Raw genomic sequence first — 168084 nt, 5'->3', positions numbered from 1 at the left:
AACTTTTCCGCTCACCGACGACGAGCCGCGACTTGTCGCCGAAGTCTCGGGAGGAAGCAAAAAGCTTCTGAACACGTGAATAGGTGTCAGATGCCATAATTTCGTCGGTAATCGCTTGGGATTTTAAGAAATTAATTAGCGTATTCAGCGTGTTATGAATTCCGAATTTTGAAATTTCATTATTCAGGGGCTTAATTTCAAAATTACCCCTGTTTTCAATAAAATATAGAAAAACCCCGCAGCTGCAACAGCTACGGGGCATTTCGATTTCGGAGTATTGGTGGAGGCGCTCGTCCTTGTAAAGAATACCTGTAGTGATCCGATATGGGTTCTCAAAAATGAAGACATTTGCCGCATCCGACACACCCGTCCACCGTTGAAAGACCTTAGCGAAGTCAGTAACGAGAAGCGCCTTCCGATCCTGATGGTCTACGCAAACATTTGCCAGCGACTGAATGATCAGCTCGATTAATCTCCCCCACCGCCGAGCCGACGCATGGATCAACCGATTGTGAATCTCTGAATTGCGGACTTCGGTTGGATCCACCCCGACAACCTGGGAAAACGTCACTAGGATGGTGTCGACCTCTTTCAAGCTGATCGCATCATAGGCAATGTCGTGGTACGTGACAGGTTCGAGCAGACTGGTCAGTTGCTCATTGGCATTTGCATAGTTGAGGAGTTCAGGCACACCAGAGTAAATCGGAAGGATCGGCCAGCCTGGCCGCTTCATTACATCCTTGAGGCCGTTCAGGATTCCCTCGATCTCTGCAGGTCTCTTGTCAGAAAACAGGTGCTGTGCCTCGTCATTATTCACGATCAGATATTTTTCCCGCATCAGCTGGGACTCAGCACGTGACCAGATCGTAGCCGTGCTGCGGTGATCCAGCTTGAACGGGTAGTTAACCGCCTCCAGAATTGCCACTCCCAGACCTTTCCAGTTCACTGTAGAACGAAGCGAGACGCGCAGGTAGTTGCGTTGGAAGCCTCCCGGCAATGGCTCATCTGAGGCGGCAAAACTGCGAAGAAGGTCCTTAATGTCGTGGCTTTTTCCAGTACGCGTTCCTCCTGTGACGATGAGGCCCCGGCCCTCAATATGCTGACCTGCAAGATAGGCTGAGAGAAACTGATCAAGGGCACGGTCGAAGGCCTTGCCGAGTTTCTCACGACGGGGAAACTCATAGTACCGAGACTTGAGCTTTGCCAAAACCTCGACCGAAGGTGTCAGATTGCTTGTGGTGTCATCAATCTCGCTCATTTAAGTGATCCTTTGCCTTCCGGGGCACCGGTGAATTTCTGGATCCCTGTTGCAGGTGACTTGCCACTGTCGCCAATTTCGACCGTCGGCCCGTCGGCATCATCGTTCGCTTCAACCGGATCAACAGAAACTTCCCCACCAGGAGTATAGACACCCTCTCCATTACCGACGGGTTCAGCGAGGGCCGACAGCGAAGCTGAGGGGCTGGAATCCTCACCGTAAAGGATTGCCATGTCAGAGCCGGCAAGCGTATCTGCGAGGGCCTGAGCTTCATCACGCTTAATGACTTTATGCTCTTTGCCGTAGAACGCCAGCAGCCCATCCATTTCCGCACTGATACGATTGTAGAACCGATACAATGCTTCCACTGCGATCTCTTGGGTCAGCGGATCAGATGCACGCCATTCCTCAAGAAAATGCCGCCATTCGCGCAAACTGAAATGCTTAAACTGCGAGAGGCAGGCCTTGAGATAGAAGCTCTGACTATCCTTTGTAATGGCAGTTACTTCTTCCATGCGATTGGGATCGACACAGATTGTCACCGAAGCGCCAATGTTGCGCAGCGCCCACTGACGAAACTCTTCGTTGCCCTGGTAAGGCATCCGAAAGGCTTCGATCCCCATCTTGGTAACTTTACGCGTAACGCGGAGGCCCACCGCACGGCGCACCTCGCGATTAGAGAGGGCAGGCAACATGCCGTACATGCGTTTCACTTTGTCGAAGAGAACATGCCGAATACCGCCCCAGCCTCCCTTACGCTGGGTTGTCTTGAAAGGAAGACAATCGGTGAAATACCACCAAAGGTATTTCTCGAGCTGCGCCATCGTCATGACAGTCATATCCTGACCATCATATTCGGTCTGTTTCCCAGGTCCCTGCCCGTTATAGCCATGAAGCGCTTTCATGATGTCGGAACTAAGCGTCGCAAAGAAGCGTTCGATGAAGGCCTTATCGGAGGGTGACTTTGTCCGACCGAACCGGAACATTGCGCCCAGTGACAGAATTGCGTGTGGAACGATATTATTCCAAAGTCCTGAGCCTGTATCCATCATGATCATGAATGGGCGCACGGCAGGCGGGGGAGCGTTCTCACACCCGGCCTCACGGGCAAGTTGCGTCTTGTCTGAAACAAGACGACGCAACAGCTCAAGGGTATCATCTGAGTTTGGGTTCTTGGCCAGATGAAAAGCAAGGGGAGCGCCGGTGGCGACATCAACGGCAACGAGAATCCAAATTTTACCTACATCGCTTTGCTTTGCTTCGCTTTTCAGCTGACGCATAGTCTTCTCGCCGACCACCTTATCGAGACCCGTCATGTTGAGAAATGTCCACAACGGCATCTCACACTCGTCAATTTCGATAGCTTCAGCGATCATACGGGCTTTCAATTCACCAAAGCCAGAACGCATTGCCCGCTTCATTTCATTCCAGCCTTGCGGCCGATTTTTACCGCCGTGGGATCCATACTCTTTGCAAATGCACGAAACTTTCGCTCGGAGACCTTGATATCTTCATGCCCTGGTACAGAAACGGATCTTTCTCGATTGGCTTCCTGAACCTTGCCTTTCAGCATCTCGTAACAGCGGATCAACTTCGGCTCTCGTTCATCAAGATACGGTTTCACAGCTTCTTGCATAAGATCGAGAATCCATTGCGGGAACTCTTTCAGAGGGCGGCCGGCATTGCTGTGTTTCGTATGCAGATCTACTGGATCAAAGCTATCCGCCAAGTAATTTCTGTACTGCTTCAACAAGGTTTCCCCAACAGGAACCACGTAGCCGTTTCGCTTTGCGTTCCCCCGCCTTGGAGTACCCGAAGCAATTCGATAGAGCTTCTCAATACGCCTTCCCCAACATGATGGTTTGCGTCGATCCACAACTCAGTGATTTTGAACTTTCCCTCGCGCTCCAATTCTTCCAGCGCAATACAAGAACAAAGACAGAACAAGATTTTCTGTTTTGCCTCATCATCAAGGTCAACGTACTGATCCGCCCCCGTCCCCAAAGCAGTGGCCCCCTTCATAAAGGCCGCCGTCGGGAACTTGATCTCGAAGTCAACGCGCTTCATGTTTTCGCGGATCTGCTCGACAGTCATCGTGAAGTCTTGGTTGTCGTTCGCATCAGACCCTGTCGGGCGAAGGACCGCGAGGCCGTCAACCATAGCGACAAGGCGGGATGTCTTCGTATCTTGAACGAAAAGACAGCCGATTGGGAATTCAGGTGGGGTAATCTTGCTCATAGCTTTGTGCTCCAAATTTGAGATGGGTAATCGATGACAGCATCGCGCTCGGCGCCGATACGACCGGCGCCAATCATCCGCATGATGGCGTGGTAGGCGACGGATTCCGGAAGACCAGAATCCGCAACGATGTCTTCAAGGCGGCTGCCAACGCTGGCATGGTCGATTAAGTCGACAACCCCTTCGTCAGCTTCCGCATTCGGCATCATCAGACACATCAAAATGCGGCGATTGTTGTCACGGTAGACACGCGAAAACGAGGCATCCGAAATCACGACAATCTCGTCAGCTGCATTCTCCGGCGTATGACGCACGATGTTTGCAATGCGGCTCTTGCTGGTACTGCTGTCGAGACTGATCTGCCCCCGGACGTAGATGAGCTTTGTGCGGCCACAGTCATACTGGATGCCCACATCAAAGGTATGGCTTTTCGGCTCCCCCTTGCCACCCAGCAACTTGATCTTCACAGGCTGGCATTGAACGTCGTAAACATTTGGCTGCAAGATCGCTTCGATCTTGACCGCTTCTTCAGCGTCGGAATCGTTGAGGGCGACGACAGGTTCGTAATCATTGGCTTTTGTCCGCATCAGGAAGCCAGACTTGTACGACGTGTCACTGCGAGACAGCGGATTATGGAGCCCTTCATAGGGACGGACCCCATCAATTGGACCGATCTTGAGTTGCGCCCGACGTTTGCGCTTTTCTTTCGCGGCTTTTTCCTTTTTGACAGATTTCGTGGCGATGGCGCTCAACTCTTTCAGCGTGTCCGACATTTCGACCCCTCGCGCTGCAAGAGATCATTGGTCAGAGCGGTGAAAAAACGCTCGATGAAAGCGCGGTCTTGCGAAGGCTTACCTTTATTTGCTTGAAGGCACTGATCCAAGCTGAGGCTGGCCCGTTCCATGCAAGTAGAATGAAAAGACCGTCGCGTTTCGGAATTCTTCTTTGTAGTTTTGGACATAGCTTCTCCATTCGCATTCAAATCGAATGCGTTTCTTTCGAGGATTAGCGGCGTGTGAGGCCTAGATTATGGGGATGTTTGCTCGCATATCGCACCTGGCACCGGCGGCCGCTTTTCAGCGTGTCGTGTCGGTGAGACTGCGTCGCGCTCAATATCAAAATTGAGTTGAACCCATTGTGACGAAGACGGGTATGCACTATGATCCAAGGTACCAACCGCTGGATTTCCAGTAACCAAAGGGCTCAGCTGTACCACCAGCTGGGCTCTTTTCTTTACCCTGACGTCTTTTTCAGTTGAGCATTGCGCTTCCTTTCCCATGTCAGTTCCCCTTGCCAAAAGCGGCAAAGATAAATCGTTTACACAATCTCTGATTCGAGTCAAATCGCTGTTCTTAAACATTTTTTTGATAGTCTCGTTTTTCGCAAGTCGACTTCGAGCTGACCGGTCTTGGATCGTTTTCATGACTTTTCCCATTCTTTTTCGAGCACCTGCGCTTCTCCATCAGACGTAGAAGGCTTGCTTCGTTCAGGAAAGGCCTCCATCTCACTATTTTATCTACTTAACTCAGGTAATCGCATATATTTGTATGGTTGGTTCAGGTAAAACTTAAAAACGGACCTATTCATCAAAAAACGCGTATCGATCGAATAATTCCTGAAGTCGGTCTTCATCGTAATGGCTCTCGTCCATTTCATTCACACATACCAATTCTCCCCAAAATCCCCCGCGGACAGTTTTGAGTTCATTGAACATTGAAATTCTAAGATTTCTCGCAGCTTGATAGGAGCATCCCACTATCCCTCTGAAATTTTCAATTGTTTGTCGTGAACGGGGATGTTTCAGGGCGCACGATAAGATAAGTTTTTCTGCCGCCCAGAGTGAGGTATGCAATGGTACTCTTGACCGTCGCAGACCCGAAACGGATTTTAACGAAAACTGCCAGCTACAGTCGGTACATTCGAAGACGTTCCGATCTTCAATATACCACGACTTTAGCGAGGCGCATTTTGGGCAGTATCGTCCTTCTGGCCAAACAAATATGCTTAAGCGATCTTCAGCATCTTGTTTTGTGGGAAAGGCATTCATAGCCCCCGCTTCAGGCAAGCCAGAAGCCAACATCTGCCAATGCAGAACATCGAAGTCCCGTTCCGATCCCTTTATCAACGTTCAACCGATCTATTTTCTTGACTTCAAGCTTTTACCGAGAGCCGAGCACTGTGAACAAGCACGTTTTTTCCGCTTTATGTCTAGCGATTGCTTCGTTCCAAAGTAGAAAAATGACGGCGGTGGAATAGCGCAGTTCAGGCAGTCTCAACCATAGGTTGTTCGTAGTGACCCTTTTTGCAAAGGGAGCCTTAGGCTCAGGACCCAAAAGCTGGTTGAAGTCGCTATGCCTGCGTGATTCACCCCCCCCCCAAACTAGTGGGGAAAAATATGAGCAATCTTTATTGGCTGACTGAGGTGCAGATGGCGCGGCTTCGACCGTATTTCCCAAAGAGCCGAGGTCTGCCACGCGTAGATGATAGACGCATTCTGAGTGGCATAATATTCATCAACCGCAACGTCTTACGCTGGTGTGATGCGCCCGCTGCCTACGGTCCACCTAAGACATTATACAACCGCTGGAAGCGTTGGAGTGATATGGGTGTGTTTGCCCGGATCATGACGGGGTTGGCGGCAGAAGCCCCCGACAACAAGACAATCTCTATCGATGCCACCTATCTCAAAGCTCACCGCACCGCATCAAGCTTGGGGCTAAAAAGGGGGCGTGGACGTCTGATTGGGCCGACCAAGGGCGGCATGAACACAAAGCTGCATGCCGTTACGGACACCAGCGGCCGTCCGATACGCTTATTCATCACCGCTGGCCAGGTTAGCGACTACACCGGTGCCATGGCTTTGCTGAGCAGTTTTCCAAATGCAGAATGGTTGCTCGCGGATCGTGGTTATGATGCCGATTGGTTCCGCGAAGCTTTGTCGGAAAGGGGCACAAGGCCCTGCATCCCTGGTCGCGCGTCGCGCAAGAAGGTCGTTAGATGCGACAAGCGTCGTTACAAACGCCGCAACCGCATTGAGAGAATGTTTGGCAGGCTCAAAGACTGGCGACGCGTCGCAACCCGCTATGACAGATGTCCAAGAGTATTCCTGTCGGCAATCGCCCTCGCTGCAACCGTCATATTTTGGTTATGAGTCCTGAACCTAATCCAACATAATATTCCATCTTCTGTCTCCCTTGTTCACAGCTATGCTGTGATCCTATCGGGAGCTCGACCAAAGTGCAGGGTCAGCCCAATTACGCATGCTTTCCGCCCTTTCATGTCGATCGACACGAGCGGCCCAAAGCTGACTCTGGCCCAGCCTGCAGCGAACGTCAGTTCTCAGTCTTCTTAAACGTTGCTGCAAGCAGTTAGAATAGTCGCTCCGTAGACAACAATATTTTGAGAACTCTGCAATTTCGCCTTTGCCAAAGGCTTTCCGAACCGATAGCAACGCAGGGAACGCCGCAAACTGTAACAGCCGATGGTAGCACTGCACTAAATCCACCCTCTAACCGGGCCTGTCCCAGTCCTTTCCGGCTCTGGCTTAAAGGGTCTCAGACAACCTCAAACAACCCTGCAGCGCCCATTCCCCCGCCGACACACATGGTGACGACGACATATTTCGCACCGCGTCTTTTGCCTTCGATCAGCGCATGGCCGGCCGTGCGGGCCCCTGTCATCCCGTAGGGATGGCCAATTGAAATCGCGCCGCCGTTCACGTTAAAGATTTCCGGATCAATGCCCAGATGGTCGCGGCAATAGATCGCCTGGCAGGCGAAAGCTTCGTTCAGTTCCCACAAGCCGATATCCGAGACTTTCAACCCGTGCTGCTTCAGCAGTTTGGGCACCGCGTAGACCGGGCCGATCCCCATCTCCTCTGGCGCACAGCCGGCGACCATCATGCCGCGATAAATGCCAAGAGGGGTCACCTTTCGCTGCGCTGCTTCGGCACCCTCCATTAATACCAACGCACTTGCGCCATCCGACAGTTGGCTGGCATTCCCGGCTGTGACGGACCCGCCTTCAATCACCGGGTTGAGTGACTGGAGCGATTCCAAAGTGGTCGAGGGACGGTTGCCTTCGTCTTGGGTCAGCGTCACCTCCTGCATCGAGATCTCGCCGCTGGCCTTGTCCTTGACCGCCATTTGCACGGTAATCGGCACGATCTCATCATTGAACCTCCCCGCCTCCTGTGCGGCGGCGGTGCGTTGTTCAGAGCCTAGCGCGTATTCATCCTGTGCCTCGCGGCTGATACCGTACTTATCTGCAACGAATTCCGCTGTTTTCAGCATCGGCATATAGGCGTTTTTGACCTGCGCAGTAACATTCGGATCGGTTGCGGCCATGACCGCGTCGAAATACGGCCCTTGGACAGCAGAAATATTGTCCTGCCCCCCCGCAATAGTAATCTTCATCCCGTCGACCATGATCTGCTTGGCCGCTGTGGCTACGGCCATCAGTCCTGAGGAGCATTGCCGGTCGATGGTTTGGGCCGAGACAGAGGTCGGCAGTCCTGCGGCAAAGACCGCGTTTCGGCCAAGGTTCAGGCCCGCCGTTCCTGCGGCCAGCACCGTGCCGATGACGGCGTCGTCGATCTCGGCTCCGTCGACCCCGGCGCGCTCGACCGCGTGTTTGATCGCGTGGCCCATCAAGGTTGGGGATTTGGTGTTGTTGAACGCTCCTTTGAACGCGCGGCCAATGCCAGTGCGAGCGGTAGAGACGATGACAGCTTCTTTCATGGAACTACTCCTAATCGACGGGTGGACCGTCAGAACATGTTTGGGATGAAGGTGATGATGCCGGGGAACCAGATCAGCAGGCCCAGAAGAATGATGTCGGCGACAAAGAACCACAGCACACCGCGGAACACGATGGCGGCAGGCGCGGCTTTGCCCACCGTGGAACTGAGCACAAAGACGTTCATGCCAATCGGGGGTGTAATCATTCCGACTTCGAGCAATTTGGCGACGAAAACCCCAAACCAGATGGCGTCGATGCCCGCCGTGCCGACCAGCGGCAGAAAGATCGGCAAGGTAATCAGCATCGCACCGATGGGTTCAAGAAACATGCCGAGGATCATGTAGATGACGGCGATGCCGATCAGCAGGAACACCGGGCTGGCCCCCAAAAGCGCCACCGCGTCCGAGATCATATAACCGACGCCCGACAATGTCAGGAACCGGGTCAACATGCTGGCCCCGATGGTCACGATGAACAAGCTGCCGCAGGTGACCAGTGTCTCGATCACCGAGGTCTTCAGCGCCTTGAACGTCAGCGTGCGTTGCGTGGCCGCCACGACCATCGACATCAAAGCCCCAACTGCCCCTGCCTGAGTAGCGGTAAAGAGCCCGCCAAAAAGCCCGCCCAGCACTGCGACCACCAGCAAGATGACCGGCAGCGCGCCTTTCAACGCGGAGAACTTTTCGGTCCATGTGACCTCTTCCGTCACCCGCGGCGCAAGGGAGGGGTTCAACGTGACCCGAAGCAGAATGACCGCGATATATGACAGCGCCGTGGCAATGCCCGCGCCAATGCCGCCAAGAAACAGATCGGTGATTGAGACCTGCGCAATCACGCCAAAGACGATGAGCAAAATGCTCGGCGGGATAAGCGCCCCAACAGTGCCAGCCGCCGCCACGGTGCCACAGGCAAGGCTAGCGTCATATTTGTTACGCAGCATCTCTGGGACAGCAACTTTACCCATGGCAGCCGCGCAGGCCACACTGGAGCCGGTGACCGCGGCAAAGCCCGAGCAGCCAAAGACGGAGGCGATGGCCAGACCGCCCGGAAGACGCGCGAGCCAAAGGCGCGCGGCATCAAAAAGCCCCCGCGTCAGGTCCGCGTTAAAGCAGATGTATCCCATAAAAACGAACATTGGCACGGAAGACAGCGTCCAATTCGAGATGAAGGTATAGGGAACAACTTCAAGCATCCCCCAAGCCGCATCGCTGCCCACGATGGCGATCAAGCCAAGGTAGGAAACCAAGATCAACGCGATCCCGATATGCATATTCGCAGCGATCAGAACCAGCAGACCGATTATTCCCAGCGATCCGATCAATGCGTCAGACATGGTCTGTCTCCAGTTCTGCGGTGTCCGTCGCATGAATGTCGTTCTGCCCAGTAAGGCGCAGCACGACCCGAGCGATTAGCAAAAGCGCCATGGTGCCAAAGGCCAATGGCAAGAAGAAGAACGAAGGCCAGACCGGTATCTTGCCAACTTGTTCGACCACGGCGGCATTGATCGACAGCTTGTGCAGCGCCTGTTGCCAAGACTGTGCTGTCAGCAGCAGATAGACGCCTGCGGTGATCGCGATGACCAGTGTTTCCAGTTTAAGCCGGACCCCCTCGGGCAACAGGACAGTTAAAAGGTTCACGCTGATATGGTTGCCGCGATATTCCGCCGCGAGGATCGGCAGGAAGGCCACTGCGATCATATAGTAATTGGTGACGATCGCGGACGTCACAGAGATCGGCGCGTTGAAGATCAGGCTCGAGAGAATATCGAGGCTGATGTGGACCATCATTGCCACCAACCCAATGGCGGCAATGCTGATCAAGGCCCGGTCCACGGTTCGGACGACACTGGTGATCCAGCTTCGGGTCATGGACACGGGCCTCCTCCTCACAATCCGTAGGTTGCCGGGTCAAGCTTCGAGAAGATCTCGGCCCGGTACACTTCGGCGATTTCCTCAGGCGTCCATTCCCGATCAAGCGGCAGTAGACCCTCCCATTTGGTCACCAACTCGCGAAAGCGCGCGACCTTGGCCTCAGCGTCCTTCAACCCATGGGTTTCTGTTGCGATTTTGACCACTTCCTTAAGGTCCGCCTCAATAGCGGCTTCTGATATCGCCACCATATCTGCAGAAGCCTCGTGGACATTAATGCCCTTTTCCTTTGCCAGCGCGAGGTTTGTCGCAACATCGTCGGCAAATTTCCACGTGGTTGCAGCATTGCCCAGAGCAGCGGCATCCATATAGGCCCGACGCTCTTCGTCTGTCAGCGACTTCCAAAAATTGCGGTTCACGCTCATCACATCTAATCCGTGAACGGTTCCGCCGGGCATGTTGGTGGTGACGTCCGTTGCCACGTCAATCAAACGGATCGAGGTCAATTCCGACGGTGCGTTGAAAGCCCCATCAATGGTCCCTTGCGACACGGCCTCGAAAATCTCATTGCCTGGCAAACTGACGCCGACGGCGCCCATGGCCCCGGCCCAGCGAACCCAGGACCCGCCCGCGGCGCGGATCTTCTTACCTTTCAGCTCTTCAGCGTTAGTGATCGGCGTCGTGCTGATGATCGCGTAGGCGCCAGTCGAGGCATTGCCCAGCGGCACCTGATTATTGGCCAGCCGTTCCGCAATGCAGGGCTCGCAGGTGAGGATATATTCGCTCATCGCGCCCGACATCGCGTAAGGGTTCTTGCCCAGCATCGCCAAGTCGATGGGCAGCATTGCTTCGGGCAGCTCAGACGGGAAGTAGTTCAACACCAGATATCCGCCATCGACGACCCCATCTTTGATACCGCCAAAAGTTTGCACGAGATCAAGAAGCGAGGGTGGGAACACCCGGACCTTCAACTCGTCATTGGTGCGGGCCGCCAGATCAGCAGCAAAAGCGTCGACGCCATAGTGAGCGCCTGAACCGGGCGGTACCCCGACCACGATTTTGACGTCGCGCGCCTGTGCGCTGGCGGCAGTAAGGGCGATGGCAAATGCAGCGCAGGTGCCCCTCAGAAGTGTGGTGAGTTTCATTTTCAATTCCTCCCTAGGTGCGTACCGAAATGGCACGCAAAGTTGTTGTGACTCGATCGAGCCGCGGTTACTGGCCCCTCCAGACCGGTTTCCGCTTCTCTGCAAAGGCGGTGGCGCCTTCGCGGGCATCTGTTGAAGTGATAATCCTCTCCAGAATTTCGTTCTGCCGCTCCCAGAGCTGATCTTGTGACCAGCGGGCAGCATCGGTGATGATTTCTTTCGTCGCAGCCAATGACAGCGGTGCGTTTTCCGCGATCTGACCTGCCAGCGTGCGGGCGGTTTCAAGCGTTGCACCGGGCGCACAAAGGCGGTTGACCAGCCCCCAGCGTTCGGCCTCTGCCGCGTCGATCATCCGCCCTGTCAGCGCGCATTCCATCGCGATCTGGCGTGGCATCCGTTCGGGCAGGCGCACCAAGCCGCCAGAGCCGGCAATCAAGCCACGTTTGGCCTCAGGAAGTCCGAAAACCGCGGTTTCGGACGCCACAATCATGTCACAGGCGAGCGCGATCTCAAAACCGCCTGCCAGCGCATAGCCTTCGACAGCGGCGATCAACGGCTTGGAAGGCGGCGTTTGCGTTAGGCCGGCAAGGCCACGGCCCTCAAGTTCGACACGCTCACCAGCAATGAAGGCCTTAAGGTCCATCCCGGCGCAGAAATGGTCGCCCGCGCCGGTAAGGACGCCGATGGAAAGCGCCGGATCGTCGTCCAGCAGGTCCATTGCCTCGGCAATCGCGCAGGATGTTTCGTGGTCAATCGCGTTGCGCCGGTCGGGTCGGTTCACCGTCACGATCAGCAAAGCGCCCTCGCGGGTTACGATCACCTTTTCTGCCCGTGCGTCGGTCATACCGCGTTCCTCATTCTCGCCCAAAGGCCCATACGGTCCCGGATCACGCGCCCTTCGACAACGCGGCCATTCTCGACCCGCACGATGCCATTGACGTCCAGCGTTTCCGCAACAGGGCCAGAGGCAGGTGCGGGCAACCCGCCCAGATAGCGGCCGGTCTGGCGGACGTTGAAAGCCACGTGATCGCCCGCTGACAGCAGTTCGCCCACTTGCGTTTCCGCCACCTCGAAGGCCAGCGCGGTGCCGGTCAGGTGGTCGTCGTCACATCGCACCGCATCAGGAGAACGCGGCCAATCGCCCTGCAACCACTGCAAGACAGCAGCTTCGGCCTCCGGGTTGCGGGGTTGTGGTACTGTGTCCCACGGAGCCACGGCAGGCGGATCGACAAGATCGGCCTGACCAGATTTCAGCTGGCGTCGCCGGGTCATATAGTCTTCCTGTGCCACGCAGCCGGTCAGAACCCGCCCGTTGCTGCGATAAATGCCCACGCCCGACCAAGCTGCCGCCTTGCCATCAGTGGATCCATGCTCGCTGAACCGAATCGCGGCCCAGCCGTCGCCGACCAAAGTCTGATGCGCGGTCATGCCCATGCCCGGATAAGCCTTCATCTGCACATCGACGGCAGGCAGCCAAGCGTCATCGCGCCCCGCAAAGACCACATCTCCAATCGAAAGCGCATAGTCCGGGGAGCATATCTCACGGGCCACGGCCTTGTCCTGACCATTGAAATAGCCGACAACCCAGCGGCGCAGAAGCGACAGCGTATCGGTCACGTCGCCCCCCCAAAGGTTTTCCGCAACTCCCCCTTAAGCAATTTGCCAGAGGCATTGCGCGGCAAGGAGTCGGCGAAAACGATGCGTGAGGGGCATTTGTAGCGGGCCAGATGGCTGCGGGTGAATTCCAGCAAGTCTTCGTCGGTGACTGAAGCGCCCTCTTTCAGCACCACGACCGCCAGTGGTGTTTCACCCCAACGCTCGTGGACAACGCCTATCGCTCCGACCTGTGCAACGGCTTCATGGCCGTTCAATACGTTCTCGATCTCAGCCGGATAGATATTTTCGCCACCCGAAATAATCATGTCTTTGAACCGGTCGAAGAGAAACATATGCCCCCCCTCATCCAGGTAAGCCGCATCGCCCGTACGGAACCAACCGCCATCGACAATCGCCTCAGCGGTTGCCTTGTCGTTTCTCCAATAGCCCTTCATCAGCATAGGGCTGCGCAGCCAGACCTCGCCCACTTCGCCGGTTGGCATATCTGCCCCCGTCGCCGGATCGACAACCCGCAGTTCGACCCAGGGCATCGCCTCGCCGCAGGATTTCAGCAGATGGGCATTCGGCCCGTCCGGGTTATGCAACTCAGGGCCTAGGCAGACCACGGTGCCGGAGCTTTCGGTCATGCCATAAGCGTGGATGAAATTGCAGCCCAGCGTTTCCATCGCACGGCGTAGCAAGACGTCGCCCATCGGCGCTGCGCCATACATCAACAACTCCATGCTCGACAGGTCAGCTCCGGCCACCTCTGGCGCGTTGAGGAGGGACTGGACCACGGCAGGAACCAGAAAAGTATGTGTGACCGCATGGCGGCGGATCAGCTCGATAATGGCGGCTATGTCGACATCAGCCATCAAGACTGTATGGCCCCCCGCCAGCATAGTGCTGCTGCCGTAGCCACATCCGCCGACGTGAAAGAGCGGCATCGCCACAAGATTGACGCTGCCCTCTGTCATGCCCCAAGCCTCGGCCAGATTGCGCGTGTAGGACATACCTTCATTGGTCAGCATGACGCCCTTTGGCATACCGGTCGTGCCAGAAGTGTATAGGATCAGCGCCACGTCATCGGGACGGCCCTCATATCCGGGATCGGTCTCAGGCGCTGCCGCGCATACCGCGTCGAAGGCTGGGCCAAAGTGGATCGTCTCAACCTTAACGTCGCCGTCGGTCAAAAGTGCAGCGCCGGTCTCATCAAGCAGCAGCAACGACGGCGCGGCATCGGCTAAAATCTCGTTGATCTCACGCGCCGACAACCGCCAGTTCAGGCAGACCAGCGTGGCACCGATCTTGTTGGCCGCAAAAATCATCGCGAAATATTCAGCGCGGTTCTTGGAGAGGATCGCCACGCGGCCGCCCTGCCCGACCGCTTTTGACATCAGCACGTTCGCACATTGAGAACTGAGCCGGTCCAGCGCGCCAAAGCTTTGCGTTTTGCCGTCAAATGTTAGGGCCGCCGCGTCAGGGCGGACTCGCGCATGATTGCGCATGATATTTGCAAACGTGTCGATGATCGTTCCCTCCGTGATCTGACGGTTTACTCAATAGCTTTTGGGCAGTCCTAGCGAATGCTGGGCGAAAAAGTTCAACACCATTTCCCGGCTGACGGGTGCGGTCTTGTGCAGACGGGCGATAAACCACAGGTCAGCCAGTCCGTATTCCAGCGCCATCCCATTGCCACCATGGACCTGAATGGCCTGATCTAGCGCCACCAGCGAGGAATCTGCTGCAGCGAATTTTGCCATATTGGCAACCTCACCGGCCTCTGCTGACCCTTCATCGTAAAGCTGCGCGGCTCGCGCCGTCATCAACCGGGCCTGTTGCACCCCGACGTAGGCGGCAGCGAGCGGATGGGCGACCCCCTGATGTGCCCCAATGGGCACCCCCCAAACTTTCCGCTCACCAGCCTGCAACGCGCCTTTTTCGATGGCATAGCGCGCAATGCCGTTGTTGATGGCCGAGGCGCAAATGCGTTCGGGGTTGAGGCCCGCAAACAGATGCTTCAGCCCCTGACCTTCGGTGCCCACCAATGCATCCGGCGGGATTTTGACATTGTCGAAATAGAGCATGAAGCTGGTTTCGGGCACATGCAAAGCAGTCTCTATCGGCGTTTTGCTGATCCCTTCCGCATCGGTCGGCACAAGGAACAAAGACAGCTTCCCGCGCCCCTCGGCATCCAGTTCTTCGTCGCGGGCCACTACCATTATGGCATTGACCTCATCCACCGCCGACGTCCAATATTTCGCGCCGTTCAGCACCCAGCCGTCCCCGTCTTTCTTGACGACTGTAGAGATTTTATGGGTGTTCGACCCGGCATCGGGTTCGGTAATGGCGAAAGCTAAACGTTTCTTTCCGCTGGCAAGACCGGGCAGCCAGTCGTCCTTCATTGTCTGACTGGCGTGGCTTTGAATGATTGGGGCGCAGATGGAACCGATGACCAGCGACAGAATTGGGCAGCCTTGGGCCGCGACTTCCTCGACGATGACATTGTAATCGGCCATGCCACCGCCACCGCCGCCGTATTCCTCGGCAACATGCACGCCGATGAAGCCTGCCTCGCCAAGAGCGTTCCACAGTTCGACCGGTTTGGCCTTACGCTTTGTAACGTCCTGAAAGTACTTGCGTCCGAAGCCGCCTGCCAGCTTGCCGACGCTGTCGCGCAGCATCTGGTGATGTTCGGCGGTATCCACGAGTGAAGAGTTGAAAACGCGTGCCATATCTGATGCCTATTTTGTCTTGGAATTCGTTTCGGAAAGCGGCCAGTCGTAAAAACCCTTACCCGATTTTTGACCCAGCTCTCCCCTTGCAACCATATCTTGCAGCAGCTGGGGCGGCTCGAAATGCGCCCCGAGTGTGCCCGCAAGTTGCCGCGCAATGTCCAGCCGCACGTCGAGACCCACCATATCGCTCAAGCGCAGGGGGCCGACCGGGTGGCGGTAGGCGGTGGTAATGGCTCGGTCGATATCTGCGGCACTCGCGACGCCGTCTTCGACCATGCGGATCGCTTCGAGTGCCTGAGCGAGGTCCAGCCTGCTGGTCGCAAAGCCGGGGCTGTCTGCGACCACGGCAGAGGATTTACCGATGGCTTCAGCGAAAGCACAGGCCTGTGCGACACTGGCTTCATCTGTCTGTGCTCCGCGGATCACCTCGACCAGTTTCAGCGACCAGACGGGGTTGAAAAAATGCATTCCAAGAAAGGTTGCCGGATCCCGCACCGCCCCGGCCAATTCATCAATCGACATGGCAGAGGTGTTGCTGGCGATCAGTTTGGGCGTGCGCGCCGCGATCTGGCCGAGCACCTTTTCTTTCAATGCGCGTTTTTCTGGCACTGTCTCTATGACCAGATCAAGGGCTTTGGGCAATGCATCGGCGCTGTCCAAGGTCGCCACCCGTGCAAGATTCGCCTCTGCCTCTGCCGCCGTCATCTTGCCCCGGCTGACGGCACCTGTGGCAGCGTCACGCAAGGTTGCGAGGGCCCGCTTGGTCCCCACTGCATTCGGCTCAACCAGAAAGACGTCAAATCCAGCCATTGCAAAGACATAAACGATCCCGACCCCCATGGTGCCTGCACCCACTACGCCAATCCGCTGCGCCCCGTGTTGCGTCACGTCATGCATCTTGCTGCGCCCCTGCGTTATGAGCGGCAGCGGGGGTCTTGCGCAGGACAAAGCCTGAGTATCCCTCTGCGGCGCAGGTCTCCAACAGGCGACGGTAGCTGCGGATGCCGCCAGAATACGGCATGAACACCCGTGGCTTTCCTGCCACCTCGCCGCCGTTATAGAAACTGTCAGCCGTCATATAGAGCGTTTCAAGCGCGCGTTCTTGCACGTGGGCGGTCCAGTCCTGTTCGGCTTGCTCAGTTGCCTCGACCTCAACTTCTCGGCGCGATTTCATTCCGGCAAACAGCGCGACAAACCAATCGACCTGCTCTTCAATCGACACCATGACATTCGACAGGACCGATGGGCTGCCGGGACCGGCCACGATCAATAGGTTCGGGAAGTCGGCAGTCGCCACGCCCAACTGTGTGAGCGGGCCCTGCGCCCATTTGTCCTTCAGCAAAGTCCCGTCGCGCCCCATGATGGTAGGCTTGAGCAGTGACCCGGTCAGCGCATCAAAGCCCGTGGCGAAGATGATGATATCGAATTCGTGGTGCGCCTCTGCCGTGCGAATGCCGGTCTCAGTGAACTCTAGGATCGGAAATTCCTTCACATCCGCCAGTGTGACATTGTCGCGGTTAAAGGTCTCGAAATAGCCACTGTCCACGGAGGGCCGACGGGTGCCAAAATGATGTGTGCGGGGGATCAGTTTTTCGCGGGTCTTAGGGTCTTTGATCCGCTCGCCGATCTTGCGATGGAGGAAGGCGGAAGCGACCTTATTGGCCTCTGCGTTGAGCAAAATGTCCGGGTAGGTCAGTGCAAAACCGAAGCCAAGCCGCTGATAGGCCTTTTCAAAGGCCTTTTCACGCTCTGCTTCAGGCACATCCAACGTCGCGATCTTTTCCGGCCTAAACCCCAGCCCCGTGGGCGAATTGCGCATCAGCGCCCGGCGCTCAGCGTAGTTGGCCTTGACCTCGCGGTCCTCATCCTCAGTCAGCGGCGCATTGGCGGCCGGGACACTGTAATTCGCGGTGCGCTGGAACACAGTCAGATGAGCGGCCTCGGGTGCGATGATCGGTGTCATCTGCATGCCCGACGACCCGGTGCCGATGATAGCAACCCGCTTGCCTGCATAATCGACCCCGCCTTTGGGCCAGTTCGCGCTGACGATCACCTGCCCTTTGAAAGCGGATTGACCGGGATAGTCCGGCAGTTTGGGCGCGGAAAGCTGACCGAGGCACAGCATCAAGAACCGCGCCTGCCATTTCTGACCGTCTTGCGTTGTTACCGCCCAATGTGCGGCCGCTTCGTCATAGACGGCTTCGGTGACGCGGGCATTGAGAACCACGTCCCGGCGCAGGTCAAACCGGTCCGCGACATGGTTAATATAGCGCAGGATCTCCGGCTGAGTCGGATAGCGCTCTGTCCAGCGCCATTCCTGCTCAAGCTCTTGAGAGAAGCTGTAGGAGTAGTCGTAGCTTTCCACATCGCAGCGGGCACCGGGGTAGCGGTTGTGGTTCCATACGCCACCGATCTCATCTGATGCTTCTAAAACTTTCGCGTCGATCCCGGCTTCGCGAAGCCCATGCAACGCACGCAATCCCCCTAGGCCTGCCCCGACGATCAATGTCTCGATTTGCATCATCTGCTCCCCTCCCCAGGCGGCGCCGCCACTCTCACGAACCGCAAGATTACTGATTATTAAAAAATACTACTCACCAGTATATTTCAAGATAATTCTAGGAGCGGCACGTAGATTCCGCCTCTGCAGCGCAGCATTGTGGGGCATCGACCCGCAGGCGACACATCACATGTCGCGGCGCGCAGTTTACTACAACTAAGCTGCGCAAGCCGATGGGAAAGCTCATTAATCGCCGAAGTAAGTTGCTAGATCAGGTGGCGCTTTTAACGAGGTTCAGGATGATATCTGTCATCTTTTCCGACATGTCGTCGGCGTTCAGCGATCCGCCCGGATTGAACCAGAATGTCGACCAGCTAACCGCACCCACGATCGCAAAGGCGGTGACACGAGGGTCCGAAAGGGTGAGTCCCTCGTTCTTGCAGGCCGCGATTAGCAAAGATTCGATTCGCAGCATGAAGGTGTGTCGCAGCGCTGCCAATTCCTCTGCGTGTTCAGGCAGCAGGTTCTTTTCCTCGCGAATGTTAATCGCGATGTTCTTCTGAGTTTGCAGAACCGAGGCGACATATCGCGGGACGAAGCGCTTCAGCAGGGTGATGGACGGCTCGCCTTGCTCCAGAACCCGATCAATCTCACTCAGAGCATTGCGCACCCCGATCCGACAGATCGCGACAAGCAGATCAGATTTTGATCCGAAATTTGTATAGATAAAAGGTTTGGTCACCCCCAGCCGGGAGGCGACTTCATCCAACGTCGTGTTGGTGTAGCCCTTTTCGTAAAAGAGCTCTGTGGCGGCATCCAACGTCCGTTGTCGCTTCAACGCAATGACTTCCTCGCGGACTTTCAGTTTGGTTTGTCGCACCGCAGCCGTTTTCATCTATATATCTCCCCCAAAGGCACCCGATTGGCCCTACTGTCGAAACAGGCGCGTGCATCCCATCAGAGTTTCGCTTGCACAAGCGAATATTGCAGTCATACTTAAGGGTAACAATTAATACTTACCAGAACAGAAATGTAGATCATGCCCATTGATCCTTGTTTTGCGCAACTGCTGGCGGACCCGCGCAACATTGTTCGGCCTCCCCCACCGCATGTCCCGATGGAGAAGGTCCGGCGCGCGGCAGATGCCGCCATGGTCCAAGGCGATGCGCCAGAAATGGCAGACGTGAGCGATGGGACCGTTCGCTTGCCGGGACGCGACATTTGTTTTCGGCACTACCGCCCCAATGAGGCAGCGGTGTTGCCCGCGATCTTTTTCTGTCACGGGGGTGGATTTGTTTGGGGCAGCATAGAGACGCATGACGGGATCTGTCGTCGGTTGGTGGCCAAGACTGGGGCAGCGGTTATCAGTGTCGGCTATAGACTAGCGCCCGAGACGCAGTTCCCCGGCCCCGTTGAAGACGCCTACGGCGTCCTGCGCGAGGTCACCTCAAATGGGGGTGCCTATGGCATCGACCCGACAAATACCGCGCTTTGTGGCGATAGCGCAGGCGGTGGCATTTGTGTCAGTGTGGCGAAGTTTGCAGCGCGCGATGCGATCCCGCTGCGTCACCTTGCCCTGATCTATCCGGCGCTTGATCCCGGCTGCGACTCCGCGAGCCAGCTCGCTTTGGCCGCCGGCCCCCTGCTGACACAAGAGGCGATGCGCTGGTTCTGGTCTTGTTACCTTGGGGCACCGCAGAATCGGGCCTCCGAGTTCCTGCCCCTGCATAGCGCGTATCTGGAAAGCTTCCCGCCCACGACGATTGCCACGGCGGAATATGATCCCCTGAAGGACGAGGGGGAGGCGCTGGCCTCGCGCTTAGGCGCGCATGGCATAGAGCTCGCCAGCGAATGTTTTCTCGGCATGATCCACGGGTTCCTGTCACTCCCAGCCGGGTCACCGACGACTGAGGCCGCTTTTAATTTCGTCTGTGCGCGTCTGAGGACCGCACTTGGCACCCGACCCCAGAACAAAGGGCCCTGACATGCGCCGCAAGTTCATCGACATATCCGTTGCGCTGGACGCCGATCTCATCTCGGATCCGCCGTTGATCCAGCCACAGATCGAATATCTGGACCACCAGCAGACCAGCGATCAGGTCGCCTCGTTCTTTGAAGGCTTGAAAAAGGACCAATTGCCCGAGGGCGAAGGCTGGGCAATCGAACGCCTGCAGATTGCCACCCATAACGGCACTCATCTTGATGCGCCCTATCACCACCATTCCACCATGAATCGGGCGATTGTGGAGGGCGGCGAGCCTGCCGCGACCATCGACGAAGTACCGCTGGAATGGTGTTTCTCGAATGCGGTCAAACTGGATTTCCGTCATATGGCGAACGGCTATGTGGCCACTCCCGGGGATGTCGAAGCGGAATTGAAGCGCATCGGCCATGAGATCGCGCCGCTGGATATCGTAGTCGTTAATACCGCCGCCGCCGCGCATTATGGTCAGGAAGACTATATTCACACGGGCTGCGGAATTGGGCGCGATGCGACGTTGTGGCTGTTGGAGCGCGGGGTGCGGGTGACTGGCACCGATGCGTGGTCATGGGATGCGCCTTTCGGCATAACGGCGCAAAGGTGGTCGCGTGACCGGGACCCGAGCATCATCTGGGAGGGCCATCGGGCATCAATGGAAATCGGCTATTGCCACATGGAAAAGCTTGCAAACCTCGACCAATTGCCCGACCACGGATTTCTGATCTCCTGTTTTCCTTACAAAATAAAGCGCGCGTCTGCTGGGTTTACCCGCGCTGTCGCAATTATTGAGGAGCAGTAAGATGCGTCTGGGAACTGTAATCCACGCAGACCGACAAATCGTCGTTGCGGCTACGGACAGCGGGCTGGTTGACCTGACAGCGGCCTGTGGCTTTGCGGATATGCTGACACTGATTGCCAACGGGGCACTGGGGCTAGAAACCGCCCGCGCCGCCCTCGACACCGCGCCGCGGATCAAAGAGACGGAAGTTACATTTCTCGCGCCCCTGCCCCGCCCCGAGCAACTGCGCGATTGCTTGGTGTTTGAGGAACATCTCATCAACGCCTTCGCAAAAGCCCGTGAGATGACGGGACGAGAATTTGCCATCCCGCCGGTTTGGTACGACCAGCCGATTTATTACAAATCCAACCGCTTTTCGGTGATTGGCCATGGGGAAGATGTGCGCTGGCCCGCCTATAGCAACCATATGGACCTCGAACTTGAACTGGCGATCGTGATCGGCAAAGGCGGTTCAGACATCAGCCTAGAAGACGCCCCGGACCACATCTTCGGCTACACCATTTTCAATGACATGACCGCAAGAGACGCGCAAATGGCGGAAATGGCCGGACAACTCGGACCGGCCAAGGGCAAGGACTTCGACACGGGCAATATACTCGGGCCTTATATTCTGACCGCGGACGAAGTGCCTCACCCCGCCGCGCTTGAGATGCGTGTTTCGGTAAATGGCCAGCATTGGGGTGGCGGCAACGCGCGTGACATGCGGCATGACTTTGCAAAGATCATCGCGCACATCTCGGCCAGCGAGACCCTGCATCGCGGCGAGGTGATCGGTTCCGGCACAGTTGGCACCGGATGCGGGTTAGAGTTGGGGCGGCAGTTGGCAGATGGGGATTTGATGGAATTGACGATCCAGCACATCGGCACGCTGAGCAACCGCATTGTCAGGGCTAGGTCACGCGCCGGATAGATCACCGTGGCAGCGAGAGTGTTTTCGGCCCATGACCGACATTGGGGCTAACCGATGCAACGCAAAAGAGAAAGCATGATCGAAAGAGCATGCAGAGAGAGAGCTGATACGCGGGTTCAATGAAAATGGTGCCATGGGGGAGAGGTTCCGGAAGCGTTGGGAGAGAGGAGCCGCGCAGGGGCGGCATCAGTTTTAGTTTCAGGGAGGGAAATGCCAGAGGGGGGAGGAGGCCGTGCTCGGATTCTAGCCAGCAAAGACGGCGTCGAGAACATTGGAAATATAAGTCTTCGCGCGCTGGGGATAGATCTCGCTGATGGTGCAGAGATGAGCTTCAAAGGTCTCGGGCGGCACGATCAAATCTGGCCGTACTTCACGAGTGAGATACACCGGCTCTCATGCTGCACCATGCACCACCACGCATGCGCAGTGAATTTTGCCGCTGGGTAGCGCTGAAGCAGACGTTGGTAGCGAATTCAGCGAACGGCGGCTCTCCTGAAGGTTTTTCGATGTGGGCCGCGGCACGACGGTAGCGGCCATGAGGTGGCGGCCGACGTTGACAAACCTCGGAAGGAGGAAGCCGTGGGGGTCTTGGATCATGCTATGGAGAAAGTGTGCAGACGGTTGGGGCAACGGGTGCGTCAGCGGTTCGGCTGAAAGTGCGCGTGGCGCGTGAGACGGACGAGAGTGCGTTGGGTGCCCCCGTAATTGCTGAACGATTTGGCGTGATTGGCGTCGTGTTTCGCGCCGAAGGAGGAGTAGCGCAGCCTGTCGTGACCGGGTCTGCGGGGGGCAGTCGGTGGTGGTCTGTGGCATCTGACAGGCGGTGTGTCATGCGGCCTGCTCCCGTGGTGGCGCGCGCGACATCGGTTTTTGCCCGCGCCGGAATATCTCGATGATGCGCATGGGTCCGCCGCAACAGGGACATGGCTCGCGCAGGGTGAGTGGTATCACCTCGGCTTCGGTTTCTGGTGCGGTTGCCTTGTCCGGATACTGAACGCAGAGCAAGGCACGAACCTTCGTGATGTTGGCCTTGCGGGTCGCGCTGGCCAGCAGGCCGTAGTGCCGGATGCGGTGAAACCCGTCGGGTAGAACATGGATCAGGAAGCGGCGAATGAACTCGGGTGTGGCCAGCCGCATGACCTTTTGCCGATCACCGGATTTGATGCGATAATCCTTCCAGCGGAAGGCGACGGTGTCGGCGTCGGCGCTGACCAGGCGCGCATTCGAGATCGCCGAAGAAGGCCAGTTCCCCGGCTCGGTGCATGCCCATCAACCCCTCCAGAAACAGGCGTCGGAACAGCCGTGACAGCACCCGCACATGCAGAAAGAACCCAGGTTTGCAGGCGACCCACCTGGTGCCGTCCGGCGACAACCCGCCGCCTGGCACGATCATGTGGATGTGCGGATGGTGGGTCAGCGCAGAGCCCCAGGTGTGCAGAACGCTGGTCATACCCACCTTCGCACCCATGCGCTTGGGATCGGCCGCAATGGTCGTCACCGTTTCGGCGGATGCCGTGAACAGCAGTCCGTAGACCGCCTTCTTGTTCCAGTAGGCAATCTGCGCGATCTCGGCTGGCAGGGTGAAGACCACGTGGAAATATTCCACGGGCAGCAGATCCTCGGCGCGCGCCTCCATCCAGTCGCGCGCCGCAGGTCCCTGACACTTCGGGCAGTGCCGGTTCTTGCAGGAATTGTAGGCGATATGATGGTGGCCGCACTTGGTGCAACCGGCCACATGCCCGCCAAGCGCCTCGGTTCGGCAGGCTTCAATCGCTGACATTACTTTCAACTGGGAGAGGCTGACATGTCCCGCATTGGCCTGTCGCCACGCAGGACCATGGGTGCGGAAGATATCAGCGATCTTCAGTTTGGGCCGGGGCACCGGCCCCTGGCGCTATTCCAACCCTCGTCGCAAGGTCTCGTCTTGCAAGAGCTTCATTTGCTCGAAAGGGCTGACGGTGCTGCGGATGGTCTTTGTTGCCACATGGGCATACCGGGCAGTGGTCGTCAGCTTGGAGTGGCCAAGCAGCACCTGGATCACGCGCACGTCCGTGTTGGCCTCCAGCAGATGCGTGGCGAAGCTGTGCCGCAATGTGTGCAGCGTTGCGGCCTTTTGTATACCTGCCATATGCTTGGCCGAGGTGAATGCACGGTTCAGTTGTCGGGGTGATAGCGGGCTGATCTTTGGCTTGCCCTCAACACTTAAGACGATCGGCAATTTACGGGGCTTGCGATGAAACTGCATGAAGCGCTTCATCTCGTCGCGCCCGCAAGTGATGCCGAAGAAGAACCGCAACGAAATGATGCGCACATTGTAGGTGCTGATCGACACGCCGTCCTGTGTCATCTTGAGTTGATAGGCGCGCAGGTCTTCAGCAGTGGCTGTGTCAGGCGACCGGCCAAGGAAGGACGCAAAATGCTTCACATTCCGGATGTGCGCTTTTTGCGTCTTCTCGCACAGCCCGCGAATATCCATGTCTTCGATCATCCGCTGACGCAGCGGGGCGGTCTTCTCCTCTTTCATGGGAACCTCCTGTTTGACGGTGGGAAAGACCCCAATCGTCAGCCCAGAAGTGCCTCTCACAAAGAAAAAACATGAAATATGTGCCGACCTCGCGGTCGGGCGCCAATGCCGCGGAGCGGCTTAGTCCTCCCGCCCTTCATGAAGGCATCCGCAATCGGCCCGAAGCTGACATTGAATTGGTGTTATACCGCTGCGTTGCAGCTTCTTTATAGCGGACATCGCCGAAGGGACGCAGAGCAAGGTTCTACCCTTGATGTGGTTGCTCAAAATGATGCCCACGAGTATTTAACCCAAGTCCGCAAACTCAAATATTAGATGTGGGTTTTAAGGACACGTATTGAAACATGAATTTTTGGATTGCATATGAATTTTCAAGCCGAGAAAGACGGTCTTCACGATGACCACCGAGCCGCGTCAGCAACCGCGATCCAGTCGCACCATGGGTTTAAACCATTCATGCTGACTGACATTGCGCGAGACTTACTTGATAGGGTGAACAACCCAAAAGACTTAGGCAGACAGTTCTCGCAGACCGTAAAAAGAGGTGAATGTCCAGTCAAAGAAGTTCCCATTCCTCAAGGTGCTAAGCATAACAACCACTACCGAAAACTCTACCCTCTGGAGGGCAGTTGTCGCGCGCTTCTGAGATTTGTTGTGCAGTAGCCATTCCGGCCAATGGCGTTGTGGCCACTTGCTGCGTTGCAGAAGATCAATAAGCTGCTACCCAACGTACCTGAAATACGGGGCGATCATTTCAAGTTCGCCCCGTATTGCTTCAATTGTCTACCTGTCCAGGCTCGATGCTTGATCATCATAGCTGGCGAGATCGCCGGATGACTGCAGACCTCTTACGAGCAGACCGACTTCTTCATAGAAATCGGTTTTTTTGGTGTTGCCAAAGAGTTTTCCGGATGAGTCTTTCCAGCAACGATCATTGGCTTGGCGCGACATACAAGTGTAGCGACCAGATGGGTGGTACGTGGTTTTGATGTGGATCATATCAATCTCCGCTTTTAGTTTCGGCTCTCTTACCCAGAGCCCTAAAGGGGCTGCCGGCTAAATCGTCCAAATGGAGACCGCGGGACTTCGGAAAAATTTAAACCGAAGCTAGAGCTCAGTTAAGCCCTATGCAGGAGAGAGAAAACAGTACGGTTAGCGTACGGAAGTCAACGGCCCAAACCTGCCGTTGACCGACATTCAGGACGCTGCGATGCAGCTTTTCGTAAGCCGACTTTCAGTCGATTGCGATCAGCTTAAGAAACTCCGTTTCTCCCAAAATTCGAATTTCATGACCCTCACGCTGCAGTTCTTCCGCACGTCGATGCTTACTGCTTTTATCATGTCCTGCTAACGTCGAGATATCTTGGTCACCGACGATCAGCAGCGTTACCTTCTTAGAAACGCCTGTTTTGATTGTGATCCCAGCTCCGGCAGCAAAAGTAGCTGCTTCCACACGCGACATCGCCAGTTGCCCCGTAAAGCACGCAACATGACCGTAAAGCGCACCATTTTGATTGCCTGAAACAGCTACCGAAGTCGGGTATTTCTGCTTTTTAGGCTTTGCCAGTTCTAAGAAGTCTTCACCTGTTACCGTTTCCGCCAAAAGAATAACTTCAGCAGCAGCACGAGCATCCTCTTCAGCGTCGTGATGCTTAAACTTTAGATCTAGGTGAGTCTTCAAGCTAGCCAAGCCGTGACCGCCATTGCCTTTCAGTTCTGGCCAGGCCTTACGCGCTATTTGAACGCTATCTACCCAAGTCGCTCTCAGCTCTGGAACGCCAGAGTATTTACTGGCAGCGTTGAACGCCTGCTTGTCAAAATTACTGTGTTGTACAAGTATGTGTCGCTCCAGAAACGGCCGCAAGAATTGCAGAACTTCCTCGAATGAAGGAGCGCCCTTTACTGTTGTTTCGTCAATGCCGTGCAGATTGACATTAAAACTCTCAAAGCCTTGCTCAGGGTCAACAAGGATGCTGATGGTTTCGATGTCACCATTAGTGGCGACCATTGCCAATCCGACTTGGCAAATGCTGCTATGTTGCCGATTTGCTGTTTCGACGTCTAGGGCCACTAAACGATATGTTTGGTTCAAAAACCTCTGCAAATCGGGTGAGGTATCTCTTTTGGGACGTGCGGGACTCGGCGAAAGCGTACCTTGTTCGATCAAGTCGGTTTCGACCGAATTTGATGGAAGTTCGGCCATGCTTAACGCATATGTCTTTCCGCTTTGTACTCTCGATATCTCCCCAGCTTTTACCAGCCAGGAAATCAGGTTGCCTATATGACGACCATCTTGCTCGTCGAGTTCCGCCGCGACCTTGTTTTGCAACACACCAGGTTTTGACGTGACGAGTTGTCGAATACGTTCAAAAAGCTCAGCAGACTTCATATGCTTCTCGGCATCAGACCTATATGGCTCTAGGTGATCGAACTTACGTGTAAGATCGATCACCTTTGAAAGCCCTTCTGTGTCACCAGTCAGCGCCATCATAGTACCGCCTTGTTGCAACGCCGGAATACGGAGGTGTAGGCGCTCCCCTTGCCCTCTAGGGTCACTCAACCAATCTCGGAGCGGAGTGATACTCAAGTGGGCAGCTTCTGCGGCGTCGGAGTACCTTTTCTCCGAGATTGCGCTTTGCAACTTTTCAAGCAAAGAGGAGTAATCGCCCCCAGGCATCTGGGCGGACATGGCTTCTAGTCTGCTTCTGCTTTCTTGCTCGATATCTTCTAGGCCGAGACCCTCAGCGCAAGGCACACGTTCAACGCTAACGCTAACGCTCACGGACCGCGTGGCGTTTTCCACTGCTCCAATAGGTTTGTGACCACCTAAAATTCTTTTGAAAAAAGCAAACACTATGTCCCTCCGAAATAGAACCAAAATTCAACCCAAAATTTAAATTCCGCTCCTCGACGCTCCAACATTAACTAGGGACCTTTTGGTTTCGCCAAGTCGCCAACACCCCCGCAACATCCAGGTCAGCGGGCTCTTCACTCCACAAGGCGGTGAAGGATGCATCAGCGCTGTCAGGAGTGGGGTTAGGTGTGTCAACTTTGATGCGTGTGGGCATAATCATAGAGTCGCCAATGAGGATCGCTTCACCACGTCTCAAGGAAGAGAACATCGATGTAATTCCTCGCACCGAGTCTGGTAGCAGATTGCGAACATACGATTGGTCATCTGGGTTGGAAATCCTTAAGCACAGAAAGCTTCCACACTGCGACAAGATCGTAGACGACATCTCTCTGGGCCGCTGGCTAATCACCGTGAGGCTAATGCCGTATTTTCGCCCCTCCTTAGCAATCCTTTCAGCGGATTCTCTAGGTGCTTGATTTGATGCAGAGTCGCTCAAGTAGATATGAGCCTCATCTGCAAAAATCGAGATCGGAAAGCGCGAACCTTTGAGGCGACTATGCCAGTAAGAGAAATCAAACAAGCACCTCAATGTTAACGAAATCAAAGAGCCTCTAACGTCGAAAGGCACTGGGCTGAGATCAAGAACGACAATCTTCTTGCGATTTGAGCTTTCTTCACCAAGCAGTTTGCGGAATAGGTCATCCATTGAGGCGCTGGTGTTATATGTCTGAGGTTTGAAAATAAGGTCGTAACGTCGGTCGTTTAACCGTGACTCAAGCCGCATGAGAAGACGCGTGAATTGCCCATGCAGCGGGCCGGACTTTGGTCCTCGCTGACCAGCGACCATTTCGACGTCAAGACGCCTAAACTCATCGATGATCTCCATGAGATCAAAGTACACGGGTGTGTCGATGGTCACCTTTTCCAATCCAAGAGCGGCATTCTCAGGATGATTTTCTTTTGCAGCCTGCAAAAGTTCTTTAAACTTTGCGTTCTGGTTTGGAGCACTGGACTCGGCCCGATCTATCATTAGAGACAGGATTTCTTCAGCGTTCATCAACCAATATGGCATTTCAATATCAGCGGCCGAAATGACTTCTGCTTCATCACCAAACGCCTGAGCATACTCACCATGTAGATCTAGGAGTAGGACTGTGGATTGAGGGAAAGCTGCGATCTTTTGCAGTACCGACGCAACCGTCCAAGACTTTCCGCCGCCGGTTTGACCAAGTATTGCTGCATGACGGCTAAGAAATGAATCAAGGTTCATTTTTGCATCTTGCTCTGGAAGGAGGGAGAGCTTTCCCAATGAAAAGTTACCCTCAGCAAAGCTTGTGTAAATGTCGTTTATCGTCGATGGCAATACAGCGAACACCGGTGCATTTACCGTTGGCAGAACATTGGTTCCCCGCTCAAATTCTCCGCTAGCATCCATTGTTCCTATTGGAATCGTGAGGAGTTGCCGCGAGACCTGATCCACAACAAAATCTCCTGCTGCAACTGCTGTTTTTACCTCAGCCGCACCAACATTGGCTTCCCTCATCCGAGTTTCTGTGACCAAGCAAAGCAAAGTACCGTTGGGCAAAGACAATTCTACAAACGAGCCAGGCTGGCCTATTAGGATATTCACTGGACCGTCGGGTGTAGTGACATCAACGGCCATTTCTTCGGGTACACCAACGTTATTATCACCGTCGAAATCCATTAGCGCGACGGCAATAGTATCGCCTCTGACCTCAATCACTTTTCCGATCTGATGCTTCACATTCTATCCCCTAAAAGAGTTCAACAAACTTACCAAATTTCCATGTGTCGCTACTATCTGCGTGCTCGCGCCCACCAATCACTTTCTTGTCCTTGCATACATGAAGTACATTGGGTCGAGCGCGTAAATTACTAAGGCCCCGAGGTTCGATTTCACAGAAATTTGCGAGCGATATGCCTCCGGATGAAATATGTGGAGTCATTAGGCTGTCATTGATGTGACTGTCGCCGAAGCTAAAACCCGATGAGATAAGGTATTTACAACGACTACTTAAAATCGAGTTCGAAACATGAAAGAGGCGATCATATGGGCGTGACAGGGTCTCAATCACTTTGGTGCGCCTCGGAAGAACCATGCACCTAGCATCTTGATCAATAATGGCGCTTGGAGCAGCTTCGAAAATTCTTTCTTCTCGTTTGTACCAAGACACCGAACCGTGAAGCTTAATCAGACGAATGGTTAAGCCGTTTTCTGGCTTGAAGGTTGAACCGGATGTCTCACCAGACACCATTGAGAACTCTTGTTCCGAAAAATGCCGAGTTGTCGCACCGACAAAACCATTCACCAACTTCAAGCCAACTTCAGCACAGGCATCCTCTATCAAGAGGTCGTAGTTCGTCGTAAATAACCATACGTTAGTTGGGCGCTCAAAAGCTCTCGATTTCAGTCGTTCTAAAAACTTTACTTGATTGGAAATGTCAGGCTCCGTAACGCTCAGAATTACATCACGAACCAACTTTCGTATTGCCTCCTTGAGCAGCTGATATCTTGGGAGAGGATTGTTCGCATGATGGGCAATCACCAAATCTGAAATTTCTTCGATGTTCGGTAGTCCGCTTGCACCGTCAAAGGTCAAATCAGAGGCAGAAAGTACTTCATCCATCGCGGCGCGATCGTTTCCTGTTAGCGCTCCAACTACAGATTTTGTGAGCCCCATGACAAGCGGGTACCCTGACTCATAAGACGTACCAGCGCCAAACAGAAAGCCAAGGTTGTCGATGCTTGTTCCCGTCTTTGGGACGAATTCTTCGATATTCAAATCTGTACTTCTCAAAATCAAATGGGGTAATCACATTCAATCCACAGTTGCACACCTTGCAGGATATCGCCAGCCTCAGCATCATCATTCTATATCGCTAGATTCTCAGTCGAATGACTGCTAACGCATCAAAAAACCTACGCGATGTGCCCGCCGCAGCAAACTTCCGCTTTCCGCCCCTTCTGACGTATCACTATACCGGATCTTCGGAGTTCTCGTCGCCTCGAAGAAGCTCAGAAACTTCATATTTGTCGATCAGAATCGCGGAAAAGACGTTCTGTCCTCGCAGCCGGAAGACTTTCTTGGCGCGGCCTTCTAAGATGAGATTCACAATACGATCAGTTGAAGCCCCATTTTTTCGAACCGCATCAGCGATACTGGTCAATGTCTCCCATTTCCGCGATTCAGGAAATGATCCAAAGTGTTTCAACCACGACACAATTGTCGACTCGGTGAACCTTGGGCGGGCAAGATCTCCCCCCTCACCCGGGATCAGGATCTCGGCTTTGATAAGCGTTTCCATTTGCCCGCGCGTGAGACCCAATCTCTTTTGTGCTCCGGTGAATGCAACTGAACCACTGGCCTGCTCGAGGATCTCACGTGCATCCACTGCGTCAAAGATGATCTCGAAGTCAGCCAATTCGCTATCCTCTATGATGCCGGCATCGACCAAGATTCTGCGTAATCGTTTCGGATGCAGATCATGTGTCGTCGACGCCGTCCGGATCGAATGGAGACGTCTTTCAGTCAAGACGTAGTCCAGCGCCTGATCACCAGCACCCAACGGCCAGTTTTCCAAAATGTGCTGCCGCAATAGATCACGAAGAGACTCAAACTCATGGCCACTCCCTGCCCCACGTTTCTGCCAATCATACAACTTACCGTAGCAAGCTTGCGGTCGATCTTGTGGCTTACTCGGGCTCATTCTCAAGCGCTCGAAGTAGGCAAGGACTTCGTGCGGGCCGTTATTCAATATTGTAAATCCGGCAGATGTTGCGGCAGCCAGTTCTTCTTGCGAGAGCTGGCCCAAAGTCGCGGCCTTCCCGTGGATCACTGATACCCCCAACATTTCGCAAATCGCGCCCAATGCCCCAATGGGGAAGCTCTTTGCCCATCCTTCGGGATGGTCGCCGTTAAGCCGGCGAACGACATGGTCCTCGTACAGACCACCCGCAGTAACCTCCCGGTCGAGTTCACCCTCCACCACCTCAAACATCCACGGTAGCCAGGCATTTACAAATTCATGTTTTGAAGAGTCTTCCGGCGGTGGGACTAAGGCAAGCCTGTGAACAGGACAGACCCGCGCCGACGAGATCAACCAGAGCGTCCGACCATAGGTTTTTGTCATCGCCCCAGGCGTGAGCTGCATGCTGGTATCGCTGCGAAGGCACGCTGGGCAAACCCGGCTTTCGCCGCGCAGGAGATGTTGCTTACCCAGGTCGTGTCCAAGCAATTGGTACCGAGACAATCCAGTTGGCACGCATGCCTGTCTCATCAGATCGCAAACGGCGACACCGGAAAGATCAGAGATCTTACTGAAGACCTTGGGGTCCCCCTTAAGGAACCCGGCCATGGTCAGCTCAGCGTCCAACAACAGATCCGCAATCGTCGGAACCCCATTGGCGAACGCCAACCGTGATACGAACGACGCCGTTGTCTCATCTGGATGGAAAGTTACCCTGTTCTTCAATCTCATGGTCTTGGATGTGGCAAAGAAAAAGGGGCGCCACAAGGGCACCCCGAGGTTTGAAAGACTGAGCTCACTCGTTTGCCGCTCGGTTTGTTTTATGCCGGCGCACCAATCCTCGTAAGGAGATAAGCGCACTTACCCCTGGTCTCGTTGCGGGCCAAATAAGAAATGACCCCGCACCATCTAACATTGGCAGCGCTCAAAAAACGCCGATATTCACTTATATTCGGTCATTCTTCCGAAAAACTAGGAAAACAATTAGTCCCCATTCCTTAACGCCGGTTTTGCCGAATTTTGAAATTCCGACAAAATTACGGCTTCTGACAAGAACCCTCGGGGACGCAAGTCAACATAGAAATCTGACACTTAAGATTTCTTCCCCATCATGGGGGCGAGCAGAGGTAAAATGCAACCGAAGGGAACTTTTCCGCTCACCGACGACGAGCCGCGACTTGTCGCCGAAGTCTCGGGAGGAAGCAAAAAGCTTCTGAACACGTAAATAGGTGTTCTAAGAGTGGAAAGAAAGCCAGACTTCCAAAAACCTGACTTCCTTCATGTTAAAAAACAATAACTTACCACAGGATGCGTGCTAATGTGTTTGCCTATGGGCGTCAAACGTCCACAAATGGGCTTTATATGCTTGGCATATCACTATTCCTAGACAGATAGACGTATCAAGAACACCCGTTCGTGGAACCGCAGGTGTTGCACTTCATGCAAGTGCCGTTGCGCACCAGTGTGTAGTTACCGCATTCGCCGCATGCCTCGCCTTCATAGCCTTGCATTTTGGCCTTGGTCCGCGCGTCGAAGCCAACCGCGCGGGACGCGTCTGTGGCCGGGTCTTTCACCGCCACGGCCAAAGCGCTGGCGCTGCCGGTATCCGCTATGGGTCGCAAGCCATGGCTTGCATTGATGTTTTGCCCCCCTTGTAAGACCACCAATTCCTGCGGCAGACGGTTGCGCAAATAGCCGGAGGAACTGATCTGTTTCAGCACTTCCAATGATTTGTTTGCCGCACCTTCGCTTAGCTCGCTAACGTTGGCCAAGTTCTCTTCCTCACCACGACCCAGGTCGTCGAACGTGGCCCCCTCGGGCTTTACATGCGCCAGATCGGTTCGGTCGAGGTAAGACACGGCCAACTCCCGGAACACATAATCAAGGATAGAGGTCGCCTGTTTGATGCTGTCGTTGCCCTGCACCATGCCTGCGGGCTCGAATTTCGTGAAGGTGAAAGCGTCGACGAACTCTTCAAGTGGCACGCCGTATTGAAGACCTACGGAGACAGCGATGGCAAAGTTGTTCATCATTGCGCGGAAACCCGCACCTTCCTTGTGCATGTCGATGAAGATCTCGCCCAGCTTGCCGTCTTCGTATTCGCCGGTGCGCAGATAGACTTTGTGCCCGCCCACATTCGCCTTTTGGGTATAGCCCTTGCGGCGTTGTGGCATCTTCTCGCGGTGCGACTTGATGATCTCTTTGATGATCACCTTTTCGACGATCTTCTCGGCCAGTACGGCAGCCTTTTCGTGGGGCGTTCCGCTTTCCAGCGTCTCGGCGGCATCTTCGTCGTCTTCGACAAGGGCGGCGGCCAGCGGCTGGCTCAGCTTTGAGCCGTCACGGTAAAGCGCGTTGGCTTTGATGCCTAAGGACCAGCTAAGCTCATACGCATTCTGGCAGTCTTCGATGGTCGCATCATTCGGCATGTTGATCGTCTTAGAGATCGCCCCCGAAATAAAGCTCTGCGCCGCCGCCATCATGTAGATGTGGCTATTGACCGACAGGTAGCGTTTGCCCTTTTTTCCGCAGGGATTGGCGCAATCGAAGATACCGTAGTGCTCTTTTTTCAGATGCGGCGCACCTTCCAGCGTCATAGTACCGCAAACGTGGTCGTTGGCCGCTTCGATATCTGCCTTAGAGAAGCCCAAAGAACGGAGCAGATCGAAGGTGGGATCGTTCAGCTTTTCTGTTGGAATGCCCAGCACTTGCGTGCAGAAGGCTTCGCCCAACGTCCACTGATTAAAGACGAAACGGATGTCGAAGGCCTGCTTTAGTGCGGCATCAACCTTCGCCAACTCGTTTGCGCCAAAGCCGTGGCCTGCCAATGTTGTATGGTTAATGCTCGGCGCATTGCCGATGGTGCCGTGGCCCACCGCGTAGCTGACGATCTCTTCGATCTGGGCAGAACCGTAACCGAGCTTTTCAAGCGCGGCAGGCACGGACTGGTTGATGATTTTGAAGTAGCCACCACCTGCGAGCTTTTTGAATTTCACCAGCGCGAAGTCCGGCTCGATCCCCGTTGTGTCGCAGTCCATCACCAGACCGATGGTGCCGGTGGGCGCGATAACCGAGGTTTGCGCATTGCGATACCCATGTGCCTCGCCCAATTTCAGTGCCTCATCCCAGCAGGATTTGGCCACGTCTACCAACCCGTCCTGTGGGCAATTGGCGTGATCCAGAGGCACCGGCTTGACCGAAAGCTGCTCGTACCCCTCCGCCTCGCCATAGGCCGCTTGACGGTGATTGCGGATGACACGCAGCATATGCGCGGCATTTTTGGTGTAGCCGGGGAATGCGCCCAACTCGCCCGCCATCTCGGCAGAGGTCGCATAGGCCACGCCGGTCATGATCGCAGTCAGCGCACCGCCAAGGGCGCGGCCCTCGTCGCTGTCATAGGAATAGCCCATGTTCATCAGCAACCCGCCGATGTTCGCGTAGCCCAGACCAAGCGTGCGGAAGTCATAAGACCGCTGCGCGATTTCCTTCGAAGGAAACTGCGCCATCATCACCGAGATTTCCAGCGTTACGGTCCAGAGGCGGCTGGCGTGCATATAGTCTTCGACTTGGAACTCACCGTCCTTGAGGAAGGTCAACAAGTTCATTGAAGCCAAGTTACAGGCCGTATCGTCGAGGAACATGTATTCTGAGCACGGGTTCGAGCCACGGATCGCGCCATCTTCGGGGCACGTGTGCCAGTCATTGACGGTGTCGTGGTACTGGATGCCCGGATCGGCGCACGCCCAGGCGGCGTGGCCGACCTGATCCCAAAGGTCACGGGCCCGGATCGTCTTGGTCACGCGGTTCTCGGTGCGGCTGATCAATTCCCAATCGGCGTCTTTTTCGACGGCTGTAAGGAAAGCATTGGTGACACGAATCGAGTTGTTAGAGTTTTGACCGGAGACAGAGCTATAAGCTTCCGAATCCCAGTCAGTGTCATAGGTCGGGAATTCGATAGAGGTGTGGCCCTGCTTGGCATAGTCCAGCACCCGTTTGACGTAAGTCTCGGGGATCGCGACCTTTTTGGCTTCGCGGATCGCCTGCTTCAACTGATCGTTCTTGGCCGGGTCATAGGCATCTTCTGCCTTGCCGTCCCATGCTTTGATCGCGTCAAATAGCAGGTTCAGTTTCTGCTCGTGCATTTTAGAGCCTGCCACGATTGACGCGACCTTCTGCTCTTCGAGCACCTTCCAGTTGATGAAGTCCTGAATATCGGGGTGGTCGGCATCGACGATCACCATTTTGGCTGCGCGGCGGGTGGTGCCGCCGGATTTGATGGCGCCTGCGGCGCGGTCCCCGATCTTAAGGAACCCCATCAAACCCGACGACTTGCCGCCGCCCGACAGCTTCTCGCCCTCTCCGCGGAGCGATGAAAAGTTAGTGCCTGTGCCTGAGCCGTATTTGAACAGTCGCGCTTCGCGAACCCAGAGGTCCATGATGCCACCGTCGCCCACCAGATCATCTGCGACGGACTGGATGAAGCAGGCATGCGGCTGCGGATGCTCATAGGAAGATTGTGAACGGGTCAGTTTCCCGGTTTTGTAGTCGACATAGTAATGTCCCTGCGCCGGACCATCGATGCCGTAGGCCCAGTGTAGACCAGTGTTGAACCACTGTGGGCTATTGGGTGCTGCACGCTGACTGGCCAGCATATGGCGCATTTCGCCGTAATATGCTTTGGCGTCTTCCTCGGTGGTAAAATAACCGCCCTTCCAGCCCCAATAGGCCCACGCGCCCGCCAAACGGTCGAACACTTGCTTGGAGGAGAACTCTCCGCCCAGGGTTGCGTCTTCGGTTGGGACAGAGCGCCACAGGAATTCCGGCACCCCCTTTTCTTTCACGCGGCGGGTCTCGCTCGGGACGCCGGCCTTGCGGAAGTATTTCTGCGCGATCACGTCGCTTGCGACCTGGCTCCAGGATTTGGGCACTTCGACATTGTCGAGCTTGAACACCACCGAACCGTCAGGATTGCGGATTTCCGACACCGTGGTGACAAAGTCCAAATCCGCGTAGGCGTCCTGCCCGGCTTTAGTGAAATTACGTTCAATTTTCATTGTCGAGGCCTCATATCCAGCATTTCAAATCGCAAGCCGATCCGCCCCCCGGCAAACCGCCTCATCCCCTTTTTTCTGGCAGCAGCAACAGGTCCTCCATCTACCGCTTGCAAAATAGCAAGCGGTCCCAAATTTACCGGAAGGTTGGTTCTTATACCCTGTCCCACTGCCAAAGCGCCTGCCTGCGTTTACCACAACATCTTGTGGCGCTCTTATTGACTTACACAAACTGGCGTAGATGGGACTAATCGGTCAACGGTTTTTTTACGAATTATTCTGTCACTGTCGGTTGACCGAGGCCTGCCAGTTTGCACGCATCAAACCTTTGGTGATTCAGCCCCAGGATATCCCCAGAGATACCCGCAGGCCCGCGCCGGAGCTGATTTTCAAATAATCTTTTGCGGCGGCAGGGTTAGCAGGTGAGATTTATAAATTGGATGAATTTTTCCACAGCGCGGCATGCCGCAAAGGTCGCTTAGCCATCAGTGGCCAGCCGTAGTTTGAAAAATGTGTCGCGAGCGACGGGCCTCGCGGCTCGTTCTGTGCGACCGAGGCAGAATCATCACGCTATGGGCAATGATTCCCGACAACCTGCCAGAAATCAGGCAGGGAACACTATATCTTGTGCGGAAAGGAAAGTTTCCAACAATGGCGGCTTTGAAAGCGATTATACGCTTCAATCCCGACACTGAAAGAAAGTGGTCGGAGCGAGAGGATTCGAACCTCCGACCCCCTGTACCCAAAACAGGTGCGCTACCAGGCTGCGCCACGCTCCGACTGACGCTTCTTTAGCTATAAGCGGGACGATTGAAAAGCCCCGATTGGTGATAAAATTGCGAAATCTGTGAAGTCTTTAGCACGGCCAAGCGGGAGCGTTCTCTGCAAAGGCCGGATGGCGGATCTCACTTCCCTCTGAGATGCCCATTCGTTTCGCCAAACCGCCGTTAATCTCCAACACCGACAAAAGATCATCGCCGCCGAGAATCGGTGTTTCGTCCAAGGGTTTTGCGGAATGGTGAATCGTCTGCACAACACCACGCGCGTCGATGAACAGTAAATCCAACGGAATCAGCGTATTGCGCATCCAAAAGCTGAGCGGCTGTGGTGTCTCATAAAGAAAGAGCATCCCCGCACTCAGCGGCAAAGAACGGCGGTGCATCAGTCCCTGGGCGCGCTCGGCTGGGTCATCCGCAATCTCGACAGAGAATCGCGCCTTGCCCCAATCGCCCCGCATCGTCACCGTATCCGCGCGGCAGACCTCAGCCACCGCCGAACCGGCAAGCAGCACGCCAGCAAGCGCCGCCCCCGCCACATGTCCCAACGCCCTCAGGCGTCTATCACCGTATCCCATGAACTTACCTCCGCCGCCAAATGGCCCCGATCGCCAACTATAACACGCATGGCAAGCGCTTCGCCCGGTTGCAAATCACAAAGTCCGGATTGGCGCAGCACATCTATATGTAGAAACACATCCTCTGCGCGGCCAAAGACATTTGCAAACCCGAATCCTTTGGCCTTGTCGAACCATTTCACGCGCGCCGGCTCGAACTCGGCAGCGGCAAGCTCCTCGGGATCAAATCCTTCGAAATCGACCACGGCGGCGGGGAGTTCGCTGGGCGGCTCGACAAACAAAACTTCAACGGCTTGGGCGCCGCGGTCTGTTTGCTGCACGCGTATCGTTATGCGCGCCCCATCTGCGATCGAGCTTTGGCCGAAATTGCGCAAGACATTAACATGAAGCAAGATGTCCGACCCACCCGCATCAGCCACGACAAAGCCGAACCCTTTAACCGGATCGAACCATTTCACCACGCCATCGAAGAGACCTTGGGTCTCTGCTGGTTTCGCTTCGTTTTCAGACATGTCTTTCATCGCTTCACAAGCCATACCGTCATGGATTTAGCCGGGTGACCGCCCAAGGCGCCGCAACATCGGCCCGGCGCCATTGAAAGCGGTCATGCAAACGGAACTCGCCATCGGCCCAAAATTCAATTTCTAATGGGGCGATGCGATACCCCCCCCAAAACGGCGGACGCTTGGGGTTCACCCCATGCTGTGCGGTGACTTTCGCCACTTCGGCCATCAACGCGCCCCGCCCCGATAGAGGTTGCGACTGACGCGAGGCCCAAGCGCCCAAGCGGCTCTTAAGCGAGCGCGACGCGTAATAGGCATCAGCCTGCGGCCCGTCTTCGCGGGCAATCAACCCACGCACCCGCACCTGACGGCGCAGAGATTTCCAATGCATGACAAAAGCCGCTTTGCCCGCGCTATCCAGCTCTTGGGCCTTTTGGCTCTCGTAATTGGTGTAGAAAACAAAGGCATCCGCTTCGATCTCTTTCAGCAGCACCATCCGGGCGTTTGGCAGACCTTGCGAATCTACCGTGCTCAGCGCGATGGCATTAGGATCATTCGGCTCACGCGCTTCTGCTTCGGTTAGCCAACGTTGCGCGATTGCAAAGGGGTCATCCCCTGCAAAGATACCTGTCCGCGTCTCCATTCGGCATCCCCTTTTAGAGTGTTTGAGCCTGTGACCGGTTCTATGCCGGAGTCTGAGTTATTCGCTAAGACATTAGTTAACGATGAGCAACTCAAAGGACAACCTCACCCAATTTCCGTCAGTTAGCTGCCGGTCTTATGGAAAATGACGCGCGGCAACGCGCGCGTGCAGTCTTGATGGTGGCGCTGCAATCGCCTAGACCAAGGCAACCAAAACGGAACATAGACAAGGCGGCGGAATGGGAAACGAATTGATGCGGGGCAAGCGCGGGCTCATCATGGGTCTTGCGAATGACAAATCCATCGCATGGGGCGTGGCCAAAGCGCTGGCCGATGCAGGGGCCGAACTGGCCTTTTCCTATCAAGGCGATGCGCTGAAAAAGCGTGTGGTTCCGCTGGCCGAGCAATTGGGCAGCGACATCGTTCTGCCCTGCGACGTGGGCGATGAGGCGTCGATCGACGCGATGTTTGACGGGCTGAAAGAACGTTGGGACGGGCTTGATTTCATCGTTCACGCCATTGGATTTTCCGACAAGGGGGAACTGCGGGGCCGCTATGTTGATACCAGCCGTGGTAACTTCACCATGTCGATGGATATTTCGGTTTATTCTTTCACCGCCGTGATGCAGCGCGCGGAAAAGATGATGTCGCCCGGTGCCAGCGCCCTGACGCTGACGTACTACGGTGCCGAGAAAGTCATGCCGCATTATAATGTGATGGGTGTGGCCAAGGCTGCACTTGAGGCGTCTGTAAAATACTTGGCCGAAGACCTCGGCAAAGACGGCATCCGCGTCAACGCGATCTCTGCCGGGCCGATCAAGACGCTGGCCGCCTCCGGCATCGGCGATTTCCGCTACATCATGAAATGGAACGAGTACAACTCGCCCCTGCGCCGCAATGTCACCACCGAGGATGTCGGCAAGGCCGCCCTCTTCTTGCTGTCGGATCTGGGCAGCGGCACGACGGGTGAAAACCTGCATGTCGACGCGGGCTATCACGTTGTCGGCATGAAGGCGGTTGACGCGCCTGACATGTCCAAGGAATAACGCGCCCCAAACCACATTCCGCGCGGGTTCCCGCGCCAGCTGCTGCAAAGGAACATCATGAGCACCGAAAAGGACGCCTCGCGCCTGCCCCACGAAAAGGGATTTCACATTTCTTGGGACCAAATCCACCGTGACAGCCGCGCGCTGGCGTGGCGGCTGGATGGGCTGGGCCCCGACAATGGCGCGTGGCGTGCTGTGGTGGCGATCACCCGTGGCGGGATGGCCCCGGCGATGATCGTCGCGCGGGAGTTGGACATCCGCACGGTCGATACGATCTCGGTCATGTCCTACCATTCGGGCGGCGGCGCTGCAGACCAGCGACGCGAGGCGAAGGTGCTCAAATCACCGGACAAAGAGATGATGGGCGATGGCACCGGCATCCTGATCGTCGATGATCTGGTCGACAGCGGCAAAACCATCGAACTGGTGCGCGAGCTTTACCCCAATGCCCATTTCGCCACCGTCTATGCCAAGCCCGAAGGCGAGCCGCAGGTCGATACTTTCATCACCGGCGTCAGCCAAGACACATGGATTTTCTTCCCATGGGACATGGCCCTGCAATACGTCGAACCCTACCGTGGCAAGGACTGAGGCGGCCTAGGCCACCTTCCCTGCCCCTTATCTGACCGGATATACCCATGTCGCTTTCGCGCACCGCCACCACATTCTTCCCTCCGGTGATGGAGGCGCGGCGCTGGCTGGATGGCGTGACATTCAGCGCTGACCGTCCGCTGATCAACGTAAGCCAAGCCGCCCCCGTCGATCCGCCCCCCGAAGGGCTGCGCCGGGCGATGGCCGACGTCACGCTGAACAACGATGAGGCGCATCTCTATGGCCCCGTGTTGGGCCTGCCGGAACTGCGCGCAGAATTGGCACGGCAAACGGCTGAGAAATACGCTGGCGTGGTGACCGACGAACAGGTCTGCATCACCTCGGGCTGCAACCAAGCCTTCGCCGCCGCCATTGCCACGCTATGTGGTGAGGGTGACGAGGTGATCATCCCGACGCCTTGGTACTTCAACCACAAAATGTGGCTCGACATGAGCGGCGTAACTGCGGTGCCACTGCCCGTAGAAGCCGACATGTTGCCCGATCCGGAAAAGGCCGCCGCATCCATTACCCCGCGCACCCGCGCCATCGCCCTCGTCACGCCGAACAACCCCGGCGGTGTGGAGTATCCCGCAGCCCTTGTGCAGGCGTTCTTTGATCTGGCCCGCCGCCATGGCCTTGCGCTGATCCTAGATGAAACCTACCGCGACTTTCACAGCCGCCCCGGCCCGCCCCACGCGCTGTTCAGTGACCCGGATTGGCATGACACGCTGATACACCTCTACTCCTTCTCCAAGGCCTACCGCCTGACCGGCCACCGCGTCGGCGCGTTGATCGCCAGCAAGGCGCGGCTGGCGGAGGTGGAAAAGTTTCTCGACACTGTGGCGATCTGCCCTGCGCAGATCGGCCAGCACGGCGCGCTCTGGGGGATGCAGAACCTAAGCGCGTGGCTCGCCGGCGAGCGCGAAGAGATCCTCGCCCGCCGCGCCGCGATTTCCGCGCTGATGCCCAAGATCGAACCGCTGGGTTGGGAGCTCCTGGGCCTTGGCGGCTATTTCGCCTATATGCGTCATCCGTTTGGCATGTCATCGGCGGAACTGGCGCCGCAACTGGTGCGCGATGCAGGCGTGCTTTGCCTGCCCGGCACGATGTTCCAGCCCAAGGGTGACGCGCGCGGTGAAAGCCAATTGCGCATCGCCTTTGCCAACCTCGATGCAGATGGCCTAAACGTGCTTTTCGACAGGCTTGCAGCCCTGCCACGCAACGCATAGACAGGTCCGAAATTAACGAGGGACCGTGTCATGGCCAAAAAAGGCTTCAGCTTTTCGAAAACCGCCGTTTGGGTCTTGATGGGCCTGCTTATTTTGGGTCTGGGCGGCTTTGGCGCGATCAATCTCAGTGGCAATCTGCGCAGCATCGGCAGCGTGGGTGACAAGTCCATTTCGGTCGATCAATACGCCCGCCAGTTGCAGCAGGAAATCCGCGCCATTGAGGCGCAAACTGGCGAAAGCCTGTCGTTTGCCCGCGCGCAGGAAATGGGCCTCGACCGCGCCGTTTTGCAGCGCATTGTTCGCAACCGCGCGCTGGACCACGAGGCAGCAGAGATGGGCCTCTCCATCGGCGACGCCACCCTGCGTGATGAGATCGTCGCGATCTCGGCTTTCCAAGGCATCGATGGCAATTTTGATCGCGAAGGCTATCGGTTTGCCCTCCAGCAGAGCGGCATGAGCGAGGCGGAATTTGAGACGTCTATCCGCGAAGAATCCGCCCGTGGTTTGCTGCAACGCGCGGTTCTGGGCGGCGTTTCCATGCCTGACACCTATGCGCGCACCTTGGTGGATTATGTCGCCGAAGAGCGCAGCTTCACTTGGGCACGGCTGAGCGCGGATGACCTCGACACGCCCGTGGCCGAGCCCACCGAAGAGGAGCTTCAGGCCTATTACGACGCCAACGCCGATGACTTTATGCTGCCTGCCAGCAAAAGCATCACCTACGCGTGGCTGCGCCCCGAAGACCTGCTGGACGAAGTAGAAGTGCCCGAAGAAGAGTTGCGCGCCGAATATGACGCCCGCAGCAGTGAATATGATCAGCCCGAACGTCGCTTGGTCGAACGTCTGGTTTTTGCCAACCAAGAGGCCGCCGATCAAGCCGCTGCGGCACTGGAAGTCAACGGCACCACCTTTGAAGCTTTGGTCGAAGAGCGTGGTCTGGCACTGGCCGACGTAGATATGGGCGATGTCGCTAAATCCGATCTTGATGGTGCAGGCGACGCGGTCTTTTCCGCCGAAAGCGGCGCGATCGTTGGCCCACTGCCCAGCTCGCTTGGCCCAGCCCTTTTCCGCGTGAACGCCATCCTGCCCGCGCAGAATGTGCCGTTCGAAGAGGCGCGTGAGGTGCTCGAGGAAACCCTCGCGATTTCCCGCGCGACCCGCGCTGTGGAGGCCCGTGCTCAAGAGATTGACGATCGTCTCGCTGGGGGTGCCACGCTGGAAGACCTCGGCAAGGAAACCAAGATGAACCTCGGCACCATCGATTGGACCGAAGACAGCAGCGGTGGCATCGCCGCCTATGGGGCCTTCCGTGAGGCCGCCGCTGGTCTTAGCGCGGATGCCTTCCCTCAGATCGACCAACTCGACGACGGCGGTATCTTTGCCATGCGCCTTGATGAGACCAAGCCAGAGCGGCCCAATCCCTTCGATGCCGCCCGCGCAGAGGTAGAAGCCGCCTGGCGCAACGCACAGATCGTTGACGCCCTGACGGCTAAGGCCGAAAACCTGACTGCCGATCTGGCCGACGAAGGTGCCTTTGAAGCCGCAGGTCTTGAGCCGCAGCTTGGCGAAGGCATGACCCGCAGCTCCTATGTTGACGGCACGCCCGACACCTTCATGGATCAGGTTTTTGACCTCGACGAAGGCGGCGTGGCTGTGCTTCCGGCGGGCGACCATGTTGTGGTTCTGCGGGTTGATTCCGTAACGGCTGCAGGCGATAACGATCAGACCCAAGCGCTCATGGGCCGTCTGTCGCAGCAGCTGGATCAAGCGCTGGCCCAAGGTCTTTTCGATATATACAGCGACGCAGTGATGCGCGATGCCGATCCCCAGATCGACCAACGCGCGGTCAGTGCCGTGCATGTGAACTTTCCCTGATAGGCAGTTTTGATGGCCCTAACCCCGGATTTCGACACTTTCGCCCGCGCCTATGAAGCGGGCGAAAATCAGATCGTCTACACCCGCCTCGCCGCCGATCTCGATACGCCTGTGTCATTGATGCTGAAACTCACCGGCGCGGCAGAGAATGCCTTTGTGTTGGAATCCGTCACCGGCGGCGACGTGCGCGGGCGCTATTCGATCATCGGCATGAAGCCTGATCTGATCTGGCGCTGTCGAGGGGAGACCGCAGCCCTTAACCGCGCGGCCCGCTATGACGCGGATGCCTTTGAGGACATGCCCGGCGCTCCGCTGGACCGTTTGCGAGACGTCATCGCGGAATCGCGGATCACCTTGCCCGATGATCTGCCCCAAGCTGCTGCGGGCCTCTTTGGCTATCTCGGCTATGACATGATCCGGCTGGTTGAACATCTGCCCAATGTGAACCCTGACCCTCTGGGCCTGCCTGATGCGGTGATGATGCGCCCGTCGGTGGTGGCCGTGCTGGATGGCGTGAAGGGCGAAGTCACCATCGTTTCCCCCGCTTGGGTGTCTGACGGTCAGACCGCCCGCGCCGCCTATGCCCAAGCTGCCGAACGGGTGATGGACGCGGTGCGCGATCTGGAACGCGCCATGCCGCAAACCTCCCGCGATCTGGGTGACCCAGAAGACGCGCCAGAATCGGTCAGCAACTTCACCCATGAGGGTTACAAAGCTGCCGTAGAAAAAGCGCGTGAATACATTGTCGCGGGCGATATCTTTCAGGTGGTGCCGAGCCAGCGTTGGGCTCAAGGTTTCACGCAGCCGCCCTTCGCGCTCTACCGCAGCCTGCGCCGCACCAACCCCTCGCCGTTCATGTTCTATTTCAACTTCAGCGGCTTCCATGTGGTCGGCGCGAGCCCCGAAATTCTCGTGCGGGTCTTCGGCAACGAAGTCACCATCCGCCCCATCGCTGGCACCCGCAAACGCGGTGCCACACCGGAGGAGGACCGCGCGCTAGAAGCCGATCTGCTAAGCGATCCCAAAGAACTTGCCGAACACCTCATGCTGCTCGATCTGGGCCGCAATGACGTAGGCCGGGTTGCCAAAATCGGCACCGTGCGCCCGACGGAAGAGTTCATCGTTGAGCGCTACAGCCACGTCATGCACATCGTCTCCAACGTGGTCGGTGAGCTGCGCGAGGGCTGCGATGCGCTCGACGCTTTCTTTGCCGGGATGCCAGCTGGTACTGTCTCTGGCGCGCCAAAGGTCCGCGCGATGGAGATCATCGACGAGTTGGAACCCGAAAAGCGTGGCGTCTATGGCGGCGGCGTGGGCTACTTCAGCGCTGGCGGCGACATGGACATGTGCATCGCCCTGCGCACGGCGGTGGTGAAGGACGAAACACTTTATATTCAAGCCGGTGGCGGCGTTGTCTATGACAGCGACCCAGAGGCTGAGTTTATGGAAACCGTCCATAAATCCGGTGCAATCCGCCGCGCTGCAGCCGACGCCTCGCGCTTTGGCGGTAAAGGGAACAACTGACCATGCCGAACCGTGCCCCCTTTCAGATCGCGGGGCATTCCGTCGCCCCCGGCAGCAGCCTTGCGGTTGACCTGCCCGTCTCGATCCTGCCGGATCATACGCCGGTGCATCTGTCGCTTGAGATCTTTCACGGCAGGCGTCCGGGGCCGACGATGTTTGTCTCTGCCGCTGTGCATGGGGATGAGGTCATTGGCGTTGAGATTACGCGCCGCCTGCTGCGCGCGCCGCAACTTAGCGCTCTGCGGGGCACGCTGATCGTGGTGCCGGTGGTGAACTCTTTCGGCTTTCTCAACCGCTCACGCTACCTGCCCGACCGCCGCGATCTGAACCGTTGTTTCCCCGGCTCGCCTTCGGGCAGCCTTGGCGCGCGGCTGGCCCATATCTTCCTGCAAGAGGTGGTACTGCGCTGTGATTTCGGTGTTGATCTGCATTCAGCGGCGATTCACCGCACGAACCTGCCGCAGGTGCGTGTTTCGCCCGCTGACAGGGTGACCCAGCAGATGGCGATGGATTTCGGCGCGCCCGTGGTGCTGACCTCGCCGCTGCGGGACGGTTCCTTGCGCGCGGTCGCGGCGAAACAAGGCACGCCGATTTTGCTTTATGAGGCTGGCGAAGGGCTGCGCTTTGACGAAATGGCCGTCCGTGCGGGGCTTGCGGGGATCCTGCGGGTCATGCGCGGCCAAGACATGCTGCCCGCCAAGGGCATCGCCCGTGCCCGTAGCGCGCCCTATATCTGCACCGCGTCCCACTGGCTGCGCGCCCCTGCGGGCGGGCTTTTGCGCACCTTCCGCGCCGAGGGAGAGACCGTGGCCGAAGGCGAACTGCTCGCCATCGTGTCAGACCCGTTTGGCAAAGAAGAGGCCGAGCTTTTGGCCGATGCGCCGGGGATCCTGATTGGGCGCGCGATGTTGCCGGTGGTGAACGAAGGCGATGCAGTCTTTCACCTCGCCAAGCTTGGCCCCCGCGCGGCAGAGGCAACCGTTGACGATCTGGCCAGCCAGTTAGAAGAAGACCCGCTCTTTGACGAAGACGAGATTATCTAATCCTGCGCGAGGTCACTCCTTGCGCAGCAACACCGCAGAGATCGGAACCAAAGCCACATCATTGATGCGGTCCTGCAACCCCCAGAGCAGCAGTGCCGAGACGGTATCGGGCCGCAGACGGCCCAGCATAATTACCGCCCCCTCCTGCCCGGCCCTGAACGCTGCCTGATCAAGAAAGCGGCGGATCACCCGCGCGGTCTGATCCTTGCTATCAAAGTCACGAAACACCGGATCCGCAGGCACGCCCGCCTTCCGCGCCAGTTTTGGCATGGTGTTAAGCCCTTTGTCCTGCGTCACCAGCCCGTGGCCGGACTGCGCGAGGATATCCGTCACCTGATCGGTCAGCGCACGGCTGCCCTGAAAGCCGCTCTCTGTCCCTTCGAGCACCCCAACGACCGGGCCGATCCGGTCAAGTGTAGCGGCAAAGGCGGTCTCGGCATCGCTGGGCTGCGCGCCCTGCGGCAGATCGACCATCGCCAAGACCTCAAACCCGGCTTCGCGATAAATCTCTACCCGCTCTGCCGCATTGGGTAGTCCACTGTCGACGGCAAAGCTCAAAGGATATGGAAAACTACGCAGCGCGGCCAAGCCAGCGCTGCCTGCGGTGACTGAGGTGCCATCGTCGATCAAGACCACGCTCATCAGCGGTTTGCCCTCGACCTGCTCACTGGCAATGCTGTTGACCACCACGGGGCGCGGGTCTTCGATCACAGTTTCCGCGTCCCCATCCGTCGCGATATCCGCGCCGGGGCGGTTGATCACGACGCCGGTATTGCGGTCGGCCAAAGTGGCCGCAGGTGTGCCGATGGCCGGGCGGCTCGCAGCAACTGTCTCCTCGGGTTCTGAGGTGGTTTCGGCTTCCGGCTCCTCCACTGGCGCAGCGGCTTCGGCTTCTACGGCAGGCGCAGGGGCTTCGGCTTCTACGGGAGGCTCGGCCTCGGCCAGGTCAGTCTCTTCGGGCAGTGGCTCCGGCGATTCTTCTTCAACGGAGGCTTCTTCCGCTGGCAAGGTTATGGGATCGGCCTCCTCTACCTCCGGCGCTGCCATGCCCTGTGGGGCATCAAATGCGCCTTCGATACCAGCCACATCCGGCGCAGGCGGCTGCGCGGGTTCGGTGCTGATCGAAAGCTCATCGGCAGCCTGCGGCGCATCGGGGGCCATCGCCTGCGGATTGGGCAACACCGGTTCCTCCGCCCCCGGAGACGTCGGCGTCTGGCCCTCAGCTGCGGCGGGAGTGCTAAGCCCCTCTGCGCCGCCCGTCTCTGGCAGACTGGCCGAGGTCTGTGTGTCAGGGTCGAGCGCGGCAAGGCTGTCCTGCTCAGGCATATCAGCGCGCGGAGTGGGCGCATTCAACACAGGCGCGGAATCTCGGCTGCGCCCCTGATCCCCTGCATTCGTCACATCGATCCGCGCCGGAGCCGTTCCCGAGCCGGGTGCATCGCCCACCTGCGGCGGCAGCGGCAAGGGCATCATCAGCGACACCGCTCCGGCCACGCCGATGCTGGCCACACCGCCCCAAATCAGCCCGCTTAGAATTCCGCGTGCCATCTGCGCTACTCCTGCTGTCTGCGCCACGGCCAGAAAGCCCGGCGATCCCTCAATTGGCTTGCCCCAAACTCTTGACGATGGGGTTCAAGCCTGAACATGTATGCGAAAACCTATACCGCGCCCCGGCGTGGTTTCTCCAGTCCTAATACAAAGAAATGCCTGCCTGTGCTGCTGCTCATCGATAACTACGACAGCTTTACCTATAATTTGGTTCATTACCTGGGCAGCCTCGGCGCGGATGTGCAGGTGCACCGCAATGACGCGCTCAGCGTGGATGAAGCGATGTCCATGAACCCTGCCGGTATCTTGCTGTCCCCCGGCCCCTGTGACCCTGACCAAGCGGGGATTTGCCTAGAGCTAACCCATGCCGCCGCCGAAGCGCGGGTGCCGCTCTTGGGCGTGTGCCTTGGCCATCAGACGCTTGGCCAAGCCTTCGGCGGCAAAGTCGTGCGCGCCGATGACATCGTGCATGGCAAACTAGGCCAGATGCAACACGAGGGGCACGGTGTTTTTGCCGGGCTTCCCTCGCCCTTCGGGGCCACGCGCTATCATTCGCTTGTGGTTGAGCGCGCGAGCCTCCCGGACTGTCTTGAAGTGACCGCATCACTCGAAGACGGCACGATCATGGGCCTACAACACCGCGAACTGCCGCTGCATGGCGTGCAGTTCCACCCAGAATCGATCCGGTCTGAGCATGGCCACGCCCTGCTGCAAAACTTCCTGAATGAGATGAAGGTCCCGGCATGAGCGCTGCGTTAAAACCTCTGTTGGACGCCGCCGCCAATGGGCCCCTGACCTCCGAACAAGCTGTTGAGGCCTTCGAGATCCTTTTTGAAGGCGAAGCCACGCCCAGCCAGATCGGCGGTTTTCTGATGGCGCTGCGCACGCGCGGCGAGACAGTGACTGAATACGCCGCCGCAGCACAGGTGATGCGCAGCAAATGCAACGCCGTGCGCGCGCCCGAAGGGGCGATCGACATCGTCGGCACCGGCGGTGACGGCAAAGGAACGCTTAACATTTCCACCGCCGCCGCCTTTGTCGCTGCTGGCGCAGGCGCAATCGTGGCGAAACACGGCAACCGCAACCTCAGCTCGAAATCCGGCGCGTCTGATGCGCTGACGCAGCTGGGCATCAACGTTATGGTCGGCCCCGCAGTGGTCGAACGTGAACTCGCCGAAGCAGGCATCGGCTTCATGATGGCGCCTATGCATCATCCTGCGGTCGCCCATGTCATGCCCACACGGTCAGAGCTGGGCACCCGCACGATCTTTAACATCCTCGGTCCGCTCACCAACCCAGCAGGCGTCAAACGACAATTGACCGGCGCATACACACGCGACCTGATCGAGCCTATGGCCCTCACACTAAAACAACTCGGCTCCGAGAAAGCGTGGCTCGTGCATGGCTCTGATGGCACGGACGAGCTGACCATCACCGGCATAAGCTGGGTTGCTGCACTGGAAGATGGTGTGGTTAACCTGCGCGAGCTGCACCCCGAAGACGCAGGCCTGCCCGTGCATCCTTTCGAGGCGATTGCCGGGGGTGAGCCTGCTGAAAATACCAAACATTTCAAAGCGCTGTTGGACGGCGTTCCATCAGGCTACCGTGACGCGGTCTTGCTGAACGCTGCCTCCGCCTTGGTGGTCGCAGATGTGGCGCCTGATCTAAAGTCCGGCGTCGAAATGGCCCGAGAGAGTATCGACAGCGGTGCCGCGCGGGACCGGATCGAAAAAGTTGCGCGCATCAGTCAGACGAAATGAATCCGCTGAACCGCAGCGCGCTTGGCGACTGGGCCAGTCTACCCTTTTTCAAAGAAGATTGGCCCGGCATCGCGCAAAAGCTGGCTGCGGAGCCGCGCGAGGTGCTCCCTCCGGCATCGCAAGTATTCGCCGCACTGGAACACCTCCAACCCAATGCAGTTGATGTAGTTATCCTCGGCCAAGATCCCTATCCCACACCGGGTCACGCCCACGGTTACGCATTTTCAGCCGAACCTGATGTGCGCACCCTACCCCGATCTTTATCGAACATATTCAAAGAGCTACAGGACGATATTGGCGCATCACCTAAAGACCCAGATCTGCGGTTCTGGGCCGATCAGGGCGTTTTGCTGTTAAACACCGTTCTTACCGTGCCTGCGGGCGACGCGAATGGGCACGCCAAACTCGGTTGGCAAAGGCTGACCTCTCAGGTCCTCACGCGCCTTTCGGATCGTCCCCGTGCCTATTTGCTCTGGGGGGCACATGCTCAAAAGGCAGCCGCCGCAGTTGATCCGGTGCAAAACCTAAAGATTGAGACGCCACACCCTTCACCGCTCTCTGCCCGGCGTGGCTTCTTTGGATCGCGACCTTTTAGCCGGGTGAATGACTGGTTGCAGCGCCAAGGCAAGCCCGGCATACATTGGACAAACCCGTGAGGATGCCATGACCGCGACAATTCTGGAAAAAATCAAAGCCTATAAGCTGGACGAAATCGCCGCTGCAAAGGCCGAAAAATCACAAGCTGACGTAGAGGCTGCCGCCCGTGCCGCGCCTCCCGTGCGCCCCTTCGCGCAAAGCTTGCACGAAGCCTCCCGCGAGGGTTATGGGCTGATCGCTGAAATTAAGAAAGCCAGCCCTTCCAAAGGGTTGATCCGCGAAGATTTCGAACCAGCCGCCCTTGCGCGGGCCTATGCCGCAGGCGGCGCGACCTGTCTTTCAGTGCTGACCGACACCCCGAGTTTCCAAGGCGCAAAAGAGTTCTTGGTTGAGGCCCGCGCCGCCTGCGACCTGCCAGTGCTGCGCAAAGATTTCCTTTATGATCCCTATCAGGTCGCCGAAGCGCGAAGCCTTGGCGCTGATTGTATTCTGATCATCATGGCATCCGTATCCGACGCGCAGGCCGCCGAACTGGAACAAGCCGCCCACGACTGGGGCATGGACGCACTGATCGAGGTGCATGACGCCGCCGAATTGACCCGCGCCGAGAAACTTACAAGCCGCATGATCGGCATTAATAACCGTAATCTCAATACCTTTGAGACATCTCTTGATGTAACGCGCGAACTTTCTGAGGCCGTCCCACCCGACCGGATGCTGGTCTGCGAATCCGGCCTCTATACCCCTGCTGACCTTGCAGATATGGCGATCTACGGCGCGCGCTGCTTCTTGATTGGCGAAAGCCTCATGCGACAGACGGATGTCGAACAGGCCACGCGCGATTTGCTGGCCAGCCCGCTTATCCCCGGAGGCATGTAATGGCGCTGACCCATTTTGACGCTGAAGGTGCCGCGCATATGGTGGATGTGTCGGACAAGGCCGTGACGTCACGCGTGGCCCAAGCCGAAAGCTACATCAAAATGGCGCCAGAAACGTTTGAAATCATTACCAAAGGTCAGGCGAAGAAGGGCGATGTGCTAGGCGTCGCGAGGCTTGCCGGGATCATGGCCGCCAAGCGCACTGCCGATCTGATCCCCCTTTGCCATCCGCTGCCCATCACCAAAGTCAGCGTTGAGCTGACGCCCGATGCTTCGCTGCCCGGCATTCGCATTGTTGCGACCGTCAAGACCACGGGTCAAACCGGGGTGGAAATGGAAGCCCTTACCGCCGCGTCCGTGACCGCGCTCACTGTCTACGATATGTCGAAAGCCGTAGATAAGGCGATGGAGATTGGCGGCACCCGGGTCATTCTGAAAAATGGCGGTAAATCAGGCCGTTACGAGGCGACATGATCAGCGTAGATGAAGCTCTTGCCGCAGTCCTTAACCTTGTTGCGCCGCTAGAGACCGAAGATGTGCCCCTCCGCGTTGCCAATGGACGGGTGCTTTCGAAATCCGTAACCGCTCAGCGCAGCCAACCCCCCTTCGCCGCCTCCTCAATGGATGGCTATGCGCTGCGGCGGGCGGAAGTTGAACCCGACGCGATGTTCAAGGTTGTAGGAGAGGCTGCCGCTGGCCACGGCTATGAAGGCACGCTGCGCGCTGGCCAGACTGTCCGCATTTTCACGGGCGCGCCGGTTCCCGAAGGTGCTGATTTTGTGGTGATCCAAGAGGATGTCACCCGACGTGGCAACCTGATTACACTTGGACATCATGTTGATGCGAAAGATAATATTCGCCCCGCCGGGGGGGATTTCACCGTAGGTGAGGAACTTTCCGCGCCGCGCACCCTACGGCCAGCGGATGTGGCTTTGCTGGCGGCGATGAACGTCCCGAATGTACCCGTGACCCGCAAACCGGTTATCGCAATCCTCGCGACCGGAGATGAATTGGTGCAACCGGGCGAAGACCCTGGCGACGATCAGATCATCGCATCAAACAGCTATGGTCTTGCCGCGATGTTTGAAGACGCGGGCGCAGATGTACGCATGCTGCCCATTGCCCGTGACACAACGGCATCATTAAAACAGGCCTTTTCGCTGGCCAAGGGCGCTGATTTGCTAGTGACCGTCGGCGGGGCATCTGTTGGCGACCATGATCTGATCGCGCCCGTGGCGGCAGAACTTGGAATGGAGCAGGCCTTTTATAAGGTTGCAATGCGCCCCGGCAAGCCACTGATGGCGGGGAAATTGGGTAATCTTGCGATGATCGGTTTGCCGGGAAACCCTGTGTCGGCAATGGTTTGCGGCGCTGTCTTCGTGCTGCCAATGTTGCGACGGATGCTTGGATTGACACAGGTACATGCCCCGTTCTGTGAAGCACCGCTCGGGCGCGACATTGGTCCGAATGGGCCGCGTGCCCATTACATGCGAGCGCGCTTGCAAGACGGAATGCTTTATCCCGACGATCGTCAGGATTCCTCTCTTTTGTCGGTCCTTGCGCAGGCAGACGCTTTGATGATCCGCCCCCCGCATGATCCGGCGCGAAATGCAAAAGACTTACAGTCCTACATTTTGATATAATGCCAACCTGAGGTTGACACAAAACGAGAACATCCCTAGAACAAAACAAAGAAAAGCTTCAGGGGACGTACGATGCTGACCAAAAAACAACTCGATTTGCTGTCTTTTATTCACCAGCGCGTTCAGCGGGATGGCGTTCCGCCCAGCTTTGATGAAATGAAACTGGCGCTCGATTTGCGGTCCAAGTCAGGCATCCACCGGTTGATTACGGCATTGGAAGAACGCGGTTTCATTCGGCGGCTTGCCCACCGGGCCCGCGCCATTGAAGTGGTCAAACTGCCCGAGAGCCTGGGTGGCGCTCCTGGCTTTGCCCCCCGCGTTATTGACGGGGATCGCCCCGACAGCCCGCCGCCCCACTCTGCGCAGCCGGTCACTGCACAACATGCATTTGACGTGCCCGTCATGGGCCGTATCGCCGCCGGCGTTCCGATTGAGGCAATCTCGCAGGTATCTCACAGCGTTACGGTGCCGGGCGGTATGATTGCCGGTCAAGGGGAGCACTATGCGCTTGAGGTGCGTGGCGACTCGATGATTGAGGCCGGAATTAACGATGGTGACATCGTGGTGATCCGTGAGACATCGGTTGCTGATAACGGTGATATCGTGGTCGCGCTGGTAGAGGACCAAGAGGCCACGCTGAAGCGGTTCCGCAGACAGGGTGCCTCAGTCGCTTTGGAAGCGGCCAACGCAGCCTATGAAACACGCGTGCTGCCCTCAGATAAGGTTAAGGTTCAGGGGCGTCTTGTAGGGCTTATCCGAACCTATTAATGAATTGCGCCGCGTGCAGACCTGCTGTTCCACAGACGCGCGCCGGCGTGTTCTTTTGCCGTGGTAATATGCCAGCCTTCAGGCATTTTCCAAAGCGCCAAAGCACCTGTTTCCCGTAATTGGATGGGATCGAACACTCGGCAATTCCAGGCTGGGTCTGGCTCCATTTGGACCGAGGCGATGACAATCTCGCCCCGGCGGCAGCCCCGAAACGCGGCGGCGGCGCGCTTTCCTGAAAGGTGAATAATGCCCGTCGCGTTCTTTGCCCAACGTGCGGCTGCCACAGATTGATCGACGCCATCACCGTCGTTCTCAAGCCAGTTTCGGGCAATAAACCCTGCGCCCTTTTCTTTGCTCAGCGCCCGCCCTTCGGCGGTCATTATGCCAACAAGTGTGCCGGTGTCGGCGACAAGCACATCTGGCCGCGTCGTTGCTTGCCAGACTATCAACGACAACACCATTACAGGACAACCTAACCAACGCAGGCTCCCTTGCCAGATAAGAAGCCACAAAAATCCGAGGGCTAAGAGCGGTAACACCCAGCCTCCCGGTCCGGGCACGAAACTGCGCGCGCCGGGAAGGTTTGAAACACCCTCGGCAACAAAAAGTATCCATCTAAGGCCAAGCCCCATTGCCCAAAGCGGAATACCTTCCAGCCCAAAGGGCGCAACCAAGACGGCTAATACGGCCGCAGGTATCACCAAGACCCCCATCAGGGGGACTGACAGCAAGTTTGCCACAAGCCCATAATGCGGAACCGTGTTGAAATGCGCCGCTGAAATCGGCGCTGTGGCGAACCCCGCGACCGCAGAGGAAATCACCACAGCAGCCACCGGGCGCAGGCGACGGGGTATGACCTCCCCTTCGAAATCGCGCATCCATCCGAAAACCGCGACCAGCGCAGTAGTTGCGGCGAAGGACATTTGAAATCCTGGCCCCATGAGCGCTTCGGGGCGCAGGGCCAATACGATGATACCCGCGAGAGCCACCGCACGGAGCGAGATGGCACGCCGGCCAATCATCAGCGCGCACAAGGCAACCGCGCACATCACATAGGCCCGCTCGGTCGCGACATTTCCGCCGGATAGCGCAAGATAGCCAGTGGCGGCGATTAGTGCCGCACCTGCCGCGATGCTGCGACTTGGCCAGCGTGTGGCGGTGACCGGATGCAGCGCCAACATCAGCCGTAGCCCGCCAAAAACCACAGCGCTGAGCAGGCCCATATGCAAGCCGGAAATCGCCAACAGATGCGCCAGATTGCTGCTGCGCAGGTCTTGCAGCGCTTGCTGAGAGATGGCGCTGCGATCTCCGGTCGTGATGGCCGCCGCGAACCCTCCGATATCGCCGGGCAGATGATGACGCACCCGGGCCGAGGCCGCCATACGAAGACGAAAAAGCACCAGGCTCAATTCGCCTTCGGTTGGCTTGGCGATACCCAAAAGCGGCACGCGCGCGTAGCCGACCGCGCCCAATCCGGCAAACCACGCATGGCGCTGAAAGTCGAAGCCTCCCGGCTCTACCGGTCCGGCGGGGGGCGACAGGTGCGCCGTCGTCATCACCCGCATACCCGGTGTCAACTCTATTGAGCCGGGGGTTTTGGAATGCAAAGATACCCGAACCCTTGTCGGGGTCCGCTTAAGTGGAATGCGGTCCAGCCGAACTTGATCAAGGGTGACGCGCGGTGCATCCGACTGACTGCGATCCAGCGCGATGACCCGCCCCTCAACTGCGCCGTAATAGCGCCAGCCGAGAACGGGGGCTGCCGTGGAATGCGCGCGGAATGCAGCAATGAGCAGACCAAGCAGAACCAAGGCGGCGCCGACGGCAAAGGGCGCAGTGACCTCTGGCAGCAACCGCGCCACGACCGTTAACCCTGCCACGGCAAGCACCATTCCCCAGAGCACCGGCAAAGAAGGCTCCACCGACAGTGAAAAGTACCAACCGATCCCCCCCGCGAGGCAAACCGGCACCCAGCCAAACAGATGCCCCCGCTGGCGAAGCATCACGGTGCTGAAAAGGTTCAAAAGGCCCATGCTTGCCCCCGCGGATCGCACTGGGTAGACAGACGTTAAATTCTAGGATCGGGGTGGTTACCATTTGGTAAACACTGCCCCAAACGCCATACCTCTAACCGAAAGGCCTCCCGCCATGAACGCCCCCGTCGTGACCCGTTTCGCCCCTTCGCCCACCGGGTTTCTGCACATCGGCGGCGCACGCACCGCCCTGTTTAACTGGCTGTACGCGCGCGGCCGTGGCGGTAAGTTCCTGCTGCGTATCGAAGACACCGACCGCGCGCGCTCCACGCCCGAGGCGACAGAAGCGATTCTGAAAGGGATGGCGTGGCTGGGTCTGGACCACGACGGCGAGATCGTCAGCCAGTTTGAGAATGCCCCACGCCATGCCGAAGTGGCAAATGAACTTCTGGCTCAGGGCAAAGCCTATAAATGTTTTGCCTCCCAAGATGAAATCACAGCCTTCCGTGAGGCGGCCAAGGCCGAAGGCCGCAGCACGCTTTACCGGTCACCTTGGCGTGACAGTGATCCTGCCAGCCACCCCGACGCGCCGTATGTGATCCGCATTAAGGCACCGCTGGAAGGCACCACCGTGATCCGCGATCAGGTTCAGGGCGATGTGACAATTCGCAATGACCAGCTTGACGATATGATCCTGCTGCGCTCCGACGGCACGCCGGTCTATATGTTGGCTGTTGTGGTGGACGATCACGACATGGGCGTAACCCATGTTGTCCGCGGCGACGATCACCTGAACAATGCCGCCCGGCAGATGATGATCTATGAGGCGATGGGCTGGGATGTGCCGGTCTGGGCGCATATTCCATTGATCCATGGGGCCGATGGCAAGAAACTCTCCAAGCGTCACGGCGCGTTGGGCGCGCAGGAATATCAGGTTATGGGGTTCCCGGCCGCTGGCATGCGGAACTACCTTGCGCGGCTGGGGTGGAGCCACGGCGATGATGAATTTTTCACTGACGCGCAGGCGCAAGAGTGGTTTGACCTTAACGGTATCCGCAAAAGCCCCGCGCAATTTGACCTGAAAAAGCTGGAAAACCTCTGCGGTCAGCATATCGCACAGGCCGATGATGCCGCGCTGCGGCGCGAAATCGAGGCCTATTTGGATGCTGCCGGTCTACCTTCCCTTACGGAAGCCCAAGCCGAGGGTTTGGAGCGTGCGATGTATTGCCTCAAGGATCGCGCGAAGACTTTCCCGGAACTTCTTGAAAAAGCTACCTTTGTTCTTGCCGCGCGTCCGATCACCCCGGACGAGAAAGCAGCGAAGAACCTCGATACGGTATCCCGTGGCATACTGTCGGAATTGACGCCGCAATTGCAAAATGCTAGCTGGAATAAGGAAACGCTGGAGGAGGTACTGAACGGCTTTGCTGCCGCGCAGGACACCAAGTTTGGCAAGCTGGCAGGGCCCCTTCGGGCGGCCTTGGCTGGCAGGGCAGTCACCCCATCGGTTTTTGACATGATGTTGGTGCTGGGGCGCGATGAAACCCTTGCCCGACTGACAGATGCTGCGGCCTAAGTTTTGGTTAACCACTTCTTACCGCGGCAGGATATAACTGAACGGGACGGCCCCTACTGGGGCTAGGCCCAGACGGCGGGGCACAACTCCGCAGCCTACATTCGGGAAGGGACTTCATGACCAATAATAATAAAACCGCAACGCTGACGATCGACGACAAGACCTACGAGCTGCCGATCCACAGCCCGACCGACGGGCCTGATGTGCTCGACATTCGCAAGCTCTATGCGCAGGCGGGCGTCTTTACCTATGACCCGGGCTTTACCTCGACCGCGGCCTGCGACAGCACGATCACCTTTATCGATGGTGACGAAGGTGTGCTGCTCCACCGTGGCTACCCGATCGAACAACTGGCAAGCAAATCGCACTACCTCGAAGTTTGCTATCTGCTGCTCTACGGTGAACTGCCCGGCCCCAAAGCGCTGGAAGAATTCGAATGCTTGGTGACCAATCACACCATGCTGCACGAGCAAATGATGAATTTCTTCCGTGGTTTCCGCCGCGATGCGCACCCGATGGCCATCATGGTCGGTGTGGTCGGCGCGATGTCGGCATTCTACCATGACAGCACCGACATCAACGACGAGCACCAGCGCGAAGTTGCCACGATCCGCTTGATCGCGAAGATGCCAACGATTGCGGCCATGGCCTATAAATACACCATCGGTCAGCCCTTTATCTATCCGCGCAACGATCTCGACTATGCGTCGAACTTCTTGCGCATGTGTTTTGCCGTGCCCGCCGAAGATCATGAGGTAAACCCGATCCTGAGCCGTGCGATGGACCGGATTTTCACCCTCCATGCCGATCATGAGCAGAACGCATCGACCTCGACGGTGCGTCTGGCGTCTTCTTCGGGTGCGAACCCCTTCGCTTGTATCGCCGCTGGCATCGCCTGCCTTTGGGGCCCGGCGCATGGTGGTGCGAACCAAGCCTGCCTGGAAATGCTCAAGGAAATCGGCACGCCCGATCGCATTCCTGAGTTCATCGCCCGCGCGAAAGACAAGAACGATCCTTTCCGCCTGATGGGCTTTGGTCACCGCGTCTACAAAAACCACGACCCACGCGCGACCGTGATGAAAGAAAGCGCCGACGAGGTTCTGGAACTGATGGGCGTCGAGAACAACCCGATCCTTCAGGTTGCCAAAGAACTGGAAAAAGCGGCGTTGGAAGACCCGTATTTCGCGGAGAAGAAGCTTTTCCCGAACGTCGACTTCTATTCGGGCATCATCCTCGAAGCGATGGGCTTCCCCACGTCGATGTTCACGCCGATCTTCGCCCTTGCGCGGACCGTGGGCTGGATTTCGCAGTGGAAAGAACAGATCAGCGATCCGCAGCTTAAAATTGGCCGTCCACGTCAGCTGTATCTTGGTGAGGATAAACGCGATTACGTCGATATCGAGAACCGCTGAACAGCGCCTCTTAAACCCTAGCAAACGCCCCGGATTCCCGGGGCGTTTCTCGTTTCCCCTCTTGCCTACAAACGACATATCCGGTCCAGGTTGTTGACCAAAACGCGACAATAAAAGCATAGCTACCTATACGAATGGCGTGCTTCCGAATCGCACGTAAATATGCATTTCAGCTCAGCGTAGGTAATGGGCTTGAAAATGAGTGAATGTTTCCAAGCGTTTTGCCAGTTTCGAAACACCAAAGCCGAAAATACGGCGAAATTACGGCACTGTTTCGCAGCAGGTAACAATGCGTCACACACGCTTGACGGGATTCCCACATCAAAGTTAACTAAGAACCAAGATGACTTTCCGGGTGGAGAGCTGTGGTGGCGCATTGGTTTGGGATTACCCCTCGCGCGATCAGACCGCCCGGTTGAACTGATCTATAATGCTGCCCCGCAGCAGGGCCTTGACGAAGGAGCGCGAAATGACCGCATCAGATAGGACCAAAGGCCTTCGCTGGGACTGGGCGACCGGGCTATCCCCTTCAAAAGCCAGTGATTTGTCCGGTCCTCAATGTGCGCTGGTGCCGGACACGCTGCATGATTGTGACCAAATCGCCGTGGTTTACGACAAGGGCCAGACCCCGCCGCGGATCACGATCGCGCAGGTTTCCTGCTCGGTTCATACGGTATTGGCCGATGGCGTCGCCGTGGCGGTGGTGGCGCGGGCCAGTGGCCCCGCGCCTTCCGCAGATGATGTGCTGCTGGTCGAACGTACCTGCTAGCGCTCAGCGGCCCTGAAACTTGGGGCTGCGCTTTTGTGTGAAGGCCGTGACCCCTTCGGCAAAGTCATGCGATTTCCCGCAACGGCCCTGTGCCTCGGCCTCAAGCGACAGTTGATCTTCCAACCCATTGTCCCACGACGCACGGATCGCCTTTTTCGTCTCCGCATAGGCGGCGGTCGGCCCACTGGCGAGTTGCGCCGCCTTGGCCCGCCAATGGGCATCGAATTCTTCATCTGGTACTGCCTGCCAAATCATACCCCAGTCATCTGCCTGACACGCTGTGATCTTATCGGCAAAAAGCGCAGCCCCCATGGCCTTGGCCATGCCCATCTGGCGCGGCATTGCATAGGTGCCGCCTGCATCAGGAATAAGGCCGATACGGGTGAACGCCTGCATGAAATAAGCGCTCTCACTGGCGAAAACGACATCGGCGGCCAGCGCGATATTGGCGCCCGCGCCTGCTGCTGGCCCATTCACAGCGGCAATTATCGGCACCGGACAGTTGATAATGGCGCGCAGCAAGGGCGCGTATTCCTCGCGCAGGGTCTTCTCTAGATCGGCCACGCCGCCTGCCCTGTCTGCCAGATCCTGCCCCGAACAAAAGGCCCGTCCGGCACCCGTCAGCACAACGACCCGCCCCTCGCGTCCGCCTTCGGTCACAGCGTGGGTCAGCTCCGCCCGCATCTGAGTGGTCAAGGCGTTCATCTTATCAGCGCGGTTGAGCGTGATCAGCGCGATGCCATCCGTCAACGCATAGGTGATCGTTTCATAGTCCATTTCGATATCCTTGATTGCTTATAGGTAGCATATCAAAGCGACCTGCAACGGCCAGTACAACCGGGCGTCAGGTATCTAGAATATCTCGCAGGCGCGCTTCTTCTTCGGGCGAAAGCGGTGCCTCTGTGGCCGTCTTGGCGCGTGCGCGGCTACGTAGATAAACCAGCCCCAGCCCCCCGCCGAGTAAAAGCATCAGCGGCCCTGCCCCCCAAAGCAACCAGTTCGCTCCCGTGGCCCGGGGGCTCAGCAGCACATACTCACCATAGCGCGCTACAATGAAATCCACCGCTTCCGCGTCACTATCACCCGCGACCAACCGCTCTCGCAGGAGCAGCCGCAGGTCTCGGGCAAGGCTCGCATTGCTTTCGTCGATGCTCTCGTTACGGCAAACAAGGCAGCGCAGCCCTTGGCTCAACTGTCGCGCGCGCGCTTCTAACGCGAGATCCGCCAAAATTTCGTCGGGCTGTACCGCCCAAAGCGGGCTTGCCAGCAGCGTGAGGATCAACAAAAGCCGTTTCATTCTGCGGGCACGCCCGCTGGCTGCTTGCGCGCACCCGCCGCAATTCGGAAACGCCGGTCGCTCAGGCTCAAGACCCCGCCAAGCGCCATCAGCGCGCAACCGATCCAGATCCAATTGGTCATCGGCTTGATATAGGTCCGTACAGCCCAACCACCGCCGTCCTGTTCATCGCCGATCACCACATAAACATCGCGCGCGAGGTTATAGTCGATCGCCGCCTCGGTCGTCGGCATCTGCGCCACTGGATAAAAACGTTTCTCTGGCCGAAGAGTGGCAATCGTCTTGCCGTCCTGCGCCAAGGAAAGCTCTGCAATGGTGGTCAGGTAGTTCGGCCCCCGCTCCTCACTCACATTGTGCAGGGTCAGCGTATAGCTGCCCACGTCGAAAGGCTCATCAATCTGGGCGACGCGGATGTCATCCACCGCCCAGGCCATCAGCCCCGCAATCCCGGCCATCGTAACGCCCAAACCACCATGTGCCGTGGCCTTGCCCCAATCAGCACGCGGCAAGCGCCGCAGGCGGCGCAATTTTCCCGGCCCCCGGCCAAGGCGCTGCATCACATCCACCACCGTGCCCATGATCAGCCATGCCCCGAGGAACATGCCCACCGGCCCAAGCAACCCGCGTCCGGATTGCATCGCAAATGCCAACCCGCCAAGCGCCAGCGCCAACAAGAAGACATAGCGCAGCGGATAGAGGGCGCGCATGACCTTGGCACGTTTCCACGGCATGGCGCTGCCAATCGGCAAGATGAGCCCTAGCGCTACCATGAAAGGCGTAAACGCGGCGTTAAAGAATGGCGGGCCGACGCTAAGTTTGCGATCAAGGAACATCTCAGCCACCAGCGGCCACATCGTGCCAACAAAAACAACGAAACAAGCCACCGCTAGCAGCAGATTGTTCACCACCAAGGCGGTCTCACGGCTGAGCAGGCCAAAGACGCCCTTGGCCTCAAGTGCAGAAGCGCGCAGGGAGTAGAGTATTAAAGCGCCGCCGGTGAAAAATCCCAGAATGGCGAGGATAAACACCCCACGTTCAGGGTCATTTGCGAAGGCATGAACCGAGGTCAGCAGCCCCGAACGCACGATAAATGTACCGATTAGCGAAAAGCCAAATGCAAGGATTGCCAGCAGGATTGTCCAGCTTTTAAGGCTCTCGCGCTTTTCCACCACGATGGCTGAATGCAACAGCGCTGCTGCAAGAAGCCACGGCATGAAGCTGGCATTCTCAACCGGATCCCAGAACCAGAAACCGCCCCAACCGAGCTCATAATAGGCCCACCAAGACCCAAGCGCGATGCCAATGGTCAGGAAAACCCAAGCCGCCAGCGTCCACGGACGCACCCAACGGCCCCAAGCGGCATCAACGCGCCCTTCAATCAGCGCCGCCACAGCAAAGCTAAACGCCATGCTGAGGCCGACATAGCCGAGATAGAGAAACGGCGGATGAAAGGCCAATCCCGGGTCTTGCAGCAGCGGGTTCAGGTCTTGGCCGTCAAAGGGCGGTGTGCCCATGCGCAAGAACGGGTTAGAGGTGAAGAGGATAAACGCAAGAAAAGCCACGCCAATCGCCGCCTGCACCGACAGCACCCGCGCGCGCAAGCGCGGCGGCAGATTGCCACCAAACCACGCGGCCATCGCTCCGAAAAGTGCTACGATTAGCACCCACAGCAACATAGAGCCTTCGTGATTGCCCCATGTGCCACTGATTTTGTAGAGCATCGGCTTGGCGGAATGGCTGTTGGCCACCACCAGCCGCAAGCTGAAATCTGACGTGATAAAGGCCCACATCAGCGCGCCAAACGACAGTGCAATCAGGATAAACTGCGCCGCCGCCGCCGGTTCGGCCACCGCCATCCAGGCTGCACGGCCCCGCCAAGCACCCCACATCGGCACCACCATTTGTACCAAGGCCACGCCAAAGGCGAGCACCAGCGCGAAATGTCCAAGCTCTGTAATCATGGGCCGGACTATAGGGGGACAGCGCCCCCTAAGCCATGGCAAATCAGACGTGGGATACGGTCAATCGGTCGCAGTCAGGCGCGGCTGCGGCGCCATGCGTCTAGGGCGGGATTGTCTGACGGTTCAACTGCCGCGAGGGCCAATCGACTGTCTGCACCCGTGTCGGCCACACGCGGGGTATCGGCGCGCAACTTGCGCAGAGTCTCGATATTCTCGACCACCCGCGGCACCCGCGTAATGGTGCCCACGATGGCGCGCTGAAACTCTTGCGATTTAACCTGCTGTCGCGCGCCGAAATAGAAGGAGACGATTACACCCAACAGCCACCACAGCGGCTCCGGCACAAGGGCAATGCCCTGCATTCGCTCTGCAAACCACAGCGGGTTGATCATTGCTGTGACGAACAACCCTAGGGTGCCCAAAGCCAGCATCGGACGCGGCAGGCGGTTTAGCCCATCCATGAAACGGTCAAATCCGCCGTGCCGGGGATGAGCGAACTCTGCCCCATATTGCGCCATTGCTTGGCCCTGTACCGTATGGGCCCGCTGCGCTCCGGCCTCGGCATTCTCGCGGAACACTTCGACCGTGTCGCGGATGACATTGCGCTCACCACCGAAGACAGTCGTGAAGATGCGTTCGATCAGTCCCATTGTGCGACCCTCTGTGCAAAGGCCGCATTCGTCATGTGATACTGCGGCGCGATGAATTCTTCGGCTCGGCGGATCCAGCCGCCTTTGCCGCCTGCCCGACTGCGCGCATATTTGCGGCTCGGGGGGCGGCGGTCGGCCAGACGGAAGTAGTAGTTGCGCCGCGCGATGCCGTAAGCGTCGACCAGATGCGCGGGCGCGGCGGTGATCGCGGTATGAGCGGCACGGATGGTCTGCGGCCCGATGGCACCATCAACCGCGATGTCTTGGCCCATCTCTCGCAGTAGACTTTGCAGGATCTTCACCGCGTTGCTGCCTGCGTTGACATACATGTCAAAAACGCTCGGCTGCAAAGGCGCGGGCAATTCCGCGATGCGCGGGGCGTTGAAGTAATGTCTGACAAAGATATCCACCGCTTGCGCGCGGCTAAGGCGGCGCACATCGGCCACGTCGACCGACCCATCACCCGTCAAGTCCAGCCCCAATCGGCGCATGGCATGGATCGTCACCCCAAAATTCGTCGCGCCGCCGGGGTCATCGGGATCATTCACAAACTCGCCCTCACGGGCGACGATGGCGCTGGCGATCTCTCGGACGGACTGCATCACGGGCTCTCCTGTCTTGGGTGAAAACAGGCTCTGCCGGAATGGTTAATGCAGGTTCAGGAAACCGCGCGTTGCGCGAAGCTTACCCTTCAGGCTCGCGGTAAACGCCCTGCGCTTTCAGAGCGTCCGTCACTTCCTTGGGCATGTAAGTCTCGTCATGTTTCGCAAGGATTTCAGAGGCCTCGAAGACCCCGTCGATATAACGCCCGGTGCCGACCATACCTTGGTTTTCTTCGAAAAGATCCGGCAAGACGCCTGTGAAAACAACCGGAACGGTCGCCCCGCCATCGGTCACGGCAAAGCGAATCGCCTCGCCCTGCCCACGTTTCAGCGAGCCTTCCTCAACCAGCCCGCCGATGCGAAAAACCTCTGCCGGGCCGGGTGGCTCGGCGATCACTTGGCTCGGCGCGCGGAAATAGTTGATCCCGTCGCGCAGCGCGTAACCGATCAATGCGGTCGATAGCACCAAGGCCACCGCCGCCACGGCAATGATCTGGATGCGGCGCTGTTTCTTCAGGCTCTTCATGGGAAGAGCGGGGCCATCATCAGCCCCTCCGTTTCCGGCAGGCCCAGCATCAGGTTGGCGTTCTGCAACGCCTGCCCGCTTGAGCCCTTGGTCAGATTGTCGAGCGCTGCGACGACCGTTGCCCGCCCTGTCTGGCGGTCGCCCACCACGCCGATATGACAGAAATTCGAGCCACGAATATGCCGCGTGCTGGGCGCTTCGCCAAAAGGCAGCACCTGGATAAAGGGCTCATCCGCATAGGCTTTTTGCATCGTTTCATGGATGACCTGCGCATCCCCTTTGACATAGCAGGTCGCCAAGATACCGCGGTTCGCTGGCACCAGATGCGGGGTAAACTGTACCTGCACGGGCCGCCCAGCGACGGCCGAGAATTCCTGATCGAACTCACCCAAATGGCGATGCGTGCTGCCAAGCGCATAGGCGTGGTAGCCCTCGCTCAGCTCTGCATGGAGCAGGTTTTCCTTCAGCGAGCGCCCCGCGCCCGAGACCGCGCATTTCAGGTCGAGAATGATGTCATCTAGATCAATCACACCCGCGGCGATCAGCGGGCGCAGCGCAAACTGCCCCGTGGCCGCGTTACAGCCCGTACCCGCCACCAAGCGCGCGGCGGCGATTTCTTCGCGGTAGAATTCGGTGAGACCGTAAACCGCCTCTTTCTGCACGTCGACAGCCGCGTGTTTGTTGCCGTACCATTTGGCATAATCCTCGGGATCGCGCAGGCGGAAATCAGCGGAAAGGTCGACGATCTTTAGATCTTTAGGCAGTGCTGAGATGACTTCTTGGCTGGTCTTATGCGGCAGCGCGCAGAAACACAGATCAATCTGAGAAAAGTCAATCTCTTCAATGGTGACCAGCGCGGGCAGATCAAGGTGGCGCAGATGCGGAAAGACCTCCGCCATGCTTTGCCCCGCCTTGGAGTTCGCCCCCAAAGCGGTGATCTTCATCGAAGAATGGCTAGCAATCAGCCGGATGAGTTCTGCCCCGGTGTAGCCGGAGGCGCCAAGAATGGCGATGTTCTGGGTCATGGTCTGTCCCCTTGTTCGGAGCGATTTGTAATGGGAATTCAGGCGGCGGTGAATGTGATCTGTCGTCGCAGGAACTGCGTCGCGCGGTCGCTCACGCGGGCGGGATCTCCGGTGGTCAGAAAGGCCGCCTCGCCACTGCCCATCATATTGGGGTGCCGCTCAAGATAGTCCGCCAAGGAAGCCGCCACCAACTCGGCTTGGCTGAACACTTTAACATCTGCGCCCAAAGCCGCCTGAAACGCCTCTTGCATCAGCGGATAATGGGTACAGCCCAAGATCGCCGCGTCTGGGTTGGGCATCTTGCGTTTCAATGCATCGACATGGCTGCGCACCAGCGCTTCGGCGAGGATCATATCGCCCTCTTCGATGGCATCGACCACCCCACCGCAGGCCTGCGCTTCGACATCAACGCCAATGGCACGGAAGGACAGTTCGCGCTGAAAGGCGCGGCTTGCCACCGTCGCCGGCGTGGCGAAAAGTGCCACATGGTTCACTGCCACTTCGCGCGGCGGGGAATTGTCGCCCCATTGGCGTTCGGTCATCGCCTCGATCAATGGCACAAAGACCCCCAGCACCCGTTTCTCGCGCGGGATCCAGCCCTCCTGCATCCGGCGCAGCGCGGCGGCAGAGGCGGTGTTGCAGGCAAGGATGACCAGATCGCAGCCCGCATCAAACAGCCGCTGCACGGCGGCGCAGGTCAGCTCATAAATATCATCGGCGTTGCGGACGCCGTAGGGCGCATGCGCGCTGTCAGCGAGATAGACAAAATCCACCTCCGGCAGCCGTTCTTGCACTTTGCTCCAGACGGTAAGCCCGCCCAGCCCCGAATCGAAAATACCAACTGCCATGGTCCGTCGTCACCTGTCGGCTCTATGCCGTTCCTCAAACTCATAGCCAAGACCCTGATATTGGCCCGGCTTCGGTGACAACTCATATGTGGCTTTGCGCAGGAAATCCATCATCGCTTTTGCATCGCCTGCAAGCGGGTCCAGCGCCGCGCGCGGGATGGGCGCGCCGATGGCCAAGCGCACAGGCGTATCGACACGGGCGCGGAACTCCTTGATTAGGAGGCCCATGCGCAGATTAGCATGCAAATGGCTGGCGATCTGAAACAGCCGGCTGGTGTGGCCGTCGAAATAGATCGGCACCACCGTGGCATCGGATTTGGCGATCATCCGCGCGGTAAAACTGCGCCACCCTGGGTCCATCGGCTGCGAAAAGGGCCGCGCGGCGGTGCTGACGGTGCCGCCGGGGAAAATGCCAATCGCGCCGCCCCGCTCCAGATAGCTGAGCGCACTGCGGCGCGTCGCGAGGTTAAGCGCCAACGCCTCCCGATCCTCGTCAAAGCTGATCGGCAAAAGATGATGCGCCAAATCAGGTGCTTGGCTGAACACCGCGTTGGCCATGATCCGAAAATCGCCCCGCGTCTGGCTAAGGACATGGCCGAGCATCAGCCCATCGAGAATGCCGTAGGGGTGGTTGGCGATCAGGATTACCGGGCCGTTGGTCGGAATGTCCTCCAATGCGCCGCGCATCACCTCTAGTGTCAGGCCGCAGCGCCGCACAATCGCATCAAAGAACCCCTGCCCCGCGGCCAAATCAGCCTCATAGCCCTCAGCGCGTTTCAACAAGGAAACCCGCCCAGTGGTGTTTTCTAGCAAACGGATCAGCGCCCGCCCGCCCCGGCTGCGGGCGGAATGGGCATAGCTTATGTCACGGGCGTGGGTCACATCTCTGCCTCAGGATCGAACTGAGGCGATTTATAAGACAGAAATGTAACAGAGATATTACTCCGCTGCCTTGGCCGTTGCGGTACCGCCTGCGCGGATCACCGCCAGCAGTTCTTCACGCCGTTTCGCAGCTTTGATCTCATTCGCCTGTTTCACCGGGCCAAAGCCCCGGATCTGCAGCGGCAGTTCGGCCAGTGCCACGATGGCATCACGGGTTTGATTGGTTAGCTTTGGCAATACTTCGGACATGTCCGCCTCATACTGCTTGATCAGCGCACGTTCCATCTTGCGCTCAGCGGTATAGCCGAAGGGATCGAACGGCGTGCCGCGCAGACCCTTGAACTTTGCCATGACCCGCAAAGGCCCTTCGAGCCACTGACCGAACTCGCGTTTCTGGGGCCGACCGTTCGGCCCCATTTTCGACAAGATCGGCGGTGCCATGTGGAAGGTCATTTTAAAGTCGCCGTCAAACTCGGCGCGGGCCTTATCACGGCTGGTGATGAGTAGGCGTGCGACTTCATATTCGTCCTTGTAGCTCAAGAGCTTATGATAACCCATGGCAACAGCTGCCTTTACATCACGGTCTTCGATCCCACCCAGCATCTTTGCATACCGTTTGGCCAACCCTTTGCCCTGATACTCAGTCAGATGGGTCTCACGGAAGGCGATCTTGTCGTCCAACGACTTGGGCAGCTCCACCACCTTGCTGGGCTGACTCACCTTCGCCGCATCTTCGGGGTAAAGCACGGCCCAACGACCGATCTCAAACGCACGCATGTTGCGCTCAACCGCTGCACCGTTCATGCGGATCGCTTCGTGCAGGCTTTCCAAAGTCAGCGGCAGCAACCCGCGCTGCCACGCCGCGCCAAAGATCATCATGTTGGAGAAGATCGAGTCGCCCAAAGCAGCTTTCGCCAAATCGGATGCGTCGAACATTGCCACGTCGTCCTGCAATCGCGCCTCCAGCGCCAGCGACAGGCGGTCGTAAGGCATCTGGAATTCAGTGTCGCGGGTGAAATCGCCGGTGATGATCTGATGAGAGTTCACCACCGCCCCGGTGCGGCCCGCACGGGTCAGCCCCAGCGTCTTGTGCCCAGCAGAGACCACCAGATCCCCGCCGATCAGCGCATGCGCCTCGCCAGTTGCCACACGGATCGCGCTGATGTCTTCAGGGCGCTCGGCCAGACGGCAGTGGATATGCACCGCGCCGCCTTTTTGGGCAAGGCCCGCCATCTCCATCATGCCTGCGCCCTTGCCATCCAACTGCGCCGCCTGTGCCAGCAGCGCGCCGATGGTCACAACACCGGTGCCGCCAACGCCGGTGATGACGACGTTGTGGGTGCCATTGATCGTGGGCAACTCCGGCATCGGCAGGTCAGGGATGGTCAACTCAGTCGTCGGGTCCTTGCGGACCTTCGCGCCTTCCAGCGTCAGGAAGGACGGGCAGAAGCCATTCACACAGGAGAAATCCTTATTGCAGGACGATTGGTCAATCGCGCGCTTGCGGCCCAGCTCTGTCTCATTCGGCACCACGGCCACGCAATTCGATTGCACGCCGCAATCGCCACAGCCCTCGCAAACGTCCTCGTTGATGAACACCCGCTTATCCGGGTCCGGGAACAGCCCGCGCTTACGACGGCGGCGCTTCTCCGCAGCGCAGGTCTGGATATAGACGATCGCGCTGACGCCTTCATGCTCGCGGTAGGCCTTTTGCACGTTCGGCATTTCGGCGCGCTCATGCACCTCGACGCCCTTGAAGCGCGCAAGGTCCACGTCTTCCTTCTCGTCATAGACCACAGCGACGTTCTTCACGCCCATCGCCTTCAGCTCCGCGACGATGCGGTAGGCATCCAGATCGCCCTCGTTGTGCTGACCGCCCGTCATCGCGACGGCGTCATTGTAGAGGATCTTATATGTGATATTGGTCCCCGCGGCGAGCGCCGCACGGATCGCCTGCACGCCCGAGTGGTTGTATGTGCCGTCGCCAAGGTTCTGGAACACATGTTTGGTATTAGAAAACGGCGCCTCGCCGATCCAGTTCGCGCCCTCACCGCCCATATGGGTAAAGCCGGTGGTCTCGCGATCCATCCACTGCACCATATAGTGACAGCCGATGCCCGCATAGGCACGCGAGCCTTCGGGCACTTTGGTCGAGGAGTTGTGCGGACAGCCCGCGCAATAATACGGCAGACGCGCGGCGATATCTTCGGCATTGTCCGAGCGGCGCGCCTCGTTCAGCGCTTCCAGCCCGGCGCGAATACCGTCAGTCTCGCGGCCCTCTTCCAGCAGAATGCCGCCAATCTTCTCGGCAATCAGGATCGGGTCAAGCGCGCCACGGGTCGGGAACAGCTCTTCGCCATGCTCCATGCCCGCGCCACTTTTGTGCCAGCCATAAACGCGGCGGTGAGTGTCGTTAAACAATGCTTCTTTGATCTGGATCTCGATCAGCTTGCGCTTTTCTTCGACCACCACGATCAGGTCCAACCCATCGGCCCACTCATGGAACCCCTGCATATCCAGCGGGAAGGTCTGGCCGATCTTATAGGTGGTGATCCCAAGGCGCTCGGCCTCGTTCTCATCAATATTGAGCAGGCTCAGCGCATGGACCAGATCGAGCCAGTTCTTACCCGCCGCGGCAAAGCCGATCTTGGCTCCGCGTTTACCCCACATGCGCTTGTCCATCTTGTTAGCGTGGGAGAATGCCTCGGCCGCAAAGCGCTTGTAATCGATCATCCGCGCTTCTTGCAGATGCGGCGTGTCGCCCAATCGAATGCTCAAGCCGCCGTCCGGCATGTCGAACTCTGGCGTGATCAGCTTCATCCGGTTCGGATCACCGTTCACAACGCTGGTGGCCTCCACCGTGTCCTTCATCGTCTTCAGGCCGACCCAAAGACCCGAGAAACGGCTCAACGCCCAACCATAGATGCCATAGTCGAGAATTTCCTGCACCCCGGCAGGCGAAACCACGGGCATATAGGCATCCACCATCGCCCATTCCGACTGGTGCAACACGGTCGAGGATTCGCCCGTATGGTCATCCCCCATCGCCATCAGCACACCACCATGAGGCGAAGTACCGGCCATATTCGCATGGCGCATCACGTCGCCGGTGCGGTCGACCCCCGGCCCCTTGCCGTACCACAGGCCGTAAACACCGTCGTATTTCCCCTCACCGCGCAGTTCCGCCTGCTGGCTGCCCCAAAGCATCGTCGCCGCGAGGTCTTCGTTCAGCCCCGGCTCAAAGCGCACGCTATGTTCGGCGAGTTTCTTCTCAGCGCGCTGCATCTGCAGGTCAACCGCGCCAAGTGGGCTGCCGCGATAACCAGTCACATAGCCTGCGGTATTGAGCCCCGCCGCGCGGTCGCGTGCGGATTGCATCATCATCAACCGAACCAGCGCCTGCGTGCCGTTCAGCAGCACCGGGCTTTTCTCAAGGTCGAAACGGTCGTTAAGTGAGATCTTTTGCGTTGTCATGGCGGGCCCTCCCTAGCACGTCAGTCTTGCATGATTGGCCCCTATATAGGTCACAGTTGCTGACCTGTATAGCAGATATTTTCGCAACGTCGGCCTTACAGGGGACGGTTTGTGCTGTTTTCTCCCGCCTATTAAGATAGGGGAAAGGCTGGGCAAGGAAAGTACGCGCCATGGATTGGGACAAACTCAGAATTTTTCACGCCGTGGCCGACGCCGGGTCGCTGACCCATGCGGGCGACAAGTTGAACCTGTCGCAGTCCGCGGTCAGTCGGCAGATTCGCGGGCTTGAGGAACAGCTCAACACCAACCTCTTCCACCGCCACGCGCGCGGTTTGATCCTGACAGAACAGGGTGAGCTGCTGTTCGACGCGACCTCGGCCATGGCCAAGCGTCTCGACGCCGCCGCCGCGCGTATCCGCGACAGCGAAGAAGAAGTGTTTGGTGAGCTTCGGGTGACGACCACCACCGGCTTCGGCACCCTTTGGCTCGCGCCGCGCCTGCCCAAACTCTACGAACAATACCCCGATCTTAAAGTCGACCTGATGCTCGAAGAACGCGTCCTCGATCTGCCCATGAGGGAGGCCGATGTCGCCATCCGTATGAAAGAGCCGAGCCAGGCCGATCTGGTCCGCAAACGCCTGATGACCGTGCGCATGGGGCTCTACGCCACGCCTGAGTATCTTGAGAAACATGGCACCCCAACGCGCATGGAGGACATGGCCGATCACCGTTTGATCTGTCAAAACACCGACAGCGATCAGGTCGGTGCCGGGCTGCAACTGGTCAAAGAGCTGATGATGTATGACCTGCGCTCGCTCTTGACGGTCAACAACTACTTCGGCGTGCTTCAGGGTGTGGTGCACCACCTTGGCCTTGGCGTGCTGCCCAACTACCTTATTCAGGACTTCCCACATATCGTGCAGGTGATGCCCGATATCGAATCCGCCGAAGTGCCGGTTTACCTCGCCTATCCCGAAGAGCTTCGCCAATCCAAACGCGTCGCTGCCTTTAAGGATTTTGTGCAGGAAGAGATCATAACCTACCGCAAACTCTGGCGCGAACGGACCGAAGGCGAAGGCTGACCTCCCGCCGCCGCCTTAGCCATGCATTAGGCGCATATCGGCCATGATGACTTGCGATGTTAAATAGCCTTGATCTGAGCAGCTCTGCCTCCTATTTCACCATTATGAAGATTGACAGCCTGAGGGCACGTCGCTTCATACCTCCCTGTTGGACTTGGCCGAGCTTCGTGCTCGGCCTTTTTTTTGGCCCACCCCATTCTTTCAGCCCACAGGCGGCCAAACCCACTTCCCCCCCGCCACTTCCCCTTGTATGAGGGCGCAAACGCGCCAGCCGGGGAATTTCCATGCAAGATCCAGCCATCACGCCTGACCTCATCGCCAGCCACGGGTTCACCCCCGAGGAATACGCCGAGGTCGTGAACATCCTTGGGCGCGAGCCGAACTATACCGAGATGGGTATTTTCTCGGCCATGTGGAATGAGCACTGCTCCTACAAGTCCTCAAAAAAATGGCTCCGCACCCTGCCCACCGACGGCCCCCAAGTCATCTGCGGCCCTGGCGAAAACGCAGGCGTGATCGATATCGGCGACGGCCAAGCGCTGGTCTTCAAGATGGAAAGCCACAACCACCCCTCCTACATTGAGCCCTACCAAGGGGCCGCGACCGGCGTGGGCGGTATTCTGCGCGATGTCTTCACCATGGGCGCGCGCCCGATTGCTGCGATGAACGCGCTCAGCTTTGGCCGCCCCGACCACCCCAAGACCCGCCAGCTTGTGCACGGTGTCGTCGAAGGCGTCGGCGGCTATGGCAATTGCTTCGGCGTCCCCACCGTGGGCGGCGAAGTGCGCTTCGACACCGCCTATGACGGCAACTGTCTGGTCAACGCCTTCGCGGCGGGCCTCGCGGATGCGGACAAAATCTTCTACTCCGCCGCCTCTGGCGTTGGCATGCCGGTGGTCTATCTCGGTGCGAAAACAGGCCGCGACGGCGTCGGGGGCGCGACAATGGCCTCTGCCGAGTTCGACGACACGATCGAAGAAAAGCGTCCCACCGTCCAAGTCGGCGACCCTTTCACCGAAAAACGCCTCATGGAGGCCACGCTGGAACTCATGGCCACCGGCGCTGTGATTTCCATCCAAGACATGGGCGCTGCGGGCCTGACCTGCTCTGCCGTTGAAATGGGCGACAAAGGCGGCCTTGGTGTGCGTCTCGAACTTGAAAAAGTGCCAACGCGCGAACTCAACATGACCGCCTATGAGATGATGCTCAGCGAAAGCCAAGAGCGGATGCTCATGGTTCTGCGCCCCGAACTTGAGGCCGAAGCCAAAGCTGTCTTCGACAAATGGGATCTCGATTTCGCCATCGTCGGCGAGACCCTCCCCGAAGACCGCTTCCTCATCTGCCTCAATGGCGAGGTCAAAGCCGACCTGCCGCTGTCGAAACTCGCCTCCACAGCACCTGAATACGACCGCCCGTGGGTGAAAACCCCCGCCGCAACGCCACTGGCCGACACCCCACAGATCGACCCCATCGAAGGTCTGCGCGCGCTGATCGGCTCTGTAAACCACAGCTCCAAAGCGTGGGTCTACGAGCAATACGACACGATGGTCATGGGCGACACCGTCCGCCTGCCCGGCCTCGGCGCGGGCATCGTGCGCGTGCATGGCACCAACAAAGCGCTGGCATTCACGTCCGACGTGACCCCACGCTACGTCAAAGCCAACCCCACCGAAGGCGGCAAACAGGCCGTTGCAGAAGCCTACCGCAACCTCTGCGCCGTAGGTGCCAAACCGCTTGCTACAACCGACAACCTGAACTTCGGCAACCCCGAAAAGCCTGAGATCATGGGCCAGTTCGTCGGTGCGATCAAAGGCATCGGCGAAGCCGTCGGCGCGCTCGATATGCCCATCGTCTCGGGCAACGTCTCGCTTTATAACGAGACCGACGGCAAAGGCATTCTGCCGACCCCCACCATCGGCGCCGTCGGCCTGCTCGACAATGTCGATGACATCATCAGCAATCAGCTGCGCGAAGGCCATGTCGCCCTTCTAGTCGGCGCAGCTGGCAGCCACCTCGGCCAATCCGCCTTGCTCGCCGAAGCCTTTGGCCGCATCGAGGGCGACGCGCCTCATGTCGACCTCGCGACCGAGCGCCGCCACGGCGAATTCATCCGCGCGCAGGCCAGCCATATCTCCGCCTGCACCGACCTCGGCGATGGCGGCCTTGCCCTCGCAGCCTTTGAGCTGGCCGAAACCGCCGGCGTTGGCGTCGAGCTTGAAAGCGATGACCCCGCGGTCCTCTTCGGCGAAGATCAAGCCCGCTACCTCATCGCCTGCACCGCCGAGGCTGCCGAGACTCTGATTGCCGCTGGCAAAGAAGCAAACGTTCCCGTCTCTCAAATCGGCGCCTTCGGTGGCGACAAGATTAGCTTCGGCGCTGCCACCGCACCGCTCAGCGATCTGCGCGAGACCTACCGCACCACCTTCGCCAAGACTTTCGCCTAAGAAACTCTGGTTTCGGAGCCGCCCTTGCTTGAGACCAAACGGTCGCGCGCAGGGCGGCGGGACAAGCTAAATCGCCGAGGGGCCCCTTTAGGGGATGCGGCTATTTCGCTTGGCGCGACGACAGGCGGGTGACAGGCTGGGATCAATCAAGGGTGGCTGCGAAACCTTCTGGTTTTGGAGAGACCCGCAGCCCCGCCTCCCTCACCTCATCGCCTAAACGGCTGCGTTCAACCCCGCCAACATCCGCGCCTTTTCGCCCGGATCATCAGGGCGCGAGATCGCCTCGGCCAGCGCCTCCAAAGATGCTATCGAATGCCCCGCGCGAAAACTGTCGACATGGGGCAGCATCGCGCGGATGCCCGCTGCCTTGGGCGCGAACCCGTCCCAGCGGAGCAGCGGATTCAGCCATATCACCCGCCGGGCGGTCAAATGCAGCCGTTGCATTTGCCGCGCCAGTTCCGCCGGATCGTCTCGGTCAAGCCCGTCGGTAACCAACAGCACAACCGCGCCCTGCCCCATAACCCGCCGTGACCAATCGCGGTTGAACGCTGCCAGCGCCGCACCAATCCGCGTGCCGCCCTCCCAATCCTGCGCCTGTGCGCCCGCCGCCGCCAGTGCCGCATCCACGTCGCGCGTGGCGAGATGTCGGGTGATATTTGTCAGCCGCGTGCCAAAGGTGAAGCCATGCACCTGCGCCCAGCCCGCGCCTTTGCGATTGGCCACCGCGTGCAGGAAATGCAGGATCACCCGGCTGTATTGGCTCATTGAGCCGGAGATATCACAGAGCACCACAAGGTTCGGATAACGCTCACGTGGCTTCATCCGGTAGAGCCGTTCCATCTCCCCCCCACGCCGCAGCGCTGCTTTCAGCGTGCGCGCCACGTCGATCCGCCCCCGCGCCGCAGCCACATTCCGCCGACTGGGCATCGGCGGCACCGGCAGGGCAAGCTTGGCCAACATCCGTTTCGCCTGAGCCATCTCGGCAAGGCTCATCTGTTCGAAATCCAGCGTTCTGAGCCGCTCGCGCGCCGACATCGTGAGGCTCGCATCCACCTCTATGAGAGTTTCCTCAGGCGCGGGCTGATCCTCACGGTCCGGCGCTTCCGCCCCGTCCAGCAAAGCCTCCGCCGCGCGTTTTTCAGCCGGTGTTGCCGGGCGGTCCTCTTGCACGCCACGGATGGCGGGCAGCATCGCGGCCATTATATGTTCCAAATAGCGCGGATCGCGCCAGTAGAGCCTGAAAATCTGCGCAAAGACCCGCGCCTGCTCAGGGCGGCTCACGAAACAGGCATGCAACGTCCAATAGAAATCGCGGCGGCTGGTAAAGCCAACGGCAGCAACCGCCTCCACCGCCTCTACCACGCGTCCCGGCCCGATCGACAGCCCCGCCCGCCTCAGAGCCCGGGCAAAATGCGTGATATTGCCCGCGAGCTTCGGATCGTCCGGCAATTCAAGGGGGAGCTGCTCGGCCATTCTGCTCAGGCAGGGACCAGCGACGCGCGGGCCTGCTCGAGAATACGCGCGGCCTCAGACCCTTGCAGTTTGGCAATGTCATCTTGGTATTTCAGCACCGCCCCAAGCGTGTCAGCGATCACCTCAGGGCTCAGCGTTGTCACATCCAGCGCCAACAAACATTTTGCCCAGTCAATCGTCTCTGCCACGCCGGGTTTCTTGAACAGATCCTCCGTCCGCAATTGCTGAACAAAAGCCACAACCTCGCGGCTGAGCGCTTCCGCCGCCTCAGGCGCACGGGCCTGCAGGATCGCCATTTCGCGTTCCACATCCGGGTAGTCAACCCAGTGGTAAAGGCACCGCCGCTTTAGCGCGTCATGCACTTCACGCGTGCGGTTCGAGGTGAGGATCATGATCGGCGGCTCCGGTGCGCGGATCGTGCCAAGCTCGGGGATCGTCACCTGAAAATCACTCAGCGCCTCCAGCAGAAAGGCCTCAAAGGGCGCATCGGTGCGGTCAAGCTCGTCGATCAGCAGCACGGGCGCGCCGTTCTCATCCGGGCGCAGGGCCTGCAAAAGCGGGCGTTCGATCAGGTATTCATCGCTGAAAAGCTCTTGTGTCAGTGCACGCCGGTCCGCGCCGCCCCCGGCTTCCGCCGTACGGATTGCCACCATCTGCGCCGGAAAATTCCACTCATAAACCGCGCTGGATGCATCCAATCCTTCGTAGCATTGCAGCCGGATCAACCGCCGCCCCAGCCCGGCGGCCAGCGCCTTGGCAATCTCGGTTTTGCCCACGCCTGCTTCGCCTTCCAGAAACAAGGGCCGCCCCAGTGTCAGGCTTAGGAACACAACAACCCCAAGAGCACGGTCACAGACATAGCCCTCCGCGCTTAGCATCTTTTGGACCGCGTCGATGGTATCAATGTTTTTCATAGGCCCAGTGGTGCATTCCCGCCCCGCCCCGTCAAGGGGTCTGACAGGGCTTGCGCAGATTGACGTGATTTCTCCGCGCTGGCATAGTCTTAACCAATAATTGACGGCCACCGGGGACAACCACCGGGGCCACAGGGGCAGATATGGGACAGTGCACTATCATCGCGACCCGGCGCGGCGGGGTCTGACATGCGCATTACCGCTGTCACCTGCGTCAAGAACGAAGGCCCGTTTCTGCTGGAATGGATCGCCTTTAACCGGGTGATCGGGGTTACGGATTTTCTGTTTTACTCAAACGATTGCAGCGACGGGACCGACCGGTTGCTTGATGCATTGCAAAGTCACGGCATCGTAACGCACCTGCCGAACCCGGCCACCAACCGAAACTACCAGATGCAGGCGCTGAAAGACGCAAGGCGCCAGCCCATCGTCACAGGGGCGGATTGGGTCTGGGTCGCGGATGTGGATGAGTTTCTCAACATTCATGTGGGTGACCACCGCATACCCGCATTGATTGAGGCTTGTGGGAACCCACAAGCGATTTCGGTGCATTTTCAGTTCTTTGCCAATGGCGGGGTCACGGATTATGTCGACAGGCCCGTCATCGCCCAATTCACCCAAAGCCATAATCCAGACATCTGCGGCGCTGACACGGCGATGGAGGTTAAGTCGCTGATCCGGAGCGACTTCCCTCTTGGCTACTACGGCGCGCATCGGCCATTTCATGACGACGAGAAAGACCAGCCCCATTGGACGGATGGCGCTGGCAGGCAGGTCCCCGACCTCTTTCGCAGCGCCGCCAACAAACGCCGCATCCGCGCTTTTCCCGCCCGCGGCGCGCGGCGCTTTGCGACGCTCAATCACTACGCGCTGCGGTCACTCGACAGCTATCTAGTCAAGAATGACCGGGGCGACGTAAACCGTGAGCATCGCGCCTTTGATGACACCTATTGGCGCGAACGCAACGATGCAGCGTGGGAGGATCGCTCAATCCAACGCTACCTGCCAGCCCTCGGTGCAGAGATAGACCGCCTTAAGGCTTTGCCGGGCATCGCAGATTTGCATTCGGAATCTGTTGCCGCTCACCGCGCGCGGCGTGATGCGCTGCTGGCTGATCCGGCCTATGTAGAGATGCGCGAACAACTTCTTAACGCCAGCCCCTACTGCGCCGCCGAAGCGGACATCCTTGCTGAAATAGGCCTGCCATGACCGGGCCACGCATCATAAACCTTGGGCTGCCAAAAACCGGCACCACGACACTGACCGACGCGTTGCGCCACGCGGGGCTCAAGGTCGCTGATTGGCGCATCCGCAAGGGGCAAAGCAATCTGCCAGATATCATCGGAGAGCATGTCGGGCGGATCCTTTATGCCGATTACTTTGACAGCGGCGACCCGCTGGCGCGGTTACGCGAGTTCGATGTGATTAACGAAATGAGTGCCGTGCGCCATGACCGTAGCCTTTGGCCGCAAACCGATTGGGGGGTGTTGCAGGCCATTCAAACCTACCACCCAGACATCAAGTTCCTCATGTCGCACCGCGACCCGGTTAAGACGGCCAACAGTATGATGCGCTGGCGAAATTTGGGCAACAAACGCTTGCCGCAAGCGGACGTGCCGGGCCTGCCACGGGGTTTTGGCCGCACTGAGGCCGAACTGGCCAAATGGGTTGAGGGGCATTTTGCCTTCTGTCGCCGCATATTTGCGGGATGCGACAATTTCTTGGAATTCGACATCGAAGACCCTGATGCACGCGACAAGATCGCGGCCTACCTCGGCATCGACCTGCCGTGGTGGGGCCAGAGCAACACTGGCAAAGCAGAGGCCGAATAATGCGTCTGACCCTGTTCATCGGCCCGACCGAAAAAGCCGCCGCACGCCTGCGCAACATCCTGAAACAACAACAAAATGCACTGCTAAAGCAGGGGGTTTACGCCCCCGATTGGAACCATGTTCGTCTTTATACCGCCTGTGCCGCGCCCGATGCTGTGGGACTGCTGCGCTATCGACGGGGTCTGGACAGCCCGTTGATCCGCACCACGCTGCGCGACGAATTCCACGCGCTGTTGTCTCGCGAATTGGCCGAGACACACGCCGATCATGTGGTGCTAAGCTCTGCGCAATTGGGCAACTTGCTGTCCCGACCCGAAGAGCTTGCCGAACTGCGTGACCTGCTTTCTGCGCATTTCGATGACATTCAGATCATTGCCCACCTTGACGAACAGGCCCGCCTGCTTACGGCGCATTACACCTTTGCCGTGACCGAGGGCCGCCGCCATTCTTTGGCCCAAGAACTGGCCTTGACCCAAGATTTGGCTGTCGCTGAACGGGGCAACTGGTGGCACGCTGCGCGTGAGACGACTGAAAACGCGTCTGACTTCGGCATATTCCCTGATGTCCAAGACCCGCCGTTTTGGCTCGATTACCATGCGCTACATGCCCATTGGGCCGAGGCTTTTGGCGCAGAGAATATCCATTTTCGCCCGCTCGACCTTTCGCATCTTTTGTCAAAGGACGGGGCCCGCGAAGTCGCCGACAGCCTTTGCCTGACCACGCCCCTCGGTCCGGTTGACCCCGGTCGCGCGATCGCAGCCCTGCCCGCGCCATGGCTTACGCGGATGCAGCAATTTAACGACGTGTTGATACGCTACCTACAAGTACATGACCTTTCCTGCCCGCGTAGGACATGGAACCAGATGTTGCAGGCGTTTCAGATCGGCGGCGCGCCAATCCCCCCCGGCAGCCTCGCCCCGATCTCTGCGCATTTCGCTGCCGACAATGCTACACTGATCGAAAAATTCCCCGCACTGGCCGATGCGCTAACCCCCGATACGCCCGCGCCCCTTTGGCGCGAGGCGGACCCCGCATTCGGCTTTCGCGCAACGCAATACCTCGCCGCCTTTGCCCACCGCATCCGCACCACTGCAACCCCGCTGGCCCAAAAACGCGCGGAGGCTGAGATGGCGCGCCGCTCCGCCACCAAGTTTGAAACGATGCTGCACGATCCAGATGCTTCGGAGGACGTGGGCAAGGCCAAAGCCCAACTGTCGAACCGGGTGAAGGTCAACCATGAGATGATCCTCAGCAGCCCCTTCCGTCCGCACAACCGCATAACCCTTAAGGGTGAAGATCAGCCCGCGCCCGCCTATACCGCCGTTCCGCCGCGCCAGTTGCCGCCTGGCAGCAGCGGCAACGTCATCGTCGGCTGCATGAAAAACGAAGCACCCTATATCCTTGAATGGGTCGCCCATCACCGCGCCGTGGGCTTTGACAATTTCCTGATTTACACAAATGATTGTACCGATGGCACCGATGCTGTGCTGGCCCGACTGCAAGATCTGGGCATCCTCCAGCACCGCAACAACGACGATTGGAAGGGAAACTCCCCGCAGCAACACGCGCTAAACCAAGCGCTTAAAGAGCCGCTGATACGCGACGCCGAATGGATCGCACATATTGACGTGGATGAATTCGTGAACATTCGCACCGGCAATGGCAGGCTGGAAGACTTCTTTGCCGCCGTGCCAGACGCGACCAACGTCGCCATGACATGGCGGCTTTTTGGTCATAACGGAGTGACCGCGCTTTCAGACGCCCCGGTGATCGGCCAGTTTGACCACTGTGCCCCCGCTTATTGCCCAAAACCCCATACTGCATGGGGGTTCAAGACGATGTTCCGCAACATTGGTGCTTACGAAAAGCTTTCCTGTCACCGGCCTAATAAGCTGGATGATACGCAGGAAAGCCACGTAAAATGGGTCAACGGCTCAGGCCAAGATATGACGCGCGATGCGCTGCGCAACGGCTGGCGCTCTTCCAAAAGCAATATCGGTTATGAGCTGCTGCAACTGAACCACTACGCGCTACGCTCGGCGGAATCGTTCCTGGTTAAACGCCAACGCGGACGGGCGCTGCATGTCGACCGCTCTATTGGGATCAACTATTGGATCCGCATGGATTGGAACGATCACCGTGATGTCACCATTCAGCGCAACCTGCCACGCCTGCAGGCTGAGATGGAGCGGTTGCTGGCGGACGATCAACTCCGTGCGTATCACGAAGCGGGCCTTGCTTGGCACCGTGCTAAGGCAGAAGAACTGCACCAAATGCCAGAGTTCCGCGACCTCTACCGCCAAGCGCTTAGCATCCAGTTAAACGCGACCGAACGGGTGGCCTATGCCCTTGCCCTTGATATGGAAAGCTGACCTCGTGACGGACACCTCGACTGAAGCCAATTTCATCCATTCCCGCGGTATGAAGTTCCCCGACGACCCTACGATCCTGCGCGGTCGGGTCCGCAAACTGCTGCGTCAAAATTCCTATGAGGCCAAAGAAAGCGAGGCCGCCTTACGGGTTGTCCGCGAAGGCGACCGGGTGATCGAACTGGGCGGCGGGGTCGGCTATATGTCGACGCTGGTGGCCAGCAAACGCCAGGTCGCCTCGGTGCATTCCTTTGAAGCCAACCCCAACCTCATCCCCTATATTCGTCGCGTCCATGCAGCCAACGGGCTGAGCAATACCCATGTCACCAACGCCATTCTTGGCCCCGCGCCAGGCAAGGTCGATTTCCATGTGCGCGCGCAGATCCTGTCGTCCTCCATGACCCGCTTTGAGGGCGAAGAGCCTCCCGAAACCCATCAAATCGACGTGCTTGATGCTGCTGGGGTCTTCGCCGAGTTGAACCCCACCGTGCTGATCTGCGATATCGAAGGCGCGGAGGTGGACCTAATCCCCACACTGCCCCTCGCCAATCTTCGTGCGGCCATCATCGAACTGCACCCGCAATGGATCGGTCCCGAGGGTGTCAACAAGGTCTTCGCCGCGTTTATGAACGCCGGCATGGCCTATTATCACCGCGGCTCGCATAACAAAGTCGTGGCATTCCGCCGTGAGTGGTAAGGCCCCCTCCCACCTTGCGATCCTTTGCCTGCGCAATGAGGGCGCGTTCCTTCTAGAATGGCTCGCCCACCACCGCGCTATCGGGTTTGATCACGTGCTGGTGTTTTCCAACGATTGCGACGACGGCACGGATGCGATGCTAGACCGTTTACAAGCATTTGGCGGCGTGACCCACATCCGCAATGACGGCCCTTATGATAAAGGCGGGATACAGTTCACTGCGTTGAAGGCCGCTGCCGATTTGCAGGTTGTGCAACTGGCCGACTGGATCTTGCCGCTCGACATTGATGAGTTCGTGAACATCCATTGCGGCGATCACAGTCTCGCCGCGCTGCACGCAGCCTTGCCCAAGGCCACGTCGATCACCCTCACGTGGCGGCTTTTCGGCAGTGCCGATCAGGTGCGCTACAAGGACCGCCCCGTGACCGAGACCTTCACACGCTGCGCGCCCGCCGTGATGCATTGGCCGTGGCGTGCCGCGATGTTCAAAACGCTCTACCGCAACGACGGCACCTATGCGCAACCGGGCGTGCACCGCCCCCGCAGCCCAGATCCGACGCGACTGGATCAGGCCCGCTGGTTCGACAGCCATGGCCGCCCCCTGCCCGACCTGTTCAAAACCCGCCGGATCTTTTCCAACTACGGACGCCAAAATCATGGTTTGGCTCAGATCAATCACTATCCCTTGGGCGCGATGGAAACCTACGTGCTCAAAGCCGACCGTGGTCGCGCCGTGCACAGCGACCATATGCTGGGGCTAGACTATTGGGTGGAGCGGAATTTTAACACCGAAACCGATACGACGATCAGCGCCACCGCACCGGCGCGCGCGCATGAGCTGGCCGCGCTTAAGGCCGATCCAGAACTCGCCGCGCTGCACGACGCTGCGGTCGCATGGCGCCGCACCCGTTTCGACGCGCTGATGGAACAAGAGCCCTTCCGCGCCCTCTTCGGACGCCTGCTCATGGCGCCGCCAAGCCGCCCGGTGACTGCCAAGGCTGCACGCTTTATGGTTGAGTATGCAAGACGCGGCCAAGCGCGCGAAAGTCAGCATTAATACGCGCGTTGGCGCTCTGCCCCCGGAAAACCGTCACATTCTCTTCAAATTCTCACGGATTTTCCGCATTTTTGCCCTATTATCTGGCTAACCCTAGCTGAGAAGGCGGATCTGCCCCGCCGCGACAAGCCCTGAGGATGCCCGATGCCGAGCGATACGCCCACGATCGAAAGCTCACTGGCCGATATGCCCAAACGCGATTGGCTACGCGCGGTTGAGGCCGTGGCCGAAGAGGATGGTTATTTCCAGTCCCTCGGCAAACGCCATTTTTCGTCCTTTATTGAGCGTGACAGCACCCTGCTCGTCACCTTTGAAACCTATCAAGGCATGCACGCACTGTCAGACAAGGCGCAGCCCCTGGGCTGGGACATGGTACGCAACCACGACTGGTCGCATCTGTGTCTGGCCAGCGATGGTGACACATGGTTTCGCGCGGAAGAGGTCTATGCCTATTTCGACCGGCTGATTGATGATGGGTTCTTCGACGAATTCGAACAGGTGCTTTTCTACGGTGCTGGTCCTTGCGCCTATGCCGCCGCCGCCTATTCCGTCGCCTCTCCGGGTGCTGCCGTGGTCGCGATCCAACCGCAGGCCACGCTCAACCCACGTCTCACCGAATGGGACGACCGTTTCACCGATATGCGCATTCTCGATTTCACATCGCGCTACGGTTACGCCCCCGATATGCTCGACGCCGCCGAACGGGTCTTCGTGCTCTATGATCCCAAAGAAACACTCGACGCGATGCACGCAGCGCTCTTCACCCGGCCCAATGTGACCAAGCTGCGGATGCCCTACATGGGGGACGCGCTGCAAACTGACCTTTTGGAGATCGATCAGCTCGACCCGCTGCTGCAGGCCGCCGCCGATGGCACATTGGATGCCACTCGCTTTGCTGCCCTTTACCGCGCACGGCGCGATTATCTGCCCTATCTGCGCAATCTCAGCCAAGCGATCAATGCCCAAGGGCGCGAGATGCTACTCGAAGCCGTCTGCGCCAATGTCAGCTCGCGGATGAGCGCGCCCCGCTTCGCCCGCCGCCTCGAGCGGATGCGCGCCCGTCGTCAGGCCCGCACGGCAGAGGCCGCCACCGCAACCGGATAGGTTTTCAATCTGGCGCGCGCCCCCGCTCTGTGCTAGCCCGCGCCCATGACACAAAGCATCACGATCCGCCGTCCCGACGACTGGCACCTGCACCTGCGCGATGGCGATATGCTGCGCGCCGTGCTCCCCCATAGCGCCCGCGACTTCGCCCGCGCGATCATCATGCCCAATCTCGTGCCCCCGGTGGTGACCGGTGCCCAAGCCGCCGCCTACCGCGACCGGATCATGGCCGCCCTGCCCGAAGGCGCGGATTTCACCCCGCTGATGACCCTCTACTTGACCGAAGACACGGACCCCGAAGACGTGGCACGCGCCCACGCCGATGGCCTGATCCAAGCCGTTAAACTCTACCCCGCAGGCGCAACAACCAACTCCGCCAGCGGCGTCTCGAACTTCGACAAAGTCGCCCCCGTGCTCGACCGCATGGCCGAGATCGGCCTGCCACTCTGCACCCATGGCGAGGTCACCGACAGCGAGATCGACATCTTCGACCGCGAAGCCGTCTTCATCGACCGCGTGCTCGACCCGATCCGCCGCGCACATCCTGCGTTGCGCGTGATCATGGAACATATCACCACCGCCGACGCCGCCGATTACGTGCTCAGCAACGACAGTGGCCTCGCGGCAACGATCACCACGCACCACCTTGTGATCAACCGTAATCATATCCTCGCCGGCGGTATCCGCCCGCATTACTACTGCCTGCCCGTGGCCAAGCGTGAGACCCACCGCCTCGCCCTGCGCCACGCGGCCACATCCGGCGACGCGCGCTTTTTCCTCGGCACCGACAGCGCGCCGCACACCGATGGCGCCAAACTGCAACCCTGCGGCTGCGCAGGCTGCTTCACCGCGCCTAACACAATGTCGATCCTCGCGCAGGTCTTCGAAGAGGACGGCGCGCTCGACAAGCTCGAAGCTTTCACCTCGCTCAACGGCCCCGCCTTCTACGGCCTGCCGCCCAACGAGACCCGCATTACCCTGCGCCGCGAAGCCCCTGCGCACCCCACCAGCATCGACACCCCCGACGGCCCGGTCACGGTCTTCGACCCCGGTTTCGATCTGCACTGGACCTCTTAAGCTTCATCCTTTCTTAAATACCGATCCGACCTCTCCCTGCCCAAGGACGCCTGCCATGATCCCCACCAGCCACCCAAGCCCCGAAGAAATGGCCCGCCTTACCGCGCGCATGCTGCTAGAGATCGGCGCGGTGCATTTCAACGCGGATGAGCCCTTCACGCTGGCCTCCGGCCTGCCCAGCCCGACCTATATCGACTGCCGCAAGCTGATCTCTCACCCGCGGATCCGATCCACGCTGATGGATTTCCTCACCGTCACCGTAATGCGCAATGCCGGTTTCGAGGCCTTCGACAATATCGCCGGGGGCGAGACCGCAGGCATCCCCTTCGCCGCAATGGTGGCTGAGCGCATGGCGCTGCCGATGACCTATGTGCGCAAAAAGCCTAAAGGCTATGGCCGCAACGCGCGGATCGAAGGCGACATGACCGAGGGCCAGCGCGTGCTGCTGGTCGAGGATCTAACCACCGATGGCGGCTCAAAACTCAGCTTCGTCGACGCGATTCGGGAAACCGGCGCGACCTGTGCGCATACCGCGGTAATCTTCCATTACGGCATTTTCCCGCAGACCGAAAAGACACTTGGCGACCATGGCGTTAGCCTGCACGCACTGTGCACATGGTGGGACGTGCTGGCCGAAGCCCGCGCACAGAACGCCTTTGACGCGGCCACGTTGACCGAAGTCGAAGCCTTCCTCAACGCGCCACGTGAGTGGCAGGAATCCCGCAAAAGTTAAGCTGTTTTAGCCAAGATGTTGACGTAAGCACTCACCGCAAGGCAAGATGTGGTGAGTGCTTTTGCGCGCAGAGATATCCACAGAAAGATACAATTTGCGCCGGGCATACCCACTGGCTAAGACGGCCCTCTGGGTAGAAATGGGTGAGGTCATGAACGAGATTACATCGCTGAACGCGAACCAATTGGCTGTACAGGCACCGGAATCGATGCCGCATTCGATTGAGGCCGAACAGCAGTTGTTGGGCGCCATCCTGACCAACAATGACGTCTATGACCGCGTCGCTTCCGTCATTGGCCCCAAACATTTCTACGAGCCGGTCCATGCGCGAATCTTCGATATCGCGGCCCAGCGTATCGCTAAGAACAACCTCGCCTCCCCGGTAACGCTTAAAGCCTTCATGGAAGACGACGAAGGGCTGAAAGAACTCGGCGGCCCGGCCTATCTGGCCCGCCTTGCCGGGGCCGCGATCAGCGCCTTTGCAGTGCGCGACTACGCGCAGATGATCTATGACCTCGCCGTACGTCGCGATCTGATCCAACTGGGCCGCGACATCTCGGCAAAGGCCGCGCAGGTTGATGTCGCGTCAGAGCCGCGCGAACAGATTGTCGAAGCGGAACAGGAGCTCTATAAACTGGCCGAACAGGGTCAGGTCGAAAGCGGTTTCCAGTCCTTCCTCAAGGCCGTCACCGATGCGGTCAACGTGGCCAACGCGGCCTACCAACGGGACGGCGGCCTATCGGGCGTCTCCACTGGCCTGATCGACATGGACAAGAAACTCGGTGGTTTGCACCGGTCTGACCTTTTGATCCTCGCCGGGCGTCCATCGATGGGTAAAACCTCGCTTGCGACCAACATCGCCTTTAACGTGGCCAAGGCCTATAAGCGTGGCCAAAAGCCTGACGGCTCCACAGGTGCCGTCGATGGCGGTGTCGTGGGCTTCTACAGTCTTGAGATGAGCGCCGAACAGCTTGCCGCACGTATCCTTTCCGAGGCCGCTGAAATCCCCAGTCAACAGATCCGCTCGGGCGACATGACCGAGACCGAGTTCCGCCGGTTTGTCGACGCCGCCAAGGCCCTAGAAGCCTGCCCGCTGTTCATCGACGACACGCCCGCCCTGCCGATCAGCCAGCTTGCCGCCCGCGCGCGGCGGCTTAAGCGGACACATGGGCTCGACGTGCTGATCATCGACTACCTGCAGCTGGTCCGCGGCACCGGTAAATCGGAAAACCGGGTGAACGAAATCTCGGAAATCACGATGGGTCTCAAAGCCATCGCCAAGGAACTCGACATTCCGGTAATTGCCCTGTCGCAGCTTTCGCGTCAGGTGGAGAACCGCGAAGATAAACGCCCCCAACTGTCGGACTTGCGCGAATCCGGCTCGATCGAACAGGACGCCGATGTGGTGATGTTCGTGTATCGCGAGGAATACTACAAAGAGCGCGAGAAGCCCGGCGATCACGAACTCGACAAAATGGCCGCGTGGCAGGAGGAAATGGAACGTCTGCACGGCCGCGCCGAGGTGGTGATCGGCAAGCAGCGTCACGGTCCAATTGGCACCGTCGACCTTAGCTTTGAAGGTAAGTTCACCCGCTTTGGCAACCTTGTGCAGCCTTGGCAGCAGGGCGATCGGGACGAACAAGAATTTTAAGTCTACCCCAAAGAAACAGTCGGCGCCCGGCCTCGCGACGCTGACAAAATGCCTAGCCCCGTCCGGCGCCCCTCTCAAATTCACATCTGCGAATAAATGATTTGGATTGCTCCCCTCTCTTGCTAGGCTAGGTGGGGCGGTTCTGCGCACCCGCGTTTGAACCGTCATTCATATTGGGAGGAACCACATGACAAACATCATCCGAGCCATCTGCCTTTTGCTGGCCAGCAGCTTTGCCTTCGTCCTTCAGGCCGAAGAGACCGAGCGCTACGGCAAGCAGAAGGTCGTCTATCACATCAATTATAACGGCGGCGAAGCCTCTAAGGCGCATTTGGGGGCCATGCGTAACATCCAGAACCACATCAACGCCGTCGGCGCTGAGAATATCGACGTGAAGGTCGTGTTGCACGGCAACGGGCTAAGCCTGCTGGCCGATGCCAAGGGCAACGAGAAGATGCAGACAACCGTCTCATCACTTAAGGGCCAAAACGTCAGCTTCCACGTCTGCAACAACACCCTGCGTGGACGCAAGATTAGCTACGAAGAGGATCTCTATGATGTTTGGGAAGAAGACATCGTGCCCTCTGGCGTCGCCGAACTCTCGCGGCTCCAGCAGATGGGTTATACCTACATCAAGCCTTGATCTGAGGCGCCCGGGGGACATCCCCCGGGTGATAAGTATGCCGTCTGCCTACGTTGCTCCGGCGGCAATCAGGACAAGGGAGGTGAAATGCGTTTGGCCTTTCGGGATACGCGTAATCCTACCCCCGTCACCCAGGCTGGCACTCTGCCTGTAACGCTTGGGGGAATTTAACTCTATCCCCGTGCAGCGCGTGCCACCTCTGCCTCAGTCAAAGCGTACTTCGCCGCAAATTTCGCGCGGGCGGCAAGAAGCCTCGGGTCGTCGGGTTTCATGCCCAAGGTACGGATAAACGCAATGCGCTGCTGCTGTTTCAATGCTTCGGTGTCGATATCCGTGCCCATGGCGCGATCGATGATCTCTCCGCCCGGGCTGACGTGAAACCACTTGTTGAAGTCGCGGAAATGATGCTGGTTGTGCAGCCGCGTGACATGGCGCTCTACCGCGGTTTTAGGGACGGTCAGATGCGCTGTCATATGGAACCACTCATAGATCAGAAAGGTCAGAACCCCGCCCAAGGGCACAATCGCAGTGGCAAGCCAAATCGCAGCCTCAACCCCCAGCAGCGCCGCGATCCCCCAGACCAACAGGAAATTGCCTGCCAGCATCGGCAAGGCGACCCAGAGCGGGACAAAGAAAAGCCCGTGGTTGGTGGGAAAATCATGGTGCCCGTAATGCGCGCGGTACAGCAGATCAAAGGCCCACTGCCGTCTGGGCGGATCAAGGTGAAAGATATGGCGGTGTAGGTTGTATTCGTTCAACATCTGCGCCACGACCCCCAGCGGGACCAACGCCCAACACCACAACGGCGCCCACCAAAGCATCGCCACAATGGCCACCACACAGGCCAGCGCCATAAGTGACACGCCCGCATGGCCGAACATGATCTTGATCCTTGTCACCCGCCTGACCTCCCTGCCCTGCGCAACCGGCCCATCTTGGACAACCAATAGGCAAAAGCATATCAAATCGCCCACCTTCCTGTCGCGCATGACGTTAGGTGCCCTTGGCCGCTTGACCTTGCCCCGCATTCCGGCCCACATCCGCACATGAGTAAAGCGACCCTGACCATCGACCTGCAAGCCATCGCCAACAACTGGCGCGCCCTTGACCGCCGAACCAAAGCCGAGACCGGCGCGGTGGTCAAAGCCGACAGTTACGGATTAGGGGCCGGTCGCGTGGCCAACGCATTGGCACAGGCCGGCGCGCGGCAGTTTTTCGTGGCTTTGGCCGAGGAAGGCGCTGCACTGCGTCAGGCTTTGGGCGACGGGCCAGTCATCAACGTTTTCTTTGGGCATATGGCAGGCGATGCCGAGGCCATCCGCGACGCGGCGTTAACGCCGATGATCAACTCGACCGAGCAACTTTTGCGGCAACTTGAAACCCTGCCCGGCCATCCTTTCGGTATTCAACTCGACAGTGGAATGAACCGCTTGGGGATGGAACCCGCAGAATGGGCCGCCTTGAGCGGCATCGCGCAGAGCCAGCCCCTCACGCTTATCATGTCACATCTGGCCTGCTCAGACGCGCCGGACCATGAGATGAACGCCGTGCAATTGCGCAGCTTTAGCGACATGACCCAAGGGATCAATGTCCCGCGGTCACTGTCGGCTACGGGCGGTATCCTGCTGGGTTCAGACTATCATTTTGACGTTACCCGTCCCGGCATCGGTCTTTATGGCGGTCGCCCCTTTGATGACGCGCAGCCCGTGGTGACCCTCGACGTGCCGATCATTCAAACCCGCACCGTGACCCCGGGCGAGACCGTAGGCTATGGGAACAGTTGGACTGCGGACACCATGGTGACGCTTGCCACGGTCGCTGCGGGCTATGCCGACGGGTTAAAGCGCGCCATGGGTAATGCGGTGGGTGAGGCATGTTTTCAACACGAGGGAAAAACACTGCCAATCGTTGGCCGCGTATCGATGGACCTCATTACTGTCGATATTTCGACGCTTTCCGACGTGCCCCAGACACTTCAGTTGATTGGCCCCGGGCAGGGTGTTGATGATTTGGCGGATTGGGCCGGAACGATCGGCTATGAAATTCTCACTTCGCTCGGTGCGAGATACGACCGGCATTATATCGCTTAGATCGGCGATTTCTTACCGTTCGCGGCAATTCGGAATGAACTTCAGGCCGGTTTATCGGCCTCAAACCGGGCAATCTCCCATGGCTTTCCGATGCCCATTGGAAAAATAAAATGCCACTTTAGAGCGGAAAATTTCCTAAAATACCGAAGGTTGTGCCATACTATCGGCAACACTTAGCTAAATCCTCAGCATAATTCCGCATAGAGTTGGAACAAAGAAGGATAAAGGGGCGTTAGTCGGCAGAAACTTGCTTAGTAGCTCTTCCAGGGGGGAGAAAGTATGTCCCAGCTTCGTTCCATTGCCTACCTCGTTCAATTTGTATTTCAGCGCCTCGCGTTGGCCATTTTCGCCCTTGCGGCGCTTGCGCTTACCGGTGCCAGCCTCATGGCCGCATTTGGTCTGTGGGATTGGGTCAGCCTTGACCTTCAATATGCCGGTGAGCCTGTCGAAAACGCCGGGATGTATGCCCAGCTTGCCCTTACTGCTCTGGCCGTCGGTCTGTGCTTTTTCCTGCCCACCAACCGCCGTGTAATGCAGCTTGAAACCTCGCACCGCCAGTTCAGCGTCGGCATGCAGGATGTGGCCCGTGCCTACGGCATGGTGCATGCTGCTGATCGGGCAGAGACCTTTCAGATGAGCTCGGAATTCGACTCGGTTCGTGAGCGTTTGGCCTACCTGCGCGACCACCCCGATCTCAGTACGCTTGAGCCTGCAGTCTTGGAAATGGCCGCCCAGATGAGCCACGTGGCCCGCGATCTGGCAGAGGTCTACTCCGATGAGAAACTGGCCCGCGCACGCAGCTTCCTGAAGCAGCGTCAAGAAGAGGTTGAGTTGTTCAATAGCCGCCTGGACCAGGCCAAGGGCATCTCGACGGAGATGAAACACTGGCTGCATGAGGTCGAACTCGAAGAGAGCGTCGCCGTGGCCCAGCTTGAGCGTCTGCGTGAAGAGATGCGTGAGATCATGCCGGAGATTGGTCTTGAGCGTGTGGTACCAACAGAGACACCCGCCCCCATCCGCCGCGCAGATTCCACGTCACTTGATAACATCGTAATTGATCTTCCTCCCAAGGCCGCCGAATAAGTTAGGCGGCAGCATCCGGCCCATGGGTTCCCCCCCGGGATCATCGCCCACGGGCCGAATGCTTTTCCTTTGACGCCATTCGACCCTTGAGCGAAAAGGGCGCATGGCTAAATCCTCCCCAAATTTTTCTTGCACCGAATGTGGTGCGAAGCATTCCAAATGGTCCGGGCGCTGTGACGCCTGCGGCGCTTGGAATTCCATCGTCGAAGACAAGGGCATCTCTGCAGGCCCGCCCAGCAAATCCTTGGGCGCACGGCGCGGGTCCGCGATCGAGCTGACCGACCTTGCCACCCAAGAAACCCCGCCCCCCCGCGCCCAATCCGGCATCGCCGAATTGGACCGCGTGCTAGGTGGCGGGTTGGTGCCGGCCTCTGCGATCCTTGTTGGCGGTGATCCGGGGATCGGGAAGTCCACCCTCCTCCTCCAAGCCGCCGCGCATTTTGCCAAGTCAGGGCTCAAAACCATCTACGTTAGTGGCGAGGAAGCAAGCGCTCAGGTCCGTATGCGCGCACAGCGCCTAGATCTGGCCGAAGCGCCGGTGAAATTAGCCGCTGAAACCAACTTGCGCGATATTCTAACCACGCTGGAGGCCGAGCGCCCGCAACTGGCGATCATCGACTCAATTCAAACCATGTGGGCCGATAACGTCGAGAGCGCCCCCGGATCGGTCAGTCAGGTCCGCGCCGCCGCGCATGAGCTGACCACCTTTGCCAAACGGCGCGGTGTCGCGGTGATTCTGGTGGGCCATGTCACCAAAGAGGGCCAGATCGCAGGCCCGCGGGTGGTGGAGCATATGGTCGATACCGTGCTTTATTTCGAAGGCGAGCGCGGCCACCAGTTCCGCATCCTACGCGCAGTGAAGAACCGATTTGGCCCAGCGGATGAGATCGGTGTCTTTGAAATGACCGGTAGCGGCTTGGCCGAAGTCACCAACCCCTCGGCTCTTTTTCTGTCTGAGCGCGGCCAACCCTCCCCCGGTTCTGTTGTGTTTGCGGGCATCGAAGGCACGCGGCCCGTTTTGGTCGAGCTTCAGGCGCTTGTTGCGCCCTCGCCCCATTCCCAAGCGCGGCGCACGGTGGTGGGCTGGGATTCGGGCCGTCTGGCGATGATCCTTGCCGTGTTGGAGGCGCGCTGTGGCATCCCCTTTGCTGGGTTAGACGTCTATCTCAACGTTGCAGGCGGTATGAAGATATCTGAGCCTGCCGCCGATTTGGCCGTGGCCGCGGCAATACTTTCGGCCCGCGAAGACGTGGCTCTTCCCGCCGAAACAGTGGTTTTCGGCGAAATCAGCCTATCTGGTGCGCTGCGACCTGCCAGTCAGACGGAAAACAGGTTGAAAGAGGCGCAAAAACTTGGTTTTACGAGCGCTATTGCACCACGCGGCGGAAAAGCCGTGGGTGCGACCGGAATTGCGCTGAATACAATGAGCGATCTGACCGGATTTGTTGGCGAAATTTTCGGGGCGGGCTGATCCCCCCTTAGACGAGGGCGAGAACGCGCATGGACGGTTTTACCATTATTGACGGGGTGGTCGCGGTGGTCATCGTGCTATCGGCACTGCTGGCCTATGGCCGCGGGCTGGTGCGCGAATTGATGGCGATTGTTGGCTGGATTGCAGCTGCGGTATTAGCCTTTCTCTTTGCACCGCAGGTTGAACCGCTGGTGCGTGAACTGCCCTATATTGGCGAATTCCTTGCTGATAGCTGCGAACTGTCGGTTATCGGCGCCTTCGCGCTGGTCTTTGCCGCGGCACTGATCATCGTTTCGCTTTTCACGCCGTTGTTCTCTTCACTGGTGCACCGCTCGATCCTTGGCGGGATTGATCAAGGTCTTGGCTTTATCTTTGGCGTTGTGCGGGGCGTCTTGCTCGTGGCGATCGCCTTTTTCGTCTATGACACGGTCATCACCGGAGAGCGTGCGACCGCAGTCGATAACAGCCGCTCTGCCGCTGTCTTTTCGCGCTTTACTGGCCAGATCGAAGAAAAAGACCCCCAAGAGGCACTTGGTTGGATCACCAACCGTTACGAAGCGCTCGTTGGGAAATGCAGCGCCTAAGCGTTCATAATCCCTTAACAGACTAGATTTAGACAGGCGGCCAAAACATAGGGCCGCCTGTTTTGCGTTTGAGGATGGTCGGTCACACATTTTGATCAACCGCATCCGGGCCGGCTGCTCATCTTACGGTCAAGCGTCCCGCTTTATCGTGGCTGTCTTCCCTCGCGTGCGACATGCGGGGTGACAGTCGGGTGCGAAGCACCTACATAGGCACCGACCCCACCCGGATTCGGAGTTGCCCCGTTGTCCAAGCTCATGCCACCTGCCCATCCCTTTGACACATCCTACCTGCGCGACAGCGGAGATGAGGACAAACTGAAAGAGGAGTGCGGCGTTTTCGGCGTTGTCGGCGTTGCTGATGCCGCCACTTTCGTGGCCCTTGGCCTCCACGCGCTCCAGCACCGCGGACAGGAGGCTGGCGGCATCGTCAGCTATGATCCCGAAGCTGGTTTTCAATCTGCCCGCCGCTTTGGCTATGTCCGCGATAACTTCACCTCGCAGGACATCATGCAGACGCTGCCCGGCGAATTGTCGATCGGCCATGTGCGCTACTCCACCTCCGGAAACAAAGGCCCGACCGCGATCCGCGACGTGCAGCCCTTCTTTGGCGAGTTTGCCATGGGCGGTGCGGCGATTGCGCATAACGGCAATATCACCAACGCCAATGCCCTGCGTCGTGAGCTGATCGAGCGCGGCTCGATCTTTCAGTCGTCCTCGGACAGTGAGTGCATCATTCACCTCATGGCGCGCTCGTTACAGCAGAACATCCCCGAACGGATGGAAGACGCCCTGCGCCGCGTCGAAGGTGCTTTCTCTGTCGTGGCCATGACACGCACCAAACTGATCGGTGTGCGCGATCCATTGGGCGTACGCCCGCTGGTTCTGGGCCGGGTTGGCGATGGCTGGGCGTTGAGCTCTGAAACCTGCGCGCTCGACATCATCGGTGCCGAATTCGTGCGCGAGATTGAGCCCGGCGAGATGGTCGTCATCACCGAAAAAGGGGTCGAAAGCCATTTCCCCTTCCGCCGTGTACCGTCGCGGTTCTGCATCTTTGAGCATGTCTATTTCAGCCGCCCTGACAGTATCCTCGGCGGTCGCTCGGTCTATGAGACACGCGAGAATATTGGCCGTGAGCTGGCCAAGGAAAGCCCGGTTGATGCCGATCTCGTCTGCCCTGTGCCTGACAGTGGCACTCCGGCTGCGATTGGGTTCAGCCTTGAATCCGGCATTCCTTATGCGATGGGGATCATCCGCAACCAATACATGGGCCGTACCTTCATCGAGCCGACAGAGCAGATCCGCAACATGGGTGTGCGTCTCAAGCTCAACGTCAACCGCGCGCTGATCAAAGGTAAGCGGGTAATCTTGGTCGACGACTCGGTGGTGCGTGGCACGACCTCTCGCAAGATCAAAGAGATGATCCTCGATGCGGGCGCTGCCGAAGTTCACTTCCGCATCGCTTCCCCGCCGACGGCTTGGCCTTGCTTTTATGGCGTCGACACCCCGCAGCGGGAAAAACTGCTGGCGGCCACCATGTCAGAAGACGAAATGCGCGATCACCTACAGGTCGACAGCCTCAAGTTCATCTCACTCGACGGGCTCTACCGTGCGGTCGGCGAAGCCGAAGGCCGCAAGGCCGACTGCCCGCAGTACTGCGACGCCTGTTTTTCGGGTGAGTATCCGGTGACCCCTGCCGATCAGATCAAGGAAGGGTTCCAGATGAAGCCCGCTGCCGAATAGAGCAGCGCAATATTTTAGTCAAAGCAAAGGCCGCGCCCGGTTCCCCGGATGCGGCCTTTGCTTTTCGTCTTAGGCGGTTGTTCAGTTCTGCACAGCAGGCTCTGCGGCATCGTTGGCGCTTTCGGTGGCATCATCAACCGCCTCAGTGATCGCCTCTCCGGCGGCATCGACGGTGTCGGCAATTGCGTCAGCGGCTTCCTCAGCGGCTTCCGTCACCTCTTCGGCCACGGCGGGCGCATTGATCGCATCAGAGGCTTCAATCGCCACTTCCTGCGGCCCCTTGCCCGTGAAAAGCATATAGCCCGCCAGCGCAATCACCGCCGCCACGACCAACCAAATCAGATTCTTCATTCTATTCCCCTCGTTCTACGCCCCGCAGAGTTCAAGATTACCCCCGCAGTCGCATACCCGTCAATTGCCGCACAATGGCTGAGGATCAAGAGGAAATCGAGGCAAACCCCATGCATAGCGCCATTTTGCGGCTTGAAGATGCCCCCTGTCGGGTTTACCTTGCATTCTCGGAATAGGTAACAATCAAAGGACCATCACCATCGCTCGCAGACCTCATAACGCGCCGCCCCAACGTGACACTGGCCCGCGCGTCAACGACAAGATCCGCTCCACTGAAATTCGACTGATCGGTGCGGACGGCGAAAACGTCGGCGTTGTAACGCCTCAGCGTGCCATGGAAATGGCCGAAGAAGCTGGTCTCGACCTTGTCGAGATTTCGCCGAATGCCAAGCCGCCTGTGTGTAAGATCATGGATTTCGGCAAGTTCAAATATGAACAGCAAAAGCGCGAGAGCGAAGCCCGTAAGAAACAGAAGATCATCGAGATCAAAGAGGTCAAGTTCCGTCCGAACACGGACACGAATGACTACGATGTGAAGATGCGCAATGTCTTCAAGTTTCTCGAAGGTGGCGACAAGGTGAAGATCACTCTGCGGTTCCGTGGCCGCGAGATGGCTCACCAGAACCTTGGTCGTGAGCTTTTGGAACGCGTTGCTGCAGACACCAAAGATATCGGTCGGGTCGAGAACTTTCCAAAGATGGAAGGCCGCCAGATGGTCATGGTGATCGGGCCTCTGCCCAGCAAGTGATCTGATCGGTCTTGGGCCTGCATCTCAGGCGAGATAGGCTGCTCGGACGACATAATCAAACAATGTAAAACGCCCCCGAATTGCTTCGGGGGCGTTTTTAGTTTCGTTGTCAGATGTGCTTAGCGCAGCAGGTTCGAAATGTTGCGCACAACCGCACGGCGGTTTGCAGGCTCCGCCGTCGTCGTTGGGACGCGCAGCTGGCTTTCACCATAGCCTTGCGTGATCAAGTTCGCTGGTGGCACGTCAAAGTACTCAGTCAAAGCCAGTGCGACAGTCTCCGCCCGACGGTCGGACAGCGCGAGGTTGTAGCCCGCATCACCAACGGCATCGGTGTGACCTTCAACCAGGATCACAGTGCGCGGATCGTTCGCAATCATATCGCGCAATGTGGAGCCGATATTTGCAAGCGAACGGGCCTGCTCAGGCTGGATCGCGGCAGAGCCGGTCGGGAAACGGACGGCATCCAGTTCCAGCTCAGGCGCAAGCGAACGGACTTCACGGATTTCACGCACCTGACGGAGCGAGAATGTCCGGCCTTGGTCACTGCGCAGTTCAGCTTGTAGCGCCTGACGCAGGGCGGCTTCGTCCTGTACGCTGGCACGCTGTACCTGCCGAGTTTCTTGTACCTGCGGCAAGTCGTTTACGATAACCTCGCGTTCTTCAACCAAATCATCAACCAGAATGTACTCCCGGCCCTGCGCGTCAAAGTTGGTGCGGCGCAGAACCGTACCATCACGCGAGCGAATGGTCTCAATCCGGCTACCGTCATTCTTAGTCACGATAGTACGTGTCGAGCCATCATCGAAGGTCTGTGTCTGAACTTCGTCGCCAGGGCGGCGGATCAGCGCGTTGTCGTCCTTCAGAACGCGGTATTCACCGGTATCGTCTTGCACAACCACGCGGTCACCCGAACGGCTGACGATTTTCTCGCCATTATTCAGCACCGACCCGACGGCCACAGCACCCAGACCTATAAGCAGTGCCTTTTCGAAGTCCGACAGGCCACTGTCGTCATCGTCTGACTTTGCGGCTGTCGCATCAGCAGCGGCATTCACTTTGGTATCGAAGTCTTCGCTTGAACTGCGCACATCTGCTTCGGTCACTTCCTCGGTCACGACTTCGGCGTCCGAGTTGTTTTCAGCGGCGGCAGCGGCAGCAGCGGCGGCTTCACGTTCCGCGCGGCGTTCGGCACGACGCTCTTCGCGGCGCTCTGCCTGACGGGCTTCGCGGCGTTCATCACGTTCACGAATTTGCTCTTCGGTCAGACCGGCATCCGCCTCTGCGCCAACAGCTTCACCGTTTGTTTCGGCATCGGCTTCGGTCTCTTGAACCTCTGCCGTGGCTTCGGTGTCTGATGTGGTTTCAACAGGCTGAACCTCTTGAACAGGCTCGGCGGTCTCAACCTCTGGCTCAGCAATTGCTTCTGCTTCGGTGGTGCTTTCGGTCTCAGTTTCGACTTCAGCTTCCTGCGCGACCTCAGCTTCCGCCTCGGTTTCAGCAGATGTCTCAGTCTCGGCTTCCGTTTCCGCTTCGGCTTCCATTTCCGCTTTGGCCTCAACCTCGGTTTCGGCCTCTACTTCTGCTTCGGTCGTCATCTCGGCTTCAGCTTCAGCAGCCGGTTCCTCTGCAGCGGCTTCGGCTTCGGCTGCAACATTAGCAGCTTCTTCCGTGGCAGCCTCGGCTTCAGCTTCTACCGCAGCAGCAGCCTCCTCAGCCTGTTCATCGGCATTTTCCAATGCATCGGCAGCAGAACCTGCAGCCTGATCCAAGACAGAATCAGTTTCCGCCTCAGCTTCACCTTCGGCCTGAACCTCAGCTTCAGGACTTGCTTCTGCATCCGCGCTCAGACCAGCGATGACCCGAAGCTCTTCAGCGTTTTCTACTGTCTGATCATCAAACGCGCAGGGGAACTCAGTTGCCTCGCCTACGGGGCCGCATTCGGCGATATTTTGATCCTGTGCAAAGGCACCATGGGGGAAAGCCAAAGCAAGGCTCAGACCCAGCGAAGTTGTAGATCTCAATAGGTTTTTCATGTTCACGTCCTCATTATTACGGGAACGCCGTTCGGGCAGCGCTTGTCACCTAACGCATAATGTGGGCTCTGGTTCCGCTATCCAATATCAATACCTTAGCCCATAAAAATACCGCGCCCCCGGGAAGGGACGCGGCAAAGGTTTACGACTTGTTATCGACTATCAGGCGATGGCTTGCACCGCCCGGCGTGTCATGACCGCGCAGAGGTGCGCGCGGTAGGCACCGCTGCCATGCAGATCGCTAATCATACCGCCCCCATCAAGGGACAGCCCCTCCAGCGCACTTGGCTCAAAACGCGAAGACAGCGCGGCTTCGGCCTCGGCCCAACGAAAGACCCCCTCGTTGGACGCACCGGTGATTGCCACGCGCACCCCGTCTTGGAACCGCGCGACATAGGCCGCGACCAGCGGGAAGCGTGAGGCGGGCTGGATGAACTTTTCGTAATGCGCCGCCTCCGGAACGGGGAAGCGCACGCCGGTCACAATTTCACCCTCTTCCAGTGCTGTGGTGAACATGCCTTGGAAGTAATCATCCGCCGCAATCTGGCGCCGGTCGGTTTCGATGGTGGCACCGCTGGCCAAGGCGCCCGCCGGATAGCAAGCAGAGGGGTCGTTGTTCGCCAGTGATCCCCCGATCGTGCCCCGGTTGCGCACCGCCGGATCACCGATCCGCGCCGCCAGGCTGGCGAGCGCCGGATAGCTCTCTGCCGCCTCGCGCATGACGGTTGCATGGGTGGTACCGCCTCCGATCCAGAGCGCGCCATCGCGCATTTCGACACCCTTAAGCGCGCCGATCCCCGCCAACGACACCAGCACCGACGGCATCGCCAGCCGCGCCTTCAATGTCGGGATAAGCGTTTGCCCCCCGCTAAGTGGTTGTGCGTCCTCTTGTCCTAGAGCTTTGACCGCATCAGCCACACTGTCGGGGCGCTCTATGTCGAATTCATACATCTTTTATCCTTCCCAGAGGCCGCTAAGCGTTGCCTCTTTTCTCAAACCAATTTTCAGCTGGCCGAAGCGCTCAGCCATTCATCGCCTCCCAAACCCGCGCGGGGCTGACCGGCATGTCGATATGGCCAATGTCCTTCCCGCCCGAGCGCATGGCGTCGAGCACCGCGTTGACCACAGCAGGTGGAGAGCCAATCGCCCCCGCCTCCCCGCAGCCCTTTACGCCCAAGGGGTTGTGGGTGCAGGGCGTCTGGCAGGAATGATCCACGTCATAGAAAGGCAGATCGCTGGCGCGGGGCATGGCGTAATCCATGTAAGACGCGCTGAGCAATTGGCCGTCCTCGTCATAGGCGCAGTTTTCCAGCAGTGCCTGGCCGATACCCTGTGCCAAACCGCCATGCACTTGGCCCGTCACGATCATCGGGTTCACGACGTTGCCAAAGTCATCCGCTGCGGTGAACCGCTCGACCGTGACATGCCCGGTTTCGGGATCAAGCTCGACCTCGCAGGCATAGGCGCCTGCGGGATAGGTAAAGTTCGACGGATCGTAGAAAGCCGTCTCCTCCAGCCCGGGTTCAATCTCTTCCAGCGGGTAGTTATGCGGCACATAGGCCGCCAGCGTCACATCGCCCCAAGCCACAGATTTATCCGTTCCCGCCACGCTGAACGCGCCGTCTTTCAGCTCGATATCCCCTTCCGAGGCCTCAAGCAGGTGGCTCGCGATCTTTTTGGCCTTGGCGATGATCTTTTCGGTCGCCCGAACCATTGCGCTGCCGCCCACGGCGAGCGAGCGGGAACCATAGGTGCCCATGCCCATCGGCGTGCGCGCCGTGTCGCCATGAACGATCTCGACCATATTCTCGTCGATGCCGATCATATCGGCCACCACTTGGGCAAAAGAGGTCTCATGCCCCTGCCCGTGGCTGTGGCTGCCAGTCATGACAACCAGCCCGCCGGTCGCGTTGACCCGCACCGTGGCGCTTTCATACAGGCCCGCACGTGCTCCCAGTTGGCCGACAAGGTTCGACGGCGCGATGCCGCAGGCCTCAATATAGCAGTTCACACCGAAACCGCGCAGCTTGCCTTTGGCTTCGCTTTCGCGGCGCCGCGCCTCAAACCCCGCGTGGTCAGCAATCTCTTCAAGCTTGTCCATCGTGGCGTTGTAGTCGCCGGTGTCATATTCCACCGCCACCGGGGTGGCATAGGGAAACTCTGTCACGAAGTTCTGGCGGCGCAGTTTGATCGGGTCGACCTTCAGCTCATGCGCGGCTTTGTCGATCAAACGCTCCAGCTGATAGGTCGCCTCTGGCCGTCCCGCGCCGCGATAGGCGTCGACGGGTACCGTATTGGTAAAGACCGCCTTAACATTCACGTAGATCAGCGGCGTTTTGTAGTTCCCCGCCATCAGCGTGCCGTGCAGCCACGTCGGCACCGAGGGCGCGAAGGTCGACAGATAGGCGCCCATGTTGGCGTAGGTATCGGTGCGGATAGCCTTGAAATTATTCTCGGCATCCAGCGCCAGTTCGATCTTGGTCACATGGTCCCGGCCATGGGCATCCGACATGAAGGCCTCAGACCGGCTGGAGGTCCATTTTACTGGCCGTCCAACCGCCTTAGCCGCGAAGGTGCAAAAGGCTTCTTCCTGATAGTGGAAAATCTTGGTGCCAAAGCCGCCGCCCACATCGGGCGCCACGACGCGCAGCTTGTGTTCGGGGATGCCTAGAACGAACGCGCCCATCAACAGACGGATCACATGCGGGTTCTGGCTGGTGGTATAGAGCGTATAATCGCCAGCCGAGCGGTCGTACTCGCCGATGGCCACGCGCGGCTCCATCGGGTTGGCGACAAGGCGGTTGTTGATCAGTTCCAGCGTGGTGACATGGTGGGCCTCCTCAAAGGCCTTGTTCACCGCGTCCTTGTTTTCCTCAACGAAACCCCAGTCATAGCACAGGTTGCTGGTCAGATCGTCATGCACCTTGGGCGCATCGCCTTTGACCGCGTCTTTCATGTTCACCACGGCGGGCAACTCGTCAATGTCTACGACGATTGCCTCAGCAGCGTCGCGCGCCTGTGCCAAAGTCTCCGCCACCACGGCGGCGATGGGTTCACCCACATGTCGGACCTTTTCATGGGCCAGCACCGGGTGCTTCGGCTCTTGCATGGGTTGGCCATGTTTATCGGTGATCTGCCAGCCACAGGGCATCCCGCCGATTTCGGCAAAATCCGCGCCGGTGAAAATCTTCAGCACGCCGGGCATGTCTTCAGCGGCAGAGGTATCGACCCCCGTCAGCCGCCCATGCGCCACGTCAGAGCGTAGGAAGAACACATGGGTCTGGCGGCGCAGATTGATGTCATCCGTGTAGCGCCCCGACCCGGTGAGAAAGCGAATGTCCTCCCGTCGTTTGCTGCTGGCGCCAATCCCGCGCGTCGGTTCAAAATCCTTAGGCATAATGTCCTCCCGTTTGGTGGCGGTGCGGATGCACCTGATCTGTCACGCGGCGCCCGGTTCTGGTGGTCCTCCCTCCGCCATCACCGGTCTGCTCAGCGCAACGCTGTTCTGAGCCTTACTCTGCCGCCAGCGCGCTGACGTCCTGACCACTGGCGGCCATGATCGCTTTGACGATGTTATGATAACCGGTGCAGCGGCAGATGTTGCCGTCAAGGTAATGGCGCACCTCGGCCTCGCTCGGCTTGGGGTTGTCCTTGAGCAGGGCCGCTGCCGACATCACCATGCCCGGCGTGCAAAATCCGCATTGCAGCCCGTGGTGATCCTGAAACGCCTGCTGGATGGTGTTGAGCGTGCCGTCCGGGGCCGCCTGCCCTTCGATGGTGTCGATCTCGGCCCCGTCAGCCTCAATCGCGAACATGGTGCAGGCCTTGACCGCATTGCCATTCACATGAACCACACAGGCCCCGCATTGGCTGGTGTCGCAGCCCACATGGGTGCCGGTGAGTTCCAGATCATCGCGTAGGAAATGCACCAGCAGCGTGCGGCCTTCGACCTCCCCTGACGCGGGTTTGCCGTTCACGGTCATCTTGACCTGTGTCATGTTCTTCCTCCCAGTCTGACGCTTGTTAGAGGCAGTTAAGCACGACAAGCTCTAGTTGAGAACACATATTTTCTGAGGGCTTTTTCTCAGCCGCCGCCTGCGCTTTTGCCGGGGTTTCGCGGCTGCGGGCGGGTTGGGATTTCCTTGAGCAGACCGCCCACTCCCATGCCCGCAATATCCGCGCTGGTGACCGGAATGCCGCAGACCAGCCGCGACAGCACCCAATCCGCGCCGTTGAGCGCAGGCGAGCGGGCGCAGCCCGGCAGGCCGATGACGGCACGGGCGCCCAGATGGCCGAGAAAGAGCAGGTTGCCAGGGTCCACCGGCATGCCAAAACGTGTCACCTCGCCGCCCGCTTGGCGCAAGGCCGACGGGGCGATGTCATTGATGTCAGAGGTGGCCGAGGCGGTGAGGATGAGGATCAGATCGGTCTGCGCCGCGGCTATCGCCTCGGCCAAAGGTGCGCTGCGATGGGGGACCATAGTGACATCTTTCAAGGTCACGTTCAGCGCTTTCAACCGCCCTTCGACCGCTGCGCGGCCCTTCTCTCCGGCGCCGCCGGGGACATCGGTGATGATCAGCGTCGCATCGCGCAGGACGGGTGGCGCAAGGCGCAGCGCGCCCTCTCCCGCAGCCGCGCAGGCGGCCTCTACCGCCTCGGCGGGCAGGGCGTAGGAGATGATCTTGATTGTCGCCACCATGCCGTTCTCACCCATCTGTTGATGGGGCGGTACCGTGGCCAGCGTGATCATCGGATGCACTGCGTTGACCGCCTCTAGCGCCGCACGGTCCATCACCACCACGCCCGGCCCATCGGAAAGCAGGTTTACCCGTCCGGTAAAGGGCTGCGACATCCGAAGACCCGGACCACAGAGCGCATGGGCCAATCTGGCAGCACCGGCATTTTCATCAATGTCGCCGGGGTCAAGCCGGGCGACGATCACCTCTTTGATGCCCGCCTTAGAAAGTGCGTCGATATCCTGCGGCGCTAGCACCCGCCCTTTGCGCAGACGCCCCTTTGTGACGGCGACGGAATGGGCGAGCGTCGCGCCAAGCGCATCGCTCAAGGGGACCGGTCCGAACCTCATGGGCGACGCAGGCTTTGAATCATTTGAGCGAGGATCGACACGGCGATTTCGGCGGGGCTGGCAGCACCAATGTCGAGGCCGACCGGCCCGTGAATGCGCGCGGCCTGATCCGGGGCCACGCCCGCCTCTTCCAACCGCGCAAGGCGGCTGGCTTGCGTTCGGGTCGAGCCGAGAGCGCCGATGTAGAAAGCCTCTGACGCAAGCGCCACATGCAGCGCCGGATCGTCAAGTTTGGGGTCATGGGTCAGCAAAACAACGGCGGAGCGGGCATCGAGGCCAATCTCGCGCAGCGCGGCATCGGGCCAATCGTTCATCACCCGGCAATCGGGGAAACGCGCGGCTGAGCCAAAAGCTTCGCGCGGATCGACGACAATCGGATCAAACCCAGCCTCCCCCGCCATATGCACCAGATGCTGCGCGATATGCACCGCGCCGACGATCACAAGGCGCAGCGGTGGGTTGTGGATGGCTATGAAACGCCCGGTCTCCTCGTCCACGCCCGATCGGTCTCGGCGGAAGCGGTCTTGGTGGCCGTCGTGGGTCAGGTGCCGGGTGCTGCCGTCAAGCGCAACCTCATAGGCCACCGCCTTCCGGCTCGCGCGTTTTGCAACCAATTCGCGTAACATCTCGAGGGGCAACGCCTCAGGCCCGACCGGCTCCACCAGCACTTTGATCGTGCCGCCGCAGGCCAGCCCCACGGCAAAGGCGTCGCCGTCGCTGACGCCGTATTCCAACAGCCGCGTGCGCCCGTCTTCGATCGCCTCCAACGCCTCAATCACCACGGCCCCTTCGACACAGCCGCCAGAGACCGAGCCCATCATCGTGCCATCGCCCGCCACGACCAATTGCGCCCCGGCGCGGCGCGGCGCCGAGCCCCACGTCTCCACCACCGTGGCCAGCGCAACGGGCTGCCCAGCCTCGGCCCAGTCGAGCGCTTGTTCGGGGATCCGGTCCATCTGGTTTCCTTTCCTATCGGGGGGCAGAGTGTGTTGCTTCGCGGGCAAAGGTCAATGCGAGAACGGCACAAGCCTTCGCCTTGCACGCAGCGCAGTGCGGCACTACATCTAGGCCAAGATATCACAACACTCGGAGCCACCCCATGCCCATGCAAGCCAGCGAAATCGAAGACCTGATCCGCGCTTCCTTTCCGGACGCTAAGATCACCGTCGAAGGCAATGACGGCGTGCATATGGCGGCCATGGTTGTTGACGAAAGCTTCCGTGGAATGAACCGGGTGCAACAACAGCGCGCCGTTTATGCGGCCCTTAAGGGCAAGATGGACGGATCGAACGGCGATTTGCACGCGCTGGCGCTGACCACACGGACGCCGGACTAACGATGTGGGGCTGGGCCGCAGCGGTTGTTGTGGGCGGGATCGCCGCCACCGCCTATGCCCAGCACCGGGCGCGGCGCGGGCGGTATGTGCCGCTCTCGCAACGCCAGCCTCCGCGCCCTGAGACCGGCAAAGTGCCGCTGGGGATGGAGGCACTGGATTTGGACGCCGTGGCCAGCACCGCCCGGCGCAATGAGAGCCTAGAGCGCGGGCAGACGAATTGGACGAAGAAACGGGGCGGGTTCTTTCTCGGCGGGGCCGAGTTGGACGTAAAGCCCTGGGCCAACGATGAAACCTATGCGCGGCGCTATCACGCTGCGTTCAAGAAATCAGATGTGAAGGACAAATGACATGAGCGACGCCGCCAACCAGATCAAAGAACAAATCACGAAGAATGACGTGGTTCTGTTTATGAAAGGCACCAAGGAAATGCCGCAGTGCGGTTTCTCCAGCCGCGTGGCCGGAGTGCTGAACTACATGGGCGTTAACTTTGCCGATGTGAACGTACTGGCCGACGAAGGTCTGCGTCAGGGCATCAAGGAATTCTCTGACTGGCCGACCATTCCCCAGCTTTACGTCAAGGGCGAGTTCGTCGGCGGTTGCGACATCATCACTGAGATGACGCTGTCGGGCGAGTTGGACACGCTCTTTGCTGAAAACGGCGTCACCTTTGATAAGGACGCGGCGGAGAAGATCCGCGAAGCCAACGGCTGAAGCGACGACCTTTGAAACGCAAAAACACCCCGGAGCGGCTTGGCCCTCCGGGGTGTTTTTTTGTCCGGCAACTGCAGGCGCGCCATGCAGCACAGCCAGCTATGACGCCCAAACTCGGTGTCAAAGACCGCCTTGAACGCACCCCAAACGGGCGCGTCCCGGCGATGCCTCTGGCTCAGTCTTCAATCGCCAAGATCATATCCACCCGACGGCCATGACGCCCGCCTTCGAATTCAGTGTCCAGAAACGCATCCACAATCTCAAGCGCAAGCCCGCCCCCGATCACACGCGCGCCCATCGACAGCATGTTCGCGTTATTATGCGCCCGGATCATCTTTGCCGAGAATGTATCGGCACAGACGCCGCAGCGGATGCCCTTGACCTTATTGGCGGCCATCATGATGCCCTGCCCTGTGCCACAAATCAGAATCCCAAGGTCGAATTCCCCTGCCGCGATCCGCCGTGCGGCGGCTTCGCCATGCTTGGGGTAATCGGTGCTCTCTGCCGTCATCGGGCCGATGTCTTCGACCTCAAAGCCGCGGTCGGCCACATGGCGCGCGATGTCTTGGCGCAGGGCAATGTCGGCATGGTCGCTTGAGATGATGATGCGGGGTTTTGCGGTCATGGAAAGGCATCCTGATTGCTAGATCGAAAAGGGCAGCGCCGAAGGGGCGCTTTTCGCGCCCCCCAGAGCATATTGCAGCCCGCGCCGCAATCCCGTGCATGGTCAATCCTGCGGCACGCAGTCCTTGTAGATCGGTGTCACCTCGTTGCTGGCGCCATCCTTCCAGCTCAGATGCGTGCGGCCCTGATGTTCCCACCATTCATAGGATGATCCATCCGACGGCCAGCCGTATCGTGCGCCGGAAGCGGAGGGCATGGTCTGTAAATGGATGAGCCGCCCTTCGACATAGAGCACCGCCACAGCGGGATCGGCATTCGGGACATAGACCACTGACACCGACACCCCACGGTCACAAAGATAGGTGACCGCGAGGGTCTCAGCACCGACAGGCGCGGCCCAGAGCAGCGCGCAAATCGCTGCCCTGATCACCCTGCTCATTTGCCAGATTTCTCTTCGATCTCCGCGGCCAGCGCTTCGGCGCGGGCGGCGATTTCGGCCAGCGTGTCTTTGACGCCCTGCGGCACGACGGGCACTTCGATGCGCTCCGGCTCGATCTTGGTGTTGCGCAGGCTGGTCAACTCGGCCTCACGCTCGGCCAATTCGGCGCGCACTTCGGCGATGCGGTCTTCGACGCTGGCGGTTTTGTCGGCCAAAAGCAGACCGGCCATAAGCAACATCCGCGCCTCGGGCATGCGGCCCACCTGATCGCTTAATACGCGGGCTTCATCATCCAGCATTTTGGCGGCAGCGTGCAGATAGCTCTCTTCACCTTCCTGACAGGCGACCTCGAACTGGCGGCCGCCAATGGTGATCCGTATTTCGGGCATCAGTCGGCCCCTCCTGACTTGGGTTCATCTTCGGCGCGGTCATCCTCGGCACCCTGCTCATCAGCCTGCGCGTCGTATTCGGGCTCGCCCTCTTCAACCAGAGGCGCCAGCGCGGTCAGCACGGCGTCAATCTCGGCCATCTCAATGGCGCGGGTGGCGCGCAGGCTTTCCAGCTCGGCAATCACGGCGGTGTCGATCAACTTGGGGTCAGCGAGCCCTTCGGCATTGGCCATACGTAGCTGCTCACAAGCCGCGGAAAGCTGCTCATTCGCCTGACGCAGACGCTGCACGTCCATATCAAGCTGGGTCATCCGATCGTCGTTGAAATCCATCTGCTCGCGTAGATTAACGAGATCGTTTTGGTGGCTTTCCTTCAAACCCTGCAACTGTTCGGTCAGCTGCGCATTGGCCTGCCGCTCGTCTTCCAGCGCCTGCACGATATCCTCATCCGGCTCAGCCGGGGCTGTGTTAAGCTGGTCCAGCCCTTTCGCCATCCGGTCCATCGCGGCCGTGATGCGGCGTTGATATTCTTCGAGTTCACTCATCCGCATGAAGTCTCCTTGTTCGTCCTGCTCTGAGGGCTGCATTATTTGCCTGCCATGCCCGTTGTTTCCTGCCGTTCTGGGCAGATAGCGCGCGTCTTGCGCAATGTCACGCACCCGAATCGCCGTGATAAGCCGGTTTCCGCGATCCTAGCCAAAGAGCGAACCAATTGCGCCCCCCTTTCGTTTCAGCGGCTTGGACCGCAGAGTTCACCCCAGACCGCGGCCAGCGCACCCTATCCTGCCCGGTTGTGCTTGAACTTTGCCCGATCGCTGGTATGCACAGGCCCAATCTGCCACAGCCGCAAAGGAACGCCCCGTGGATCTGACAGCCCTCGCACGCGCAAACCCCGATCACTGGTCCAAGGCCACCGCCATTCGCGCGCTGACCCTCGATGCCGTCGCCGCCGCCAATTCTGGCCACTCTGGTATGCCGATGGGCATGGCCGATGTGGCCACCGTGCTCTTTGAAAAGCACCTGAAGTTTGACGCGGCGAACCCGCTTTGGCCTGACCGCGACCGGTTCATCCTTTCAGCGGGCCACGGCTCCATGCTGATCTACTCTCTGTTGCACCTGACGGGCTATGAGCAGTTCCCCATCGAAGAGCTGAAGAACTTCCGCCAGATGGGCGCACGCACGGCCGGTCACCCAGAAAACTTCCTTGCTGACGCGATTGAGACGACGACTGGCCCGCTGGGTCAGGGCATCGCCAATTCGGTCGGTTTCGCGATGGCCGAAGAAATGCTGCGCGCGCAATACGGGGCAAAGGTCGTGGATCACCACACCTATGTCATCGCGGGCGACGGTTGCCTGATGGAAGGTGTGAGCCAAGAGGCAATCACGCTGGCGGGCCGTCATAAGCTCAGCAAGCTGATCGTGATGTGGGACAACAACAACATCACCATCGACGGCCCCGTATCCCTGTCGGACAACACTGATCAGGTCGCGCGTTTCAAAGCAGCGAAGTGGCATGTGATCGAGATCGACGGCCACAACCCCGATGAGATCGACGCGGCCCTGACCGAGGCGAAAGCCACTGACCTGCCGACGATGATCGCCTGCAAAACCCACATCGCTCTGGGCCACGCGGCGCAGGACACATCCAAGGGCCACGGCGCTTTGACGGATGCCGACCAAATGGCGGATGCGAAGAAAGCCTATGGCTGGACGACTGGCCCCTTCGAAGTGCCCTCGGATGTGAAATCCGCATGGGAAGAGATCGGCAAACGCGGTGCCGACGCGCGCCGCGAATGGGAAGAGCGTTTCGACCAGATGCCCCGCGCCAAGCGCGAGACGTTTAACCGCGCCTTGGCACTGGAGGCTCCCAAGAAGATGAGCGCCACCATCAAAGCGTTCAAAAAGCAAGTCTCTGAAACCGCGCCCAAGATGGCAACCCGTGCCGCGAGCGAAAAAGCCCTCGAAGTGCTGAACCCGATCCTGCCCGAGACTGTCGGCGGCTCGGCAGACCTGACCGGCTCGAACAATACCAAGACGTCTGATCTGGGTGTCTTCGACGTGGACAACCGCGGTGGTCGCTATGTCTACTGGGGTATCCGTGAGCATGGCATGGCCGCCGCGATGAACGGCATGGCGCTGCACGGCGGCATTCGCCCCTATGGCGGCACCTTCATGTGCTTCACCGACTATGCGCGCCCTTCCATGCGTCTGGCCGCGCTGATGCAGATCCCCACCACCTTTGTTATGACCCACGACAGCATCGGTCTGGGCGAAGACGGCCCGACCCACCAGCCGGTCGAGCATCTGGCCATTTCGCGCAGTACGCCCAACACCTATGTCTTCCGCCCCGCCGACGCGGTGGAAACGGCAGAGGCTTGGGAGATTGCTTTCACCTCGAAAACCACGCCCTCGGTTCTGTCGCTGACCCGTCAGGGGCTGCCGACCGTGCGCCTTGAGCACAAGAACAACAACCTCACCGAAAAAGGTGCTTATGTCTTGGCCGATGCCGAGGGCAAGCGTGAGGTGATCCTGATCGCCACCGGCTCCGAAGTGCATGTGGCACTGGCCGCACGTGACCTGCTGCAGGCCGAAGGCATTGGCACCCGCGTGGTCTCCATGCCTTGTATGGAACTTTTTGCCGCGCAGGATGAGGCCTATCGCAAACGCGTGCTGCCCGGTGGTGCCGTGCGCGTTGGCGTCGAAGCAGGCGTGCGTCAGGGCTGGGACCAGTGGCTTTTCGGCGAGCGCGGCAAATACGGCAAAGCAGATTTCGTCGGCATGGACCGCTTCGGCGCCTCCGCCCCGGCGGAAGAACTGTTCGAGCGTTTTGGCTTCACCGCTGAGAATGTTGCCGAGAAAGCCAAGGCCCTGCTCTGATCTAAGGATCACTTGGCACAGCAAAAAAGGGGCGACGGTTCATCCGTCGCCCCTTTTCTATTGTCCTATCATCAAGGCCGCGTTTTACACGGCTGCCTTATGAAACACCTTACGCCAGATCGGCGTGATGATCTTCTCCCCCACCGGGATCAGCAGCAAACCAAGCGCCAGACCAAAGACACCGTCGATGGCTGCCGTAGTGCTCCACTCAACTGCCCCTTCGATCTGGGCCGGAACCGCATGGCCAACCGTTACGGCGATGTCGTGGATCCAGTTGTAGGGCGTAGCAAAGCCCATCTGCTCAAGCCCGTGAATGATGATAGACCCGCCGACCCAGAGCATCGCAGCGGTGCCGACAATCGTCAGCAGCTTTAAGAAGCCCGGCATCGCGCGCACCAAGCCGCGCCCCAACGTCCGCGTCAGGGCAAAGCGGCCTTTGTTCGCCATCACCAACCCCAGATCATCCATTTTGACAATCAATGCCACCGCGCCATAGACCGCGACCGTGATCATCACCGCCACCGCCGCCAGCGTTGCGGCCTCCATCCAGAAATTGCTTTCCGGAATCGCCGACAATGCGATGGTCATGATCTCTGCCGAAAGGATAAAGTCAGTCTTGATCGCCCCAGCCGCTTTCTGCTCTTCCAGATGGGCGGGGTCTTCGATGACCTTCTCTTTGTCCGGGTAATCTTCATGGCCATGCCCCCAACCAAGCGCATGAGCGACCTTCTCAGCCCCTTCGAAACACAGGTAAGCCCCGCCCAGCATCAACAGCGGTGCAATTGCCCAAGGCGCGAAATTTGCCAAAAGCAGACCGATGGGCAAAAGATACACCAACTTGTTGCGCAACGACCCTTTAGTGATCCGCCAGATCACTGGCAATTCACGCTCGGCCTTGAACCCATGAAGATACTTCGGCGTCACTGCCGCATCATCAATCACCGCGCCCGCCGCCTTCGAGCCCGCCTTGGCCGCCTGCCCGATCACGTCATCCACGCTCGCCGCCGCAACTTTGGCAATGGCCGCCACGTCATCCACAAGTGCCAGTAAACCGCTCATTCCGTGCCCCTTTTTGCGTGTTGCAACCGAAGTAGCATGTGCAGCCCATCTGGCAAGCCCGAAGCTGCCGTGACCTTTACCGCTAACATGCAAGTTTAACGCTAACATCTGGAAATCATTTAGCTTTGCCCCTTTCCCCTGACTGCCTACCCCAGATATAGAGCCCGCAACCCCGACATACGGCCCCCGATCGCGCGGCCCATGACAAGGAATGCACCATGACCATCAAAGTTGGCATCAACGGATTTGGCCGTATCGGCCGCTGCACCCTCAGCCATATCGCGGCCTCGGGGCGTGACGACATCGAAGTGATCAAGGTTAACGCCACTGGCCCGCTCAGCACTGCCGCGCATCTGATCAAATACGATTCCGTCCATGGCCGTTTCCCCGGCGAAGTCTCCGTCGACGGCGGCTATATGAACCTCGGGCAAAACGACATTGAGATGATGTCGAGCTATAACCTCGAAGAGCTTGACTGGTCCGGCTGCGATGTGGTTCTGGAATGCACTGGCAAGTTCAACGACGGCAACAAGGCCAACGTCCACCTCAAGAACGGCGCCAAACGCGTTCTGCTCTCCGCCCCGGGCAAAAACGTTGATAAAACAATCGTCTACGGCGTGAATGATGACCAGCTGACAGCCTCCGACCGGATGATCTCAAACGGGTCTTGCACCACCAACTGCCTCGCGCCGCTGGCCAAAGTCATGCATGACGCCGTGGGCATCGAAAGCGGCCTGATGACGACGATCCACAGCTACACCGGCGACCAGCCGACGCTCGACCGCCGCCACGATGACCTCTACCGCGCCCGCGCCGCTGCGATGGCCCTGATCCCCACCTCGACCGGGGCCGCCAAAGCTCTGGGCGAAGTGCTGCCAGCACTCAAAGGCAAGCTCGACGGCACCGCCATGCGCGTGCCCACGCCTAATGTCAGCGCCGTGGACCTGACCTTCCAAGCCAGCCGCGACGTCACGGTCGAAGAGATCAACGCCGCCGCCCGCGCCGCAGCACAAGGTCCGATGAAACGCGTGTTGGCCTATGACCCCGAGCAAAAGGTCTCTATCGACTTCAACCACACCGAGGAAAGCTGCATCTTCGCCCCCGATCAAACCATCGTCGTCGCAGGCCGGACGGTGCGCGTCTTGGGGTGGTACGACAATGAATGGGCTTTCTCGGTGCGCATGGCCGATGTTGCCGTGGCCATGGGCAAACTGGGCTAAGGCTTGCACGGCGGGGGTGGGCCTGTAATATCAGGCCAACCCCGCCCGGAGCCGCGCCATGACCAATTCCATCGCCATTGTGCTGGCCCTCATCATCGCCGGGGCGATGCTGATCGACGCCTATTCCTACGGCGCCGATCACATGATCTTTCTCGGGAAAAAGCTTTTCGAATTAATCGAATGGATCGCGTTCTGGCGGTAACGTAGGCACGGCCTGCGCATGGTCTGATGTCGGCCCCTACTGCCGAAGCGCTATTTGCTACGACACGTCTTGTGCGCCTCAAACCTTACACCCGCCGCGGCCGACCTCAAGGCGATCCAGCACCATGCCCCCCATGAGGCGCGGCGCTAAACCTCCCATTCATCCTTTTAAAAATACCGTGCAGAACAAAGCCTCAGCCACCCCGCTCGCCAGTCCAGACACTACCCCTGCGCGAACCGTTCGATCAGCACTTCGTTCACTGCTGGGGTGACAAACTTGCTCACATCCCCATCCAGCCGAGCGATTTCTTTTACCAGCTTGCTGGCGATGGCTTGATGTGTGGCTTCGGCCATAAGGAAGACGGTTTCGATCGTATCGTCCAACTGGCGGTTCATCCCAACCATCTGGAACTCATATTCAAAGTCTGACACCGCGCGCAGACCGCGGACAATCGTTTGCGCGCCCACATCACGGGCGCAGTCGATCAGCAAATTTTCGAACGGATGCACGATGATTTCGACACCGGTTTCTTCCGCCAATTGCACACATTCCGCTTCAATCAGTGCAACGCGTTCTTCGAGGCTAAACAATGGCCCTTTATCACGGTTGATCGCCACACCGATCACAAGCCGGTCGACCATGCGCGCAGCACGGCGAATAATGTCGATATGCCCCAGTGTGATCGGGTCGAACGTACCGGGGTAGAGGGCTATGCGCATGTAAATGTCCTGCGTGTCTGCTATGTTGCGGCACAGCCAACCATTTCACCGCAACAAGCGCAAGTCGGTTAGCGGTAGCACTTCCCTGCAGTCACCTGACAAGGCAGTACAATAGGAAAGCAAGCTGAGCCAAATCAATGGCCCATGATCATACCCTCAAGGGCTTGTTTCTCCATCGACAGTTCCATCAACTGTGCCTTCACCACATCGCCTAGAGAGATCAGCCCGACCAGTTCACCGTTCTCCAAAACGGGCATGTGACGAAAACGTCCGTTGGTCATCTTTTGCAAGATCGCGTCAGAGCGATCATCGCGGCTGCAAGTGACCAGTTTGGACGTCATAATGCTCTCAACCGTTTGTTGCAGGCATCCTGCCCCTTGGCGGCCCAGCTCGCGCACGATGTCGCGCTCGGACAATATCCCGTCCGGCGTCTTGCCATCGGCAGAGATCACCAATGTCCCAATGCGCTTTTCGGCAAGCATTGCTGCCGCCTCGGAAATCGCTAGTCCGGGTTTGGTCGTAACCACCTTATCGTCCGGTTTGGTCTTGAGAATTTGCGATACAAGCATCTGGCGTCTCCTTCGGTGCGCGGCAAAGAGAATTCCAGCGTCACCGCGAAATCCTTTTCTGTCAAGCTTTTGGCGCGCTCTTACCCGCCGTCGCCGCCTCTAGCCGCGCGGTTTCTGCGCGCAGTCCGGCAGCCAGAGCCTCGGCGAAAGCCGCCAGCCGGGCGTTGCGCCGATCGTCGGCATGGCGGATGAGGTAAAAGGCGCGTTTGAGGCTCACCACATCGGTCAGGATCCGCCTTACCCCCTGCGTGGCTGCCAGAGAGAAATCATGCGCCACGCCGATGCCACCGCCCTGCTGGATCATCCGCACTTGAACCGAGACGGAATTTGACGCCAGCGCCACCCGGCTGACGCCGAGATCCGCGAGGTAATCCAGCTCGCGGTCAAAAATCATATCTGGGATATAGCCGACCATGCGGTGCCCTTGGAGGTCGGTCACAGCGGTGACCTCAGGGTGCTGGGCAAGGTAGCTTTCGGCGGCAGCAAGGTGCAGATGATAATCCGTTACCTTCTGCACCACGAGCCTTCCCGCTGTCGGTGCGCTCACCCCAATCGCCATATCCGCCTCGCGCCGCGACAGGTTGAACACCCGCGGCAGCGCGATGATCTGCACGTCAAGATCGGGGTTTTCCGCAGCAATCGCGGCACAGACTTGCGGCAGCAGATAGTTCGCCGCCCCATCCGGCGCACCGACACGGATCTGGCCGGTCAATTGGTCACTCTGAACCGGCACCCCAGCAGTTGCTGCGCGCATGGCCTGTTCCGCCCGCTCAGCCCGCTGCATCAGATCGCTACCCGCTTCCGTCAGCGCATAGCCCTGCGGGGATTTGACAAAGAGAACCGTCTGCAATGATTTCTCAAGCCGCGCCATTCGTCGACCCAGCGTTGCGGGGTCGAGCCGCAGCAGCTTGCCTGCCCCTGAAAGGCTCTCTTCCCGCGCCACGGCAAGGAACAGCCGTAGGTCATCCCAATTCTGTTCCATACCTCTTCCCCCGCGTGTCTTGCAAAAATGCAAGACGGTTTTGTCATCCTTCCTCTGTTACATTGCTTTTTGCAAGGCTATCGTGCCGCCAACCATATAAGGAGACCGATCATGCAAGAGATGACCCATTACCTGAACGGCGAACACGTCAAAGGCACCTCCGGGCGCTTTGCCGATGTGATGAACCCCGCCACCGGCGAAGTGCAAGCCAAAGTGCCGCTCGCCAATGGCGAAGAGCTGAACAAAGCCGTGGAATACGCCGCTGCCGCCCAGCCCAAGTGGGCCGCGACCAACCCGCAGCGCCGTGCGCGTGTGCTGATGAAATTCGTCGCTCTGCTGAACCGCGACATGGACAAGCTGGCCGAAGCGCTGAGCCGCGAGCACGGCAAGACCCTGCCCGACGCCGCCGGTGACGTGCAGCGTGGCCTTGAAGTGGTGGAATATTGCATCGGCGCGCCGGAACTGCTGAAAGGTGACTTCACCGACAGCGCGGGCCCGGGCATCGACATGTACTCCATGCGCCAAGCGCTTGGTGTCACCGCGGGCATCACCCCCTTCAACTTCCCCGCCATGATCCCGATGTGGATGTTTGCCCCGGCCATCGCTTGCGGCAACGCCTTTATCCTGAAGCCGTCCGAGCGAGACCCCTCCGTGCCGCTGATGCTGGCCGAATTGCTGGAAGAAGCCGGTCTGCCCAAGGGCATCCTTCAGGTCGTCAACGGCGACAAAGAAGCCGTCGACGCGATCCTGCACCACGATGTGATCCAGTCGGTTGGCTTCGTGGGCTCGACCCCGATTGCCGAATACATCTATGCAACCGGCTGTGCCAACGGCAAGCGCGTGCAGTGTTTCGGTGGCGCCAAGAACCACATGATCATCATGCCCGACGCGGACATGGACCAAGCCGCCGACGCGCTGATCGGTGCGGGCTACGGTGCTGCTGGCGAACGCTGCATGGCGATCTCCGTGGCCGTGCCGGTGGGTGATGACACTGCTGATCGTCTGATCGAAAAGCTGGTGCCGCGCATCGAGAGCCTGAAAGTTGGCCCTTACACCTCGGGCAATGACGTGGATTACGGCCCGGTCGTGACCGCCGCCGCCAAGGCCAATATCGAACGTCTGGTTCAGACCGGCATCGATCAGGGCGCTGAACTGGTCGTCGACGGGCGTGACTTCAAACTGCAAGGTTATGAGGACGGCTACTTCGTCGGTCCGCACCTGTTTGACCGCGCGACCAAGGACATGGACATCTACAAGCAGGAAATCTTTGGCCCCGTGCTGACCTGTGTGCGCGCCCAGACCTACGAAGAGGCCATCGGCCTTGCCATGGACCACGAGTACGGCAACGGCACCGCGATCTACACCCGCGATGGTGATGCGGCGCGTGACTTCGCCAACCGGATTAACGTCGGCATGGTCGGCATCAACGTGCCAATCCCTGTGCCGCTGGCCTACCACACCTTTGGCGGCTGGAAGAAATCCGTCTTTGGCGATCTGAACCAGCACGGCCCGGATGCGTTCAAGTTCTACACCCGCACCAAGACCATCACCGCACGCTGGCCTTCGGGCATCAAAGAGGGTGGCGAATTCTCCATCCCCGTGATGGAGTGATCCATCCTGCCGGCCGCCCTCGGGCGGTCGGCACCACATGCCGGAGGCCAGGGCCCATGCAATCTAAATTCACGATCGGTATCGAAGAAGAATATCTGCTGGTGGATAAGGATTCGCTGGCGCTGGCCGACACGCCCAAGGCGCTGATGGAGGCTTGCCGCGCGGCGCTGCAAGATCAGGTCAGCCCCGAATTTTTACAATGCCAGATCGAGATTGGCACCAAGCCTTGCGAGACCGTCGCTGATGCGCGCGACGATCTGTGCCACTTGCGACGCACCATCGCGGACCTCGCCGGACAGCATAATCTGGCCCCCATCGCCGCCTCCTGCCATCCGTTCTCTGACTGGAAGACGCAGGAAACGACCGACAAACAGCGCTACTCTCAATTAGAAGTCGAATTGGGTGATATCGCGCGGCGGATGCTGATCTGCGGCATGCATGTGCACGTGGGCATTGACGAAGACGACCTGCGCATCGACCTGATGCCGCAACTGTCTTATTTCCTGCCGCATCTGCTGGCGCTATCGGCGTCCTCTCCCTTTTGGCAGGGCGAAAACACCGGACTGGCCTCGTACCGTTTGACGGTGATGGACAACATGCCGCGCACGGGTCTGCCGCCGCAGCTGGCCAGTTGGGCGGAATACACGCGAACCACCGATACACTGGTCGAATTGGATATTATTGAGGACGCTTCAAAAATCTGGTGGGATCTGCGCCCCTCTTCGCATTATCCGACGTTGGAAAGCCGGATCTGCGATGTGCAGCCGCGCCTGTCGCATGCGATCGGGCTGGCCGGGCTCACACAGGCGCTCTGCCGCTTTCTACTGCGCCTGCGCGACAGCAACATGCGCTGGCGCGCATATGACCGCTTTCTGATTTCGGAAAACCGCTGGCGGGCGCAGCGATATGGCACGGCCGAGGCGCTGATCGACTTCGGTGACCTTAAACTGAAACCCTTCGAGACGCTTTTTGAAGAGATCATCGGCCTCATCGCCGAAGACGCCGAGGCGCTTGGGTGTCTCAACGAGATCTGCGCCCTGCGCGATTTGGTCAAAGACGGCACTTCGGCAGAGCGTCAGCGCCAAGTGTGGGCAAAGGCCCCCGAAGGCAAGGGCGGCGAAGCTGTCGTCCGCCATCTCATCGAGGAATACCACGCCGATCTGTGACGCTTGTTGCGGCACCCTTCGGCTGATAGAATTAAACAAGTGTTCAGTTCCAAGAACACAAGACATCAGGGAGGAGCCGCGATGGATTTCGCGTTGAACGAGGAACAGACCGCCATTTTCGACATGGCCCATGCCTTTGGGCAGGACAATATCGCCCCCCACGCCCACCAATGGGAGAAGGACGGCACCATCCCCAAAGCGCTGTGGCCGCAGATCGGTGAGTTGGGGTTCGGCGGGCTCTATGTCTCGGAAGAAACCGGTGGCTCTGGCCTGACCCGGCTGGATGCGACGCTGGTTTTTGAAGCGCTTTCAATGGCCTGCCCCTCGGTTGCGGCCTTTTTGTCGATCCACAACATGTGCGCCAAAATGCTCGACACCTTCGCGAGTGACGAGATGAAGGCGCGCGTCATGCCGGGCGTGCTGAGCATGAACACCGTGCTGTCCTACTGCCTGACCGAACCCGGCTCCGGCTCTGACGCCGCGGCGCTCAAAACACGCTGTGAGCGGACCAATGAAGGCTATACGCTCAACGGCACCAAGGCGTTTATCTCGGGCGGCGGATACTCGGACGCCTATGTCACGATGGTGCGCACCTCGGATGACGGGGCCAAGGGGGTGTCGACCGTCTATGTCGAAGACGGCACACCGGGCCTGTCGTTTGGCGGGCTTGAAGACAAGATGGGCTGGCGCAGCCAACCGACGGCGCTGGTGCAGTTTGACGATTGCAAGATCGGGGCCGAGAACCTTGTCGGCGAAGAGGGCAAAGGCTTCAAGTATGCCATGGCCGGACTTGATGGTGGGCGGCTGAATATCTCGGCCTGTTCGCTCGGGGCTGCGCAAACTGCGCTGAGCAAGACGCTGGACTATATGGGCGACCGCAAGGCCTTTGGCCAGAGCATCGACCAGTTCCAAGGTCTGCAATTCCGACTTGCGGATATGGAGATTGAACTTCAGGCCGCGCGGACCTTCCTGCGTCAAGCCGCTTGGAAGCTCGACACCGGTGCGCCGGACGCGACCAAGTTCTGCGCCATGGCCAAGAAATTCGTGACCGAGACCGGAAGCAAGGTCGCCGACCAATGCCTGCAACTTCACGGCGGCTATGGCTATCTGGCTGACTACGGGATCGAAAAGCTGGTCCGCGATCTGCGGGTGCATCAGATCCTTGAAGGCACCAATGAAATCATGCGCGTCATCGTTGCCCGCGACATGCTGAAAAACCGCTGAGGCTTGGCATGAGTGATATCAACATTCGCAAAAAGGGCTGCGCCGGGCGCATCACCCTGACCCGCCCGAAAGCGCTGAACGCGTTGAGCTATGACATGTGCCTTGCCATCGAGGCCGCCATAGATGACTGGCGCGATGACCCCGAAGTGGCGGTGGTCATACTGGACGCGGAGGGCGAAAAAGCCTTCTGTGCGGGCGGCGACGTAGCGCAGCTTTACCAGACCGGCAAAGAGGGCGATTTCGACTTTGCCCGCCGCTTCTGGGCCGATGAATACCGGTTGAACAACAAGCTGCACAGCTATGCAAAACCGGTGATCTCTTTCATGCAAGGGTTCACCATGGGCGGCGGCGTTGGCATTGGATGTCACGGCTCGCACCGCGTGATTGGCGAGAGCAGCAAGATCGCCATGCCAGAATGTGGCATCGGTCTGGTGCCGGATGTGGGCGGTACTCTCCTGTTGGCGCTGGCCCCGGGACGGATCGGCGAATATCTTGGGCTGACCGGCGCGCGCATGGGCCCCGGCGATGTGGTCTACGCCGGCTTTGCCGATTACTTTATCCCTGAAACGCAGTGGCCAGACCTGATTGCGCAACTGGAGGAGAACGGTGATCCTTTCATCCTCGACCGCGCGGCCACCGCCCCGCCGCAGTCCAAACTGGCCGAGGGCGAAAGCGATGTGAACCAACTGTTTGCGGGTGACACGCTTGAGGAAATAGAAGCCACGCACGCAATGTCCGACAGCGCGTTTGCAGCCGAAACTCTCAAGATTTTGCGCCGCAACTCTCCGCTGTCGATGGCCTGCACGCTCGAAATGCTGCGCCGCCTGCGCGGCCCCGGCATCGGCATGGTCCCTGCGCTGGAACAAGAATACCGTTTCACCGCGCGGTCACTGGACAAAGGCGATTTCATCGAAGGCGTGCGCGCCGCGATCATCGACAAAGACCGCAGCCCTAGCTGGCAGCATGCCAGCATGGCCGTGCCGCAGGCCGATGTAGACGCTATGCTCGCCCCTTTGGGCGATAACGAATTGAAGTTGGAGGAAAATTCATGAGTAATCTTACAATCGGTTTCATCGGTTTGGGCAATATGGGCGGCCCGATGGCGGCCAATCTTGCCGCTGCGGGTCATACCGTGCGCGGCAATGACGTGGCTGGCACCACCGCCAAGGGCGTGAGCGAGGCCGCGACCATCGCCGACGCCGTTAAAGACGCGGATGTGGTCATCACCATGTTGCCCAACGGCGCGATCCTGCGCCAAGTCGCTGAAGAGGCAATCGCCCATATGGCTCCCGGCGCGCTGCTGGTCGATTGCTCAACCGTGGACGTGGAAAGCGCGCGCTTTGCCGCAGAGGCGGCTCAAAAAGCCGGGCTGCTTTTCGTAGATGCGCCAGTTTCGGGCGGCATCGGCGGCGCGCAGGGTGGCACCTTGACCTTTATGGCAGGCGGGGCGGAAGCGGCCTTTGAAAAGGCCAAGCCGCTGTTTGATATCATGGGCCAAAAGGCTGTGCACTGTGGTGACGCGGGCGCCGGTCAGGCCGCCAAAATCTGCAATAACATGATCCTTGGCGCGACTATGATCGCCACCTGCGAAGCCTTCGCGCTGGCCGATAAACTTGGCCTCGACCGGGAGCGGATGTTCGACGTGGTCAGTACCTCATCTGGTTACTCGTGGTCTATGAATGCCTACTGCCCCGCGCCGGGCGTTGGCCCCACGTCGCCCGCAGACAATGACTACAAACCGGGATTTGCGGCGGAATTGATGCTGAAAGACTTGGGCCTGTCACAACAAGCCGCCGAAATGGCCAATGCGGACACCCCAATGGGTGCATTGGCCAACGCCCTCTACACCCGCTTTGTCGAAGAAGAAGGCGGCAGGGGGAAAGACTTTTCGGCCATGTTGCCTCGTTTCGAAAAGCGCGGCTGGCAAGGTTAAGCCGAAGGACACCCTCGCGGGAACGAGCACACCCCCGCAGGCGTTAGCATCAGAACGACCCCTTATGAGGAGATCACCTGATGCGACGCCTGCTTATTACCACCATCTTAACAACTGCTTGCGCGGCTGGCCCACTGGCCGCTGCCGGTCCGGCCTTTGCCCCGACACAGCCGACACTTGCATTTGATAGCAGCGGCCCCGAAACCCTTTGGCTTGCAAAAGACGATAAGGACAAAGGCAAGAAAGAGAAAAAGGCTAAGAAAAAGCAGGATAAGGACGAGAAGAAGGTAAAGAAAGATAAGGAAAAGAAGGCTAAGAAAGCCGATAAAGATAGAAAAAAAGACAAGAAGGACGACAAGGTCGAGATCAAGATCAACGGTGAAAAGGTCAAGATCAAGGGCGACCAGATCAAACTCCCCAAGGGCGTGGACCGAGCGGAGTTCGATCAGCGCGTGACGCGTTTTACACAGGACCGGGAAACCATAGTTACTCGGCTACTCAGCACGCCGGCCCCTGAAGGGCGTGACATGGCCGTTATCCTCGGAGCTGCAGCCGCGCTGGCATTGGCCGCACCTGATTTGAACGCCGCCACCCTACCTGAAGACGAATTAATCACTTATCGCAACTGCCCGCCCGGCTTGGCCAAAAAAGACCCGCCTTGCGTCCCACCGGGACTGGCGAAAGACGGGGTGACTTATGAGGAATGGGCCAGCTATTCCGACGATGAACTCACCACGCTGCTAGAAGAGCGCCGCCGACCATATCTTGAGGCTGAACCCCTCACTGAGCGCGAATTGTTGCTGCTGGAATCCGGCCAGATCGCCCAACTTTACAATCTTGACGCAGCTCCCCAGGGGCACCGCTACGCGCTGATTGATGGGCAGCCGGTCCTGCTGAGCACTGAGGATCACACCGCCCTGCTCCGTATCAACGAACTGGCTCGCGTGCCGGCCGTCGGTTCAGGTATAAACGTGGCCCCCACTGCGGCACTGACGCAGGCCGATCTCATGCGCCTCTATCGCCTACCAGACGCGGAAGACGGCTATAACTACGCTGTGCTCAATGGTCAGGTGATCTCGCTGCAAGACAGCGCTTATGAAACGCTGCAATTGATCCGGGTCGCCCGCGCCGTTCTGTAAGCGCGTGGCGCAACCAATCAAATAGGAAGTGGCGGCGGTTATTCCGCCGCCACTTTCGTTTGCTTATAAAGCATCGGTTTAAGGTACTTCCCGGTATGGCTCTCAGCGACTTCGGCGACCTTTTCCGGCGTCCCAGTGGCCACGACCCGACCACCGCCATCACCGCCTTCAGGACCAATATCGATAATATAGTCAGCGGTTTTCACCACATCGAGATTGTGTTCAATCACGACAACAGAGTTGCCCTGATCTACCAATTCATGAAGCACTTCCAACAGCTTACGAACGTCTTCAAAGTGCAGCCCGGTCGTGGGTTCATCAAGAATATACAACGTGCGACCCGTTGAACGTTTGCTTAACTCCTTGCTCAACTTCACCCGCTGCGCCTCGCCTCCCGAAAGGGTCGTCGCCTGTTGACCAACTTTGATATACCCCAGGCCAACCCGCATGAGCGCGTCCATCTTCTCGCGGATCGAAGGCACGGCGGCGAAAAATGTTTGGGCATCTTCCACTGTCATATCAAGGACATCGGCGATGCTCTTGCCTTTAAACCGCACCTCTAACGTCTCCCGGTTATAGCGCGCACCCTTGCAGGTTTCGCACTCAACATAGACATCCGGCAAAAAGTGCATCTCGATCTTAATTACACCATCGCCTTGGCAGGCCTCACAGCGCCCACCTTTTACGTTAAAGCTGAAGCGCCCCGGTTTATATCCGCGTGCTTTAGATTCAGGCAGCCCTGCAAACCAGTCTCGAATCGGTGTGAAGGCCCCTGTGTAAGTGGCTGGATTTGAACGCGGAGTTCGCCCAATAGGACGTTGGTCAATGTCGATAACCTTATCAAGGTGTTCTAACCCCTTGATGGTCTGACAAGGTGCCGGAGTTTGCCGTGCACCGTTCAAATTCATCGAAGCGGTTTTGAACAATGTCTCAATCGTCAGTGTCGATTTACCGCCGCCGGACACCCCAGTGACGCAGACAAACTTTGCCAGAGGAAAGTCCACAGTGACGTTTTGTAAGTTGTTCCCAGTCGCCTTCACGACCTGAAGCTTTTTCTTATTCCCCTTCCGACGTTTGCTTGGCACAGCGATTTCACGTACGCCGGTAAGGTACTGACCAGTAACAGAGTTTGGATCGTTTGCGACCTGTTCAGGGGTGCCATGGCTGACCACCTGCCCCCCATGGACCCCAGCACCTGGGCCAATGTCAAAAACGTAGTCTGCCTCACGGATTGCTTCTTCGTCATGTTCGACAACAATGACTGTATTGCCCTGATCACGCAGATTTTTCAGCGTGCCAAGCAAGCGATCATTGTCGCGCTGATGTAGACCGATAGAAGGTTCATCAAGCACGTAAAGCACACCCGTCAGCCCAGAGCCAATCTGGCTCGCCAAACGGATCCGCTGGCTTTCGCCTCCACTTAATGTTCCACTTGCACGTGACATCGTAAGATACTCAAGACCCACGTTATTTAGGAAACCCAGACGCTCGCGGATCTCCTTCAAAATGGCCCGAGCGATCTCGTTTTTCTGCGGGGTAAGATGCTCTGACACTGACGTGCACCATGCATAGGCCTCGCGGATCGACATTTCCACAACCTTACCGATGTGGAGGAGTTCATCTTCGTTGCCGGTTTCGGGACCAATCCGAACTGCAAGTGCTTCTGGACGCAGACGAAATCCGCCGCAGGTTCCGCAGGGACGATTGTTTTGGTAGCGCTCAAATTCCTCGCGCACCCAGTTGCTGTCCGTCTCGCGGTAGCGGCGCTGCATGTTGGGGATGACCCCCTCAAACACGCGTTTCACCTCGTAAACGCGTCCGCCTTCGTCATAGCGAAAGGTAATCTCTTCTTTCCCCGAACCGCGAAGAAAGACCTCTTGAACCTGCTCCGGCAAGTCCTTCCAGCGGGTTTTCTGGTCAAATTTATAATGTTTCGCAATGGCTTCGATGGTTTGCTTAAAGTAAGGTGATTTCCCCTTACGCCAGGGCGCCAACGCACCATCGTAAATCTTCAGGTTCTGATCTGGCACGACCAGCCGTTCATCAAAAAACAACTCGACACCCAAGCCATCGCAAGACGGGCATGCCCCAAAAGGTGCGTTAAACGAAAACAAACGCGGCTCAATCTCAGGGATTGTAAAGCCGCTGACAGGACAGGCGAATTTCTCGGAGAAGGTATGCCGTTCGGGTTCGCCGTCAGCAGGTGCAGTTTCTAAAATGGCTATGCCGTCGGCCAGATCAAGCGCGGTGCGCAGCGAGTCTGCCAAACGTGTTTCTAGCCCTTCGCGCACCACGATCCGGTCAACAACAACATCAATGTCATGGCGGAACTTCTTATCCAATGTGGGCGGCTCATCAAGATCATGGAACTCTCCGTTCACCTTGACACGTTGGAAGCCTTGCTTGCGTAACTCGATGAACTCCTTGCGATATTCACCCTTACGGTCGCGGATAATCGGCGCCAGAAGATAAGCGCGCGTGCCCTCATCCATGGTCATGATCCGGTCAACCATATCCTGCACCTGCTGCGCCTCAATCGGCTTGCCGGTGGCGGGGCTATAGGGGGTGCCGACGCGCGCAAAAAGCAAGCGCATATAGTCGTAGATTTCGGTCACCGTGCCGACAGTCGACCGCGGATTCTTTGAGGTCGTCTTTTGCTCGATGGAAATCGCCGGACTGAGGCCAGAAATATGGTCCACATCGGGTTTCTGCATCATATCAAGAAACTGTCGGGCGTATGCAGACAGGGATTCTACATATCGCCGCTGGCCCTCGGCATAGATCGTGTCAAAGGCAAGGCTCGACTTACCCGACCCTGAAAGACCAGTAATAACAACCAGTTGATCCCGCGGGATATCCACGTCGATGTTCTTTAGATTGTGCTCGCGCGCGCCGCGCACTTCGATGTTCTTTAGTTCAGCCATGACATGCCCCTCTTAACGATTTGTACATAGGTGCTGATGCAGTGTTTTCCAACGGGAAAGTGAGAACTAAACAGGAACGGCTATCTTGCGACGCCGCGCCGCACCGAGGAGGAGATGCGCCACAAGCCCCATAACGAATGCCCCACCTGCCAACAGCGGCAGCGCGGCCCCCCCGAATGTTACAAGGCCAAAGGCCATGACCGGCGTGCCCAGGCTGTTGCCTAGGTTGCCCATCTGCGCCACGGCGCCATTCGCTTGTGCCTGGGCAGCGGGGCCATGGTTTAGCTGTGCCACGGCAGTGAAGCTTGCCCCTTGGATCAACCCCATCGCCGCTGCGAGGGCCAAACAAGGGAGGGGCAAACCGGGGGTCAACCAAAGCCAAACCATCGAGAGCGCTGATAGGGCAAAGCCAGCCTGCACGACCCGAACAGCCGGTAAATGCCGCAGAAGAGCAACGCCGATTGTCATTGAGACCGCGATGCTGGTGAGGGGCATTGCGGCCATGGTAATCACGCGCCAGCCTTCGGGAAGGTAGGGCGGCAATACTGTCAGAATCGAGACGAAGCTAAATGTATAGAATAGCCACCCCGCGGCAGGTGCTGAGAGGAAAGGTGACCGGTATATCGCCAAATGGTCGCGCCAAATCTGGGACAGAGAGAATGGCGGTTGCGCGCCCTCCTCTGGCAGGCTTCGAAGGGTCGCAGAAAGCACCAGCGCGCAGCCCGCCATATACAGTGCGTGGGCCGCAAAAAGTGCAGGCACGCCCCACGCAAGGGCGAGTGGTCGACCGGCGAGAGTCAAGATCGCAAAGGCGACACCAAAAAAAGTACCCCAGAGGGTCAAGGTGAACCCTCGGTCTTTGATGGTGCTGAGTTGTGCGATGAGCGTCGGCGCGGCGACAACGATGGCCAAATGAGAGAGCCCTTCGACCACCCGACTGGCCAGCATCCAACTGAACCCCGGCAGAAGCGCTTGAAAGGCCGAAACCGCCGCCCCGAGCCATAGGGCAGAAAGCAGCGCACGACGGTATCGGATACGGGCGACCATCAGACCTGCCACAACACCAAACAGGATACCAACGCCGCCGACCAGCGATACCAGAAAGCCAAGCGCAGCTCCGGCTTGGGGATAGAGGTCTGGGAGCAGGTCGAAAATGACGCTCATCTTGGCATATTGCGCCGCAGCGCCCAGACCGGCAGCCCAAAGCGCGAAGACGCGGAGGAAGGAGGTATGTTCAACCATTGGTTCTCAAATCTTTGGGGTTCAGCGCGTATGGAATCGCTGCCCGTTTATCAAATTGTCGGCTTCTTACTTCGCATTGGCGTCCCCGTGCTCCGATGGTCATGCTTAGAAAGAGATGACGTCGAACAAAAATTTTATGGGCAGTTTCGTTATTTTTTAAGGGGACCGTCCTGAAATTCAAATGGAGGTTCCGGAGAGAAAGAAATGGAGACGATACGATGACCCGAAAATCTCGCCGAAAGGAAGTGTTACCTATTGGTAGCGCCAGACCGAATGCAGAGAAACCGCTTTCCCTAAGATATATGGGCTAAATAAAGACAGAGTTGGACAAAGCCGCGGTGCCGAGTTTGGCAAACGACAGTCCCCTCGTGTTATAGGTGGCCAAGCAGAGCATCGATTCTCAACTCAGGCCACTTGCCAGGTTTTTTTCTGGAAAGGCCTCGGCTACTAGACGTGCTTAGTTCCTTTGCCCAGTCCTTCGCCGGGGGCCGGCGGTCCACCTGGTTTTGATCGGAATTAACCACCAGATCGGTCCGGCAGGTTCGCGATCAACCGGGTGCCGTTTGAGCAGGGCACGCGTCGCGCACCCTGCCCTGTTGGCGTCACATATGGATAACGCGATCGAAGGCGTCGAGCACGGATTCATGCATCATTTCGCTGAGCGTGGGGTGCGGGAAGACAGTGTTCATCAGGTCTTCTTCCGTGGTCTCAAGCTGGCGGCCCACGACGTAGCCTTGGATCAGTTCGGTCACCTCGGCCCCAACCATATGCGCGCCCAAAAGCTCACCGGTTTTGGCGTCGAAGATGGTTTTCACCAACCCTTCCGGCTCGCCTAGGGCCACGGCCTTGCCGTTGCCGATGAAGGGGAAACGCCCGACTTTAATGTCATAGCCTTGCTCTTTGGCTTTGGCTTCGGTCAGGCCGACGGAAGCGACCTGCGGGTGGCAATAGGTGCACCCGGCGATGCTTTCGGGTTTGACCGGATGGGGGTTCTGGCCCGCGATAAGTTCGGCCACCATAACGCCTTCATGGCTTGCCTTATGGGCCAACCAAGGCGCACCTGCGATGTCACCGATGGCATAGAGACCGTCGACCCCGGTGCGGCAGTACGCATCTGTCACCACATGGGTGCGGTCAACCTTAACGCCCAAATCTTCGAGCCCCAGCCCTTCGGTATTGCCGACGATGCCGACGGCAGAGATCACGGTGTCAAAATCAAGCTTTTCGACTTTGCCATCGCGTTCGATATGGGCAGTCACCTTGTCAGCCGCGCGGTCAAGCTTCTTGACCGTAGCCTTTTGCATGATGGTCATGCCCTGTTTCTCAAACGCCTTTTTGGCGAATTTAGAGATTTCTTCATCTTCTACCGGCAATACTCGGTCCATCACTTCGACTACGGTCGTGTCCGCGCCAAGCGTGTTGTAGAAACTGGCGAATTCAATGCCGATGGCGCCTGAACCGATGACCAGCAGCTTCTTGGGGTCATGTACGGGCTGTAGGGCGTGGCGGTAGGTCCAGACGCGTTTTCCATCCGCCTCAAGCCCCGGCAGTTCGCGGGCACGGGCGCCGGTGGCCAGCACGATATTCTTGGCTGTCAGCTCTTCGCTGCCCTTGTCGGTTTTGACAGAGACCTTCCCCTTCGCAGGGATCGAGGCTTCGCCCATGAAGACCTCGACTTTGTTCTTCTTCAGCAGGTGTTTGACCCCGCCTTCCATCTGCTTTGCAACACCACGCGAGCGTTTGACCACCGCTTCAAGATCATAGTCGATCTTATCCGCCGTCAGACCAAAATCCTTGGCGCGGTGCATTAGGTGGAACACTTCGGCAGACCGCAGCAGCGCCTTGGTGGGAATGCAGCCCCAGTTAAGGCAAATGCCGCCAAGGTTTTCCCGCTCTACAATCGCGACCTTAAGGCCAAGCTGTGCGCCGCGGATGGCGGCGACATAGCCGCCCGGCCCCGCACCGATCACGATCAGATCAAAGGATTTGGCAGCCATGGCACGGACCTCGCGTTAGGGTTTGCAAATATAGTTTACCGCTAAACCATATTTGCAATCGCCACAACCACGCGTGTTGCCCCCACCCTGCAGAGGCTTAGGCCGCGACGCGGTTTTCGCGGAGCTGTTTGACAGTCCGGCCATAGCCACCCTGTTTGAGATAAGAGGTTTCCTGCGCTGTAAAGCTGCGAGAAAGCGCCGCATTGCGGTATGGGAAACGGCCAAATTGACGGATCACTTCGCGGTGCGCACGAGCGTGCAGCAGATTGCCGTCACGGCTTTCTGGCATGCGTTCGCACATCAGCCTTACACACCGGTCTTGATCGCAGAGGTTTTCCGAATGCATCAGCGGCAAATAGAAAAACTGCCGCTCGGGTGCTTCGACACGCATATCCCAGCCCTTTTCGATCGCGAGCTTGGCAGCGGCAAGCGCCAGACGGTCACTTGAAAACGCTTTGCCTGTGTCGCGGAACATGTTGCGCGGGAACTGATCCGTCAGTATCAAAAACGCCAATGCGTCGGTGGGATTGGTGAGCCAATGGTTCAGCTTGCTTGACTGCGCCTCATTCCAAAGCTCTTCAAAGCGGGCACGGATGTCGGCATCCAAATCTTCAGAACTGTTGTACCATCCGGCTGGTCCAATGTCCTCCAGCCAGAATTTCAGTACGTCTTCGGGTCCTGCATTTGTGCCAGTCATCCCGCACACTCCTTTGCCGCAACTTGGGCGTTTCATTAAAGTTAATAACGTCTTAGCCTAAAAAGCTAGTCACGTTTTATATCATCCGCGACATAGTTATCGCTATCATGGGCGTTTTTGTCTTCTTCGGCGCTTTTTTGTGCAGCCTCTTCGGCGGCTTCTTGTTCCGCTTCAATCACATATTCCTGAGCAATTTCCACTGCCACCGCGGTGGCAGAGGGGTATATCGGCACGTAGTTGCCTGTGTCTTCCACTGGAATCGCTGCACGCTGTGTCTTACGATAGGAGGCATAGCCCGCAAGCGCGGCAAAGAGCACGGCGGTAAACAGGTAGAACCCGCCCGGCCCCAAGGTGGTGCCCATCATCCAACCGGTAATCACCGGCCCCAGAACGGCACCTAAGCCGTTGATAAACAACATCCCACCCGAGGCTGCAGCCATGTCCTCATGCTCAAGGAAGTCGTTGGTATGGGCCATGATCAGCGAGTAAAGCGGGTTCGACATGCCGCCCACGACAAACGCGGTTGCAAGAAGGATTGGGAAGATATGTCCCAGCATCATCCCCACCATAGAGCCCGCCCCACCGATCAGAGCAGTGATGACGATTAGGCTGCGTCGGTCCATCCGGTCAGAAATCCAGCCGATGGGATATTGCAAGATCACAGAGCCCACAAAGAACGCCGCCACAAAAAGTGATATCTGCGCGACGGTCAGCCCCGCTTCGGCACCGTAAACCGCCGCCATGCCGAACTGTGCGGAGAAGACACCCCCCAAAAGGAACATGCCGACGCACCCGAGTGGCGACGTCTCCATCAAGGTGCTCAGGCTCATCGGTTTGGTGGTGCCGAAGGGCGGTGTGGGGCTGATCGACAATAGGATCGGCGTCACAGCGATGCTCACCAATACCGATGGGATGACGAAAAGGATGAAGCCCGATGGGTCGGCCGTCAGCAACAGCGCTTGGGCGATAACGATGCCGAGTGTCTGGACGATCATATAGGCCGAAAGCGCCTGCCCCCGGTTCTCATTCGTGGCCGCGTTGTTCAGCCAGCTTTCCGCCGTGACATAGACGGCAGAAAAGCAAAACCCGATCAGCACGCGGCCAATGGACCAAACGATCGTGTTGGGGAACGTTGGGTAAAGGATCATCACCGCAGAAATCAGCGAAGCAAGTGCCGCGAAAACCCGAACGTGACCTACGCGCCGGATCATCCCCGGTGCCATCCGGGAGCCGCCAAGGAAACCAACGAAATAAGCGGACATAACGATCGACATCTGGAAGGTCGAAAACCCTTCAATGCCGCCGCGAATACCCAGCAAAGTGCCCTGCATGCCGTTGCCGACCATCAAAAGGCACATGCCCAGCAATAGCGCCCATGCGCTTGAAACCACTTGAATCATCGGTCTAATCCTTGTTCGCCCAGCCCCTCCCATGAACCGCAATCGAAGGCTAGTCACCCCCTAGTGCGACGTTCAAGCGAGATTTTGCGCCTTAGGGCAGCAGAAGGGAGGAATCGCCATAGGAAAAGAAACGATATTTCTCCGCTATGGCATGGGCATAGATGTCTTTCACCTGCTGCACGCCCATCAGTGCAGAAACCAGCATCATCAGGGTCGATTTGGGCAGGTGGAAATTGGTCATCAGCCCATCAGTCACATTGAAGGTGAAACCCGGCGTGATGAAAATATCGGTGTCACCTTCCCAAGCGGTAATCTGGCCGTCACGCGCGGCTGTTTCGATCAGGCGCAGCGCAGTGGTGCCCACGGGGATCACGCGGCCTCCGGCGGCGCGGGTTGCGGTGATCTCTTCGGCGGCCTCGGCGCTGACACGGCCCCATTCGGCGTGCATCTTATGGTCGGAAATGTCATCGACTTTGACCGGCAGAAAGGTGCCCGCGCCAACATGCAGGGTGACATGGCTGAAGGTGACCCCCTTCGCCGCCAACGCCGCAAGCAACGTCTCGTCGAAGTGGAGCGAGGCGGTGGGTGCGGCGACAGCACCTGCATGGCGGGCGAAGACGGTTTGGTAGTCGGTCATGTCCTGCGCGTCGGCGGCGCGTTTGGCGGCGATATAGGGCGGCAGCGGCATGGCGCCAGCGGCATTCAACGCGACATCGAAATCATCGCCCGCACAGTTGAACCGCAGATGCCCCTGCCCGTCTTCCACCGCCTCCAGCGTCGCGCGCAGGTCGTCAGAGAAGATGACTTCTTCGCCGATTTTCAATTTACGCAGCGGTTTGATCAGCGCCGACCAAGTGCCGTCGCCGCGGGGCTCCAGCAGGGTCACTTCGATCTTGGCCTGCACCGCGCCTTGGGCCGAGGCGCGGTGGCGCAGCCCGGAAAGCCGCGCGGGGATCACGCGGGTATCATTCAGCACCAGACGGTCACCGGGGCGCAGCCAATCGGTCAAATCGGTCACCCGCCGGTCATGAAGCTGAGCGCCCTCGGCGACCAAGAGCCGGGCGGAAGAGCGCGGATTGGCGGGGCGCGTGGCGATCAATTCCTCAGGCAGGTCGAAATCGAAATCGGAAAGCTTCATCGGCGCGGCTCCTGCGGGTCTGGCGGCATTGGTCGCCTTGGCGCTTAGCGATCCTCTGGCACCCGGGCAACCGGATTCGCTTGGCCCTGCACCTGCGGCACAGTGGGCGGCGGGCGGCGGAACAACTCGCGGAACATGCCCGGCGTAAGGGCAGAGAGCGGATTGACGGAGACATTCGGCTCTTTCGCGGCCCCGGTCAGGCGGTAGTTGAAGCCGATCAGCCCCTCGCCCTTGCGGGTGAACAGCGACCCGATCCCATTGAACATATAAACCGGAGAGATCACGCCCTGCATGTCGATCAAGCCGCTGTCGAGCGCATAGACCCCATCCATCGACAGGCCCAAAGACGCGCCCACGGCGCTGGCCTCGGTCAAGGTCAAGCGGTTCGGGGTCAGGCGAAAGTTCGCCTCTACATCATCGAAGTAAATTCCATCGCCGTTGAGTTCGTTGATCAACCCCACGACCGAGATCGCATTGACCAGCGCCGCAATCCCCGGCGCATCTTGAATGCCCACATCATCGACTTTGAGCTGCCCATCAAAAGCCCCGCCAGTGCCGACAGGCAGCAGTGTGAGCGACAGGTTTCCCCCGACCACCTGCTTCACCAATCCGGCCGAGCGCAGGATCCCGCCCGCGTCGTTTGAGACCACCCGCACTGCGCTGCGCCCACCTTGGGGCAGCACCTGCCCTTGCACCGATGTGCCCCCGTTAAGCTGAGCGGTGAACGTTCCATCCATGCCCTTGGCGGTATCAAAAGTGCCCGATAGGTTCGCCAGATAGATTGTATCGGTAATCTGCAACCGATCCAGCGCTACCCGCATCGGCGGGCCGGGTTGCACACCGGCTGATCCAAACTCTGCCCGACGCATATCAAGCATACCGCCGCCCAGCACAACCTGCACCGGATTGCCCTTGCCGCGCCCGATGAGTTGCACCGGGATATCCAGCCAGTCGCCGCGTCGCAGCCGGTCGATCTGCACACGATCAAGCGCGCCGCCGGGTTTGAGGTCAATGGAGCCTGCCAAGCTCAGCCCCGGCGCGTTCAGCTGAAAGGCATCGACATTCGGCGTCTCGCCCAGCCGTCCAGCCAGTCGCAATTCGCCCTTGCTGCCCGGCGCCTTGACCCACGAGAGCTGCGGGACCGAGATACCCACCCCCGAGAGATTGCTTTGCAGCGAGAAGCGTGGCGCTTGACCCTTTTTCAGGTCCAGCGCGATCTGCCCCGTGCCGCTGCCGCGAATGCTGCCGGGGGGCAGTGCAATGCCAAAGGCCTCCAGCCCCGAGGGGGTCAGCGCGACTTGTCCGGTCAGGCGGCTCTCGTCTGAACCAGGCCCAATCGCCTGCGACCACTCCCCATCGAAAGCAACCCCGTCGATGCGCCCTTCTCCACCGATCGTGATGCGCTCGTTGCTCGCGGTGATGGCGAGATTGCTGGCCTGAAGGCTGCGGTCCTTGACCAGCGTATCGGTCGAGAGCGACAGCAAATCCCCCGCGAAGTGATAGCGCACATCCTCGGGCTTGCCGCCCTTCTTTAACGGCAGCGCCAGTGTGCCTTTCAGCACCGCCTCGCCATCCGCAAGCGTCACCGGCAGCCCTGCCTTATCCATAACCTGCATCGGCGGTTGGTTCAGCAGCGACAGCGCCGCGGTTAGGGTGGATCGGGTGGCAAGCCGGATTACCGAAGGGCTGCCGTCTTTCACCCGCACGTCGGGAATGATGAAGGACGACCCATCCAGCGTCACCGCCCCGCCCTGCGGCGCGATCACCTCGCCCGCGTCCACTGTGACGACAAGGCGGTTGTCGAGCAGGCTCATATGGCCGCTTCCATCAGTGATATGCGGCAGGGTTTTGAGGAAACGCACCTCGGCACCTGCGTAGTCAAACGCCACATAGGTTTGCGGCGCCTGGCCCGGTGCCATGCGCAGGGCCAGATCGAGGTTGCGCATCTGGCCTGCATGCAGGTTCTCGTCCAGCCAAGTGCGGGTCTTGGGTTTCACACCTTCTGGCCAGAGGGTCAGCAAACGTTCCGGTCCCAACCGGTCCATGCGCCCGTCAAGCGAGAGGTTCCACCCCTCAGGCTCAGCCAAAAGTTCGCCATCAAGGCGCAGGCTGCGACCCTGATCGTTGATCTCTAGACGGCCCAGCTTCAGGCGAAACGGGTTGAGACTGAGTTGAAAGTCGATGTCGGCCTGATCCAACGCCACAGGCTCGGAATAGACCTCAGCCGGATTGGCGCGCAGATCGCGTAAGGAAAACTGCCCGACCATCTCCCCCGGAATGCCCCCCGTGACATCGCCCAATTGCGACGTGCCGGTGATGTTGCCAGAGACCCAAGGGCTGTCGAGCGACATTTCATCAAAGCGCAGAAGCTGGCGCGCGGGGTCATAGCTGAAGTAGCTGCGCGCCCCGTCGAAAGGGATCGGTTTGGTCTGCGAGTTGGGCTGCAGCACGCCTTTTCCGATCTGCAGCGATGCGTTGATCGGGGCAAAGTGACCGGCACTGTCGATCCCGCTGCGCACCGCGCCTGAAATGTTGGCCCGCAGCACTTTAAGCCATGAGAACGCCGGACCCTGTGCGGCAATGTCGCGTGCGTCGATCCCGTCAAAGGTCACGCCAAAGGTCGCGGCATTCTGGCCGATGCGGCTGCTGTAATTCGCCGTAAGCGTGGCCACCCCTGCGCCGCCGCTCAACACCGCAAGATCGGCTGAAAGGTCAACCTGCTCACCACTGCGCGACAGGCGCAGCCGCCCGCCGTCTCCGGTCCAGGCCCGCCCCGCGCGGGCATCCTCAAAGCGCAGCGTCAGGGCGCGCAACTCAACCGAGCGCAGAGCGGAGAGCGCAGGCGCGGCCAGCACGTTGTCAATTTGGCCGATAAGCTGCGGCAGGGTCGCGGCCTCCCGCTCAGGCGGGGCGATCCCGGCCCCGGCGCTGAGGCTCACGCGCCCGTCTGCGCCCCGGCGCAGATTGGCCACCACGCCCGACAAAGAAATCTCACGCGGCTGCGCCACTCCGCGCAGCAGTGACCGCATCGAAAGGCTTGCCTTGAACTCATTAAAGCTGACGATCTCGTCGCCCTCAGGCGTGGTGACAAAGATGTCTTGCAGACGAACACGGGGCCGCCAGCCTTCGTCGACGACGAATTCCATCGCGCCGAATTCCACCCGCGCCTGCGGCAGCGCCGACGCGATCCGCGTCTCGATCCGCTCTTGCACCCAAAGCGGCGCGGGGATTGGACGCCCGGTGAAATGTATCGCCACCCCCGTTGCCAGCACGGCCAGCAGCACCAGCGCCACGAGTGACGCAACCCCCACGCGGCGCAGCGGCCTGCGGCGCGATGGCCCCTTGCCGGTGGGCTCAGGAGGGCTGGAAGGGGGCGGGTCGCTCATCGGGCTCCGGTTCGGCTGGGGCGGCTTTGACGTTGTCAAATCAGATGCAGTATGACAGCCCTGAACGACCCTTCACAAGCCAAAGGAACCGCCCCATGTCGCAGATCGGACCGCAGCCCGGCCAACCGGCCCCGGATTTCACCCTTCCCGTGACCGGCGGTGGCGAGATTACGCTCTCTGCCCTGCGCGGTGGCCCCGTGGTACTGTTCTTCTACCCGCGCGATGACACGCCCGGTTGCACCAAGGAATCGATCGGCTTTTCGGAGCGGCTGTCGAAGTTTGCCGAGGCCGGTGTGCAGGTCTTTGGCGTTTCCCGTGACAGCATGGACAAACACGACAAATTCGCGTCCAAACACGCGCTGACCGTGCCGCTTTTGTCCGACACCGATGGGGCAGTGACGGAAACCTACGAGGTCTGGGTCGAGAAGAACATGTACGGAAAGAAATCTATGGGCATTGAACGCGCGACCGACCTGATCGACGCGACAGGCAAGATCGCGCAGGTCTGGCGCAAGGTGAAAGTGCCCGGCCATGTCGATGCGGTGCTGGACGCGGTGCGCGGCGCATGATGCCGCTGGCGGAAATGGCCGAGGCGGTACTGCGCACGGCGGATGGGCGCGAGAAAACAGCGTTGTCGCGGAAGTTCGCGGGAGAGTGGCTCTCGGCCCGTGCTGAAGGTGCCCGCCCCGAAGTGGGGCGCGCTGACCCACCTCTGCACCCTGCCCGCCCTGCCAAACCCGAATTGCTCAGCCCGCGTGAGGTGCCCCGCCGCCGCCCGGGCACGTCTGAGGGCCGCGCGGCGCTGCTGCATGCCGTGGCGCATATTGAGTTGAACGCCGTCGACCTGCATTGGGACGTGATTGCGCGGTTTTCGCATGTCCCGCTGCCGCTTGGGTTCTTTGATGACTGGGTCAAAGCGGCGGACGACGAATCGAAACACTTCAACCTGATGTGCGACTGCCTCGAAGAGATGGGCAGCCACTACGGGGCCATGCCTGCCCATGCGGGCATGTGGCGCGCGGCAGAGGATACGATCGACGATCTGATGGGCCGCCTCGCCGTAGTACCCATGGTGCTGGAAGCGCGTGGGCTAGACGTGACGCCGGGCATGATCAAGATTTTCCGCAACGCAAAGGCCGATAGCGCCGTAGCAGCGCTTGAGACGATCTATTCCGAAGAAGTCGCCCATGTCGCTTATGGCAGCAAGTGGTTTCACTTTCTTTGCGGACGCCATGACGAAGACCCGAAAGACCGCTTTCACGCCCTCGTACGCAAGTATTTCCACGGCGACTTGAAGCCGCCCTTTAACGAAGAAAAACGGGCCGAGGCGGGAATCCCGCCCGACTTTTATTGGCCGCTCACTGCCGATGGTGCATCAACGAAAACCTAAGCTCACATCAGCAAGTGGTTGGAATAGGCGGATTTTTGCCAACTACTTACCCTGTTGAGCAGAGGAATGGGGGATTGCCGCGCAGCTTTGGGGCAACAGGGTTGCCCCATTCGCACGCACTGGCTATTGACGTTGGGCGCGGGCCGGGCTGCCTCGCCGCGCCGACGGGACGAGACAAGGGACGACAACATGCGCTCACGGATTGCCATCAAGACGCATGCTCTGCTTGAGCATTATTTTCCCGAGCGCCGCGTCTTTCTGAAATCCGACAGCGACACCCGATTCATTCGCCTGCGCCCCGGTACTCAGATCATTGGGCTGGCGGGTTCTGCCTTCCTCGTATCATGGGCGATCATCGCGACCGCGATCATTTTGATGGACAGCATCGGCTCCGGCAACTTCCGCGAGCAGGCCAAACGCGACCAGCGTACTTATCAGGCGCGGTTGAACGAACTGTCCGCACAGCGTGATCTGCGGGCTGAAGAAGCTTTGGCCGCGCAGGATCGCTTTAACGCCGCGTTGACACAGATTTCCGTCATGCAGTCCGAATTGCTGTCGTCCGAGACCCGCCGCCGCGAGCTGGAGACCGGGATTGACGTGATTCAGTCCACCCTGCGCGACACGATGAAAGACCGCCAAAGAGCGCGGTCGAAACTGGCCGATTTGGAAGGCAGCCTTGAGAATGGAGAGGCGGGCAGCGTTCGTGCTGACGCCGACCAAGCGCCTACTGATTTCCTAGCCCAAGCTTTGGCGCGCACCTCGGCAGAACGTGATAAGGTCGTGGTCGATGCGCAAGACGCCCTGCTGCAGGCCGATGAGATGGCGCAGGAGATAGCGCTGATGCGGGATCAAAACGACGCGATCTTCCGCCAGCTTGAAGAAGCGATGAGCGTATCCGTCGCCCCGCTTGATAAGATGTTCCGCAGCGCAGGCATGCCGACCGACCGCATCCTCGCCACTGTGCGCCGGGGATACTCCGGCCAGGGTGGCCCGATGACGCCGCTGTCGTTCACCACCCGTGGCGAAGAGCTGAGCCCCGACACGCAGCGCGCAAACCGCCTGTTGAACCAGATGGACCGGCTGAACCTTTACCGGATCGCCGCCGAGAAAGCGCCTTTCGCCAACCCGGTGAAAAACGCTTTCCGCTTCACCAGCCAGTTCGGCTATCGCCGCGACCCCAAGACCGGCGGACGCCGGATGCACAAGGGTGTCGACTTTGCCGCTGGCATGGGCACGCCCCTTTATTCCACTGCCGATGGTGTGGTGACCCACGCGGGCTGGTCATCGGGCTATGGCCGTCTGGTGAAGATCCAACACGAGTTTGGTATTGAGACCCGCTATGCGCACATGTCCAAGCTTCGCGTGAAAGTTGGTCAAAGAGTCTCGCGCGGGCAGCATATTGGTGATATGGGAGCATCAGGACGGGTCACCGGTGTCCATCTCCACTATGAAGTCCGCGTAGGTGGCAAGGCTGTTAACCCCATGATCTATATCAAGGCTGCAAACGATGTTTTCTAAAAGCAAAATCAACGATCCCGCCCCCCAGGATGCAGATGCGTCCAAACCGGCACCTTCCAGCGCTTCCACGGCCCCTGCGCCGTCTAAGCAGAGCGAGTTCAAGGCCAGCGCGCCCAAAGCGAAGCCGCCCGCATCCGTTCTGTCGTCGGATTTGCATGTCACCGGCAACATGAAGACCACTGGCGATATTCAGGTTGAAGGCACCGTTGAGGGCGACATCCGCGCGCATTTGCTGACCATCGGTGAGACCGCGACGATCAAGGGCGAAGTGGTTGCCGATGACGTGGTGATCAATGGCCGTATCGTGGGCCGCGTGCGTGGCCTGAAGGTACGCCTGACATCGACCGCACGGGTTGAGGGTGACATCATCCACAAGACCATCGCGATCGAATCCGGCGCGCATTTCGAAGGCTCCGTGCAGCGTCAGGACGATCCGCTGAACCCCGGCGCAAAGTCCGCTCCGGCGCAGAAGCCGAACCCGGCTTCCTGAACCGTCAGCTAATCTAGAGAATTCACAGGTGTCGCAGTCAAATGCGACGCCTGTTTTCGTTTGAGGGATTCGGGTGAGATCAACGCCCCAGCATCCAAGTGCCATCAGGCCAGAAGGCGTCAAACGCGAAGGCGAACATTACGTCATGCGGTACATCGCGCCCGGCGTTGTCGCGCACTCTTATGCTGCCGACATCGCGCCCTGCGCCGATCTCGCCCGCGTCTAGTGCCGAAGCCTGCCCTGCCCGCCAGGTGATCGTCACGCCAGCTTCACGCACTTCGCCCTCCTTTGCCAGGCGGTTGAGCCGCCATGCCCGATCGCCGACGCGCACCACACGCTCGAGCGGCGCAATACCGTGAGGCGGTTGTGAGCCATCATAAAGGAAGGGTTTGGCCGAGGAATCATAACCCCGGTAAGGGTTACGCCCATAGTCGCGGTTATAGGACGGCTCCTCCATCACCAGCCCATCGGGGTGGCGCGCGGTGAAATCGGCCCAGCTTTCCAGCCAGCTTGGAAGATGTGTTAATTCGGTCCCTGTAAGTGCCCCAACGATGGCGCGGCCTTCGGCCTGCTGCCACCAACTTTGTGTCTCGCGGTCGTACATCACCATGTCGGAATGGCGCAGCTTGCCCGAAACGCCAAAGCGCAGCACCTTGCCCGCAACCCGGCGGTCAAAGACCAGCGCAGAGTTGCAAAGCGGGCAGAAGGTCACGGCAATGGGTTGACCGTTTACCATGTCATTCACAATTTCATGCCATGTCAGATAACGGATCGGATAGGCGCGCGGTTTGACACCGTCGATCTCAACCGTGATGACTGGCTCGCGCGGGGCGATGCGGGTTTCGGCGCTCGCGGCTTTGAAATCCGGTGCATCAAGTGCCGGGATGCCATCCTTGGGCGGCCCGCCCGAGATGATCTCGGACCAATCGGTGATGATTGTTTTGGAGAAGTCAGTGTCGGGCCACTCCCCCTGCCAGCGGGCGGGGTCGGCGGTGGCGGGCATGGCCGCGAGGCCAAGGCTCAGGACGAGGCTGAGTAAGGGGGCGCAAGCTTTCATCATAGGAATAGCTTGGCGCATGCGGGGGTGAGCGCACAAGCCCACCCCACGCGATCCTGATCGGAAGTTACTCGGTCACAGTGACCTTTTGCATCACGTCGGGCGCGCCGACCACGGCGCCATTGGGGCCGGTGCCGCGCTTGATGGCGTCGACGACGTCTTGGCCTTCGGTGACCTTGCCGACGACCGTGTACTGGCCGTCGAGGAAGGGTGCTTCGTCAAACATGATGAAGAACTGGCTGTTGGCACTGTCTGGGCTCTGGCTACGGGCCATGCCGACGACACCGGTCTCAAACGCGATGTCCGAAAACTCAGCCGCGACATCGGGTAAATCCGAACCGCCCATGCCGGCACGCGCGGTGTCGCCGCCGGATTTGCCGAACTGCACGTCACCGGTCTGGGCCATGAAACCGTCGATCACGCGGTGGAAGACCACCCCGTCATAGGCGCCTTCTTCGGCCAGTTCGGTGATCCGCGCAACGTGCTGAGGTGCCACGTCTTCGAGCAGGTCGATGGCAATGGTGCCATTGGCCTCGCCCGCGACTTCGATCTCAAGCCCGGTGGCCGCAGCCGCCGAACCGAGGAGCGCCAAAACGGCGCTGGTGCCTACGAGCTTACGCATCTGCGGCTACCTTGACCGAAATCATGCGGTCAGGATTCGCAGGCGGCTCGCCGCGTGTGAGCGCGTCGACATGTTCCATGCCAGAGATAACTTGGCCGTAAACAGTGTACTGACCGTTAAGGAAGTCATTGTCTTTGAAGTTGATGAAAAACTGGCTGTTGGCGCTGTCGGGGTTGGCCGACCGAGCCGCACCAATGGTGCCGCGTGCGTGGGGCACTTTGGAGAATTCCGCTGGCAGGTTCGGCATGTCCGAGCCCCCTGTACCTGCGGCGCGCAGGTTGAAGTTGTCTTCCATATTGCCGTTGGCCACATCGCCGGTCTGGGCCATGAAGCCTTCGATTACGCGGTGGAAGGCGACGTTGTCGTATTTCCCGGCGCGGGCCAGTTCTTTCATCCGCTCGACGTGCTTGGGGGCAAGGTCGGGCATCAGCTCAATAGTGACGGTGCCGTCTTTGAGCTCCATCAGGATGGTGTTTTCGGGGTCTTTGATATCGGCCATTGGGCAATCCTTGTTTTGGTGTTTGCCAGATACCTAAGGAGCTTGGCCCGGATTGCCAAGCAGGTGCATTGACGTGACGGCTGTAAACGGCAAAACACAGCGCAACAATTGGGAACGGGAGAAGACCGATGGGCTGGAAGACACTGGACGACATGGACCTGAACGGCAAGCGCGTGCTTTTGCGCGTGGACATCAACGTGCCGGTGGAAGATGGCCGCGTTACGGATGCCACCCGGATTGAGCGGATCGTGCCCACGGTGAACGACATCCTTTCGCGCGGTGGCAACGTAACGCTACTCGCGCATTTCGGTCGTCCCAAGGGGAAGGTTGTGGAGGAAATGAGCCTTCGCCAAGTGCTGCCTGCGCTGGAAAAGGCACTGGGCCGCGACGTGGCTTTTGTTCCCTCGCTCGATGCGGCGGCGCAAAGCGATCTACAACTCATGGAAAACATCCGCTTCTACCCCGGCGAAGAGGCCAATGACGAGGGCTTCGCTCGCCAATTGGCTGATCTGGGCGATATCTACTGCAACGATGCCTTCTCTGCAGCGCACCGCGCCCATGCGTCGACCGAAGCGCTGGCACGGTTGCTGCCTGCTTGCGCGGGCCGTCTGATGCAGGCGGAGCTTTCGGCGCTGGAAGCGGCACTCGCCAAGCCAGAGCGCCCAGTTGGGGCCGTAGTTGGCGGAGCTAAGGTCTCGACCAAGATCGCGCTTTTGGAAAACCTTGTGAACCGGCTGGATGTTTTGGTGATCGGCGGTGGGATGGCGAACACCTTCCTCGCCGCGCTCGGCGCTGATCTGGGCAAGTCATTGGAAGAGCCGGATTATTACGACACGGCCCGAGACATCATGGCGCAGGCTGATAAGGCGGGATGCCGGGTGATCTTGCCGGTCGACGGTCTGGTCGCGCGTGACTTCGCCAAAGGGGCCGCGCATGAGGTGGCCCAGCTTGGCCCTGATGCTAAGCTCGCCGATGATCAAATGGTGCTGGATGCAGGCCCTGACACGGTCGCACTGATTGAGACCGCCTTCGCTGGGCTGCGCACCTTAATCTGGAATGGCCCCATGGGCGCGTTTGAAATTCCCCCCTTTGACACCGCCACCGTCGCCGCGGCCCGCGCAGCAGCGGCCAAGACGCGCGAAGGCACATTGACCTCGGTCGCGGGGGGCGGTGACACGGTCGCGGCACTGAACCAAGCAGGCGTCGCGGACGATTTCACCTATATCTCAACCGCCGGGGGTGCGTTCCTTGAGTGGATGGAAGGCAAAACCCTGCCCGGCGTCGCCGCTTTGGGCGGCTGAACCGCGCAAAAACGCGAATTCTTGTTAAAAACAACGGGTTTCCCGCAATTGTGGGATTCCCATGTCGAATCGCCTGTGTCATAGTGATGTCACGTCCGCCAAGAGACGCAGAGGCAGAACCATGACCCGCAACACCCGTCCGGCCTTCGGCACATTGCTGTTCTTCGCGATTGCTTTCGCGCTGAGCTTGTATTTCACCTTTGCCGCCGTGCAAGGGGATTTCGGCCTGTTCCGCCGGACCGAGATTGTGGCCGAGAACCAAAAGCTGAGCGACCGTCTGGCCGAAGTGCGGGCCGAGGTTGCGCGGATGGAAAACCTCACCCGCCGCCTGTCGGATGATTACCTCGACCTCGATCTTCTGGACGAACGCACGCGCAAGGTGCTGGGCATGGTCCGCACCGATGAGATCGTCATTCGCTGAGCTTTCGCACTTGATCGCCCTGCCCCGCGCCTGCGGTCTTGCAATCACATAAAATCTCTGGCCTCCATTGACATGTCAGCCGTGGTGCCTGCGCCACGTCACAAAGTCCCTCGCAATCCATTCCGGAATGCGATAAGGAATAGTTTAACGCTAAACTACTTTGGCATCTGACCAGAGCCGACGGAGGAGACGTGCATGGCCGCGAAGAAATCGAGCAAGAAACCCAATGTCTCGGCGGAGGAGCTGACCAGCTATTACCGCGACATGCTGCTGATCCGGCGCTTCGAAGAGAAAGCCGGGCAACTTTACGGCATGGGGCTGATCGGGGGATTTTGTCACCTTTATATCGGCCAAGAAGCGGTTGTTGTCGGCCTTGAGGCCGCAGCTGAAGAAGGCGACAAGCGCGTCACCTCTTACCGCGACCACGGCCATATGCTGGCCTGTGGCATGGACCCGAACGGCGTCATGGCCGAGTTGACGGGCCGCGAGGGCGGTTACTCTAAAGGCAAGGGCGGCTCGATGCATATGTTCTCGAAAGAGAAGCATTTCTACGGCGGCCACGGTATTGTCGCGGCGCAGGTGCCGCTGGGTGCCGGTTTGGCTTTCTCGGATCAATACAAAGACAACGGGCGCGTCACCTTCACCTATTTCGGTGACGGCGCGGCGAACCAAGGTCAGGTCTATGAGACCTTCAACATGGCCGCCCTTTGGAAGCTGCCGGTGATCTTCGTGATCGAGAACAACCAATATGCCATGGGCACGTCGCAGCAGCGCTCGACCTCATCGGCCGAGATCTGGGAGCGCGGCAAGGCCTTTGGCATCCCCGGTGAAGCGGTCGACGGCATGGATGTGTTGGCGGTGAAAGAAGCGGGTCAAAAGGCCGTTGAACACGCGCGCAAGGACGGCCCGTATATTCTTGAAATCAAAACCTATCGCTACCGCGGCCACTCGATGTCGGACCCGGCCAAGTACCGGACCCGCGAAGAGGTCCAAAAGATGCGCGATGAGCGTGATCCGATTGAATCGGTGCGCACATTGTTGCTGGAAGGCAATCACGCCACCGAAGACGATCTCAAGGCAATCGACAAAGAGATTAAGAAAATCGTGAACGAAAGCGCTGAATTCGCCAAGGAAAGCCCGGAACCCGCGCTCGATGAGCTTTGGACCGACATCTACGCAACCGAAGTTCCGCAGGAGGCCTGAAGCAATGGCAATTGAAATTCTTATGCCCGCCCTCAGCCCTACTATGGAAGAAGGTACATTGGCGAAATGGATGGTCAAGGAAGGCGATACCGTCTCTTCCGGTGACATTCTGGCTGAGATCGAAACCGACAAGGCCACCATGGAATTTGAAGCCGTGGACGAAGGTACCATTGGCAAGATCCTGATCGAGGAAGGTACCGAAGGCGTGAAAGTGAACACCGCCATCGCCGTTCTGCTGGAAGAAGGCGAAAGTGCCGACGACATCGACAGCGCAAAAACTGCGCCTGCCGAGGCCAAAAGCGATGACGGTGAAGCCGACGACGCCGAAGCAAGCGATGACAGCGACCGCGCCACACCCGCTGAGGGCAAGAAACAGCCCAAGCCCGACACCAGCCCCGACTGGCCCGAAGGCACGCCCATGAAGCAGCAGACCGTGCGCGAAGCACTGCGCGATGCCATGGCCGAAGAAATGCGCCGCGATGGTGACGTTTTCCTCATGGGCGAGGAAGTGGCCGAATACCAAGGGGCATATAAGATCACTCAAGGGATGCTGGATGAATTCGGCCCCAAGCGCGTGATCGACACGCCCATTACCGAACATGGTTTTGCGGGCATCGGCGTCGGTGCGGCCTTTGGCGGGTTGCGCCCGATTGTTGAGTTCATGACCTTCAACTTCGCCATGCAGGCGATGGACCAGATCATCAACTCAGCGGCCAAGACGCTTTACATGTCCGGCGGTCAGATGGGCGCGCCCATGGTTTTCCGTGGCCCCAACGGTGCAGCGGCCCGCGTCGGCGCGCAGCACTCTCAGGACTACGCCGCGTGGTTCATGCAGATCCCCGGTTTGAAAGTGGCGATGCCCTATTCGGCGAGCGACTATAAAGGTCTGATGAAGACAGCCATCCGTGATCCAAACCCGGTGATCTTCCTTGAGAACGAAATCCTCTATGGCCGCAGCTTTGACGTGCCGGATGTCGAGGATTACACCGTACCTTTCGGCAAAGCCCGCATTTGGCGCGAAGGGTCCGACGTGACCATCGTCAGCTTCGGCATCGGCATGACCTATGCGTTGGAGGCTGCTGAGAAGCTGGCCGAAGAAGGCATTGAAGCCGAGGTCATTGACCTGCGCACCCTGCGCCCGATGGACACCGACACGATTCTGAAATCGGTGATGAAAACCAACCGCTGTGTGACGGTCGAAGAAGGCTGGCCGCAGGGCTCAGTCGGCAGCTACATCAGCGGCGTGATCATGCAGGAGGCGTTTGATTACCTCGACGCCCCAGTCATCTCTTGCACTGGCAAGGACGTGCCCATGCCCTATGCCGCCAACCTCGAAAAACACGCGCTGGTCACCACCGACGAGGTGATTAAAGCCGTCAAATCAGTCACTTATCGGTAAGGAGCGGATCATGCCCATAGAAATTCTCATGCCCGCCCTTTCGCCCACGATGGAAGAAGGCACGCTGGCCAAATGGATGGTCAAGGAAGGCGATACCGTCGCCTCCGGTGACATTCTGGCCGAAATCGAGACCGACAAAGCGACGATGGAGTTTGAAGCGGTAGACGAAGGCACGATCGGCAAAATCCTGATCAACGAGGGCAGCGAGGGCGTGAAGGTGAATACGCCGATCGCCGTTCTTCTTGAAGAAGGCGAAAGCGCCGACGACATCGACAGTTCTGCCAAGGCTCCCGCTAAGGAAGAGAAACCACAGGCCGAAGAAAGCGACAAAGCAGCCGATGCCGAGACGCCCGAAGCGGGCTATGGGCGTGGCGCTACGGATGCGAATGAGGCGAAGGGCAAAAGCGACAGCAAAGCCCCCGCCGCACCGAAAAGCGATAAGGGCGAGCGTATCTTTGCCTCCCCCCTCGCCCGCCGGATCGCGGCCGACAAGGGGTTGGACCTGTCGCAGATCGACGGCAGCGGCCCGCGGGGCCGGATTGTCAAAGCGGATGTCGAGAATGCGCAACCGAGTGCTGTAAAATCCGACAGCACAGCACCCGCCAAAGACGCCGCACCGGTCGCCAAGGCTGTTGCCGCTGGCCCCTCCGCCGATGCCGTTGCTAGGATGTACGAGGGCCGAGAGTACGAAGAAATCACCCTCAACGGCATGCGCAAAACAATCGCCGCGCGGCTTACTGAGGCGAAGCAAACCGTACCGCATTTCTACCTGCGCCGCGACATTCAAATCGACGCGCTGCTCTCGTTCCGTGGCGATCTGAACAAGCAGCTTGAAGCGCGTGGTGTGAAGCTGTCGGTGAATGACTTCATCATCAAAGCCTGTGCACTGGCGCTCCAATCGGTGCCCGATGCCAATGCCGTTTGGGCCGGGGATCGCATTCTCAAGCTGAAGCCGTCGGATGTGGCTGTTGCTGTGGCAATCGAAGGCGGGCTCTTTACGCCAGTCTTGCAAGATGCCGACACCAAGTCGCTCTCGTCTCTGTCTGCGCAGATGAAAGACCTCGCCACGCGCGCCCGCGACCGCAAGCTTGCGCCGCATGAGTATCAGGGCGGCAGCTTTGCCATCTCTAACCTGGGCATGTTCGGCATCGATAATTTTGATGCGGTGATTAACCCACCGCATGGGGCGATCCTTGCTGTCGGTGCTGGCGTGAAAAAGCCGATTATTGGCAAAGACGGTGAGGTGACTGCGGCGACCGTCATGTCCGTGACGCTTTCGGTGGACCACCGCGTGATCGATGGGGCGCTCGGCGCGCAGCTTTTGAATGCGATTGTCGAGAACCTGGAGAATCCGATGGTTATGCTCGCCTAAGGTCATCTTCATCAAAACAAACAAAAGCCGGGGCATGCCCCGGCTTTTTCATTTCGTACGATGTCTTTCGCGCCTATTCGCTATTTGGCCCGAAAAGATGGTTCATCGACATTGAAGGCTGATCACAGCCCGCCTCCCCCACAATCCGCGCGGGGATGCCCGCGACGGTTTTGCAAGCAGGCACCGCCTCTAGCACCACAGAACCCGCAGCGATGCGGCTGCAATGGCCGATTGTGATATTGCCCAGCACCTTTGCGCCTGCACCGATAAGCACGCCGTTGCCGATCTTGGGGTGCCGGTCTTCTTCCTCTTTGCCCGTGCCACCAAGTGTGACCGAATGCAGCATTGAGACGTTATCGCCCACCACTGCCGTCTCACCGATCACGATGGAATGCGCGTGGTCGATCATGATGCCCTTGCCCATCTTTGCCGCCGGGTGAATATCAACGCCGAAGATCTCGCTCACCCGCATTTGGATGAAATAGGCCAGATCGCGTTTGCCCTTCATATAAAGGTGGTGGCCAACCCGATATGCCTGCACCGCCTGATAGCCTTTAAAATAAAGGATAGGCTGCAGCAGCCGATGGCAAGCCGGATCGCGGTCATAGATCGCAACCAGATCAGCGCGCGCCGCAGCCACAAGATCGGGGTCTTCGGCATAGGCTTCTTCGACCATTTCGCGCACGACCATCATCGACATCTCGTTGGACGACAGTTTCGCGGCGATGCGATAGGAGAGCGCGTTCTCGATCGATTTATGGTGCAGAATACAGGCATGAACAAAGCCGCCGATGAGCGGCTCGTCACGCACCGCATCTTCGGCTTCTTGCTGAATTTGGTCCCACACCGGGTCCACTTTCGAGATATTTCTGCGTGTTTGTGCCATGTCACGGGCTCCTTCACTCTGCTGATAGGGTAGCTCATGCAATGGCGTAGGACCAATTGTAAATCCGCAGATGCTTAAAAACGTGATAACGCGCGGGCTTAAACCGCCAACTCAAGACGTGTTGCGAGCCCCGCGCCATAGGTCGCTGAAACCTGAGCGACTGTAACTTCGAACGCGCCGGAGACACCGTCGGCGGCCTGTGCCGCGTTGCTGTAGGTCCATTCCGACGTATCAAGCAGCTCTTCTCGCAGCTGATCCGTGCCCACAAAAATCCGCAGAAGATACCGCTCACTTTCTTCCCCAAGCGGCACCTCCGGTCCCTCCCACGCGTCGCCGTCAATCCGCGTGCGGCGGACCCAACGGAAGGCGATATCTCCGGTTGGCTCCGTTTCTGCCCGAAGATGGCAAGGGCTCAAGGGCCGTAAGCCATTCCCGTCAAAGGCCTGAACCTGATGCACATAAGACGGATCATCCACGGGCCGTCGCGCCGGGCCGATCCGGTAGTGCTGCGCGACACGTCGCAGATGCGGGCTGAGTTCAACTTGTTGCGGCGTACCGTTCATCAGCACAAAACTCGACCCCGCAGGCCAGATGTCGGGCATCAGCCCATCGCTGCCAGCCTGACCGCGCAGCCGCCCTTTAAGCCAATAGGTCAGCGGGGCGATCAGCTGGGCCTCCTGAAACTGGAACAGCTCCCAATTGTCCGCGCTGCCATTACCAATGGCGGCAAGGTTCGCACCGTTCAGCAGCGCTTCCTTACTGACAGATTCAAGACTGCCGCTGGTCAACTTCACCTCTAGCACCGGCCCCGCATCCGGCACCCCGGACCGCGCCGCATATAACGGTGACCTCGTAACGCCCATAACTGATTGGCTCGGCACAATGGCATTGAGAGCATAATTCGCATCGACCGCCGCGCGATAGGCCGCGACCGACCCTGGCCAAGGGGCCGCGGTGATCGCGAGATGTGGGGCATGTGGCACCTCATCTCCGCGCATGAGCGGCAGGTCCATAAATAGCGGCAAGACCGGTAAGGGGGGCACAAAGGGCCGCAGGCCTGCCAGTTCTTCCTCAAGCGGGGCCGGATCATAGACTTCCGGCTCGATGCGGGTGGCCTCTATCAACAGGGCTCCGGCTTGTTCGACACGGTCAATTCGGTAGCACCCCGGTCCTTCCGCACCCTCACCCGGCAGTTCAATCACGTCGCCGGCACCGATCGCCATCTGGGACGGCGGCAAAGCCAATCGCAACGCTTCGCGCGCGACGCGCGCTTCGGTCAGCCAGCGCTCTGCTACCTGACGGCCCTCTCCCCGGGTGAGCGCCATATTAAGTTCGGTCCCACTGACCGCGTGGGTCGCCTCATCCGCCAAAACCGCCTCTTCCGAGATCGCATCGAAATCCGCATCCGCCTGAATAAACCGCAACCGCACACGGCCTGAAACTTCGGCCTCCGCTTCACGCAATTGCTCGGTCAGCCCGTCGAGGTCTGGGCTCGTCACAAGCATGTCTTGCCTGATTAAAACCGCATCCGACCCGTCGCGCATCCGAAACAGCAGGACCCCATTCCGTTCAATCGCGTCGAACCCATAGCGCAGCATAAGCGGTTGCAACGCCGCGCGCGCCTCGCTGACCTCGGTCACCGCATAGCCACGCACTGTAGATATGTACGGACTCTCGGGACACTTCCTGTAAATTCCCTAATTTGGGATGGAGGAAGTATTCATGACGAACAAAGAACGCGACATTCAACGCAAACTTAGAGTGCTCCAGCACGCTGAGAAGATCGGTAACGCCCGCAAAGCCTGCCGGTATTTTGGGGTCGGTAGGTCCAGTTTCTACCGATGGCGCGAAGCATATCAAAAGCATGGCGAAGCTCGGTTGAAGAATGCCAAATCGGTTCCGAAAAATCCCGCCAATCAAACGCCAGCTGAGATCGTCAAGAAAGTTCTGTATCTGCGCCGCAAATATCACTTGGGACCGATCAGGATGCCCGGCGTTGTTAGACTTTCCCAAAAAACCTTTAACGGCGCCGAAAGCCACCGAACGCTCCCCCGCGCAACAGCCCCAAACGCCCGCCTTACAGGCTCCGCACCCCCGGACTACGCCACTGCGATGCAGGCTCGATGATCAGCTCATGCAGCGCCCAGACCAACGCATCGACACGGTCCGGACTGCCCTTGCCCTCATAGCCCCGCGCCGTCATCAGACACATCTGATCCTCCAGCGCATCCTGCCCCGGCAGATGGCTCACGCGCCCTTGTTCATAAAGCGCGGCCACTGCCTCTGCCCGGGCCACTTTGCCCCGCGCCGCATGCACCGTCTTAAGCGACACCAGCGGATCGACCTGCCGCAAGACCTCGCTCACCAACTGCCCCCCTTGGTTCACCTCAGCCACCAGCCGATCTGCCCCATAGCGCGTCATCGCGGCAATCGCCGCCTGCGCCCAACCGTTGGGCGTGGCCCCCTGCACCGTGCAATCAGCGAGCACCACCGCCCGCCACTCCTGCGGCGGCCCTTGGGTTTGCGCCCCCACCACCACAATCCCACATTCATCCGATGTCGCCCCGCTGGTCGTCGCCGGGTCCAACCCCACCACGATCCGGTCCAAATCCGGCGCTTCTCGCACCCGCCCCGCCTCCAACAAAGCAGACGTCCACAGCGCCCCCTCTGCATCCGCCAGCAAAACCCCATCCAACTCCTGCCGCCCCAGCCGCGTCCCACGATACCGCGCCCGCACCTCCTCAAGGAACGACCCCGCCAGATTGGCCGCATTCGCCTCCGTTGGCGCATGGGTCGTGACCGTCGAGGGCGATTGCAGCAGCGCCTTCAACACATCCACATTGCGTGGCGTCGTCGTCACACAGACCTGAGGCCGATCCCCCAAGCGCAGCGCAAATTGCAACTGGTCCCAAGCCTCTTGCCCGCGCTTCCATTTCGCCAATTCATCCACCCAAGCCGCATCAAACTGCGGCCCGCGCAGCCCTTCGGGGTCATGCGCCGTATGCACCGTGGCGATGGCCCCGTTGGGCCAAAACAAGCGCTTGCGCGTCGCCTCCCAATCGGGTCGACGATCCGGCGGGCTACAGGCCAGTATCCCGCTGTCGCCAAAGATCATCACCTCGCGCACCTGCTCAATGGTCTCGCCCACCAGCGCCACGCGGCTACACTCACCGGGATCGAGCGGCCGGCTCCCCTCGACCTTGCTGCGCACCCATTCCGCCCCGGCGCGCGTCTTCCCCGCGCCGCGTCCGCCCATGATCACCCAGGTCCGCCAATCACCCTCAGGCGGCAGTTGATGATCCAACGCCCAGAACTCGAACAAAAAAGGGAGAGCCAGAAGCTCTCCCTCACCTAGGTCATTCAGAAACTGCGCCTGGGTCAGAGCATCGGCGCAGGCGATCCAGCTTGCACCCGATGTCAGCCCGCGCCTTGTCCATGTCGAGGGCATAGCCCCCCCGCGCGATTCCAGCTTGTCGGTTTCGACAGTCATTCAGCGTGTTCTCCGCTTTTAGGCAATGCGCCAGCAAACCCGCCACTTTGGACGTGTTACCAGACACCGCAGTTTCCTTGAGTTCCCCCCCGGACCGGGTCTGTTCAGTCAGACCTTCGATTTCCCGACGCAGCGCGCCGATTGCTTCTTGAAGACCGCGCAGGATGTCTGCGCTGTCTTGCGTCTCTTGCTCCGGGGTAATTATCGTCATCGCTTTACCTCTCGTTGGTTTTCCCCAACCGAGCAGGCACAAAAAAACGACCACCGGGTCACCCCGGGGCCGTTCGCCCATGTCTTCTAGCGTGCCATAAGTCCTACGTCAGACCGTGCGCAAAGTCAAGAAAAATTGTGTTAACAAGACCTTACCACGCCGCGCGGATAGCGCTCTCAGCAAGCAAAAACCCCGCTGTTTCCAGCGGGGTTCTCAATAGTCTCAGTTTCCACCTGTTGAGGCATTCCCGGCTGCTTCTGCGCCGCGCTCTGCCTCGATCTGACGCCAGCGCGCCACGTTGCGGTTATGCTCATCCAAGGTCTCAGCAAAAGCGTGCCCCCCGGTGCCATCCGCCACGAAGAAGACAAAATCAGTCTCCGCCGGTTGCGCTGCCGCCATCAGGCTCGCACGGCCCGGATTTGCAATAGGGGTCGGCGGCAGACCGTTGATCACATAAGTGTTCCACGGCGTCTCTGCCCGCAGCTCAGAGCGGCGCAAACCGCGGCCCAGCACGCCCTTACCCTCGGTCACACCATAGATCACCGTGGGGTCAGTTTGCAGACGCATGCCTTGGTTCAGACGGTTAACGAACACGCTCGCCACCTGCTCTCGCTCTGCCGCCACACCGGTTTCTTTCTCGATGATCGACGCAAGGATTAGCAATTCCTCAGGCGTTTCAATCGGCAGATTAGCGTCGCGCGCCTCAAAAGCTTCTGCCAAGAGCACCTTTTGCGCCGCCGCCATCCGCGCGACCACCGCAGCGCGATCATCGCCCGGGCGCACTTCATAACTGTCTGGCGCAAGGCTCCCCTCCGCGGGCAGTTCCTCAACCTCACCAGTCAGTTGATCCACCTGCTTCAGCGCCTCAACCACCTGCCAGCTTGTCACGCCTTCGGCCAGTGCCACGCGAAACCGCGTGTCGTTCTTGCCGGAGATCTCGGTATAGGCTTCGGGCGTTTCTTCCTCACCCGGCGTGAATTCCGCCCGCTCAATAAAGCGGCTGGTCACGGGGTCCAACTCACGAACTTGCACGCTCACACGGTTCACGCCGACCCGGTAAACCACCTCAGTGCCGCAAGTGCTGGCCCCGCCTTGGGTCACGACATCAACAATGCCCTGCATTGAGGTGCCGGGCTGCACAAGGAAACTGCCCGCCTTCAGGCTGCCCGACTTGTCCTCATAGTCCGCACCCATCCGAAAGATCGCAGGTGACGAAACCGCGCCCTGTTCCTCAAGGCTCTCGCTCACCATGCGCATGTTCGAGCCACGCTCAACCTGCACACAAATTGCCTGATCCAACGGTCCTTCAGAGACATACTCCGACTTACCCCAGAGGATGACACCCCCAAGCATAAACAGGCCGACCAATAGAAACGTCACGGCGTTAGAGGCGATATGACGCCACATTTAGCGGACTTTCCCGAACAGCACCGATGCGTTCGTCCCGCCGAAACCAAACGAATTGCTCAGTGCAATGTCGATCTTACGCTCAACCTTTTTGTTAGGGGCCAGATCAATCGGTGTCTCAACCGCCGGATTATCAAGGTTGATCGTCGGCGGCGCCACCTGATCGCGGATTGCAAGCATGCAGAAGATCGCCTCAATCGCGCCCGCAGCCCCCAAAAGGTGCCCTGTGGCGGATTTGGTTGACGACATGGTCACCTTGTCCGCCGCATCGCCCATCAAACGCTCAACCGCACCCAATTCGATGGTATCTGCCATGGTCGAGGTGCCATGCGCGTTGATGTAATCGACGTCCTTCGGCTCAAGACCAGCATTCTTGAGCGCTGCCCGCATGGAACGTTCGCCGCCTTCGCCGTCTTCCGACGGCGCGGTGATGTGATGCGCATCGCCCGACAGGCCATAGCCCAGCACTTCGGCATAGATCTTCGCACCGCGCGCCTTGGCGTGCTCATACTCTTCCAGCACCACGATGCCCGCGCCCTCGCCCATGACGAAACCGTCACGGTCTATGTCATAGGGGCGGCTGGCTTTTTTGGGGTCGTCACCGCGTTTGGTGGACAGCGCCTTACAAGCGTTGAAACCCGCCATGCCAATCTCACAAATCGCCGCCTCTGCGCCGCCTGCAATCATCACATCCGCATCGCCGTATTTAATCAGGCGTGCCGCATCGCCGATGGCATGCGCCCCGGTCGAACAGGCAGTCACCACCGAATGGTTCGGCCCTTTAAAGCCGTAGCGGATCGAAACCTGACCTGAGATCAAGTTGATCAGCGCGCCCGGCACGAAAAATGGGCTCACACGGCGCGGACCCTTCTCGGCCATCATCACGGCGGTATTGGCGATAGAGTTCAACCCACCGATGCCAGAGCCGATCAGCACGCCGGTGCGCTCCTGATCTTCTTTCTCGGTCGGAAGCCAACCCGAATCCTCAACCGCCTGCTGGGCGGCGGCCATGCCAAACAGAATGAAGGTATCGACCTTCCGCTGCTCTTTCGGCTCCATGTATTTATTGGCGTCAAAGGTGCCATCGCTGCCATCGCCCAACGGCACTTCGCAGGCGTATTGGGTGACCAACTTGCTAGGATCAAACCCGGTGATCTGCCCGGCCCCGGATTGCCCATCAAGGATCCGTGTCCAGCTTTCTTCCACACCGTCCGCGAGCGGGGTAACCAAACCCAAACCCGTTACTACAACTCTGCGCATCTTAGTGCCCCTTGCCGATAATCTCTCGGCGAACCTCTTACCCTGCAAAAGCCTGTAGACACAAGCATATCGGCGGTGGCCCGCAGGCATAGCACAAAAACGCCGATCTTCGAAATTCGGCGACTATCACACCAGTTGAAGGTCTTACGGCACCCTTAGACCGGCGGTCCGCGTCGGGTCAGCAGATGCACCGGGCCACCAGCCGTCTTTGCCTCACGCAGCGCCTGATACCCAAGCGCACCCGCGATCCGCAACGCCGCCTCATTACCGGCAGCGATCATGCAGACCGTCCGCCCGGTGATCACCCGATCAAACCACTCATGCGCTGCCCGCGCCGCCTCACTCCCCAAACGCTGATCCTGCGCCTGTGGGGCCAAGACCAGCCGTGCTTCGGGGTAAGTATCGAAATCCTCACCGAAATTCCGTGAACCAAAGACGAAGCCAGTCTGCCCCAGCATCTCTCTCTGCCGATGAAGCTGCACAGCCCATTGTCCGAATCCCGTGATCTGCCAATGGCCTGCATTGCGCAAAAACGCGTCCCACGACTGCGCTTTGGCTCGGGGACGATCAAGTATGCGATCCGCCACATCCGGCATCGCCCAGATCTCCGCGTAACGCTCAAAATCCTCGGCACGCATGGCACGCAGGGTCAGTCTGGCTGTGTTGATGGTCGGGATCGTTCGGGACATGGGGTGAATTGCCTTCACACTTGAAACTTCTTAGCGCAGACATGCGGCTTACGCGCCAAAGGGACAAGCCCAGCCCAACTCGGCAAATAAAAACGGCGTCATTCCGCTAGGAACAACGCCGTTTTCAAATTTCAGTTCTGCCGGTTGCCCGGCAAAGCCCTTAGGAGGCTTCTTTGATGAACTTGACCGCATCGCCAACGGTCTGAATGTTCTCAGCGGCGTCATCGGGGATCTCGATGCCGAACTCTTCTTCGAACGCCATCACCAGTTCCACGGTGTCGAGGCTGTCTGCGCCGAGATCGTCGATGAACGACGCATTCTCAGTGACTTTTTCCTCTTCCACGCTCAGGTGTTCCACAACGATCTTTTTCACGCGGTCTGCGACGTCGCTCATAATAAGTCCTCATGTCTTCGGGCCATTAAAGGCCCCTTTTGGTTTCCGCCCGCCGATGATCAGCGTTTGGAGGATGCCCCAAAAGGGGCGGCTATTTACCTTGTTCGCACAAGGCGTAGGGGGCAATCAAGCACCCTTCGTTTCGATTCTGCGCCCCCTTTAGCACATGCGCCGGGCTTGGCAAACGCTATTGCAGCGCAGGGTCACAACATGGCCATACCGCCGTTAACATGCAAGGTGGTCCCTGTCACATAAGCAGCCTCGGCACTGGAAAGATAGACCACAGCAGCGGCAATCTCATCCGGATCACCCATACGACCGGCAGGAATTTGCCCCATGATTCCAGACTTTTGCTCGTCCGTCAGCTTGTCAGTCATGGCGGTGGTGATAAAGCCCGGTGCCACCGCATTTACGGTAATCCCACGGCTCGCCACCTCATAGGCCAGCGACTTGGACATGCCCACAACACCCGCTTTAGAGGCCGCGTAGTTCGCCTGACCGGGGTTACCCGTGGCCCCCACCACGCTGGAGATATTGATGATCCGCCCCCAACGCGCCTTCATCATTCCGCGCATCACACCTTTGCACAGCTTAAACGTCGCGGTCAGGTTCACGTTCAGAACCGAGTTCCACTCATCATCCGACATCCGCATGAATAGATTGTCGCGGGTGATGCCTGCGTTGTTCACCAGAATATCGACCGACCCCATCGCCTCAGCCGCCTGTTTCGGCAGCGCATCGACAGCTTCCATGTCACTCAGGTTGCACGGCAGCACATGTGCGCGCTCGCCCAGTTCGGCCTTCAGCGCCTCCAACGGCTCGGTCCGAGTGCCCGACAGGCCAACGGTCGCGCCTTGGGCATGCAGTTTGCGGGCGATATCCGCACCAATGCCGCCCGAAGCGCCGGTGATCAGGGCATTCTTACCTGTAAGATCGAACATGTTTCTTCCTCTATTCTATCAGTCAGGGCCGCGTCAGCAGCCCGTAGCGGCGAATTTCATCCGCTGTCATCCTGTGTATCCTGTCAGATGGCGCTGCCTGCAAGGTAAACCAGTAAAAGCCGTCATTGCCCAGCATCTCGGCCATATAGTGCCGTGTCATCTGATGCTTGGGCGATTGCCGGGAGTAGCTGCTGCCCTCGCGGTAACCATTGCGCCAGCTGTGCACGCGCAACGCTGCGCCCGGTGCCATACGCCGTTCGGCCCCGGCGATGAAAAGCTCAACACCCCCAGAATCAACCACACTGTTCGCCCGCAACTCTGTTGCAAGCCCCGCTGCGCGAATCTGCCGCCCCATCCGGTGCGTCGCCTTGGCATCAATGGAGCCGTCGATCTGCCCCAGAACCACCGTATCAATCCGCGGATTCTCGGCCAGATGGCGCGCGAAAGTGGCAGGTGTTCGGCTGGTGATCGTGCCGGACATCAACAGATACGGCCCCTGAACCTGCATCCGCGTGCCATCACTGGCATTCTCTAGGGTGCCACATGCCACGACCGAAAACAGCAGCGCAAAGGCAGCGATTAGCCGCCTCATGCTTCCGCTCCCAAAGGTGTCCGTTCACCTAGTATATAACGCAGCACGTCCACCACATCGAAAGCCAGCGAGACCAACAAAGTCACCAAAACCACGCGAATAATCCACCGCGCGGCAATCGGCATCGCGTCCTTGGCTTGCTTGCGAAACAGATAGACCGCCAGCGGCCCCCAGATCAGCAGATGCGGCAGGCCAAGCAATTTGACATAGCCCATCTGCCGGAACATCCCGTAGACCGCAGCGCCGGTCAGGATGCTCGCCAAAACGGCAATCACCCCGACCCTGCGGCTTTGCGGCCAGATCAGCAGCGCCAGCGGCAAGACGGCCACAGCAAAGACCAACCAGTTGAACCACCAGATCAGCCATTCCGGCAGAAGCGTTAAGGTTTCTTGCATCGTCATCTCGGCCCTCCGGAGCTTATGCCTCTTTTGCGGCTTTGACCTCATCCGGCGTGCCGACATTACGGGTCACGAGGGATTTATCGATCCGGCGGATCATGCCCGTCAGCGCTTTGCCCGCGCCGATCTCCCACACTTCGGTCACACCCTGCGCGGCCATCCACTCGACCGAAGAGCGCCAGCGCACGCGACCCGTCACCTGCTCAACCAGCAGATCGCTTATCTTCTGCGCGTCACTCACCGCTTCGGCGGTGACATTCGCCAACAGCGGCACGGCGGGAGCATTGAAAGTAACCTCGCCCAAAGCCTTCGCCATCTCTTCGGCCGCTGGCCCCATCAGCGGGCAATGGAAAGGCGCAGAGACCGGCAGCAACAACGCGCGCTTGGCGCCAGCGTCCTTAGCCATAGCCACAGCCCGCTCCACGGCGGCCTTATGGCCCGACAACACGTTCTGGCTCGGGTCGTTTTCATTGGCAACCTGACAAACTTCGCCGTCAGCAGCGGCTTTGGCCAGCTTTTCGGTCTCTTCAATCCCAAGCCCAAGGATCGCGGCCATCGCGCCCTCGCCCACGGGAACGGCGGCCTGCATGGCCTTGCCCCGAATGCGCAGCAACCGCGCGGTATCTGACAATGACAGTGATCCGGCAGCGCAAAGCGCGGAGTATTCGCCAAGACTATGGCCTGCCACATAGGCCGCTTTATCGACGGTAATTCCTTCCGCCTTCAACGCCGCCATCGCAGCCATCGACGTCGCCATCAGCGCCGGCTGTGCGTTCTGCGTCAGGGTTAGCGTCTCGATGTCGCCGTCCCAGATCAGCTCCGACAGCTTCTCGCCCAAAGCTGCATCGACCTCATCGAAGACGGCGCGTGCTTCTGGATAGGCGTCAGCCAGATCGCGGCCCATGCCGATGGTCTGGGCACCCTGGCCCGGGAAAACGAATGCAATGCTCATGGTTGCGGCCTCTCTTGCGCGAATTTTCCCCGATGTAACCCGCGCGGTCCAGCCGAACAAGCCTAAGGCCATTTCTTGCCTCCCGCGCGACTCCGCCCATGAAGGGTTGCCGTGCGCGAGAAACCGTGTATATCGGCCCTTCCTTGCAAAGCATATGAACCGCGCAGACTCTCGTGGTGGGGTCGCAAGGATTTTGCCCCGCCTATGAAATGCGCCTTGATATAAATATAGGAGTGCACATGCCGCTATATGAGCATGTTATGATTGCGCGTCAGGACTTGTCCAACACGCAAGCAGAAGGCCTCATCGAACACTTTGGCACCGTCCTCGCGGACAACGACGGCAAGCTCGTCGACAGCGAGTACTGGGGCGTCAAAACGATGGCCTACAAGATCAACAAAAACCGCAAGGGCCACTATGCCTTCCTGCGTTCGGACGCACCTGCGACCGCCGTGCAGGAAATGGAACGCCTGATGCGCCTGCATGACGACGTGATGCGTGTTCTGACCATCAAGGTCGATGAGCACAAAGAGCTTCCGTCCGTACAGATGCAAAAGCGTGACGAGCGGCCCGACCGCCGCGAACGCCGTTGATCAACGCTTGAACAAAAGGACTTAAATCATGGCTGCAAAACCATTTTTCCGTCGTCGTAAAGTGTGCCCTTTCTCGGGCGACAACGCACCTGCGATTGACTACAAGGACACACGTCTGCTGCAACGCTACATCTCTGAGCGTGGCAAGATCGTTCCTTCCCGTATCACCGCCGTATCGGCCAAGAAGCAACGCGAACTGGCCCGTGCCATCAAACGCGCTCGTTTCCTCGCCCTGCTGCCCTACGCCGTTAAGTAAGGAGAGAGCACATGCAAGTTATCCTTCTGGAACGTGTGGCCAAACTGGGCCAGATGGGCGAAGTCGTCGACGTGAAGTCGGGCTACGCTCGCAACTACCTTCTGCCCCAAGGCAAAGCGCTGTCGGCCTCCAAGGCCAACGTCGAAGCCTTCGAAGGTCAGAAAGCCCAGCTTGAGGCGCAAAACCTCGAGACCAAAAAAGAAGCCGAAGCCATGTCGGAAAAGCTGAACGGTCAGCAATTCGTCGTGATTCGCTCTGCTTCTGACGCTGGCGCGCTTTATGGCTCTGTCACCACACGTGACGCCGCCGAAGCTGCAACAGCCGAAGGTTTCTCGGTCGACCGCAAGCAGGTTGTTCTGGGCCAGCCCATCAAAGATCTGGGTGTCCACGAAGTTCAGGTTGTTCTGCACCCCGAAGTGACCGCCACAATCGAGCTGAACGTCGCACGTTCGCCCGAAGAGGCCGAGCTTCAGGCGGCGGGTAAATCGATTCAGGAACTGGCCGCCGAAGAGGAAGCCGCTGCTGAATTCGAGATTTCCGAACTGTTCGACGACATCGGCTCTGCCGCTGACGAAGACGGCGACTCGGACATTGTACGCACCCCTGAGGGCGACGCACAGGACGACAGCAACAGCTGATCCGTCAAGCGACCTAAAACCAAACGCCGCGCGGTTCTCCGCGTGGCGTTTTTTGTTGTGCGATGCAGAGGCACGGGCCCGGCCCCGCACAACGCGAAAGACCCTGCAAAATCAGCAAAAATATGCTATGATACCCCATGCAGTATGGAGGATGACACATGCGTTACATCACCATCACCACTTGGGAAAACGCCGATGGTGCGGATTATGACGTGACCCTGCGCACGATCAAAGAAAAGCGTCTGCCCGCGCTCAAGGGCTTCGGCGCCAGTCGCATCACGGTCGTGCGCACCTCTGAGCGGACCAGTGCTGTGATCACCGAATGGCCCGACAAGGCCACCCGCGACGCCGCCGAACTTAAAATTGACGAGGTGCGCCGCTTGGTTAAGCGCGAAGATCAAACCCGCATGACCGGTGAAATGAAAGGCGAAATCGCAGCCGACGTCTAAGCGTGGCGGAAAGCCGCGCTCTGCGCCCCAACCGCTGGGCAAGGGGCCGCGTATGTTTTGCCAACTGCTTGCCTGACGGACCCCTTGAGGCGATCTTCGCACCGACATAACAAGCCACGGTGCACCATGCCTCAGACCACACGCCGCATGTTTATTACTTTCATCGCCGCGACCGCTCTCACCGCCTGCAACGCAGCCCCGGTGGTGTCGCATGTGCCCCCCGAGCGCCCCGCTCTGCCGCTCCACCCGAACGAAACGCCCGACCTGAGGCGCAAGATCAACCACTGGGCCGATTTCTACGACCTGCCGCGCCCTCTGGTTCATCGTCTGGCAATCCGCGAAAGCACCCATAATCCCCGCGCCCGCAATGGCCCCTACTATGGGCTGATGCAAATCCTGCCTGCCACGGCCCGCTCGATGGGTTTTCAAGGCAACTCGTCCGATCTTTTGGATGCGGACACCAATCTGAAATATTCGCTCAAATACCTGCGCGGCGCTTGGCTGTTGTCGGATGGTGATCAAGGGACAGCGATCAAGTGGTACGCCCGCGGCTATTACTACGAAGCCAAAAAACGTGGCATGTTGGTGGAAACCGGCCTGCGGGACGGATGATACAACTTCTGGCTTGCAGCGATGCGCCGGATTGTCGCAGGTAGGGATAACTTACCTATAAGGAACACCGCGCATGACCCTCCGCCTTAACCGCCGCCACTTTCTAGCCGGTTCTGCCGGGCTGCTGGCCCTTCACCCCTTTTCGCTCCGGGCCGCGGCCAATCAAGCGCACCTGCGCCTGATGGAGACGACTGACCTGCATGTGCACGTCTTTCCTTACGACTATTACGCCGACAAAGAGGTCGACAGCGTTGGCCTTGCCCGCACCGCCAGCATCGTCAAATCGATCCGCGCAGAGGCGACAAACACGCTGATGCTCGACAACGGGGATTTCCTGCAAGGCAACCCGATGGGCGATTACATCGCCTATGAGCGCGGCATGAAAGAGGGTGACATGCACCCGGTGATCCAAGCGATGAACACGCTGGGGTTCGACGCCTCAACCTTGGGCAATCACGAGTTCAACTACGGGCTCGATTTCCTGATGAAGTCCCTCGCGGGTGCAAACTTCCCGGTGGTGAGCGCCAATGTCGTCAAGAAAGTCGGCGCCAAGCCCAGCGACGATGAAACGCTGGTGAAGCCCTATGTGCTGCTCGACCGCAAACTAACCGACGGCGCGGGTGAGCAACATGACATCAAGATCGGCATCATCGGTTTTGTCCCGCCGCAGATCATGAACTGGGACCGTCGCCATCTCGAAGGCAAGGTGCAGGCGCGCGACATCCTAGACGCTGCACGGTCCTGGGTGCCGCAGATGAAGGAAGCGGGCGCCGATATCATCATCGCGCTGTCGCACTCCGGCATTGGCGCGGCGAAAGAAGAAGACCTGATGGAGAACGCCTCCGTCCCGCTGGCCGCGGTTGAAGGGATCGACGCGATCATGACCGGCCACAGCCATCTCGTCTTCCCCTCAGGCAGCTATGCCGATTATCCCGGCGTAGATGTGAGCCAAGGCACGATCCACGGCAAGCCCGCCACCATGGGCGGCTTCTGGGGCAGTCACCTTGGCCTGATCGACCTTATGCTTGAACGTGATGGCGGCAGATGGCGCATTGCCAGCCACAGCGCCGAGGCGCGCGCCATTTCGCAACGCAACGAAGACCGCTCAGTCATGGCACTGGTAGAGAGCGATCCTGAAATCCTCGCCTCCGTTCAGCAAGACCATGACGAAACCCTCGCCTATGTGCGCCGCGCCGTGGGCAAGACCGACGCCAATCTGCACAGCTATTTCGCGCTGGTTGCCGATGATCCTTCGGTTCAGATCGTCTCAAACGCGCAGACGTGGTATATTGAGCAAATGCTCAAGGGGACCGCGCATGAGGGTCTGCCGATCCTGTCAGCCGCCGCGCCTTTCAAAGCTGGGGGCCGGGGCGGACCAGAGTATTATACCGACGTGCCCAAAGGCGATGTGGCGATCAAGAACGTTGCAGACCTCTACCTCTACCCCAACACCGCCCGCGCCGTGCGGGTGACCGGGGCGCAGGTGAAAGACTGGCTGGAGCGGTCAGCGGGCATGTTCAACCAGATTACTCCGGGCCAGCAGGACCAGCCCCTGCTCAGCGACAGTTTCCCCAGCTACAACTTCGACGTGATTGACGGGGTGAGCTATCAGATCGACCTTAGCCAGCCGTCTAGGTTTGGCACCAAGGGTGAGTTGATGAACGCGGAAGCCAACCGGATCGTCGACCTAAAGTTCGACGGCCAACCCATTGACCCCAAAGCCGAGTTCATCATCGCCACCAACAACTACCGCGCCGGCGGCGGCGGCGAATTCCCCGGCGCATCGGGTGATACCATTGTCTTTGAAGGTCCGGACACCAACCGTGATGTGATCGTGCGCTACATCGTCGAGAAAGGCACCATCAGCCCCCGCGCAGACGCCAACTGGCGCTTTGCGCCAATGGAAGGGACTAGCGTGCTGTTCGAAACCGGCCCGAAGGCTGCGGATTACGTGGATGAGGTGACAGGGGTCGAGATGGAACAGGTGGGCGATACCGAGGCTGGTTTCGCACAGTTCCGGATTACGCTTTAGACTTAAGAAAGGGGAGATCGGCCGCCCCCATGGCCGGTCTTCTAGCCTTCCAGCAGCTCCAGAACTACGGTAAGCGCTTTCCCTAAGCGGCGATCCAAGCGCGCATTAAGCAGCAGCTGGACCATGCGCAACCGCTGTCGGCGGAAAGGCACGCGATGCCGATGGCTTCCCTGATCAGGAAGGCCGCAACCTTTGCCATCCCTCCGATGCCGCTTACAATAACGGGGCTTGAAAGCACTCAGGTGTAGCACCAGCGCCCCCAGCAGTAGTTCACTAAAAGCATTGCCAAAAACGAAACAGGGGCAACGGTAAACCGTCGCCCCTGCCCCAATCGCGATTTCTGGAAAGACTTATTCGTCTTCCAGTTCCTCAACGGCTTTCTGAAGCTCGTCTTTGGAAATCTCTTTCTCGGTCACTTTGGCTTGCTCGACCACGTGGTCGACAACCTTATCTTCAAAGATCGGCGCACGCATCTGCTGCTGCATCTGCTGGTTCTGCTGAACGAATTCAAAGAACTGACGCTCTTGACCCGGGTACTGACGCGCCTGGTTCATGATCGCTTGGGTCATCTCGGCGTCGGTCACCTGAATTTCGGCCTTCTGACCCAGCTCAGCCAACAGCAGGCCCAAACGCACGCGGCGCTCCGCCAGTGTTTTGTGCTCGTCTGTCGGCTCGACCTCGGGGTGATCATGGCCCTGAACGTCAGGGTTTTCCTCGTGCCACAACTGATGCGCGATCTGCTTGGCTTCGGCGTCAACCAACGATGGCGGCAGGTCAAAGCTGACTTCTTTGTCCAGCGCGTCCAGCAGGTTGCGCTTCATCACAGCGCGCGAGGCACCGGCGTATTCCGCTTCCAGACGCTCAGCGATCTGACCCTTCAGCGCTTCGAGATCCTCGGCACCGAATTTCTTGGCCATCTCGTCGTTGACCTCAGCAGCAACAGGCTCTTTCACTTCTTTGACAGTGCAAGCGAATGTCGCTTCTTTACCGGCCAGATGCTCAGCCTGATACTCTTCGGGGAAGTTCACGACGACAGATTTCTCCTCGCCTTCCTTCACGCCGACCAGCTGCTCTTCGAAACCGGGGATGAAGGAGTTTGAGCCCAGCACCAGCGGGTAATCTTCGGCAGCGCCACCTTCGAATTCTTCCCCATCAACGGAGCCTTTGAAGTCGATCACAACCTGATCGCCGTCCTTGGCTTTCGAGCCTTTCTTGCGCGCTTTGAAGTCCTGCGCAGTTTCGGCAAGGCTTGCCAGCGCTTCGTCAACTGCGGCGTCGTCGGCCTTCACAACCATCTTTTCCAGCTCGATCTTGCTCAGATCAACCTCAGGAATTTCGGGCAGCTTTTCGTAAGCCATGGAAACTTCGACGTCGTCGCCTTCTTTCCAGTCTTCGTTGGTCATTTTGACATCAGGCTGCATCGCAGGGCGGTCGCCGGACGTCTCAAAATGCTCGGCCATGGCGCCATCGATGCTTTCCTGCATCGCTTCGCCCATGATTTTCTGACCGAACTGCTTTTTCAGCAGCGCCATAGGAACCTTGCCTTTGCGGAAGCCCTTCATTTCGACTTCGGGCTGCGCTTCGGTCAGCTTTTCGTTGACCTTAGCTTCGAGTTCGGCGGCAGTCACGGTGATGTTGTAACCGCGTTTCAGACCTTCGTTCAGCGTCTCGTTGACCTGCATGTGTGCTCCATAGGGTAAGGCCGCGCAGCCGGGGCGCGGGCGAAAATTTGTGCCCTTCTATGGGTGTTGAACCGCCTGCGCAAGGGGGTCCGCTGCCCATGAGGTGACATCCGCAGGAATTGGCTTCGCCCGCCTATGCACGCGCGAAAGAGCGGGCGGTGGGGGTTAGACCAAGAGCACGCCAATGTAGGCCGCATAGGCCAAGACAAAGACTGCACCCTGCCCGCGCGTCAGCCGCCCGCCGAACCAACCAAAGGCAATGAGCGCCAGTGTTGCGGCCAGCATCACCCAAATGTCCAACGTGGCGATCTGCGCCGCGACCCCAACCGGCTGAATGACCGCTGTAACGCCCAAAACGCCAAGGATGTTGAAGATGTTTGAGCCGACTACATTCCCCAATGCCACATCGCTTTGCCCGCGGCGCGCGGCGATGACAGAGGTGACCAATTCAGGCATTGACGTCCCGACGGCCACGATGGTCAGCCCAATTACGGCCTCGGAAAGCCCTACCGCCTGGGCCAACGCGACCGCCCCCGTGACCAGAAACCGTGCCGAAAGGATGGTCAGCACCAGCCCCCCCAGCAGCCAGAGCAGCGCCAGCCCCATGCGAACGGGCTCAGGCGCGCTTTCCGCCACCTCTTTCGCGGCGCGGCGGTCGGTTCGAAAGGTGAAAATTAAATACCCCACCAGCCCTGCGATACAGACGGCCCCGGCCAGACGGTCAACACTGCCCCAAAGCACGACCCCCAGACAAAGCAGCGTCGCGATCAGCATGACGGACCCGTCGCGCGCGAAACTGCGCCGCTCGATAGCAAGAGGCGTAATCAGCGCGGCAACACCGAGAATCAGCAGAATGTTGGCAATGTTGGAACCGACGATATTGCCAAGCGCAATGTCCGGCGCCCCAAGCATCGCGGCCTGAACCGAGGTGACAAGCTCAGGTGTAGAGGTGCCGAACCCCACGATGGTCAAGCCGATCACCAGCGGTGACAGCCCCACCCGTTGCGCCAGCGCCACTGCACCGCGCACCAGATACTCACCACCGAGCACGAGCCCCAGCAAACCGCCGAGGACAAACAAAATGTTCACGAGAAAATCTCACCGGCCTCAGGTCATCAGGCGTCGCGGAGACCGCGCAGACGCCTGATGCAAATGGGCACGGCCCGGGGGCGTTCAAGGCCGCGCGAAAAATTCATTTCCGCTGCGGCCCGGCGCTCACATGCCCAAGGCTTCTTTGTACATATCCAGCACCGCTTCTTCTTCGGCGATGTCGTCCTTATCGCGTTTGCGAAGGGCAATCACCTTACGCAGCACCTTGGTGTCGTAACCGCGCGATTTCGCTTCGGACATTACCTCTTTTTGCTGCTCGGCGAGGTCTTTCTTTTCGGCGTCCAAACGCTCGATCCGCTCCACGAACTGGCGCAGCTCATTGGCGGTCACACGGTAGGTGGCGTCGCCCTCGGATTCGACGACGGGGGGGTTGGTGCTGGTATCGCTCATGGAAAGTCCTCACGGAATGGCTGGCTCTGGCGGGTTTGACTACAGGCAGGATGCTGCGCCCGCAAGCGGGTCTTGCCCCCCTTGGCGGTTTGGCGTAGCTCTGCCGCCATGGAAAGCGCAAACACATCTATTTTCGATCTTATGGTCTGGGGCGGTGCAGGCTTGTCCCTTCTGGGATTGCTTGGTCTTGGCTGGTGCATCATCAAAGTGAGCCGTGCCAAACGCGCGCAGCTTGACGATGAGGCGATGCGCATTGTGTTGCGCAAAGTTGTGCCGTTGAACATGGGCGCGCTGTTTCTATCCGTCATCGGCCTAATGATGGTGATCCTCGGAATTTCGCTGGCCTGATCGGCAGGCTATGGCAGCATGTCTCAGCGGCGCTGGACAGGGCCGCTGCATCTGCTTAAATCAGCGCATGGATATTCGCCAAATCACCCCCCGCTATTTCGTCGCCCCGCAGATTGAGCCCGGTGACATGGAAAGCCTGCGCGCCCAAGGCATCACCCGCATCCTGTGCAACCGCCCCGACGCGGAAGTGCCGCCCAGCCACCAAGCCGCCGCCATGCGCGATGCGGCCGAGGCCGCAGGCATCGCCTTTGCCGAACAGCCGCTGACCCATCAGACCATGACCCCCGATGTCATCGCCAACAACCGCGCGCTTGGGGTTGAGACGGACGACACCGTGCTGGCCTATTGCGCCTCAGGCACCCGTTCGACCATCGCCTGGGCCTTGGGCCAAGCCGGTGAGATGGACAGCGACGCGATCATCGAAGCTGCGCGTCAGGGTGGCTATGACATTGAAAACATGCGCCCCATGCTAGGCCAAAGCTACAGCTAAGGGCTTTGCCGGCCTCTGAATGCGGAGGCCGGTCTCCTACTCCGGCGAAGACAACACCGCTGCGGGCAGTTGCACCCGGAAGGCCGTGCCAGGCACGCTGTTAAGAAAGCTGATCTCGCCCCCCAAACGGCTCATGATCTCGCGGCAGATGGCAAGGCCAAGCCCCGCGCCGTCTCCTTCCCCCGTGATCCGCGAGAATTTCTCGAAAATAAGCGCCTCTGAACCCGCGTCGATCCCGTGACCGTTGTCGACAAAATCTATCACCAGCCCTCTCGCGGTAACCTGCGGCGAGATCACCAGTTGCGGGGTCTCAGCAGCGCAGTATTTGCGGGCGTTTGTGACGAGGTTGATAAAGACCTGCACCAATCGGTCGAGGTCACTGGTCAGCATGATGTCTTCCGCCTCCGGGTCGCGCAGCACATCCAGCGGGCGCGCAGCTCCGGCCTGCGCCGTGGTCACCGCCAGATCAAGCAGATCCCGCAGATTTCCCTCCCGCTGATTCAGCGTCACCTGCCCATGCTCAAGCACCGACAGATCCAGCAGATCGTCCAAAAGCCGCGTCAGGCGGATCGTCTCGCTATGGATGATCGTGGCGTAGCGGTTCTTGTCCGCGTCCGACAAGCCCGGCGCATCGCGCAGGATCTCCGAAAACGACCGGATCGAAGTCATCGGCGTGCGCAGCTCATGGCTGATTTGGCTGAGGAAACTGTCCTTCTGTAGCGACAATTGCGTGAGTTTCTCATTCGCAGCCCGCAGTTGCGCCGCCGTTTCCGTCAACTCGCGCGACTTGACTTCAAGCTGGCTGGAATACTCCAACATCTGTGCGGATTCGTCGGCCACCGCCAAGAGATCCTGCACCGAAACAGACGCCCCGCCCACGATCTGCGCCACCATCGCATGGGCCGTGGCCGCCCCAACCGAGGCCGCCAATTCCCGCTCCAACGCCTGCACGAATCGCGGTGTGGGTTCCGGCAGGCGTTGACCCTGCCCTTGCCGCTCGGCCTCGCGCGCAAAGAACGCCTGCGCCTCCCGCGCGCCCAAGATCCGCTGCGCCATGATCATCAGGTCTTCGCTGCCCGCCACGGAAGCCGTCCACCCCCGCGCTGGCCCGGAATGGTCAAAGACATTTACAAATTGCGCACCCTGAAGCCGTTCCAACGGCGCGGGGAAACTGAAGAGCGAGACGACCACAAAAGCCAGTGTGTTCAGCGCAAGGCTCCAGACCACCGCATGAACCGTCGGATCGATCCCGGCGATGCCGAACAGCGCCTCGGGCCGCAGCCACGCCAGCCCCCAAAGCCCCCGCTCCAACGTCGCGCTCGACAGTGCCACGTCTGCGCCGAAACTGGGCAGCAGCATGGTAAAAACCCACAGCGCAAAGCCCGTGCCCAGCCCACAAAGCGCCCCTGCCCGCGTGGCACCGCGCCAAAGAACACCGCCCAGCATCGCGGGCAAAAACTGCGCCACCCCGCCGAAAGAGATCGTGCCAATCGCCGCCAGCGCCCCGCTGCCGCCCGAGGCGCGGTAGTAAAGATAGCCCAGCCCGACCACACAAAAGATCGACAGCCGCCGCGCAAGGATGACGATATTGCGCACGTCGCCCGATTGCGTCGCCCCGTCGCGCCGCAGCGCCAGCCAGATCGGCATGACGATATGGTTGCTGACCATGGTCGACAGCGCCAGCGTGGCGACGATCACCATCGAGGTGGCTGACGAAAACCCGCCCAAGAATGACAGCATCGCCAGCCCATTCTGGCCTTGGCTGAGCGGTAGGCTGAGGACAAATAGATCGGGGTTTGACCCTTCGGGCATCAGGTCCAGCCCCACCACCGCGATCGGCACGACAAAGAGGCTCATCAACATCAGGTAAAGCGGGAAAGCCCAACTGGCGATCTGCAACTGCCGTTCGTCGTCGTTTTCCACCACCATGACCTGAAACATGCGTGGCAGACACAAAAGCGCAGCCCCCGAAAGCACGGTCAGCGCGGCCCAGCGGCTGCCCTGCACCTCCCATTGGCCGATGTCCGACGCATCAATCTTCGCGAGCGTCTCGCTCAAGCCCCCGGCGAGCCCCCAGATGACGTAGATACCGACCGCCACCAGTGCCAGCAGCTTCACCACTGCCTCAACGGCGATGGCGATGACAACGCCGTGGTGCCGCTCGTTCACATTCAGGTTCCGCGTGCCGAAGAGGACGGTAAACAGCGTCAGGCCCGCCGCCACCCAAAGGGCAGCCTGCCCGCGGTTGATCACATCGCCCCCAGCCTCAGCCAGCGGCACATCGGGCGCGGCGAAAATCGACAGCGATAGGATTACCGATTGCAATTGCAGCGCGATATAGGGTGTTACGCCGATCACGGCCATGATCGTTACCACGATCGCCAACGTGTTGGATTTGCCGTAGCGCGACGAAATCAGGTCAGCGATTGAGGTCACGCGGTGGCTCCGCCCGATCCGCACCAGCCGTCGCAAGCCCCACCACCAGCCGATCATCACCAGCGACGGGCCGAGGTAGATCGTCACATACTCCAACCCTGAGCGCGCGGCGTATCCCACCGCGCCGTAAAAGGTCCAGGCCGTGCAATAGATCGACAGTGACAGCGTATAGATCAGCGGCGAGCGCAGCAGCCAGCCGCCCTGCCCGCGCAACGCCGCGCGTTCGGCGGCGAAGGCCACGATGAACAGTCCCGCGACATACATCAGACAGACCGCGACCAACTGGTTGAGCGACACCATCAGCGCTGCCCGTCCGCATTCTCGGCACCATCTCCCGACGCGACGTCCCGCGTGCGCCGCCAAAGCGCCCATGTCGCCAAGATCAGCAGCGCCCAAACCCCGAAAAGATAGCGCAGGGCCACGCTCATCGCGATGGCTGGCTCAGTGGTTTCCGGGGTGGCGTCAGGCAGGATCTCTGGCACCGGCCAGAGCAGCGGCACCATCCACAGCATCAGCCCCAAAAACGGCAGCAGCCGCACCGCGTCCATCATGCGCCGCTGGCGGTAGCCGCGCTTTTCCAGAAAGATCGGAGTCCGGGCCATGGCAGATTAACTGGCGATTAGGTCGCGCACCGCGTCCAGCATTTCAGAATTTGAAAATGGCTTTGTCATAAAGCGGCTGACCCCGGCCTTTTCGGCCATGGCGCGGTCCCGGCTTTGGCCGCGCGCAGTCAGCATCAAGACCGGCAGGTCGCCCATGGCCGGGTCGCCACGCAACTCATCGAGTATCTCAAAACCGCTCTTGCCCGGCAGCATTACGTCGAGCATCACCAGATCGGGTGCTGCCTTGCGGATCACATCCACGGCGCCCGATCCATTGGCCAGCGTCTCCACCCGCCAGCCCTCTTGGCTCAACAAAAAGCGGATGGCCTCGGCGATATTCACCTCGTCCTCCACCAGAACTACGAGTTTGCTCATCGGCAAAAAATCTCCCCCCTCGGTGTGCGGCCGCCCCGTCTTGTTGCGGGGTCACGCGCACCGGGGCGAGCATGCATCGGTTTGGCAGCCCTGTCAAAAACTGCCTTTCGGGTTTGTCAGATCCCGTCGCGCAGGATCGACGGTTCACGCCGAGCGCGGCAATGTTCAACGGGACAGATCCGGCAGGTCGCCCCCACAGGTTCAGCCGGTGCCGCGCCCGACGGAACCGGCATCAGCAGCATCACCGACTGGCTCAAGGGCGGCGTGTTATAGGCGGCGGCGGCTTGGACCTCGCAAGTCGCAATCGCTTCGAACTCCGCCTGCCCGCGCCCCATCTGCATCACACGGGATTTCATCACCAGCCCCG

General features: G+C 59.0%; 151 protein-coding genes, 1 tRNA gene and 2 pseudogenes (1 of these 154 only partly in view). 68 read left to right on the top strand and 86 right to left on the bottom strand.

Annotation, left to right across the window (positions count from 1 at the left end):
• The 5 genes from WNY61_RS12975 to WNY61_RS12955 all read right to left on the bottom strand — a co-directional run.
• Nucleotides 1-1258, bottom strand: a 1258-nt coding sequence (locus WNY61_RS12975) for a TniB family NTP-binding protein (protein WP_342851840.1), incomplete at its 3' end; no start/stop codon positions are given.
• Nucleotides 1255-2679: a hypothetical protein gene (locus tag WNY61_RS12970; RefSeq protein WP_342851839.1), complete on the bottom strand. Its 1425-nt coding sequence runs from the start codon at nt 2677-2679 to the stop codon at nt 1255-1257. The genes WNY61_RS12975 and WNY61_RS12970, both read right to left, overlap by 4 nt.
• The gene (locus WNY61_RS12965; RefSeq protein WP_342851838.1) at nt 2676-3008 is read right to left on the bottom strand and encodes a hypothetical protein; all 333 of its coding nucleotides are present in this window, start codon (nt 3006-3008) and stop codon (nt 2676-2678) included. The genes WNY61_RS12970 and WNY61_RS12965 overlap by 4 nt, the downstream gene beginning before the upstream one ends.
• A complete protein-coding gene (locus WNY61_RS12960; protein ID WP_342851837.1) occupies nt 3005-3496 on the bottom strand; it encodes a hypothetical protein in 492 nt (163 codons plus the stop codon). Before WNY61_RS12960 ends, WNY61_RS12965 begins: the two co-directional genes overlap by 4 nt.
• Nucleotides 3493-4269: a hypothetical protein gene (locus WNY61_RS12955; protein WP_342851836.1), complete on the bottom strand. Its 777-nt coding sequence runs from the start codon at nt 4267-4269 to the stop codon at nt 3493-3495. The genes WNY61_RS12960 and WNY61_RS12955 overlap by 4 nt, the downstream gene beginning before the upstream one ends.
• A 1622-nt stretch (nt 4270-5891) precedes the next feature.
• Here WNY61_RS12955 and WNY61_RS12950 point away from each other — a divergent pair.
• Nucleotides 5892-6647 (top strand): IS5 family transposase, encoded by a 756-nt coding sequence (locus tag WNY61_RS12950; protein WP_342851835.1) that lies wholly within the window; start codon nt 5892-5894, stop codon nt 6645-6647.
• 403 nt (nt 6648-7050) lie between these two features.
• On the opposite strand, the gene WNY61_RS12945 is transcribed toward WNY61_RS12950, so the two are convergent.
• The 11 genes from WNY61_RS12945 to WNY61_RS12895 all read right to left on the bottom strand — a co-directional run bounded on the left by WNY61_RS12945 (nt 7051) and on the right by WNY61_RS12895 (nt 18978).
• Nucleotides 7051-8235, bottom strand: a complete 1185-nt coding sequence (locus tag WNY61_RS12945) for an acetyl-CoA C-acyltransferase (protein ID WP_342851834.1) — start codon at nt 8233-8235, stop codon at nt 7051-7053.
• Between the two features lie 29 nt (nt 8236-8264).
• Nucleotides 8265-9569, bottom strand: a complete 1305-nt coding sequence (locus WNY61_RS12940; protein ID WP_342851833.1) for a TRAP transporter large permease subunit — start codon at nt 9567-9569, stop codon at nt 8265-8267.
• Nucleotides 9562-10104, bottom strand: a complete 543-nt coding sequence (locus tag WNY61_RS12935; protein WP_342851850.1) for a TRAP transporter small permease — start codon at nt 10102-10104, stop codon at nt 9562-9564. Before WNY61_RS12935 ends, WNY61_RS12940 begins: the two co-directional genes overlap by 8 nt.
• A gap of 17 nt (nt 10105-10121) precedes the next feature.
• A complete protein-coding gene (locus WNY61_RS12930; RefSeq protein ID WP_342851832.1) occupies nt 10122-11249 on the bottom strand; it encodes a C4-dicarboxylate TRAP transporter substrate-binding protein in 1128 nt (375 codons plus the stop codon).
• Between the two features lie 67 nt (nt 11250-11316).
• Nucleotides 11317-12093, bottom strand: coding sequence for a crotonase/enoyl-CoA hydratase family protein (locus WNY61_RS12925; protein WP_342851831.1), 777 nt, complete (start codon nt 12091-12093; stop codon nt 11317-11319).
• Nucleotides 12090-12866 carry a hypothetical protein gene (locus tag WNY61_RS12920; RefSeq protein WP_342851830.1) on the bottom strand — a complete coding sequence of 259 codons (777 nt, stop codon included), beginning with the start codon at nt 12864-12866 and terminating at the stop codon, nt 12090-12092. The genes WNY61_RS12925 and WNY61_RS12920 overlap by 4 nt, the downstream gene beginning before the upstream one ends.
• The gene (locus tag WNY61_RS12915) at nt 12863-14374 is read right to left on the bottom strand and encodes a long-chain-fatty-acid--CoA ligase (RefSeq protein WP_342851849.1); all 1512 of its coding nucleotides are present in this window, start codon (nt 14372-14374) and stop codon (nt 12863-12865) included. Before WNY61_RS12915 ends, WNY61_RS12920 begins: the two co-directional genes overlap by 4 nt.
• Nucleotides 14375-14404: 30 nt before the next feature.
• The gene (locus tag WNY61_RS12910) at nt 14405-15580 is read right to left on the bottom strand and encodes an acyl-CoA dehydrogenase family protein (protein ID WP_342851829.1); all 1176 of its coding nucleotides are present in this window, start codon (nt 15578-15580) and stop codon (nt 14405-14407) included.
• Between the two features lie 9 nt (nt 15581-15589).
• Nucleotides 15590-16480 (bottom strand): 3-hydroxyacyl-CoA dehydrogenase family protein, encoded by an 891-nt coding sequence (locus tag WNY61_RS12905; RefSeq protein ID WP_342851828.1) that lies wholly within the window; start codon nt 16478-16480, stop codon nt 15590-15592.
• On the bottom strand, nt 16473-18107 hold the full coding sequence (locus WNY61_RS12900) for an NAD(P)/FAD-dependent oxidoreductase (protein ID WP_342851826.1): 1635 nt from the start codon (nt 18105-18107) through the stop codon (nt 16473-16475). The genes WNY61_RS12905 and WNY61_RS12900 overlap by 8 nt, the downstream gene beginning before the upstream one ends.
• A gap of 247 nt (nt 18108-18354) precedes the next feature.
• A complete protein-coding gene (locus WNY61_RS12895) occupies nt 18355-18978 on the bottom strand; it encodes a TetR/AcrR family transcriptional regulator (protein ID WP_342851824.1) in 624 nt (207 codons plus the stop codon).
• 144 nt (nt 18979-19122) lie between these two features.
• Between WNY61_RS12895 and WNY61_RS12890 the strand changes: the two genes are divergently transcribed.
• Genes WNY61_RS12890 through WNY61_RS12880 form a run of 3 tightly spaced genes read left to right on the top strand, consistent with a single transcriptional unit; the run spans nt 19123 to nt 21773 of the window.
• The gene (locus WNY61_RS12890) at nt 19123-20067 is read left to right on the top strand and encodes an alpha/beta hydrolase (protein ID WP_342851823.1); all 945 of its coding nucleotides are present in this window, start codon (nt 19123-19125) and stop codon (nt 20065-20067) included.
• Nucleotide 20068: 1 nt separating this feature from the next.
• On the top strand, nt 20069-20863 hold the full coding sequence (locus WNY61_RS12885) for a cyclase family protein (RefSeq protein ID WP_342851822.1): 795 nt from the start codon (nt 20069-20071) through the stop codon (nt 20861-20863).
• Nucleotide 20864: 1 nt separating this feature from the next.
• The gene (locus WNY61_RS12880; protein WP_342851821.1) at nt 20865-21773 is read left to right on the top strand and encodes a fumarylacetoacetate hydrolase family protein; all 909 of its coding nucleotides are present in this window, start codon (nt 20865-20867) and stop codon (nt 21771-21773) included.
• An 828-nt stretch (nt 21774-22601) separates the two neighbouring features.
• Here the strand turns inward: WNY61_RS12880 and WNY61_RS12875 are convergent.
• The 12 genes and pseudogenes from WNY61_RS12875 to pdxH form a co-directional block, all read right to left on the bottom strand.
• A pseudogene (locus WNY61_RS12875) lies at nt 22602-23655 on the bottom strand (transposase).
• 12 nt (nt 23656-23667) lie between these two features.
• Nucleotides 23668-24297, bottom strand: a complete 630-nt coding sequence (locus WNY61_RS12870; RefSeq protein ID WP_342851819.1) for a tyrosine-type recombinase/integrase — start codon at nt 24295-24297, stop codon at nt 23668-23670.
• Between the two features lie 783 nt (nt 24298-25080).
• A complete protein-coding gene (locus WNY61_RS12865; protein ID WP_342851818.1) occupies nt 25081-25296 on the bottom strand; it encodes a hypothetical protein in 216 nt (71 codons plus the stop codon).
• 235 nt (nt 25297-25531) lie between these two features.
• Entirely contained in the window at nt 25532-26788 is a 1257-nt protein-coding gene (locus tag WNY61_RS12860; protein WP_342851817.1) for an exonuclease domain-containing protein, read from the bottom strand.
• A 430-nt stretch (nt 26789-27218) separates the two neighbouring features.
• Entirely contained in the window at nt 27219-28916 is a 1698-nt protein-coding gene (locus WNY61_RS12855; protein WP_342851816.1) for a DUF87 domain-containing protein, read from the bottom strand.
• Between the two features lie 10 nt (nt 28917-28926).
• Nucleotides 28927-29955, bottom strand: coding sequence for an SIR2 family protein (locus WNY61_RS12850; RefSeq protein ID WP_342851815.1), 1029 nt, complete (start codon nt 29953-29955; stop codon nt 28927-28929).
• Nucleotides 29956-30148: 193 nt separating this feature from the next.
• Nucleotides 30149-31645: a TniQ family protein gene (locus tag WNY61_RS12845; RefSeq protein WP_342851814.1), complete on the bottom strand. Its 1497-nt coding sequence runs from the start codon at nt 31643-31645 to the stop codon at nt 30149-30151.
• Between the two features lie 674 nt (nt 31646-32319).
• Nucleotides 32320-35973, bottom strand: coding sequence for a vitamin B12-dependent ribonucleotide reductase (locus WNY61_RS12840; RefSeq protein ID WP_342851813.1), 3654 nt, complete (start codon nt 35971-35973; stop codon nt 32320-32322).
• A 699-nt stretch (nt 35974-36672) separates the two neighbouring features.
• Nucleotides 36673-36749: transfer RNA gene (locus tag WNY61_RS12835), tRNA-Pro, on the bottom strand.
• Between the two features lie 77 nt (nt 36750-36826).
• Nucleotides 36827-37324, bottom strand: coding sequence for a DUF192 domain-containing protein (locus WNY61_RS12830; RefSeq protein ID WP_342851812.1), 498 nt, complete (start codon nt 37322-37324; stop codon nt 36827-36829).
• Nucleotides 37300-37836, bottom strand: coding sequence for a cold shock domain-containing protein (locus WNY61_RS12825; RefSeq protein ID WP_342851848.1), 537 nt, complete (start codon nt 37834-37836; stop codon nt 37300-37302). Before WNY61_RS12825 ends, WNY61_RS12830 begins: the two co-directional genes overlap by 25 nt.
• Before the next feature lie 28 nt (nt 37837-37864).
• Nucleotides 37865-38470 carry a pyridoxamine 5'-phosphate oxidase gene (pdxH, locus tag WNY61_RS12820; protein ID WP_342851811.1) on the bottom strand — a complete coding sequence of 202 codons (606 nt, stop codon included), beginning with the start codon at nt 38468-38470 and terminating at the stop codon, nt 37865-37867.
• Nucleotides 38471-38708: 238 nt separating this feature from the next.
• On the opposite strand from pdxH, the gene fabI reads away from it, so the two are divergent.
• From fabI to WNY61_RS12790, 6 genes are read left to right on the top strand one after another with little or no spacing between them, the layout of a single operon-like run.
• Entirely contained in the window at nt 38709-39515 is an 807-nt protein-coding gene (fabI, locus tag WNY61_RS12815) for an enoyl-ACP reductase FabI (protein ID WP_342851810.1), read from the top strand.
• Nucleotides 39516-39572: 57 nt separating this feature from the next.
• Nucleotides 39573-40106 carry a xanthine phosphoribosyltransferase gene (gene gpt, locus WNY61_RS12810; protein ID WP_342851809.1) on the top strand — a complete coding sequence of 178 codons (534 nt, stop codon included), beginning with the start codon at nt 39573-39575 and terminating at the stop codon, nt 40104-40106.
• A 47-nt stretch (nt 40107-40153) separates the two neighbouring features.
• Nucleotides 40154-41335 carry an aminotransferase gene (locus WNY61_RS12805; protein ID WP_342851808.1) on the top strand — a complete coding sequence of 394 codons (1182 nt, stop codon included), beginning with the start codon at nt 40154-40156 and terminating at the stop codon, nt 41333-41335.
• Nucleotides 41336-41365: 30 nt separating this feature from the next.
• The gene (locus WNY61_RS12800; RefSeq protein WP_342851807.1) at nt 41366-43210 is read left to right on the top strand and encodes a peptidyl-prolyl cis-trans isomerase; all 1845 of its coding nucleotides are present in this window, start codon (nt 41366-41368) and stop codon (nt 43208-43210) included.
• Nucleotides 43211-43222: 12 nt separating this feature from the next.
• On the top strand, nt 43223-44734 hold the full coding sequence (trpE, locus tag WNY61_RS12795; RefSeq protein WP_342851806.1) for an anthranilate synthase component I: 1512 nt from the start codon (nt 43223-43225) through the stop codon (nt 44732-44734).
• A 2-nt stretch (nt 44735-44736) separates the two neighbouring features.
• Complete coding sequence (locus WNY61_RS12790) at nt 44737-45777, top strand: succinylglutamate desuccinylase/aspartoacylase family protein (RefSeq protein WP_342851805.1); 1041 nt, start codon at nt 44737-44739, stop codon at nt 45775-45777.
• A 12-nt stretch (nt 45778-45789) separates the two neighbouring features.
• Here the strand turns inward: WNY61_RS12790 and WNY61_RS12785 are convergent, their stop codons facing one another.
• Nucleotides 45790-47325: a divergent polysaccharide deacetylase family protein gene (locus tag WNY61_RS12785; RefSeq protein WP_342851804.1), complete on the bottom strand. Its 1536-nt coding sequence runs from the start codon at nt 47323-47325 to the stop codon at nt 45790-45792.
• 165 nt (nt 47326-47490) lie between these two features.
• Between WNY61_RS12785 and WNY61_RS12780 the strand changes: the two genes are divergently transcribed.
• The 7 genes from WNY61_RS12780 (at nt 47491) to lexA (ending at nt 52971) form a co-directional block, all read left to right on the top strand.
• Nucleotides 47491-48072, top strand: coding sequence for an aminodeoxychorismate/anthranilate synthase component II (locus WNY61_RS12780; RefSeq protein ID WP_342851847.1), 582 nt, complete (start codon nt 47491-47493; stop codon nt 48070-48072).
• Nucleotides 48069-49085, top strand: coding sequence for an anthranilate phosphoribosyltransferase (trpD, locus tag WNY61_RS12775; RefSeq protein WP_342851803.1), 1017 nt, complete (start codon nt 48069-48071; stop codon nt 49083-49085). Before WNY61_RS12780 ends, trpD begins: the two co-directional genes overlap by 4 nt.
• Entirely contained in the window at nt 49082-49741 is a 660-nt protein-coding gene (locus tag WNY61_RS12770) for a uracil-DNA glycosylase (RefSeq protein WP_342851801.1), read from the top strand. Before trpD ends, WNY61_RS12770 begins: the two co-directional genes overlap by 4 nt.
• Before the next feature lie 7 nt (nt 49742-49748).
• Entirely contained in the window at nt 49749-50561 is an 813-nt protein-coding gene (gene trpC / locus WNY61_RS12765) for an indole-3-glycerol phosphate synthase TrpC (RefSeq protein WP_342851800.1), read from the top strand.
• Complete coding sequence (gene moaC, locus WNY61_RS12760; protein ID WP_342851799.1) at nt 50561-51034, top strand: cyclic pyranopterin monophosphate synthase MoaC; 474 nt, start codon at nt 50561-50563, stop codon at nt 51032-51034. Before trpC ends, moaC begins: the two co-directional genes overlap by 1 nt.
• Nucleotides 51031-52203 (top strand): gephyrin-like molybdotransferase Glp, encoded by a 1173-nt coding sequence (gene glp / locus WNY61_RS12755; RefSeq protein ID WP_342851798.1) that lies wholly within the window; start codon nt 51031-51033, stop codon nt 52201-52203. Before moaC ends, glp begins: the two co-directional genes overlap by 4 nt.
• 72 nt (nt 52204-52275) lie before the next feature.
• Complete coding sequence (lexA, locus tag WNY61_RS12750; RefSeq protein ID WP_342851796.1) at nt 52276-52971, top strand: transcriptional repressor LexA; 696 nt, start codon at nt 52276-52278, stop codon at nt 52969-52971.
• Here the strand turns inward: lexA and WNY61_RS12745 are convergent.
• Nucleotides 52968-55004 carry a ComEC/Rec2 family competence protein gene (locus WNY61_RS12745; protein ID WP_342851795.1) on the bottom strand — a complete coding sequence of 679 codons (2037 nt, stop codon included), beginning with the start codon at nt 55002-55004 and terminating at the stop codon, nt 52968-52970. The two genes, lexA and WNY61_RS12745, sit on opposite strands and share 4 nt — an antisense overlap.
• 115 nt (nt 55005-55119) lie before the next feature.
• Between WNY61_RS12745 and gltX the strand changes: the two genes are divergently transcribed.
• The 3 genes from gltX to WNY61_RS12730 all read left to right on the top strand — a co-directional run bounded on the left by gltX (nt 55120) and on the right by WNY61_RS12730 (nt 58701).
• A complete protein-coding gene (gene gltX, locus WNY61_RS12740) occupies nt 55120-56520 on the top strand; it encodes a glutamate--tRNA ligase (RefSeq protein ID WP_342851794.1) in 1401 nt (466 codons plus the stop codon).
• A gap of 116 nt (nt 56521-56636) precedes the next feature.
• The gene (locus WNY61_RS12735) at nt 56637-57932 is read left to right on the top strand and encodes a citrate synthase (protein WP_342851793.1); all 1296 of its coding nucleotides are present in this window, start codon (nt 56637-56639) and stop codon (nt 57930-57932) included.
• 469 nt (nt 57933-58401) lie between these two features.
• Nucleotides 58402-58701, top strand: a complete 300-nt coding sequence (locus WNY61_RS12730) for a hypothetical protein (RefSeq protein ID WP_342851792.1) — start codon at nt 58402-58404, stop codon at nt 58699-58701.
• 3 nt (nt 58702-58704) lie between these two features.
• On the opposite strand, the gene WNY61_RS12725 is transcribed toward WNY61_RS12730, so the two are convergent.
• The 10 genes from WNY61_RS12725 to WNY61_RS12680 form a co-directional block, all read right to left on the bottom strand.
• Nucleotides 58705-59478, bottom strand: coding sequence for an enoyl-CoA hydratase-related protein (locus WNY61_RS12725; protein WP_342851791.1), 774 nt, complete (start codon nt 59476-59478; stop codon nt 58705-58707).
• 67 nt (nt 59479-59545) lie between these two features.
• Nucleotides 59546-59998: a cytochrome c-type biogenesis protein gene (locus WNY61_RS12720; protein ID WP_342851790.1), complete on the bottom strand. Its 453-nt coding sequence runs from the start codon at nt 59996-59998 to the stop codon at nt 59546-59548.
• Entirely contained in the window at nt 59995-61959 is a 1965-nt protein-coding gene (locus tag WNY61_RS12715; protein ID WP_342851789.1) for a heme lyase CcmF/NrfE family subunit, read from the bottom strand. The genes WNY61_RS12720 and WNY61_RS12715 overlap by 4 nt, the downstream gene beginning before the upstream one ends.
• 74 nt (nt 61960-62033) lie before the next feature.
• Nucleotides 62034-62609 carry a holin family protein gene (locus tag WNY61_RS12710; RefSeq protein ID WP_342851788.1) on the bottom strand — a complete coding sequence of 192 codons (576 nt, stop codon included), beginning with the start codon at nt 62607-62609 and terminating at the stop codon, nt 62034-62036.
• Complete coding sequence (locus WNY61_RS12705; RefSeq protein ID WP_342851846.1) at nt 62600-63211, bottom strand: holin-associated N-acetylmuramidase; 612 nt, start codon at nt 63209-63211, stop codon at nt 62600-62602. Before WNY61_RS12705 ends, WNY61_RS12710 begins: the two co-directional genes overlap by 10 nt.
• 82 nt (nt 63212-63293) lie before the next feature.
• A complete protein-coding gene (ccmE, locus tag WNY61_RS12700) occupies nt 63294-63737 on the bottom strand; it encodes a cytochrome c maturation protein CcmE (RefSeq protein WP_342851787.1) in 444 nt (147 codons plus the stop codon).
• Nucleotides 63734-64762 carry an N-acetyl-gamma-glutamyl-phosphate reductase gene (argC, locus tag WNY61_RS12695; RefSeq protein WP_342851785.1) on the bottom strand — a complete coding sequence of 343 codons (1029 nt, stop codon included), beginning with the start codon at nt 64760-64762 and terminating at the stop codon, nt 63734-63736. The genes ccmE and argC overlap by 4 nt, the downstream gene beginning before the upstream one ends.
• Before the next feature lie 38 nt (nt 64763-64800).
• Nucleotides 64801-65610, bottom strand: a complete 810-nt coding sequence (locus WNY61_RS12690) for an aspartate/glutamate racemase family protein (RefSeq protein WP_342851784.1) — start codon at nt 65608-65610, stop codon at nt 64801-64803.
• Between the two features lie 9 nt (nt 65611-65619).
• Nucleotides 65620-66492: a lysophospholipid acyltransferase family protein gene (locus WNY61_RS12685; protein ID WP_342851783.1), complete on the bottom strand. Its 873-nt coding sequence runs from the start codon at nt 66490-66492 to the stop codon at nt 65620-65622.
• A gap of 57 nt (nt 66493-66549) precedes the next feature.
• Complete coding sequence (locus WNY61_RS12680) at nt 66550-69966, bottom strand: indolepyruvate ferredoxin oxidoreductase family protein (protein ID WP_342851782.1); 3417 nt, start codon at nt 69964-69966, stop codon at nt 66550-66552.
• Nucleotides 69967-70136: 170 nt separating this feature from the next.
• Here WNY61_RS12680 and WNY61_RS12675 point away from each other — a divergent pair, with 170 nt between their 5' ends.
• Both WNY61_RS12675 and purL read left to right on the top strand, forming a co-directional pair.
• Nucleotides 70137-71048: a LysR family transcriptional regulator gene (locus WNY61_RS12675; RefSeq protein WP_342851781.1), complete on the top strand. Its 912-nt coding sequence runs from the start codon at nt 70137-70139 to the stop codon at nt 71046-71048.
• Between the two features lie 284 nt (nt 71049-71332).
• Nucleotides 71333-73492, top strand: a complete 2160-nt coding sequence (purL, locus tag WNY61_RS12670) for a phosphoribosylformylglycinamidine synthase subunit PurL (RefSeq protein WP_342851780.1) — start codon at nt 71333-71335, stop codon at nt 73490-73492.
• Between the two features lie 213 nt (nt 73493-73705).
• Here the strand turns inward: purL and WNY61_RS12665 are convergent, their stop codons facing one another.
• Complete coding sequence (locus WNY61_RS12665; protein WP_342851779.1) at nt 73706-74965, bottom strand: VWA domain-containing protein; 1260 nt, start codon at nt 74963-74965, stop codon at nt 73706-73708.
• 5 nt (nt 74966-74970) lie between these two features.
• On the bottom strand, nt 74971-75879 hold the full coding sequence (locus WNY61_RS12660; RefSeq protein WP_342851777.1) for a MoxR family ATPase: 909 nt from the start codon (nt 75877-75879) through the stop codon (nt 74971-74973).
• A 189-nt stretch (nt 75880-76068) separates the two neighbouring features.
• On the opposite strand from WNY61_RS12660, the gene WNY61_RS12655 reads away from it, so the two are divergent.
• From WNY61_RS12655 to WNY61_RS12610, 10 genes are all read left to right on the top strand, one after another.
• Nucleotides 76069-77088, top strand: a complete 1020-nt coding sequence (locus WNY61_RS12655; protein ID WP_342851776.1) for a glycosyltransferase family 2 protein — start codon at nt 76069-76071, stop codon at nt 77086-77088.
• Complete coding sequence (locus tag WNY61_RS12650) at nt 77085-77711, top strand: sulfotransferase (protein WP_342851775.1); 627 nt, start codon at nt 77085-77087, stop codon at nt 77709-77711. The genes WNY61_RS12655 and WNY61_RS12650 overlap by 4 nt, the downstream gene beginning before the upstream one ends.
• Nucleotides 77711-80083, top strand: coding sequence for a glycosyltransferase family 2 protein (locus WNY61_RS12645; RefSeq protein ID WP_342851774.1), 2373 nt, complete (start codon nt 77711-77713; stop codon nt 80081-80083). The genes WNY61_RS12650 and WNY61_RS12645 overlap by 1 nt, the downstream gene beginning before the upstream one ends.
• 4 nt (nt 80084-80087) lie before the next feature.
• Nucleotides 80088-80777, top strand: coding sequence for an FkbM family methyltransferase (locus tag WNY61_RS12640; protein ID WP_342851773.1), 690 nt, complete (start codon nt 80088-80090; stop codon nt 80775-80777).
• Nucleotides 80767-81834, top strand: a complete 1068-nt coding sequence (locus WNY61_RS12635; RefSeq protein WP_342851772.1) for a glycosyltransferase family 2 protein — start codon at nt 80767-80769, stop codon at nt 81832-81834. The genes WNY61_RS12640 and WNY61_RS12635 overlap by 11 nt, the downstream gene beginning before the upstream one ends.
• Nucleotides 81835-81978: 144 nt before the next feature.
• On the top strand, nt 81979-82938 hold the full coding sequence (locus tag WNY61_RS12630) for a phosphoadenosine phosphosulfate reductase (protein ID WP_342851771.1): 960 nt from the start codon (nt 81979-81981) through the stop codon (nt 82936-82938).
• Between the two features lie 45 nt (nt 82939-82983).
• Nucleotides 82984-84015 carry a dihydroorotase gene (gene pyrC, locus WNY61_RS12625; RefSeq protein WP_342851770.1) on the top strand — a complete coding sequence of 344 codons (1032 nt, stop codon included), beginning with the start codon at nt 82984-82986 and terminating at the stop codon, nt 84013-84015.
• Between the two features lie 55 nt (nt 84016-84070).
• Entirely contained in the window at nt 84071-84748 is a 678-nt protein-coding gene (locus tag WNY61_RS12620) for an orotate phosphoribosyltransferase (protein ID WP_342851769.1), read from the top strand.
• Nucleotides 84749-84899: 151 nt separating this feature from the next.
• Complete coding sequence (locus WNY61_RS12615; protein ID WP_342851768.1) at nt 84900-86399, top strand: replicative DNA helicase; 1500 nt, start codon at nt 84900-84902, stop codon at nt 86397-86399.
• 187 nt (nt 86400-86586) lie between these two features.
• A complete protein-coding gene (locus WNY61_RS12610; protein ID WP_342851767.1) occupies nt 86587-87042 on the top strand; it encodes a DsrE family protein in 456 nt (151 codons plus the stop codon).
• A 173-nt stretch (nt 87043-87215) separates the two neighbouring features.
• Here WNY61_RS12610 and WNY61_RS12605 read toward each other — a convergent pair whose 3' ends face one another.
• Nucleotides 87216-87941 (bottom strand): sterol desaturase family protein, encoded by a 726-nt coding sequence (locus WNY61_RS12605; RefSeq protein WP_342851766.1) that lies wholly within the window; start codon nt 87939-87941, stop codon nt 87216-87218.
• Between the two features lie 147 nt (nt 87942-88088).
• Here WNY61_RS12605 and alr point away from each other — a divergent pair, with 147 nt between their 5' ends.
• The 5 genes from alr to purF all read left to right on the top strand — a co-directional run bounded on the left by alr (nt 88089) and on the right by purF (nt 94010).
• Nucleotides 88089-89132: an alanine racemase gene (alr, locus tag WNY61_RS12600; RefSeq protein ID WP_342851765.1), complete on the top strand. Its 1044-nt coding sequence runs from the start codon at nt 88089-88091 to the stop codon at nt 89130-89132.
• 279 nt (nt 89133-89411) lie between these two features.
• The gene (locus tag WNY61_RS12595) at nt 89412-90215 is read left to right on the top strand and encodes a DNA repair protein (RefSeq protein WP_342851764.1); all 804 of its coding nucleotides are present in this window, start codon (nt 89412-89414) and stop codon (nt 90213-90215) included.
• Nucleotides 90216-90318: 103 nt separating this feature from the next.
• Nucleotides 90319-91686: a DNA repair protein RadA gene (radA, locus tag WNY61_RS12590; RefSeq protein WP_342851763.1), complete on the top strand. Its 1368-nt coding sequence runs from the start codon at nt 90319-90321 to the stop codon at nt 91684-91686.
• A gap of 29 nt (nt 91687-91715) precedes the next feature.
• Nucleotides 91716-92270 carry a CvpA family protein gene (locus WNY61_RS12585; RefSeq protein ID WP_007119896.1) on the top strand — a complete coding sequence of 185 codons (555 nt, stop codon included), beginning with the start codon at nt 91716-91718 and terminating at the stop codon, nt 92268-92270.
• A 255-nt stretch (nt 92271-92525) separates the two neighbouring features.
• Nucleotides 92526-94010: an amidophosphoribosyltransferase gene (purF, locus tag WNY61_RS12580; protein ID WP_342851845.1), complete on the top strand. Its 1485-nt coding sequence runs from the start codon at nt 92526-92528 to the stop codon at nt 94008-94010.
• Between the two features lie 81 nt (nt 94011-94091).
• Here the strand turns inward: purF and WNY61_RS12575 are convergent, their stop codons facing one another.
• Complete coding sequence (locus WNY61_RS12575) at nt 94092-94361, bottom strand: hypothetical protein (protein WP_007119898.1); 270 nt, start codon at nt 94359-94361, stop codon at nt 94092-94094.
• A 199-nt stretch (nt 94362-94560) separates the two neighbouring features.
• Between WNY61_RS12575 and infC the strand changes: the two genes are divergently transcribed.
• Nucleotides 94561-95109 carry a translation initiation factor IF-3 gene (infC, locus tag WNY61_RS12570; RefSeq protein WP_040701190.1) on the top strand — a complete coding sequence of 183 codons (549 nt, stop codon included), beginning with the start codon at nt 94561-94563 and terminating at the stop codon, nt 95107-95109.
• 119 nt (nt 95110-95228) lie between these two features.
• On the opposite strand, the gene WNY61_RS12565 is transcribed toward infC, so the two are convergent.
• The 6 genes from WNY61_RS12565 to WNY61_RS12540 form a co-directional block, all read right to left on the bottom strand.
• A complete protein-coding gene (locus tag WNY61_RS12565; RefSeq protein WP_342851761.1) occupies nt 95229-97142 on the bottom strand; it encodes an OmpA family protein in 1914 nt (637 codons plus the stop codon).
• 162 nt (nt 97143-97304) lie between these two features.
• The gene (locus WNY61_RS12560; protein ID WP_342851760.1) at nt 97305-98093 is read right to left on the bottom strand and encodes a xanthine dehydrogenase family protein subunit M; all 789 of its coding nucleotides are present in this window, start codon (nt 98091-98093) and stop codon (nt 97305-97307) included.
• Between the two features lie 70 nt (nt 98094-98163).
• Nucleotides 98164-100539 (bottom strand): xanthine dehydrogenase family protein molybdopterin-binding subunit, encoded by a 2376-nt coding sequence (locus WNY61_RS12555; RefSeq protein WP_342851759.1) that lies wholly within the window; start codon nt 100537-100539, stop codon nt 98164-98166.
• Nucleotides 100540-100654: 115 nt separating this feature from the next.
• On the bottom strand, nt 100655-101140 hold the full coding sequence (locus WNY61_RS12550; RefSeq protein ID WP_342851758.1) for a (2Fe-2S)-binding protein: 486 nt from the start codon (nt 101138-101140) through the stop codon (nt 100655-100657).
• An 86-nt stretch (nt 101141-101226) separates the two neighbouring features.
• A complete protein-coding gene (locus tag WNY61_RS12545) occupies nt 101227-102228 on the bottom strand; it encodes a molybdopterin-binding protein (protein WP_342851757.1) in 1002 nt (333 codons plus the stop codon).
• Complete coding sequence (locus WNY61_RS12540) at nt 102225-103184, bottom strand: XdhC family protein (protein WP_342851756.1); 960 nt, start codon at nt 103182-103184, stop codon at nt 102225-102227. The genes WNY61_RS12545 and WNY61_RS12540 overlap by 4 nt, the downstream gene beginning before the upstream one ends.
• A gap of 143 nt (nt 103185-103327) precedes the next feature.
• Between WNY61_RS12540 and WNY61_RS12535 the strand changes: the two genes are divergently transcribed.
• The 3 genes from WNY61_RS12535 to grxD are packed head-to-tail and all read left to right on the top strand — an operon-like array spanning nt 103328 to nt 104275.
• Nucleotides 103328-103564, top strand: coding sequence for a BolA/IbaG family iron-sulfur metabolism protein (locus tag WNY61_RS12535; RefSeq protein WP_067629149.1), 237 nt, complete (start codon nt 103328-103330; stop codon nt 103562-103564).
• Between the two features lie 2 nt (nt 103565-103566).
• Entirely contained in the window at nt 103567-103911 is a 345-nt protein-coding gene (locus WNY61_RS12530; RefSeq protein WP_342851755.1) for a hypothetical protein, read from the top strand.
• Nucleotide 103912: 1 nt separating this feature from the next.
• Nucleotides 103913-104275 (top strand): Grx4 family monothiol glutaredoxin, encoded by a 363-nt coding sequence (gene grxD, locus WNY61_RS12525; RefSeq protein WP_007119909.1) that lies wholly within the window; start codon nt 103913-103915, stop codon nt 104273-104275.
• A gap of 175 nt (nt 104276-104450) precedes the next feature.
• On the opposite strand, the gene rpiB is transcribed toward grxD, so the two are convergent.
• From rpiB to WNY61_RS12505, 4 genes are all read right to left on the bottom strand, one after another.
• The gene (rpiB, locus tag WNY61_RS12520) at nt 104451-104900 is read right to left on the bottom strand and encodes a ribose 5-phosphate isomerase B (RefSeq protein WP_342851754.1); all 450 of its coding nucleotides are present in this window, start codon (nt 104898-104900) and stop codon (nt 104451-104453) included.
• Nucleotides 104901-105002: 102 nt separating this feature from the next.
• The gene (locus WNY61_RS12515; protein ID WP_342851753.1) at nt 105003-105338 is read right to left on the bottom strand and encodes an MliC family protein; all 336 of its coding nucleotides are present in this window, start codon (nt 105336-105338) and stop codon (nt 105003-105005) included.
• Nucleotides 105335-105727 (bottom strand): cell division protein ZapA, encoded by a 393-nt coding sequence (locus WNY61_RS12510; protein WP_067629152.1) that lies wholly within the window; start codon nt 105725-105727, stop codon nt 105335-105337. The genes WNY61_RS12515 and WNY61_RS12510 overlap by 4 nt, the downstream gene beginning before the upstream one ends.
• Nucleotides 105727-106272 (bottom strand): hypothetical protein, encoded by a 546-nt coding sequence (locus WNY61_RS12505; protein ID WP_342851751.1) that lies wholly within the window; start codon nt 106270-106272, stop codon nt 105727-105729. Before WNY61_RS12505 ends, WNY61_RS12510 begins: the two co-directional genes overlap by 1 nt.
• 316 nt (nt 106273-106588) lie before the next feature.
• On the opposite strand from WNY61_RS12505, the gene tkt reads away from it, so the two are divergent.
• Nucleotides 106589-108604 (top strand): transketolase, encoded by a 2016-nt coding sequence (gene tkt, locus WNY61_RS12500; RefSeq protein ID WP_342851750.1) that lies wholly within the window; start codon nt 106589-106591, stop codon nt 108602-108604.
• An 84-nt stretch (nt 108605-108688) separates the two neighbouring features.
• Here the strand turns inward: tkt and WNY61_RS12495 are convergent, their stop codons facing one another.
• Nucleotides 108689-109663, bottom strand: a complete 975-nt coding sequence (locus tag WNY61_RS12495; protein ID WP_342851749.1) for a DUF808 domain-containing protein — start codon at nt 109661-109663, stop codon at nt 108689-108691.
• Nucleotides 109664-109881: 218 nt separating this feature from the next.
• Here WNY61_RS12495 and gap point away from each other — a divergent pair, with 218 nt between their 5' ends.
• On the top strand, nt 109882-110883 hold the full coding sequence (gene gap / locus WNY61_RS12490; protein WP_342851748.1) for a type I glyceraldehyde-3-phosphate dehydrogenase: 1002 nt from the start codon (nt 109882-109884) through the stop codon (nt 110881-110883).
• Between the two features lie 58 nt (nt 110884-110941).
• Nucleotides 110942-111085 carry a hypothetical protein gene (locus tag WNY61_RS12485; protein WP_342851746.1) on the top strand — a complete coding sequence of 48 codons (144 nt, stop codon included), beginning with the start codon at nt 110942-110944 and terminating at the stop codon, nt 111083-111085.
• A 221-nt stretch (nt 111086-111306) separates the two neighbouring features.
• Here the strand turns inward: WNY61_RS12485 and coaD are convergent, their stop codons facing one another.
• The 3 genes from coaD to WNY61_RS12470 all read right to left on the bottom strand — a co-directional run bounded on the left by coaD (nt 111307) and on the right by WNY61_RS12470 (nt 113355).
• On the bottom strand, nt 111307-111804 hold the full coding sequence (gene coaD, locus WNY61_RS12480; protein ID WP_342851745.1) for a pantetheine-phosphate adenylyltransferase: 498 nt from the start codon (nt 111802-111804) through the stop codon (nt 111307-111309).
• A 134-nt stretch (nt 111805-111938) separates the two neighbouring features.
• Entirely contained in the window at nt 111939-112373 is a 435-nt protein-coding gene (locus tag WNY61_RS12475) for a CBS domain-containing protein (protein WP_342851744.1), read from the bottom strand.
• A gap of 61 nt (nt 112374-112434) precedes the next feature.
• Entirely contained in the window at nt 112435-113355 is a 921-nt protein-coding gene (locus tag WNY61_RS12470; RefSeq protein WP_342851743.1) for a LysR family transcriptional regulator, read from the bottom strand.
• A 111-nt stretch (nt 113356-113466) separates the two neighbouring features.
• Here WNY61_RS12470 and WNY61_RS12465 point away from each other — a divergent pair, with 111 nt between their 5' ends.
• The 6 genes from WNY61_RS12465 to WNY61_RS12440 all read left to right on the top strand — a co-directional run bounded on the left by WNY61_RS12465 (nt 113467) and on the right by WNY61_RS12440 (nt 120428).
• Nucleotides 113467-114966: a CoA-acylating methylmalonate-semialdehyde dehydrogenase gene (locus tag WNY61_RS12465; protein WP_342851742.1), complete on the top strand. Its 1500-nt coding sequence runs from the start codon at nt 113467-113469 to the stop codon at nt 114964-114966.
• Between the two features lie 56 nt (nt 114967-115022).
• Nucleotides 115023-116132 (top strand): carboxylate-amine ligase, encoded by a 1110-nt coding sequence (locus WNY61_RS12460; RefSeq protein ID WP_342851741.1) that lies wholly within the window; start codon nt 115023-115025, stop codon nt 116130-116132.
• Nucleotides 116133-116213: 81 nt separating this feature from the next.
• Complete coding sequence (locus WNY61_RS12455) at nt 116214-117356, top strand: acyl-CoA dehydrogenase family protein (protein ID WP_342851740.1); 1143 nt, start codon at nt 116214-116216, stop codon at nt 117354-117356.
• Between the two features lie 8 nt (nt 117357-117364).
• Nucleotides 117365-118408, top strand: a complete 1044-nt coding sequence (locus tag WNY61_RS12450; protein ID WP_342851738.1) for an enoyl-CoA hydratase/isomerase family protein — start codon at nt 117365-117367, stop codon at nt 118406-118408.
• Nucleotides 118405-119289 carry a 3-hydroxyisobutyrate dehydrogenase gene (gene mmsB / locus WNY61_RS12445; protein ID WP_007119926.1) on the top strand — a complete coding sequence of 295 codons (885 nt, stop codon included), beginning with the start codon at nt 118405-118407 and terminating at the stop codon, nt 119287-119289. The genes WNY61_RS12450 and mmsB overlap by 4 nt, the downstream gene beginning before the upstream one ends.
• 80 nt (nt 119290-119369) lie before the next feature.
• Nucleotides 119370-120428: a transketolase gene (locus tag WNY61_RS12440; RefSeq protein ID WP_342851737.1), complete on the top strand. Its 1059-nt coding sequence runs from the start codon at nt 119370-119372 to the stop codon at nt 120426-120428.
• Between the two features lie 38 nt (nt 120429-120466).
• On the opposite strand, the gene uvrA is transcribed toward WNY61_RS12440, so the two are convergent.
• From uvrA to WNY61_RS12405, 7 genes are all read right to left on the bottom strand, one after another.
• Nucleotides 120467-123352 (bottom strand): excinuclease ABC subunit UvrA, encoded by a 2886-nt coding sequence (gene uvrA, locus WNY61_RS12435; RefSeq protein WP_342851736.1) that lies wholly within the window; start codon nt 123350-123352, stop codon nt 120467-120469.
• 66 nt (nt 123353-123418) lie between these two features.
• Nucleotides 123419-124594, bottom strand: coding sequence for an MFS transporter (locus tag WNY61_RS12430; RefSeq protein ID WP_342851735.1), 1176 nt, complete (start codon nt 124592-124594; stop codon nt 123419-123421).
• 602 nt (nt 124595-125196) lie between these two features.
• A complete protein-coding gene (gene lpdA, locus WNY61_RS12425; protein ID WP_342851734.1) occupies nt 125197-126591 on the bottom strand; it encodes a dihydrolipoyl dehydrogenase in 1395 nt (464 codons plus the stop codon).
• 97 nt (nt 126592-126688) lie between these two features.
• Nucleotides 126689-127288, bottom strand: coding sequence for a DUF924 family protein (locus WNY61_RS12420; RefSeq protein WP_342851733.1), 600 nt, complete (start codon nt 127286-127288; stop codon nt 126689-126691).
• 65 nt (nt 127289-127353) lie between these two features.
• Nucleotides 127354-128688, bottom strand: coding sequence for an MFS transporter (locus WNY61_RS12415; RefSeq protein ID WP_342851732.1), 1335 nt, complete (start codon nt 128686-128688; stop codon nt 127354-127356).
• A gap of 91 nt (nt 128689-128779) precedes the next feature.
• Nucleotides 128780-129826, bottom strand: coding sequence for a tRNA preQ1(34) S-adenosylmethionine ribosyltransferase-isomerase QueA (gene queA, locus WNY61_RS12410; protein WP_342851731.1), 1047 nt, complete (start codon nt 129824-129826; stop codon nt 128780-128782).
• A gap of 44 nt (nt 129827-129870) precedes the next feature.
• Nucleotides 129871-133212 carry a DUF3971 domain-containing protein gene (locus WNY61_RS12405; RefSeq protein ID WP_342851730.1) on the bottom strand — a complete coding sequence of 1114 codons (3342 nt, stop codon included), beginning with the start codon at nt 133210-133212 and terminating at the stop codon, nt 129871-129873.
• A 95-nt stretch (nt 133213-133307) separates the two neighbouring features.
• On the opposite strand from WNY61_RS12405, the gene WNY61_RS12400 reads away from it, so the two are divergent.
• From WNY61_RS12400 to WNY61_RS12385, 4 genes are all read left to right on the top strand, one after another.
• On the top strand, nt 133308-133781 hold the full coding sequence (locus WNY61_RS12400) for a peroxiredoxin (protein ID WP_342851729.1): 474 nt from the start codon (nt 133308-133310) through the stop codon (nt 133779-133781).
• Nucleotides 133778-134602, top strand: a complete 825-nt coding sequence (locus WNY61_RS12395) for a ferritin-like domain-containing protein (RefSeq protein WP_342851728.1) — start codon at nt 133778-133780, stop codon at nt 134600-134602. Before WNY61_RS12400 ends, WNY61_RS12395 begins: the two co-directional genes overlap by 4 nt.
• 189 nt (nt 134603-134791) lie before the next feature.
• Complete coding sequence (locus WNY61_RS12390; RefSeq protein WP_342851727.1) at nt 134792-136120, top strand: DUF5930 domain-containing protein; 1329 nt, start codon at nt 134792-134794, stop codon at nt 136118-136120.
• Nucleotides 136110-136610, top strand: coding sequence for a polymer-forming cytoskeletal protein (locus WNY61_RS12385; RefSeq protein WP_007119939.1), 501 nt, complete (start codon nt 136110-136112; stop codon nt 136608-136610). Before WNY61_RS12390 ends, WNY61_RS12385 begins: the two co-directional genes overlap by 11 nt.
• A gap of 79 nt (nt 136611-136689) precedes the next feature.
• Here the strand turns inward: WNY61_RS12385 and WNY61_RS12380 are convergent, their stop codons facing one another.
• The 3 genes from WNY61_RS12380 to WNY61_RS12370 all read right to left on the bottom strand — a co-directional run bounded on the left by WNY61_RS12380 (nt 136690) and on the right by WNY61_RS12370 (nt 138788).
• On the bottom strand, nt 136690-137667 hold the full coding sequence (locus WNY61_RS12380; protein WP_342851844.1) for a DUF3179 domain-containing protein: 978 nt from the start codon (nt 137665-137667) through the stop codon (nt 136690-136692).
• A 67-nt stretch (nt 137668-137734) separates the two neighbouring features.
• Nucleotides 137735-138289 carry a peptidylprolyl isomerase gene (locus tag WNY61_RS12375; protein WP_342851726.1) on the bottom strand — a complete coding sequence of 185 codons (555 nt, stop codon included), beginning with the start codon at nt 138287-138289 and terminating at the stop codon, nt 137735-137737.
• On the bottom strand, nt 138282-138788 hold the full coding sequence (locus tag WNY61_RS12370) for a peptidylprolyl isomerase (RefSeq protein ID WP_342851725.1): 507 nt from the start codon (nt 138786-138788) through the stop codon (nt 138282-138284). Before WNY61_RS12370 ends, WNY61_RS12375 begins: the two co-directional genes overlap by 8 nt.
• A 128-nt stretch (nt 138789-138916) precedes the next feature.
• On the opposite strand from WNY61_RS12370, the gene WNY61_RS12365 reads away from it, so the two are divergent.
• The 5 genes from WNY61_RS12365 (at nt 138917) to WNY61_RS12345 (ending at nt 144484) form a co-directional block, all read left to right on the top strand.
• Nucleotides 138917-140089 (top strand): phosphoglycerate kinase, encoded by a 1173-nt coding sequence (locus tag WNY61_RS12365; protein WP_342851724.1) that lies wholly within the window; start codon nt 138917-138919, stop codon nt 140087-140089.
• 121 nt (nt 140090-140210) lie between these two features.
• On the top strand, nt 140211-140510 hold the full coding sequence (locus WNY61_RS12360; protein WP_007119944.1) for a septum formation initiator family protein: 300 nt from the start codon (nt 140211-140213) through the stop codon (nt 140508-140510).
• A gap of 195 nt (nt 140511-140705) precedes the next feature.
• Nucleotides 140706-141713: a pyruvate dehydrogenase (acetyl-transferring) E1 component subunit alpha gene (gene pdhA, locus WNY61_RS12355; RefSeq protein WP_342851723.1), complete on the top strand. Its 1008-nt coding sequence runs from the start codon at nt 140706-140708 to the stop codon at nt 141711-141713.
• Nucleotides 141714-141717: 4 nt separating this feature from the next.
• Nucleotides 141718-143112, top strand: a complete 1395-nt coding sequence (locus WNY61_RS12350; protein ID WP_342851722.1) for a pyruvate dehydrogenase complex E1 component subunit beta — start codon at nt 141718-141720, stop codon at nt 143110-143112.
• A gap of 10 nt (nt 143113-143122) precedes the next feature.
• Nucleotides 143123-144484 carry a pyruvate dehydrogenase complex dihydrolipoamide acetyltransferase gene (locus WNY61_RS12345; RefSeq protein WP_342851721.1) on the top strand — a complete coding sequence of 454 codons (1362 nt, stop codon included), beginning with the start codon at nt 143123-143125 and terminating at the stop codon, nt 144482-144484.
• A 73-nt stretch (nt 144485-144557) separates the two neighbouring features.
• On the opposite strand, the gene cysE is transcribed toward WNY61_RS12345, so the two are convergent.
• Nucleotides 144558-145370, bottom strand: a complete 813-nt coding sequence (gene cysE, locus WNY61_RS12340) for a serine O-acetyltransferase (protein WP_007119948.1) — start codon at nt 145368-145370, stop codon at nt 144558-144560.
• Nucleotides 145371-145468: 98 nt separating this feature from the next.
• On the bottom strand, nt 145469-147010 hold the full coding sequence (locus WNY61_RS12335; RefSeq protein WP_342851720.1) for a phage tail protein: 1542 nt from the start codon (nt 147008-147010) through the stop codon (nt 145469-145471).
• An 82-nt stretch (nt 147011-147092) separates the two neighbouring features.
• On the opposite strand from WNY61_RS12335, the pseudogene WNY61_RS12330 reads away from it, so the two are divergent.
• A pseudogene (locus tag WNY61_RS12330) lies at nt 147093-147359 on the top strand (helix-turn-helix domain-containing protein); the annotation flags it as partial.
• A gap of 88 nt (nt 147360-147447) precedes the next feature.
• Here the strand turns inward: WNY61_RS12330 and WNY61_RS12325 are convergent.
• From WNY61_RS12325 to fabD, 9 genes are all read right to left on the bottom strand, one after another.
• Nucleotides 147448-148674 (bottom strand): terminase family protein, encoded by a 1227-nt coding sequence (locus WNY61_RS12325; protein ID WP_342851843.1) that lies wholly within the window; start codon nt 148672-148674, stop codon nt 147448-147450.
• A gap of 619 nt (nt 148675-149293) precedes the next feature.
• On the bottom strand, nt 149294-150478 hold the full coding sequence (gene mltG, locus WNY61_RS12320; protein WP_342851719.1) for an endolytic transglycosylase MltG: 1185 nt from the start codon (nt 150476-150478) through the stop codon (nt 149294-149296).
• Nucleotides 150479-151738, bottom strand: a complete 1260-nt coding sequence (gene fabF, locus WNY61_RS12315) for a beta-ketoacyl-ACP synthase II (RefSeq protein ID WP_342851718.1) — start codon at nt 151736-151738, stop codon at nt 150479-150481.
• Nucleotides 151739-151893: 155 nt separating this feature from the next.
• A complete protein-coding gene (locus tag WNY61_RS12310) occupies nt 151894-152427 on the bottom strand; it encodes a GNAT family N-acetyltransferase (protein ID WP_342851717.1) in 534 nt (177 codons plus the stop codon).
• Between the two features lie 160 nt (nt 152428-152587).
• Nucleotides 152588-152821, bottom strand: coding sequence for an acyl carrier protein (locus WNY61_RS12305; protein ID WP_007119970.1), 234 nt, complete (start codon nt 152819-152821; stop codon nt 152588-152590).
• Nucleotides 152822-153024: 203 nt separating this feature from the next.
• Complete coding sequence (fabG, locus tag WNY61_RS12300) at nt 153025-153762, bottom strand: 3-oxoacyl-[acyl-carrier-protein] reductase (RefSeq protein ID WP_007119971.1); 738 nt, start codon at nt 153760-153762, stop codon at nt 153025-153027.
• Nucleotides 153763-153784: 22 nt separating this feature from the next.
• Nucleotides 153785-154354, bottom strand: coding sequence for a hypothetical protein (locus WNY61_RS12295; protein WP_342851716.1), 570 nt, complete (start codon nt 154352-154354; stop codon nt 153785-153787).
• Nucleotides 154351-154755, bottom strand: a complete 405-nt coding sequence (locus WNY61_RS12290; protein ID WP_342851715.1) for a hypothetical protein — start codon at nt 154753-154755, stop codon at nt 154351-154353. The genes WNY61_RS12295 and WNY61_RS12290 overlap by 4 nt, the downstream gene beginning before the upstream one ends.
• A gap of 16 nt (nt 154756-154771) precedes the next feature.
• Nucleotides 154772-155704, bottom strand: a complete 933-nt coding sequence (gene fabD, locus WNY61_RS12285; RefSeq protein ID WP_342851714.1) for an ACP S-malonyltransferase — start codon at nt 155702-155704, stop codon at nt 154772-154774.
• A 239-nt stretch (nt 155705-155943) separates the two neighbouring features.
• On the opposite strand from fabD, the gene rpsF reads away from it, so the two are divergent.
• From rpsF to WNY61_RS12255, 6 genes are all read left to right on the top strand, one after another.
• Nucleotides 155944-156297: a 30S ribosomal protein S6 gene (gene rpsF, locus WNY61_RS12280; RefSeq protein WP_007119975.1), complete on the top strand. Its 354-nt coding sequence runs from the start codon at nt 155944-155946 to the stop codon at nt 156295-156297.
• A 28-nt stretch (nt 156298-156325) separates the two neighbouring features.
• Nucleotides 156326-156553: a 30S ribosomal protein S18 gene (gene rpsR / locus WNY61_RS12275; RefSeq protein ID WP_005852865.1), complete on the top strand. Its 228-nt coding sequence runs from the start codon at nt 156326-156328 to the stop codon at nt 156551-156553.
• A gap of 11 nt (nt 156554-156564) precedes the next feature.
• Nucleotides 156565-157191, top strand: a complete 627-nt coding sequence (gene rplI / locus WNY61_RS12270) for a 50S ribosomal protein L9 (protein ID WP_342851713.1) — start codon at nt 156565-156567, stop codon at nt 157189-157191.
• 158 nt (nt 157192-157349) lie between these two features.
• Nucleotides 157350-157640 (top strand): hypothetical protein, encoded by a 291-nt coding sequence (locus WNY61_RS12265; RefSeq protein ID WP_007119977.1) that lies wholly within the window; start codon nt 157350-157352, stop codon nt 157638-157640.
• Between the two features lie 126 nt (nt 157641-157766).
• Nucleotides 157767-158252, top strand: coding sequence for a lytic transglycosylase domain-containing protein (locus WNY61_RS12260; protein ID WP_342851712.1), 486 nt, complete (start codon nt 157767-157769; stop codon nt 158250-158252).
• A gap of 73 nt (nt 158253-158325) precedes the next feature.
• A complete protein-coding gene (locus WNY61_RS12255) occupies nt 158326-160284 on the top strand; it encodes a bifunctional 2',3'-cyclic-nucleotide 2'-phosphodiesterase/3'-nucleotidase (protein ID WP_342851711.1) in 1959 nt (652 codons plus the stop codon).
• Between the two features lie 350 nt (nt 160285-160634).
• Here WNY61_RS12255 and tig read toward each other — a convergent pair whose 3' ends face one another.
• The 3 genes from tig to WNY61_RS12240 form a co-directional block, all read right to left on the bottom strand.
• Complete coding sequence (gene tig / locus WNY61_RS12250) at nt 160635-161966, bottom strand: trigger factor (protein ID WP_342851710.1); 1332 nt, start codon at nt 161964-161966, stop codon at nt 160635-160637.
• Nucleotides 161967-162131: 165 nt separating this feature from the next.
• Nucleotides 162132-163055, bottom strand: coding sequence for a calcium/sodium antiporter (locus WNY61_RS12245; protein WP_342851709.1), 924 nt, complete (start codon nt 163053-163055; stop codon nt 162132-162134).
• A 126-nt stretch (nt 163056-163181) separates the two neighbouring features.
• Nucleotides 163182-163466 carry a DUF2312 domain-containing protein gene (locus WNY61_RS12240; RefSeq protein WP_007119982.1) on the bottom strand — a complete coding sequence of 95 codons (285 nt, stop codon included), beginning with the start codon at nt 163464-163466 and terminating at the stop codon, nt 163182-163184.
• 108 nt (nt 163467-163574) lie between these two features.
• Between WNY61_RS12240 and WNY61_RS12235 the strand changes: the two genes are divergently transcribed.
• Together WNY61_RS12235 and WNY61_RS12230 are read left to right on the top strand one after the other, a co-directional pair.
• Nucleotides 163575-163814 carry a hypothetical protein gene (locus tag WNY61_RS12235; RefSeq protein WP_342851708.1) on the top strand — a complete coding sequence of 80 codons (240 nt, stop codon included), beginning with the start codon at nt 163575-163577 and terminating at the stop codon, nt 163812-163814.
• A 67-nt stretch (nt 163815-163881) separates the two neighbouring features.
• Nucleotides 163882-164304, top strand: a complete 423-nt coding sequence (locus WNY61_RS12230; protein WP_342851707.1) for a TIGR01244 family sulfur transferase — start codon at nt 163882-163884, stop codon at nt 164302-164304.
• Between the two features lie 36 nt (nt 164305-164340).
• Here WNY61_RS12230 and WNY61_RS12225 read toward each other — a convergent pair whose 3' ends face one another.
• From WNY61_RS12225 to WNY61_RS12210, 4 genes are all read right to left on the bottom strand, one after another.
• Nucleotides 164341-167040 (bottom strand): ATP-binding protein, encoded by a 2700-nt coding sequence (locus tag WNY61_RS12225; RefSeq protein WP_342851706.1) that lies wholly within the window; start codon nt 167038-167040, stop codon nt 164341-164343.
• On the bottom strand, nt 167040-167342 hold the full coding sequence (locus WNY61_RS12220) for a hypothetical protein (protein ID WP_342851705.1): 303 nt from the start codon (nt 167340-167342) through the stop codon (nt 167040-167042). Before WNY61_RS12220 ends, WNY61_RS12225 begins: the two co-directional genes overlap by 1 nt.
• A 6-nt stretch (nt 167343-167348) precedes the next feature.
• On the bottom strand, nt 167349-167717 hold the full coding sequence (locus tag WNY61_RS12215) for a response regulator (protein WP_342851704.1): 369 nt from the start codon (nt 167715-167717) through the stop codon (nt 167349-167351).
• A gap of 116 nt (nt 167718-167833) precedes the next feature.
• On the bottom strand, nt 167834-168084 hold the end of the coding sequence (locus WNY61_RS12210) for a helix-turn-helix domain-containing protein (protein WP_342851703.1). Its footprint extends 1042 nt past the window's final position; the window shows 251 of its 1293 coding nt (coding positions 1043-1293); the start codon falls outside the window, past its right edge; its stop codon occupies nt 167834-167836.

It is taken from the genome of Sulfitobacter sp. AS92 (genome assembly GCF_038900015.1).
In the GTDB taxonomy this organism is placed as follows: Bacteria; Pseudomonadota; Alphaproteobacteria; order Rhodobacterales; family Rhodobacteraceae; genus Sulfitobacter.
This window is presented reverse-complemented; position numbering and strand designations above follow the sequence as displayed.

Excerpts from the sequence above, each read along its gene's own strand:
- WNY61_RS12970 (WP_342851839.1), bottom strand. The coding sequence starts at position 2,679 with ATGAAGCGGGCAATGCGTTCTGGCTTTGGTGAATTGAAAGCCCGTATG.
- WNY61_RS12960 (WP_342851837.1), bottom strand. The coding sequence starts at position 3,496 with ATGAGCAAGATTACCCCACCTGAATTCCCAATCGGCTGTCTTTTCGTT.
- WNY61_RS12955 (WP_342851836.1), bottom strand. The coding sequence starts at position 4,269 with ATGTCGGACACGCTGAAAGAGTTGAGCGCCATCGCCACGAAATCTGTC.
- WNY61_RS12950 (WP_342851835.1), top strand. The coding sequence starts at position 5,892 with ATGAGCAATCTTTATTGGCTGACTGAGGTGCAGATGGCGCGGCTTCGA.
- WNY61_RS12945 (WP_342851834.1), bottom strand. The coding sequence starts at position 8,235 with ATGAAAGAAGCTGTCATCGTCTCTACCGCTCGCACTGGCATTGGCCGC.
- WNY61_RS12940 (WP_342851833.1), bottom strand. The coding sequence starts at position 9,569 with ATGTCTGACGCATTGATCGGATCGCTGGGAATAATCGGTCTGCTGGTT.
- WNY61_RS12935 (WP_342851850.1), bottom strand. The coding sequence starts at position 10,104 with ATGACCCGAAGCTGGATCACCAGTGTCGTCCGAACCGTGGACCGGGCC.
- WNY61_RS12930 (WP_342851832.1), bottom strand. The coding sequence starts at position 11,249 with ATGAAACTCACCACACTTCTGAGGGGCACCTGCGCTGCATTTGCCATC.
- WNY61_RS12925 (WP_342851831.1), bottom strand. The coding sequence starts at position 12,093 with ATGACCGACGCACGGGCAGAAAAGGTGATCGTAACCCGCGAGGGCGCT.
- WNY61_RS12910 (WP_342851829.1), bottom strand. The coding sequence starts at position 15,580 with ATGGCACGCGTTTTCAACTCTTCACTCGTGGATACCGCCGAACATCAC.
- WNY61_RS12905 (WP_342851828.1), bottom strand. The coding sequence starts at position 16,480 with ATGCATGACGTGACGCAACACGGGGCGCAGCGGATTGGCGTAGTGGGT.
- WNY61_RS12900 (WP_342851826.1), bottom strand. The coding sequence starts at position 18,107 with ATGATGCAAATCGAGACATTGATCGTCGGGGCAGGCCTAGGGGGATTG.
- WNY61_RS12895 (WP_342851824.1), bottom strand. The coding sequence starts at position 18,978 with ATGAAAACGGCTGCGGTGCGACAAACCAAACTGAAAGTCCGCGAGGAA.
- WNY61_RS12890 (WP_342851823.1), top strand. The coding sequence starts at position 19,123 with ATGCCCATTGATCCTTGTTTTGCGCAACTGCTGGCGGACCCGCGCAAC.
- WNY61_RS12885 (WP_342851822.1), top strand. The coding sequence starts at position 20,069 with ATGCGCCGCAAGTTCATCGACATATCCGTTGCGCTGGACGCCGATCTC.
- WNY61_RS12880 (WP_342851821.1), top strand. The coding sequence starts at position 20,865 with ATGCGTCTGGGAACTGTAATCCACGCAGACCGACAAATCGTCGTTGCG.
- WNY61_RS12870 (WP_342851819.1), bottom strand. The coding sequence starts at position 24,297 with ATGAAAGAGGAGAAGACCGCCCCGCTGCGTCAGCGGATGATCGAAGAC.
- WNY61_RS12865 (WP_342851818.1), bottom strand. The coding sequence starts at position 25,296 with ATGATCCACATCAAAACCACGTACCACCCATCTGGTCGCTACACTTGT.
- WNY61_RS12860 (WP_342851817.1), bottom strand. The coding sequence starts at position 26,788 with ATGATGGCGCTGACTGGTGACACAGAAGGGCTTTCAAAGGTGATCGAT.
- WNY61_RS12840 (WP_342851813.1), bottom strand. The coding sequence starts at position 35,973 with ATGAAAATTGAACGTAATTTCACTAAAGCCGGGCAGGACGCCTACGCG.
- WNY61_RS12830 (WP_342851812.1), bottom strand. The coding sequence starts at position 37,324 with ATGGGATACGGTGATAGACGCCTGAGGGCGTTGGGACATGTGGCGGGG.
- WNY61_RS12825 (WP_342851848.1), bottom strand. The coding sequence starts at position 37,836 with ATGTCTGAAAACGAAGCGAAACCAGCAGAGACCCAAGGTCTCTTCGAT.
- pdxH (WP_342851811.1), bottom strand. The coding sequence starts at position 38,470 with ATGGAGACGCGGACAGGTATCTTTGCAGGGGATGACCCCTTTGCAATC.
- fabI (WP_342851810.1), top strand. The coding sequence starts at position 38,709 with ATGGGAAACGAATTGATGCGGGGCAAGCGCGGGCTCATCATGGGTCTT.
- gpt (WP_342851809.1), top strand. The coding sequence starts at position 39,573 with ATGAGCACCGAAAAGGACGCCTCGCGCCTGCCCCACGAAAAGGGATTT.
- WNY61_RS12805 (WP_342851808.1), top strand. The coding sequence starts at position 40,154 with ATGTCGCTTTCGCGCACCGCCACCACATTCTTCCCTCCGGTGATGGAG.
- WNY61_RS12800 (WP_342851807.1), top strand. The coding sequence starts at position 41,366 with ATGGCCAAAAAAGGCTTCAGCTTTTCGAAAACCGCCGTTTGGGTCTTG.
- trpE (WP_342851806.1), top strand. The coding sequence starts at position 43,223 with ATGGCCCTAACCCCGGATTTCGACACTTTCGCCCGCGCCTATGAAGCG.
- WNY61_RS12790 (WP_342851805.1), top strand. The coding sequence starts at position 44,737 with ATGCCGAACCGTGCCCCCTTTCAGATCGCGGGGCATTCCGTCGCCCCC.
- WNY61_RS12785 (WP_342851804.1), bottom strand. The coding sequence starts at position 47,325 with ATGGCACGCGGAATTCTAAGCGGGCTGATTTGGGGCGGTGTGGCCAGC.
- trpD (WP_342851803.1), top strand. The coding sequence starts at position 48,069 with ATGAGCGCTGCGTTAAAACCTCTGTTGGACGCCGCCGCCAATGGGCCC.
- WNY61_RS12770 (WP_342851801.1), top strand. The coding sequence starts at position 49,082 with ATGAATCCGCTGAACCGCAGCGCGCTTGGCGACTGGGCCAGTCTACCC.
- trpC (WP_342851800.1), top strand. The coding sequence starts at position 49,749 with ATGACCGCGACAATTCTGGAAAAAATCAAAGCCTATAAGCTGGACGAA.
- moaC (WP_342851799.1), top strand. The coding sequence starts at position 50,561 with ATGGCGCTGACCCATTTTGACGCTGAAGGTGCCGCGCATATGGTGGAT.
- glp (WP_342851798.1), top strand. The coding sequence starts at position 51,031 with ATGATCAGCGTAGATGAAGCTCTTGCCGCAGTCCTTAACCTTGTTGCG.
- lexA (WP_342851796.1), top strand. The coding sequence starts at position 52,276 with ATGCTGACCAAAAAACAACTCGATTTGCTGTCTTTTATTCACCAGCGC.
- WNY61_RS12745 (WP_342851795.1), bottom strand. The coding sequence starts at position 55,004 with ATGGGCCTTTTGAACCTTTTCAGCACCGTGATGCTTCGCCAGCGGGGG.
- gltX (WP_342851794.1), top strand. The coding sequence starts at position 55,120 with ATGAACGCCCCCGTCGTGACCCGTTTCGCCCCTTCGCCCACCGGGTTT.
- WNY61_RS12735 (WP_342851793.1), top strand. The coding sequence starts at position 56,637 with ATGACCAATAATAATAAAACCGCAACGCTGACGATCGACGACAAGACC.
- WNY61_RS12730 (WP_342851792.1), top strand. The coding sequence starts at position 58,402 with ATGACCGCATCAGATAGGACCAAAGGCCTTCGCTGGGACTGGGCGACC.
- WNY61_RS12725 (WP_342851791.1), bottom strand. The coding sequence starts at position 59,478 with ATGGACTATGAAACGATCACCTATGCGTTGACGGATGGCATCGCGCTG.
- WNY61_RS12720 (WP_342851790.1), bottom strand. The coding sequence starts at position 59,998 with ATGAAACGGCTTTTGTTGATCCTCACGCTGCTGGCAAGCCCGCTTTGG.
- WNY61_RS12715 (WP_342851789.1), bottom strand. The coding sequence starts at position 61,959 with ATGATTACAGAGCTTGGACATTTCGCGCTGGTGCTCGCCTTTGGCGTG.
- WNY61_RS12710 (WP_342851788.1), bottom strand. The coding sequence starts at position 62,609 with ATGGGACTGATCGAACGCATCTTCACGACTGTCTTCGGTGGTGAGCGC.
- WNY61_RS12705 (WP_342851846.1), bottom strand. The coding sequence starts at position 63,211 with ATGCAGTCCGTCCGAGAGATCGCCAGCGCCATCGTCGCCCGTGAGGGC.
- ccmE (WP_342851787.1), bottom strand. The coding sequence starts at position 63,737 with ATGAAGAGCCTGAAGAAACAGCGCCGCATCCAGATCATTGCCGTGGCG.
- argC (WP_342851785.1), bottom strand. The coding sequence starts at position 64,762 with ATGACCCAGAACATCGCCATTCTTGGCGCCTCCGGCTACACCGGGGCA.
- WNY61_RS12690 (WP_342851784.1), bottom strand. The coding sequence starts at position 65,610 with ATGGCAGTTGGTATTTTCGATTCGGGGCTGGGCGGGCTTACCGTCTGG.
- WNY61_RS12680 (WP_342851782.1), bottom strand. The coding sequence starts at position 69,966 with ATGACAACGCAAAAGATCTCACTTAACGACCGTTTCGACCTTGAGAAA.
- WNY61_RS12675 (WP_342851781.1), top strand. The coding sequence starts at position 70,137 with ATGGATTGGGACAAACTCAGAATTTTTCACGCCGTGGCCGACGCCGGG.
- purL (WP_342851780.1), top strand. The coding sequence starts at position 71,333 with ATGCAAGATCCAGCCATCACGCCTGACCTCATCGCCAGCCACGGGTTC.
- WNY61_RS12665 (WP_342851779.1), bottom strand. The coding sequence starts at position 74,965 with ATGGCCGAGCAGCTCCCCCTTGAATTGCCGGACGATCCGAAGCTCGCG.
- WNY61_RS12660 (WP_342851777.1), bottom strand. The coding sequence starts at position 75,879 with ATGAAAAACATTGATACCATCGACGCGGTCCAAAAGATGCTAAGCGCG.
- WNY61_RS12655 (WP_342851776.1), top strand. The coding sequence starts at position 76,069 with ATGCGCATTACCGCTGTCACCTGCGTCAAGAACGAAGGCCCGTTTCTG.
- WNY61_RS12650 (WP_342851775.1), top strand. The coding sequence starts at position 77,085 with ATGACCGGGCCACGCATCATAAACCTTGGGCTGCCAAAAACCGGCACC.
- WNY61_RS12645 (WP_342851774.1), top strand. The coding sequence starts at position 77,711 with ATGCGTCTGACCCTGTTCATCGGCCCGACCGAAAAAGCCGCCGCACGC.
- WNY61_RS12630 (WP_342851771.1), top strand. The coding sequence starts at position 81,979 with ATGCCGAGCGATACGCCCACGATCGAAAGCTCACTGGCCGATATGCCC.
- pyrC (WP_342851770.1), top strand. The coding sequence starts at position 82,984 with ATGACACAAAGCATCACGATCCGCCGTCCCGACGACTGGCACCTGCAC.
- WNY61_RS12620 (WP_342851769.1), top strand. The coding sequence starts at position 84,071 with ATGATCCCCACCAGCCACCCAAGCCCCGAAGAAATGGCCCGCCTTACC.
- WNY61_RS12615 (WP_342851768.1), top strand. The coding sequence starts at position 84,900 with ATGAACGAGATTACATCGCTGAACGCGAACCAATTGGCTGTACAGGCA.
- WNY61_RS12610 (WP_342851767.1), top strand. The coding sequence starts at position 86,587 with ATGACAAACATCATCCGAGCCATCTGCCTTTTGCTGGCCAGCAGCTTT.
- alr (WP_342851765.1), top strand. The coding sequence starts at position 88,089 with ATGAGTAAAGCGACCCTGACCATCGACCTGCAAGCCATCGCCAACAAC.
- WNY61_RS12595 (WP_342851764.1), top strand. The coding sequence starts at position 89,412 with ATGTCCCAGCTTCGTTCCATTGCCTACCTCGTTCAATTTGTATTTCAG.
- radA (WP_342851763.1), top strand. The coding sequence starts at position 90,319 with ATGGCTAAATCCTCCCCAAATTTTTCTTGCACCGAATGTGGTGCGAAG.
- WNY61_RS12585 (WP_007119896.1), top strand. The coding sequence starts at position 91,716 with ATGGACGGTTTTACCATTATTGACGGGGTGGTCGCGGTGGTCATCGTG.
- purF (WP_342851845.1), top strand. The coding sequence starts at position 92,526 with ATGCCACCTGCCCATCCCTTTGACACATCCTACCTGCGCGACAGCGGA.
- WNY61_RS12575 (WP_007119898.1), bottom strand. The coding sequence starts at position 94,361 with ATGAAGAATCTGATTTGGTTGGTCGTGGCGGCGGTGATTGCGCTGGCG.
- WNY61_RS12565 (WP_342851761.1), bottom strand. The coding sequence starts at position 97,142 with ATGAAAAACCTATTGAGATCTACAACTTCGCTGGGTCTGAGCCTTGCT.
- WNY61_RS12560 (WP_342851760.1), bottom strand. The coding sequence starts at position 98,093 with ATGTATGAATTCGACATAGAGCGCCCCGACAGTGTGGCTGATGCGGTC.
- WNY61_RS12555 (WP_342851759.1), bottom strand. The coding sequence starts at position 100,539 with ATGCCTAAGGATTTTGAACCGACGCGCGGGATTGGCGCCAGCAGCAAA.
- WNY61_RS12550 (WP_342851758.1), bottom strand. The coding sequence starts at position 101,140 with ATGACACAGGTCAAGATGACCGTGAACGGCAAACCCGCGTCAGGGGAG.
- WNY61_RS12545 (WP_342851757.1), bottom strand. The coding sequence starts at position 102,228 with ATGAGGTTCGGACCGGTCCCCTTGAGCGATGCGCTTGGCGCGACGCTC.
- WNY61_RS12540 (WP_342851756.1), bottom strand. The coding sequence starts at position 103,184 with ATGGACCGGATCCCCGAACAAGCGCTCGACTGGGCCGAGGCTGGGCAG.
- WNY61_RS12535 (WP_067629149.1), top strand. The coding sequence starts at position 103,328 with ATGCCCATGCAAGCCAGCGAAATCGAAGACCTGATCCGCGCTTCCTTT.
- WNY61_RS12530 (WP_342851755.1), top strand. The coding sequence starts at position 103,567 with ATGTGGGGCTGGGCCGCAGCGGTTGTTGTGGGCGGGATCGCCGCCACC.
- grxD (WP_007119909.1), top strand. The coding sequence starts at position 103,913 with ATGAGCGACGCCGCCAACCAGATCAAAGAACAAATCACGAAGAATGAC.
- rpiB (WP_342851754.1), bottom strand. The coding sequence starts at position 104,900 with ATGACCGCAAAACCCCGCATCATCATCTCAAGCGACCATGCCGACATT.
- WNY61_RS12515 (WP_342851753.1), bottom strand. The coding sequence starts at position 105,338 with ATGAGCAGGGTGATCAGGGCAGCGATTTGCGCGCTGCTCTGGGCCGCG.
- WNY61_RS12510 (WP_067629152.1), bottom strand. The coding sequence starts at position 105,727 with ATGCCCGAAATACGGATCACCATTGGCGGCCGCCAGTTCGAGGTCGCC.
- WNY61_RS12505 (WP_342851751.1), bottom strand. The coding sequence starts at position 106,272 with ATGAGTGAACTCGAAGAATATCAACGCCGCATCACGGCCGCGATGGAC.
- WNY61_RS12495 (WP_342851749.1), bottom strand. The coding sequence starts at position 109,663 with ATGAGCGGTTTACTGGCACTTGTGGATGACGTGGCGGCCATTGCCAAA.
- gap (WP_342851748.1), top strand. The coding sequence starts at position 109,882 with ATGACCATCAAAGTTGGCATCAACGGATTTGGCCGTATCGGCCGCTGC.
- WNY61_RS12485 (WP_342851746.1), top strand. The coding sequence starts at position 110,942 with ATGACCAATTCCATCGCCATTGTGCTGGCCCTCATCATCGCCGGGGCG.
- coaD (WP_342851745.1), bottom strand. The coding sequence starts at position 111,804 with ATGCGCATAGCCCTCTACCCCGGTACGTTCGACCCGATCACACTGGGG.
- WNY61_RS12475 (WP_342851744.1), bottom strand. The coding sequence starts at position 112,373 with ATGCTTGTATCGCAAATTCTCAAGACCAAACCGGACGATAAGGTGGTT.
- WNY61_RS12470 (WP_342851743.1), bottom strand. The coding sequence starts at position 113,355 with ATGGAACAGAATTGGGATGACCTACGGCTGTTCCTTGCCGTGGCGCGG.
- WNY61_RS12465 (WP_342851742.1), top strand. The coding sequence starts at position 113,467 with ATGCAAGAGATGACCCATTACCTGAACGGCGAACACGTCAAAGGCACC.
- WNY61_RS12460 (WP_342851741.1), top strand. The coding sequence starts at position 115,023 with ATGCAATCTAAATTCACGATCGGTATCGAAGAAGAATATCTGCTGGTG.
- WNY61_RS12455 (WP_342851740.1), top strand. The coding sequence starts at position 116,214 with ATGGATTTCGCGTTGAACGAGGAACAGACCGCCATTTTCGACATGGCC.
- WNY61_RS12450 (WP_342851738.1), top strand. The coding sequence starts at position 117,365 with ATGAGTGATATCAACATTCGCAAAAAGGGCTGCGCCGGGCGCATCACC.
- mmsB (WP_007119926.1), top strand. The coding sequence starts at position 118,405 with ATGAGTAATCTTACAATCGGTTTCATCGGTTTGGGCAATATGGGCGGC.
- WNY61_RS12440 (WP_342851737.1), top strand. The coding sequence starts at position 119,370 with ATGCGACGCCTGCTTATTACCACCATCTTAACAACTGCTTGCGCGGCT.
- uvrA (WP_342851736.1), bottom strand. The coding sequence starts at position 123,352 with ATGGCTGAACTAAAGAACATCGAAGTGCGCGGCGCGCGCGAGCACAAT.
- WNY61_RS12430 (WP_342851735.1), bottom strand. The coding sequence starts at position 124,594 with ATGGTTGAACATACCTCCTTCCTCCGCGTCTTCGCGCTTTGGGCTGCC.
- lpdA (WP_342851734.1), bottom strand. The coding sequence starts at position 126,591 with ATGGCTGCCAAATCCTTTGATCTGATCGTGATCGGTGCGGGGCCGGGC.
- WNY61_RS12420 (WP_342851733.1), bottom strand. The coding sequence starts at position 127,288 with ATGACTGGCACAAATGCAGGACCCGAAGACGTACTGAAATTCTGGCTG.
- WNY61_RS12415 (WP_342851732.1), bottom strand. The coding sequence starts at position 128,688 with ATGATTCAAGTGGTTTCAAGCGCATGGGCGCTATTGCTGGGCATGTGC.
- queA (WP_342851731.1), bottom strand. The coding sequence starts at position 129,826 with ATGAAGCTTTCCGATTTCGATTTCGACCTGCCTGAGGAATTGATCGCC.
- WNY61_RS12405 (WP_342851730.1), bottom strand. The coding sequence starts at position 133,212 with ATGAGCGACCCGCCCCCTTCCAGCCCTCCTGAGCCCACCGGCAAGGGG.
- WNY61_RS12400 (WP_342851729.1), top strand. The coding sequence starts at position 133,308 with ATGTCGCAGATCGGACCGCAGCCCGGCCAACCGGCCCCGGATTTCACC.
- WNY61_RS12395 (WP_342851728.1), top strand. The coding sequence starts at position 133,778 with ATGATGCCGCTGGCGGAAATGGCCGAGGCGGTACTGCGCACGGCGGAT.
- WNY61_RS12390 (WP_342851727.1), top strand. The coding sequence starts at position 134,792 with ATGCGCTCACGGATTGCCATCAAGACGCATGCTCTGCTTGAGCATTAT.
- WNY61_RS12385 (WP_007119939.1), top strand. The coding sequence starts at position 136,110 with ATGTTTTCTAAAAGCAAAATCAACGATCCCGCCCCCCAGGATGCAGAT.
- WNY61_RS12380 (WP_342851844.1), bottom strand. The coding sequence starts at position 137,667 with ATGAAAGCTTGCGCCCCCTTACTCAGCCTCGTCCTGAGCCTTGGCCTC.
- WNY61_RS12375 (WP_342851726.1), bottom strand. The coding sequence starts at position 138,289 with ATGCGTAAGCTCGTAGGCACCAGCGCCGTTTTGGCGCTCCTCGGTTCG.
- WNY61_RS12370 (WP_342851725.1), bottom strand. The coding sequence starts at position 138,788 with ATGGCCGATATCAAAGACCCCGAAAACACCATCCTGATGGAGCTCAAA.
- WNY61_RS12365 (WP_342851724.1), top strand. The coding sequence starts at position 138,917 with ATGGGCTGGAAGACACTGGACGACATGGACCTGAACGGCAAGCGCGTG.
- WNY61_RS12360 (WP_007119944.1), top strand. The coding sequence starts at position 140,211 with ATGACCCGCAACACCCGTCCGGCCTTCGGCACATTGCTGTTCTTCGCG.
- pdhA (WP_342851723.1), top strand. The coding sequence starts at position 140,706 with ATGGCCGCGAAGAAATCGAGCAAGAAACCCAATGTCTCGGCGGAGGAG.
- WNY61_RS12350 (WP_342851722.1), top strand. The coding sequence starts at position 141,718 with ATGGCAATTGAAATTCTTATGCCCGCCCTCAGCCCTACTATGGAAGAA.
- WNY61_RS12345 (WP_342851721.1), top strand. The coding sequence starts at position 143,123 with ATGCCCATAGAAATTCTCATGCCCGCCCTTTCGCCCACGATGGAAGAA.
- cysE (WP_007119948.1), bottom strand. The coding sequence starts at position 145,370 with ATGGCACAAACACGCAGAAATATCTCGAAAGTGGACCCGGTGTGGGAC.
- mltG (WP_342851719.1), bottom strand. The coding sequence starts at position 150,478 with ATGTGGCGTCATATCGCCTCTAACGCCGTGACGTTTCTATTGGTCGGC.
- fabF (WP_342851718.1), bottom strand. The coding sequence starts at position 151,738 with ATGCGCAGAGTTGTAGTAACGGGTTTGGGTTTGGTTACCCCGCTCGCG.
- WNY61_RS12310 (WP_342851717.1), bottom strand. The coding sequence starts at position 152,427 with ATGTCCCGAACGATCCCGACCATCAACACAGCCAGACTGACCCTGCGT.
- WNY61_RS12305 (WP_007119970.1), bottom strand. The coding sequence starts at position 152,821 with ATGAGCGACGTCGCAGACCGCGTGAAAAAGATCGTTGTGGAACACCTG.
- fabG (WP_007119971.1), bottom strand. The coding sequence starts at position 153,762 with ATGTTCGATCTTACAGGTAAGAATGCCCTGATCACCGGCGCTTCGGGC.
- WNY61_RS12295 (WP_342851716.1), bottom strand. The coding sequence starts at position 154,354 with ATGAGGCGGCTAATCGCTGCCTTTGCGCTGCTGTTTTCGGTCGTGGCA.
- WNY61_RS12290 (WP_342851715.1), bottom strand. The coding sequence starts at position 154,755 with ATGACGATGCAAGAAACCTTAACGCTTCTGCCGGAATGGCTGATCTGG.
- fabD (WP_342851714.1), bottom strand. The coding sequence starts at position 155,704 with ATGAGCATTGCATTCGTTTTCCCGGGCCAGGGTGCCCAGACCATCGGC.
- rpsF (WP_007119975.1), top strand. The coding sequence starts at position 155,944 with ATGCCGCTATATGAGCATGTTATGATTGCGCGTCAGGACTTGTCCAAC.
- rpsR (WP_005852865.1), top strand. The coding sequence starts at position 156,326 with ATGGCTGCAAAACCATTTTTCCGTCGTCGTAAAGTGTGCCCTTTCTCG.
- rplI (WP_342851713.1), top strand. The coding sequence starts at position 156,565 with ATGCAAGTTATCCTTCTGGAACGTGTGGCCAAACTGGGCCAGATGGGC.
- WNY61_RS12265 (WP_007119977.1), top strand. The coding sequence starts at position 157,350 with ATGCGTTACATCACCATCACCACTTGGGAAAACGCCGATGGTGCGGAT.
- WNY61_RS12260 (WP_342851712.1), top strand. The coding sequence starts at position 157,767 with ATGCCTCAGACCACACGCCGCATGTTTATTACTTTCATCGCCGCGACC.
- WNY61_RS12255 (WP_342851711.1), top strand. The coding sequence starts at position 158,326 with ATGACCCTCCGCCTTAACCGCCGCCACTTTCTAGCCGGTTCTGCCGGG.
- tig (WP_342851710.1), bottom strand. The coding sequence starts at position 161,966 with ATGCAGGTCAACGAGACGCTGAACGAAGGTCTGAAACGCGGTTACAAC.
- WNY61_RS12240 (WP_007119982.1), bottom strand. The coding sequence starts at position 163,466 with ATGAGCGATACCAGCACCAACCCCCCCGTCGTCGAATCCGAGGGCGAC.
- WNY61_RS12235 (WP_342851708.1), top strand. The coding sequence starts at position 163,575 with ATGGAAAGCGCAAACACATCTATTTTCGATCTTATGGTCTGGGGCGGT.
- WNY61_RS12230 (WP_342851707.1), top strand. The coding sequence starts at position 163,882 with ATGGATATTCGCCAAATCACCCCCCGCTATTTCGTCGCCCCGCAGATT.
- WNY61_RS12225 (WP_342851706.1), bottom strand. The coding sequence starts at position 167,040 with ATGGTGTCGCTCAACCAGTTGGTCGCGGTCTGTCTGATGTATGTCGCG.
- WNY61_RS12220 (WP_342851705.1), bottom strand. The coding sequence starts at position 167,342 with ATGGCCCGGACTCCGATCTTTCTGGAAAAGCGCGGCTACCGCCAGCGG.
- WNY61_RS12215 (WP_342851704.1), bottom strand. The coding sequence starts at position 167,717 with ATGAGCAAACTCGTAGTTCTGGTGGAGGACGAGGTGAATATCGCCGAG.